The sequence below is a fragment of the Rhodococcus sp. 11-3 genome (assembly GCF_023704055.1).
Taxonomy (GTDB): Bacteria; Actinomycetota; Actinomycetes; order Mycobacteriales; family Mycobacteriaceae; genus Rhodococcus; species Rhodococcus aetherivorans.
In genome coordinates, this window is record NZ_CP080406.1 from 3583204 (window position 1) to 3813002 (window position 229799).

Genomic DNA, 229799 nt, shown 5'->3' on the forward strand with positions numbered 1-229799 from the left:
CCCCGACGTGCGGCGGCCCGACCGACGCCGTCGGCCCGTTCTCGTCGCGGGCCGACGCCGTCGCCGTCGCCACCACCGTCGCCGAGTTCTGCCTGCTGCGGACCTGCACCCGGCGCATCCCCCGCACGAAACGGCACGGCGAGCACTGCCCTCCGGAGGCCGTGGGGGCCTGCGCCGCCGCCGCGGCCGGGCTGCAGACCCCCGTCGAGTACGCGCGGCAGGTGGACCTCGCCCGGGCGCTGCTGCGCGGGGAGGACGACGCGCCGCTGCATCGGATGCGCGAGCGCATCGACCACCTCGGCGCCGCCGAACTGTTCGAGGGCGCGGCCCGGCTGCGGGACCGGGCGGCCGACGCCGTGTTCGCGCTGCGCCGGACGCAGCGCCTGGCCGCCCTAGCGGCGGTGGACGAGCTGATCGCCGCCCGCCGACGCGCCGAAGGGGGTTGGGAGTTCGCGGTGATCCGGGCCGGCCGGCTCGCGGCAGCGGGAGTCGCTCCACGCGGCGTCCCGCCGATGCCCGTCGTCGACGCGATCGCCGCCGCGGCCGAGACCGTGCGCCCGACGACCGCGCCGCTGCGGGGTGCGCTCGTCGAGGAACTGGGACTGCTGGCCCGCTGGCTCCACGACGACGGAGTCCGCATCGTCCGGACCACCCAGGGCTGGTCCGAGCCGCTCCGCGGCGCCGGGGCGTGGGCGCAGTGGGGTGAGCTCGCCCGAACGGCACGCGCCGGGGCCGAGCCGGTCACGATCGCGCACCCCCTACGCTGAGGGCTCGCCCGCAGGTCCGTCCCCGGAAGCCGAGGAGAGCAATGATCCACGCCATCGTCCTGATCCACGCCGACGCCCACCGCATCCCGGAGACCGCCCAGGCGGTCGCGGACCTGGCCGGCGTCGACAAGGTGTACTCGTGCGCCGGCGACATCGACCTGATCGCGCTGCTGCGGGTGCGCGACCACGAGGAGATCGCCGAGGTGGTCACCCGCGGGATCAACAAACTCGACGGCGTGACCAGGACGGCGACGCACATCGCCTTCCAGTCGTACTCGAGCGCCGACGTCGAGGCCGGGTTCTCGATCGGCGAATAGGACGGACGCCCGGCCCGTCGTCGCGCTCAGCCCGCGGCGGCGAGCCGGTTGGTCACCTCGACCCAGCGGGCGAGCACCGCCGCCGCCGCGCCCGAGTCCAGCGCCTCGGCTGCCGTCTGCATCCCCGCCGCCAGGGCACTGGCGAGCGATCCCTCGAACCCCCGGAAGGCGGCGATCGCCCCGGCGGCGTTCAGCAGGACCGCGTCGCGTACCGGCCCGTGCTCCCCGGCGAGCACCGCCCGCGCGATCACGGCGTTCTCGGCGGCGTCGCCGCCGCGCAGCGCGTCCAGCGGCACCCGGGCGACGCCGAGGTCGGTGGGATCCAGGCTCACGGTGCTCACGCTGCCGTCCCGGACGACGTACACCGTCGACGTCGTGGAGGTGGTCAGTTCGTCCAGTCCGTCGTCGCCCCGCACGACGAGCGCCGAGTTGCCCCGCTCGGCGAGGACACCGGCGACCGTGCCGATCAGCTCCGGGAAGGCACATCCGATCAGGCCGGCGCGGGGCCGGGCCGGGTTGGTCAGCGGCCCGAGCACGTTGAACACCGTCGGGATACCGATCTCCTTACGCGGTGCGGCCGCGAACCGGAGCGCCGGGTGGTAGACGGGGGCGAAGCAGAACCCGATGCCGGCCTCGGCGACCGACTCCGCGACGGCCTCGGGACCGAGGCTGATGTGCACGCCGAGCGCCTCGAGCACGTCCGCGCCGCCGCTCTTCGACGAGGCCGCCCGGTTGCCGTGCTTGACGACGCGGATGCCGCACGCGGCCACCACCAGCGACGCCATGGTCGAGATGTTGACCGTGTTCGCCCGGTCCCCGCCGGTGCCCACGATGTCGACGACGTCGTCGTCCACCGGCACCAGCCGGGCGTGGCCCAGCATCGAGTCGGCGAGGCCGAGCAGCTCCTCGGGCGTCTCCCCCTTCATCTTCAGCGCGACGCCGAACGCGGCGATCTGCGCGGCCGTGGCGTTGTCGGACATGATCTCGTCCATCGCCCACTGGGCCTCCGCACGCGCGAGGTCGCGTCCGGCGGTGAGCCCACCGAGGACCGCCGGCCAGCTCCGGGCCACCGCATCCGCCTGTCGTCCAGCGTTCATCGCACCTGCCCTCGCCGCATCTCGCTCCTCGGTGCGCCGCCGTCGTCGGCGGCGCATGCCGGAAGAGCTTAGCCAGGGCCGATCTCCGGCTGCAGGGCGTCCCACCCGAGCGCGGTACCGCCGAGCCGTTGCGCCAGACCGGCCATCCGCGACCGCTCCTGCGAACAGTGCAGCGCATCGAGCACCTGCACCCGCTGCAGCAGGACGGCCTGGAGGCCGGGCCCGGCCGGGTTCGCCGGCTGCGCCGGGGCGTACCCGTCCTGCGCGGCCAGGGCGATCGCCCGCTCCACGGAATCGGCCGGCAGCTCGAGATGGTGCCGCAGGACGGCCTCCGACTCCGGCGACCAGGCCGGTTCGGTCGCCGCGCCCCGCTCGAGGGCGGTCGAACAGGCCTCGACGTCGTCGAAGGACGAGACCACCACCACCAGGTCCGGCCGTGCCGGATCCAGGGGCTCCGGACCCCTGCGCGAGAACGCTCGCCGGACCCGGCCCCACACCCCTCCGCCACTGCTCATCGCACCACGATCCCACGCGCCACGGGCAGTGCACGACCGCCCCCGGAAAACGCGATCGCACGGCGCCCACCAGCGAAGACGCGCCGATTTCGGCCCCGATTGCCCACGAGTTACTACGAGCAGTCATACTTGCGAACGTGACGAGCGCAGTAGGGACTTCAGGAACTGCAATCACCCAGCGCGTGCACTCGCTGAACCGGCCCAATCTGGTCAGCGTCGGCACCATCGTGTGGTTGTCCAGTGAGCTCATGTTTTTCGCAGGGCTCTTCGCCATGTACTTCGTGGCGCGGGCGCAGGCCGACGGCAACTGGCCGCCGGAGCCTGTCCACCTCAATCTGGCGTTGGCGGTGCCGGTCACCCTCGTGCTGATCGCCTCCTCCTTCACCTGCCAGATGGGTGTGTTCGCAGCCGAACGTGGCGACGTGTTCGGCCTCCGGCGGTGGTACATCATCACCCTCGCCATGGGCACGTTCTTCGTGCTCGGCCAGGGCTTCGAGTACACCCAGCTGGTCGGCGAGGGCGTGACGATCTCGAGCATGGTGTGGGGTTCGGTCTTCTACATCACGACCGGCTTCCACGGCCTGCACGTCATCGGCGGCCTCGTCGCCTTCGTGTTCCTCCTCGTGCGCACGAGGGTCAGCAAGTTCACGCCGGCGCAGGCCACCGCGGCGATCGTCGTCTCCTACTACTGGCACTTCGTCGACATCGTGTGGATCGCGCTGTTTGCCACGATTTATTTCATCCGTTAGCCAGCTGAACGCCCAGGCAGCCCCCTGACGTCCAGTCCGTCCCGACATACCAAAGGGATACAGATGAGTTCATCCCCACCTCTCGCTTCCGAGGGTGACATGCCCGGTCAGTCCGCGGCCGCGTCCGCCAAGTCCCGCCGTCAGCGCAAGCTGCGCCGCCGCGTCACCGGTGCGCTGGTGCTCGCCCTCGGCCTGCTCAGCGCCGGCTTCCTCGCCTCCGCGCTGACTCCCGCGCCGCAGGTGGCGACGGCGAACGAGGACCAGTCGGCCCTGATCCGCGAAGGCAAGCAGCTCTACGAGACCTCCTGCGTCACGTGCCACGGCGCCAACCTGCAGGGTGTGCAGGACCGCGGCCCCAGCCTGATCGGTGTCGGCGAGGCGGCCGTGTACTTCCAGGTCTCCACCGGCCGCATGCCGATGATGCGCAACGAGGCCCAGGCCGTGCGCAAGACGCCGAAGTTCGACGCGGCCCAGACGGACGCCCTCGGCGCGTACATCCAGGCCAACGGCGGCGGCCCGACGCTCATCCGTGACGAGAACGGCGAGATCGCCCAGTCCTCGCTGCGCGGCAACGACGTTGCCCGCGGCAGCGAGCTGTTCCGCCAGAACTGCGCCTCATGCCACAACTTCACCGGCCGCGGCGGCGCGCTGTCGTCCGGCAAGTTCGCGCCGGCGCTGGATCCGGCGAACGAGCAGCAGATCTACACGGCGATGCTGACCGGCCCGCAGAACATGCCCAAGTTCTCCGATCGTCAGCTCACGCTGGAGGAGAAGGAGGACATCATCGCCTACGTCAAGGCCTCCGGCGAGACGAACAGCCCCGGCGGATACGGCCTGGGCGGTTTCGGCCCCGCCTCCGAGGGCCCGACGATGTGGGTGGTCGGGATCGTCGCCGTCGTCGGTGCGGCACTGTGGATCGGAGCAAGGTCATGAGTGGCGGCGAAACGCCGAACAAGCACACGATCGAGAACCTCGATCAGATGAGCCGCGACGATCTCGTCGCGCTCGGCACCAACCTCGACGGCGTGGACGTGGCGTTCCGCAAGGACCGCTGGCCCGTCGCGGGCACGCGCGCCGAGAAGCGCGCGGAACGGAACGTCGCCTTCTGGTTCGGGCTGGCGGGTGTGTCGGCTCTCGCGTTCATCGCGGTCTTCATCTTCTGGCCGTGGGAGTACCAGGGCCCCGGTGAGGACAACTACACGCTGTACAACCTGTACACGCCGCTGCTGGGCCTGACCCTGGGTCTGGCCATCCTCGGCGTCGGCGTCGGCGCGGTGCAGTTCACCAAGAAGTTCATCCCGGAAGAGGTGTCGATCCAGGATCGGCACGACGGAGTCTCTTCGGAGGTCGATCGGCGGACGATCGTCGCCGAGCTCTCCGACTCGCTGGACACCTCCACGCTGCCGCGTCGCAAGCTGATCAAGCGCACGGCACTGTTCGGTGGCGGCGCGCTCGGCCTCGGCCTGATCATGCCGCTCGGCGGCCTGATCAAGAACCCCTGGGCCGAGGGCGACGAGTCGCCGCTGTGGGTCTCGGGCTGGACGCCCCGGTACCCGGGCGAGACGATCTACCTGCGTCGCGACACCGGACGCCCGAACGACATCGTCCTGGTCCGCCCGGAGGACCTCGATGCCGGCGGCATGGAGACCGTGTTCCCCTTCCGCGAGTCGGACCGCGGTGACGAGCACGCCCTCCTCGAGGGCCTGCGCGGCATCCGCAACGCCGTCATGCTGATCCGCCTCCGGACCGAGGACACGGCGAGGGCGATCAAGCGCAAGGGTCAGGAGAGCTTCAACTACGGCGACTACTTCGCCTACTCGAAGATCTGCACCCACCTGGGCTGCCCGACGTCGTTGTACGAACAGCAGACCAACCGCATCCTGTGCCCCTGCCACCAGTCGCAGTTCAATGCCCTGGAGTACGGCAAGCCCCTGTTCGGTCCTGCTGCTCGCGCACTGCCGCAGTTGCCTATTACAGTGAACGAAGAGGGCTTCCTCGTCGCCAACGGTGACTTCATCGAGGCTCTCGGTCCGGCATTTTGGGAGCGTCGCCCGTGAGTACTGCAACACCATCCCGCGCCGCCCACGCGGCGGAGAACATCGACTCGCGCTATCACCCGGCCGCCGGGCTGCGGCGTCAGATCAACAAGGTGTTCCCCACCCACTGGTCCTTCCTCCTGGGTGAGATCGCCCTGTACAGCTTCGTGATCCTGCTGATCTCGGGTGTGTACCTGACGTTGTTCTTCGATCCGTCCCTCGCGCACGTCACCTACGACGGCGCCTACACCCCGCTGCGCGGCGTCACGATGTCGCGTGCGTACGAGACGACCCTGGACATCTCCTTCGAGGTGCGCGGCGGTCTGTTCGTCCGGCAGATCCACCACTGGGCTGCGCTGATGTTCGCCGCGTCGATCATCGTGCACCTGCTGCGCGTGTTCTTCACCGGTGCGTTCCGCCGTCCGCGTGAAGCGAACTGGGTGATCGGCTCGCTGCTGCTGATCCTGGCGATGTTCGAGGGCTTCTTCGGCTACTCGCTGCCCGACGACCTGCTTTCCGGCACCGGCCTGCGGGCCGCGCTGTCCGGCATCACCATCAGCATCCCGGTGATCGGCACCTGGATGCACTGGCTGATCTTCGGCGGCGACTTCCCCGGCATGCTCATCATCCCGCGCCTGTACGTCGCGCACGTGCTGCTGATTCCGGGCATCATCCTCGCCCTGATCGCAGCCCACCTGGCCCTGGTCTGGTACCAGAAGCACACCCAGTTCCCCGGCCCCGGCCGTACCGAGCAGAACGTCGTCGGTGTCCGGATCCTGCCGGTGTTCGCGGTCAAGTCCGGTGCGTTCTTCGCCATCACCTTCGCCGTGCTGGCGCTGATGAGCGGTCTGCTGCAGATCAACCCGGTCTGGAACATCGGCCCGTACAACCCGTCGCAGGTGTCCGCCGGCTCGCAGCCCGACATCTACATGATGTGGACGGACGGCCTGGCCCGTATCTGGCCGGCGTGGGAGATCTACCTGTTCGGCCGCTACACGATCCCCGCGGTGTTCTGGATCGCAGTGATCATGGGCCTGGTCTTCACGGTCCTCATCGCCTACCCGTGGATCGAGAAGAAGTTCACCAAGGACGATGCGCACCACAACCTGCTGCAGCGTCCGCGGGACGTGCCGGTCCGGACCGCGATCGGCGCGATGGCTCTGACGTTCTACGCCATCGCGACCATCATGTGCATCAACGACATCATCGCCTACAAGTTCGACATCTCGCTGAACGCGATGACGTGGATCGGCCGCATCGGCATCCTGCTCGGCCCGCCGCTCGCCTACTACCTGACCTACCGGTTCTGCCTGGGCCTGCAGCGCAGCGACCGCCAGGTGCTCGAGCACGGCATCGAGACGGGCATCGTCCGTCGACTGCCGCACGGCGAGTACATCGAGATCCACCAGCCGCTCGGCCCGGTGGACGACCACGGTCACCCGATTCCACTCGAGTACCAGGGTGCACCGGTGCCGAAGCGCATGAACAAGCTCGGCACCGCCGGCAAGCCCGGCGCGGGCAGCTGGTGGAGCGCGGACCCGGCCGAGGAGGCGACGGCACTCGAGGCCGCGCACCACGAGGCCGAGGTCGAGCAGCGCGCCATCCTGAGCGAGTACCAGACGCGCGTCCACGGCACCACGGACGGCGACGGCAAGGCGCACTGACGGTCGCTCGAGTCCGAAACCACGGGAGGGGCCCCGAACCGGAAACGGTTCGGGGCCCCTCCCGTTTCTCCGTGGTCCCTGCGGCTTCCATCCCCGGTGGCTTCCGGTCGGTGCGGACGACCGGATCCGGTCCCCGCACCCCACCCCTCCCCCACTGCGACGGACGGCCGGGAACCCGAGCGGACCGTCGGCTCACCGGCCCTCGGACGGGCCGGGCGTGTCGCGGTACGCGAGTCGGTTCGAGCGCGGTACCGCATCGGCGTCTGCCCGGGGGCGCGCGGTGTCCTGCCGCCGCGTTCCGCGCGGTGTCCTGCCGCCGCGTTCCGACGGGACCATCCGGGTTCGATTCCGACCCGCGGCGCGGTATCACCCCACCGCCGGCACGGCGGCGAGCGCCACCTCGACGAGGTCGCCGCCGTAGTACCTCAGCAGCGCCCGCCTGTGGATCCGCCGTGGCTACGCCGGGCGGGTGAGTAGGCGTGAGGGCTCTCGCGGCCGGGACAGCGGCGCGCCGCGACACTGCCCGCCCGGCACCCCCGGCGTCGGCCCCGTTCCCCACGACCGGGCCATGGACGATTCCCCGGTGACACCCCGCCGAGCCGTGACGCGAACCGCGCACGGCGAGCACGGCCCGAGGCTCCCCGTCCGGGCACGGAACGGAAACGGCCGCGGGGCGGCCTCACCGTGTGGTGAGGCCGCCCCGCGGCATCGGATCTACGCGCTGTGTGCGCTCAGTGCTTCTCGGGTCCGACGTGGTACTCGAACACCAGGCCGGCCGCAGCAGCGAGGATCAGGATCACGGCGAGGACGATCAGCCACGGCTGGAAGAAGGCCAGCGCGATGGCGGCGAACGCAGCCGCCCCGGCCAGCAGGATCGGCCAGTAGCTACCCGCGCTGAAGAAGCCCAGGTCGCCTGCGCCGTCGCTGATCTCGGCCTCCTCGTAGTCCTCCGGGCGGGTGTCGAGGCGACGGGCCACGAACCGGAAGTAGGTGCCGACGATGAGCGTCAGGCCGGCGGAGAGCACGATCGCCGTCAGGCCGGCCCACTCGATGCCCGTGCGGGACAGGCCGGTGAACACTCCGTACACGATGGCGACGAGCACGAAGAACACCGTCACGACTTCGAAGAGCTTGGCTTCGATCTTCATATCAGCTTGTCCTTGGTCGGAGGTTTACCGGTCAGTTGCCCGCGGTGACGACACCACTGGCCGCGCGGTCGGTGCGGTCGGTCTTGAAGGGGGTGGTGGACGTCGCGACCGGGGACTCGCCGATGCGCTCGAGCGCCTGCGCGTTGGTCAGGCCCTCGCCACCGTCCTCGACGGGCTTGCGGAGCTCGATGTACTCCGCGAACCGCTCCGGGCTCACCGCGCGGACCTCGAAGTTCATCATGGCGTGGTAGGTGCCGCACATCTCGGCACAGCGGCCGACGAACGCGCCTTCCTCCTGGATCTCGGAGATCTGGAAGACCGGATCGGAGCTGTTGTTCAGCGGGTTCGGGTTGACGTCACGCTTGAACAGGAACTCCGGCACCCAGAAGGAGTGGATCACGTCGGACGAGGCGAGCACGAACTCGATCCGGCGATCGGTCGGCAGGACGAGGACCGGGATCTCGTTGCTGGTGCCGACCGTCTCGATCTTGTTGTAGTGCAGGTACGACAGGTCCTCGGCCTCCTGGCCGTGGATCGGGGCCGGGATCTCGTGCTCGCCGCCGGCATGCTCCTCGGTGTCGCCCTCGACCGCGGCCTGCGCGATCTCGTCCGTCCCCTCGTAGCGCGCCGTGCCCTCACCGAGGTCGACGGTGCGGTAGCCGAACTTCCAGTTCCACTGGAACGCCGTGACGTCGACGACGACGTTCGGGTTGTCCTCCTTCTCGAGGACGTAGTTCTGCACCACCACGGTGAAGTAGAACAGCACCGCGATGATGACGAACGGGACCGCCGTGTACAGCAGCTCGAGCGGCACGTTGTAGGCCGTCTGCCGCGGGAATTCCGGCGAGTCCTTCTTCTTGCGGTGGAAGATGACCACCCAGAAGGTCAGGCCCCACACCAGTACACCCATGACGAGGGCGGCGACGACCGACCACGTCCACAGCTCACGCATACGCTCGGCCTGCGGGGTAATCCCCTCCGGCCAGCCGAAACGCAGGACTTCCTCGCTGCTACATCCCGTCAGCAGCACGGCTGCAATACCGAGAGATGCTGCCAGCCCGAACCGCCGAAGGATCCGACCTTGCGCCACGTTCACGCCTTCCTGATCGCCGCAATTCCACTAGGGCACACCCGGAGGGCAGACCCAATTACTACGCAGCGTAGACCAAACCCGGCCGCGATCCATCCCCGGGGCGCACACAACGTGTCGCGTCGTCGCGTGCCCGCTGCTCACGGCCCGGGTCGACGCCGGCCACCGGCTGCCGCGACCCCCGGCCTGCGGCATACTGCCATGCAGACCGTCGGTCCCTGCTGCGGCAACATCCCGGGGGCCGAATCCATCCCAACCGGAATGAGGTATCGGACGCCGTGTGCGGACTGCTCGGGTTACTGACCACTGACGGCACCAGCGACGACGCCGTCGCCAGGGTCGACTCCGCGATGCACTGCCTGCGTCATCGCGGACCGGACGAGCACGGCACCTGGCACGACGGCGACCTGGTCTACGGGTTCAACCGGCTGTCGATCATCGACATCGCGCACTCGCACCAGCCGCTGCGGTGGGGCCCGCCGGAGTCCCCGGAGCGCTACGCCCTGACCTTCAACGGTGAGATCTACAACTACGTGGAGCTGCGGGCCGAGCTGGCGGAGAAGTACGGGGCGCAGTTCGCCACCGAGGGGGACAGCGAGACCATCGTCGCCGCGTACCACTACTGGGGCACCGAGGCGGTGCGACGGCTGCGGGGCATGTTCGCGTTCGCGATCTGGGACACCGAGACGCGCGAGCTGTTCCTCGCCCGCGACCCGTTCGGCATCAAGCCGCTGTTCCTCGCCACGGGCACCGGCGGCACCGCGTTCGGCAGCGAGAAGAAGAGCCTGCTCGAGCTGGCCGATCTGATCGGGATCGGCACCGAACTCGACCCCCGCGCCGTCGAGCACTACACGGTGCTGCAGTACGTTCCCGAGCCGGAGACCCTGCACAAGGAGATCCGGCGGCTCGAGTCCGGCTGCTACGCCCGGGTGCGCCCGGGGGGCCGGCCGGAGATCACGCGCTACTTCGAGCCGACGTTCCCGGTCCGGCCCTTTGCCGCAGGCCGCGAGCGCGACCGGTACCGGGAAATCGCCGAGGCGCTCGAGGATTCCGTCGCCAAGCACATGCGTGCCGACGTGACGGTCGGGTCGTTCCTGTCCGGCGGCATCGACTCCACGGCCGTCGCGGCGCTCGCGATGCGGCACAATCCGAACCTGATCACGTTCACCACCGGGTTCGAGCGCGAGGGCTACTCGGAGGTCGACGTGGCGGCCGAGTCCGCCGCCGCGATCGGCGCCCGCCACGTCGTCAAGGTCGTCTCCCCCGCCGAGTTCGCCGCGGCGATCCCCGAGATCGTGTGGTATCTGGACGACCCCGTCGCCGATCCCGCGCTGGTGCCCCTGTGGTTCGTCGCCAAGGAGGCCCGCAAGCACGTGAAGGTGGTGCTCTCCGGGGAAGGTGCCGACGAGCTGTTCGGCGGCTACACCATCTACCGCGAGCCGCTATCGCTGAAGCCGTTCGAGTACCTGCCGAAGCCGTTGCGGCGCGCGGCCGGGAAGCTGTCCGAGCGCATCCCCGAGGGCACCCGCGGCAAGAGCCTGCTGCATCGCGGGTCGATGACCCTCGAGGAGCGGTACTACGGGAACGCCCGCAGCTTCAACGACGCGCAGCTGCGGGCGGTGCTGCGCGACTTCCGTCCGGAATGGACGCATCAGGACGTCACCGCACCGATCTACGCCCGCTCCGCCGGCTGGGATCCCGTCGCGCGGATGCAGCACCTCGACCTGTTCACGTGGCTGCGCGGCGACATCCTCGTCAAGGCCGACAAGATGACGATGGCGAACTCGCTGGAGCTGCGGGTGCCGTTCCTGGATCCCGAGGTCTTCCGCGTCGCCTCGCAGGTGCCGCTGGATCAGAAGATCACGAAGAACACCACCAAGTACGCGCTGCGCCAGGCCCTCGAGGATATCGTCCCGCCGCACGTGCTGCACCGCGCGAAGCTCGGCTTCCCCGTGCCGCTGCGGCACTGGCTGCGCGGCCCGGAGCTGTTCGAGTGGGCCCGCGCCGTGATCGCCGAGTCGGGCACCGAGCACCTGCTGGACAAGGCGGCCGTCGGCCGGATGCTCGACGAGCACCGCGAGGGCCGCGTCGATCACAGCCGCCGGCTGTGGACGGTGCTGGTGTTCATGATCTGGCACGGCATCTTCGTCGAGCAGCGCATCGTGCCGGACATCCAGGAGCCGGCCTACCCCGTCGAGGTGTAGGGCCGCTACGCGGCCGGTGTGTCCTTTGGGCGGTGGGAACCGCCCGAAGGACACACCGGCCGATCACGGCAGGATCGCGGCGATCTCGTCCGCGGCCGTCTGCCCGTACGCGACCGCCAGCCGCTTGACCGCGTCGGGACGGTCGAAGGTCCATTCCTGGGTGCCGGTCGTCTCGAGCACGAGCACCGCGACGAGCGAGCCGAGCTGGGCGGCACGCTCGAGACTGAGGCCCGCGCGGTGTCCCAGCAGGAAGCCCGCCCGGAATGCGTCGCCGACGCCGGTGGGATCCACCTTGGCCCGCTCGGGCACGACGCCGACGTGAATCCGGTGGCCGTCCCGTTCGACGATCTCGACGCCGTGGCCGCCGAGCGTGGTGACGCGCAGACCGACCATTGCGCGGATCTGCTCCTCGGTCAGGCCGGTCTTCTGCTGCAGGAGCCCCCACTCGTACTCGTTGGTGAACAGGTAGGCGGCACCGTCGATCAGCCGGGCCGCCTCGTCGCCGCTCAGACGGGCGAGCTGCTGGGACGGGTCGGCCGCGAACGGCATGCCGAGCTGTCGGCACTCGTCGGTGTGCCGGGCCATCGCCTCCGGGTCGTTCGCGCCGATCAGGACCAGATCGACCCCGTGCGCCCCGGTCACGTCGGCAAGGGAGATGTCCCGGGCCTCGGACATCGCGCCGGGATAGAACGAGGCGATCTGTGCCATCGCCTCGTCGGTCGTGCACACGAAGCGCGCGGTGTGCGCGGTCTGCGACACGTGCACGGGGTCGCAGTTGACGCCGTTGCCCTCGAGCCACGCACGGTACTCGGCGAAGTCGGCGCCGACCGCCCCGACGAGCACCGGCGACCCGCCGAGCACACCCATCGCGTAGGCGATGTTGCCGCCCACGCCGCCGCGACGGACCACCAGGTCGTCGACCAGGAAGCTGAGCGAGATGTGGCTGAGCTGGTCTGCGACGAGCTGCTCGGCGAAGCGTCCGGGGAAACGCATGAGGTGGTCGGTGGCGATGGAACCGGTCACGGCGATGGTCACGTGGCTGGGCCTTTCAGCGAAGGACTGGGACCGATCTCACGCTACCCGCACCCACCCGCACAGCACTGCGACCCCGACGCGAGTGCGCGTCGGGGCCGCAGTGCGGACCGCGTCCTTCGGACACGGGCGGACTTACGTCAGTTGAACGAATCGCCGCAGGCGCAGGAGCCGGTGGCGTTCGGGTTGTCGATCGTGAAGCCCTGCTTCTCGATCGTGTCGACGAAGTCGATCGACGCGCCTTCGACGTAGGGGGCGCTCATGCGGTCGACGGCGAGAATGACGCCGCCGAAGTCGCGGGTGAGGTCACCGTCGAGCGTCCGGTCGTCGAAGAACAGCTGGTAGCGAAGGCCCGCACACCCACCCGGCTGCACGGCGATGCGCAGCGAGAGGTCGTCGCGGCCCTCCTGGTCGAGCAGCGCCTTCGCCTTGGCGGAGGCGGCCTCGGTCATGGTGACGCCGTGAGTGGCGGTCTCTTCCTGCACAGTCATGGGCGCTCCCTAGTCTTTCGTGTTCCAACCCGGTTGCCTCAACGGTACCGCGCGCGCATCTATTCCTCATGCGCGCCTCGGACCGCACGCGGGCCTGACCGGGGGCGATTTTCCGGCCGGGACGGTTTTCCCATAGCCTGGAGGGGTGAAGTTGCTACGCCGCGGCGGTTCCGACGAATCCGACAACGGGGACCTCGGCGCGTCCGAGTCCGTCGCCGACCCGCAGTCCGAGGGCGGCAAGGGAACGACCGGCAAGGGTCGTCCGACCCCGAAGCGCCGAGAGGCCGAGGCCCGCCGGCGTGGTCCCGTCGCTCCGGCTCCGTTGACCGCCAAGGAAGCCCGGGCGCGCCGCAAGGCCGCCAAGCAGTCCCTCTCCAAGGAGGAGCGCAAGGCGCAGTCCGCGGAGCGCCGCGCCGCCGCCGGCGAGCGCCGCACCCGCATGCTCGCGGGCGAGGAGAAGTACCTGCTGCCGCGCGACAAGGGGCCCGTGCGGGCCTACGTGCGCGACCTGGTGGACAGCCGCCGCAACCTCGTGGGCCTGTTCATGCCCATGGCGCTGGTCCTGATCATGACGATGTTCCTCGGGCCGGTGGTCCAGCAGTACGTGACGCTCGCGATGTTCGCGATGATCGTGCTCATGGTGATCGAGGGGATCTACCTCGGCCGCCTCGTGAACAAGAAGGCCCGGGCCCGCTTCCCCGACACCACGGAGGGCGGCTTCGGCCTGGGGTGGTACGCGTTCGTGCGAGCCTCGCAGATCCGCAAGCTCCGGGCGCCGCTGCCGCGGGTTTCCCCCGGCGACGCCGTCTGACCGCGCGGGCCTGCGCACCGGTCAGTGGTGCGGTGCTCGGCGCGCATCGATCGTGCTGCGCACCCAGCCGGCCGACGGGTCGCCGCACAGGAGCGACGACGGATCCTGCGGCCGGAAGTGGTTGTGGCGCCACCAGGCCCGCGTCACCCACCGCGGGGCGGGGCGGGAACGGGCCCGCGCGAGTTCGAGGCCGGCGACGAGCGCGGCCAACACGAGGACGATCACGACGACCTGGCTCATGACGGACAGTCTGTCGCCGGTGCAACGCCCGAGACAGTGGCAGCAAAGCCATCTACCGTCGATTTTCTGCCACGGCGCGGGTTGATAGCGTCCAGCGGTGGCTTCGACCTCCGCCACTTCGTGAAAGGTGCCCCGTGAGCAGCGAATCCGTCCACTCCGCCGACGTCGTCTTCCCGCCCGTCGTCGCCCCCGACCGGGAGGTCCGCCGGCGCGCCGACGCCCGGCAGCGCGATCTCACCAAGCCTGCCGGTTCCCTCGGCCGGCTGGAGGAGCTGGGGTGCTGGGTCGCGTCCTGCCAGGGGCAGGTACCGCCCCGCCCGTTCACCCGTCCCCGGGTGGTGGTGTTCGCCGGCGATCACGGTGTGGCCCGCGGCGGTGTCTCGGCGTATCCCCCCGAGGTGACCGCTCAGATGGTCGCCAATTTCCTCGCCGGCGGCGCCGCGGTCAACGTTCTCGCCGCCACCGCCGGCGCCGGGGTCCGGGTGGTGGACATGGCCGTCGACGGGGACACGGATCCGGCGGTTTCCGCACACAAGGTGCGCCGGTCGAGCGGCTCCATCGACCGGGAGGACGCGCTCACCGAGGAAGAGACCCTCCAGGCGATCACCGCCGGGCGAGCCGTCGCCGACGAGGAGGTCGATGCGGGAGCCGACCTGCTCGTCGCGGGTGACATGGGGATCGGCAACACCACCCCCGCGACGGCGCTGATCGCCACGCTCACCGGCACCGAGCCCGTCGCGGCCGTGGGACGCGGCACCGGCATCGACGACGCCGCCTGGATGCGCAAGGTCGCCGCGATCCGCGACGCGATGCGCCGCGCACGGCCCCACGCCCGCAACCCGGTGGCGCTGCTGCGCACCGCGGGAGGCGCCGACCTCGCCGCGATGGCCGGGTACCTCGCGCAGGCGTCGGTACGCCGGACCCCGGTCGTGCTCGACGGGGTCGTCGTCACCGCCGCGGCGCTCGTCGCCGAGGAACTCGCCCCGGGAGCCCGGGACTGGTGGATCGCCGGGCACCGCTCCACCGAACCGGCCCACACGCTGGCCCTGCGGCACCTGAATCTGGATCCCCTCGTCGACCTGGGGATGCGTCTCGGCGAGGGCTCGGGGGCGGTCGCCGCGCTGCCGATCCTGCACGGCGCGGTGGCGGTCCTCACGAACATGGCGACGTTCGCCGAGGCCGGCGTGAGCACCCGCGACGAGGACGCCACGCCGGGCGCCGATCCGCGCGACGACTGATGCGTGGCATCGCCCTGCAGCGACTGATGCGTGGCATCGCCCTGCGGCGACCGATGCGTGGCATCGCCCTCGCCCTCTCCTGGCTCACCGTGCTGCCGGTTCAGGGACCGGGGCGCATCGATCGCGGCGCCGGGGGCGCGGCTATCGCCGCGGCGCCGGTCGCCGGCCTCGTGCTCGGTCTCGGGACCGCAGGCGTGCTGTGGGCGGCGGTCGCCGCCGGCTGCACTCCCCTGCTCGCGGGCCTGATCGGGGTGGGGTTCCTAGGCCTCGCGACGCGCGGCATGCACCTCGACGGCCTGTGCGACACGGCCGACGGGCTCGGCTGCTACGGACCGCCGGAGCGGGCTCGTGAGGTGATGAAGTCGGGCGGCGCCGGACCATTCGGGGTGGCCACCCTGGTGGTCGTGCTCGGTGCGCAGGCCGCCTCGTTCGGGGCGCTCGCCGACGCGCGATCCTGGCCCGCCGTGATCCTCGCCGTCACCGCCGGCCGGGTCGCGGTCGTCCTCGCCTGCCGCCGCGGCGTGGCCGCAGCCCCGGGCAGCGGGTTCGGTGCCCTGGTGGCGGGGACACAGCCGCTCGGGGTGGGCGCCCTGTGGGCCGGCGTCGCGCTCGTCGCGGCGGCCTGGTGCGTGCCCGGCTCCTGGTGGGCCGGCCCGGTGACGGTGGCCGTGGCGCTCGGTGCTGCACTGCTGCTGGTGCGGCACTGCGTCCGCCGGTTCGGCGGCCTCAACGGCGACGCGCTCGGGGCCGGCCTCGAGACGACGGTGACGATCGTGGCCGCGGCGCTGAGCGCGGCCGTCGCGTAGGCCCGGCCGAGCCGGGCGCAGTGCAGGGCCCGGCCGAGCCGGGCGCAGTGCAGGGCCCGGCCGAGCCTGGCTCAGCGCAGGGTGGTGAGCCAGCCGTGGGTGTCGGCGAACGTCCCCCGCTGGATGCCGGTGAGGGTGTCACGCAGGGCCATGGTGACCTTGCCGGGCTCGCCGTCGGCCACGGTGAACTCGCCGTCCCGGCTCTTGACGGTGCCGACCGGGGTGATGACCGCCGCGGTGCCGCACGCGAAGACCTCGGTGATCTCGCCGGTGGCGACCTTCGACTCCCATTCCTCCACCGAGATCTTGCGCTCCTCCACCTCGAGGCCGGCGTCCCTGGCCAGGGTGAGCAGGGAGTCGCGGGTGATGCCGGGCAGCAGTGAGCCGGACAGCTCCGGCGTCACCAGCCTCGCGTCGGCGCCCGATCCGAAGATGAAGCACAGGTTCATGCCGCCCATCTCCTCGATGTAGCGGCGCTCGACGGCGTCGAGCCACACGACCTGGTCGCAGCCCTGCTCGGTGGCCTGCGCCTGCGCCAGCAGCGACGCGGCATAGTTCCCGGAGAACTTGGCGTCGCCCGTGCCGCCCGGCGCGGCCCGCACGTACTCCTGCGAGATCCACACGCTCACCGGCTTGACGCCGCGGGGGAAGTACGCGCCGGCCGGGGAAGCGATCAGCATGTACCGGTACTGGTTCGCGGGCCGCACGCCGAGACCGGCTTCGGTGGAGAACATGAACGGCCGCAGATACAGCGACTCCTCGCCACCGGCGGCGGGCACCCATTCGTGGTCGGCCTCGACCAGCTCCGCGATCGAACGGACGAACAACTCGTCCGGCAGCTCGGCCATGGCCAGGCGCCGCGAGGACCGGCGCATCCGTTCGGCGTTGGAGTACACGCGGAAGGCCGCGATGCTGCCGTCGGGCTGCCGGTAGACCTTCAGACCCTCGAAGATCGCCTGCCCGTAGTGCAGCACCATCGCGGCCGGGTCGAGCTGCATCGGGCCGTACGGCTGGACGGTGGCGTCGTGCCAGCCGCGGCCCTCGGTGTAGTCGATCGTGACCATGTGATCGGTGAAGTACCGGCCGAACCCCGGATCCGCCAATATCTCTCCACGCCGCTCCGCGGAGGCGGGCGAGGGGTGCGGAACGTGGGCGAATTCGAGGACACCGGTCATGACCGTTGATCCTATCGAACCGCCCGCGCCGCCCTACTTGGTGTGGTCGGGGACGAACGGTGGGACGACCACCCGGGCGCGCAGGGCGCGTCCCCGGACGTCGACCGCGACCTCGTCACCGGCGGCCAGGCCCGCCGCCGTATCGAGGAGCGCCAGCGCGATACCGACCTTGAGTGTCGGGGAGAACGTGCCGGACGTGGTCTCCCCCACCGTGTTTCCGTCGCGCAGCACCTTCAGGTCCGGCCGCAGCACGCCACGGTCGAGCGCCTCCAACCCCCACAGCCGTCGCGCGGGACCGGACTCCTTCTCCGCGACGAGCGCCGCACGTCCCCGGAACGCCGGCTTGCTCCAGCCCACCGCCCAGCCGCAGCGGGCCTGCAGGGGCGAGATCGCCTCCGACAGCTCGTGCCCGTGCAGCGGGTAGCCCATCTCGGTGCGCAGAGTGTCGCGGGCCCCGAGCCCGGCAACCCGACCGCCGGCGGCACGCACGGCGTCGGCCAGCGCCCGGAACAGCGCCTCGGCGTCGGCCCAGCGCGGCACCAGTTCGAAGCCGCGCTCACCGGTGTAGCCGGTGCGGCACACGCGGACCGGCACGCCGTTCCACTGCGCGTCCACGAAGCTCATGTAGCCGAGGTCGGTGGGCAGCCCCAGCCCCTGCAGGACAGCTTCGGAGGTCGGTCCCTGCACGGCGAAGACGCCGTGGTCGCGGTGCTGGTTCGTCACCGTCACGCCCTCGGGCGCGTTCGCGGCGAGGACGGCGACGACCGTGGCGGTGTTCGCGGCGTTCGGCACGAGGAACAGCTCCTCGTCGGAGACGTAGTAGACGATCAGGTCGTCGGTGACACCCCCGGACTCGGTACAGCAGAGGGTGTACTGGGCCTTGCCCGGGCCGATCTTGCGCAGGTCGTTGGTGAGCGTCGAATTGACGTAGTCGGCCGCGCCCGGACCGGCGACGAGGGCCTTGCCCAAATGGCTGACGTCGAACAGGCCCACGTTCTCGCGCACGGCGGTGTGCTCGGCGACGGTGCCGGCGTACGAGACCGGCATCTGCCAGCCACCGAAGGCCGCGAAGGTCGCACCGAGTTCGGTGTGGACGGCGTGGATCGGGCCCTGCAGCAGTGACTGGTCGCTCATGCGCCCCACGCTATCCCACCCCCCGGGATCATTAGCATCGGTGCCACGACCCCCTTCCCCCTAGGAGACGCCCGTGAGTGCCCTTTCGCCCACCCTGCCCGAACTCGTTCTCGCCGGAAGCGTTTCCAAGCGCGCGGACGTCCTCGTCATCGGCCTGACCGCAGGCGACGACGGTCCCGAGGCCCTGCTCGGCGACGGACTGGTCGACGAGGACGTCCTCGGCGGGCTGCTCGACGCCCTGCAGTCCGTCGGCGCCAAGGGCAAGGCCGAGGAGGTCACGCGGATCCCCGCGCCCGCCGCCCTGCCGGTCACCAGCGTGCTCGCCGTCGGGCTCGGCGCCGCCGGCAAGATCGACGCCGAACAGGTGCGCCGCTCCGCCGGCGCTGCGGCGCGCGCCCTCGCCGGCGCCTCCGTGGTCGCGACGACCCTGTCCGCCGTGGATCTCGGCGCCGCCGCGGAGGGCTTCGCGCTCGGCGCGTACACGTTCACCGAGTTCCGCACCGCGAAGTCGAACTCCGGCGACGCGCAGCCCCCCGCCCGGATCGAGCTGCTCGTCGCGTCGCCGCGCGCCCGCGAGGTCAAGGCCGCGCTGGCCCGGGCGACGGCCGTCGCCGAGGCGGTCGCCACCGCCCGCGAGTTCGTCAACACCCCGCCGAGCCACCTGTTCCCGGCCGAGTTCGCCGACCGCGCGCAGGCGCTCGGCGCCGCCGCCGGGCTGCGGGTCGAGGTTCTGGACGAGAAGGCGCTCGAGCAGCAGGGCTACGGCGGCATCGTCGGGGTCGGCAAGGGGTCGTCGCGCCCGCCGCGGCTCGTGCGGCTGAGCTACTCCGCCAAGAAGCGCAAGGCCCCGAAGGTGGCGCTCGTGGGCAAGGGCATCACGTTCGACACCGGCGGCATCTCCATCAAGCCGGCCGCCGGGATGGAGAACATGACGTCCGACATGGGCGGGGCCGCGGCGGTGGTCGCGACGGTCGTGCTCGCCGCGAAGCTCGGGGTGGCGGCAGACGTGACCGCGACGGTGCCGATGGCCGAGAACATGCCGTCCGCGACGGCACAGCGTCCCGGCGACGTGCTCACCCAGTACGGCGGCACCACCGTCGAGGTGATCAACACCGACGCCGAGGGTCGTCTCATCCTTGCCGACGCCATCGTCCGTGCCTGCGAGGACGAGCCCGACTACCTGATCGACACCGCGACGCTCACGGGCGCGCAGATGGTCGCCCTGGGGACGCGGACGCCGGGCGTCATGGGCACCGACGAGTTCCGGGACCGTGTCGCAAGGCTCTCGCACGAGGTGGGCGAGAACGGGTGGGCGATGCCGCTGCCGGCCGAGCTGCGCGCAGACCTGAACTCCCGGGTGGCCGATCTGGCCAACGTCACGCCGCACCGGTGGGGCGGGATGCTCGCCGCCGGCCTGTATCTGAAGGAGTTCGTCGCCGAGGGCGTGCAGTGGGCCCACATCGACGTGGCCGGGCCGGCTTTCAACACCGGAAGCCCGTTCGGCTATGTCGGCAAGGGCGGCACCGGTGTGCCGGTGCGCACGCTGTTCGCCGTCATCGAGGACATCGCGGCCAACGGCTGATCCGTCCGGCGCGTCCCTGCCGGGCGGCAGGGACGCGCGGGCGCGCGTGACCCAACCCTCGTCGAACGCCGCGATTGGATCAGTGCAAGGATGGTCGAGGTCATACCCGGCATCGGGTGTGGTCTCAATCGAACACCGCAAGACACCGCACGAGACCGTGGCCTCGAGCACAATGGTCTGCGACCACACAATGGTCCGCGACCATCGGTCGGCACAACTCAACACACCCGAACACAACCGTCGAGGAGTCAACAGACATGGCCTTCTCCGTCCAGATGCCAGCGCTTGGTGAGAGCGTCACCGAGGGAACTGTCACGCGATGGCTCAAGCAGGAAGGAGACACGGTCGAAGTCGACGAGCCGCTGCTCGAAGTTTCCACGGACAAGGTCGACACCGAGATCCCCTCGCCCGCGGCCGGTGTGCTGGTGAAGATCGTCGCCCAAGAGGACGAGACGGTCGAGATCGGCGGCGAGCTGGCGGTGATCGGTGACTCCGCCGACGACGCGGGATCGTCCACCACCCCTTCTGCCGCCCCGACCGAGGAGGCGGCACCCGAGGAGCAGCCCACCCCCGAGCCCGAGCCGGAACCCGAGCCCGCTCCGGCTCCGTCCGGTTCCGACGCCGGCGCCGCCGAGGGCACCCCGGTCACCATGCCGGCGCTCGGCGAGTCCGTGACCGAGGGCACCGTCACCCGGTGGCTGAAGTCCGTCGGTGACGAGGTCGCGGTCGACGAACCCTTGCTCGAGGTGTCCACCGACAAGGTCGACACGGAGATCCCGTCCCCGGTTGCCGGAGTGCTCCTCGAGGTCAACGCCCAGGAGGACGACACCGTCGAGGTCGGTGGGCAGCTCGCGGTGATCGGATCGGGAACCCCGGCCGCGGCACCGTCGAAGCCCGAGCCGAAGCCGGAACCGAAGCCCGAGCCGAAGGCGGAACCGAAGCCCGAGCCGGCGAAGCAGGCGGCCCCCGAGCCGGTGAAGCAGCCCGCCCCGGAGCCGGTGAAGCAGGCCGCTCCGGCCCCCGCTCCGGCCCCCGCGGCCGAGGAGACCTCGGGTGGAGCCACGCCGTACGTGACACCCCTCGTCCGCAAGCTCGCCGCCGAGCACGGCGTCGACCTGTCGACGGTGTCCGGTACCGGTGTCGGCGGCCGCATCCGCAAGCAGGACGTGCTCGCCGCTGCCGAGGCCGCGAAGGCCCCCGCCGCCCAGGCGCCGGCGCCCGCCGCCAAGGCCCCGGCCGCCGCTCCGGCCGCGACCGCCGGTGTCCGTCCCGAGCTGGCCCACCTGCGTGGCACCACGCAGAAGGTCAACCGGATCCGCCAGATCACCGCGATCAAGACCCGCGAGTCCCTGCAGACCACCGCGCAGCTCACCCAGACCTTCGAGGTCGACGTCACCAAGATCGCGCACCTGCGGGCGCAGGCCAAGGCGACCTTCGCCGAGCGCGAGGGCGTCAACCTGACCTTCCTGCCCTTCTTCGCGAAGGCCGTCGTCGAGGCCCTCAAGGCGCACCCGAACATCAACGCCTCCTACGACGAGGACAAGAAGGAGATCACCTACCACGCGGCCGAGCACCTCGGCATCGCCGTGGACACGGAGCAGGGTCTGCTCTCCCCGGTGATCCACAACGCCGGTGACCTGTCGCTGGCCGGCCTGGCCCGCGCGATCGCGGACATCGCCAAGCGTGCCCGCAGCGGTGGCCTCAAGCCCGACGAGCTGGCCGGGGGCACCTTCACGATCACGAACATCGGCAGCCAGGGCGCCCTGTTCGACACGCCGATCCTGGTGCCGCCGCAGGCGGCGATGCTCGGCACCGGTGCGATCGTCAAGCGACCGGTGGTCGTCACCGACGAGGTGGGCAACGAGTCGATCGGTGTCCGTTCGATGTGCTACCTGCCGCTGACCTACGATCACCGGCTGGTCGACGGCGCGGACGCAGGCCGGTTCCTCACCACGATCAAGCACCGCCTCGAGGAGGCGGCGTTCGAAGCCGACCTGGGTCTGTGACCCACGGGGTGTAGCCCGGCACTCACCGGACCCGCAGCGGGGGCATCGTCACACCGACGAGGCCCCCGCTTCCGCGTTCCGATCCCCGCAGATGCGGGAGAATCTCCGGCATGCGCATCCTCGTGGCCGGCTCGTCGGGGCTGATCGGAACTGCCTCGGTCGCGTGGCTGCGGGCGCACGGCCACGAGGTGCGCCGCCTGGTGCGGCGTCCGCCGGGGGCGCCGGACGAGTGGTCCTGGGACCCGCGGACGGGGCGGGTCGATCCCGCGGCGCTCGACCGCGTCGACGCCGTGGTGAACCTGTGCGGGTCGAGCGTGGGTGCGCGGCGCTGGTCGGGCGCGGTGAAGCAGGAACTGCGCGACAGCCGGATCGTCCCCACCGACGTCCTCGCCGCCGCCGTCGCGGCCGCCGGGGTGCCGACGCTGGTCAACGCGGGCGCCGTCGGCTTCTACGGGGACACCGGCGAGACGGTGGTGGACGAACGCAGCCCTGCCGGGCAGGGGTTCGTGGCCGACCTGTGCCGCGACTGGGAGGCCGCGACGGCGCCGGCGCGTGAGGCCGGGGTCCGCACGATCGTTCTCCGCACCGGGATCGTGCTCGCGCCGCACGGGGGCATCCTGCGCCGGCTCGAGCCGCTGTTCCGGCTCGGGCTCGGTTCCCGGCTCGGCGACGGCCGGCAGTACATGTCGTGGGTGGCGCTCGAGGATGCGGTGGCGGCGGTGGGCTTCGTCCTCGGTCGCGGCGACATCGCCGGACCGGTCGATGTCACCGGGCCGGCCCCCGTGACGAATGCCCGGTTCACCGAGGCGCTGGCGCACTCGGTGCACCGGCCCGCGCCGTGGACGACCCCCGGTTTCGTGGTCGCCGCGGTCGCCGGGGAAATGGCGCGCGCACTGGTGCTCACCGGGCAGCGTGCCCTGCCGGCGGTGCTCGAGTCGACGGGCTTCGAGTTCCGGTACCCGACGATCGGTGCCGCCCTGGGAAACGCGCTCGCGTCCTGAAGTCACCTCTTCGCGAGGGCTCGCCGACGGCGTAGGGTCGTGGACTATGAGCAGCGCATCCTCCTCCGCCCGTTTCGATTCCGAACCCGTCGCGGTGGCGCACCTGGGGCTGATCGGTTACCTCGAGGCGTGGGAGCGGCAACGGGAGATCGCCGCCGACCGGGCCGAGGGCCGCGGCGTCGACACCCTGCTGTTGCTCGAGCATCCGCCCGTGTACACCGCCGGTAAGCGCACCGCCCCCGAGGATCGCCCCACCGACGGCACCCCGGTGATCGACGTCGACCGCGGGGGCAAGATCACCTGGCACGGTCCCGGCCAGCTGGTGGGCTACCCGATCATCCGGCTCGGCGAACCCATCGACGTCGTCGGCTACGTGCGGCGTCTCGAGCAGGCCCTGATCGAGGTCTGCACCGACCTCGGGCTCACGTGCGGCCGCGTGGACGGTCGCTCGGGCGTGTGGCTGCCGGCCGAGCTGCGCGACGGGCACTGGCTGCCCGAGCGCAAGATCGCCGCCATCGGGGTGCGGGTGCAGCGCGGGGTGACGATGCACGGGTTCTCCCTCAACTGCGACGCCACCCTCGACGCGTTCGACTCGATCGTCCCGTGCGGCATCCGCGACGCGGGTGTCACCTCGCTCACGGGTGAGCTCGGACGGGACGTCACCGTCGCCGAGGTGATGCCGGCGGTGACGGCGGCGGTGATCGACGCTCTCGACGGCCGCCTGCCGGTGACGGACCACGACATCGAGCGGGTGACGTTCGAACAGGCCGTCGGTGCCGAGCCGCCGCAGACCCCGCGGCCGGAGTTCACCACGGTGCGGTACGGCTGATCGCCGCCCGCCACGGCCGCGCCCCCAGGGTGGGTCCGGCCGGTACCGGCGGGCGTAGGATCGAGCCCGTGACTGTGGCCCCAGAAGGACGCAAACTGCTGCGGATCGAGACCCGAAACGCGCAGACGCCGATCGAACGCAAGCCGAACTGGATCAAGACCCGGGCGAAGATGGGCCCGGAGTACACCGAGCTGAAGGGACTGGTGCGGCGCGAGGGCCTGCACACGGTCTGCGAGGAAGCCGGTTGTCCCAACATCTACGAATGCTGGGAGGACCGGGAGGCGACGTTCCTCATCGGCGGCGAGCAGTGCACCCGTCGATGCGATTTCTGCCAGATCGACACCGGTAAGCCCGCCGAGCTCGACCGCGACGAGCCGCGCCGCGTCGCCGAGTCGGTGCAGGCGATGGGTCTGCGGTACTCGACGATCACCGGTGTCGCCCGCGACGATCTGCCCGACGGCGGCGCGTGGCTGTACGCCGAGACCGTGCGGCAGATCCACGAGCTCAACCCGGGCACCGGCGTCGAGAACCTCATCCCCGACTTCAACGGCAAGCCCGAACTGCTCACCGAGGTCTTCGAGTCGCGTCCCGAGGTCCTCGCGCACAACGTCGAGACCGTCCCCCGGATCTTCAAGCGCATCCGCCCGGCGTTCCGCTACCAGCGGTCGCTGGACGTGATCACCGCGGCCCGCGAGTTCGGCCTGGTGACCAAGTCCAACCTGATCCTCGGCATGGGTGAGACACCGGAGGAGGTCACCGAGGCGCTGCACGACCTGCACGCCGCCGGCTGCGACATCGTCACCATCACCCAGTACCTGCGTCCGTCGCCGCGGCACCATCCCGTCGAGCGGTGGGTCAAGCCCGAGGAGTTCGTCGCGCACTCGGAGACCGCCGAGGAGATCGGCTTCGCGGGCGTGATGGCCGGGCCGCTGGTCCGGTCCTCGTACCGCGCGGGCCGCCTGTACGCGCAGGCCATGGCACACCACGGTCGCGAATTGCCCGCCGCCCAGGCGCACCTGGCCGAGGGGGGCACAGCGGCCCAGGAAGCCAGCTCCGTGCTCGCTCGCCTCACGCCGTAGCCGTACCGGACCCGCGGTGGTGAAGGGGTCACCGCGGGGAAAGTATCCTGGGTGCATGGCGAAAGGCAGCAAACCCGACAAGGAAGCGAAGGCCGCGGCGAAGGCCGCGCGCAAGCAGGCGTCGAAGGAGCGGCGAACCCAGCTCTGGCAGGCGTTCCAGCTGCAGCGCAAGGAAGACAAGCTGCTGCTGCCGTGGATGATCGGCGCGATCGTCGTCTCCACCCTGGTGTTCTTCCTGATCGGGCTGATCTTCGGTATCGAGTGGTTCCTCCTGCCGGTCGGCCTGCTCGTGGGGGTGCTGCTCGCGTTCGTCATCTTCGGTCGCCGGGTGCAGAAAACGGTCTACGGCAAGGCCGAGGGCCAGGCCGGCGCGGCGGCGTGGGCGCTGGACAACCTGCAGGGCTCCTGGCGCGTCACGCACGCGGTGGCCGGCACCGCGCAGCTCGACGCCGTGCACCGCGTCATCGGCCGCCCGGGCGTGATCCTGGTGGCCGAGGGATCGCCGCAGCGCGTGAAAGCGCTTCTCGCACAGGAGAAGAAGCGGGTGGCGCGCCTCGTCGGCGACACCCCGATCTACGACGTCGTGGTCGGCAACGACGAGGGCCAGGTCCCGCTGTCGCAGCTGCAGAAGCACCTGTCCAAGCTGCCGCGCAACATCGACACCAAGCGGATGGACGCGATCGAGGGCCGGCTGGCCGCCCTGAGCACCAAGAAGACCGGCGCCGCGCTCCCGAAGGGTCCGATGCCGGCCGGCGCGAAGATGCGGAGCGTCCAGCGCACCATGCGCCGCCGCTGAGCCCCGCTCCGACGACGGGAGCCTGCACCCGGATCGACCCGGTGCAGGCTCCCGTTCCGCGTTTCGGGGGAGGGTGCGTCAGCGGGACCGTACGAGGGCCGTGCCGGTCGCCCGGTCCTGCAGGCCGCGGCCGTCGACGTCGGTGACGATCGCCGGCGCGATGAACACGAGCAGCAGCTGCCGCGCCAGGGCGCGAACCGGCCCCACTCGTGCGGGCGCGTCGACCCGGGCGACCTGGAGGCCGACCAGATACTGCCCCGGGGTGAACGAGAACAACGTCACCGTGAGCACCCCCACCACGAACCACACCAGCAGGGTGTAGGTGGACAGCTGAGGGTTCTCGAAGGGACGTTCGCCGACGATCGCGGTGGCGATACCGACGGAGGTGAACCAGTCGATCGCCAGAGCGCTCGCCCGCCGGCCGGTGCCCGCGAGCGCGCCCGGCCCCTCCTGGGGCAGGCCGAGCAACTGCCCGCGGTAGTCCTGGGCCTTTTCCTGCCCCTTGGGGATCGCCGCAGCGGGTCCGGAGAGCCAGCTGCCGGTCATACGTGCCATGCTGTCCAGGATAGGGTGCAACGAGCGGACCGGCCCGACCCCACGTGCACGCCGGTGACTTCTACCACAAAAGTAGTCCTCACGACACCGGAAGACGAGCTGTAACATCGGTGAAACATGGGATTGATGGTCGGGCAACACCAGCTCAATACGGTCTGTATCCGACGCAGACGCCCCATCCCCATGGCGCGCATTGACTGAAGGAGCACAAGCGTGGCGTTCACCTCGGCCGAAGAGGTCATCAAGTACATCGAGGACGAAAACGTCGAGTACGTCGATATCCGATTCAGCGACCTCCCCGGCGTTCAGCAGCACTTCTCGATTCCCGCGAGCGCGTTCACCAAGGACGTGTTCGAGGACGGCTTGGCGTTCGACGGCTCGTCCGTTCGCGGCTTCCAGTCCATCCACGAGTCGGACATGATGCTGCTGCCCGACGTCACCACCGCGCGCATCGATCCCTTCCGGGCCGCCAAGACGCTGAACATCAACTTCTTCGTCCACGACCCGTTCACTCGCGAGTCCTACAGCCGGGACCCGCGCAATGTCGCCCGCAAGGCCGAGGAGTACCTCGTCAGCACCGGCATCGCCGACACCGCGTTCTTCGGTGCCGAGGCCGAGTTCTACATCTTCGACTCGATCCGCTACGACTCGCAGATGAACGGCGCGTTCTACGAGATCGACTCGGTCTCCGGTTCGTGGAACACCGGCGTCGAGCTCAACGCCGACGGCAGCCCCAACCTCGGCTACAAGGTCCGCCCGAAGGGCGGCTACTTCCCCGTCGCACCGTACGACCACTACGTGGACCTGCGCGACGAGATCTCCACCAACCTGCAGAACGCCGGCTTCGAACTCGAGCGCGGCCACCACGAGGTCGGCACCGCCGGTCAGGCCGAGATCAACTACAAGTTCAACACGCTGCTCGGTGCGGCCGACGATCTGCAGCTGTTCAAGTACATCGTCAAGAACACCGCCTGGAAGCACGGCAAGTCCGTGACCTTCATGCCGAAGCCGCTGTTCGGTGACAACGGTTCGGGCATGCACGTGCACCAGTCGCTGTGGAAGGAAGGCAAGCCGCTCTTCCACGACGAGTCCGGCTACGCGGGCCTGTCCGACCTGGCGCGCTGGTACATCGGCGGCATCCTGCACCACGCGCCGTCGCTGCTCGCGTTCACCAACCCGACGATCAACTCGTACCACCGTCTGGTGCCGGGCTACGAGGCTCCGATCAACCTGGTCTACAGCCAGCGCAACCGCTCCGCCGCCGTGCGCATCCCGATCACCGGCAACAACCCGAAGGCCAAGCGCCTCGAGTTCCGCGCCCCGGACTCCTCGGGCAACCCGTACCTCTCGTTCGCCGCGCAGATGCTCGCGGGTCTCGACGGCATCAAGAACAAGATCGAGCCGATGGCCCCGGTCGACAAGGACCTCTACGAGCTCCCGCCGGAGGAGGCCAAGAACATCCCGCAGGCTCCCACCAGCCTCGAATCGGTCATCGACAACCTCGAGCGCGACCACGAGTACCTGACCGAGGGCGGCGTGTTCACCAGCGACCTGATCGAGACCTGGATCTCGATCAAGCGGGAGCAGGAGATCGCTCCGGTCAACCTGCGGCCGCACCCCTACGAGTTCCAGCTGTACTACGACTGCTGAGCCGGTTCCGCACGTAGTTCGTCACGAGTCCACCCGCCTTGCGATTCCGCAAGGCGGGTGGACTCGTGTCTACGGCCTCGTCGGCCGGAGAGCGCGACCTCCCCGCCGCCGGCCGCGCTCGGCGTGCGCCGAATCTGCTATCCGGCGTGCGCCGCGTCCCGCTCGTGCGCGGGCGATCTGTCGCCCGGTTCACCCCCTCGGCGGTGTGCGGTGAACGTGGCGGCGACGCACAGCAGTGCGACGACGAAACACGCCAGCGTGTACCACAGGTTTCCCACCGGATCTCCGGTGCTCGTCACGCCGTCGACGGCACGGAGGAAGTCGGGCAATGCGGTCGCCCAGAGGAACGCCATGACGCACAGGTACACCACGCTGTAGGCCTGGACGAAGCGGTTCGTGTAGGGAGGAACGTCCGGCTCGCCCCGCCGCAGCCGCACCCATCGGCGCACGAGCACCACGCTCGCGACGAGTGTGACGACGACCAGTTCCACCGCGTACAGCACTCCCCGGACCGTCGTGCTTCCCATGCCCAGGACCGTCGCCGGGAGCGGGAGGACGAACGTGCCCAGCGACGCCAGCAGGCCGATCACGACCGTGCGCCACACCAGCTCGAGACCGGAGAAGTGCCGGCCGCGGTCGACGTGGCGACCGACGAAGAACTGCACGCACAACGCGAGTGACATCGGCCAGAGCGCGGCGAACACCACCACACTCGGGAGCGGGACCGCATCGAACATGGGCTGGTTGACCGGATTCGTCACCGACCAGTGCCACCATCGCAACTGCGGTCCGAGGTGGTCGAAGATCTCGTAGAACGCGTGGTGAACGAAGCCCACGCAGACCGCACCGACGAGAACCCCGTAGCGCCGGAAAACGCCCAGCATTCTGACGATCTCGAAGGCCAGCGTGGCCATCAGCGGGTAGATCGCGACGATGTACAGCGGGAGCCGGCCCCACAGGAACTCCACCGTGAACACGTTGTGGGCGAACATCGTGTCCACGTGCTCCTCGATGCCGAATGCGGCGGGGAAGTACAGCGGTGGCTCGATGAGGAACAGGTAGGCGGTGGCGCCGAACCAGAGCACCAGGTTGGTGGGATCGCCGTGGCGACGCAGGCGCACGACGGCGAGCACGAGCGCGAGCACGGCACCGAACACGACGGTGACCTCGAGAACCGGAAGGGTCCAGTTCTCCAGGGCCGACGGGTTGCGGACCTCGACGAGGCCACCGGCCTCCTCGCACGAGAAGCCCAGGGACGTGGCGAGTTCGGCGAAGGTGGGTGAACACAGGTCGGTCATCGCTCCGGCCCCCCTACGATGCGACCGCGTCGGCGGTGTACCAGCGCGTGACGTCGTAGCCGTCCTCGTAGCGCCGGAACCACACGTCCGCGAGTGCCGGCAGCTTCTCGTGGGCCGGGTTGTGCTTCGGCAACTGGCTCCGGACGACTCCCGCCAGGGCGACGAGTTGCTCACCGAGCGGGAGATCGTCGAACGCGCGCGGCAGGGGGCCGTGGTCCTCCGCGTGCAGCAGCGGCAACCACGTGCGCAGGCGCTGCTTGCGCCGGTAGGACGCGAACATCGACAGAGCGTCGATCCTCCGGTCCGCCAAGGGAACATGCTCGTTGAAGCCCTCGCAGGCCAGCCGGATGACCTTCAGCACATGACGGAAGACCGACGGGGCCACGCGCATCCGGTAGATGTCGGAGCCGACGACGGAGTCGAAGACGACGAGCGCCGAACTCCGATGTTCGACCTCCTCGACGAAGTGCCAGATGAACAGCGACGCCACCCGGTCGTCTCCGGGCCGGAACAGGGCCGCCTCGTTGTCGAGCATCAGCTTGAACACCGGAGTGAAGGTCGCTTCGAGATCCGCGGTGTAGGCGAGCCGGTAGTTCAGCGAGGTCTCCGCGGTGAGCCGGTCGAACTCTCCGATGACGTCGTCGAGAGTCTCCCGGAGCCCCGGGTACTGCTTGATCAGGGCCCTGACGTGTTGGCGGTGCGCGGTCGAGTGCTGCCCCTCCTGACGCATGAACGCGTCCGCCTCCGCGGCGACCTCGGGGTCGGTGATCAGCGGCTTGGTCTGGAGAATCATCTTCACGATCATCTTCTCGAAGCCGATCGCCAGGAACGAGACCGCGTTGGCCATGCTCGAGAAGGCCGGATTCGCGTCGTTCCACAGGAAGGGCACGTCGTAGTCCTCGAACGCGAAGTTCATCTTTCGGATCTGCAGATCGGTCACGCGCTACCCCTCGTCGTCCGGAAATGGGCTGGGCCGGGGCCCCGCAGAGGCCCCGCGCCGCGGTGCCGTGATCATACATAGATCGACCAACACGTATGATGAGAACGTGTTATCGAAACCGTGGACGGCCCCGCGGGCGGCGGGCCACCCCGTGCTACCGTCGGTCGTTCGAGCGGACGGCCGACAGGCCCCACCATGCGGAGGGCCCGCCGTTCCGGATGCGGTGCGATCCGAGGAAGCGGAGCAGTGGCACGGAGACGCGGGTGGGGCGGCAGCCCACCGGAGAACGACGACGAAGCGTCCCGCCGGATCGTCTCCGCTGCAGTCGATCTGATCGGGCGTACGGGTTCCGTCATCAGCATCGCCGATGTCGCGGAGTCGCTGGGCGTCATCCGCCAGACGGTGTACCGCTACTTCCCCAGCGCGGATGCACTGATGCGGGCCGCGGCGATCGCATCGGTCGACGGATTCCTCGCTCGACTGACCCGGCACATCCGCGGCATCGAGGATCCCGTCGACGCGATGACCGAAGGCGTGGTCTACACCCTGGCCGAGGTACGCCGGACGCCGCATCTGGGCATCCTGCTCACGGGCATGTACTCGAACGTCCATCCCGACGGCCTCACCTCCGAAGAGGCACGCGAGTTCGGGATGACGATGATCAAGCGTTTCGACGTCGACTGGGAGCGCTACGGGTACGACGACGCGGCACTCCACGAACTCGTCGAATACGTGCTGCGCACGATGCAGTCGTTCTTCGTCTCCCCCGGCAACCCCCCGCGGAGCGACGACGAGCTGCGGCGCTATCTCCGACGCTGGATGGGCGCCGCGATCCTCGCCCAGTGCCCGACCGCGGCACGCGCCTCCTCCGGCGGCGTCCGAGACGACAGCGCGTGACGGGAACCGGCCCGGACCGGCGATCCCGGTGCGCCCGCCGGTGCCGATCGCCGCGCTAGACCGGCTCGGGCTCGCGGACGACCTGCGGCGTCTCCGCCCGCTCGGCCGCCTCGGCCCGCAGCCGCTGCCCGAGCACCGACTTGCGCCGACCGTAGACGAAGTAGATCACCACGCCCAGGGCCATCCAGGCCACGAACCGCATCCACGTCTCGACGGACAGGTTGAGCATCAGCCAGCCGCACGCGAGGACCGCGAGGATCGGCACCAGCGGCACGAGCGGCACCCGGAACCCGCGCGGCAGGTCGGGGCGGGTCCGGCGGAGCACCATCACGCCGATGCACACCAGCACGAAGGCGAACAGCGTGCCGATGTTGACCATCTCCTCGAGCACACCCATCGGGAACACCGCGGCGAGGACGGCGACGATGCCGCCGACCAGCAGGGTGATGCGTACCGGGGTGCCCTTACGGCCCGTCGTGGCCAGCTGCCGCGGCATCAGCCCGTCCCGGGACATCGCGAACAGCACGCGGGTCTGGCCGAGCATCATCACCATCACGACCGTGGTGAGGCCGGCGAGGCCGCCGACGTTGATCGCCATCTGCGCCCACGTGATGCCGTGCGCCTCGAACGCGGTGGCCAGCGTGGCGCTGCCGTCGCCGACGAGCGCGCTGCCCGTCCGCAGGTCGGTGTACTTCACCATGCCGGTCAGCACCAGCGTGACGCCCACGTAGAGGACCGTGACGATGGCGAGCGAGGCGAAGATGCCGCGCGGCAGCGCCTTCTGCGGGTTCTTCGTCTCCTCCGCGGTGGTGGCGACCACGTCGAATCCGATGAATGCGAAGAACACCAGGCTCGCGGCGGCGAGCAGGCCGTACCATCCGTAGCTGCTGCCGTCGGCTCCGGTGAGCGCCGAGAACAGCGACTGGTGCACGCCGCTCGCGGTGCTCTGCGCCCCCTCGGCCGGCGGGATGTAGGGCGAGTAGTTGCTCTTGTCGATGTAGAAGACGCCGACCACGATGACCAGCAGGACGACCGCAACCTTGATGGCGGTGACGACGGCCGACACCCGCGAGGACACCTTGGTGCCGACGACGAGCACGACCGTGATCGCGCCGACGATGAGCAGCGCCCCCCAGTCGACCGCAAGCGGCCCGAGATGCATCGTGGTGTGCCCGCTGCCGCCGAGCATGCCACCGAGGTACAGCGACCAGCCCTTGGCGACGACGGCGGAGGCGAGCGCGAACTCGAGGATCAGGTCCCAGCCGATGATCCAGGCGACGAACTCACCGAAGGTGGCGTACGAGAAGGTGTAGGCGCTGCCGGCGACGGGGACGGTCGACGCGAATTCGGCGTAACACAGGGCAGCGAGACCACACGTGATCGCGGCGAGCACGAATGCCAGCGAGATCGACGGGCCGGCGACGTTGCCCGCGGTGCGTGCGGTGAGGGTGAAGATGCCGGCGCCGATCACCACGGCGACGCCGAACACGGTCAGGTCTTTGGCGGTCAGCTCTCTTCGCAGCCGCGAACAGGGTTCGTCGGTGTCCGCGATCGACTGTTCGACGGATTTGGTGCGCCAGATGCCGACTCCGGGCATGGTGTGCTCCTCGGGATGGGATTGTGGGCCCGCCGGACCTCGTGGGCGACCGGGGGCGTGACACTCGCAGGCGACGCATTGTGGTGCCGCAGAGCGGGATTGCGTGAGCAATTCAGTGCAGCAATCATGGCACTGTCACAATTCGTGTCAATATCTTCCGCACCAGCTATTCACAATGCTCAAATGTGATGCGCATCACAACAGAAAGGGTGTCACCGTGCTCAGTTTCGATCGGCTCGACGCGGCTCTTCTCGCCGAGCTCACCCACAACCCGCGGGCCGGCATCGTCGATCTGGCAGCGAAGCTCGGCGTCGCGCGCAACACCGTCCAGTCGCGGATCCGGAAGCTCGAGGAGTCCGGCGCCGTGACGGGATACCGGCCGGTGGTGGATCTGCCGAAGCTCGGCCTGCCGCTGCAGGCGTTCATCGGCGCAGAACTGGTGCAGGCCCGGATGGGTCACGTCATCGCGGAGCTCGAGCGGTTCCCCGAGGTGCTCGAGGTGCACGCGACGACGGGTCGGGAGGACCTGCTGATCCGGATGGCGGCGCAGTCGCAGGAGGATCTGCTCCTGCAGCTCGAACGAATCCATGCGATCGAGGGCGTCGCGCACACCACGACCACGCTGGCGCTGACGACGCCGGTGCCGTACCGGACGCAGCCCCTGCTCGAACACCTCACCCGCGACTCCGGGCACGGGCGCTCCGCGCCGGTGAGCGACCGGCACTGAGGGACCGGCGTTGAGGGACCGGCGTCGAGGGACATCGGTCTCCGGGTACGCGAGAAGGGGGAGGCACCGCGGTGCCTCCCCCTCGCCGTACCGCCCGTCAGGCGGCGTCGATACGCCGCTCGGCGACCCGGTTCGCGGCCGCGCCGGGCCCGATGTCCAGGGTCCGCGACATCTCGAAGATCTCGGCCGTGCGGTCGAAGATCGCGTCCACCCGGGACCGGACGACGGTCGGGTCGGATCCGTCGACCTCCCCCGCGACCTGGATCAGGCCGCCGGCGTTGGCGACGTAGTCCGGCACCCACGTGATGCCGCGGTCGCGCAGGATGTCCTCGACCTCCGGGCGGGCCAGCTGGTTGTTCGCCGCACCGCACACCAGACGCGCACCGAGCACCCCGGCGGTCGACGGGGTCAGCGTTCCCCCCAGGGCACACGGTGCGTACACATCCAGCGGCGCCGCGACGACGCCGTCGGCGACCCGTGCCGCCGGGAACTCGGCGGCCACCCGGGCGAGAGCCACCGGGTTCACATCCGAGACCACCACGTCGGCGCCGTCCGCGGTGAGCAGCCCCACCAGTTCGTAGCCCACCTTCCCGAGCCCCTCGACACCCACGGTGCGGCCGGCGAGAGTCGTTGTTCCCCAGACATGCTCGGCTCCGGCGCGCATCGCCTGGAACACGCCGAGCGCGGTGAGCGGCGAGCTGTCCCCGGATCCGCCGGCCGCGGGAGTGCGTCCCACCGCGTGCGAGGTCTGGCGGCCGATCACGTCCAGGTCGCCGGCGTGGGTACCGACGTCGGCGGCGGTGATGTAGCGGCCACCGAGGGACTCGACGAACCGTCCGTACGCGGCGAGCAGCGCCTCGCTCTTGTCCGTGGCGGGGTCACCGAGGATGACGGCCTTGCCGCCGCCGAGGTTCACGCCCGCGACCGCGGCCTTGTAGGTCATGCCCCACGACAGCCGCAGCACGTCCTCGAGCGCCCGGGCCTCGTCGGCGTACGGGTAGAAGCGGGTGCCGCCGAGCGCGGGCCCGAGCGCGGTGGAGTGGATCGCGACGATCGCGCGCAAGCCGGTCGCGGCGTCCTGACAGAAGACGACCTGCTCGTGTGGGCGGTCGGACAGGCACCGGGATCGGCCGAAGACACCGGCGGGGGCGTCGGAGGTGGCCGAACGGGCGAGGGTCGAGGTGGTCACGTGATGGGTTCCTTTCCGGAAGAATGTACTCGGGATGTCGAGAATCGGTGGCGGCTCAGAAGTCGATCTCGACGCCGAGCTCGGCGAGCCGCGCGCGGTACTGCTCGACGGAGCGCAGCTTGACGTCCTCGTAGCCGCGGACCGTGTCCGGCAGAGCCGCGACCTGCACGGCGCGGTCGTAGGTGGCGGCATCGAGGTCGGCGGCGAGGCGATCGACCGTGGCCGTGTAGTGCGCGAGCAGGGCGCGCTCGACCTTCCGGACGTGCGCGTAACCGAACGGATCGAGGCGGGTGCCGCGCAGGCGCCTGCCCTTGGCCAGGATCCGCAGCGCCGCGTGCGACTTCGGTCCGAACCCGATCTTCTTGGTGCGGCCGAGCGCCCGCAGGACCGGCGGGTGCAGCCGGTAGGTCAGCTGCTCACCGCCGGGCACCTGAGCGCGTACCTCGTCGAGGAACGTGGGGTCGACGAGCAGTCGCGCGACCTCGTACTCGTCCTTGTAGGCGGTGAACTTGAACAGCCCGCGCGCGACGGCCTCGCTGAGGTCGGTGCGGTCGGTGACACGGCGTTCGGCCGCCCACACGGACTGCACCCGGTCGATGTAGCGGGCGGCGAGGCGTTCGCCCTGGAAGTCGATGAGCGCGGCGGCACGCACCCGCACGAGCCGCAGCACCTCGCCGTCGAGGGTGGTGTCCGCGAACAGGGCGTCCGGGGCGACGGTGACCTTCGGCTGCGGGCGGGCCGGTTCGGTTGCGGCCGCGAACGCGCCGGGGTCGGCGATCGCCACGCGGCCCCACCGGAACGCCGCGATGTTCGCCGCCACCGCGACACCGTTGATCTCGATCGCCTCCTCGACGGACTCGGCGGGGATCTGCAGGCCGCCGAGTTGATGGGCGGCGCCGACGATCAGGAAGTTCGCGGCGGCGGTGTCGCCGAACAGTGCCTGTGCGGCGGCGAGAGCGTCGAACGAGGCCGACCGGCGGGTCGCCGCGTCCAGCCGGGACAGCAGCTCCTGTTCGTCGGGGTGGCGGATCGACCTATCGTACACCATGTCCCCGGTGGGGGTGCGGCTCGTCGAGGCCACCGCGACGGTCGTGGCAGGATCGGCGTAGGCGAGGTTCTTCGCATCCGCCGCGGTGAGCAGGTCCAGCGCCAGCAGGCACGACGCCCCGCCGGTGGTCACCCGGTTGCCGGGTTCGAGACCGTCGGCGGCGAACCGTAGGTGCGAGACCACCGGGCCGGCCTTCTGGCTCATACCGATCTGGTCCAGGGATTCGACGTCGAAGCCGGCGCGCAGCGCGGCGGTCGCGAGCACCTGGTTGACGGTGACGATGCCGGTGCCACCGATGCCGGCGAGGAAGATGTTGCGGGTGCCCACCGCGGAGCCGGGATCGGGGTCGGGCACGGCCGGGGGCACCGGGACGGTGCGGCGCTGCGGCGTGCGTCCGGGCGCGACCTCGACCGTCACGAACGACGGGCACTCCCCGTCGAGGCAGGAGTAGTCGGTGTTGCACGACGTCTGGTCGATGCGAGTCTTGGACCCGAACTCGGTGTCGACCGGCTGCACCGACAGGCAGTTGCTCTTGACGCCGCAGTCGCCGCAGCCCTCGCACACCGCCTCGTTGATCACCACGCGCGTGGTGCGGGCGGGCAGGGTGCCGCGCTTGCGCTGCCGCCGCGCATCGGCCGCGCAGTGCTGGTCGTAGATGAGCACGGTGACGCCCGGGACCTCGCGCAGCAGCCGCTGCGCCTCGTCGAGCCGGTCGCGGTGCCAGACCGTCACGCCGCGGGCGAGGGAGCGCTTGCGGTGCCGCTTCGGTTCGTCGGAGCAGACGATGATCCGCCGCACCCCCTCGGTGGTGAGCTTGTGGGTGAGCGCGGGAATCGTCAACGCGCCCTCGGCGTCCTGCGCCCCGGTCATCGCGACGACGTCGTTGTAGAGCAGCTTGAAGGTGATGTTCACCCCGGCCGCGACGCACGCCTGCACGGCGAGCTGGCCGGAATGGAAATACGTTCCGTCGCCGAGGTTCTGGAACATGTGCGGGATGTCGGTGAACGGTGCCTGGCCGATCCACTGCGCGCCCTCGCCGCCCATCTGGGTCAGCCCGGTGACGGCGCTGTCGGCGCGGCCGGACATCGTGACGAGCGCGTGGCAGCCGATGCCGCCGCCGCCGATCGAGCCCTCCGGCAGGGCGGTGGAGCGGTTGTGCGGGCAGCCGCTGCAGAAGTACGGGGTGCGCTTGGCCGACAGCACCTCCAGGGGCAGCGACGGGAGCGGCGCGGGTCCGAGGTCCACGTGGCCGCGCAGTACCCGGCGCAGCGGCCCGCGGATCCGGCCGGCGGTCAGTTCGCCGTCGACGGGCATCAGCGGGCGGCCGTCGGCGTCCTTCTTGCCGACGATGCGCGGCGGGGCGTCGGTGCCGTAGAGGATCTCGCGGATCTGGGTTTCGACGAACGCGGTCTTGTCCTCGACGACGACGAGTTGGTCGAGGCCGGAAGCGAATTCGCGGACCAGGTCGGGGCCGATCGGGTACGGCATGCCGATGCGCAGCAGCCGGATCCCGGCGCGATGCAGGTCGGCGTCGGTCACCCCGAGGTCGAGCAGCGCCTGCCGCAGCGCGTCGAACGTGGTGCCGGTGGCGGCCAGCCCGATCCGGGCGTGCGGGGGGTCGACCTCCACGACGTCCAGCCCGTTGGCCTTCCCGTAGGCGTGGACCATCGCCCAGCGCGGCCCGTACAGGTCGGCTTCGGCGATCACGCTGTCGCTCGGCGCAGCCATCGGACGCTGACGGTAGACGAACGGCTTTCCCTCCCAATCGATCTCGGGAACCGTGATGCGCAGGTCCGCGACCGAGCCGTCGACGGACCACGCACCGTCGGCGACGTCCGCGACGATCTTGAGCGCGACGAGGCAGCCCGAGGCGCGCGACAGCGCGACCCCGTGCAGGCCCATCGAGACGATCTCGGCGGCGTTGCGGGGGAAGAGCACCGGGATGCCGAGGGCCGCGAGGGACCGTTCGCTCACCGCGGGCACGGTCGACGACTTCGATGCCGGGTCGTCGCCGACCATCAGCAGCACGCCGCCGTTCGGGTCGACGCCGTACATGTTGGCGTGCCGCAGCGCGTCGGTGGCCCGGTCCAGACCGGGGCCCTTGCCGTACCAGACACCGACGACAGCATCGTGGGTGGGCGTGCCCGCCCCGAGCCGGCCCTGACTCCCCCACACGGACGTCGCGGCGAGTTCCTCGTTGAAGCCGGGCACGAAGGTGATGTCGTGCTCGGCGAGAACCTTCGGCATGCCGTGCAGCAGCTTGTCGAGGCCGCCGAGGGGGCTGCCGGGGTACCCGGAGACGAACGTGGCCACGCGACGTCCGTCGCGGATGTCGCGCACGTGCTGCTCGACGAGCTGCCGGGCGATCGCCTGGACGCCGGTGAGCAGCACCGTGCCCGAGCCGGAGCGGTACCGGTCGTCCAGGTCGTAGGGAAGACGCTCGATTTCGCGGACCGCGGTCTCGGTCATCGCACACCACCGTTCCTTTGCTGCGACATGTGTTGTGCAGCGTCGCTCAAGTCACATCAACTGGTGCAGCAATGATCGACATAGCTGATTGATTTCGTCAACACACAAGTTTTCAGCGAATCATAATGTTCAAATGTGACCCGCGACACACTCGACAAATGGTCACCGTGATCAGCGGGCGGGTGTCGCACCACCGGCGACGCGGACCCGGCCGGCTCGATGCGCCGTAGCGGACCGGCCCGTCCGCCCTCGCTCCGGGGTCCGACACCGGCTTCGTGCGCGGTTCCGTTCGATGGGCAGATCGGGGCCGTGGACACCGATGCCGGGGGCACCGATGCCGGGGGCACCGATGCCGAGGGCACGGCCACCGAAGCCGTTCCGCCGAGGCTGCCAGTTCTGCCGGATTTGTCAGGAGCCGGGAGTACCCTGAAGTGGCGCCGGCCGGTTCCGGGCCGGAGCGCCTGGGGAACTGCCGATGAAAGCTTGCGTACCCCGCCATGCCGGGGCACTGTCGTCCACGGCCGGACCGTCGTCCGTGCCGCGGGGCCGCGCGCCGCCGCCCGGTCCCGTCCTCCCGACCGCGCCGATAGACCACATCTGACGGACCCCGCTCACCGGCATGCCCGGGCGGAACGGGTGTCCCCCACCGGATTCACTCCATCGCGACATCGTTCCCGAAAGGACGTTGTCATGCGCACCACCCTCCCGGCCGCCCTGTGCGCGGCCGCCGCCACCCTCCTTCTCGGATCCGGCATCGCCGCAGCGCAACCCGCGCCCGATGTCGTCGGCCTCAGCGAACAACAGGCGATCGCCCTCCTGGACGCGGAAGGCATCCCGTACCGGATCACCAACCGCGCCGGCAATCTGTCCGGCGAGTGCCGCGTCACCGAACAACGGGATCGCGGCTATCGCACCGAAGTCGACTACGTGTACGACCACGACGACGACGAGTTCGATCGTGTCGAACGGCAGGTGTGGTTGGGCGTCGGCCTCGTCGTAGTCTGCCGCTGACCTCTCGCTTCGCGAACCGCATCGCGCACCACCGTGCGCCCCTCGCGACCCGGGGGGATGCACGGCGGTGCCGCATGCGCCCAACCGATCCGGCGGAATCGCCTCGCCGAACGCGTTCTCCCGCACCCTCACCGGGCACGCATCGAGCGCCTTGCCCGAATTATCCAGTCCCGCAGGGGAATCACCCCCTGGTGGCACCCGACGTCCGGGGGCGATCGGCCCTCACGCCTGCGCCGGGATGTCCAACGGCTCGACGCGGGCACGGAGCCGGAGGACGTCCGCGTTCACCGAGTACAGGGCGTCGAGGAACGCGACGGCGAAGGAGCCCGGGCCCGTGGCGTTCCCGTCGGCGATCTCCGCGGCCACCGCGACGTGGGCGTGCGCGGCGGCGAGTCCGATCAGCGCCGTGGGGGCGACGGCGAGGTATGCCGCAGCGAGGGCACCGAGCGCGCAGCCGGTGGAGGTCACGCGCGGGAGCAGGGCACTGCCGCCACCGATGCGCAGGCCGGTCGTCGCACCGGCGGCGTCGCGGCCGACGAGGTGGTCCACGGGACCGGAGGCGGACACCGCGTCGGCGTGGGCCAGCAGCGCCAGCGCGGCCGGCACCGCGGCGGCGGGGTCGTCGGAGCTGTCGACGCCGCGGGTGTCGCCACCCAGACCGGCCAGCGCGATGACCTCGGAGGCGTTGCCGCGGATCGCCGTCGGACGGAACGGGAGCAGATCCGCGGCCAGGCCGGTGCGCCACGGGAGGCCCCCCACGCCGACGGGATCGAGCACCCACGGGGTGCCCGCGTCGCGGGCGGCCTCGGCGGCCAGGGTGAACGCCGCCGCCGTCCCGTCGTCGGGGGTGCCGAGGTTGATCAGCACGCCCCCGGCGATGCGGGCGAATCCGGCGGCCTCGTGGACGTTGGCGATGTGGGCGTTGCTCGCGCCGGCGGCGAGCAGGACGTTGGTCAGGAAGTTGGCGGAGACGACGTTGGTGAGCGACTGCACCAGCGGCACCCGGGCGCGGAGAGCGTCGAGGGCGGCGGCGAGATCGTCGACGGTCGGGGGAATCGGGGCAGTGGTCACGATGAAGTCCTGAGCTGGTTCCACGGGAGGTCGGGGCCTCACGTCCCGAACACCCGCTCCACGACCCCCCGGGCACGTCGAGTGACCCGCAGATAGTGGTCGAGGAACTCGGAGGCGTCACCACCCGACCAGCCGGCGACCTGGGCGACCGCCGACAGCAGCTTGCCCGGGCCCGGCAGCTGGTCGGTTCGCTTGCCGCGCACCAGCACGAGCGCGTTGCGGGCGCGGGTGGCGGTGAGCCACGCGTCGCGCAGCAGTGCGACGTCCGCGCTGCTGAGCAGTTCTGCGGCGCCGATCGCATCGAGCGTCTCGAGCGTCGAGGTGTTGTGCAGCGACTCGATGTGGTGCGCGTGCTGCAGCTGCAGCAGCTGCACGGTCCACTCGATGTCGGCCAGGCCACCGCGGCCCAGCTTGGTGTGGGTGGCGGGGTCGGCACCGCGCGGCAACCGCTCCGAGTCGACCCGGGCCTTGATCCGCCGGATCTCGCGCACCGCGTCGTCCGACACGCCGCCGGCCGGGTACCGGGTGGCGTCGATCATGTGCAGGAACTGCAGTCCGAGCTCCGCGTCGCCGGCGACGGCGTCGGCCCGCAGCAGCGCCTGCACCTCCCAGGTCTGCGCCCACTGGGCGTAGTACGCCTGATAGGACGCGAGGGTGCGCACCATGGGTCCGCTGCGCCCCTCGGGGCGCAGGCCGGTGTCGACCTCGAGCGGCGGATCCGTGCTCGGCGCGCCGAGCAGGGTGCGCACCCGCTCGGCGACCTGGTTCGCCCACTTCACCGCGGCGGTTTCGTCCGCCCCGGGGTTCGGCTCGCAGACGAACAGCACGTCGGCGTCGGACCCGTAGCCCAGTTCGCCACCGCCCAGACGCCCCATGCCGATCACCGCGAGCCGCGCCGGCGCCGGCCCGTCCTCCTGCTCGGACGCCTTGATCACCGCGGCCAGGGCAGCCTCGAGCACCGCCGCCCACACCGCGGACAGTGCGCGGCACACCTGCGGTACGTCCAGCATCCCGAGGATGTCGGCGCTCGCGACGCGGGCGAGTTCGGCCCGGCGCAGCGACCGGGCCGCGTTGATCGCCTTGTCGGGGGCGTCGTAGCGGGCCGAGGAGGTGACGATGGCCTTGGCGACCTCGTCGGGCCGCGGTTCGAGGAGCCGGGGCCCGCCGGCGCCGTCGGCGTAGAGCCGGATGACGTCCGGGGCCCGCAACAACAGGTTGGACACGTAGGCGGAGGACCCGAGCACGGTCATGAGCCGGTCCGCGACGGACGGCTCGTCGCGCAGCGTCCGCAGGAACCACACCCGGTCGACGAGCGCCTCGGACAGGCGGCGGTAGGCGAGCAGTCCGGCGTCGGGGTCGCTCGTCTCCCCCAGCGCCTCGAGCAGTTGCGGCAGCAGCAGCGCCTGGATGCGGGCCTTGCGGGAGGCACCGCCGGACAGTGCCGTCAGGTGGCCGAGCGCGTTCTCCGGTGCGCTGTAGCCGAGCGCGGCGAGCTGCCGGACCGCGGCGTCGGGCGACAGCCGCAGCGCCTCCTTGTCCACCCGGGCCACCGACTCGAGCAGAGGCCGGTAGAACAGCTTCGCGTGCAGCTTGCGCACCCGCGCCGAGTTGCGCTTGATCTCCGACTCGAGCACCCCGAGCGCGTCGTGCCGTCCGTCGGGGCGCATGTGCGCGGCGCGGGCGAGCCAGCGCATCGCCTCCCGGTCCTCCGGGGGCGGCAGCGTGTGGGTACGTTTGAGCCGCTGCAGCTGCAGGCGGTGCTCGAGCAGCCGCAGGAACTCGTAGGAGGCCCGCAGGTTCGCGGCGTCGTCGCGCCCGACATAGCCCCCGTCGGCGAGGGCGGACAGCGCCTGCACGGTGTTCGGTACGCGCAGCGCCTCGTCGGCGCGGCCGTGCACCAGCTGCAGCAACTGCACCGCGAACTCCACGTCGCGCAGGCTGCCCCGGCCCAGCTTGAGTTCCCGCTCGCGCAGCTCGGCGGGCACGAGTTCCTCGACGCGCCGGCGCATCGCCTGCACCTCGGGCACGAACGCCTCCCGCTCGGAGGCCGTCCACACCATGGGGCTGAGCGCCTCGACGTAGCGGCGACCGAGGTCGAGGTCGCCGGTCATGGGCCGGGCCTTGAGCAGTGCCTGGAACTCCCACGTCTTGGCCCAGCGCTGGTAGTACGCGACGTGCGAGTCCAGGGTGCGGACCAGTGCGCCGCGCTTGCCCTCGGGACGCAGCGCGGCATCGACCTCGAAGAACGCCGAGGTGCCGATCCGCATCATCTCCCCGGCGATGCGGCCGGCGCGGGCGTCGGCCGGCTCGGCGACGAACACGACGTCGACGTCGCTGACGTAGTTGAGCTCGCGGGCCCCGCACTTGCCCATCGCGATGACGGCCAGGTCGACGGGGCAGGGACCGTCCGGGACGACGCTGGCGACGGCCACCGCCAGGGCCGCCGTCAGGGCCGCGTCGGCGAGGTCCGCGAGCCGCTGCCCCACCTCGAGGTACGGCAGGACCGGTTCGTTCTCGACGACGGCCGCGAGATCGGCGGCCGCGAGCAGCGCCAGCTGGTCGCGATAGCCGGTGCGCAGCGCAGCCACGGCCGCCGGACCGGTGATCGTCGCCCGGTAGATCAGACGGTTGTCTCCCGTCCCGGCCTCGGGTTCGGCCTCGACGTAGCCGAGCATCCGATCGGTGAGGGTCCGCCGGTCGGGCAGCTGCAGCGTCCCGGCGAGGCCACGCCACCGATCCGGGTGGGCCACGATGTGGTCGCCCAGGGCGGACGACCCGCCGAACAGGCCGAACAACCGGCCGCGCAGCCCCTTGTCGGTGCGCAGCGCCGCGTCGAGTTCGGCCCAGCCGTCGCCGAGCGCGTCGTGCAGCCGGGCAAGGGTGCGCAGGGCGAGGTCCGCGTCGGGTGCGCGGGAGAGGGCCCACAGCAGTTCGGTGCTGTCGGTGTCGGTCCAGCCGAGCTGCCGGAGTTCGTCGGGTGCGGTCGGGGCGAGGAGGCCGAGCCGACCGGCGCTCGGTATCGCCGAACGCGCCGTCGGCGGTCTCACCATGCCGCCACCGTCGCTCCGGCGCGGGACACTACCGCCCGAGTGGGCACGGACCTCACCTCTTCGTCGTCGTCGACCGTCCGGTCCGCGGCGACGCCCTCGTGCGGCCGCGGCCGGCAGGGGTTACAAGCCCAGGTACTGATCCAGTTCGTACGGGGTGACCTGGCTGCGGTAGTTCTCCCACTCCGTCCACTTGTTGCGGAGGAAGAAGTTGAACACGTGCTCGCCGAGCGCCTCGGCCACCAGTTCCGACTTCTCCATCTCGCGCAGGGCGATGTCGAGGTCGGTCGGCAGCTCCCGGTACCCCATGGCGCGCCGCTCCGCGGAGGTCAGCGCCCACACGTCGTCCTCGGCCTCGGGGGCGAGCTCGTAGCCCTTCTCGATGCCGCGCAGGCCGGCGGCGAGGAGCACCGCGAACGTCAGGTACGGGTTGCAGGCCGAGTCGGGCGTGCGGATCTCCACCCGGCGCGAGGACGCCTTGCTCGGCGTGTACATCGGCACCCGCACCAGAGCGGAGCGGTTGGACGGGCCCCAGCAGGCCGCGGTGGGCGCCTCGCCGCCGTGCACGATGCGCTTGTAGGAGTTGACCCACTGGTTGGTCACGGCACTGATCTCGTTGGCGTGCTCGAGCACCCCGGCGATGAAGGCCTTGCCGGTGGCCGAGAGCTGCAGCGGATCGTCGGGATCGTGGAAGGCGTTGTTCTCCCCCTCGAACAGGCTCATGTGGGTGTGCATGGCCGACCCCGCGTGCTCGCGGAACGGCTTGGGCATGAACGTCGCGCGCACGCCCTCCGACATCGCGATCTCCTTGACCACGTAGCGGAAGGTCATCACGTTGTCGGCCATGGACAGCGCGTCGGCGTAGCGCAGGTCGATCTCCTGCTGACCAGGCGCGGTCTCGTGGTGGCTGAACTCGACGGAGATGCCCATCGACTCGAGCGCGTCGATGGCGTGGCGGCGGAAGTTCGGGGCCGAGCGGTGCACCGACTGGTCGAAGTAGCCGCCGTCGTCGGCCGGCACGGGCGGCGCGCCCGGTTCACCGTTCTCGACGAGGAAGAACTCGATCTCGGGGTGCACATAGCAGCTGAAGCCGAGGTCGGATGCCTTGTTGAGCTGGCGGCGCAGCACGTGCCGCGGATCGGCCCAGCTGGGGGTGCCGTCGGGCATCGTGATGTCGCAGAACATGCGGGCCGAGTACTGCTGACCCTTGCTGTCGGCCCACGGCAGCACCTGGAAGGTCGAGGCGTCCGGCCGGGCGACCATGTCGGCCTCGGAGATGCGGGAGAATCCCTCGATGGCCGAGCCGTCGAACCCGATGCCCTCCTCGAAGGCTCCTTCGAGTTCGGCCGGGGCGATCGCCACGGACTTGAGCGTTCCGACCACGTCGGTGAACCACAAGCGCACGAACCGAATGTCGCGCTCTTCGAGGGTGCGGAGCACGAACTCCTTCTGGCGATCCATACGGCCGAGACTAGGCACAGTGCGTTAAATCCGTGTTACATCCGCGGGTTGTGGCCCCGGCGTGTCGCTCACATCGTCGCGCCGTCAGCACCGCGGGTCCGCCGCCGGCGCCTGCCCGGTCACGAAATACCTGATCACCGGGTCGTCGACGCAGGCCTCGCCGTCGAGCACGACGGTGTGCTGGGTACCCGTGAAGGTGACGAGTGCGCCGCCGAGTTGCCGCGCGAGGTCCACCCCCGCCTGGTACGGCGTTGCGGGATCCTCGGTGGTGGAGACGACGAGCACGGTCGGCAGGCCCGGCACGTCCGGGGTGTGCGGCTCACCGGTGTGCGGCACCGGCCAGAAGGCGCACAGATCCCGCGGCGCGGCGCCGCTCGCGCGGCCGTCGTCGAGGAACGGCGCGGCCTGCCGGTACAGCCGGTCGGCCTCGGCCGCGACGGCCGCGTCCGTCACCGGCGGGTCGTCCACGCACCGGATCGCGTTGAAGGCATCGGTGGAGTTGGTATAGGTGCCGTCGTCGCCGCGTCCCTCGTACAGGTCGGCGAGCAGCAGCAACGTGTCGCCCCGGCCCTCGGTCAGCGCCGCGAGCCCCGCCCGCAGCGAGCCCCACAGCCGCGGCGAGTACAGACCCTGCTGCACCCCGGTGATCGCGTCCCGGTGGCTCAGGCCGCGCGGATCCGTGGTCTCCGCGGGCGCCGCGATCAGCGGGTCCACCAGGGCCCGGAACCGGCCCACCGCCGCGGCCGGGTCGGTGCCGAGCGCACAGTCGTCGTAGCGGGCGCAGTCCGCCGCAAACGCGTCGAACGCCGTCTGGAATCCGGCCGCCTGCAGCAGGACCTCGTCGAGGGGGTCCTGCTCGGGGTCGAGCGCACCGTCGAGCACCATCGTTCGCACCCGGTCGGGGAAGGTCTCCGCATAGAGCGTGCCGATCCGGGTGCCGTACGAGAACCCGAGGTAGTTCAGTTTCTCGTCGCCGAGGACGGAGCGGAGCACGTCGATGTCGCGCACGACCTCGCGGGTGCCCACGTGGGCGAGCAGGCCGGTCTCGGCGCGCTGCGCGCAGGCGTCGGCATAGTCGCGGTGCCGCTGTTCCGCGCGCGCGATGCCCTCGGGGCTCATGTCGCCGTCGTCGGACGCGCGGTCGGCGTCCGCCTCGGCGTCGGTGCGGCAGCGCACTGCGGGCTCGGAGGCCCCGACGCCGCGGGGATCGAATCCGATCATGTCGAACCGGTCGGTCAACTCGGTGCCGTCGGCAACGGTGGCGAGCCCGATCCCGGCCGCACCCGGCCCGCCGGGATTGACGAGCAGCGAGCCGATCCGCTGCCCGGACGCGGGCGAGCGGGAGATCGCCACCGTGATCGTCTCCCCGTTCGGGTCGTCGTAGTCCAGCGGCACCGTGATCCGCGCGCACTGCACGCCGCGGGGCAGTTGCTCGGCGTCGGGGCCGTAGTCCCGGCAGGACCCCCACTGCACCTGCTGCGCGTAGAACTGCTCGAGGCCGGCCGGGGCGCCGATCGGCGACGTCCGCGGCGGCGCGGTCTCGGTCGTGGTGCTGCAGCCGGCGGCGAGCAGCACCGCGGCGGTCAGCGCGACGGCGCGCGCCGGGACGCGGAGAGAAGGGGACGACACCCAGCGATGGTGCCACGGGGCAGCATCCGCGCCGACGCGGCCGGTTCGGGTCCGGTCCGCCGCCGCATCCGGCGGATGTGACCAATCGCACCGCCGGCGCCGCTACTGCCCGAATGGAGCCGGTGGCAGACTGAGACCGTCATCACCCAACCCGGGGACCCGCACGGGCCTCGAGGCAGAAAGGGACCTCTGATGTCCGAATCCACCGCTGCCCTCTACGGCGGCTCCGCCCCGTCCGCCGCCCCTCGGCGCAAGACGCGGGTCCATCACCTGCAGGCCATGAAGGCCGAGGGTCGTCGCTGGGCCGAACTGACGGCGTACGACTACTCGAGCGCCCGCATCTTCGAGGAAGCCGGCATCCCGGTGCTGCTCGTGGGCGACTCCGCCGCCAACGTCGTCTACGGCTACGACACCACCGTGCCGGTCACGGTCGACGAAATGCTCCCCCTGGTGCGCGGCGTGGTGCGCGGCGCGCCGCACGCCCTGGTGATCGCCGACCTGCCGTTCGGCACCTACGAGGCGTCGCCCGAGCAGGCTCTCGCCACCGCCATCCGCTTCATGAAGGAGGGCGGCGCCCACGCCGTCAAGCTCGAGGGCGGCGAGCGGGTCGCCGCGCAGATCGCCGCGATCGCCGCCGCCGGCATCCCCGTCCAGGCCCACGTCGGGTTCACCCCGCAGTCGGTCAACAGCCTCGGCGGATTCCGCGTGCAGGGCCGCGGCGACGGCGCCGAACAGCTCATCGCCGACGCCATCGCCGTGCAGGAGGCCGGCGCCTTCTCCGTGGTCATGGAGATGGTGCCCGCCGACATCGCCGGCCAGGTCACCCGCAAGCTGACCATCCCCACGGTCGGGATCGGTGCCGGCAACGAGTGTGACGCCCAGGTCCTCGTGTGGCAGGACATGGCCGGCTACACCAGCGGCAAGACCGCGAAGTTCGTCAAGAAGTTCGGCAGCGTGGGCGACGAGCTGCGCCGCGCCGCGGCCGAATATGCTGCAGAGGTGGCGGCCGGGACGTTCCCCGGTCCCGAGCATTCCTTCTGATCCGGCAGGACGAGGGGAACCTGCGGCCGGTCCGGCCGGAGGTTCCGCTCACCCGTAGGCCCGGGCCTTACCGACCCGCGAGGTGCACCCCACATGATTCGTCCCCGTCGCACACTGCTCGCCGTTGCCGTCGCCGGTGCGACGATCGCCGCCCTGGGCGGGTGCGCGTCCGGCGGTCAGCCCGCCCCCACCGGCTCGACCACCGCGTCGGCGCAGCCGACGACCGGCACCGGCGCGGCGGCCGAGCCGAGCGCGCTGCCCGGTGGGGTCACCGAGGCCCAGGCCGCCGAGCTGTGCTCGCAGATGGAGGCCCAGCTGCAGAGCTGGCGGACCTACACCCCGTCCATGAGCAAGCCCGGCTTGAACCTGCTGGTCGGCGAGTGGGCGGCCCGCAACGGGATCGACATGCTGGCGCTCGCCCAGGACCGTGACCGTGTCGACACGATCGCCTCGGCCCAGTGTCCGGAGGTGCGCAGCCAGGCGCTCGAGGCCCTGCAGATCCCGACCCTCGCCTCCGCGCTGGTCGGCTTCTGATGCCGTTGCGGCGGCCGTACCCGCCGGTCGAGCCGTACGAGCAGGGCCTGCTCGACGTCGGCGACGGCCAGCGCATCTACTGGGAGGTCAGCGGGAATCCCGCCGGCAAGCCGGTGGTGTTCCTGCACGGCGGTCCGGGCGGCGGCACCATGCCCGCCCACCGGCAGTTCTTCGATCCGGAGGCGTACCGGATCGTGCTGTTCGATCAGCGCGGCTGCGGTCGGTCGGTGCCGCACGTCGCCGAGGGCGCGGATCTGTCCGCCAACACCACCGAGTATCTGCTCACCGACATCGAGACCCTGCGGCGACGTCTGGGGATCGGCCGCTGGCAGGTGTTCGGCGGCTCGTGGGGGTCGACGCTGGCCCTGGCCTATGCGCAGCGCCACCCGCACCGGGTCACCGAGCTGGTGCTGCGCGGCATCTTCCTGCTGCGCAGCAGCGAGATCGACTGGTATTACAACGGTGGCGCCGGACAACTGTTCCCCGAGCTGTGGGAGCGTTTCCTGGAGCCGCTGGCCGGGGCGCCGGACGGTGAGCATCCCGTCGACACGTACCACCGGCTGCTGCATTCGCCCGACCCCGACGTCGCGCTGCGGGCCGCCGTGGCGTGGTCGACGTGGGAGGGGGCGACCAGCGCCCTGCTGCCCACCCCGGAACGGATCGTGGAGACGTCGGAACCGCGTTTCGCTCTGGCGTTCGCGCGCATCGAGAACCACTACTTCCGCAACCGTGGCTTCCTCGAGGAGGGGCAGCTGCTGCGCGACGCCGGACGGCTGCGCACCATCCCCGGCGTGATCGTGCAGGGTCGCTACGACGTGGTCTGCCCCGCGACGAGCGCGTGGGAACTGCACAAGGCGTGGTCCGGCTCGGAACTCGTCGTCGTCGACGACGCCGGGCACGCCGCGAACGAGCCCGGCATCACCCATCACCTGCTCGAGGCGACCGACCGCTTCCGCTGATCCTCACCCGAGGCGGCCGAACCCGACGACCGCCGAGTCGGACGTGACGTCGACGGTGTGGACGCGGATGCGGCCGAGTTCGTTGCCGCCGACCGTCGTCGCGGTGTCGCCGTCGACCGCGACGACGATGTTGGTGTGCTGGCCGACCCACAGCTCGTTCTCGTACAGCACCACGTCGCCCACCGCCGGCCGGTACCCGTCGCCGGCCGGTTCGAATCGTCCGACCGACTCGTAGTACTCCTGCAGGGTGTACACGCCGGGGATCCGCCAGTGCCCGGAATGCGGATTGGCCAGCGGCCGATCCGCTTCCCGCATGATCCAGCTGACGAAGTTCGCGCACCAGGGCTCCTCGGCGCCCTCGGAGTAGAACGTCCCGGGCCGCTGCGTCCGGTGTTCGTCCTCGAGCAACTCCACGATCCGCGCCTGCGGGAGCGTCAACGCCGACGTGTCCACGTCCGGGAAGTCGGCGGTGTCCCAGGGCAGATACCGGCTCGGTGCCACGCGGAACACCAGCACCGCCAGGACCACGAGCACCGTCGTGAGGACGGCGAGGCCGACGAGCAGGCCCCGCGGCCGGCGCGGCGGTCGGGACGCGTTCACGGCCGCCGCTCCCGCCCGGCAGCGACGTCACGCCGGGTACGCAAACCGCACCTTCCGGGCCTGCGGGTCGGCGTGCGTCAGCCGGATCCGGATCCGGCTGCCCTCCTTCGGCTCGCCGGCGCACGGGGCGATCACGGTGGCGTCGGGCACGAACACCTCGGCGTCCCGGCGGCCGTTCGCCGCACGCAGGACCGTCGCCTCGAACGACTCCCCCACGTGCGGGGCGAGGACCGTCGCCTCGGTGAGTTCGATGCACGCACGGGTCACCTTCCCGGCGAGCGCGTCGGAGCCGGACATCGTCTCGGGAAGCTCCGGGAGCACGGCGCGCACCGGGTCCGGCACGTCGGTGCCCGCGCAGAGCGCCAGGCACACCTCCGTCACGAACCGGTCGGCCAGCCGCCGCAGCGGCGCGGTGACGTGTGCGTACGGCGCACCGATCGCCCCGTGTCCCGGCTGCTCCGGAATCGCACCGTCGAACGCCACGTACGACGCGCCGCGCAGCAGCGCCGGGGCCTCGCTCATCAGCACCAGGGTGCCGGGCAGGTTCACGTCGAGGCCGGCCAGGAAGGTACCCACCGGCACCTGGTCCGGCCACGGCACTCCCAGGGCGGAGGCGGTGCGCCGCAGTTGCGCCACGGCCTCGGGAGCGGCCGGCGGCAGGGTCCGCAGCAGCCCGATCCGCGCGTCGAGCATCAGTCGCGCCGCACACATCCCGGTCAGCAGCGACACGTGCGAGTTCCAGTCGTCGACCTCGGTGCGCGGCTGGGTGGTCAGCCGCCAGCCGTTCCCGTCGGCGACCACGTCCTGCTCGGGCAGGCGCAGTTCGATCGCGCCGCGTGCGCGGGCCGCGGCCTCGCGGAACCGGCCGAACTCGGATAGTGCCGCGATCGACGGGTGCACGACCCCGGCGTCGACGCCGGCCTGCACTCCGGCGTAATCGAACCGGGCGACGGACCGGACCAGTGCGCGCCGCACGCTCACATCCACGGGCTCGGCGGCGTCGTCGAGAACGATGCGCCACAGCGCCGCCGGACGCACGCGGCCGGGGAGGAGGCTGGCCGAATCCTCGGACAACGGCCGGGGGTGCAGCGGGACCGACCCGTCGGGCAGATAGTAGGTCTGTCCGCGGCGCCGGCTCTCGCGGTCGAGCGCGCCGTCGGGTGCGACGACGGCCGCGACGTCGGCGATCGCGTAGTGCAGGACGAAGCCGTCGACGGTGCGCTCGAGGTGCAGCGCCTGGTCGAGATCCATCGAGCCCGGCGGATCGATGGTCACCAGGGGCAGATCCGTGCGGTCCACCCGCGCGGCGGACCAGCGGTCGACCGCGGCCTCGGCCTCGGCGACGGCGGCCAGGGGATAACTGTCGTCGAGCGCGAACTCGGCGCGGACGGCACCGAAGTCGATCGCGGGCGCGACGACGATGCGGGTGTTCGTCACCGTGCTGGGGAACCGCTCAGCGGTTCCACTCCTCGTCGGCCTCGTCCGCGGCCTTGTTGCGCTCGGCCGCGATCTCGAGTGCCCGTTCGGCGGTGGCGCGGTCCGGATACGGCCCCATGCGGTTCAGCGCACTGGGGTCCTTTCCCTGGCTGACCTTTCCGGTGTGGACGTCGTAGTACCAGCCCTCGTCGCTCATGACTCCCAGTCTGCCCCAACCGACGCCGAGTTTCGGGGTAACCCGCACGCGCGGCGCGGCTGGTACCGTCGGCCCCTGGTCCCCGCTCGACGACTCGAAAGGCACCGCATGTCGTACCTGCTCTACGACTTCCTGCTCCCCTACCTGGGGCACGAGGCCGCCTCCTACTGGGCGCACCTGCTGGTCGTCGCCCCGATCTGAGCCGGGTGGGCGGACGAGCCGGCCTGTAAGCCGGATCCTGTACCCCGCCGAGGCGGGGTGGCGACCATCCATCTGGGCACACCGTCGCCGGGTACCTCGAGCGGTTCACCCGCAGGCTCGGGCGAGCAGCCCTCGGACACCTGCGCAGCCGCACCGAACGAGTCGGTGCGGCCTTCAACCTTGCTCCGGGCGGGGTTTACCGAGCCGCCCCGGTCACCCGGGGCGCTGGTGCGCTCTTACCGCACCGTTTCACCCTTACCCACCCCGAGGGGTGGGCGGTCTGTTCTCTGTGGCACTGTCCCGCGAGTCACCTCGGGTTGCCGTTAGCAACCGCCCTGCTCTGTGGAGTCCGGACTTTCCTCGATCCAGGGCCTGGCACCGCCACGGTGCCGGTTCCCTGAGCCGCGGTCGCCCGGCCAACTCGTCCGCGTCGATCAGGGTACTGCCTCACCTGTCTCGAATGCGAACTACGGTACCGCCATGGCGAGATATGTGGCCCTGCTGCGGGGAATCAACGTCGGTGGCATCACCATCGCGATGGCGGATCTGAAGGACGTGTTCGCCGGGCTCGGTTTCGGCAACGTCCGCACCGTGCTCGCTTCGGGCAACGTGGTGTTCGATGCCGACACCGCCGACACCGCCGAAGCGAAGGCCCGGATCGAGGCGGCCCTGCGTGATCGATTCGGGTACGAGGCGTTCGTGTTCGTCCACGATCAGGCGGCCGTCGCGGCGATCGTCGACGCCTACCCGTTCGAGGAGCGTGACGGCCGGCACGCGTACGCGGTGTTCGTCGCCGATCCCGCGGTTCTGGACGAACTGGCGGCGACGGCGGAGGGTCTCGACCCGGCGGTCGAACGCGTCGCCCGGGGCAACGGCGTCCTCTACTGGGACGTCGAGCGCGGGCAGACGGTCAAGAGCGCCTTCGGCCGGAACACCGGCAAACCGCGCTACAAGGCGGTGACCACGACGCGGAACCTGCGCACGCTCCGAAAACTCCAGGTGTGAGCGGCCGGGACGCTGCCGGCGGTGTGTCCTTCGGGCGGTGGGCGCAGCCCGAAAGACACACCGGCGCCGACGGCGCCTACAGGTGCGACGTGTCGTTGACCAGCCGCACGGCCGCGCCGCCGTCGGGATAGAACTCGGCGATGCTCAGCGACGCGAGGTCCAGGTGCAGGCGGTACAGCAGCGACGGCCCCGCGTCGAGCGCCATCTGCAGCAGTGTCTTGATCGGCGTGACGTGGGAGACGACGAGCACGTTCGCCCCGCCGTACTCCGCGACCAGATCGTCGCGGACGGTGGCGAGACGGCCGCGGACCTCGTCGAAGCTCTCCCCACCCGGCGGGCGCACCGACGTGTCCCCGAGCCAGCGCCGGTGCAGATCGGGATCGCGCTGCGCCGCCTCGAGGAAGGTCAGCCCCTCCCACTTGCCGAAGTCGGTCTCGATGAGGCCCTCGTGCACCGTCACGGGCAGACCGAGCGCCGACGCCGCGGCATCGGCGGTCTCCCGGGCCCGCCCGAGCGGCGACGACACCACCGCGGCGACGTTGCCGCGCTCGCCGATGCGACGCGCGGCCGCGCGGGCCTGCGCACGGCCCAGTTCCGTCAGCGGCGGGTTGCCGCGGCCGGAGTAGCGGCGCTCCACCGACAGCGGGGTCTGCCCGTGCCGCAGCAGCAGCATCCGGGTGGGCGTGCCGACAGCGCCGGTCCAGCCGGGCGACTTCACCGGTGGGGCCGCCGATTCCGGTGTGGGAGAAGCGGATTCGGAACCCGAAGCAACCGACGCGGCGGCGTCCATCGCCTCGTTGGCGAGCCGGTCGGCGTAGGCGTTCTCCGCGCGTGGCACCCAGGTGAACTCGACCCGCGAGAATCCCCGGGCCAGCTCGCGGGCGCGGGCGGCGAGCGGAATCATGTCCGGGTGCTTGATCTTCCATCGGCCCGACATCTGCTCGACGACGAGCTTGGAATCCATCCGGACGTCGACCTCGTCGGCCCCGAGTTCGGCGGCGGCGGTCAATCCGGCAATCAGGCCCTGGTATTCGGCCACGTTGTTGGTGGCGCGGCCGATGCTCGCGCTGCGCTCGGCCAGCACCGCCTCATGGTCGGCGCCGAAGACCACCGCACCGTAGCCGGCGGGGCCCGGGTTGCCGCGCGAGCCGCCGTCGGCCTCGACAACTACCCGGCTCAAATCCCGGATTCCTTGGTACGCACCAGGATCGCGTTGCACTCGGGGCAACGTACGAGGACCTCGGGGGCGGCGGCGGCGATGCGAGCGATCTCGCCGCGGTCGAGCTCGAGGCGGCATGCGCCGCACCGGCGCGCCTGCAGCAGGGCCGCGCCGATGCCCGTCTTCGTCCGCTGCGCCTCGTACTGGTCGACCAGCTCGGCCGGGAAAGCCTCCACGAGTGCCGCGCGGTCGCTCAGGCACCGCTGCTCGGCGACCTCGATGTCGGCGAGCGCCTCGTCGCGCAGGCGGACCGCGTCGGCGAGTTCCTCGTCGACGCTCGACAACCGCGCGCCGGCGTGGTCGTGATCGGCCTTGGATGCCTCCCGGCGTTCCATGACCTCGAGCAGCTCGTCCTCGAGCAGGGCCTGCCGGCGTTCGAGGCTGGTCAGCTCGTGCTGGAGTTCGGACAGCTGCTTGGCGCCCACTCCGCCGGCGGCGAGGAGCTTGCGGTCGCGATCCTCCCGCTGGCGGACCGCCTCGACCTCCCCCTCGAGCTTGCGAATGTCGCGGTCGAGGTCGTCGAGGATGATCTCGACAGCGACGGCGGCGTCCCGGCGCGCGGTGCGTTCCGCCTCGAGCCGCTCGACCTCCTGCTGTTCGGGCAGGGTGCGGCGCCGGTGCGCCAGGCGGGTCACCTCGGTGTCCACAGCGGCGAGGGCCAGGAGCTTGGACTGCACGGCGGGTTCGACGTTCACTCGGCGGGTTCCTGCTTTCGGCGACGAGATCAAGGGGGGGTGGTAGCTGCCTACCGTACCGCGCGGCCGGTCACGGGGAACCCGGACCTACCGGGCTGCGGTGGTCCAGGGATCGGTGCGCAGCGCGCTGACGCGGGTCGACCAGCCGTCGCGGTCGGCGAACACGTCGTCGAGCACACCCTTCGCCTGGGCGCACCACGGGTACTCGCTGGCCCAGTGCGCGACGTCGACAAGCGCGGGGCCGCCGGCGCGCAGGTGCTCGTCGGCGGGATGGTGCCGCAGGTCCGCGGTGACGTAGGCATCGACGCCGAGCCGGCCGACGGTGCCGAGGAAGGAGTCGCCGGAGCCGCCGCACACCGCAACGGTGCCGATCATCCGGTCGGGGTCGCCGGCACCGCGCACCCCCCACTCGGTGGCCGGCAGTGCGGCCGCGACCCGCTCGGTGAACTCGCGCAGCGTCTGCGGCGCCGGGAGTTCTCCGACCCGGCCGAGACCTCGGGAGCCGGGCAGATCGGCGAGTTCGAGCACGTCGAACGCGGGTTCCTCGTACGGGTGCGCCGCGCGCAGGGCAGCAAGCACCCGGCCGCGCACCGATCGCGGGGCCACGACCTCGATGCGGTCCTCGGCCAGGCGTTCGAGTTCGCCGACGGTGCCGACCGCCGGATCCGCCCCGGCCTCGGGACGGAACTGTCCGGTCCCGGAGGTGGTCCAGGAGCACTCGCGGTAGTTCCCGAGCCGGCCCGCACCGGCGTCGAACAGGGCGGCGCGCACCGTCTCGGCCGAGTCGGCGGGCACGAGGACCACCCACTTGTCGACCGCCGGTTCGGGCTTGGGTTCGATCGGCCGCAGGCCGGTCAGGCCGAGCGCCTGTGCCAGCGCATCGGACACGCCCGGGTCGGCACGGTCGGCGTTGGTGTGGGCGGTGAACAGCGCGCAGCCGCCTCGGATGAGCCGGTGGATCAGGGCGCCCTTCGGGGTGTGCGCGCCGACGGTGTCGACGCCGCGCAGCAGCAGCGGGTGGTGCACGAGGAGCAACTGCGCACCCCAGGCCAGGGCTTCGTCGACGACGGCGGCGGTCGCGTCGACCGCGAGCAGGACCCTGCTCACGGGCTCGGAGGGATCACCGGCGACCAGCCCGACGGAGTCCCACGACTCGGCCAGCGACGGCGGATAGGCCGTCTCGAGCACGTCGATCACCTCGCGCAGCGCCACCGCCGTCACCGCTCCTCCTTCGTCGTCTCCCGGGTGCTGCCCGAGACCCTACGCGGCGGGCTTCGCCGGGAGCCGGGACAATGGGGACGTGACGACTCTCGCCGACCTGCATCCACTGCTGCTGCCCGCGCCCGTCGTGCTGTTCGACCTCGACGGCACCCTCACGGACTCGGCGGCGGGCGTGCTCGACGGGTTCCGGCATGCGCTCGCCACGGTGGGCGTTCCGGAACCGGCGCACGACGAGCCACAGCGGGTCCTCGGTCCGCCGATGATCGACACACTGCGCGGGCTCGGTCTCGACGAACAGCAGGTGGATCGGGCGCTGACCGCGTACGTCGAGCGCTACGACGCGCGCGGCTGGGCGGAGAACTCCGTGTTCGACGGGGTGGCGGCGATGCTCGAGCGGGTGCGCGACGCCGGGAGCCGGCTCGCCGTCGCGACGTCGAAGAACCAGGGCTTCGCCGTCCGCATCCTCGAGCACTTCGGGCTGGCCGCCCACTTCGAGTTCATCGGCGGCGCGAGCGACGACGGGAGCCGGCGGGCGAAGTCGGACGTGATCGCGCACAGTCTGGCCTCGCTCGGGGTGGACCCGGTCGCCGCGGAGGACGGCGGCACCGCGGGCGTGGTCATGGTCGGCGACCGCGAGCACGACGTGACGGGCGCGGCGCGGTGGGGTATTCCGACGGTGTTCGTCGAGTGGGGGTACGGCGCCGACGACGAGGCGGCCGTCGCCCACCGGTCCACGGCGAGCGTCGACGAACTGACGAGGATGCTGACCGGTGACCGCTGAGCGCCTGCACGTGACGTTCGTGTGCACCGGCAACATCTGCCGGTCGCCGATGGCCGAGAAGATCTTCGCCGAGCACCTCCGCCGGGCCGGTCTCGCCGAGCGCGTGCGGGTCACCAGCGCCGGCACCGGCGACTGGCACGCCGGCGAGGACGCGGATCCACGCACCACGGACCTGTTGCGGCGGCACGGCTACCCGACCGGGCACTGCGCCCGGCGCGTGACCGACGAGCAGCTCGCCGCCGATCTGGTGGTCGCACTGGACGCCGGCCACGACCGGGTGCTCGCGCAGCTCGGGGTGCCCGCCGAGCGCCGGGTGCTGCTGCGCAGCTTCGACCCGGACGCCGAGGGCGAGTCGGTACCGGATCCGTACTACGGCGACCGGCACGAGTTCGAACTGGTCCGGCAGCAGATCGAGGCGGCGATCCCGGGCCTGCTCGACTGGGTGCGACGGCAATGAGGCCCGCGTCACCGGTTACCGTGGTTACGTGCGACGACTGACGTTCCTGCTCCGCCCGAGCTGGCTGGTGCTGGCCCTGGTGGTGGGCGGCTTCGCCTACGCGTGCTTCACCGTGCTCGCGCCGTGGCAGCTCGGCAAGAACACCACCACCGAGGAGCGCAACGACCGGATCACCGCCTCGCTGGCCACGGACCCCGTGCCGGTGGAGGAGCTGCTGACCGGTGCCGCGCCGGCACCGGAGGACGAGTGGCGGCGCGTCGTCGCGACCGGGTCCTACCTCCCGGATTCGGACCTGCTGGTGCGGTTGCGCAGCGTCGAGTCCTCCCCCGCCTACGAGGTGCTCACGCCGTTCCGGCTCGCCGACGGCCGCACCGTCCTGGTGAACCGTGGATACGTGCGCCCGGAGCGGGGCACCGAGATCCCCGGGTTCGCCCCGGCACCGGCCGGTCCGGTGACCGTCGACGCCCGCCTGCGGATGTCCGAGGGGACCGCCGAGGGCAAGACCCCGTTCCGCGACGCCGGCCACACCCAGGTCTACTCGATCGACCCTGCGCAGATCGCGGCGTTCACCGGCCTGGAGCTGACGGGCGGATACCTGCAGCTGTCCGAGAACCAGGCCGGGGGGCTGGGCACGATCCCGTTGCCGCAGCTCGACGCCGGCCCCTACCTGTCGTACGGGCTGCAGTGGGTGGCGTTCGGGATCATGGCGCCGCTGGGCCTGGGGTACTTCGTATGGGCGGAGCTGCGCGAGCGCCGCAAGCGGAAGGACCCGGCGCCGGCCGCCGCCCCCGAGGCCGAACCGGTGCCCGCTCCGGTGGAGCGCAGCACCGAAGACAAGCTCGCCGACCGTTACGGCCGGTCCCGTTGAGCCACCCAGGCGAGGAGCCCGCGATGCACGCGACGATCGACGACTACCTGGCCGACAAGGATGCCGCCGCCGTCGACATGTTCTGCCGGCTCCGCACGCTCGTGCTGGGCCTCGGCGACGACGTCGAGGAGCAGGTCCGCACCGCCGAGGTGCGGTGGGGGCGCGGTCGCGTGTTCGCGGCGGCATTCGTCTATTCGTCGCGGCTCGAGATCGCGATCGACCTGCCGCGGCGGGTCCATCACCCGCAGCTGCGGGAGGCCTTTCCGACCACCGGAAAGGTGACGACCCACCGGTTGAGCATCGCCACCCCGGATCAGCTCGACGACGGCGTCGTCGCGTTGCTGGCGGAGGCGTACGCCACGGTCGGCGCAAGCACCCGATAGCAGGTTCCGCAGGGCGGTGAGCCGCGACGGGCGTCAGACGTAGAGCTGCTCGATCCGGTCGGCGAAATTGTCGACCACCAGCTTGCGGCGCAGCTTCATGCTGGGCGTCAGATCCCCCGCCTCGATGGACAGCTCCCGGTCGAGGACCGTGAACTTCTTGATCTGCTCCCAGCGGTTGAGCCGGTCGTTGAGCCGGTCGATGCAGCCGGCGATCAGCTCGCGGGTCCGCTCGTCCCGGGCGATCTCACCGAACTCCCTGCCGGCCATGCCGTTCTTGTCCGCCCACTCTGTGATCGCCTCGGCATCGAGACCGACGAGGGCGACGCAGTAGGGCCGGCTCTCGCCGTACACGACGATCTCGCTGGCATAGGGGCAGATGCCCTTGAAGGTGGCGGAGATCGCGGACGGCGCGACGTACTTGCCCTGGCTGGTCTTGAACAGATCCTTCTTGCGGTCCGTGATCCGCAGGAACCCGTCGGCGTCGAGTTCCCCGATGTCGCCGGTGTGGAACCAGCCGTCGGGTTCGAGGGCCTCTGCGGTGGCATCGGGCCGCTCGTGGTAGCCGTCCATGACGCCCGGCCCGCGCAGCAGTACCTCCCCGTCGCCGGCGATCCGCACCTCCGTGCCCGGGAAGGGCCAGCCGACGGTGCCGAGCCGGTACGCGTACGGGCGGTTGATGAACGACGCGGCGGACGTCTCGGTCAGGCCGTACCCCTCGAGGATGATGATGCCGGCGGCGTCGAACCACTGCGCCACGGCACGGTCGAGCGGGGCCGCCGCCGAGACGAAGAACCGCAGGCGACCGCCGAAACGCTCCTTGATGGTGGAGAACACGAGACGGTCGGCGAGCCGATACCGGAGCCGGTCGAGGCGAGAGGGTGCGCGGTCCTCCTGCCGGGCCTGCGAGACACGCAGTCCGACGCCGAGGGCCCAGTCGAAGATCTTCTTCTTCGCCCCGCCCTCCTCGGCGATCATCGCCTCGATGCGGGCGTGTGCCTTCTCGAAGATGCGCGGCGCCGCGCCCATGAAGGTGGGATGCACGACGGCGAGGTTCTCGACGATCTTCTCGACGCGGCCGTCGATCACGGTGGTGAAACCGATCTGCAGGGGCAGCGCCAGCATGACCTTGCCGAAGGCGTGCGACAGCGGCAGCCAGAGGAAGTTCAGATCGTCGGGTCCCAGGATGTTCACCGCGTCGACGGCCGCAGCCGTGTACGTCCACCCCGAATGCGGCAGCAGCACGCCCTTCGGCTTCCCGGTGGTGCCGGAGGTGTACATGATGCTGGCCAACTGTTCGGGCCGGATCGCGTCGACCCGGTCGGCGACGACGCGGGGCGACTCGGCAAGCAGTTTCCGGCCCCTGTCCTCCAGGTCGGCGAGGCTGATGACCCAGTCCCCGTCGCCCTCGCCGTCGATGACCACCACGGTCCGCACCTTCGGCAGGTCGGCGCGGTGGGCGACGAGCTTGTCGACCTGGGTCCGGTCCTCCGCGATCACGACGCCGCTGCCCGAATTGGCGACGATGAAGGCGACGTCGGGGGCGTTGGTCGTGGGGTAGATCGTGGTGGTCGCGGCACCGGCGCACATCACCGCGAAGTCGGCGAGCACCCATTCGTACCGGGTCGACGACGCGACCGCGACCGGATCCTGAGGCTGGACCCCCAGGGCGATCAGGCCCGCGGCGAGCGTGTCGACCCGCTCGCCCACCTGCCTCCAGGTCACGCTCTCCCAGCCGTCACCCTTCGGATACCGGAAGGCCTCGGCCTCGGGAGTCGCCGCAACCCGGTCGACGAACAGCCGGGCCACCGACGGCGCCCGGTTGTCGAGCTTCGAAGAGTCCACCGGTTCGTCCGCCACCCGCAGCGCAGCCATGCGCCGAGTGTAGGACTGTCCCGGTCTCCGACGTGGGCGGTTGCGCAAACGAGGGCGCCCCCGGTCACCGACGCCGGGCAGGTACCCGCGGGAGTCGTAGCGCGACAACGTAGCCGACGGTCGACATGACCGCCATGGCGCCGACGGCGAAGGTCAGGGCCCGGTTCCTGGCGTCGGCGTTGATCCGCACGAGCTCGTCGGCAGCGGGACCCCCGACGCCCCGTGCCGCGAGGTTGGCACCGACCTGGTCGTCGCTCAGCGCGGTGACCTGGACCTGCTGGTCTACCGTCTGCTGGACGAGCTGCTTCTCCGCGGCGTTCAGCACGGCGCTGTCGTCCACCCCGACTGGAACGAGGAGACCAGCGCCGTCGTCAGGAACGCACCGGCCAGTGCCACTCCGAGTGAGCTCCCGAGGTAGTTGATGCTCCGCGACAGGCCCGTCACGTCGCTCACCTCCTCCGCCGGCGGCGTCGACTGGATCAGGTCGGTCAGCGTCATCGTCATGCCCTGGCCGACACCGAGGAGGAAGAGCCCCGGCGCGAGCGCCAGGCCCGTCGCGGTCTGCCCCGTCTCGCGCGGGTCGAACATGGCGGCGACCGCGACGCAGCCCGCGATCATGAACAGGAACGACCACAGCTGGGCGGTCCGATGAGTCATTCGGCGGCCGGCGACGAGCCGGGCCGCCGCCGAGGCGGCGACGATCAGCCCCAGCGTCACGGGCAGCATGGCAAGGCCGCTCCACAGCGCGTCGAAACCCAGCGTCGTCTGCAGGAAGACCGGCACCAGGAACAGGACACCCGCGGTCACCAGCGCCTGCATCGCCAGGGTCTCCGAGCCGGCCCGCGTCGTCCGATTTCGCAGCACCGCGATCCGCACCAGCGGATCTCGACCGTTCGTGACGAGGTGGCGCTCCCACGCGGCGAACGCGACCAGGACCACCAGCCCGGCGCCGCCCAGTACGAGCACGGGCGACACCCCGCCCCGTTCGAGCACCGTGTACCCGAGCACCTCGAAGTCCTGCCGGGCCCGGACCAGGCCGTACCTGCCGGCCAGCAGCGTCCCGACGACGAGGAGCCCGAATCCGGTCGCGGACAGCACCGCTCCCAGGACGTCGAACCCTCGATCCTCCGCCGGAACGCTGCGTCGCCCCGGTTCGGCGACCCGGCGCATGAGGAGCAGCACGACAACCGTCACCACGGTTCCCATGAGGAACGACACCCGCCAGCTCAGGAAACTGGTGATCACGCCACCGACGATGGGGCCTGCCGCCGCGGCGACCCCGCCGACCGTCCCGATCGTCGACAACGCCCTCGTCCGCGTGGCGCCGGTCAGGGCGTCGGTGAGCAGGGCAAGCATGGCCGGGATCATGAGTGCCACGCCGATCCCCTGGAGCAGGGACCAGCCGACCAACATGAAGACGATACTCGGGCCGACGGCAGTGATGAGCGTGCCGAGCCCGAAGATCTGCGCGCCCAGGACGAAGGTTCGTCGGTAGCCGAGACGGCCTCCGAGCTTGCTGCTCGTGATCAGGAACGCGGCGATGACGAGGGAGTACAGCGAGATCGCCGACTGTACGGCGGTCAGAGTGGTCTGCAGATCCGCGACTATGGCCGACATGGCCACGTTCATGGCGGTCGAGTTGTAGACCATCAGGAAGTTCTGGACCGCAAGGGGGAGGAACAGGGCTCCGGCGACGCCCGGTCCCGGTGTGCCGGTCCTTCCGCCGCCGTTCACGTCGGCATGGGCGACGACCCTGATGCCGCCGCGCCCGCGCGGACACCGACTGCTGCCGCGGCCGCGGCGGACACAACGGAAAGGGCGATGCCCGGAAAAGCGGGTGCCACCCCGGCGGACGACGTTGCGGTACCACGAAGTCGCACGACGAGCCTCGATTCTGCCCGTGGCCGGTGGCATCACGACCGGCCCGTGAGCTCGACGGTACGACCTCCGGACGGCCCGACGGCGAGAATCGGCGACGTGCCTGGTTCCGCCGTTCGACCACGATCTCGCGACTCCGTTCAGTCTGGGCCACAACAGGTCCGAAGGGTCGAGCCGGGAGTGGTCGGTCAGGCGGTGTGCTGATCGGAGACACCCGGCCGGCGCTGCCGGCTCCCCGAGCGGCCATCGGCGGTACGTATCCGCGAAGGTGGAGGATAGAAGTCCCACAGACGCGTCACATCTCATCGATGCCCACTCCCGTCTGCGAAAGCGCAGACCTGTCTCAGGCAGATGGAACGTGATGGACGAGGTAAGCGGTGCGATCCGATTCCCGGCCGCGTTCACCGCGATCGAGAACCATTTCACATGGAAGCTCCAGACCGACGACGGCCGGACCGGCTTCGTCCGGATGGCCGAGGACTACGCGCGGCGACACCACACCCGGCTCGATCTGCCGGCGTTGCGCGCGTTCGCCGATCTGCGTAACGCCCGCAACGCCCACTCGCGTCTTTCGGATTCGACGATCCGCTCCGCTCGGTCCTCGAGGAGATCCGCCGGCACCACTACTCGCAGTTTCCCATCTGCGACGACCGCACCTACCGCGGTCTGCTGACCACCAACTGCATCGCACGCTGGCTCGCACACCGCCTGGCCACCGACGAGATCGTCGAAGGCGAGACCGTGGGCGCGGCACCGGAGTTCGTCGAGCCCCACGATCGAGCCATCCATCTGTCCCGCAAGACGACCGTGCCGCAGGCCCTCAAGAAACTCTCCCCACCCGCCGACGGCGGACTCCCGCCGACCGCCTTGATCATCACGCACAGCGGCAAGCCCCACGAGAGCCCACTGTCCCTCGTCGTCGCGGACGACCTGCCGGTCCTGGTCGCCGCGATGAGCGCGGGAACATAACTGGGCACATTGCCGATACTCCTGTCGACGGCGGCAACTCGATTCCGACCGGGAGGTCCCCGTGAGACCCGGCGAAGTGCGGCTCGGCCAAGGAGTCTGGTGGGCCGAGGAATATTGGCGGGTGATGGGCGTCTACGACGACGGCAGACTGCTGCGCCTGGCGAGACCGACCCACTTCGAGGACGGCAGCTTCTCGTTCACCGAAAACGTGGTCAACGACGTACCCGTCGAGTTCGTCTCGCCCGTTACGTTATTTACGGTCCTTCGCAGAAGGACTCCGGTCGCCAGACCCGGTATGACTCCTTGCCCCTGTCTCTCGCATGATCCGGGGGGTGGTGTCGCCGGGTGTGGTGGCGTCGACGGACCGCTGATAGGGACACGGCCAACCGAAGTAGGGTAGGTCTCTTTGTAACGTGGGTGTCGGGCGTCGATGCCGGATCGGCGACCGGCCGACCGAGACACAAGGGACGACCCGGGAATGGACTCGAACTATGCGGTGTACTGCGGCATCGACGTCGGCAAAGGTGAGCACCACGCCGTCGGACTGACTGCCGCCGGAAAGAAGGTCTACGACAAGGCGTTGCCGAACGACGAAGCGAAGCTGCGGGCGGTCTTCGACCGCCTGGCCAGCCACGGATCGGTGCTGGTGGTCGTCGACCAACCCAATACGATCGGCGCCCTGCCGGTCACCGTGGCCCGCGCCTGCGACCACGAGGTCGGCTACCTGCCCGGACTGGCGATGCGCCGCATCGCCGACCTGTACCCCGGACAGGCGAAAACAGACGCCCGCGACGCCTTCATCATCGCCGATACCGCCCGCACCATGCCGCACACCCTGCGCCGGGTCGACACCGGCGTCGAGGCCCTCGCCGAGCTCGAGGTCCTCGTCGGGTTCGACGACGATCTCGCCGGCGAGGCCACCCGGGTCAGCAACCGGATCCGCGGTCTGCTCACTTCCATCCACCCCGCCCTCGAGCGGGTCCTCGGCCCCCGGGTGGCACACCCGGCGGTCCTCGAGATCCTCTCCCGCTGCGGCGGGCCGGCCGGAATCCGCAAGGTCGGCAAGCGCAAACTCACCGCGATCGCGGTCAAGCACGCACCCCGCATGGGCACCCGACTTGTCGGTGAGATCCTTGCCGCCCTCGACGAGCAGACCGTGGTCGTGCCCGGCACCCAGGCCGCGGAGACCATCCTCCCCAAACTCGCCGACACCCTGAAAGAGACTCTCCAGCAACGGAAAATGGTTGCCGAGGACGTGGAGAGGGCGCTCGATGAACACCCTCTTTCCCGGGTCCTGACCTCGATGCCCGGCATCGGTTTCAGGACAGCAGCCCGGGTCTTGATCGAGGTCGGTGACGGCTCCGCCTTCGCCTCCGCCGCCCATCTGGCGGCCTACGCCGGCATCGCACCGGTCACCCGTAAATCGGGCTCCTCGATCCGTGGCGAGCACCCGGCCCGCTCCGGCAACAAAAAGCTCAAACGCGCGCTGTTCCTGTCCGCATTCTCCGCCCTCCACGACCCCACCAGTCGCGCCTACTACGACAAAAAGCGTGCCGAGAAGAAAAAGCACAACGCGGCCCTGATCTGCCTCGCCCGACGCCGCTGCGACGTTCTCTACGCCATGCTGAAAAACAGGGAACTCTACCGGGCACCACTCCCCTCAGCGGCTTGACAGGAACCATAGGGACACCCCCCGACTCGCGTGGACCCGGCTGGACATAGCAGGCGACGACAGCGCCACTCCGGGTCACGAAGAGGGAATCGTGAGATCACTCTGCCCAACGGCATCGTCATCGAGGACGACGACCCATCCGCTGCCGCGGCCGCTGCCCTCGCGGGCCTCGCACCCGTCGTTGACGATGCCGGCCCCGCCCCGAATGACGTCCCGGACGAGGAATCCGCCGGTTGCTCGGAGGACGCGGCACTCGAAGCCCTGCACATCGTGCGTGCTCGACCGAAGCCGGTGACCGTCACGTACCTCGCCAGGAGATCGGGCATCACCCCGGAGGACGCCCTGGAACGACTCGCGATGCTTGTCGTGATGGGCCGGGTCGAGCAACTGTCCGACGGCATCTACCGCCCGATCGACAACGTCAACGACGTCGACGAGAGCGAGCCTCGGGACACCGCGGCGATGAATGCCGGCACCCCGGCCGAGGAGTCCGAGACGGTGCCCTCCGCGGAACCCGACCCCTTCGATGCGATCATGACTTTCAGGCGTGAGGTGCAAGCCCTGCTACCGACCCGACGTGACCGCGAGACCTACGACCTGTTCGTCTCCCGACGCAAGCGTTTGTCGAGTGCACGTGCCGCTGCGCTGCTCGAGCCGTCCCATCGTCGGGCGATACAGGCTCGGCTCGACGACGACCGCGACCGGCAAACCTTCGAGTTGTTCGTCGAGAACGACGCCTTCCAGTCGGAGGGCACGGTCGCCGGTTCGCTCTTCATCACCCGCCGTGAGGCCGAGGACCGGCTGCAAAGACTGGTCGCGCGCGGAGTCATCGGACGCAAACCAACCGGCTACGGGACCTACCACCGCTACTACACCATCGACTGACTTTCTCCGAGTAGGCGAACAGTGCCGGACTGCACCCTTCAGGCGCTCATAGACGGTCGGAAACAACGCCACCAGCAGCTTCTGCGACATCCTCTGGTTGTCGAGGATCTGCGCCGACCGGTCCGCCGAGGAGTCCATAGCTCCCGATCACCGCGGCGAGGAATTCACTGTGCAGGTCCTGGCTCGCCGAGAACGGCTGCATGGTGCCGTCTGCGCCTGCTGCAGGGTCTCGGACTCCTCGAGCCGGTCCCGAATGTAGGTGACGACGTTGCGCACGCTCGAGTCGGGGTGGTCACCGGAGCAGGCACTGCGGGACCGGCGCATACCCGAGGGGGCGACGAACGAGCGGCACTCGTTACCCGCCGGAACGATTCGAGGATCGGGTCGGGCAGTCGGCGCAGCGCCGGACGGCTGCCGGGCCGTGTAGTCCGTACGCTGTGCCGTCCATCCGGCCTCACTGCGGAGCGGCTGAGAGGGCGGGGAAGACCACGCGGTAGACGGACGGAACGGCACCTCCGGGCGTCAGTCGCCGGTCCCTCCGAACTCGGGAGGGGTGTCGCGGTAGGTGAACGGTTCCAACGTCACCATTGCGCCGGTGCCTTCGTCACCGTCGACGAGTTGGGCCGCCGTGGCTCGGAATTCCACGCCGACGGTCCTCACGTACCCGTCCGCCTCCCACTGCCCGACCCTCCACCGCAAGTAGTCCCGCAGATCGTCCAAGCTCGCGAAGAACGTCACCGACTTGGGTGCGAGAACCACGCCGTCCTGCCGCCACGACTCTTCCAGGCCGTAGTAGCCGCGGGTGTGGCCGGCCCAGACCTCGTCGAGGGGCACAATCAATTCACTGGGATCGCGTATCGGAACAGGACGCCATCCGTCCTTCGCGGGCTTGCCCTCGAGCACACGATCGGGTGCGCCACTGAGCGTCACGAGGGCCTGCATCTCGGCATCCGGCAGTTCGCGGAACGCCGCGGGGCCGTTGACTGCATTCGAGCTCTCCAGGGGCGTCCCCGCTTTTCGCTCGTGCACCGGGAACGCCGGCGTCAGCCAGTGGATGGGCTGCAAGTAGATTCTGCGAACGCCGGGCTCCCCAGTCAGCTTGGTGACCGTGCAGAACCCGACCACGGACTTCGAATCGGTCTGATAGGCCGCCACCACGTCCCCGGCCGTCACTTCTTCGGCGAGATGCTTGGACACCTCACCCGACAGCGTCGAGTAGTCCCCGCCCCACTCGACAGGTGCACCTCGACTGAACACGCCCCGTAGCCAGTCACCGTAATATCCGGACGGCCCGCCTTCCGCGGCGTTGCACTTGTAGAGCCAGAACCCCATCTCTACCTCTCCCGGTGACCGCAACAGACCGAAGCTGGGCCTTCCCAGTCCGGGGTAACCTCGCGAACTCCGCCTACCCGTTTCTGTGCCTTTCAAAAGCGGCGGGTCCTCGATTGGGAGAATCGGCCGCCGGTGGCTGGTGCCGCCCGCACAATCGCAACCACGGAGCTGGACGGTAATGACCTCGGAAGGCTGCGCCGAGTCGCGGACCCACTCAGTGTCCCGACGTCAGAAGCAGGTGATTTCACGCCCTGGCTTGTCGAGAACATCGACCTCCCGGCTGAGTAGCTCGAGAGGCCGTTGACGGTCGTGTCCACACAGGTCGCTGTCGGCGAATTCTGCTTCGACATCCAGGCGGAGGACGACAACGGCCGCACCGTCGTCATCGAGAACCAACTCGAGCGAACCGATCACGGGCACCTGGGCAGAGCCTGATGTACGCAGCCGGCTTCGACGCCGCGGCCATCGTTTGGGTATCGACACGGTCGGTGAAGATCACCGAAGCGCGCTCGACTGGCTCAACGAACGCACTGACAGCTCGGTCGGCTGTTCGACGACGACCTCGAGGCGGTCGCGAGCGCCCTCTCGGAGGCGCGAGCTCGGGCGAATGTGGGCAAAAGCCCTTCCGGCGGTGAGGTACCGGACCCTGGACAGGCTGCTGGGCAGCGTGGGTTGCAGCAGCTGCTCGACGGCACCTATGACATCCCCGGCGTCGTGCGTACGCGCTACGGGGATACCCGTCACCATCCTCCAGGTCGGCCTCACCCAGGTGAGTGCGCTCCTTCCACCCAGGGCAGCGGTTCATGAATGCCACAACCGGCGACCGCGAGACCGTGACGGGTGTACCACGCCGTCCCGTGTTCCCTCGTCGATCCGGCACACAGTGAGGGCAGAGACGGCGCATCCTGAGTGGGTGGCGCGAGCCGTCGGGTCGGCGGCGGAGAATCTCGGCAAGGGCTATCGACACAGGAGGACGCGATGACCTCACCTGCGAACAGCACCCCGATTCCGCCCGGCATCGAGATGCCGGACGAGGTCCGCACCCGGTTGGGCACGCTGCGGTCCTTCGACGGAGTCCCGGACGACGAGACGACCCGGACACTGTTCGACAACCTGGACTTCCAGCGGGCGGTGCAGGCGTACCTGCTGGCGCAGCATCCGGTGTCGTGGGCGGCGTGGCGCCGGGGGCTGCTGCGCTGGGGCCCGGCGAACACCACGATGGCGCTCTGGGAGGACCTGTGCCACCCGTGCACCGTCGGACCGGCGATGCACACGACCGTTGTGTACTTCTACATGTGGATCGACCTCCACGATGGACCCCTCGTCCTGGACGCCCCGCCCGACGTGTACGGCCTGATCGACGACTCGTGGGGGCGCTGGGTCGTCGACATCGGCGCGACCGGACCCGACAAGGGCCAGGGTGGCAAGTACCTGTTCCTGCCGCCTGCATACGACGGCGAGGTCCCGGACGGCTACTTCGTGGTGCGGTCCCGTAGCTACGGGATGTGCCTCGTCTCGCGCGGTTTCCGCGACGAGCACGGCGACCCGCATCCGGCCGCCGACATGATCAAGGCGAAGACCCGGGCTTACCCGCTGGCTCAGGCCGACGACCCGCCGCCGATGCGATTCGTGAACGTCTCCTTCGAGCCGTGGGTCACCATCCCGGCCGCCGACTACCAGTACTGGGAGCTGCTCAACGAGGTGGTGCAGTCCGAGCTGCCGGAGTCATCCGACCCGGTCATGCTGGGGATGTTCGCCGCCGTCGGCATCCAGCACGGCAAACCGTTCGACCCCGACGAGCGGATGCGGGCAATCCTGACCGAGGCAGCCGCGGTCGGCGACGCGACCGCCCGCGCGCTCCTCTACCGGGTCCGCCAGCCCGAGGCACGCTACTACCCGGACGGCGCCTGGCGGGTCTTCCTCTTCGCCGGTTACCAGTTCCAGGACAATGGCGCCGCGATGCTCGACACCGCCGCCGCGCTCGGCTTCATCGGGAGCGGATCGAGTCCGGCGTACCTGACGGAGATGGTCGGCGCCGGATCGCAGTATGTCACGGCGTTCGTCGACGCCACCGACGCGCACTTCGACGGCGCCAGGACCTACCGGCTGCACGTCCCGCCGAACGTGCCGGTCAACACCTTCTGGTCGATCGTCGTCTACGACACCCAGACCCGGTCGATGCTGCAGACCGACCAGGAATGGCCCACCGTTGCCAGCGACCGCGACATGATCTCGAACGCGGACGGCTCCGTCGACGTCCACTTCGGTCCCGAACGGCCGGAGGGCAGCCGCAACTGGATCCAGACCCTGCCCGGCAAGAGCTGGTTCGCGATAGTCCGGCTCTACGGTCCGCTGGAACCGTGGTTCGACAAGACATGGAGACTGCCCGACATCGAACCGCTCGCGTAGCAACCGGGAATGGTCCGCCCTGACGGCCGGTGCCTCTCCACCGGCCGTCAGAGACGTCACGCCGACTTCTGGTCGGTGTCCGGCGGGTGGTCGAGCTTGCGACGGGCCGCGGTGACGGCCGCGTCGACGGTCGAGTGTGCGTCTGTAACGACACTGGCGATGCCGGTCGCGCTGAGCAGGTCGCGCACCTGGCCGATCTCGCCGGCGAAGAGCAGCCGAATGTGGTGGTGCGCGAGGTCGGCATACAGCCGGTCCAGCATCTCGACGGCGGTGATGTCGATTCCCGGCACAGCTGCGGTGTCGAGGACGACGGCCCGCGTGTCGTCATGGACATGGCCGCGTACGGCCGCTGCCACGTTGTCGGCGTTGGCGTAGATCAAGCCGGACTCGGGCCGCAGCACCACGATTCCGGGCTCAGTGAGCGCGTCGGGATGGCGCTGCAGGTCGACCCAGCGGCTCTTGTCCGGTGTGCGGCCCAGCTCGGCGACGTGGGGCCGCGAGGCCCGGAACAGCAGGAGCAGGACCGACACCGCGACACCGAGGAAGAGCCCGGGAAGGATGTCGAAGACCAGCACACCCACCATGGCGCTCGCCGCGGCGAGGAAGTCCGCGTACGCCGCGACGCCGTAGATCCGCCGCAGGCTCGGGGTCGCCAGGCGCGCGTACTTGCGCAGCGTCCGGAAGTCGACGAGCTTCGTCACGGCCGCGATCACCACGGCGGCGAGGGTGGCCTCCGGCAGGTTCGCGAACAGACCGGTCAGGAACAGCAGCGTCATCACCGTCAGCGCCGCCACGACGATGCCAGAGATCTGCGACACCGCCCCGGCCGAGACGTTGACCGCGGTCTTCGACAGGGACCCGTTGACGATCATCCCGGAGGACAGTCCCGCGCCGATGTTCGCTGTGCCCACCCCGAGCAGCTCCTGGTTCGGATCGATCTCGTAGTGTTCCTTGGCGGCGTAGTTCTTGGCTGCTCCGACGCCCTCGGCGAACGCCACCAGCAGGATCCCTGCCGCCGACGCGAGCAGCGTGACGTAGTCGGATCCAGGGAGGCCGGGGAGCCCGAGCGGAGGTAGCCCGCCTTCGATCCGCCCGACGATCTCCACTCCCTTGGCGTCGAGGCCGAGGACCGAGACGGCGACGATTCCCAGGACGACCGCGACCAGCGGTGCGGGCAGCCGGGGCGACACCCTGTGCAGGACCAGTACGACCGCAAGGGAGCCGGCGCCGACGGCCAACGTCCAGCCGTTCGTCCCACCCAGCGACGTGACCAGGTGCCAGGCTTTTTCGAAGAAGTCCCCCTCTCCCCTCGGGACTCCGAAGAGCTTCGGGAGCTGGCCGACGATGATCGTCAGCGCCAAGCCGACGATGAACCCCTTCAGCACCGGCTCGGAGATGAAGGAAGCCAGAAACCCCAGACGCAACAGCCCCGCGAGAATCCCGAGCGCACCGACCAGCAGCGCCAGACCGGCCGTCAGCGCTGCCGAATCGGCGTCACCGGAAATGCCGGCAACAGCAGCACCCGAAAGCGCCGCGGTGGCCGCCATCGGCCCCACCACCAGGTGCCGGGAGCTGCCGAACAGCGCGTAGAGGAGCAGCGCCGCGGGCGCGGCATACAGGCCGATCACCGGGGACACCCCGGCGATCGTGGCGTACGCGAGGGCCTCGGGCACCAGAACCGCCCACACCGTCAGGCCGGCCAGCAGGTCACGTCCCATCTGGTTGGCCCGATAGCCCTCGAACGACGTGAGCAGCGGCACCTTCACAACACGAGCACAGCAAACCCGGCCCGGCCACGACAGAGCCCAAAGACCCCGGGTGACGCCGCACGATCCCCGGCACACCGCGGCCCCGGCCTGGCCGTGTCCGCGGGTGTCAAGGTAAAGGCCCTGCAGTGGATGTCGGGTGGGCAGAATCCCCCTCGAGCGGTGAGGGACCGGCCGCTGACCAGGTCTTTCACCGCCACTCCCCTGGTGGGCGCGGAGGGTTTCGAACCCCCGACCGCTGGTGTGTAAAACCAGAGCTCTACCACTGAGCTACACGCCCGCAAATCCGACGGCTCGCGCCGCCGGACTGTGCCTCAGGACTTTAGCGCGGCCAGCGCTCGCACCCAAGCGCCCTGGTCACGGGGTTCGCCGGGCTGATTCTCCTCGGCGAACCGGATGATGCCGTCCTTGTCCACGACGAACGTGCCGCGGTTGGCGAAACCGAACTTGTCGTTGAACACGCCGTAGGCCTGGGCGACGGCGCCGTGGGGCCAGAAATCGGACAGCAGCGGGAACGTGTAGCCCTGCTCGGCGGCCCAGATCTTGTGCGTGGGCGAGGCCCCCACCGAGACGGCGATGATCGCGGTGTCGTCGTTCTCGTACGTCGGCAGGTCGTCCCGCACGGCGCACAGCTCGCCCTGGCAGACCCCGGTGAACGCCAGCGGGTAGAACACGAGCAGCACGTTCTTGTGCCCGCGGAAGCTCGACAGGGTCACTTCCTGGTTGTTCTGGTCCTTGAGTGTGAAATCGGGCGCCTCGGCACCCACCTCGATCGCCATCGCGTCGGTCGTCCTTACTTCGGTGGAGGTGAACTGAGCGGTGCGCTCAGCGCTTGGTGCGGGCGGCCTTCGGCTGCACCAGCCGGCTGCCCACCCAGTCGCCGAGGTTGGCGGTCGAGGTCTGGGTCAGGCCGGCGGTCGTGGCCGATTCGGCGATCTCGCTGGGCTCGACGTGATCCGCGCGGCCGGTCTTCGGGGTCAGCACCCAGACGACGCCCTCGTCTGCGAGCGGGCCGATCGCATCCATGAGCGCGTCGACGAGGTCCCCGTCGCTGTCGCGCCACCAGAGGAGCACCACGTCGACGACCTCGTCGGAGTCCTCGTCGAGCAGGTCCGATCCGATGGTGTCCTCGACGGCGGCCCGCAGGTCGTCGTCCGTGTCCTCATCCCAACCGAGTTCCTGAACCACCTGGTCGTGGGTGATACCGAGCTTCTGAACGTAGTTCTGGGCGTCCGCCGCGGCGACCACGGTGGTGTCCTCCTTCGGTTGGGCCGCGGGCCTGCCGCGTACCGGATGTCACGAGCGATTTTTCAAAGCGAACATCCTCGGGGGGCTCAACGCAAGCCGAATCGCAAGGAAAGTCACAACATTCTTCCGGGGACGTTACCGCGAGGAGCTCCGCACCGCCGATTCTGCCGCGCGGAGTCGAACGGTCCGGATACCCGCCTCGCGGCCGCTTCACACCCGGGGGGATGCCTCCCACCGCGCGATGGGGGAAGATGAGCAGTGCATCTCGTTCAGATGTCGATGAGTCGGCTCCCACAAGAGCCGGCCTACGGAGCGGGCGCCACACCTGCGCGCCCCACCACGATGAGGAGCAGACGTTGACAGACCTGATCCACGAGCCCGATTCCTCGACGAGCGCCGCCACACAAGGCGCCTCGGAAGCGGGATCCTCGCCGAACACCAGCGGGGCCTCCGACGGCCGCGTGCGGGTCATCCGCGAGGGCGTGGCCTCCTACCTGCCGGACATAGACCCGGCCGAGACCACGGAGTGGCTCGAGTCCTTCGACGGGCTGCTCGAGTCCGCCGGTCCTGCGCGTGCCCGGTACCTGATGCTGCGCCTGCTCGAGCGTGCCGGCGAGCGGCACGTCTCGATCCCGGCACTGACCTCGACCGACTACGTGAACACCATCCCGACCGAGAACGAGCCGTGGTTCCCCGGCGACGAGGAGGTCGAGCGTCGCTACCGTGCCTTCATCCGGTGGAACGCCGCGATCATGGTGCACCGCGCGCAGCGCCCCGGCATCGGCGTCGGCGGCCACATCTCCACCTACGCCTCCTCCGCGGCGCTGTACGAGGTGGGCTTCAACCACTTCTTCCGCGGCAAGGACCACCCCGGCGGCGGCGACCAGATCTTCATCCAGGGTCACGCCTCCCCCGGCGTCTATGCCCGCGCCTACCTCGAGGGGCGCATCCCGGCCGAGCAGCTCGACGGGTTCCGCCAGGAGGCCAGCCACGCCGACCAGGGCGGCGGCCTGCCGTCCTACCCGCATCCGCGGTTGCTGCCCGACTTCTGGGAGTTCCCGACGGTGTCGATGGGCCTGGGCCCGATGAACGCGATCTACCAGGCGCGGTTCAACCACTACCTGAACGACCGCGGCCTGAAGGACACCTCCGACCAGCATGTGTGGGCGTTCCTCGGCGACGGCGAGATGGACGAGCCGGAGTCGCGGGGTCTCGCGCACGTCGCGGCGACCGAGGGTCTGGACAACCTCACGTTCGTGGTGAACTGCAACCTGCAGCGCCTCGACGGTCCGGTCCGCGGCAACGGCAAGATCATCCAGGAACTGGAATCGTTCTTCCGCGGCGCCGGCTGGAACGTCATCAAGGTGGTGTGGGGTCGCGAGTGGGACGCCCTGCTGCACGCCGACAAGGACGGCGCGCTGGTCAACCTGATGAACGCGACGCCGGACGGCGACTACCAGACCTACAAGGCCAACGACGGCGCCTTCGTCCGCGAGCACTTCTTCGGCCGCGACCCGCGCACCAAGGAACTGGTCAAGAACCTCAGCGACCAGGAGATCTGGAACCTCAAGCGCGGCGGCCACGACTACCGCAAGATCTACGCGGCGTACGCGGCGGCGATGGCGCACAAGGGCCAGCCGACGGTGATCCTCGCGCACACGATCAAGGGGTACACCCTCGGCAAGCACTTCGAGGGCCGCAACGCCACGCACCAGATGAAGAAGCTCACGCTCGAGGACCTCAAGTACTTCCGCGACCTGCAGCGCATCCCGATCTCGGACGCCGAGCTCGAGGCGAACCCGAAGATGCCGCCGTACTACCACCCGGGCAACGACTCCCCGGAGATCCAGTACATGCTCGAGCGGCGGCGCGCGCTCGGCGGGTTCCTGCCCGAGCGCCGTACCGCCAAGGCCCCGCTGACGCTGCCCGACGACAAGGCCTACGAGGTGATCCGCAAGGGCTCCGGCAAGCAGCAGGTGGCCACCACCATGGCGCTGGTGCGCATCATGAAGGAGCTGCTGCGCGACAAGGAGATCGGTCCGCGCATCGTGCCGATCATCCCGGACGAGGCCCGCACCTTCGGTATGGACTCGTGGTTCCCGTCGCTGAAGATCTACAACCGCAACGGCCAGCTGTACACGTCGGTCGACGCGGAACTGATGCTCGCCTACAAGGAGAGCGTCGTCGGGCAGATCCTGCACGAGGGCATCAACGAGGCCGGTTCCACCGCATCGTTCACCGCCGTCGGCACCTCGTACGCCACGCACGGGTTGCCGATGATCCCGCTGTACATCTTCTACTCGATGTTCGGCTTCCAGCGCACCGGCGACGGGCTGTGGGCGGCGGCCGACCAGATGGCCCGCGGTTTCGTGCTCGGCGCGACGGCCGGCCGCACCACCCTCACCGGTGAGGGCCTGCAGCACGCCGACGGGCACTCGTTGCTGCTGGCGTCCACCAACCCGGCGGTGGTGTCGTACGATCCTGCGTTCTCCTACGAGCTCGCGCACATCGTCAAGGACGGTCTGCGCCGCATGTACGGCGGCACGGAGGGTGTCGACGGGTTCGGCGGCGAGAACATCTTCTACTACATCACCCTCTACAACGAGCCGTACGTGCAGCCGGCCGAGCCGGAGAACCTCGACGTCGAGGGCCTGCTCAAGGGCATCTACCTGTACCGGCGCGGCGAGGGCTCCGGGCCGAAGGCGCAGATCCTCGCCTCCGGTGTGCTCATGCCCGAGGCGCTGCGGGCGCAGGAAATGCTCGCCGAGGAATGGGGCGTGGCCGCGGACGTGTGGTCGGTGACCTCATGGGGCGAGCTGCGCCGTGACGGCGTCGAGTGCGAGCGGCAGGCGTTGCTCGACCCGGGTGCCGACGCTCCGACGCCGTACGTGGCCAAGGTCCTCGCCGACGCCGCCGGTCCGTTCGTGGCGGTCTCGGACTGGATGCGCGCGGTACCGGACCAGATCCGGCAGTGGGTGCCGGGCGACTACACGACGCTCGGCGCCGACGGGTTCGGGTTCTCCGACACCCGCCCGGCCGCGCGCCGGTTCTTCAACATCGACGCGGAGTCGACGGTGGTCGCGGTGCTCGCCGCCCTCGGCCGGGACGGCGCGATCGATCGCTCGCAGGCGGTCGAGGCGGCCCGGCGGTACCGCATCGACGACGTGGCGGCGGCTCCGGAGCAGACCTCGGATCCCGGCGTGGCCTGATCCGACCCGCTCCGCCGCGGGCGACGGGCGTAGTTTCGTCCCATGGTCGCAGAACCCGCAGAGCCGCGTCCGAGGCGGGCACCGGGCGTCCCTACCGGGCGTCCGGTGCCGCCGGCGCGGCCGGAGCGTGATCCCCTGCCCGACGCGCTCCTGCGCCGGGTCAAGCAGTTCTCCGGGCGGCTGTCCACCGAGGCCGTCCACGCCATGCAGGAGCAGTTGCCGTTCTTCGCGGATCTCGACGCGTCGCAGCGGTCCAACGTGCAGCTGATCATCCAGACGGCGGTCGTCGACTTCCTCGAATGGGTGCGCAACCCCGACAGTGATCTGCGGTTCAGCCTGGACGCGTTCCAGGTGATCCCGCAGGATCTGGCACGCCGGCTGACGCTGCGCCAGACCGTGGACATGGTCCGCGCCGCCATGGAGTTCTTCGAGCAGTGGCTGCCCGCGCTGGCGCGCAACGAGCAACAGCTCGTCGCACTGACCGAGGCGACGCTGCGCTACGGCCGGGAACTGGGCTTCGCCGCAGCCTCGGTCTACGCCAGCGCGGCCGAGTCCCGCGGCGCCTGGGACACCCGCCTCGAGGCGCTGGTCGTCGACGCGGTGGTCCGCGGCGACACCGGTTCGGACATGCTCTCGCGCGCCGCGACGCTGAACTGGGATGCGACGGCGCCGGCCACCGTGATCATCGGCACTCCCCCGCCGAACGAGGGTGTGTCGGTCGTGACGACCGTGCACTCGATCGCGCAGCAGCACGGCCGCGCCGCGCTGGCAGTGGTGCAGGGCGAGCGGCTCGTGATGGTGGTCAGCGGGGAGCTGCACGGCAGCATCGAGGCGATGACGTTCCGCTCCGAGCTGATGCGCAGCTTTTCCGACGACCCGGTGGTGATCGGTCCCACCACGCCCACCCTCGCGTCGGCGCACGCGTCCGCGGTCGAGGCGATGGCCGGCATGGAGGCGGTGGCCGGGTGGCGAGGAGCGCCGCGGCCGGTGCATGCGGCGGAACTGCTGCCGGAGCGGGCGCTGCTCGGCGACGCGGGGGCGATCGCCGCGCTCGAGGACGACGTGGTGGCTCCGCTCACCGAGGCGGGTCCGGCGCTGGCCGACACCCTCGACGCATACCTCGACTGTGGGGGTGCTGTCGAGACCTGTGCCCGACAGCTGTTTGTTCATCCAAATACCGTCCGGTACCGGCTCAAGCGGATCACAGAAGTCACCGGCCGCGACCCCACGAATCCCCGTGATGCTTACGTGTTGCGGATAGCCGCCACCGTGGGAAGGCTGGCTCGAAGTCATAACGAATTACGAACTCCAGTCCCACCAGTCTCCCGTTTCACACTGCGCGAACCGGGCACGTAACGGGAGGCGGCGTTCCGTCGATGGTGGACGCCGACGTGCTGTTTTGTGGGAACCCTACAAAACAGCAAGCGAGAGTTCATCCCTACCGACATCTCGCAAGGCCCTGTCCAGGGTGTTCTCTGATCATCGTGATTTCGCTGCTCGCCCCCGGTCAGGGCTCCCAGACACCCGGCATGCTCGCCTCCTGGTTGGAGCAGCCCGGCGCCCGCGATCGCATCCAGCTGTGGTCGAAGGCCTCGGGCCTCGACCTCGAACGCCTCGGCACCACCGCGACGGCCGAGGAGATCACCGACACGGCGGTGACCCAGCCGCTGGTCGTCGCGACGGCGCTGCTGGCCTACGAGGAACTCGAGGCCCGCAACCTCGTCCCGGACGACACGATCGTCGCCGGCCATTCGGTCGGCGAGCTCGCGGCCGCGGCAATCGCCGGGGTCATCAGCGCGGACGAGGCGGTCATGCTCGCCGCCGTCCGCGGTGCCGAGATGGCCCGGGCGTGCGCGATCGAGCCGACCGGGATGTCGGCCGTGCTCGGCGGCAACGAAGAGGACGTGCTCGCCCGGCTGGCCGAACTCGACCTGACGCCGGCCAACATCAACGCGGCCGGCCAGATCGTCGCCGCCGGTCGCCTCACGGCACTCGAGGAGCTCGCGGCGAACGCTCCGGAGAAGGCCCGGATCCGGCCCCTGCCGGTCGCCGGCGCCTTCCACACCGTATTCATGGCCCCGGCCCAGGAAGCCGTCGCCGAGGCCGCGGCGAAGATCGTGCCCAGCGATCCGACCCGCACGCTGCTGTCCAACTCCGACGGGGCACCTGTCACATCCGGAGCGGACGCACTGACCAAGCTTGCCGCGCAGGTCACCCGACCGGTGCGCTGGGACCTGTGCACCGCGACCCTGCGCGCGGCCGAGGTCTCGGCGGTCGTGGAGCTTCCCCCGGCCGGCACCCTGGTCGGCATCGCCAAGCGGGAGATGCGCGGCACGCCGACCACGGCACTCAAGACCCCTGAGGAGATCTCAGCGCTGGCCGAATCGCTCCGCGTCGGCTAGTTTGCTGCGCGCGCGTCGCGCAGTACGGGACCTGCCCTCGACGGGCACCCGGAATCCGGGCGGAATCCGCCACCCGGTCCGATCAGCAAGACGAAACGAAGAAGGGAGCCACAACGTGGCCGCCACCCAGGAAGAAATCATCGCCGGTCTCGCGGAGATCATCGAAGAGGTCACCGGCATCGAGCCCTCCGAGGTGACCGTCGAGAAGTCCTTCGTCGACGACCTCGACATCGACTCCCTGTCCATGGTCGAGATCGCCGTGCAGACCGAGGACAAGTACGGCGTGAAGATCCCCGACGAGGACCTCGCCGGCCTCCGCACCGTCGGTGACGCCGTCGCCTACATCCAGAAGCTCGAGGCCGAGGGCGTCCAGGCCACGAACGACAACGAGTGAGCTCAACCGTGACTTCCGCCTCTCCCCGCACCGGGACATTCCCCAACGTCGTCGTCACCAGCCTCGCGGCCACGACATCGATCGCTGGTGACGTGGATGCCACGTGGAAGGGCCTGCTCGCCGGTGAGAGCGGCATCGACACGCTGACCGGCTTCGTCGACGAGTTCGACCTGCCGGTTCGCATCGGCGGCAAGCTCAAGACCAGCCCCGACGAAACCCTCTCGCGCGTCGAGATCCGCCGGATGAGCTTCGTCGAGCGGCTCGCGCTGGGCCTCGGCCGCACCGTGTGGGAGAACGCGGGCAGCCCGGAGGTCGACCGCGAGCGCCTCGGTGTCGTCATCGGCACCGGTCTCGGTGGCGGCGAAGCGCTCATCGACGCCGTCGACAAGCTGCGCAACGACGGCTACCGCAAGGTGTCCCCGTTCGCCGTGCAGATGGTCATGCCGAACGGCCCGTCGGCGACGGTGGGCCTCGAGCTCGGCGCGAAGGCCGGCGTGCTGACGCCGGTGTCCGCCTGCTCGTCCGGCAACGAGGCCATCGCCCACGCCTACCGGATGATCGCGATGGGCGATGCCGACATCGTCGTCGCCGGTGGCGTCGAGGGCCAGCTCGACGCGGTCGCCACCGCCAGCTTCGCCATGATGCGGGCGCTGAGCACCCGCAACGACGACCCGAGCAGGGCGTCGCGTCCGTTCGACAAGGACCGCGACGGCTTCGTCTTCGGCGAGGCCGGCGCGCTGATGGTGCTCGAGACCGAGGAGCACGCCAAGGCGCGCGGCGCCACCATCCACGCCCGCCTGCTCGGTGCGGGCATCACCTCGGACGGATTCCACATCGTGGCACCCGATCCCGAGGGGACGGGCGCGGCGCGTGCCATGACGAAGGCCATCAGTGGCGCCGGCCTGTCGCCGTCCGACATCGGCTTCGTCAACGCGCATGCCACGGCCACACCCATCGGCGACATCGCCGAGGCGAAGGCGATCAATTCCGCGGTCGGCAACCATGCCGCGGTGTATGCACCGAAGGGAGCCCTGGGGCATTCGATCGGTGCGGTCGGCGCGCTCGAAGCGGTCCTGACGGTCCTGAGCCTGCGGGACGGGGTCATCCCGCCCACGCTCAACGTGGACAACCAGGATCCAGAGATCGATCTCGACGTCGTGAAGGGCGAAGCCCGTTACGGCCGGATCGATTTCGCGCTGAACAACTCGTTCGGTTTCGGTGGGCACAACGTTGCGCTCGCGTTCGGCCGGGCCTGACCCGACCGGACTTCGCTCGCCGTCGGGGTGGGGGTCTCGTCACGGGACCCCCACCCCCGGCGCCCATCCCCCGCTCTTGCCTTGCCCGAGGAGAACGCGATGACCGTCCTGGAACCTGCTCAGACGCGCGACGCCGCCGTCGACCCCCGCGATCCGCTCCGGCGGCTCGAGCGGCTGTTCGACGCGGGCACCCTGAGCCTGCTGCACCCCCGGGACAAGTCCGGCATGCTCGCCGCGATCGGTTCCATCGACGGCGTCCGGACCGTCGCGTACTGCTCGGACGCCACCGTGATGGGTGGCGCCATGGGCGTGGACGGCTGCAAGCACATCGTCGACGCCATCGACACGGCCCTCGAACAGGACGTCCCGATCGTCGGGCTGTGGCACTCGGGCGGCGCTCGGCTCGCGGAGGGCGTCGACTCCCTCCATGCCGTCGGCCTGATCTTCGAGGCCATGGTCCGCGCTTCCGGCCGGATCCCCCAGATCTCCGTGGTTCTCGGCTTCGCGGCGGGCGGCGCCGCCTACGGCCCCGCACTCACCGACATCGTCATCATGGCGCCCGAGGCCCGCATCTTCGTCACCGGCCCCGACGTGGTGCGCAGCGTCACCGGCGAGCAGGTCGACATGGAATCCCTCGGTGGGCCGGACACCCACACCAAGAAGTCCGGCGTCGCCCACATCGCCGCCCACGACGAGGACGACGCCCTGCACCGGGCCCGTCGCCTCGTGTCGATGCTCGCCGAGCAGGGCGAGTTCGACCTCGACGCCGCCCGTCGCGGCGACACCGACCTGCGGGCGCTGCTGCCCGAATCCCCCCGCCGCGCCTACGATGTCCGCCCGATCGTGCACGAGCTGCTCGACAACGTCGAGGGCGAGTCCACCTTCGAGGAACTGCAGGCCGGATGGGCCCGGAGCGTCGTCACCGGCTTCGGCCGGCTCGGCGGACGCACGGTCGGCGTCATCGCGAACAATCCGCTGCGTCTCGGCGGCTGCCTGGACTCCGTCAGCGCGGAGAAGTCCGCGCGTTTCGTGCGCCTGTGCAACGCCTTCGGCGTTCCCCTCGTCGTCATCGTCGACGTGCCCGGCTACCTGCCCGGCGTGAGCCAGGAGTGGGAGGGCGTGGTCCGTCGCGGAGCCAAGCTGCTGCACGCATTCGCCGAGTGCGAGGTGCCCCGCGTGACGCTGGTGACCCGGAAGATCTACGGCGGCGCCTACATCGCGATGAACTCGCGGGCACTGGGCGCGACCGCCGTGTTCGCCTGGCCGGACGCCGAGGTCGCCGTGATGGGCGCCAAGGCGGCGGTGGGCATCCTGCACAAGCGGGCCCTGGCCGCGGCGCCGGAGGAGGAGCGGGAGGCACTGCACGACCGTCTCGCCGCCGAGCACGAGGCCATCGCCGGCGGCGTGGGCCGGGCGATGTCGATCGGCGTCGTCGACGAACTGATCGACCCGGCGACGACCCGCAGCACCCTCGCCCAGGCGCTGGCCGCGGCTCCCGCGCGCCGCGGCCGCCACAAGAACATCCCGCTGTAGGCGGCTGCGCCGCCGGTGCGTCTTTCGGGTTGCCCCAGCAGCCCGAAGGACGCACCGGCCGCGCAGCGGCCTACCCCACGTTCCGGCGCAACCAGGTCACCTCGGCACCCTCGCCGCCGCTGCGGTAGGGCTCGAGCGCCTCGTCCCAGGCCGTTCCCAGCACCCGGGTCAGTTCCTCCTCGATGTTGCCGCCGGCGAGCAGCGCCCGCAGTCGCATCTCTCCGACCACGACGTCCCCGTTCGCGCTCGTGTTGCCGCGCCACAGCCCCAGTCCCGGCACGTGGCTGTAGCGCTCGCCGTCGACGCCGTCGCTGGGGTCCTCGGTGATCTCGAAGCGGATCATCGGCCACACCCGGAGGGCGTCGACGAGGCGTGCGGCGGTCCCCACGGGACCCGCCCAGTTCACAGTCGTGCGCAGTTGTCCGACGTCGACCGGTTGACCGATCCAGGTGAGATCCGGACGGCAATCGAGGGTGGCGGCCAGTGCCCATTCGATATGCGGGCAGACCGCAGCAGGCGACGAGTGGATGTAGACCACCCCGGTCGTCGCATCCGCGAACTGGTTCGACGCGCGCACTACACACCTCCACTTCGACGAGGGACGTCTTCCCCAACGGCCTGACATCGAAGCGGTCGCGCATGGCGACAGGGGACAGTCTGCCTGTGTTACTCCTGTTTCGCTAGGGAACGGATGAGGAATTTGAGAATTCGGTGAGTACGTCGTCCGCGAGGGCCGGCCACCGCGGCTTGGCCCAGTCGCCGAAAGCCCTGTCGGTCAGCGCGACACACGCGATCTCCGCGCGGGGATCGACCCACAGGAATGTACCGGATTGGCCGAAGTGCCCGTACGTTTCGGGCGAATTGGCCGAACCGGTCCAGTGCGGGTTCTTCAGGCCGCGGATCTCGAACCCGAGCCCCCAGTCGTTGGGCTTGTGCATGCCGTATCCGGGCACGATCCCGTCGAGCCCCGGGAACTGCACCCGGGTGGCCTCCGCGAGAGTCTGCGCGGACACCAGGCGGGGCGCGAGCAGCTCCGCGGCGAAGTGCGTCAGGTCGGCGAGCGACGACTGTCCCCCGTGCCCGGCGGGTCCCGGCAGCGACGATTCCCGCATGCCGAGCGGATCGAAGACGGCCTGGGTGAGGTATTCGGGGAACGGGATGCCGGTCTCACCCGCGACGAGCTCCGCGAGGATCTCGAAGCCCGCGCTCGAGTAGATCCGTTTGCGCCCGGGCTCGGCCTGCGCCCGGCGTTCGTCGAAGGCGAGTCCCGACGCGTGTGCCAGCAGATGGCGGACGGTGGATCCCTCCGGACCGGCGGGCTGATCGAGCTCGACCGCACCCTCCTCCACGGCGACGAGGACCGCGTAGGCGACGAGCGGCTTGGTGACCGACGCGAGACGGTAGAGCCGCAACTGGTCGCCGTGCCCGGCGACGACACCGCCGCCGCGGGTGAGAACCGCGGCGGCGGCGTGGTCGACGGGCCAGTCGGAGATCGCGTCGAGGCTGTTCACGTACCCAGCCTAGAAGACGGCGCAGGCTACCGCGCGATCACCGATCGGCGTCGGTGTACTTGATGACGCCGCGGATGTTCTTCCCGTCGAGCATGTCCTGGTAGCCGTCGTTGATCTGTTCGAGGGTGTAGGTGCGGGTGACCATGTCCGCGAGGTTGAGCTGTCCGGACTTGTACATCGCCAGCAGGTTGGGGATGTCGACCCGCGCGTTGCAGCCGCCGAAGATGTTGCCCTGCAGATCCTTCTGCAGCATCGCGAACAGGAACGCGTTCAGCTTCACGTCCATGTCCGTCATGTGCCCCATCGCGGTGACCACGCAGCGGCCGTTCTTCGCCGTCAGCTGCAGGGCCTCCTCGACGTATTCGCCGCGCATCTCGCCCACGGTGATGATCGTCTTGTCCGCCATGCGGCCCCAGGTGGTCTCCATGATCGGCATGAGCGCCTCGGCCATCGACGCGTAGGCGTGCGTCGCGCCGAACTTCAGGGCCTGCTCCCGCTTCCACGGCACGGGGTCGATCGCGAAGATCTGCCGCGCCCCGGATGCGACGGCGCCCTGCAGCGCGCTCATCCCCACACCCCCGATGCCGATGACGGCGACAGCCTCACCGGGCTTGACGTCTGCGACGTGGGTGGCCGACCCCCAGCCGGTGGGCACGCCGCAGCCGACGAGGGCGGCCAGCTCGAACGGGATGTCCTTGTCGATCTTGACGACCTGGGTCTGGTTGACCGTCATGTAGGGCGCGAAGGTACCCAGCAGGCACATCGGGATCACGTTCTGGCCGCGTGCCTGGATCCGGTAGGTGCCGTCGGAGATGGCCATGCCGCTGAGCAGGCCGGCGCCGAGGTCGCACAGGTTCGAGTGGCCGGTGGCGCACGACGGGCAGCGGCCACAGGCCGGAATGAAGGACAGGACGACGTGATCGCCCACTTCGAGGCCCACGACTCCCTCGCCGACCTTGGTGATGACACCGGACCCCTCGTGGCCACCCATCGCCGGGAAGGACGGCATGGGCGTCGCTCCCGTGACGATGTGGTGGTCCGAGTGGCACATGCCCGCCGCCTCCATGCGGATCTGCACCTCACCCGCGACCGGGTCGCCGATCTCGATTTCCTCCACCGACCACGGCTCGTTGAGACCCCACAGGATCGCGCCCTTGGTCTTCATCTGCATCGCCCTCCGTCACAGTGCGTGTGTACGCATGTGACCATAGCCACAAGACGGCGAAATTGGAACAGGTTCTATGTGTGGCGCGCTGCCGGGTCCCCGCCCGGTCCCGGGTGGGGACTCCGCATGGACACGGCAGCCGAAAGCCGGACCGCCCCCCAGGGCTCCGCCCACCGTCACCGAACCCTCCCCGCCGACCGGGGCAAACCGGACCGACCGCGCGAACAGGACTCGGACCAGGGTGAATCGCAGGGTGAAGCTCGGGAACCGCGTAACCCTCGGCCGTCCGGCAGCGGTGTAGACGGCATGAACGTGATCGCGTCGCTGCTCGTCGCGTGGGTGGCCGTTGCTGCGGTGGTTGCCACGATTGTCGGGGCAGCGATCGCCCTCAGAGCCGAGCACCGGTCGCCGCGGTCCGCCCCGCGGCGGACGAACGGGCCACGGCGGTCACCGCCCCGTGCGGCACGCGGCGAGCGACTCCGCACCGGCGTGTGCGCGAACTCGCGGGACTGACGCGACGAACACCCCCGCCCCGTCTGCTCGAGGCGGGGGCGTCCGGTATGCGGTGACGCCGAGCGTCGGGGTGCCCGGCGCCACCACGAAGTCCATCGACCGGCCGCCGGCGGACGTAACGGCCGACGAGGGTGATAGACGGGGTGATATTCACGGCCCGGGGTGACGCCGTGGGTGAAGACCTCCGGGCCCGACCGGCGCCGCCGAGTCCGCGAGATTTCCAAGCAGGGCTGCCCGACCCGGATGTTCGGATAGCTTGGCTGTCGTACCTGCAATTTCGGCGGGCGATTCCGTAGGAGCTGCGCGTGAGGCAACATCCGACTCTCGTCTTCCACGGTGCCGCGAAGACGGTGACCGGCTCGTGCATGGAGGTCGCCCTCGGCGACACGCGGATCCTGGTGGACTGTGGCCTGTTCCAGGGCTCACGCAGCCTCGAGGAGCTGAACCACGGCGACTTCGCGTTCGCGCCGCACGAGATCGACGCCGTGGTCCTCACCCATGCCCACATCGATCATTGCGGCCTGTTGCCCAAGCTGGTGGCGCAGGGTTTCGACGGACCGATCTTCTGCACCGGCCAGAGCGCCGACCTGCTGGAATTCATGCTCGCCGATGCCGGGCGCATCCAGGAATTCGAGGCCGAGCGGCGAAACCGGCGGCGCGATCGCACGCGCGAGAAGCGGTTCGTCCCGCTCTACACCGAGGAGGATGCGCTCGCCGCGTGGGGGCAGACCCGTGCGGTCGCACTCGAGGAGTGGTTCGAGCCCGCCGCGGGCTTTCGTGCGCGACTGTGGAACGCGGGGCACATCCTGGGTGCCGCATCGGCGGAGATCGAGGCGGGGGGCGTGCGCCTGCTCTTTTCCGGCGACCTCGGCCCCGCGCAGAAGGCGTTCCACCCCGATCCCGAGGGCCCATCCGGATCGGACCATGTCGTCTGCGAATCCACCTACGGCAATCGGACTCGGGTGCGGATGACGATCGACCAGCGACGCGACCTGCTCGAAGAGGAGATCCACCGGGCCGTCGGGCACGGCGGCAATCTCGTCATCCCCGCCTTTGCGCTGGAACGGACGCAGGAGCTCCTGCTCGACATCGCACACCTCGCCGACGAGAACCGCATCCCCGCGGTGCCGGTGTTCGTCGACTCACCGCTCGCCAACCGCGCCACCTCGGTGTTCGCCGAGCATGCGGGCGAGCTCGAGGACCTCGAGGGGAAGGACATCTTCCGCCATCCCGCGATCCACTACGTCGACGACGCTGCCGTCTCCAAGCGGATCAACAACATGTCGGGCGCGATCATCATCGCCGCCTCGGGCATGTGCGAGGCGGGACGCATCCGTCATCACCTGAAGCACAATCTCCACCGCCGGGATTCGACGATCCTGTTCGTCGGTTTCCAGGCGCAGGGCTCGCTGGGCCGCGTGATCCTCGACGGCGCGAAGCGCGTCCGCATCTCGGGTCAGGACATCGACGTGCGAGCGCAGATCCGCCGGATCGACAGCTACTCCGCCCATGCCGATCAGACCGAACTGCTGGACTGGATCAAGGCGCGCAGCCCCGTGTCGGGCAGCCTGTTCCTCGCGCACGGCGAACCGGAGGCAGTCGCTGCGCTGGCCGAACTGGTGCGGGAGGTCGACCCTTCGCTGTCGATCATCACCCCGGCGATGGGGGAAGGCTACCTGTTGGCGCCCGGCACCCCGGCCACGCGAATACACCCCGCCCGCGCGGATATGCCACGCCTGACCGGCCGCGATTGGCAGAACGACTACGCCGAACTTGCGGTGAGCCTCAAACAGCAGCTCGCGCGCATCGCGGATGCCGGCTCGCGCCGGAAGGCCATCGCCGAGATCCACGAGATCCTGGACAGCTACACGGACGTCCGCGACGCGGGGCGGCGGACGAAACGGGGTTGAACCGAGCCCGAAGCGAGAGCCACATCGCCGACGGTCGCCCGAATTGCACCGATCGGGACCTTATGCCCTACCCGAATGGGCCGTTCTACTTCACATCGCCCCGCAGGCCGAATACGCTCGGATCCGGCCGCTATCCCCCCTGCACAGTGGCCCTGCCCCGCCGGCGACGACGCGCGAAGCCGGCGGGGCTTCGCTTTCTCCCTTCGGCACCCCTGCTGCTTCTCCCTTCGGCACTACTGCCGCGGCCGCACGAGGTCGGCGTGGCGCTGCGGTGAACGCCCGCACCGACCGGGCCGGCTACCTCTTGCGAGCGGTGAGCAGCAGGTACTCGGCGTCGTACGCGGTCCGGCCGGGCTGCCCGGCCCGGTTCCAGTCGGTGAGGAACTGCAGGAACTTCCGGTCGAGATCTGCGGTCCGGTCGGGGTCCACGGCGTTGAACCGGTACACCGCGATCGTCGGACCGTAGTTGTGCTTCCAGTACTCGCGGAACTCGGTCGGATCCGCGCTGTGGTCCATCACCACGATTCGGCGATCCATGCTCAGGTCGGTGATCCGATCGCCGAACAACTCCCGGACGTGCTGCTCGTCGCCCCACAGCGGGGGCGGCGAAGCGCCGGGCGGCGGGGGCGGCGCATACGGGGCCATGAGCCGGAACAGCTGACCGATGAAGCCCTCCGGCGTCCAGTTGATCATCGCGATCGTCCCGCCCGGCCGGCACACGCGGAGCAGCTCGTCGGCGACGGCCTGGTGGTGGGGTGCGAACATCGCCCCCACGCTCGAGAGCACGACGTCGAAGCTGCCGTCGGGGAACGGCAGGGCCTCGGCGTCCGCTTCCACCCACTCGAGGTCCACGCCCCGCTCCGCCGCGGCTGTGCGGCCCGCGACGAACAACTCCGGCGTCAGGTCGGCGGCGGTGACGATCGCGCCCCGTTCGGCGGCCGGGATGGCAGCGTTGCCGGATCCGGCGCCCACATCGAGCACCCGCCGGCCCGCCGTCACCCCGGCCGCGGCGACGAGCGTCGGGCCGAACGTCGGGATCAGGTCGGCCGCGACCGCCGGATAGTTCCCGGCCGCCCACAGCGCCCGGTGCTTGGCCTTCAGCGCCCGGTCGGCGTCACGTTCCACGGTGCCGGTCATGGTTACTCCTTCGTCCGGTGTTGCGGGACCGTGCCCCGCACTGGCATCCACACAGACGTCACCGCCACCGCGGGGACGCACACCCGACCCGGACGGGGCGTGCCGGCACCGACGACTTCGGCAGGGGACCTGCGTCCTTTCGCCGGTACCGTCGTCTGTGAGGGACACCGCCCGTACAGCGCCCCTTCCCCGGAGGACCAGACCATGACCAGGGCATCGACCAGTTCCGCGGCCGGCGCGGACGCCGTGACCACCGAAGCCATGACCACCGAAGCCGTGACCACCGATGCCGTCTGGCGCGAGTTCGGTGCGCAGCTCCGCGCCTTCGTGCACCGGCGGATCGCGGATCCGGACCGCGCCGACGACGTGCTCGGCGAGATCCTGCTGCGCGTCCACAAGAACCTCGGCCGTGTCGAGGACCGCGAGCACCTGATCCGGTGGGTGTATCGGATCGCCCGCAGCGCGATCATCGACGACTACCGCCGGGCCGCCCGGGATCGGGACCGGCTCGCGCCGCTCACCGGCGATGCACCCGACCAGGCCGGGCAGGAATGGGACGACGACGCGGCGACCACGCTGCGGGAGCTGGCCACCTGCCTGCGCCCGCTGCTCGAGGGGCTCTCCCCCGAGCAGCGCCGAGCCGTCGAGCTGACCGACCTCGAAAGACTGACCCAGGCCGACGCCGCCGCCCTCGAAGGCGTATCCCTGTCCGGAATGAAGTCCCGCGTCCAACGCGGCCGGCGGAAGCTGGCCGAGCTGCTCGGACGGTGCTGCGCGCTGACCCTCGATGCCCACGGGATGCCGATGGACTACACCGCCCCCACCGACTGCCACTGCGCCGGCAGCCCTCGCTGATTCGGCGCGCCCCGGTGTGCCGTCGCAGGACGGCCCACCGGGGCGAGTGCTGTCAGCCGCAGCAGGCACCCGCGACCGGGCTGTCCTCACTCGCGCACGCAACCGCACACGCCGAGCCCGTCAGCCCGTCCGGGTTGGCGGGGTTGTCGTCGGTGACGGCGTAGTACTCCCACCACCCGTTGGGCACGTCCGGCGCATCGACGAACACCTTGTCCTGCACGGCATGGCAGCACAGATCCTGCTCGGCCACCGTGGCGGTCAGACCGGCGGCGCGGAACCGGGCCAGCGCTCCGGACACCTCCTCGGAGCCGGCCGCCTCGATCCCCAGGTGGTTCAGGCGTTCGCGCGCACCGGGATTCTCGATCAGCACCAGCTTCAGCGGGGGATCCTCGATCGCGAAGTTGGCGTACCCGGGGCGCTGTTTGTGCGGGGACACCCCGAACAGCGCGGTGTAGAACTCGGTCGCCGCGGTGATGTCCTCGACGTTGAGAGCGAGCTGGACTCGGGTAGCAGGCATGGTGGTCACTCCTCGAAATCGGGACACCGGCCCGGGAATCCACCGCGGATTCTCGTCACCGTGTGTCCTCCCTACTGACGACTGCCGCCCCCGACGGACGCACCCACCGGCACCCGCGCCCCGAGGATGCGTCCCTCGCGCCGCTGCAACGTCGGAAAGAAGACCCAGCCACTGTCACGAAAGGTGCCGTCATGAACACCACTTTGGCCCCGCTGCCCGAGAACTGGAACCGCGCAATGGCCGTCGTCGCCCATCCCGACGACCTCGAGTACGGCGCCGCCGGCGCCATCGCCCGCTGGACCCGGTCGGGCAAGTCGGTGGCCTACGTCATCGCCACCGACGGCGAGGCCGGCATCGACGGCCGTACTCCCGCCGAGGCGGCACCGCTGCGACGCCGCGAGCAACTCGACGCCGCCGCCGTGGTCGGCGTCGAGGACGTGACGTTCCTCGGATACCGCGACGGTGTCGTCGAATACGGACTCGACCTGCGCCGCGCCATAGCCCGCGAGATCCGGCGGTTCCGTCCGGAGGTGTTGATCACCGCCACGTACGAGCCGACCTACGGCCTGAACGGTGGTCGGATCATCAACCAGGCCGACCACCGCGCCGTGGGCGTCGCGGTGCTCGATGCCGCGCGCGACGCCGGCAACCGCTGGATCTTCCCCGAGCTGCTCGACGAGAACCTGCCACCGTGGGACGAGGTCGGCCTCGTGTACCTCATGGGCGCGAACCAGCCTTCGCACGCCGTCGACGTCACCGAGAGCCTCGACGCCGGTATCGAGTCACTGCGCGCCCACCGGTCCTATCTGGACGGACTGGGCCGGGACTTCGATCCCGCGGCATTCCTGCACGAGTTCACCGCGGCGGCCGGAGCGCGCATCGGCGTGCAGCATGCCGTCGCCTTCCAGCAGATCCGGCTCCAGGGAGTGTGACGGTCGAAATCCCGGAGGGTCCGCCGGCACCTGCGCCGCCACCGTCCACGTTTCGTCCGGCCCGAGCGCCCGGTATCGGCTGCCCGAACTGGGGATATGGTGGGGCGGGCGGGGCTCGAACCCGCGACCAATGGATTATGAGTCCACGGCTCTAACCGACTGAGCTACCGCCCCGTCCGCGCGCATCCGGAGGTACGCGACGTGTGGCGAATGCTACCGGCTGCGGCGGCCGGCCCGCGTCGCGGGTCACCCCCGTGTCGCCCGGCGCGGGCTGTCGCCGACCCGTCGCGGCGGCACCACACGGCTTCTGTAATTTCCGTCACACCCAGCGTCTTTCGTGGCGGCGCAGACGAGAAAACCCCTCCCACCCGAGATCGGGTGGGAGGGGTTTTCTTGGAGCTCCCCCGGCTGGACTCGAACCAGCAACCGTTCGATTAACAGTCGAATGCTCTGCCAATTGAGCTACAGGGGATTGTCCTGCGGTGCTCCGCCGTTTCCCGCGGTGCGTGAAGAACTGTAGCGCCCCACCCGACGCGGCACCAAATCGCCTGCCTGTGAGCCCGAGGGCGAGGATCGGGCAGGATGGGTGGGACGTTGACACGGCTGAATGGAGACGACGTTGATCGGACTGTTGGTGGGGGTTGCCGCGGGCTACGTCCTGGGGACACGGGCGGGCCGCGCCCGGTACGAACAGCTCAGCAGGACGGCGAAGGCGGTCGCGGGTAGTCCGGTGACGAAGAAGGCGATCGAGGTGAGCCGGCAGAAGCTGGCCGACTCGCTCAGCCCGGAGCCGAAGCTCGAGCCGATGAAGCCGCTCGACGAGCAGACCACGATCCTCGTCCCCCGCGACCAGTTGCGGCGGTGACGCGGGTGGCGTGAGTTCAGCCGGCCAGGCCGTCGCCGCTGGTGTCGCCGATGGCCTGGTCGAGCAGGCTGCGCCGGTACTGCTCGAGCGCGACGAGGTCCCCGAGCAACGAGTGGAACTCGTCGGATTCGGTGGCCGGGGAGATGCGCTGCAGTTTGGACTTGAGTTCGGCGACCTGCTCCCCCACCCAGACCTCCTGCAGCCGGGCGAGGACCCCGCCGATGTAGCGGGGCATCCGGTCCTCCTCCGCGGGCAGCGGGTCCACCGCGAGTTCCATGACCAGCGAGTGCACCATCGGGTCGGTGGCGGCGCGCCCGACGGCGTCCACCCATTCCGCGCCGCCGAGTCCCGCGCTCGTCCCGCCGACCGCGGCCACAGCCTCGCGCACCGCCGCGTAGGCCGGGTCGGTGAACGTCTCGGCGGGCAGCGAATCGAACACGGTGCCGGCGATGCCGGGGTACTGCAGCGCCGCCTTGAGGGCGTCGCGCTGCGGCCACAGCGCCGGATCGTTGGGGCGGGGCCGGCGCAGGACCGTGCCCGCCGCGGCCGTCTCCGCCCGCTGTTGCGGCGCGGCGGTGCGCGGCTTCTCGTCGCCGCCGCGGGCGACGCGCCGGGACTCGTCCTGCACGCGCCGGCGCACGGCCGGAATGTCGTCCCAGCCCACCCAGTGCGACAGCTGCACCGCGTAGCTGTCGCGCAGCGTGCGTTCCTTGATCCGGGCCACCACGGGAACCGTGCGGCGCAGCGCCTCCACCCGCCCCTCGGCGGTGTCGAGGTTGTGTTCGGTGAGGATCGACTTGACGACGAACTCGAACATCGGGGTGCGCCGGGCGACGAGGTCGCGCACCGCCCCATCGCCGGACTTCTGCCGCAGCTCGCACGGATCCATGCCCTGGGGCGCGATCGCGACGAACGTCTTGGCCGTGGTCTTCTGGTCGCCCTCGAACGCCTTCATCGCCGCGGCCCGGCCCGCTGCGTCGCCGTCGAAGGTGTAGATGATCTCACCGCGGAAGTAGCTGTCGTCCATGAGCAGGCGCCGCAGCATCGCCAGGTGCTCGTCGCCGAATGCGGTACCGCACGCGGCCACAGCGGTTTTCACGCCCGACAGGTGCATCGCCATGACGTCGGTGTAGCCCTCGACGATCACGGCCTGGTGCGCCTTGGCGATCTCCCGCTTGGCCAGGTCCAGGCCGAACAGCACCTGAGACTTCTTGTAGAGCAACGTTTCCGGGGTGTTGACGTACTTCGCCGTGAGCGTGTCGTCGTCGAACAGCCGACGGGCACCGAAACCGATGACGTCGCCGGCGAGATTGCGGATCGGCCACAGCAGCCGCCGGTGGAACCGGTCGATGGGTCCGCGGCGCCCCTGTTTGGACAGCCCGGCGGCCTCGAGCTCGGCGAACTCGAAGCCACGGGTGAGCAGGTGCTTGGTGAGGGCATCCCAGCCGTCGGGGGCGTAACCGCACCCGAACACCTCGGCCGCGGACTCGTCGAAGCTGCGCTCGGTCAGGTAGTCCCGCGCCGCCTGCGCGCCGGGCGTACGCAGCTGCTCGGCGTAGAACTCCTGCGCGGCCGCGTTGGCGGCGACGAGCCGGGCGCGGGTGCCCCGGTCGCGCTGCACCGACGGACCGCCGCCCTCGTAGTTGAGGGTGTAGCCGACCCGGTCGGCGAGCTGCTCGACGGCCTCGACGAAGCTGATGTGCTCGATCTTCTGCAGGAACGAGTACACGTCGCCGCCCTCGCCGCAGCCGAAGCAGTGGAAGTGACCGTGGTTGGGGCGGACGTGGAAGGACGGGGACTTCTCGTCGTGGAAGGGACACAGCCCCTTCATCGAGTCGGCGCCGCCGCGCCTGAGGGCGACGTACTCGCCGACGATGTCCTCGATCCGGACGCGGTCGCGGACGGCCGCGATGTCTCTGTCTGAAATACGCCCGGCCACGACGACGAGTCTAGGCGCTACCCCCAACTCGCCTGAGCGGCGAGGCTGTCGCGGTCGATCCGTTCGAGCCGGGCCTCGGTGCACGAGGCGATCTGGTCGACGATCACCCGCATGCGGGCGGCGTCGTCGACGGCGGCGTCCCACAGCGGCACGAAGAACGGGTCGAGGCCGACCGGCGCCGTGCGCATCAGCCATTCGGCGACGCGGTGGATCCGTTCACGTTGCCGTTCCTGACGCTGCCGGTGGGCGGCGTCGGACATCACGAACTGCAGGGCCATGGTCTTGAGCAGCGCCACCTCGGACGCGACGACGGGCGGAACGACGAGGTCGGCGTCGTAGCGGGTGACGGGCCGGTCGCCGGTGACGGCACGGGTGCCGATGATCGCTGCCGTCGCGAATCGGCCGACGAGCTCGCTCGTGAGGCGCTTGAGTGCCACCGAGCACGCGAGGCTGCCGTCGTAGGTGTCCACGGCCTGGACCACCGGCATCTGCGACAGTCGCTTCGCCGCCTCCACCAGCTCGTTCGGGTCCAGGCCGGAGAACTCGCGCATGCCGAGATCGACGAGCGTGTTCACCGACGCCGGGTCGGTGAGCACACGCAGGTCGATCCGTCCGTCGATGACGCCGTCCTCGACGTCGTGGACGGAGTAGGCGACGTCGTCGGACCAGTCCATGATCTGGGCCTCGAGGCACTTGCGCCGGTCGGGCGCGCCGTCGCGCACCCAGGCGAGGACCTCGGCGTCGTCGTCGTAGGCACCGAACTTCGCGCCGGGCGCCGGGCGGGTCCACGGGTACTTCAGCGTCGCGTCGAGTGTCGCGCGCGTGAGGTTCAGACCGGCGCTCGTGCCGTCGGGGTGGAGGATCTTCGGCTCGAGGCACGTGAGGATCCGCAGATTCTGCGCGTTGCCCTCGAACCCGCCGCAGCTCGCGGCCACCTCGTCGAGGGCGCGTTCCCCGTTGTGGCCGTACGGCGGGTGTCCGATGTCGTGCGCGAGGCCGGCGAGGTCCACCAGGTCGGGGTCGCAGCCGAGGCCCTCGGCGATGCTGCGGCCGATCTGGGCGACCTCGATCGAGTGGGTGAGCCGGGTGCGCGGAGTGTCACCGTCGCGGGGGCCGACCACCTGGGTCTTGTCGGCGAGCCGTCGCAGCGCAGCGCTGTGCTGGACGCGGGCACGGTCCCGCGCGAACGGCGTACGGCTCGCGGTCGCCGGCTCGGCACCGGCGAGCGCCGACACCTTCGGGACCTCGGCGACGCGCCGCTCGAGTTCGTGTTCGCTGTAGCCCGGCATCACGTCCTCCTTCACTGCGCGGCCGTGTAGGGGAAGTCCGCCGAGTCGTGGGTGAGCTGGTACCAGATCAGCGCGCCCGTCTCGCGGGCGATCCCGTGCAGCTGCGACTCCCGGGTGTACACGGCGGGGCCGGTGCGGGTCGGCGCGGTCCACGCGTCGAGACCGGCGTCGCGGGCCATGGTGCGAGTGCGCAGCGAATGCCACGGATCGCTCACCAGCACCGCGGAGTGCAGTCCCTGCCCGGCCATCTCCCGGCTGACCGCCTCGACGCTGAGCAACGTGTCCGACCCCTCTTCGACGGCGGTGATCGCCGACTCCGGCACTCCCTGCGCGATCAGGTAGTTCTTGCCGGACGCCGCCTCGGTGAACAGGTCGCCCTCCTGCTTGCCGCCGACGGTGACGATCCGCTCGGCCACCCCGTTCTCGTACAGGGTGAGGGCCTGGTCGAGCCGGGCCTGGAACACCGACGACGGGGTGCCGGAGTACTGGGCGGCGCCGAGGACCACGATGGCGTCGGCCCGGCTCCAGTCGTCGATGCGCGCCACCTGCCACACGCGGACCGCGGTTCCGGCGAGGACGGCGATCGCCGCGAGCAGCACCCCGAGCACCAGCCGGCGCGTCCAGCGCGCGACGCCCGCACCGAACCCGCGCGGGGGTTCGGGCAGGGACGGGGCCGGGCGTGGGCGGGCTGCGGTACTCACTCCCCGATTCTGCCAGTGTTCCGAGCGCGCCCACCCGGCGACGCGCCACGGGCGACAGCGCATGCGAGCCGATAGATTCGACGCATGTCACCGTATTCGGTCGCCGTCCGGCCGCTTCCGGCCCGCCCGCTCCGCCGCTCGCTGTCGATGTCGGTGCCGATCCTGCTCGCGGCCCTGGCCTGGCTGGTGCTGCCCGGTTCGGCGACGGCCGAGCCGCCCTTCCGGCTTCCCCAGCCGATCACCGACACCGCCGGAGTACTGGATCCGGCGGCGACGGCGCAGATCCAGCAGGCAGCAGACGCGCTCTACGCCGAGCACGGGGTGCAGTTGTGGGTGGCGTACGTGCCGACGTTCTCCGGACTGTCGTCCGACGACTGGACCGAGCGGACTGCGCAGGCCAGCAACTTCGGGACGGACACGGCCCTGCTCGCCGTGGCCACGCAGGACCGCGAGTACGCGCTGTGGACGCCGAACGCCCTGTCCGGGGTCACCGCGTCCGAACGGGACGCCATCAGCGCGGACCGGATCGTGCCGCAGTTGCGCAGCCAGGACTGGGCCGGGGCCGCGGTGGCGGCGGCCGAGGGTCTCGACGCGGCGTTGTCGGCGTCGGGTTCCGGCTCCGGCACCACGCTGCTCGTCGGCGGCGGAGTGATCGCGGCCGGGGCCGGGGGGGTGTACCTGTACTCCCGGCGCGCGAAGCGCAAGCGGGCCGAGGCGGGCGCCCAGGCGGCGGCGGCCACCGACCCGACCGACACCGACGCGCTGCGCGAGCTGCCGCTCGAGGGCCTCGAGCTGTACGCCCAGAAGATCCTGGTCGAGACGGATAACGCCGTTCGCTCGAGCGCCGAGGCGCTCGAGCTGGCGCGCGGAGAGTTCGGCGATGCCGCGGTCCAGCCGTTCGACCGCGCCTATCGACAGGCGCAGTCGGCTCTGGCGTCCGCGTTCGAGATCCGGCAGCGGCTCGACGACGCCATCCCCGAGACGCCCCAGCAGCAGCGCGACATGCTCGTGCAGTTGATCTCGTCGTGCGGCCAGGCCGACCGGGAACTCGACGCGCAGGTCGAGGCGTTCGACCGGATGCGCGACCTCCTGCTCGACGCACCCGCCCGCCTCGACGCGCTCACACAGCGCGCGATCGCGTTGCGCGCGCGGTTGCCCCAGGCCGAGGCGACGCTGACCGAACTGCGAACGGAGTTCCCGGCCGGCGCGCTCGCCCCGATCACGGACAACGTGACGCTGGCGCAGGACGAGATCGAGTTCGCCGAGAAGTCCGTCGATCAGGGCCGCACCGCGGTGGCACGTCCCGTCGGCGAGCAGGGCGACGCCGTGCGAGCCATCCGCGAAGCGGAGGGTGCTCTCGGGCACGCTGCCACGATGCTCGACGCAGTCGACCACGCCGCCGACGACATCCGGCGGGCGATCGCGACGTTGCCGGCCGCGATGGCCGACGCCGCACAGGGCATCGCCGACGCCGAACAGCTCGCCGCCGCGGGTGGTGCGGAACTCGCCGAGGCCCGCAAGGCCGCGCAGGCGGCCCTCGACCACGCCCGGGCGGACATGAACACCGACCCGCTGGGCAGTTTCACCCGGGTCGTGGAAGCGGACGCACGACTCGACGCGCTGCGCGATCGGACCCGTCAGGCGCAGGAGGAGGCGCAGCGCACCCGCCGGCGCCTCGAACAGGATCTGGGGGCGGCTCGATCGCAGGTCACCGCCGCGGCGGACTTCATCGGGACGCGGCGCGGTGTGATCGGCGCCGAGGCCCGCACCCGGCTGTCCGAGGCGCAGCGCCACCTGGACGCCGCGCAGCGGCTCGCCGCGCAGGAACCGGGGCAGGCGCTGCAGCACGCTCAGGCGGCCGCGACCCTCGCGGCGAACGCGCTGCGCGCAGCGCAGAACGACGTGCAGCGCTGGGAGCGTCAGCAGCGTCCGCCCCGCGGCGGCGCCTCCGGCGGCAATATCGCGGGTGCGGTGCTCGGCGGAATCCTCATCAACAGCATCCTGACCGGTGGCCGTGGGGGCGGCTTCGGGGGCGGCGGCTTCGGGGGCGGGGGCTTCGGCGGAGGCGGCGGCTTCGGGGGGTCGAGCGGGGGCCGGTTCTAGTCCCGGCCGCGCAGCGTGAGAGGGCCGGTCGCGCGAGGCGGCCGACCCTCTCACGGAGGCTCTGTGGTCAGGCGCCGATCAGCCGCTGGGCGAGGTAGCCCTCGACCTGGTCGAGGCCGACGCGCTCCTGCGCCATGGTGTCGCGCTCGCGGACGGTGACGGCCTGGTCCTCGAGGGTGTCGAAGTCGACCGTGATGCAGAACGGGGTGCCGATCTCGTCCTGGCGACGGTAGCGGCGGCCGATGGCGCCGGCGTCGTCGAACTCGATGTTCCAGTGCTGGCGCAGCTGCGCGGCGAGGTCCTTCGCCTTGGGGCTCAGGTCCGCGTTGCGCGAGAGCGGCAGCACCGCCGCCTTGACCGGGGCGAGCCGGCGGTCGAGGCGCAGCACGGTGCGCTTGTCGACACCACCCTTGGCGTTGGGCGCCTCGTCCTCGCTGTAGGCGTCGACGAGGAACGCCATGAGCGACCGCGTCAGGCCCGCTGCCGGCTCGATGACGTACGGGGTGTACCGCTCGTTGGTGGTCTGGTCGAAGAAGCTCAGGTCGGCGCCCGAGTGCTGCGCGTGCGTCGACAGGTCGAAGTCGGTGCGGTTGGCGACACCCTCGAGCTCACCCCACTCGCTGCCCTGGAAGTGGAAGCGGTACTCGATGTCGACGGTGCGCTTCGAGTAGTGCGACAGCTTGTCCTGCGGGTGCTCGTACAGGCGCAGGTTGTCCTTGTTGATGCCGAGCCCGGTGTACCAGTCCATCCGGTAGTCGATCCAGTACTGGTGCCACTGCTCGTCCTCGCCCGGCTTGACGAAGAACTCCATCTCCATCTGCTCGAACTCGCGGGTCCGGAAGATGAAGTTGCCCGGGGTGATCTCGTTGCGGAAGCTCTTGCCGATCTGGCCGATTCCGAACGGCGGCTTCTTGCGCGACGTGGTGAGCACGTTCGCGAAGTTCACGAAGATGCCCTGTGCGGTCTCGGGGCGCAGGTAGTGCAGCCCCTCCTCGCTCTCGATCGGGCCGAGGTAGGTCTTGAGCATCATGTTGAAGTCACGGGGCTCGGTCCACTGGCCCTTGGTGCCGCAGTCCGGGCAGGAGATCTCCGACATGGGAACCGAGTCGGGATCGTCGAGCTTGTTCTTCTCGGCGTACGCCTCCTGCAGGTGATCCTGGCGGTGGCGCTTGTGACAGCTCAGGCACTCGACGAGCGGATCGTTGAACACCCCGACATGGCCCGACGCCACCCACACCTGACGCGGCAGGATGACCGACGAGTCCAGACCGACGACGTCCTCGCGGCTGGTGACCATGTTGCGCCACCACTGCTTCTTGATGTTCTCCTTGAGCTCCACGCCGAGCGGCCCGTAGTCCCAGGCCGACCTCGTACCGCCGTAGATCTCACCGCAGGGGTAGACCAGGCCCCGGCGCTTGGCCAGGTTGGCGACGGTATCGATCTTGGATTTCGGTGCCACTCGGATTCACTCCATCTTCGATGCGGGGTTTCGCAGCGTGCGTCGACCCGTAAGCCTATCGCTCCGCGCGGGGCGGTCGAACTGCACGCCGGTTGACATGCACATTCATGCATATCAAAATGGAATCGGTTTGCAATAACGCGGCCGCCAGTCCACGAAGGAGATCCGTTGAGCGTTGCCGACACCGGCCACGGCGGCGACGCCGCGGCCCCGGACCGTCCGCACGACGACTGCCGCCCGGGATCGGTGACGCCGTCCCCCGTACCCGCCCCGTCGCGGGAAACCCTCGCCGCCGCCGGCGAGCTCCTGCGCGCGCTGGCCGCACCGGTGCGCATCGCCATCGTGCTGCAACTGCGCGAATCCGAACGCTGTGTACACGAACTGGTCGGCGCGCTCGGCGTCACCCAGCCGCTGATCAGCCAGCACCTGCGCATCCTCAAGGCCGCGGGCGTGGTCCGCGGCGAACGCGCCGGCCGCGAGGTGCTCTACCGTCTGGTCGACGACCATCTCGCCCACATCGTCGTCGACGCCGTCGCCCACGTCGAGGAAGGTTGACCGTAGTCGTGTCGCCCGCCCACAAACCCGTAGTCGGAGTCCGCTCCACCAAGCAGCGCAGCGCCATCTCCGCGCTGCTCGACGAGATCGAGGAGTTCCGCTCCGCCCAGGACCTGCACGACGAACTGCGCAAGCGCGGCGAGGGCATCGGCCTGACCACCGTCTACCGCACGCTGCAGTCCCTCGCCGAAGCCGGCACCGTCGACGTGCTGCGCACCGACAGCGGCGAGTCCGTCTACCGGCGCTGCTCGTCCGGTCACCATCACCACCTCGTGTGCCGGGCGTGCGGTTACACGGTGGAGGTGGACGGGCCGGCGGTCGAGCGCTGGTCGCACGAGGTGGCCGAGGACAACGGTTTCGTCGACGTGAGCCACACCGTCGAGATCTTCGGCACCTGCCGCGACTGCGCGGACGCCGCGCCGGCGACGTCGCGCTGACCGACGACGGTCAGCGGCACCCGCAGCCGTCGCAGCCGCACCCGCCCAGCAGGTCGACCACCTCGCCGGCAGTCTCGTCGCCCGGCTCGTCGAACACGCACGCCCGCCCGCCGAGCCGCGCCGCCAGTTCGGGCACATGCGGCACCAGCGCCGCGACCACCGCGACCGCGCGCGCCAGGTGCACCGGCACCAGCGGGCGCGCCGGGACGCGCTGCACCGCCGTCACCCGGTCCTGGTGCAACTCGAGCCGCGCGTCCGGCCATCGCGCCTGCAGGTCGACGAGGACCTCGGCCGCGCGGGTACGACCGGCGATCCGCTCCACCAGGTACGTCGTCAGCTCCACCACCCCGGCCCGCGAATCGACGACGGCGTAGGTGAGCACATCGTCGACCCAGATCGGCACGTCGCCGTCCGTGTCGGGTTCGATCTCCTCGGCGAGGACCGCCGAGAAGACACGCAGCACGGCGGCACGCAGTGCGTCGTCGTTCCCGGTGGCGATCGGGGAGTCCCAGTCGAGTTCGCTCACTCGGATCCGCCCGTGCCCGTGACGGCCGAGCGCGCGTCGCCGGCGCCGCCGAGCACGAGCAGCAGCATCGTGGTCAGGGGCGAGTCCCGAAGGCCGGTGCCGGGGAATGAGTACCGCAGCACCACGTCCGCCTCGGCGTCCCGCTCGACGAGGTGTATCGACCCGAACTGCAGCGCGTCGGCCGCCCCGGCGACCCGCGTGCGCAACGCGTCGTCGAGCGGCAGGTCCCACGCGAGGACGCCGGTCAGCGACACCACGTCGAGACCCTCGGTGAGGGTCACCACCCGCACGGCGCACGGCACGCCCGCATAGTCGAATCCCAGCGCATCGTCGCCGTTCGTCCTGGGCTCGTGCATGGCGACGAACTCCGCCAGCGCGGCCGCGACCCGGTCGCGCAGGCCGAGGCCGCTCGGGTCCACCCCGCCGGGGGCCGGCCTCCGCTCCTCCGGTCCCGTTCCGGGGCCCGTCACTTCACGCCCCCGAAGCGGCGGTCGCGCGAGGCGTACTCCACGCAGGCGGCCCACAGGTCCCGACGGTCGAAGTCGGGAAACATCTTGTCCTGGAACACCATCTCGGCGTAGGCCGACTGCCAGAGCAGGAAGTTCGAGGTGCGTTGTTCCCCGGACGGCCGCAGGAACAGGTCCACGTCCGGCATGTCGGGCTCGTCGAGGTACCGCGCAACCGTGGCCTCGGTGACGCGTTCCGGGTCGAGCTCACCCGTGGCCACGCGACGCGCGATCTCCCTTGCGGCATCGGCGATCTCGGCGCGGCCTCCGTAGTTCACGCACATGGTGAGGGTCATCACGTCGTTGTCGCGGGTCAGTTCCTCGGCGATCTCGAGTTCCTTGATGACGCTGCGCCACAGCTTCGGCCGGCGTCCGGCCCAGCGCACGCGTACCCCCATCTCGTGCATCTCGTCGCGGCGGCGGCGGATCACGTCCCGGTTGAAGCCCATGAGAAAGCGCACCTCGTCCGGGCTGCGCTTCCAGTTCTCGGTGGAGAACGCGTACGCCGAGAGCCACTTGACGCCCATCTCGATGCACCCGCACACGGTGTCCATCAGCACCGCCTCGCCGCGTTCGTGGCCGGCGGTGCGAGGCAGACCGCGTTCCTGGGCCCAGCGGCCGTTGCCGTCCATGACCAGGGCGACGTGCCGCGGGATCAGTTCGGGCTGCAGACCCGGCGGGCGGGCGCCGGACGGGTGCGGGTCGGGTGGCCGGATCTCGCGGTCACGCGATGCTTGCGGGGTGCGGCGTCGAATCACGCTCCCCATCCTGCCCGACCGTCTCCCCGCCCACAGCCACCGCATGGGGACGGCCGCGTTCGATCAGCGGCAGGGTCCGCAACTGCCGCTCCAGATGCCACTGCAGGTGGGCGGCGATCAGGCCGCTGGCCTGCCCGCGGGTCGCCTCGGACACCGTGTCGGTGCCCTGCCAGCGACCGTGGAAGAGCGCGTCCATCAGATCCAGCACACCCGCGCCGGGGGTCGCGGCGCCCGGCGGCCGGCACCGCACGCATACCGCTCCCCCGGCCGCGACGTGGAACGCGCGATGCGGGCCGGGCTCGTCGCAGCGAGCGCAGCGGCTGATCGCCGGCGCCCAGCCGGCGTAGGCCATGGCCCGCAGCAGGTAGGCGTCGAGGATCAGTTCCGGCGGCCGGACCTGGTCGGACAGGGCACGGAGCGCACCGACGGTGAGGCGGTGCAGCTGCGGGGCGGGGGCGCGCTCCTCACCGGCGAGCCGTTCGGCGGTCTCGAGCACGGCGCACGCGGTGGTGTAGCGGCCGTAGTCGTCGACGAGGTCGGCGCCGAACGCATCGACGGTCTGGACCTGGGTGATGATGTCGAGGCTGCGGCCCGGATGCAACTGCACGTCGATGTGCGCGAACGGCTCGAGCCGCGCCCCGAACTTCGAGCGGGTGCGCCGCACCCCTTTCGCGACGGCCCGCACGAGGCCGTGGCGACGGGTGAGCAGCGTGACGATGCGGTCGGCCTCGCCCAGCTTGTGCTGGCGCAGCACCACCGCGTGATCCCGGTACAACCTCACCCTGCGAGTCTGTCACGCCGGGCCGACACCGAGGCGGCGGCGCGGATTTTTCGCGTTGTTCACAGACCCGGCCGACCCGAAACGCGGTCGTCACCCTCCCTGCAACCTGCACAGCAGAACCCCCTGCGGTTCGGTCATTTTCGCCCTTGCCGAACCGGGCCGGACCCAGCACCATCGGACGACATCCGGTGCGGCGACGCCCGTAGCGCGGGGCCCAGGCGGGCCTGCACCCCGCGGCGGCGCCGATCCCCCGGCCCGATGCCTCAGCCCGCTGGAGGAGCCACCCGTGACCACCGCCCATATCGTCTTCCTGCTCGGCCTCGTGTCCCTCCTCGTGGCCATGGCCCTGCGCAAGAACGTGATGATCCCGGCAGTGGTGGCGACGTTCGCCACCGCCCTCGCCTACGACGGCGACGTCGCGAACGCCGTGATGGCGGTGTTCCGGGCGACGCTCACCTCGGGCTCGGCGCTGTTCGAGATCTTCGTCGTCATCGCGGCGGTCACCTCGATGCTGGCCGCGATGCGGAGCATCGGCGCCGACGAGATGATGGTGCGGCCGATGAGCCGGTGGATGATCAACGGCCGCGTCGCCTACGTGGTGCTGTTCGTGTTCACCTATCTCCTGTCGCTGTTCTTCTGGCCGACGCCCGCCCTCGCGTTGATCGGGGCCGTGCTGCTGCCCGCCGCGATCAAGGCCGGGCTGCCACCCCTGGGTGCGGCGCTCGCCCTGGCGATCTCGGGTCAGGGGATGTCCATTGCCTCGGACTACGTGATCGGGCTGGCCCCGTCGATCTCCGCGAGCGGCGCCGGGGTGCCCGCCGACGACATCGCCGGTCGCGCGCTGGTGATCTCGCTGATCGTCGGCGTCGTCGCCGCGGCGCTGGCCTGGTTCCTCACCGTGCGCCGCCGGATGACGGGCGGCGCCGGCACGCCGGGGACGGGCGGCGGGGGCGGGCACCCCGGATCCGCGGCCGGCGGCGGCGCACGCAACCCCGTGCCGGCGAGCGCCGCGCCAGCGGAGCCCACGCCCGAGCGTGCGGTCGACGTTCTCGAGGACGAACTTCCCGGATACGACGAGGGCACCCGCATCACCGGCCGCCCGCGCCTGGCCCGCCGGTGGGCAGTCGGTGTACCGGCCGCGTTCGCCGCGGTGCTCGTCTACATGCTGCTCGGCCGGTTCACCGACCTCGTGCCGTGGTCGGACGGCGCCGGCGCGTCCCTGGTGGGCGGGACGGCGATGATCCTGATGGCACTGGTGACGGTCACCGCCCGCAGGCAGGAGGCGCTCGAGTTCTGCGCGACGCACTTCGTCGACGGCCTGTCCTACGCCTTCAAGGCGATGGGCATCATCCTTCCCGTCGCGGGATTCGTGTACATGGGCATCCCCGACTACTCCGGTGCGATCCTGGGTCTCGAGGACGGTACCGGCCCGGCCTTCCTGTTCGACGCCGTCGAGGGCGTGCAGGGCTTCATCCCGGACAACGGACTCTTCGTCGCCCTGAGCATGCTCGTGATCGGAATGGCGATGGGCCTGGACGGGTCCGGCTGGGCGGGCCTGCCGCTCACCGGCGGCCTGGCCGCCGCCCTCGCCCCGCAGTCGGGCATCGACACCGCGACGCTCGCCGCCATCGCCCAGAACGGCGCCACCTGGACCGGCGGGGGCACCCTGGTCATCTGGTCGTCCCTCGTCGTGGTGGCCGGCTTCTGCAAGGTCTCCGTCACCGACATGGTCCGCCACCTCGCCGTTCCCGTCGTGACCGGCCTCGTCGTCGCGACCCTGGCCGCCGTGGTCATCTGGTGACCTCGGCCGACGTGAGCACACCCGTCCCCGACTTTCCTTCTATCCCCTACCCCGAGGACCCGACGATGGATTCGATTCCCTTCCGTTACGACCCACAGCGCTGCGCGCTTGTCGTGATCGACATGCAGAACGACTTCTGCTCCCCGGACGGCGCCTTGGCGCGCTGCGGTTTCGACGTGACGGCCGCGGTCGCCATGGCACCGCGCCTCGCCGGCCTCATCGCATCGGCGCGGGCCGCCGGCGTGCAGATCGTGTTCGTCCGCACCCTTCACGACGAGACCACGGACACGCCACAGTGGCTCGGACGGGTCGGCGACGGACCCGACGCGGCCCGCACCGGGCTCACCTGCCGGCCGGACACCGCGGGCGCCGAATTCTACGGCGTCGCACCGCAAGACGCGGATGCGGTGGTCGTCAAGCACCGGTTCAGCGCGTTCGTCGGCACCGACCTCGACGACGTCCTGCGCTCACGGAACATCGAATCGCTGCTGTTCACCGGGGTGGCCACCGAGGTGTGCGTCGAGTCGAGCCTGCGCAGCGCCCTGTTCCACGAGTACTGGGTGTCCCTGGTGGAGGACTGCGCCGCGACCTACAGCCCGGCCGCTCACGATGCGTCGGTGGCCGTAGTGGCCCAGAACTTCGGCACCGTGGTGACCGCCGAGAAACTCCGGGCACTGTGGAGCGCGGCCCCCGTCTAGCGGCGGCGGGCGCCGGGATCGCTCAGGTGGCGCTGCGCTCGTCGGCGCCCATCGCGCCGAGCACGGCCCGGCGGGTGGCCGGACCGCCGGTGATCCGGCTCTCGCTCACGCCGTTGATCAGCAGCCGGCCCCAGCGCTGCTCGTCGAACTCGGCGGGCGCGGTCGAGTCGAGGAACTCCTCGACCACCCGCACGAACCGGATGGGATCGTCCCGGAACGGGAAATGGCCGGCGCCGCGGAAGACGTCGAGCCGGGAATGGGGCATCGCCGAATGCGCCAGGTGCGCGTGATCCACCGGGATCACGCTGTCGTGCTCACCCCAGATCAGCTGCACGGGCAGGTCCTCGGTCAGGTAGCAGCGGTCGAGCATCGTCACCACCTGACCACGCCAGTCCACGACGGCCCGCAGCGTGCGCAGGAACGCCTCGCACGCGGTGGGATCGGGCAATCCGCTCAGGACCCGGATCAGATCCGAGGTGTCGTGCAGCAGGACCCCGGGACGCAAGGGGGTGTCGTGCCACCGGCCCAGCAGGCCACCGGCAATGCGCATCGCGGGCATGGCGCCCGGTAGGCGCAGCAGCTTGAGCGCCTCGCTCAGCCCCGGCAGGGACAGCAGGCGCAACGCCGGGTGAACGTCCTTGGTGACGCCACCCGCGGCCACCAGGACGAGCCGGTCGACCATCTGCGGGAACTGGTACGCGAACTGCATCGCGACGCCGCCGCCGAGGGAGTGCCCGACCACGGTGACGCGCTCGATGCCCAGGACCGACAGCAGGTCACGCACACCGTTGGCGTACCCGGCGACCGAGTAGTCGCTGCGGGGCTTGTCGGAGCGGCCGTGGCCGAGCAGGTCCGGTGCGATGACCGTGTACCTGCGGGCCAGGTGCGGGATGACCTCCCGCCAGGTCGAGGAGTTGTCGCCGATCCCGTGGATCAGCAGCAGCGCAGGCCCCTCGCCGGCAATCCGGAACGCGCGACGGTACCCGTGGATGGTGCGGAAGACCATCCGCGTCTCCGTGTCCGGTACGCGCCGGAGGTTGCGTGTGCGCGATGAACCCATGTGTATCTCCTGACAGCCGGTCCCTACGACACCCCGGGGAGGCTCCCGCGATATCCCCGGGGGCATACCCAACCGCTCGTCGCGCCCCCCGCCAATGTGACGAGCGCCACATTTCTGCGCATCCCGCCCTCGACGAGACGAACTGGAACGCGTTATTGTTCGTTCGAACGAACACCACGAAGGGGGACGCAGCCGTATGACCGCACCACGGGCAGACACCCGAGCGCCCGGCCTCGCCGCCGAGGCCGCCGCCCTCGCCGCCGGCGCCACCACGTCCGTCGCCGCGACGCGCGCGGCCCTGGAACGCATCGAGGCCGGCAATCGCGCACTCAATGCCTTCCGTGGCGTCCGCCGGGAGCAGGCGCTCGCCGAGGCCGAGGAGGCCGACCGGCGTCTCGCCGCCGGCGTCCGTCTCCCCCTGCTCGGTGTGCCGGTCGCGGTGAAGGACGACACCGACATCGCGCACGAGATCACCGCGTTCGGATGCGCCGGCGAGTTCGCCGTCCGCGAGGAGGACGCGGAGGTGGTGCGGCGGCTGCGGGCCGCCGGCGCCGTGATCGTCGGCAAGACGAACACCCCCGAACTGGGGCAGTGGCCGTTCACCGGCGGCAGCGCCTTCGGCCACACCCGCAACCCCTGGCACCGGGACCACACCCCCGGCGGTTCGTCGGGGGGCAGCGCCGCCGCGGTCTCGGCGGGCCTGGTGTCCGCGGCGCTCGGCTCCGACGGCGCCGGATCGGTCCGCATCCCGGCCGCCTGGACCAACCTCGTGGGAATCAAGCCGCAACGCGGCCGCATCTCGATGTGGCCCGACCCCGAGGCCTTCCACGGCCTCACCACCCACGGCACCCTGGCACGCACGGTCGCCGACGCCGCACTGCTGCTCGACGCCGTCGCGGGCAACCACGTCGGCGACCTGCACGAAGCCGAAGCCGTCACGGTGTCCGACGCCGTGGGTCGCGATCCGGGCCGGCTGCGGATCGCGCTCTCGCTCGCGCGCCCCTACACCGCCACCCGCACCCGACTGCACGCCGAGATCCGCGCGCGCGTCGAAGCCCTCGCCGGCACGCTGCGTGCCCTCGGCCACGACGTGACCGTCGCCGACCCGGCCTACGGAAAGCTGCTGGGCCTGAACTTCCTGCCCCGGTCGATGGCCGGCATCGACGACTGGGTGCGGCGGCTGCCCGACCCGGCCCTCGCCGACCCGCGCACCCGCGCGAACGCCCGCACCGGCCGGCTGCTGCGCGGCCGTCCGCTGCGCGCCGCTCGCGCCGCCGAACCACGCATCCGCCGGCGCATCGGCACGATCTTCGACCGCTTCGACGTCATCCTCGCCCCCACCACCGCCACCCCACCCCCGGTGGTGGAGGCGATGGACGGCCTCGGGGGCTGGGCCACCGACAAGGTGATCACGGCCGCCTGCCCCTACACCTGGCCGTGGAACGTCCTGGGCTGGCCGAGCGTGAACATCCCGGCGGGCTTCACCGGATCGGGCCTGCCGGTCGGCGCCCAGCTCATGGGACACGAGAACGCGGAGCCCCTGCTGATCTCCCTCGCCGCCCAGCTCGAGTCGGAACTGCGCTGGGATCGTCACACGCCGCAGCGGTGGTGGTGACCTCGATGGGCACGGACGTCCGCGGCGCGATCGTGGCCGCGACCCTGCATCTGATCGGCACGGACGGCATCGCCGCGATCACCAACCGCCGCATCGCCGCCCGGGCGGGAGTCTCCCTCGGCTCGATCACCTACCACTTCCCCACCCAGTCCGACCTGCTGCGGTCGGCGCTGACGACGTTCGTCGCAGACGAGACCACGCGGTTGCGGGATCTGGCGGAGGACTACCGTGGTCGCGGACTGAGCCTGGCCGACGCCGCGGCACTCACCGGACAGGTCGCCGAGGACCTGTCGTTCTCGGCGGAGCGGATCGCGCCGTTCGAGCTCTACGTCCAGGCCGGCCGGGATCCGCAGTTGCGGGAGGCGGCGGCCCGATGCTGGGCCGCCTACGACGCGCTGACCGTGACCATCCTCACCGAACTCGGTGTCCCCCGACCGGAGTCGGTCGCCCCGACCCTGGTCGCGACCATCACCGGACTCCAGCTGCGCCGCCTGGCCACCGGCGCCGCGCCCGACCTCTCGGCGGCGGTGCTGCAGCTGGTGCGCAGCACGGTGCCCGCCGCGGCGGACTGACCGCGGGCCGCACACGGGCCGCCGACACGGGTCAGGCCAGGGTCGCCACCACGAAGACCGCATACGCGACGAGCGCACTCCACGCGACGGCGTCGACGGCCCGGCGCGGGGCGCGCGTCGCGAACAGGGCCGACGCCGCGGCCAGCAGCATCCAGCACGCCGGATGGGCGTAGCGGATCGCGGCCGACTGCACGCCGGTCGTCTCGTCGGCTCGCGCGGGCACGACGAAGAGCCACAGCACGGCGAACGCCGACGAGGCGAGAGCAAGGAGGAGACCGAACGCGACGCGGTGGCGCACGATCATGCCGCGCAGACCGCCTCCGGGGTCACCGGTCACCGCCGCCTCCCGGGCGGACCCGACCGGTCGGCGCGAGCGATGCGGGAGAGGGCACTGCGCATCCCTTCCTGTCGGGGCCCGTCCGACGACACCGCACGCGACGGTCAGAAGCCGAGGCGGCCGAGTTGCTTCGGATCGCGCTGCCAGTCCTTGGCGACCTTCACGTGCAGATCGAGGTAGATCTTCACCCCGAGCAGCTTCTCGATCTGGGAGCGGGCAGCGGTGCCCACCTCACGCAGGCGGGCGCCACCCTTGCCGATCACGATGCCCTTCTGGCTCGGCCGCTCCACGTACAGCAGCGCATGCACGTCGAGCAGCTCGCCCTGCTTCTCGGTGCGACCCTCCCGCTCGGTGATCTCCTCGATCACCACCGCGAGCGAGTGGGGCAGCTCGTCGCCGAGTCCCTCGAGCGCGGCCTCCCGGATCAGCTCGGCCATGAGCGTCTCCTCGGGCTCGTCGGTCAGTTCGCCGTCGGGGTAGAACGCCGGCCCGGGTTCCATGTGCGAGGCGAGGACGTCGATGAGGACCTCGAGCTGCTCGCCCGAGGTGGCGGACACGGGCACGACGTCCACGTCCGGTCCGAGCAGCTCGGAGACGGCGAGCAGCTGCGGCGCGATCCGCTCCTTGCTCACCTTGTCGATCTTCGTGACGATGCCGATCAGCTTCGTGCGCGGGGCGACCTGCCGCACCTGTTCGACGATCCAGCGGTCGCCGGGGCCGATCTTCTCGTCGGCCGGGATGCACACGCAGACCGCGTCGACCTCCGAATAGGTGTCGCGCACCAGGTCGTTGAGCCGCTGCCCGAGCAGCGTCCGCGGCCGATGCAGGCCGGGGGTGTCCACGAGGATGATCTGTGCGTGTTCACGGTGCACGATGCCCCGGATGGTGTGCCGGGTGGTCTGCGGACGCGACGAGGTGATCGCAATCTTGCTGCCCACGAGCGCATTCGTCAGCGTCGACTTCCCGGTGTTGGGCCGTCCGACGAAACACACGAAGCCGGAACGGAAGTCGGGGTCGGTCATACGAGCTCCTCGTCTGCGGTGCCGGCGGTGCGGATCGGCACGGTGGGTGTCGTGGCGTCGACGGCCGCGGTCACCCGTCGACCGATTCCTCGGCGGCGGTCTCGGCCGTCTCCGTCGCGGGGACCCGTTGCACGTACACGGTGTTGATGCGGACCCGGCCCCGGGCGTCGCGGCCGCCCTCGCCGCGCAGCCGCAGACCGTGGGTCTCCACTTCGGAACCCGGCAACGGTACCCGGCCGAGCACGAACCCGAGCAAACCGCCGACTGTGTCGACCTCGATGTCGTCGAGCGCAACGTCGAACAGGTCACCGAGGTCCTCGACGGGCAACCGCGCGGAGACCCGGAAGGTGTCGTCGCCGAGATCCTCGACGGGCGCGATCTCTCCGGTGTCGTACTCGTCGGCGATCTCGCCGACGATCTCCTCGATGATGTCCTCGATGGTGACCAGCCCGGCGATGCCGCCGTACTCGTCGACGAGCAGCGCCATGTGGTTGCGGTCGCGCTGCATGTCGGCCAGCAGATCGTCGAGGCGCTTGGAATCCGGCACGAACACCGCCGGGCGCATCACCTCGGCGACGGTCACGCTCCGGCCGCCGTCGCGCGAATAGTAGGTCTGCTGCACCAGGTCCTTGAGATACACGACGCCGCGGATGTCGTCGACGTTCTCGCCGATCACCGGGATGCGGGAGTGCCCGCTGCGCACCGCGAGCGACGTCGCCTGGCCGGCGGTCTTGTCCACCTCGATCCACACCATCTCGGGGCGCGGCACCATCACCTCGCGTGCGGTGGTGTCACCGAAGTCGAACACCGACTGGATCATTCGCCGTTCCTCGGCGGCGACGACGCCGCGCTCCTGCGCCATGTCCACCAGCTCGCGCAGTTCGATCTCGTTGGCGAACGGCCCGTTCCGGAATCCCCGGCCGGGGGTGATCGCGTTGCCGATCAGGATCAGCAGCCGGCTCAGCGGGCCGAGCAGGACACCGATCACGCGCAACGGCACGGTCCCGGCCAGGGCGATGGGGTACGCGTGCTGGCGACCGAGGGTTCGGGGGCCCACGCCGATCACCATGTAGTCCACGAGCACCATGATCACGGCGCTGGCCACCAGCGCCCCGGTGTGGCCCATCCAGTCGAGCAGCGCCGCCACCAGCACCACCGTCGCGGTGATCTCGCACAGGATGCGCAGCAGCACCATGAGATTGACGTACCGCGGCCGGTCCTCGAGGATCACCAGCAGCTTCTGCGCGCTGGGCCGCTCGCCCTTGGCGAGTTCCTCCACGCGGGCCGGGGAGACGGTGTTCAGCGCCGAGTCGACCGCCGCGAACAGCCCGCCGAGCGCCACCAGCACGACGGCGACGACGACGAGCGCGGGGGCGCTCACGCCAGTGCTCCGATCACGAGGCCGCTACCGCTCGGTCGGGTCGAAGAAGCCGGCCTTGCCGAGGAGCTGCTGATCGCGGGCCGCGAGCCTGGCCTCGTGCTCGGCGCGCCGCAGTTCCTCGTACCACTCCTCGAGGAGCTGGTTCTGCAGACCGAACATCTCCTTCTCCTCGTCGGGCTCGGCGTGGTCGTACCCGAGCAGGTGCAGCATCCCGTGGACCGTGAGCACGGCGAGTTCGTGCGCGAGCGAATGGCCGGCCTTCTCGGCCTGTTCCGCGGCGAAGGACGGGCACAGCACGATGTCGCCGAGCATCGAGGGGCCGGGCTCGGGGGCGTCGGGGCGGCCGCCGGGCTCGAGTTCGTCCATGGGGAAGGACATCACGTCGGTGGGGCCGGGCAGGTCCATCCAGCGCATGTGCAGATCGGCCATGGTGTCGGAGTCGACGAGCACCATCGACAGTTCCGCGGCCGGATGCACGTCCATCCGGGCGATGACGAACCGCGCGATGTCGATCAGGTCCTCCTCGGCGACGTCCATCCCCGATTCGTTCGAGATCTCGATGCTCATCTGTGGCGTTCCTTCTGGGCGGATGCGGACACGGCGGGTACGAGACGGGCGGGGCCCTCGGTCACGGTCACCGGCGCGGCACCCGGCTCTGGGCTGCTGCCCGCCGCTGGGCCCGGTTGCCCATGGCGACGCCGGCCGGCCGATCGGCCTCGAAACGCTCGTAGGCGTCGACGATGTCGGAGACGAGCCGGTGCCGCACCACGTCGCTGCTGTCGAGGACGGCGAAATGGATGCCGTCGATGCCCTCGAGGATCTCGGCGGCGGCCGCCAGCCCGGAGCGGGCACCGCCGGGCAGGTCCACCTGCGTGGTGTCGCCGGTGACGACGATCTTGGAACCGAAGCCGAGACGCGTCAGGAACATCTTCATCTGCTCGGCGGTGGTGTTCTGCGCCTCGTCGAGGATGATGAACGCGTCGTTGAGGGTGCGTCCGCGCATGTACGCCAGCGGCGCGACCTCGATGACCCCGGCCTGCATCAGCTTCGGGATGGCTTCCGGGTCCATCATGTCGTGCAGCGCGTCGTGCAGCGGGCGCAGGTACGGGTCGATCTTCTCGTGCAGCGTGCCCGGCAGGAAGCCGAGTCGCTCCCCGGCCTCGACGGCGGGCCGGGTGAGGATGATGCGGGTGACCTGCTTCGACTGCAGCGCCTGCACGGCCTTGGCCATGGCGAGGTACGTCTTGCCGGTGCCCGCGGGCCCGATGCCGAACACGATCGTGTTGGTGTCGATGGCGTCGACGTAGCGCTTCTGGTTGAGGGTCTTGGGCCGGATGGTCTTGCCGCGCCGGGACAGGATGTCGAGGCTGAGGACGTCGGCCGGCGAGTCGGACAGACCCTGCGTGAGCATGCCCACGGTGCGGCGCACCGCGTCCGGGGTCACCGCCTGCCCGCGTCCGACGAGGGTGACGAGCTGCCCGAGCACCCGTTCCGCGAGCGCGACGTCCGCCGGCGCGCCGGTGAGGGTGACGGAGTTGCCGCGTACGTGGATGTCCGCACCGAGGGCCCGTTCGAGGGCGATGAGATTCTCGTCGGCCGAGCCGAGCAGCGGCGCCGCAGCTTCGGGCGGCAGGTCCAGGTGGGAACGGACGGTGGTCCGTTCGGCGTTCCCGGTGTCTCGGGTGTCGTCTGGTTCACTCACGTGGACGGTACGGCCTGCTTTCGGTTCGTCTCGCGCACGACGGGCGTCGTGACGATGCCAGTCTAGCGCCGGGCGTCCCCGCGCCCCACCGCATTGCCGCCCGGGCCGTGCGCCGCGCGCCGATCCCGCTGCGCTCGCTGGGCCCGCTGGACGACGTCGACGGCCCGCTCCGGCGGGACCCCCATGAGGACGAGGGCGGCCAGGGCGACGGTCTCCCCGGCGTCGTGCACCACCCCGAGATTGGCCTGCTCGAGGGTCGCCATGGTGAGACCCTCGAGCATCCCGACGAGGACGACGGCCGGAAGGTAGGCGGAGAACACCCCCGACCGGCAGCCCCGCTCCACGATCGCGAGGGTGCGGGCGCGCAGCGGGGCGATGAGTTCGCCGATGCGCTCGTCGCCGACCTCCTTGCGCGCGAAGGACAGCAGCACGCGGAAGCGGTCACCGACGGGCCAGGTCATCAGGGCCGCGGCGGCGAGCGCCAGGTCGGGCTCCTCGGGGTCCGGCCGGTCGACCGCGGCGGCGAGCGCGGCAGCCGCCTCCTCGGCGATGCCGTCGACGAGCGCCTCGCGGTTCGGGAAGTGGGCATAGACGGTGCGGCGCACCACGCCGGCGGCCTGCGCGACGTCGTCCATGCTGGCGTCCGGGTCGGCGGCGAAACACCCCATCGCCGCCTCGAGGATCCGGGCTCGGTTCCCGCTCGTCCGCCGCCGCGGTCCCCGGACCGGTTCCGCCACGCTGACACCTTCTTCCGCCGCCGGGTGTGACGTCCGTCAACTTTACTTGCACACGAGTGTGCAAATTTCTAACTTGCACAGTGTTGTGCAAATTGCTGCCGATGCCCGCATCCCGTGAGGAGCGCCGATGACCTCGATCCTGACCCGCTCGACCGCAGATCCCACCCGCCCGTATCCGCGACGGTGGGCCGGCCTCGCCGTGCTCTGCCTGAGCCTGCTGATCGTCGTGATGGCGAACACCGCGCTGATCGTCGCGGCGCCGAGCATGCTGCGCGAACTGCGGCTCACCAGCACCGACATGCAGTGGGTGATCGACGGCTACACCGTCCCCTACGCCGCGCTGATGCTGCTCGCCGGCGTCCTCGGCGACCGCTACGGCCGGCGGCGCGCCCTCCTCGCCGGCCTGGCCGTCTTCGCCGCGGGGGCCGTGTTCGGCAGCCTCGCCGGCACCGCGACCGAGGTGATCGTCGCCCGCATCACCATGGGGGTCGGCGCCGCGGTGATCATGCCCGCAACCCTGTCCCTGCTCGTCGCCATGTTCCCGGCCTCGGAACGGCCCCGCGCCATCGCCGCCTGGGCCGCGACCTCCGGACTGGCGATCGCGCTCGGCCCGTTGCTCGCGGGCTGGCTGCTCGAACAGCACGCGTGGGGTTCGACCTTCCTCATCAACGTGCCGATCGCGGCGTTCGCCGCGGTCGCGGCGCTCGCGCTGGTGCCGCCGTCCCGGGCCGAGCACCTCACCCGCATCGACTGGGCCGGCGGCGCCCTGTCCGTGGCGGCCGTCGGCGCCCTGGTCTTCGGCATCATCGAGGGCTTCCACTTCGGTTGGAACGCAACGTCGCTCGGATCCGTGGCGGTCGCGGCCCTCGCCGGTGCCGCGTTCGTCGCCTGGGAACTGCGCCACCCGCAGCCGCTGCTGGACCTCGGGCGGGTCACCGACCGTTCCGTCGGCGGCGCGTGCCTGTCCGTGCTGCTGCTCTTCCTCGCGTCGTTCGGGGCGATCTACTTCGTGGCGCAGCACTTCCAGTTCGTGTTCGGCTACAGCCCCCTCGACACCGGTCTGCGCCTGCTCCCCCTGGCCGGGGCCGTGTCGATCGGATCGGCCGTGAGCGGGCGGCTGGCCCCACGCCTCGGTGCCCGCGTCGCGATCGGTGCCGGAACGGCCGTCGCCGCGGCCGGCGTCCTCGCTCTCGCCCTCGTCGACGACGGTTCCGGATACGGGCTGTTCCTCGTCTCGCTCGTGCTCCTCGGCCTCGGCATCGGGCTGGCCGCACCCCCGGCCACGGACCTCGTGATGAGCGGATTCCCCGAGTCCGACCTCGGCGCCGCAGGGGGCCTGAACGACACCGCGGTCGAGCTCGGCGGATCCCTCGGCATCGCCGTGCTGGGCTCGGTGCTGGCCACCACCTACCAGCGCGAGATCTCCGGATTCCTCACGGGACTGCCGCTCGCGACTCTCGACGGGCCGATGGCCGCCCAGGCCGAGGCGGCCGTCGCTGCGGCGGGCGATTCGGTCGGCGGTGCGGCGATCGTCGCCGAGGAGCTGGCGAAGAACCCGTTCGTCTCCTCCTACGCCCAGCCGCTTCTCGACGCATCGGCCTCCGCCTTCTCGCAGGCGATCACGTCGGCGAGTCTCGTCGGCGGCCTTGCCCTGGCCGTCGGCGCCGTCGTCGTCGTCGCGGTCCTGCCCCGCCGCGGCTGAGCGCTCAGCCCGCCGAGCGCGCCCCCGAGCCCAGCGGTTCGGGGGCGAGCAGCAGGTCGCGCGACAGTGCCCAGCTGCGGGTCCGCTTGTCGAGGAACGCGAAGTGGTCCTCCCCGTCGACGACGTGCAGTTCCACCGGATCGCCCGCGGCGACCGCCGCCGCGGCATAGCGCTCGGCGACCTTCACCGGTACCTGGGCGTCCTCGGTGCCGTGCACGAGAGCGACCGGCACACCGATCGGCACCCGGTGCCGGGGCGACGCCGACCGGTACAACTCCGGATCCGCGTCGTAGGGCTGACCGAACAGGTCCTCGATGTACCCGATCCGCCGGCCGCGTTCACCCGCGGACGCGAGGTCGAGCGCACCCGCCTGGGAGACGACGAGTTCGGGGCGCACCTGCGTGCGCTGACCCGCGAGCCACACGGCGAGCTGACCGCCGGCCGAGTGCCCGACGACCCGCACCCGGGCCGGATCGAGTTCGACACCCGCGGCCAGGGCCCGCTCGGCCACCGCGGTGGCGACGGCGTCGAGGGCCGCGACGACGTCGGCGGACATCTCCGGCCACCGCCCGCCCGCGCCGAGCCGCCGGTACTCGACGTTCCACGCCGCCACACCGTGCGCGGCGAGTTCGAGCGACAGCGGCGTGCCGAGGTTGAGGTGGTACTTCCCGCTCCAGAAGCCGCCGTGGACCACCATCACGACGGGCACGGGCCCGGCCGGATCCGCGGCGTCCGGCAGGTACAGGTGGCCGAACTGCTGCGGCTGCGGACCGTAGGCGATACGGGTTCGGGACATGCGTGACACGCTAGTGCAGCGGCAGCCGCGCACCGTGCGGGAGCCGCAGGGGCTCATGTGGACGACCAGCTTCCCGCGCTGGAGGCGATCGTCGGCTCCGGCAGCTACCCGACGTTCGCCCGGTCACTCGTCGCACTCTCCGCGGAGGGCTACGACTTCGACCTCGACCACCTGTTCGAGCTAGGCCTGGGTGCGCCGCTCGACGGCCTGGCCGTACGGCTCGACCGCCGGGCCCCGTGAAGCGCGGTCCGCGCGGCGAGATCCCCAGGAAAACCCGGAACCGGAAGCCTCCGAACGCGTTCCGGAGCCGGTTCCCGGGTCATTCGACGGGCCGGGCGCTCCACCGTGCGGTGAGCACTCCCACCGCTCCGAGCGCGACGGCCGCGGCGGTGGACGTTCGCAGCACCGTCGGCCCGAGCAGCACCGGCCGGGCCCCCGCGGCCGTCAGCGCCGCGATCTCGGCGTCGTCGACGCCGCCCTCCGGCCCGACCACGAGCATCAGCTCGGGGACGTCGGCCAGCGGCAGCGCGGCGAACGGTTCGGTTGCCGACTCGTGCAGGACCGCCGCGACACCCCCGCGGGCGACGGTCGCGCGCACGGCCTCGGCGACGCCCGCGGTCCGCTGGACCGGCGCCACCTCGGGAACGTGGGCGCGCCGGGACTGTTTCGCGGCCGCCACCGCGACGGCCTGCCATCGCGCGACGCCCTTGGCCGCCTTCGGCCCGTCCCAGCGGGCGACGCACCGCGCGGCCTGCCACGGCACGAACGCGTCGGCACCCGCCTCCGTCGCCAGCTCCACGGCCAGTTCGGAACGATCGGACTTCGGCAACGCCTGCACCACGGTGACCCACGGGCGCGGTGCGGGGACCTCGCGCCGAGCCAGGACGCGGGCCTCGAGCCGGTCCTTTGCGGTGGCCGTCACCTCCACGTCGGCGACGTGGCCGTGGCCGTCCGACAGGACGAGGCGCTCACCCACCGCGATGCGCCGCACCGTCGCCGCATGGCGGCCCTCCTTGCCGTCGAGGACCGCGACAGCCCCGGCCTCGGGCAGCGGATCGAGATAGAACAGGGTTGCGGCCACCGCCCGGGCCTCAGCGCGCGCTGAACGCGTCGCGCAGCCGGGAGAAGAAGCCCCCGGCGTGCTGCGAGCCGGTGGTGACGACCTCGGGCACCTCGTGCTCGCGCTTGCGACGGAACTCCTCGAGGAGCTTGGACTGCTTGCCGTCGAGCTTCGACGGGACCACCACCTCGAGGTGGGCGTGCACGTCCCCGCGCACCCCGGAGCGCAGTTTGGGCATGCCGTGGCCCCGCAGCACCGCCACCGACCCGGGCTGCGTGCCGGGTTCGACGGTGATCTCGGCGGGTCCGTCGATGAGGGTGTCGAGCACGACGGTGGTGCCCAGCGCTGCGTCGACCATCGGGATCCGGATCGTGCAGTGCAGGTCGTCGCCGTCGCGCACGAACACGTCGTGCGCCTGCTCGATGATCTCGACGTACAGGTCGCCGGCGGGGCCGCCGCCGGGGCCGACCTCGCCCTGCGCGGCCAGCCGGATGCGCATGCCGTTGCTGACACCGGCCGGCACCTTGACCGTGATCTCGCGGCGGGCCCGCACCCGGCCGTCGCCGCCGCACTTGCGGCACGGGTCCGGGATCGTCTCGCCGGCGCCGCGACAGGTCGGGCACGGCCGCGAGGTCATCACCTGGCCGAGGAACGAGCGCTGCACCGACTGCACCTCACCGGCGCCGCCGCACGTCTCGCAGCGCACGGGCTTGGAGTCGCCGTTGGTACCGGACCCGGCGCAGCCGTCGCACAGGATCGCGGTCTCCACGGCGATCTGCTTGCTGACACCGGTGGCGCACTCCTCGAGCGTCAGCCGGGTGCGCAGCAGCGAGTCCGCGCCGGGCTGGACGCGGCCCCTGGGCCCGCGGGACGTGGTGGCCCCGCCACCGAAGAACGCCTCGAACACGTCGCCGAGGCCGCCGAAGCCGGCACCGGAGAAGCCACCGCCCGCCCCCGGCCCGGACCCGAGCGGATCCCCGCCGAGGTCGACGATGCGCCGCTTCTCCGGGTCGGAGAGCACCTCGTACGCTGTGGAGATCTCCTGGAACCTCTTCTGCGCCGCCTCGTCCGGGTTCACATCCGGGTGGTGCTCGCGCGCGAGCTTGCGATACGCCCGCTTGATCTCCTGATCGGTCGCGTTCTTCGACACGCCGAGCGTCCCGTAGTAGTCCCGTGCCACGTGAGTTCTTCGTCCTTCTCTATTCGCACAGATGTTGTGTCGTCGGATGGTCCGTCCGCGCCGCCCGGCGCTCAGCGTTCGCCGAGTACCTCACCGATATAGCGGGCGACCGCAGCCACCGACGCAATGGTCCCCGGGTAGTCCATCCGGGTGGGGCCGAGCACACCGAGGCCGCCGAAGACGGTGCCCGCGGCACCGTACCCGGTGGACACCACGGACGTGCCGCGCATCTGCTCGACCTGGGTTTCCTCGCCGATCCGCACCGTCACGCGGCCGGCGTCCTGCGTCGCCGCCAGCAGCTTGAGGACCACCACCTGCTCCTCGAGCGCCTCGAGCACGGTACGCAGCGAGCCGGGGAAGCCGGCGTGCGGGTCGAAGTCGGCGGCGTTACGCGTCAGGTTCGCCGTGCCGCCGAGCACGAGCCGCTCCTCGGGATGCTCGACGAGGGTTTCCACCAGCACGGTTGCGCAGCGGATGACCGCATCGCGCAGCTCGTCGGGCGCATCCTCGGCCAGCTCGCTCACCGCGATCGACGCCGCGGCGAGCCGCTTACCGGTCAGCGCGGCACCGAGCAGGTCCCGCAGCCGCGACAGGTCCTCCTCGCCGAGGACGTCACCGAGCTCGACGATGCGCTGGTCCACCCGGCCGGAGTCGGTGATGAGCACCAGCAGCAACCGGGCGGGGGTCAACGCGACCACCTCGAGGTGGCGGACCGACGAAGCCGACAGCGTGGGGTACTGCACCACCGCCACCTGCCGGGTCAGCTGCGCCAGCAGCCGGACGCCGCGCCGCAGCACGTCGTCGAGGTCCACACCCGACTCGAGGAACTGCAGGATCGCCCGGCGCTCGGCCCCCGAGAGGGGCTTGACGTCGGCGATCCGGTCGACGAACTGGCGGTAGCCCTTGTCCGTGGGAACCCGGCCGGAGCTGGTGTGCGGCTGGGTGATGTACCCCTCGGCCTCGAGCACGGCCATGTCGTTGCGGACCGTCGCGCTGGATACGCCCAGGTTGTGGCGCTCGACGAGCGTCTTCGAACCGATGGGTTCCTTGGTGGACACGTAATCGGCCACGATCGCTCGCAACACCTGGAAGCGCCGTTCCTCGGTGCTCGACATCCCGCCCACCTCCGTCTCTGCTGTCGCACCCGGAACGGCACGCACCACCGCAGGACGGTGCACTGCGTGCCGTTTCGCTCCAGTTTAGTCGCCGGTCCCGGACGGCGAGCGGGACGGCGCCCGCCGGCGAGGCGTCGTAAGTTGGTGCCATGATTTTCAAGGGCGTCCGGGACGGCAAGCCGTATCCCGACCACGGGCTCTCGCTGCGCGACTGGGCGCAGATCCCGCCCCGGCAGGTGCGGCTCGACCAGATCGTCACCACCACGAAGGTGCTCGAGCTCGACCGGCTGCTGTCGGAGGACTCCACCTTCTACGGCGACCTCTTCCCGCACGCGGTCCAGTGGAAGGGTGTGCTGTACCTCGAGGACGGCCTGCACCGGGCCGTGCGCTCGGCGCTGCGCAACCGCACCGTCCTGCATGCGCGAGTGTTCGACTACGACGCCCTGTTCCCTCACGCCCCGGACGCCGACACCACCGAGGCGTAGATATCGCACCGCTGCGCGGCCGGGACATCGCACCGCTGCGCGGTCGGGACATCGCACCGCTGCGCGGTCAGGACATCGCACCGCTGCGCGGTCAGGACATCGCACCGCTGCGCGGTGAGGGCGCCGGGCGGCTGCGCGGTCAGGTCAGGATCGCGCGCACCACCGCGTCGGCGAGGAGCCGGCCGCGATCGGTGAGCACCAGCCGGCCGGCGCGCAGGTCGGCGAGGCCGTCCGCGACGACGGTCTCGGCGGCGCGTCGTTCCTCGGGGGCGAGCACGTCCAGCGGCAGGCCGGTGCGCAGCCGCACCTCGAGCATCACCCGTTCGGTGTGGACGTCGCCGGCGGTGAGCAGTTCGCTGCCCCCGACCGGGAGCCCGCCGGCGGCGAGCGCGTCCGCGTAGCGCGCCGGGTGCTTGACGTTCCACCAGCGGACGCCGCCGACGTGGCTGTGCGCGCCCGGCCCGGCCCCCCACCAGTCGCCGCCGTCCCAGTAGCCGAGGTTGTGGGCGCACCGCGCCGACGGATCGCCGGCGCGCGCCCAGTTCGACACCTCGTACCAGGTCAGGCCGGCGGCCTCGAGCCGCGCGTCGATGCGCTCGTAGCGGGCCGCGAGCACGTCGTCGTCGGGGGCCGGCAGTTCGCCCCTGCGCACCCGGCGGGCGAGCGCGGTGCCGTCCTCGACGATCAGCGCGTACGCCGAGACATGATCGACGTCCGCAGCGAGCACGGCGTCGAGGGACGCGTCGAGGTCCTCGTCCCGCTCGCCGGGGGTGCCGTAGATCAGGTCCAGGTTGACGTGGTCGAATCCGGCGGCCCGCGCCTCGCCCGCGGCCGCGACGGCCCGGCCCGGGGTGTGCGTGCGGTCGAGCACCGCGAGCACGTGCGGAGCGGCGGACTGCATGCCCAGCGACACGCGGGTGTAACCGGCCCCGCGGATGCCGTCGAAGAACTCCGGCGACGTCGATTCCGGGTTGGACTCCGTCGTCACCTCCGCGCCCGGGGCGAGGCCGAAGCTCGACCGGACCGCCGCGAGCACCTGCGACAGGCCGTCGGCACCGAGCAGCGACGGGGTGCCACCGCCGACGAAGACGGTCTGCGCCGCCGGGGCGCCGAGCAGTCGCGCCGCGATGTCGAGCTCGCTGCGCAACCCCTCGAGCCACGACTGCGGAGACGCGGACGTGCCGAGCTCTCCGGCGGTGTAGGTGTTGAAGTCGCAATAGCCGCAGCGGCTCGCGCAGAACGGGACGTGCACGTACACGCCGAACGGGCGGGAACCGACACCGGCGAGGGCCGAGGCCGGCAATTCGAACCCTGCTCCGACTCCGACATTGGTTCCACTCACTCCCCCAGTGTTCCAGAAGGCCGACCGGAGCCCGCCGCCCGGACACGGCCCGGACACGCCACCCCGGCCCGGCGCTGTCACCTCGGCATTTCCCCGAAATTCGGCGTAAATACCGCCACGTTTCGAGAACAGGCCCGTGACATGGCACAATGGTCCGCATGACCGGACCCGGAGTGCGACTCGTGGCGCGACGCCACGTCGACCTCAAGCGTGTCTGTGCATCGCGGTGTCTGTCCTGCACCGCCGGTTTCTGCGCCGACTGTCGATAGTCGGCCCCACCCCCGGCAGCCCCCGCTTCCCGCCGGGTCGAGGCATGTCCGCGCCGGGCTCAGCCCGCCCTGCCGATCCCGATCCGGTCCCTCGCGAACTCCAGGAGTACCCGTATGTCGTCGACCACCGACGTCTCCCCCGCCGGCGATACGACCGAAACCGCCGCGGCCCGCCGCCGCCCGGCCCGGCCCGCCAAGCAGCGCGCGGAGGGCCAGTGGGCCCTCGGCTACCGTGAGCCGCTCAACCCCAACGAGCAGGTCAAGAAGGACGACAACCCGCTCAACGTGCGCCGGCGCATCGAAGACATCTACGCGCACACGGGATTCGACGGAATCGACCGGAGCGACCTGCGCAACCGCTTCCGCTGGTGGGGCCTGTACACGCAGCGCGAACAGGGCTACGACGGCACCTACACCGGCGACGAGAACATCGATCTGCTCGAGGCGAAGTACTTCATGATGCGGGTGCGCTGCGACGGCGGCGCCCTGAACCTCGCGCAGTTGCGCACGATCGCGGGGATCTCGACCGAGTTCGCTCGCGACACCGCCGACCTGTCGGACCGCGAGAACGTCCAGTACCACTGGATCGAGGTCGAGAACGTCCCGGAGATCTGGCGCCGTCTCGAATCCGTCGGCCTGAAGACCACCGAGGCGTGCGGCGACTGCCCCCGCGTGGTGCTCGGTTCCCCCCTCGCCGGCGAGTCCCTCGACGAGATCATCGACGGCACACCGGCGGTCGAGGAGATCGTCCGCCGCTACATCGGCGACCCGAAGTACTCGAACCTGCCGCGCAAGTTCAAGACCGCGATCTCCGGTCAGCAGGACGTGGTGCACGAGATCAACGACGTCGCGTTCGTCGGCGTGAACCACCCCGAGCACGGCCCCGGCTTCGACCTGTGGGTCGGCGGCGGCCTGTCGACGAATCCGATGCTGGCGCAACGGGTCGGCGCGTGGATCCCGCTCGCCGAGGTGCCCGACGTGTGGGAGGCCGTCGTGTCGGTCTTCCGCGACTACGGCTACCGCCGCCTGCGCTCGAAGGCGCGGCTGAAGTTCCTGATCAAGGACTGGGGCGTCGAGAAGTTCCGGGACGTTCTCGAAACGGAATACCTGAAGCGGCCGCTGCTGGACGGACCCGCGCCGGAGAAGCCGGCGCGCCCGATCGACCACGTGGGCGTGCAGAAGCTGCGCAACGGGCTCAACGCGGTCGGCGTCGCCCCCATCGCGGGCCGGGTCTCCGGCACGATCCTCGCCGCCGTCGCCGACGCGGCCGAGAAGGCCGGATCCGATCGCATCCGCTTCACGCCGTACCAGAAGCTCATCGTGCTCGACGTCGCCGACGAGAAGGTAGATCAGCTGATCGCCGACCTCGGCGAACTGGGCCTGCCCGCGAACCCGACGCCGTGGCGCAAGAACCTGATGGCCTGCACGGGCATCGAGTTCTGCAAGCTCTCGTTCGTCGAGACCCGCAAGCGTTCGCAGGCGCTGGTGCCCGAGCTCGAGCAGCGCCTCGCCGACATCAACGCCCAGCTGGACGTTCCGGTGACGATCAACATCAACGGCTGCCCCAACTCGTGCGCGCGTTCCCAGGTCGCCGACATCGGCTTCAAGGGCCAGCTCGTCGACGACGGGGACGGCAACCAGGTGGAGGGTTTCCAGGTGCACCTCGGCGGGACGCTCGGCATGGATGCCGCGTTCGGCCGCAAGCTGCGCCAGCACAAGGTGACCAGCGCCGAGATGGGCGACTACATCGAGCGCGTGGTGCGCAACTTCGTCAAGCACCGCACTGCGGGAGAACGCTTCTCGCAGTGGGTGCTGCGCGCGGACGAGGCCGATTTGCGATGACCGGGGAGCAGACGATCGAAGGACGGAACGTGACCACGACACGGACAACGGAGGAACTGAGGGAGCTGGCCGCGCAGGGGGCGGCCACTCTCGACGGCGCCTCGGCGCGGGAACTGCTGCAGTGGACCGAGGAGAACTTCGGCGACTCGTACATCGTGGCGTCGAACATGCAGGACGGGGTGCTCGTGCACCTCGCGGCGCAGGTGCATCCCGGCGTGGACGTGCTGTTCCTCGACACCGGTTACCACTTCGCGGAGACCCTCGGCACCGGTGACGCCGTGGCGCAGGTGTACGGCGTCAACCTGGTCGAGGCCAAGGCGCAGCAGACGGTGGCCGAGCAGGACGCACTGCTCGGCAAGGATCTGTTCGCGCGGGACCCCAACGAGTGCTGCCGCCTGCGGAAGGTGGTGCCGCTGAAGGAGACCCTGAAGGGCTATCAGGCGTGGGTCACCGGCATCCGCCGGGTGGAGGCCCCCACCCGGGCCAACGCCCCGCTGATCTCCTTCGACGATGCCTTCGGGCTGGTGAAGATCAACCCGATCGCCGCGTGGTCCGACGAGGACATGCAGAACTACATCGACGAGCACGGGATCCTCGTCAATCCCCTGGTCGACGAGGGCTATCCGTCCATCGGGTGCGCCCCCTGCACCGCCAAACCACTACCCGGAGCCGATCCGCGCAGCGGACGGTGGGCCGGCCGAGCCAAGATCGAATGCGGGTTGCACGCCTCATGACACTCATCGACACGAATTTCTCCGAATCCCGGCGCAAGTCGGACGGCGACAGGTTCGACACCCTCGACGCGCTCGAGTCCGAAGCGATCCACGTCTTCCGCGAGGTCGCCGGCGAATTCGAGCGCCCGGTGATCCTGTTCTCGGGCGGCAAGGACTCGACGGTCCTGCTGCATCTGGCGCTCAAGGCCTTCTGGCCCGCGCCGCTGCCGTTCGCGCTGCTGCACGTCGACACCGGGCACAACCTTCCCGAGGTCCTCGAGTTCCGCGACCACGTCGTCGAGAAGTACGGGCTGCGGCTGCACGTGGCGAAGGTCGAGGACTACCTCGCCGACGGCCGCCTCACCGAGCGGCCCGACGGGATCCGCAATCCGCTGCAGACGGTGCCGCTGCTCGACGCCATCGCCGAGAACCGCTTCGACGCGGTGTTCGGCGGCGGCCGCCGCGACGAGGAGCGCTCCCGCGCCAAGGAGCGGATCTTCTCGCTGCGCAACGCCTTCGGCCAGTGGGATCCCAAGCGGCAGCGGCCCGAGCTGTGGAACCTGTACAACGGCCGGCACGCCCCCGGCGAGCACGTGCGGGTCTTCCCGCTGAGCAACTTCACCGAGCTCGACATCTGGCGGTACATCGCCCGGGACAACGTCGAACTCGCCGGCATCTACTACGCCCACCAGCGCCCGGTGTACCGGCGCGACGGCATGTGGATGACGCCCGGCGTCTGGGGCGGCCCGGCCGAGGGTGAGGAACTCGAGGTCCGGTCGGTGCGCTACCGCACGGTCGGCGACGGCTCCACCACCGGCGCGATCCTGTCCGAGGCCGCCGACAACGAGGCGATCCTCGCCGAGGTCGCCGCGTCGCGGCTCACCGAGCGCGGGGCGACCCGCGGCGACGACCGCGTTTCCGAAGCGGCCATGGAGGACCGCAAGCGAGAGGGATATTTCTGATCATGAGCGACCTCCTTCGACTCGCCACCGCCGGTAGCGTCGACGACGGCAAGTCCACCCTCGTGGGCCGGCTGCTGTACGACACCAAGTCCGTGCTGGCCGACCAGATCGACGCGGTCACCCGCGCCTCGGTCGACAAGGGTCTCGACACCCCCGACCTGTCCCTGCTCGTCGACGGCCTGCGCGCCGAGCGCGAACAGGGCATCACCATCGACGTCGCGTACCGCTACTTCGCCACACCCCGGCGCAGCTTCGTGCTCGCGGACACCCCGGGACACGTGCAGTACACCCGCAACACCGTCTCGGGTGCGTCCACCGCCCAGCTCGTGGTGCTGCTCGTCGACGCCCGCAAGGGCGTGATCGCGCAGACCCGCAAGCACGCCGCCGTCCTCGCGCTGCTCGGCGTGCCCAAGCTCGTCCTGGCGGTCAACAAGATCGACCTGGTCGACGACCCGGCGCGCGTGTTCGCCGACATCTGCGACCAGTTCAACGCCCTGACCCGGTCGCTCGGCTGGTCCCCGGAGGACGTGCAGGAGATCCCGGTCTCCGCCCTGCACGGGGACAACGTCGCGGTCCGTTCGGAGAACACGCCATACTACGACGGTCCGACGCTCATCGAGCACCTCGAGTCCGTCCCGGTCGACGCCGACGTCCACGGCCGTCACGAGATCGGGCTGCGGTTCCCGGTCCAGTACGTGATCCGGCCCCGCACCGCCGAGTTCCCGGACTACCGCGGCTACGCCGGACAGGTCGCGGCGGGCAGTGTCCGTCCCGGCGACGAGGTCGTGATCCTGCCCGCGGGCACCCGGACCACGATCGAGCGGATCGACACCGCCGACGGCGAGCTCGACGTCGCGCACGCCGGCCGCAGCGTCACGCTGATCCTCGCGGATGACGTGGACGTCTCCCGCGGCGACGTCATCGCCGCCCCGGCCGCCGCCCCGGAACCGATCGGCCAGTTCGAGGCGACGGTGTGCTGGCTGGCGGAGAAGCCGCTGCGGCCCGGTGCCCGGCTGCTGCTCAAGCACGGCACCCGCACGACGCAGGCGATCGTCGGGACGCTCGAGGAGCGCTTCGACGAGCAGACCCTGACCTCGGTTCCCACCCCCGAGTCGCTCGAGCTCAACGAGATCGCCCGCATCACCGTCCGGGTCGCCGAGCCCATCGCGGCCGACGACTACAAGGTCAACCGGCGCACGGGCAGCTTCCTGCTCATCGATCCCGCGGGCGGCAACACCCTCGCGGCGGGCCTGGTGGGCAACAGCCTCGCCGAGATCGAACTCGGGGACCGCGTCCCCGCATGATCCCGCTCGTCGCCGTCGCGCACGGCAGCCGTGACCCGCGCTCGGCGCGCGCCATGGCTGCCGTGCTCGCGGCGCTGCGGGAACGCCACCCGGGCCGGGACGTGCGGCTTGCGTTCCTGGACCTGAACACCCCGTCGGTGGGGCAGGTCGTCGACGCCGTCGCCGCCGAGGGACACCGCCGCGTGGTGGTGGTCCCGTTGCTGCTGGGCAGCGCCTTCCACGCCCGCGTGGATCTGCCCGCGCTGCTCGCCGAGGCCCGCGCCCGGCACCCGCTTCTCGACGTGATCCAGGCGGACGTCCTCGGCGCCGACGACCGTCTCGTCGCGGCGGCCCGCGAGGCGATCGCCGCCACCGGTGTCTCCCGGACCGACCCGACGGTGGGCGTCGCGCTGTGCGCGGTCGGATCCCGCCGCCACGACGCCAACGCCGCCACCGACGCGATCACCCCGCGCCTGCTGCGGGGCACGTCGTGGGCGTGGGGCCGGACGTGCTTCGCCACCGCCGCGGCACCGACCGTCGTCGACGCCCTGGCGGCCCTGCGCGCCGCCGGCGCCACCACCCTCGTGCTCGCGCCGTGGATGCTCGCCCCCGGCCTGCTGTGGGACCGCGCCGTCGCCGCCGCCCGGGCGGCGTTCCCCGAGGTCAGCTGCGCCACCACCCTCGCGGCCTCCGATTCCGTCGGGCTCGTGATCGACGAGCGCTACCGGCAGTCGCTCGTGCACGCCGGGACCGCCGCGCGCCACATCGCCTGACAACCACCGATTGCCTCTGGCGCACGCCGGTCCTATCGGGACAGACTGGAGTCGAGGCAAGGAGGCATCGTCATGGCCACAGCACCGATTCGGCACGGGATCGTAGTCGGCATCGACGGTTCGGACGGCTCGTTCTCCGCGGCCCACTGGGCCGCATCTGCCGCCCGGATCTTCCGCGAGCCGCTGCACCTCGTCAACGTGCTGCCCGATGCGCCGAGCGCGACCGGCGGCAGATCCAAGGAGGAGTTCGCCAAGCTCCTGCAGGCCGACAGCGAACGGCTGCTCGAACGCGCCCGCCGGGCGGCGCTCGACGGCCGCACGGACGTGACGGTCGAATGCAGCAGCCGGCCGGGACCGCCGGCGAAGACCCTCGTCGAACTGTCGAAGACCGCCCGCCTGCTGGTGGTGGGCCGGACCACGACCGGCGAACTGCGCTCGATGTTCGCCGGCTCCGACGTCGTCCGCGTCGCCAACCACGCCCGTTGCCCGGTCGTGGCGTGGCGGGGCGAGGGCGATCACGAGGAGGTGGACACCCGGCCGGTCGTCGTCGGCGTCGACGGCAGCGCGTTGAGCAACGCTGCCATCGAGCATGCGTTCGAGTTCGCGTCGTTCCTCGGCGTACCGCTGATCGCCGTGCACGCATGGACCGAGCAGTCGACCCTGCGGGGCTACGACGAGTCCGCCCGCTTCGTCGACTGGACGACGTACGCGGAGCAGAAGGTCGCCGACCTCGCGGAGAGCCTGGCCGGCTGGCGCGAGCGGTATCCCGACGTCGAGCTGCGGACGGAGCTCGAGCGCCGCGGCGCGATGGTGGCCCTCATCGAGCGTTCCATCGACGCGCAACTCGTCGCGGTGGGCAGCCACGGTCGCAGCACGATCGCGTCGGCTCTGCTCGGCTCCACCGGCCAGGGCCTGCTCCATCACTCCCGCTGCCCGGTACTCATCTGCCGCGAGTGACGCATGCGGCCGTGACCTCCGGTCGCGCAAGGAATTTCGAGCGCAGCAGTCCGCAGGGCGCGCGGATCCCCGGCTCCGTCGCCCTAGTTCGCCGCGCCGGCGTAGATCACGGCGATGCTGCCGGTACCGGGCCGGAACAGCTCGGCGTCGACCGTGCTCCAGCCACCGAGATCCTCGACGGTCCACAGTCTTTCGGGAGCCGGGAAGTCGTCGGCGAACTCGCGTGCGGCACCCGGGTCGGCGGGCCGGAATCCGGCCGCCGCCCACAGCCGTTGCGCCTCCCCGGTGTAGAGGAAGTCGTTGAACTCCTGGGCCGCCCGCACGTCGGGTGCGTTGTCGATCACCGCGGCGGGGCTGTCGATCCGGAGAGTGGTGGTCAGGGGGACACGCCGGACGGCGGCGCCGTCGCGCTCGAGCCGCAACGCCTCCTGTTCCGAGAGGAGCAGCACGTCGCCGGCACCCTGCACGAACGCCTCCACGGCCTCTTCGCCGCTCGCGGGCGAGGTTTCGACGTGGTCACCGACGAGCGCGGCGAGGTAGTCCAGCCCCGCCTGCGGATCGGCACCGCCGTCGCTCGTCGCGGCGTACGCGGCGAGCAGGTTCAGCTTCGCCGCACCGGAGGCCGACGGGTCGGGGGTGATCACCTCGAGACCGGGCGCGAGCAGATCGTCCCAGCCCGCCACACCCCGCGGATTGCCCTCCCGCACGACCATCGTGACGACGGACCCGTACGGGACTCCCCGGTACGCTCCCGCGTTCCAGTCCGGGTCGACGAGTCCCGCGTCGACGAGGCCGGTCAGGTCCGGCACCGATGCGAAGGTGACGAAATCGGCCGAGGCGCCGTCCACGACGGCGACGGCCTGCTGCGCGGACGGACCGGACGCGACGTCGAACCGGACGTCCTCGCCGGCCTCGGTGGCGCCGAACGCGGCGATCACCGTGTCCAGCGCCGCCCGGGCACCCTCGTGGGCGTACAGGTCGACGGTGGGCCCGGAGGCGGCCTCGGCCGCGTCGCCGCGATCGCCGGAGCCGGCCGAACACGCGGTGAGCACGACGGCCGCGATCGAGGCGAGCGCCGCGACGCGCCGGCCCGGACGAGATTTCACGACGTACCTCCGGCGCAGGGTCAGCGGGTCAGCAGCCAGGCCACGACGACGAGAACGAGCAGGGCCAGCAGGGCCAGGGTCACGCGCGAGCGTGGCATGTCAGCGATCCTCCGTCTTCCGTTCGGACGCGGCCGGCTCTCTGCGTCCGACGGCCGCGAGCACGCCCGCGAGGGCGCGGTCGAGCAGCCAGGCCACGCCGGCGCACAACGGCACCATGACGACCAGCACCAGCGCGACCTGCGGGACGAAGGGAAGGCCGGCCAGCCACAACTCGAAGCCGTCCCACCACGATGCCACCCGATCCACGCCCCCACCCTAGTCGTCGCCGTTTCGGTGGACGCCGACGGCCGGGTGCCGGGATCATGAGGTGATGGCACAGACGTTTCCGGGGTCCGGGATCTCCTCCGCGCATTCCCACCCGCCACACCGCAGCCCGTACCCGCCGATCGACGACTACGCGTTCCTGTCGGACTGCGAAACGACATGCCTCATCGCGCGCAACGGGGCGGTGGAATGGATGTGCCTGCCCCGGCCCGACTCGCCCAGCGTGTTCGGGGCGATTCTCGACCGCAGCGCCGGGTACTTCCGTGTCGGACCGCACGACCGCACCGTGCCCGCTGCACGCCGGTATCTGCCCGGCGGACTGATCCTCGAGACCACGTGGCAGACCGAGACGGGATGGATGGTGGTGCGGGACGCGCTGGTGATGGGGCCCTGGCACGCCGTCCAGGAACGATCGCGCACTCACACCCGGACGCCGACGGACTGGGACGCCGAGCACATTCTGCTGCGCACCGTCCGCTGCGTGAGCGGGACGGTGGAACTCGACGTCAGTTGCGCGCCGGCGTTCGACTACCACCGCGCCCCGGTGCGCTGGGAGTACACGGGCAAGGTGTACGAGGAGGCCACCGCGTTCTGCACCGGCGGCGAACCCGGCGAGCATCCCGAACTACGGCTCACCACCGACCTCCGGCTCGGGCTCGAGGGCGGCGAGGCTCGGGCACGCACCCGGATGGTCAAGGGCGACAAGGCGTTCGTCGCGCTGTCGTGGTCGGATGTGCAGTGTCCCGCCACGTTCGAGGAAGCCGCCGCGAAAATGGCGGAGACGGCCGACTTCTGGCGCGAGTGGATCACCACGGGCCGTTTCCCCGATCACCCCTGGCGGAGTTACCTGCAGGCCAGCGCCCTGACCCTCAAGGGCCTGACCTACGCACCGACCGGCGCCCTGCTCGCGGCGGCCACCACGTCTCTTCCGGAAACGCCTGGCGGAGAACGGAACTGGGACTACCGCTACGCGTGGGTGCGGGATTCCACGTTCGCACTGTGGGGCCTGTACACCCTCGGCCTCGACCGGGAGGCCGACGCGTTCTTCGCGTTCATCTCCGACGCCTCCCGCAGCGAGGACGGCCGGTTGCAGCCGCTGCAGGTGATGTACGGCGTGGGTGGGGAGCGCGTGCTCACCGAATCGCAGCTCGACCACCTGTGCGGCTACGACGGGGCCCGTCCGGTGCGGATCGGCAACGATGCTTATCACCAAACGCAGCACGACATCTGGGGCGCCATGCTCGACTCGGTGTACCTGCACGCGAGGACCCGCCGGCACATGCCCCAGACCTTCTGGCCGGCCGTGCAGCGGCTCGTCGGCCAGGCCGAGGACCACTGGCGCCTGCCCGATCGCGGCATCTGGGAGGTCCGGGGAGAGCCGCAGCATTTCACCTCGTCCAAGGTGATGTGCTGGGTCGCCCTCGATCGCGGCGCGCGACTGGCGCGCATGCAGGGCCGCCCGGACCACGCCGCGCGGTGGGACGCCGTCGCCGACGAGATCAAGGCGGACATTCTCGCCCACGGCGTCGACGAGCGCGGGGTGTTCACCCAGCGCTACGGTCATCCCTCCCTGGACGCGTCCGCGCTGCTGGTCGTGCTGCTGCGGTTCCTGCCGGCCGACGACCCGCGGGTGCGGGCGACGGTCCTGGCGATCGAGGACGAACTGACCGAGGACGGCCTGGTCCTGCGGTACCGGGTGGACTCCACCGACGACGGATTGACCGGCGAGGAGGGCAGCTTCACGATCTGCTCGTTCTGGCTGGTCTCCGCCCTGGTGGAGATCGGCGAGGTGGAACGGGCCCGCACCCTGTGCGAACGACTCCTCGGCTACGCCAGCCCGCTCAAGCTCTACGCCGAGGAGATCGACCCGCGCTCGGGCCGGCACCTGGGCAACTTCCCCCAGGCCTTCACCCACCTGGCGCAGATCAACGCGGTCGTGCACGTGATCCGGGCGGAGGAACAGATCGCGGCCGGGGAGTTCCTGCCCGCGCGTCCGGCGCCCTGACCCGCTACCCGAAGCGGCGCAGCAGTTCCTCCGCGCGGGTCGCGATGTCGCGGACGATCTCGCCGGCGGGCCGCTGTTCCCGCACGAGTCCGGCCGCCTCGCCCGCGTAGACCACGCCGAGCCGGGGGTCGTTGCCGTCGTACGCGGCGGCGAGGGTCTCCTCGTCGGCGCCGCGCCCGTGCCACTCGGCGGTGTAGTCGTTCGTCAGGGCCCGGCCGCCCCACCGCGCCGGCCACGGCTGGTGCCGGGCCCGGTCGAAGACGTCGGTGTAGACGGTGTCGGTGCTGCTCGCCGCGACGAGCCTGTCCCGGGCATACTCCGGGCCGACCGTCTCGGGGCTCGCCAGCAACGCGGTGCCGACGAGCGCGCCCTCGGCGCCGGCCGCGAGCACCGCGGCCAGTCCCCGTCCGGACGCGATGCCGCCGGCGGCGAGCACCGGCAGCGACGTCGATTCGAGCACCTCCTGCAGGAGCGGCAGCGTCCCGATGCGGCCGGTGTGCCCGCCGGCCTCGTGTCCCTGCGCGACGACCGCGTCGACCCCGGCGGCCTCGACGATCCGCAGGTCCTCGATCGTGTTGATCTGGGAGATCGCCAGGGCGCCCGCCGCGTGCACGCGCGGCACATAGGGCGCCGGATCGCCGAAGGACAGCGACACCACCCGGGGCCGTTCGGCCAGCACCGCGTCGAGAAGACTGTCGTCGGCGGCCAGCGACCACGTCATCAGGCCGAAACCGAGCAGCCCGCCGCCGAGTTCGCGGGCCACCGCCGACTCGGCCGCCAGCCATTGCGGGGTGTTGTAACGCGCGGCTCCGATCAGACCGAGGCCCCCCGCGCGGGTCACCTCGCCGGCCAGCCGGCCGCCGGCGCGGCCTCCCATCGGGGCGCCGAGCAGCGGGACGGTGATGCCCAGGGTGCGCGTGAGCCAGGTCTCGAGCACGGTGGGCTACTTCCCCTTCGGCTTGTCGGCAGACGCCTCGGACGAGAGCGCGGCCACGAACGCCTCCTGCGGAACGTCCACCCGGCCGATCGTCTTCATCCGCTTCTTGCCCTCCTTCTGCTTCTCGAGCAGCTTGCGTTTGCGGCTGATGTCGCCGCCGTAGCACTTGGCGAGCACGTCCTTGCGGATCGCGCGGATGTTCTCCCGGGCGATGATCTTCGACCCGATCGCCGCCTGCACCGGGACCTCGAACTGTTGCCGCGGGATGAGCTCCTTGAGTTTGGTGGTCATCTTGTTGCCGTACGCGGCCGCCGCGTCCTTGTGGACGATCGCACTGAACGCGTCGACGGCCTCACCCTGCAACAGGATGTCCACCTTCACCAGCGCGGCTTCCTGCTCGCCGGCCTCCTCGTAGTCGAGGCTGGCGTAGCCGCGGGTGCGGGACTTCAGCGAGTCGAAGAAGTCGAAGATGATCTCGGCCATCGGCAGGGTGTAGCGCAGCTCGACGCGGGTCTCGGACAGATAGTCCATGCCGCCGAGCTCGCCGCGCCGCGACTGGCACAGTTCCATGATCGAACCGATGAACTCGCTCGGGGAGATGATCGTGCACTTGACGATCGGCTCGTAGATTTCGCGGGCCTTGCCCTCGGGCCAGTCCGACGGGTTGGTGACGATGTGCTCCTGCCCGCCCTCGAGCACCACGCGGTAGACCACGTTGGGGGCGGTGGAGATCAGGTCGAGGCCGAACTCGCGCTCGAGCCGCTCCCGGGTGATCTCCATGTGCAGCAGGCCGAGGAAGCCGCACCGGAATCCGAAGCCCAGAGCCACCGACGTCTCGGGTTCGTAGGTGAGCGCGGCGTCGTTGAGCTGCAACTTGTCGAGAGCGTCGCGCAGGACGGGGTAGTCCGACCCGTCCACCGGGTACAGGCCGGAGTAGACCATCGGGCGGGGCTCGCGGTAGCCGGTGAGCGGCTCGGCGGCGCCGCCGCGGGCAGAGGTGACGGTGTCGCCGACCTTCGACTGGCGCACGTCCTTCACGCCGGTGATGAGATAGCCGACCTCGCCGACGCCGAGACCGGCGGTGGCCTTCGGCTCGGGCGAGACGATGCCCACCTCGAGCAGCTCGTGGGTGGCGCCGGTGGACATCATCTTGATCTTCTCGCGGGGCACGATCTTGCCGTCGACCACACGCACGTACGTGACGACGCCGCGGTAGGTGTCGTACACCGAGTCGAAGATCATCGCGCGGGCCGGCGCGTCGGGGTCGCCGACCGGCGGCGGCACCTGCCGGATCACCTCGTCGAGCAGTTCCGGCACGCCCACGCCGGTCTTGCCCGACACGCGCAGCACGTCCTCGGGCTCGCAGCCGACGATGTGGGCGAGCTCGGCGGCGTAGCGGTCCGGGTCGGCCGCGGGCAGATCGATCTTGTTCAGGACCGGGATGACCGTCAGATCCTTGTCGAGAGCGAGGTAGAGGTTCGCGAGGGTCTGCGCCTCGATGCCCTGGGCGGCGTCGACGAGGAGCACCGCGCCCTCGCATGCCTCGAGCGCACGGGAGACCTCGTACGTGAAGTCCACGTGCCCGGGCGTGTCGATGAGGTGCATCACGTAGTCCTCGCCGTCGACCTGCCACGGCAGCCGCACGTTCTGGGCCTTGATGGTGATCCCGCGCTCGCGCTCGATGTCCATCCGGTCGAGGTACTGGGCCCGCATCTGGCGCTCCTCGACCACACCGGTGAGCTGCAGCATGCGGTCCGCGAGCGTCGACTTGCCGTGGTCGATGTGCGCGATGATGCAGAAGTTCCGGATCTTCGCGGGGTCCGTGAACGTGGTGTCGGCGAAGGTGCTGATGTCGGGCTCCTGACTCGGACGGGCAGCGGCCCTGGCGGGACGCGGTCACCCCTGCAGAATATCCAAGTCGCGGCGGGTCCGGTCCCGCGGCCGCACCTGCGCGGCCCCGCACGCCGCTAAGCTCGCCGACGTGGCTGGCACATGGAAGAAACTGGGCAGGCAACTGGGACGGCTCGCGGTCGAGCAGGGACCGCGATTGCTCGAGCAGGTGCAGCGCTCCGGCGCCCTCGACCGGGCCCGGACCGCGCTCGGCTCCGGTGCCGCCGACACCGCCCGGCCGGTCCCGAAGCCCGGCCGCCCGGTGACCTCCCACACCGCTCCCACCGCGCAGCGCGCCCGGCGGATCGCCTACGCCCCCGACCTCGACGGCCGCGCGGACCCCGGCGAGATCGTGTGGACGTGGGTGGCCTACGAGGAGGACGCGACCCAGGGCAAGGACCGGCCCGTGCTCGTCGTCGGACGCAACGGTGGCACCCTGCTCGGCCTGATGCTGTCGTCGAACAACGACCGGGACGGTCACCGCGACTGGCTGGCCCTGGGCAACGGCAGCTGGGACGCGGGCAGCCGGCCCAGCTGGGTCCGCCTGGACCGCGTGCTGGACGTGCCCGAGGAAGGCATCCGGCGCGAAGGCGCGGTGCTCGACCGGGCCCGGTTCGAGCAGGTCGCCACGCGCCTTCGCGCCGAGTACGGCTGGCAGTAGCCGGCCCTCGCCTTACCGCCGGCGGGCGCCCGCCACCCGCGCCGTGGACGGCCGCAATCCGGCGAACCGCCCGAACAGCGACCGGTAGACCAGCGCCCCGAGGGCGCCGCCGATCAGCGGGAACAGGATGAACAGCCAGAGCTGTCCGAGCGCGCCGTCCTGGTACGGCGCGACCGCGATGCTCCGCGCCGGATTGACCGAGGTGTTGTCGATCGGGATCGAGACCAGGTGGATCACCGCCAGGGTGAATCCGATCGACACCCCGGCCAGCAGGACGTCCGAGGCCTGGTCCGTCGCGGCGAGCACCACGAACACCAGCAGCGCGGTCAGCAGCACCTCGACGACCATGGTCGCCCCGATCCCGTAACCCTCGACGAGCACACCGCCGAGCGGGCCCTCCACCGCCGACGGGCTGTGCGGGCCCCAGCCGTTGGCGCCGAGCCCCTGCGCGGCCCGGTCGTAGGTGGGCAGCGACTGCGCCACCGAGTAGATCGTCACGCCCGCGACGAGGCCGCCGAGGACCTGGGCCACGACGTAGAACACCGCCCGCTTGAGGGTGACCTGGCCGATCGCGAGCTGGCCGACCGTCACCGCCGGGTTCACATGGCATCCGGAGATCGGCCCGATGGCGTAGACGAGGAACAGCAGGGTCAGCCCGAACGCCAGCGCGACGCCGAGATTGCCGACCTTGTCCCCGGCGAACACCGCCGTGCCGACCGCGGAGAAGACCAGCACGAACGTGCCGATCGCCTCCGCGGCGTACTTCTTGGCGTCCGAGAATTCGTCCTTCTCCACGGCCTCGAGCGCGGTCTCGTGCTCGGTCTCGTGCTCGGCGGCCCCGGGTGCCCGGTCCGCCGCCCGGCCCTCGTGGCCCGTCTCGCGTTCGTTCGTCATGCGCCCACCTCGCGTCGTGCGGTCCCGCGGGACCGGATCCGATGTGTCGAACTTCGGCACTGGCGAGCACCGCGGGTCGAAGACGGGCTCACAGGCCGCACAGCACTACCGCAACAAGACACAGCGGACACTACGCAAGCCGGGTGACCTCCACAACAACGTCGAGTGCCGTCGAACCGCCGCCGGAGTAGATGCCCTTCAGCGGCGGCACGTCCGCGTAGTCCCGGCCGGTACCGACGGACACGTGCTGTTCACCGACGACCGTGGCGTTGGTCGGGTCGTAACCCCACCACGAACCGGTCCAGGCCTCGACCCACGCGTGCGACTCCCCCGCGACGGTCGCCCCGACGGGGGCAGCGGCCGTCGGATGCAGGTAACCCGACACGTACCGGCTGGGAATTCCCATGCCGCGCAGCAGGAGCAGCGTCAGGTGCGCATAGTCCTGGCAGACCCCCTCGCGTTCCTCGAAGGCCTGCACGGCCGAGGTGTGCACCCCCGTCGTGCCGGGGACGTAGGACATCTCGTCGTGCACCCACTGCGCCGCGGCCAGCACCGCGGCCACCGGATCGGCACCCTTGGCGATCTGCCGGGCGACCCTGGCGAGACCGCGATCGGCCGGCACGTACCGCGACGGCAGCAGCACCTCGTCGTAGCGGTCCCGGTTCTCCTCGCTGCGCAGTTCGTCCCATCCGATCGCCTCGTCGGGCACCGCGGTCTCCTCGGTCTCCACCACCGACAGTCCGGTCACCTCCAGCGAGGTGTGCGGCGCGTGCAGGTCGAACGCGGTCACCGCCGTGCCCCAGTAGTCGACGTACCGGTACGACCGTGTCGCCGGGGTGGTCTCGACCCGGTTGAGCACGACGGTCTGCCGGCTGTCCGCGCGGGGCGTGAGCCGTACCTCGTTGTACGACGAGGTGACCGGCGCGTCGTACGCGTACCCCGTCTTGTGGACCACTCGCATCCGCCAGGTCACAACTCACCCTCCACGATCGTCTCCCCCTGTGCCGCGCCGGCATCGGTCCAGGCCACCCACGGCGCTGCGTGGAAGTACTGCAGCGCGATCGCCTCGCCGACCTGCCGGCACATCTCCTGCAGCGACTGCAGGCGCGTCTGCAGATCCTCGAGCAGCCGTCCGGGGGCGAGGAACTCGAGTTCGCTGCGGGCACGGCCGAGCAGACGTTGCGCCTCGTCCCGGGCACCGATCCGGCTGTGCGGATGCCGGTCGAGCGCACCGAGGCACCGCTCGGCCTCGCTGATGGCGAAGAACACCGACCGCGGGAACAGCCGGTCCAGCAGCATGAATTCGAGCACCAGGCTCGCGTCGAGGGCACCGCGGTAGGTGCGCAGGTAGGTGTCGTGACCACCGACCGACCGCAGGACCGTCGCCCACGTCGGCGAGCCCGGGCGGTCGCCCGCCCGGGAGAGCAGCAGCCGTACCACCATGTCGACGCGTTCGATGGACCGGCCCAGCAGCAGGAAGCGATAGCCGTCGTCGCGGCTGAGCGTCGAGTCCGCCAGGCCCGCGAACATCGCCGCACGCTCCTCGACGTACCGGAAGAACTCGTGCGGTCCGAGCCGCTGGGCGGCCCGCTTGCGCTCGGCGAGACCGTTGTAGGTGGCGTTCAGGCACTCCCACATCTCGCTGGAGGTGACCTCGCGGGCGCCGCGGGCGTTCTCGCGCGCGTGCGCGACGGAATCGACGATCGACCCCTGCCCCTGCCGGTCGAACGCGATCAGGTCGACCACGGTGGACACGTCCAGCACGCCCGGCGGCTCGGCGAATCCGAGTACCCGCAGCAGCTGCCGGCAGGTGCGGTCGGGGTCGACCGTGGAGTCCTCGAGCAGCTGGTGCACCGCGACGTCCATGATGCGGGCGGTGTCGTCGGCGCGTTCGACGTAGCGGCCGATCCAGAACAGGGACTCGGCATTGCGGGCCAGCATCAGCGCCCACCCCCGAGCCCGCTCTGCTGCTGCTGTTGTTGCTGTTGCTGTTGTGGGCCGCCGATGTCGGGTCCGTGCTCGACCTGCGCGCCGTGCGCCGGCCGGTCGACCACCTGGGCGCCGCCGAGTTCTCGTTCCTCCCCGGAACTGCGCGCGGCGAGCACCCACGTGTCCTTGCTGCCGCCGCCCTGGCTCGAGTTCACCACGAGCGACCCTTCGGGCAGCGCGACGCGCGTGAGACCGCCGGGCAGCACCCACACCTCCTCCCCGTCGTTGACGGCGAAGGGCCGCAGGTCCACGTGACGCGGCGCGAGCCGGTCCCCCACCCGGGTGGGAACGGTGGACAACTGCACGACGGGCTGGGCGATCCAGCTGCGCGGGTCGTTGCGGATCTTGCGGGTCATGGTCTTCAGCTCGGCGGGCGAGGCGTCGGGACCGAACACGATGCCGTACCCGCCGGAGCCTTCCACCGGCTTGATCACGAGTTCGTCGAGACGGTCGAGCACCTCCTCGCATTCCTCGTCCAGCCAGCAGCGCAGCGTGTCGACGTTGGGCAACAGCGGCTTCTCGCCGAGGTAGTAGTCGATGATCTCGGGGACGTAGGTGTAGACGAGCTTGTCGTCGCCGACACCGTTGCCGACGGCGCTCGAGATCACGACGTTGCCGGCGCGGGCGGCGTTGAGGATGCCGGCGACGCCGAGCACGGAGTCGGGACGGAACTGCATCGGATCGAGGAAGGCGTCGTCGATCCGGCGGTAGATCACGTCGACCTGCCGTTCGCCTTCGGTGGTGCGCATGTAGACCGCGTTGTCACGACAGAACAGGTCCCGGCCCTCGACGAGTTCGACACCCATCTGCCGGGCCAGCAGGGAGTGCTCGAAATACGCGGAGTTGGCCACGCCGGGGGTCAGCACCACCACGGTCGGGTCGGCGGCGTTGAGCGCGGCGGCCGCCCGCAGCGCCCGCAGCAGGTGCGAGGCGTAGTCGCCGACGGGACGCACCCGGTGCTCGCGGAACAGGTCCGGGGCGATCCGGGCCATCACCCGCCGGTTCTCCATGACGTACGACACCCCGGACGGCGAGCGCAGATTGTCCTCGAGGACCCGGAACGTGCCGTTCTCGTCGCGGATCAGGTCGATGCCCGCGACGTGGATCCGGACGCCGTTGGGCGGGACGATGCCGACGGCCTCGCGGTGGAAGTGCTCGCACGAGGTCACCAGCCGCTTGGGGATGACGCGGTCGCGGAGGATGTGCTGCTCGCGGTAGACATCGTCGAGGAACATCTCGAGCGCCTTCACCCGCTGGGTGATGCCCCGTTCGAGGCGGGCCCACTCCGCCGCCGCGATGACCCGGGGCATCAGGTCGAGCGGGAAGGGCCGCTCCTGTCCGGACAGGGAGAAGGTGACGCCCTGGTCGGTGAAGGCGCGGCCGAGGGCCTCGGTGCGCGCCGCGAGCTCGTCGGCGCCGGTGGAGACGAACCGTTGGTGCAGCCGCCGGTAGGGGGCTCGCACCCCACCGGTCTCGTCGAACATCTCGTCGAACGCGAGCGTGTAGCCGGGCACGTCGCGATAGCCGTCGAACACCCCGTCGGAACGCCTGCGCGAGCGGGAGCGGTCGGGGGGTCGGGCGACGGTTGTTCGGCTGCTCATGCCCGAAATCCTGCTACAGGATGCCGGGCTGTGCAGTGCCGGAAACCCGCTTGTCACCTGCCCGTCACCACCGGCGGTTCCGGCGCCCGGTTTGGGGTTTGCGACAGGCCGCTGGTATCGTGGTCCGTCGGTGCCGTAGTGCGCCCAGAGCTTTCCGACCAACTACCAGCAAGACGACAGGATTTTACGCGTGGCCAACATCAAGTCCCAGGTGAAGCGGATCCGCACCAACGAGCGCAACCGACTCCGCAACCAGTCGGTCAAGTCCTCGCTGCGCACGGCGATCCGTTCCTTCCGCGAGGCCGCGGCCGCCGGTGACAAGGACAAGGCCACCGAGCTCCTCGTCTCCACCAGCCGCAAGCTCGACAAGGCTGCCAGCAAGGGCGTGATCCACGCCAACCAGGCCGCCAACAAGAAGTCCGCCCTGGCCAAGGTCGCCAACGGACTCTGAGGTAGAACGCAAGCTCTGCTCCGGAAGCCGCCCCGTCCCTCGGACCGGGCGGCTTCCGTCGTCTAGCCAATATGTCCCTGTCGGGACGCCCGTTCCGGGGTGAAAATGGTGTGGTGGTCGCCCGTCGACGCCGTGCCACTATGGTCCTTCGAGGCCGTCGTCTAGCCGGGCGTTGGGGGTCACGCCGCGGGCCCTTCACTGTTGCCGATGGTTGTAGAGCACGAGGATTAGATTCTGTTTCACCCCGGTGACCCCCACGGGCGACCACCCCGATCACACGGTGTGCGTCGATGAGGAGAACACGATGCTGATCGAGTCTCACGACGAGGAACAGATCATCTCCCGGGTCGCCGCCCTCGATATCGGCAAGGCCGAGGTGGTGTGCTGTGTCCGGATTCCCGCTATGGGCAATCGGAGGAAACGGATGCAGGAGGTGTCCACCCATACGACGATGACGCGGGCGTTGACCGAACTGGCCAACCACCTCGTCGAGTCGGGTGTCGAACGCGTGGTGATGGAAGCGACGTCGGACTACTGGAAACCGGTGTTCTACTTGCTCGAAGCACACGGACTCGACCCGTGGCTGGTCAATGCCCGCGACGTGAAGCATCTGCCGGGACGCCCCAAGACCGACGTCCTCGATGCGGTCTGGTTGTGCAAGGTCGCCGAACGACAGATGCTGCGCCCGAGCTTCGTACCACCACGTCCTATCCGTCAGCTGCGGGATCTGACCCGCTACCGCGTCGACCTGGTCGGTGCCCGCGGAGCGGAAAAGAACCGGGTCGAGAAACTGCTCGAGGATGCCTGCATCAAACTCTCCGTCGTGGCCTCGGACATCTTCGGTGTCTCCGGGCGGGAGATGATGGCCGCATTGATCGCCGGCGAGCGGGATCCGAAAGTCCTCGCACAGCTGGCCCGGTCGAGGATGCGGGCGAAGATCGGCCTGCTCGAGGAGGCGCTGAGTGGGCACTTCGACGACCACCACGCGTTCCTGCTCACGCGGATGCTGGGCCGGATCGATGCGATCGACGCCGACATCGCCGCGGTCGACGAACAGATCGAGGCGCAGCTGGTCCCTTTCGCGCAGGCGGCGGCGCAACTGGATGAGATCCCGGGGATCGGGCCGGTGGCCGCCGCGATCATTCTCGCCGAAATCGGGGTGGACATGTCGCGGTTCCCGACCGCCGGGCACTTGTGCTCCTGGGCGAAGTTCTCTCCCGGTGTCCACTCCTCCGCGGGTAAGTCCAAGGGCAACGGTTCGACCGGGCACGGCAACCGCTACCTTGCCCGGGTTCTAGGAGAGGCCGCCGTGATTGCGGGCCGCACCGACACGTTTCTCGGTGCCAGGTATCGGCGGATCGCCAGACGACGAGGCAAGAAGCGAGCCATCGTCGCTGTCGGGCGTTCGATCCTGATCATCGTCTGGCATCTGCTCTCCGACGAGAACGCAGCTTTTGCCGATCTCGGTGCCGATCACTTCACCCGCCACCTCGATCCGGACAGACGGAAACACAGTCACATTCGTCAACTCGAAGCCCTCGGGTACTCCGTCACCTTGACACCGGCCGCCTGACCCGCACCACGACACGCCCGCTCCGCCGGGAGCTGGCACGTGTTCGCACCCGTGCGCAGGTCACCTCATTTTCGGATTAGTGGGTCCGGCCGGCCAGCCCCGCGACGCGGCGCACGGCGCGCTCCACCGCGTAGTCGGCGTCCGCGGCCGCGCCCTTGACGTCGGCGTTGAGGTCGGCCACGACCTGCAGCGCCGCCCCGATCGATCCCGGGTCCCACGCGCGTGCCTGGGCCTGAGCCTTCTTCACCTTCCACGGGGGCATCCCGAGCTCGGATGCCATCTTGAACGGGTCCCCGCGCCCGGCCGAGCCGACCCGCGCGATCGTGTGGACAGCATCCGCGAGGGCGTCGGCGAGCAGGACGTGCGCGACGCCCCGATGCGTCGCCCACCGCAACGATTCCAGCGCCCCCGGCTCGTCGCCCGCCACGGCCTTCTCGGCCACCTCGAACCCGGTGACCTCGGCCTTGCCGGAGTAGTAGCGCTGCACGGCTGCGGCGTCGATCTTGCCGCCCGTGTCGGCGACCAGCTGGCTGCACGCCGCTGCCAGCTCCCGCAGGTCGGAGCCCACGGCGTCGATGACCGCCTGCACGACCTCCGGCGCGACCCGCACACCCGCCGCGCGAAACTCCGCACGCACGAAGTCCACCCGCTCGGCCGCCTTGGTGATCCTGGCGCACTCGTGGGTCTCGGCGCCGCACTTCTGCAGGGCGCCCACCATGGCCTTCGCGCGGCCGCCGCCACTGTGCAGGACGACCAGGGAGACCCCCTCGGGCGGTTCGGTCGCCGCATCGAGGATCAGCGCGACGGCGTCCTTGCCGGCCTCCGCGGCGGATTCGAGGACGACCACCCGGTCCTCGGCGAACAGCGACGGGCTCAGCAGCTCGGCGAGTTCGGCCGCGCCGGCGTCCCCGGCGCGCAGCCGCGAGACGGGCAGCTCGGACCCCGCACCCGTCCGCGCCCGGACGTCACCGACGATCCGCGCGACGGCGCGTTCGACGAGGAGGTCTTCGTCACCGAGCACGAGATGCAGCTGCGGGTTGCTCACGGATCGATCGTGCCACGACGGCCGGACATCACCGCCGGGGCCCCGGGCCGGCGTCCACGCCACAGTCGCGGCAGGCACCGGGCGGCGACGAGCCCGCCCCCGACGGCGACTGCTCCGCCCACGCCTCCGGGCACGGGCACCTCGGCCAGGGGCAGGTCGGCCGCGCGGTCCGCCACCTCGAGGATCCACCACAGCATGGGTGCGGTGCCGCGGGCGAGCAGCTCCGCCGCCGTCGGCGACGCCGTGGAGACCACCGCGACGGTGGTACCGAGCACGGTCAACGGCGGAAGTACCGGCGCGACCAGGATGTTGGCCGCGACCGCCACGACGCTGACGGTGCCGGACAGTGCGGCGACGATCGGGGCGGTCACGACGAACGCGGCCGCCGAGACGGCGCACACCTCCGCCGCCGAGCGGGGCCAGCCGCGGGCCCGCAGCCGGGTCACCCAGGCCGGCGCCACCAGCACCAGCCCGGCGGTGGCCGCGACCGACAGGGCGAACCCGACGTCCGTCGCGAGTTCCGGTGCGGCGACGAGCAGGGCGCCGACCGCGCCCGCGAGGGCCGGCAGGCCGTGCCGGCGCCGGCCCGTCACCAGAGCGAGCAACCCGATCGCTCCCATCGCGGCGGCGCGCAGCACGCTCGGCGACGGGCGCACGACGACGACGAACGCCACCAGCGCGACCGCCGCGAGCGCCGTGCCGGTGCGGGGGCCGAGGCCGAGGCCCCGCACGGCGAGGAGCACCGCGCCGAGGACGATGCTGACGTTGGCCCCGGACACCGCGGTCAGGTGGGTCAGTCCCGCCACCCGGAAGCTCTCCCGGACGTCGTCGGACAGCCGTGAGGTGTCGCCGACGACGAGGCCCGGCAAGAGCCCGGCCGCAGCGGGCGGGAGCACCGCTCCGGACGCCGAGGCGAGCCGCTCGCGGATCCGTCCCGCCCACTGCTGCACCTGCGAGGGGGCCTGCACCGATCGGGGCGGGCCGTCGACACGGACCACGGCCACCGTCAGATCCGCGCCGTCCGGTTCGGCGAGCCGTCCGCGCAGGGTGATCCGCTGGCCCGGCAGCAGCTCCGCCCACTCGTCGACAGGGGCGAACACCACGACGGCGCCGCCGCCCGAGTACCGGTCGGGTCCCAGCTCGGCGCGGTGCAACGTTGCCGGCACCAGCACCTGGTCCCCACCGAACGCACTGTCTCCCAATCTTTTCGGGTCCTCCGTCGGTTCGACCACCAGGGTGGCCCAGCCGGCGCGCGCGGCCGCGGCGGCGAGCGGATGCGTCTCGGCCGCCCACACCCGCAGTGCGACCGCCGCCGAGAATCCGGCAGCGACGACGAGAGCGGCGAGCAGCGGCCGGGCCGCGGCACGAAGCCGTCGTCGCCGTGCCACGACGACCGTGGCCACCGCGCACACGGCGGCCGTCGCCGCGATCCCGAACGAGACCCGCCAGCCGGCGTGCAACCCGAGCGCGGTTGCGGCCCACGCCGCGACCGCGCCCGGCACCAGTCGCGCGTCGTCGCGGTCGGGCGCGGTCACACCACGACCAGCGTCCGCAGGCGTGCCAGCCGAGCGGGACCGATCCCGTCGACCTCGGCGAGCTGTTCGACGTCGGTGAACGGCCCGTTGTCCCGGCGCCACGCGACGATCGCGGCCGCGGTGACGGGACCGACGCCGGGCAGCGCATCGAGCGTCGCCTCGTCGGCGGTATTGAGGTTCACCGGCCCCGCCCCGGGGGGTGCGCCGGGCTCCCCGACCCCACCCTCGCCGCCGGAGCCGGACACCCCGCTCGCCGGCGGAACCGGCGGCGACGCACCCACCACGACCTGGTCTCCGTCCGCGAGCCGCTGCGCCAGATTCAGGGTGGTCAGGTCCGCACCGTCGAGGGTGCCGCCCGCGGCGGCGAGGGCGTCGGCGACCCGCGCGCCGGGCGCGACCCGCACCAGGCCGGGCTTGCCCACCAGGCCCACCACGCTGACCACCACCTCGTCCGGCGCCGTGTCCTGCCGGGACGCAACGGGGTCGGCCGCCGGTGCCGCAACCTCCACCGCCGGCAGCGGCGGTACCGGCTCCGCGACGGGACGATCGCCCCAGACCACGACGAGTGTGGCCAGCACCGCCACGACACCGACCGCGGCGAGGGCCCCGGCCCCACCCCGGCCGGTCTGCCAGCGCGCCGCGCGCAACCGCTCGAGCGGACCCGGCGGCTCGACGGTGCCGGCCGGGTCGTACCACGGGTGCGGGTCGTCGTCCGCCTGGTGCGGGATCGTCGGCGCCGCCGATGCCCGATCGCCGGCGGACCGGGCGATCGCGTCGAGCCGGCTGCGCACGAGATCGTGCTCGTCGCTGCTGCCCATGGCGCGACGCTAACCGGATCCGGCCGCCGTCCACGCGGCCGCCGAAGCGATCCGGCGAATCTGTGGATGAATCGTGTGCCTGTGGACAACCCCTACGCGCGGGAGACGACCACCCCGACGGCGCCGGGACCGACGTGTGCGCCGAGAACCGCGTCGAGTTCGGACACCGACAGCGCGGTGCCGGCGGGCAGCCGCTCGGCGAGCTGTGCGACGAGCTGTTCGGCGCGTTCGGGGGCCTCGCGGTGGTGGACGGCCACCGCGGTCACCGGGTCCGCGGTGTCGACGACGCCGTCGACCAGCTTCGCCATCGCCTTGGTCATGGTGCGGGTCTTCTCCCGCAGCACCAGCCGGCCGTCGACGAGGTGGAGCACCGGCTTCATCGCCAGAGCGGTGCCCAGCAGGGCCGTGGCGGTGCCGATGCGGCCGCCACGGCGCAGATGGTCGAGCCGGTCGACCACCAGCAGGGTCCGGCTGCGGGCGGCGACCTCCACAGCCCGTTCGTAGACGGCCCGCACGCTCGCACCGGACCGGGCCAGCTCCGCCCCCGCCAGGGCAGCGAATCCCAAACCCATTGCGGTGGTTCGACTGTCGACCAGCTGTACCCGGTCACCGAGGGCGTCGGCGGCGTAGCGGGCGGCCGACCAGGTACCCGACAGCTCACGGGACAGGTGCACGGCGACCACGCCGTCGCCACCGCTGTCCGACAGCGCCTCGGCGTACGCCTCCGTCAGTTCGGCCGGGGAGGGACCGGAGGTGGTGACGCCGGACAGGTCGGCGGGCAGATCGTCCACGCCCTCGCGCAATTCGACACCGTCGACGATCACGTGCAGCGGCACGACACGGATGTCGTACCGCTCCACCATTTCCGGGTCGAGACAGCACGACGAGTCGGTCACCACTACTACAGACACGCCGCCTACCGTATGTCCTCCGCGGCGGCGCGCGCATCCCGGCGCACCATCCGTACCGCCTCGAGAACCGCGGCGGCCACCTCGCTGTGCCCGTCCCAGCCCCAGTGGATGCCGTCCGGGTTCGCCGCGCCGGAGTGGATGTCCGCGTGCACGGCCTCGCCGAGATCGACCAGGGGAACCGACTTTTCGGACGCCCAGCGGTTGATCGCCCGGGCCGCGGCGGGACGGCCGCGGTGCACGGCGCGGTACTGCTCGCTGCGATGCACCGACGGCAGCGTGCCGATCACGGGCAGGTCCGGCCGCATGTACGCCAGCGACGCGCGGATGGTTTCGAGGTAGTCCACGCTGACCCGGGGCGGCAGGGCCACCGGCCAGCCGAGGGGCGAGAGCCGGGGCTGCAGCCATCCGTAGGTCTCCCGCACGACGCGGCGCAGGCGCGGCGGCCGCACGTAGCGCAGGGTCTCCCGCAGCGCCGTCGGCAGAGGGGACGGCAGGGTGTCCATGCCGCCCACGGCCAGCACGACGGCACCGGCCCGCGGGATCGTCGCCCACACGCGTGGATCCTGCGTCATCGCCCACCACGCGTCGCGTGTCGTCCACCCGATCCGCGCGACGAGTTCGACGTCCCAGTCGAGTTCCCGCGCCACGATGTTCGGCCAGATCCGCGGATGGTCCGCCGGCAGTCCGCCCTTCGGACCGTAGTAGCTGAGCGAGTCACCGATCACGAGCAGCGTCGGCCGCTGCGGCCCGGCCACCGGCCGTGGGTCAGAGGACGTCATCGGCCGCCACCGTAGCCGTCGCGTTCCACACGTCGAGCCGCCACGCGGGCTGGTCCCCGTATCCGCTGAGCTGGACCCAGCCGGTGTTGCCGAGTCCGCCGAGGACCGGCCACCGGTCGACCGGGAGATCGAGCAGTGCGGCGGTCAGTGCCGCGATCAGTCCGCCGTGCGCGACGACGATGATCGGCCGCTGCACCCACTGCTCGTGTTTGTCGAGCAGTTCCTGGATCACCGGGGCGCTGCGCCGGGCCACGTCGACCCGGCTCTCCCCCTCGGGAGGCGCCCAGGTGGCGTCGGCCCGCCACGCTGCCCGCGCCCCCGGGGACACCGAGTCCACGTCGTGGTGGGTCAGGCCCTGCCACCGGCCGAGGTGGGTCTCGCGCAGCCGCGGATCGATCGCCACCGGCAGGCCGGCCTGGTCACCGAGTTCGACGGCGGTGTCGTAGGCGCGCCGCAGATCGGAGGAGACGATCGCCACGGGCCGGTGCTCGACGAGGATCCGGGCGGCGGCCACGGCCTGACGCCGCCCCAGCTCGGACAGCTCGGTATCGAGCTGCCCCTGCATCCGGCTGGTGGCGTTGTACTCGGTCTGCCCGTGACGCACCAGGATCAGGCGCCGGACCGGTACCCGATGGGTCACCGGTCGCCCGGCGTGTCGTCCGCGGTGGGCGTGGCGTCGTCGGCCGCGGGCGACCCCGCGCCGGTGTCGTCGGCCGCGGGCGACCCCGCGCCGGTGTCGTCGGCCGCGGGCGACCCCGCGCCGGTGTCGTCGGCCGCGGGCGACCCCGCGCCGGTGTCGTCGGCCGGCGCGGGAGCGCCGATGCCGTCGACGGTGATCACCGGGCAGTCCTTCCACAGCCGGTCGAGTGCGTAGAAGTTGCGTTCGTCGTCGTGCTGGATGTGTACCACCACGTCGACGTAGTCCAGCAGCGTCCAGCGACCCTCGCGGGTGCCCTCGCGCCGCACGGGCTTGTGGCCTGCCAGCCGCAGCTTCTCCTCGACGTTGTCGACGATGGCGTTGACCTGACGCTCGTTGGCCGCGGAGGCGATCACGAAGCAGTCGGTGATGACCAGTTGCTCGGACACGTCCAGCACCACGACATCGGTGGCCAGTTTCTCGTCGGCCGCGCGGGCCGCGATGCGTGCCATCTCGATGGCTTCTGCAGTTGCCGTCACTGCGTGGTCTTCCTCTCGGGGTGGGGGTGGGACTCGGGGTGGGGGTGGGACTCGGCGTGGGGATATGACACGGTCGCCGCCCCGTCGAGGCGCCGCGAGTTCGCGGGCCGGTACAGGTTGCGCTTGGTGATGTACTGCACCACCCCGTCCGGCACCAGGTACCAGATGGGCCTGTGGTCACGCACCCGCGTCCGGCAGTCGGTCGAGGAGATCGCCAGCGCGGGGATCTCGACGAGACCGACGGTGTCGGCGGGCAGCTTCTCGAGGTGTTCGGCGAGATGCTCGACGTGCAGGTCGTAGCCCGGACGCGACACTCCCACGAACCGGGCCAGCTCGAACAATTCGGTCCAGTTCTGCCACGACAGGATCGAGGCGATCGCGTCGGCGCCGGTGATGAAGTACAGCTGGGCGTCGGGCATCAGCGAACGCAGGTCGCGCAGCGTGTCGACAGTGTAGGTGGCCTTGTCCCGCTCGATGTCGACCCGGCTGACGGAGAACCGCGGATTCGAGGCGGTCGCGATGACCGTCATCAGATAGCGGTCCTCGGCCGTGCTGACCTCGCTCCCCGACTTCTGCCACGGCTGTCCGGTGGGCACGAACACGACCTCGTCGAGGTCGTACCGGTCGGCCACCTCGCTGGCTGCGACGAGGTGCCCGTGGTGGATGGGGTCGAAGGTGCCGCCCATGACACCGACGCGACGTCGTGTGTCACCGACGCCGTGTCGTGTGTCACCGTCGCGACGTCGCGGCGCCGGATTCGGGGCGGATGGCTCATGCACGATTGTCCAGCTTACGGGTTCACACCGGCAGCAGGCCCGCCACCACCTGCGCGAGCTGCTGCGCGGACCGGCACTCGTGCATCGTGATCACCTCGCCGTACGCCTTCGCCGCCGAATCTCCGGTTCCCCATTGGCCGCGGGGTTCCGGGTTGAGCCAGTGGGCGTGCCGGGCGACGGCCACCAGGTGCTCGAGGGCGCCGAGGTTGGGATCGCGGTAGTTGGTCCGCGCGTCGCCGAGCACGAGCAGGGAGCTGCGGCTGGTGAGGCTGTGCGCGTACCGCTCGGTGAACACGCCCAGCGCGTGACCGTAGTCGGAGTGGCCGTCGTAGGCGATCAGCTCGGCCTCGCGCAGCATCCGCGACATGGCGGCCCCGAGGTCGGCGCCGGCGGAGAAGTGGTGGGTGACCTCGTCGGTGCTGTCGATGAACGCGAACACCCGGACGCGGGAGAACTGCTCGCGCAGGGCATGCACGAGCAGCAGGGTGAAGTGGGAGAAGCCGGCGACCGACCCGGAGACGTCGCAGAGCACCACCAGCTCCGGACGGGCCGGGCGCGGCTTGCGGTTGACCAGGTCGATGGGCACCCCGCCGGTGGACATCGACTTGCGCAGCGTCCGGCGCAGGTCGATCGCTCCCGCACGGGCCCGCCGCCGGCGCGCGGCGAGCCGGCTCGCCAGCAGCCGCGCCAGCGGGGTGACGCTGCGGCGCAGCGCGGTGAGCTCGGCGTCGGTGGCACGCAGGAAGTCGACCTCCTCGGCGAGCTTGGGCACCCCGTAGGTGGCGACGCGGTCGCGTCCGACCTGTTCGGCGGTGCGGCGACGCGTCTCGCGCTCGACCATGGCCCGGAAATCCGCCACTCGGCGCGCCGCCGTGCGGCGCGCCACCTCGGTGGCGTACTCGGTGTCCTGAGCCCGCTCCTCCGGGCCGGCGTTGCCGAGCAGGCCCTCGAGGATCTTCGAGACCAGCGTTTCGGGCGACACCTGGCGCAGCGCCTGGTACGCCGAGAACGACGGTCCGTTGCCCGAGGTGTACTGCCCCAGCTCCTCGACGATCTGCGCGGTCAGCAGCTCGACGAGCTCGACCGCGTCGGCGGAGTCGTCGGCGAGTATCTCGGCGATCAGATCCCGCAGCGCCTCGAAGTCGATCTCGCCGTCCGGGGTGCGCGGCAGCGCCGGATCGATCCCGCCGGCCTCGCGGCGGCCGACCGCTGCCGGGAACCACAGGTCGAACAGGGCATCGAAGGTCGGGCGGTGGGTGGGCCGGCGCAGCAGCGCGCACGCCAGCCCCTCGCGGAGGGCGTCCCGGTCGAGCAGGTCGAGCACCGACATGACCCGGCCGGCATCGACGGTCTCGGACGGTCCTACGGGAATGCCGCGGCGGCGCAGTGCCTCGACGAACCCGACCAGGTGGCCGGGCAGGCCGTGCGGCGCCGCCGGCCCCTGGTCCCGCACCGGCGGGCGTGCCCCGGCCATGTCAGTTCAACCGCAGCTCGGCCGCGGCCCGCAGCTGATCGGACTGGTGTTTGAGGATCACCCCGAGCGTGGCCCGCACGGCGGCGTCGTCGAGGGTGTCGAGGCCCAGGGCGAGCAGCGTGCGGCCCCAGTCGATCGTCTCCGCCACCGACGGCAGCTTCTTGAGCTGCATGCCGCGCAGCACCCGGACCGTGCGCACGAGCTGCTCGGCGACCGTCTCGGGCAGCTCCGGTACCCGGCTCGCCAGGATGCGGCGCTCGAGGTCGGCGTCGGGGAAGTCGAGGTGCAGGAACAGGCAGCGTCGCTTGAGTGCCTCGGACAGCTCCCGCGTCGCGTTCGAGGTGAGCACCGTGAAGGGCTTGCGGGTGGCGCTGATGGTGCCGAGCTCGGGCACGGTCACCGCGAAATCGCTGAGCACCTCGAGCAGCAGACCCTCGATCTCCACGTCCGCCTTGTCGACCTCGTCGACCAGGAGCACCGTCGGATCCTCCCGGCGGATGGCGGTCAGCAGCGGGCGCGGCAGGAGGAACTCCTCGGAGAACACGTCCTGCTTCGTCGCGTCCCAGGAATGGTCGGTGCCGGCCTGGATCCGCAGGATCTGCTTGGCGTGGTTCCACTCGTACAGCGCCCGCGACTCGTCGACACCCTCGTAGCACTGCAGCCGCACCAGCTCGGCGCCGGAGGTCTGCGCCACCGCCCGGGCGAGCTCGGTCTTGCCCACCCCGGCGGGGCCCTCGATGAGCAGCGGCTTGCCGAGGCGGTCGGCAAGGAACACCGCGGTGGCCGTGGCCTTGTCGGCGAGGTATCCGGTCTCGGCGAGGCGGTCGATCACCTCGTCGACGTCGGCGAAGATCGGCGGGGTGGTCGGCAGCGCACGGTCCACGCTGTGTCCTTTCGTCGGGGCCGGCCCTGTCGGGTCCGGGTCTCGTCCGGTCCGGTCTCGTCGAGCGCTGTCGCGAACCCTCAGGCCGGCCGGGTGTGGCCGTCGCCCCACACCACCCACTTGGTGGAGGTGAGTTCCGGCAGTCCCATCGGGCCGCGGGCATGCAGCTTCTGGGTGGAGATGCCGATCTCGGCACCGAACCCGAACTGCTCGCCGTCGGTGAACGCCGTCGAGGCGTTGACCATAACGGCTGCGGCGTCGACCCGCGCGGAGAACTCCCGGGCGGCCGCGAGGTCGGAGGTGACGATGGCCTCGGTGTGGCCGGTGCCGTACCGGTCGATGTGCGCGACGGCCGCGTCGAGGTCGTCGACGACGGCGAGCGCGATGTCGAGGCTCAGGTACTCCTCCGCCCAGTCGGCCTCGGTGGCCGGCTCGAGGCCGGGCAGGTCACCGTGCACGGTGACGCTGTGGTTCTGCAGCACCTGCAGCAGCCGGGGTACGGCGGTGTCGGCGACGGCCTTGTCCACCAGAATCGTCTCGGCGGTGTTGCACACGCTGGGCCGGCGGGTCTTGGCGTTGACGACGATCTTCTCGGCCATGTCCAGATCGGCCGACGCGTGCACGTACACGTGGCAGTTGCCCACGCCCGTCTCGATGGTGGGCACGGTGGCGTCGCGGACGACGGCGGAGATCAGGCCGGCACCGCCGCGCGGGATGACGACGTCGACGAGTCCGCGTGCCTGGATGAGGTGCGTGACCGAGGACCGGTCCGCGCTGGGCAGCAGTTGTACGGCGTCCTCCGGCAGCTCCTGCATCGCGAGGGCGCCGCGCAGGGCCTCGACGAGGGCGGCGTTGGAGTGGGCTGCCGACGACGACCCGCGCAGCAGGGCCGCGTTGCCGGACTTGAGGGCCAGGCCGAAGGCGTCGACGGTGACGTTGGGCCGGGCCTCGTACACCATCCCGACGACGCCGAGCGGCACCCGCATCTGCCGGATCTCGAGGCCGTTGGGCAGGGTCGAGCCACGGACCACCTCGCCGATCGGGTCGGGCAGCCCCGCGACCTGCCGCAGCCCCGCCGCGATGCCCTCGACGCGGGCCTGCGTCAGCCGGAGCCGGTCGAGCAGGGACTCCTCGGTGCCCGCCGCGCGGGCGGTCTCGATGTCCTCGGCGTTCGCGGCGAGCACCGCGTCGGACGCGGCGAGCACCGCGTCCGCGGCGGCGTGCAGGGCGGCGTCCTTCTGCGCGGTGGTGAGCAGGGCGAGCCGGCGGGAGGCGACGCGGGCGCGACGGGCCGCGGCGTGCACGGCCTCGCGGGTGTCCCCGGCGCCGGTCGCCCGGACGTCCCCGGAAACGGTTGCAGATGAGTCAGGGGTCACGGCAGTCATGGCCCCCAGACTAGTCCGCGCCCGGGCGGATCAGCGCAGCCCGGTCCCCCCGCGCCAGGGCGGATCAGCGCAGCCCGGTCCCCCGCGCCAGTGCGGTGTCCACCAGCGTGGACAGCAGCGTGCGGTACTCGAGACCGCTGGCCTCCCACATACGCGGGTACATCGAGATCGACGTGAACCCGGGCATGGTGTTGATCTCGTTGATCACGGGCCCGTCCTCCGTGACGAAGAAGTCGACGCGGGACAGGCCCTGGCAGTCGAGGGCGCGGAAGGCGCGGACCGCGAGCTCCCGGATCCGGTCGGAGACGTCGTCGTCGAGCTTGGCGGGCACGTCGAACTCGCACACGTCGTCGAGGTACTTGGTGTCGAAGTCGTAGAACGCCTCGTGATCGCCGGACGGGTCGGGCATCCGGATCTCGGCGACGACACTGGCGCGCACGTCGCCGTCGGGGAACTCGAGCACGCCGCACTCGACCTCGCGACCGACGATCGCGGATTCGACGATCACCTTCGGGTCGTGCCGGCGGGCCTTCTCGATCGCCGCGTCGAGCGCCGCCCAGTCGGCGACACGGCTGATCCCGATGGAGGAGCCGCCGCGGGCGGGCTTGACGAAGACCGGGAGGCCGAGACGCTGTTTCTGCTCCTCGGTGAGGGTCGCGGCGCCGGGGCGCAGCACGATCTGGAATCCGACGGGCAGGCCCTCGGCCGCGAGCAGCTTCTTGGTGAACTCCTTGTCCATCCCGGCGGCGCTGGCGAGCACGCCGGGTCCCACGTACGGAACGCCGGCGAGCTCGAGCAGCCCCTGGATCGTGCCGTCCTCGCCGTAGGCGCCGTGCAGCACCGGGAACACGACGTCGACGGAGGCGAGCACCTTGCCGAACTCGCCCTCGTCGAGGGCGACGATGTCACCGGCCCGAGTGGGGTCGGCGGTGAGCACCAGCGCCGTTCCCTCCGCGTCGACGGTCGGCAGCTCGCGGCCCGCCTTGGCGAGCCGTTCGGGATCCGTGTCGGCGAGCACCCAGGCGCCGTCGGTGGTGATGCCGATCGGGACGGCCTCGTAACGCTGCGGGTCGAGGTGGCGCAGGATGCTGCCCGCCGAAACGCAGGAGACGGAATGTTCGTTGCTGCGGCCGCCGAAGACGACGGCCACCCGGATACGGGGTGTGCTCACGGCACAAACCGTACCGGTGCCGCCGCCCCGGTAGATACCCGAGTCCTGCTCAGCACCGGGAGAGCGCGCGGTCGAGATCGTCGAGCAGGTCGGCGGTGTCCTCGATCCCGCAGGACAATCGCACGAAGCCGGCCGGTACGGGATCGCCCCAGCGGGCGCGCCGGTCGGCGGTGGTGTGGATGCCCCCGAAACTGGTCGCGGCGGTGACGAGCTCGCTCGCCGCGACGAACCGGTGGAACTGCTGTTCGCCGTCGAGCCGGAACGTCACCAGCGGCCCGAACCGGCGCATCTGTGCCGCGGCGACGAGGTGGGCGGGATCGTCGCCCAGACCGGGGTAGCGGACGCCGCGCACGGCGGGATGCTCGCGCAGCATCGACGCCGCGGCGAGCGCGTTGGCGCACTGCCGGTCGAAGCGCAGCCCGGCGGTGCCCAGGCTGCGGTGCGCCAGCCACGTCTCGAACGGGCCGAGGACGGTCCCGGAGAGCAGGCGCTCCCGGTCGAGGGCCGGCACGAGTGCATCGTCGGCGACAGCGAGGTACCCCATCAGCAGATCGCTGTGCCCGCTGAGCGATTTCGTGCCGCTGGCGACGACGATGTCCGCGCCCAGCGCGAGCGGCTGCTGCCCCAGCGGGGTGGCGGTGGTGTTGTCCACCAGCAGCAGGGCGCCGGCCGTCCGGCACAGCGCCGCGGTGGCGCGCAGATCGACGACGTCCAGTCCCGGGTTCGACGGGGTCTCGGCCAGCACGAGCGCGCCCTCGCCGGCGCCGGCGAGGACAGCGCGGAGACTGCCGTCGCCGAACTGGGCGGCGGTGAGTTCGTGGACCGTGATCCCGAGGGGCTCGAGGCGTTCCCGCGCGTATTCGCGCACCTGGTAGTACCCGTCGGCGGGGACGACGACGGTGCCGCCGCCACGGGTCAGCGCCCGCAGCGCGACGGTGACCGCGGACATCCCGGACCCGACGACCCGGGCCGCGGCCGCGCCCTCGAGCGCGGCCAGCGCGGATTCGAGGGCACGCCAACCGGGATTCGAGGCGCGAGCGTAGGTGTCGGTCTCCGTGCCCTCCGCGCCGAGCTGGTAAGGGGCGGCGAGGACCGGACCGGGCTGCAGCGGATACCCTGGAATATGTTCGGCAGCAACCGCTTTCACGCAGCGTGTGGAGTCACCCGGCACGGTCTCACTCCGGCTTGATCCGGCGGCCGAGCAGCAGCCCGATCGCCTCGGGCACCGACATGCCCTCGTAGCAGACGCGGTGCACGGCGTCGGTGAGCGGCATCTCCACGTCGTAACTGGCCGCCAGCGCCCGGACGGAGGTGCACGACTTGACCCCCTCGGCCACCTGGCCGTGCGTGGCCTCCTGGGCGCTTTCGAGTGTCCCTCCCCTGCCCAGTCGCTCCCCGAACGAACGGTTACGCGACAGCGGCGAGGTGCACGTGGCCACGAGGTCGCCGACACCCGCCAGCCCGGCCAGGGTGGTCGGCTTGGCACCGAGGGCAGTTCCCAGCCGGGTGATCTCGGCCAGCCCACGGGTGATGATGGAGGCGATCGTGTTGTCGCCGAGGCCGACACCGGCGGCCATGCCGCACGCGAGCGCGATGACGTTCTTGCACGCGCCGCCGATCTCGCAGCCGATCACGTCGGTGTTCGTGTAGGGCCTGAAATACCCTGTTGCACATGCTCTTTGAATCTCGAGCGCCCGAGTGGAGTCGGAACACGCGATCACCGTGGCGGCGGGCTGCCGATCGGCGATCTCGCGGGCGAGATTCGGCCCGGACAACACCGCGATGCGGTCGTGTTCGGCACCGGTCACCTGGGCGATCACCTGACTCATCCGCATGAGGGTGCCGCCCTCGATGCCTTTCGCCAGGCTCAGCAGGGTCGCGTCGGAACCGATGTCGTCGCGCCACGCCCCGAGATTCGCGCGCAGCGTCTGCGACGGCACCGCGAGGACGAGGAAGTCCACTCCGTCGAGTGCGACGCGGTGATCCGCGGTGGCGCGCAACGTCGAGGGCAACTCGACGCCCGGCAGATAGTCCGGGTTCTCGTGCCGGGCGGCGATCGCCTCGGCCACCTCCGCGCGCCGCGCCCAGATCGTCACGTCCGTTCCGGCCTCCGCCAGTACCTTCGCGAAGGCCGTCCCCCACGACCCCGCACCCAACACCGCAGCCTTGCTCACGCAGTCCCCTTACTCGTGTCCGATCCCGTCCGCAGACCACCGCCGCGACCGCTCCAGTATCGCCCACCGCCGCGCCCGCGACCGTCCTCGTCGCCGACTGGCAGAATCGACGACCATGACCGCCGCGCACGCGCTGATTCCCGTCAAGGCCCTCGGCCTGGCGAAGTCGCGGCTGGCGCACGTCCTCGACCCCGGCACCCGAGCGGCCCTGGTGCTCGCGATGCTCGACGACACCCTCCACGCGGCGCTGGCGGTCGAGGGGCTCGCCGTCACCGTGATCACCACCGACGCCGATGTCGCCGCGCTGGCTCTCCGCGCGGGGGCGCACACGCTCGCCGATCCCCCCGCCGTCGACACGGCCGGCACCGCCGTCGATCCGCTGAATGCGGCGCTCGCCGCCGCGGCCCGGCGGGTGCGGTCCCGCGAGCCCGGCGTGGATCTGGTCGCGCTGCACGCGGACCTGCCGGCCCTGCGGCCCGCCGAACTGTCCGCGGCCCTGACCGCGGCGCGCGAGGTCGGCCGGGCGGTCGTCGTGGACCACACCGGCACCGGCACCTCGGCGCTGCTGCACTGCACGACCGAACCGCTGCACCCGCTGTTCGGTCCGGACTCGGCGCACCGTCACGTGCGGGCGGGAGCCCACCCCCTGGCCGGGGACTGGCCGGGACTGCGGCTCGACGTGGACACCGTCGCCGATCTCGAGGCCGCCACGGCGCAGGGCGTGGGGCCCGCGACGGCCTCGGCTCTGGGGCGGATCGGATGGCCGATGCCCGTTCGTCATCCCGACTTCGGGTGACGTACGTCGACGGATTGTCCGCCGTTCCGAAACTGAGGGATGATCGACGTGTGAAACACGGCGATTCCACGGACCAGCGCATCGACACCGAACCTCCCGGGTTCGCCGGGGCATCCGGCGACGGCGGAGCCGGACTCGACGGCACCACCGCCACCCGTTCGGCCTCGGCGCCGAGCGCCCCGCCCGCAGCCACGATGCTGCAGGCGGTCGCCGACGGCTTGCCGCTGGACCGCTACCTCAACCGGGAACTGAGCTGGCTCGACTTCAACGCGCGGGTGCTCGCGCTGGCCGAGGACACGTCTCTGCCGCTCCTCGAACGCGCCAAGTTCCTTGCGATCTTCGCCTCGAACCTCGACGAGTTCTATATGGTGCGCGTCGCCGGCCTCAAGCGCCGTGCCGAAACCGGCCTGTCGGTCCGCTCCGCCGACGGGCTGTCGCCACGAGCGCAACTCGCGCTCATCGCGCGCAGCACCCAGGAGATCGCGCGCCGGCACGCTCTCGTCTTCCTCGATTCGGTCCTGCCCGCCCTGACCGCCGAAGGCATTTCCATCATCGACTGGGAGGATCTGACCGACGACGAAAAACAGCGCCTGACCGCGTACTTCGTCGAGCAGGTGTTCCCGGTGCTGACGCCCCTCGCGGTCGATCCGGCACACCCGTTCCCGTACATCAGCGGGCTGAGCCTCAACCTCGCTGTCACCGTGAAGGATCTGGAGTCCGCCGGGGAGCACTTCGCGCGGGTGAAGGTGCCGGACAACGTGGATCGCTTCGTCCGGGTCCGCCGGGAAGGCTCCCCGGACGAGATCGACGCGTTCCTGCCTCTCGAGGAACTCATCGCGGCACATCTCGACGTGCTGTTCCCCGGCATGGAAATCGTCGAGCACCACGCCTTCCGGGTCACGCGCAACGCCGACTTCGAGGTCGAGGAGGACCGCGACGAGGATCTCCTCCAGGCGCTCGAGCGGGAACTCGCCCGTCGCCGCTTCGGTTCTCCCGTGCGTCTCGAGGTCGCCGACGACATGACCGAGCACATGCTCGAACTGCTGCTGCGCGAGCTCGACGTCGATCCCGCCGACGTGGTGCAGCTGCCGGGACTGCTGGACCTGTCGAGCCTGTGGCAGGTGCACGGCGTGGACCGCCCCGACCTGAAGGACCGGCCGTTCGTGCCGGCCACGCACCCCGCGTTCGGCGAACGCGAGACCCCCAAGAGCGTGTTCTCGACGCTGCGCGAGGGCGACGTGCTGGTGCACCACCCCTACGACTCCTTCTCCACCAGCGTGCAACGGTTCATCGAGCAGGCCGCAGCCGACAGCCAGGTGCTCGCGATCAAGCAGACCCTCTACCGCACCTCCGGCGACTCCCCCATCGTCAACGCACTGATCGCCGCGGCGGAGGCCGGCAAGCAGGTGGTGGCGCTGGTGGAGATCAAGGCCCGCTTCGACGAGCAGGCGAACATCAAGTGGGCCCGCAAGCTCGAACAGGCCGGCGTGCACGTGGTGTACGGCCTGGTGGGACTGAAGACCCACTGCAAGACGTGCCTCGTGGTCCGCCGGGAGGGCTCGCTCATCCGCCGCTACTGCCACATCGGTACCGGCAACTACAACCCGAAGACCGCCCGGCTCTACGAGGACGTCGGCCTGCTCACCGCCGCCCCGGAGATCGGCGCGGACCTGACCGATCTGTTCAACACGCTCACCGGTTACTCGCGGATGGCGAAGTACCGCAACCTGCTCGTGGCCCCGCACGGCGTGCGGGCGGGCATCATCGAACGGATCGACGCCGAGATCGAGCACCACGCGGCCGGTCGCGACGCCCGGATCCGCCTGAAGGCCAATGCGCTGGTCGACGAGCAGGTCATCGACGCGCTGTACCGCGCCTCCTGCGCGGGGGTGCCGGTGGAGATCGTCGTGCGCGGCATCTGCGCGCTCAAGCCCGGAGTACCCGGACTGAGCGAGAACATCACGGTGCGGTCCATCCTCGGGCGGTTCCTGGAGCACTCGCGCGTCCTGCATTTCCGGGCAGCCGACGAGATCTGGATCGGCAGCGCCGACATGATGCATCGCAACCTCGATCGCCGGGTGGAGGTGATGGCACAGGTGAAGGATCCCCGGCTGGCGGCGCAACTCGACTCGATCTTCGAGTCGGCGCTCGACCCGGCCACCCGGTGCTGGACGTTGCGGGCCGACGGAACCTGGCTCGCGTCGCCGGCTCCCGGAACCGCGGCCCGTGACCATCAAGAAGAGCTCATGCGTAGCCGTAGCTCCTGATCGGAAGGATGTCGGTGTCCCCCGTTTCCGACAACGCAATGCGAGCCAACATCTTCGCCGCCGGGGCTGTCCTCTGGCGACGGAATCCGACCGACCGGAACCGTTTCGATGTGGCGGTCGTGCACCGGCCGCGTTACGACGACTGGTCCTTCCCCAAGGGCAAGCTCGATCCCGGCGAGACCCCGATCGTCGCCGCCCTGCGCGAGATCGAGGAGGAGACCGGGATTTCGGCGCGTCTCGGCCGGTATCTCGGCAAGGTCACCTACCCGGTGCCGGGTCACCGCAAGCTCAAGCGGGTGGACTACTGGGCCGCCGAGAAGCGCAGCGGGGAGTTCACCCCCAACGACGAGGTCGACGAGCTGCGCTGGCTCGCACCCGACGACGCCTTCGCGGCCCTGTCGTACCCGATGGACCACACGGTGCTGCGCCGCTTCCAGGCCCTGCCGCCGGACACGGCGACGGTGCTGATCGTGCGGCATGCCAAGGCCGGCAGCCGCAGGAATCACCGGGGCGACGATCGGGACCGGCCGCTCGACGCGGCGGGCCGTGCCCAGGCCCAGGCCCTCGTTCCGCAACTGCTCGCGTTCGGCGCCGACAGCGTGGTCGCCGCGGACCGGGCACGCTGCGTGCAGACGGTGCAACCGCTCGCGGACCGGCTCGGGATCGACGTTGCCGTCGAACCCTCCCTCACGGAGGAGGAGTACAGCGCCGACCCGCAACTCGGGCGCAAGCGGGTGCTCGACCTCGCCCAGCGCGGCGGGGTGCCGGTGATCTGCAGCCAGGGCAAGGTGATCCCGGACCTTGTGCAATGGTGGGCCGAGCACGACGGGATCACCGCGCCGAACACGCGTAACCGCAAGGGCAGCACGTGGGTGCTGTCGCTCGCCGGCGACCGGCTCGTCGCGGTGGACCACATCGACAGCCCGCTGCCCGCCGGGCCCGCCTGAACGCGCTTCGGCGGCCATCGAGGTTCCCCCCGATGGCCGCCGAACGGACGGTATCCGGTTGGCAGCCCTAGTTCTCGGCAGCCCTACTCCCAGCAGCCCTACTTCTTGGCTGCAGCCTTCCGGGCCGGCGCCTTCTTGGCCGCGGTGGTCTTCTTGGCCGGAGCCTTGGCCGCGGTGGTCTTCTTCGCCGCGGTGGTCTTCTTGGCCGCGGTGGTCTTGGCCGGAGCCTTGGCCGCGGTGGTCTTCTTCGCCGCGGTGGTCTTCTTGGCCGCGGTGGTCTTGGCCGGAGCCTTGGCCGCCGTGGTCTTCTTCGCCGCCGTGGTCTTCTTGGCCGCGGTGGTCTTGGCCGGAGCCTTGGCCGCCGTGGTCTTCTTCGCCGCGGTGGTCTTGGCCGGAGCCTTGGCCGCCGTGGTCGCCTTCTTCGCCGGAGCTGCCTTGGCGGCAGTCTTCTTCGCCGCCGCGGTCTTCTTGGCCGCGGTCTTCTTCGCGGCCGCGGTCTTCTTCGCCGCGGCAGCCGCGCCCCGCTTGACGGCCGGACCGGTCGCGGGGAGCTTCTGGCTGCCGGCGATGACCGCCTTGAACTGCGCGCCGGGGCGGAACGCCGGCACCGACGTCGGCTTGACCTTCACGGTCTCACCCGTGCGCGGGTTGCGCGCGACCCGCGCCGCGCGGCGGCGCTGCTCGAAGACGCCGAAGCCGGTGATCGTGACGCTCTTACCCGAGTGCACTGCGCGCACGATCGCGTCGACCATGTGCTCCACGGCCGCCGTTGCAGTGCGCCTGTCCGAACCGAGTTTTTCGGTCAGAACATCGATCAGCTCTGCCTTGTTCATTGCATTCCTCCGCACATAACGGTCCACCGTCAGACCGACTCGAGTCCACGGTAGACCCGCAAACGGGCAAGAGTCTATGTGCCACGCCAATTCTCATGCAAATTACAGGCGGGCCGGATCCGAACGTGTCGTCGGATCCGGCCCGCCCAGGCCCGATTCGGGGCCGGATCAGGGCGCCGGGAGGGTCCGCGGTTTCCAAGACGGCCTTGCGTTTTCGAACTCGGAAATCGCCTCTACCTGCCGTAACGTGAGCCCGATGTCGTCGAGACCCTCCAGCAGACGCCACCGGGTGTAGTCGTCAATGCTGAACGGCACCACGGTGGTTCCGGCGGTCACGGTGCGATGCTCGAGGTCGACCTCCAGCTCCAGTCCCGGCTGTTGTTCGATGAGTTTCCAGAGCAATTCGACGTCCGGCTGCTCGACCTGAGCGGCCAGCAGTCCGGCCTTTCCGGAGTTGCCCCGGAAGATGTCGGCGAAGCGGGACGAGATCACGACGCGGAAGCCGTAATCGGACAGCGCCCACACGGCGTGCTCGCGGGAGGACCCGGTGCCGAAATCCGGCCCGGCCACGAGGACACTGCCCCGGTCGAACGGCGGAGTGTTCAGTACGAAGGCCGGATCCGTGCGCCAGGCGGCAAACAGCCCGTCCTCGAATCCGCTTCGAGTGACCCGCTTCAGATACACCGCGGGGATGATCTGGTCAGTGTCGACGTTCGACCGGCGCAGCGGAACGCCGATGCCCTTGTGAGTGGTGAAGGCTTCCATCGAAATTCTCCTTCGGTTCCGTGACCTAGTCCAGATCCGCCGGAGCGGAGAGAGTGCCGCGCACCGCGGTCGCCGCGGCGACCTCAGGCGAGACGAGGTGGGTGCGCCCGCCCTTGCCCTGGCGGCCTTCGAAGTTCCGGTTCGAGGTCGATGCACAGCGCTCGCCCGGCGCCAGCTGATCCGGATTCATGCCCAGGCACATCGAGCAGCCGGCCTGGCGCCATTCCGCGCCCGCGGCCGTGAAGACCTCACCGAGACCTTCGGCTTCGGCTTGGGCACGAACGCGCATCGATCCGGGTACGACGAGCATACGAACGCCGTCGGCGACCTTGCGGCCCTGGAGAACTTCCGCAACGGCGCGCAGATCCTCGATCCGGCCGTTGGTGCACGAGCCGACGAAGACGGTGTCGACCGGCACCTCACGCAGCGGGGTTCCGGGCTCGAGTCCCATGTACCGCAGCGCCTTCTCGGCCGCGAGGCGCTCACCCTCGTCCGCCATCGCCTCCGGGTCGGGCACCGACGCGCCGAGGGGCGCGCCCTGGCCGGGGTTGGTGCCCCACGTGACGAAGGGCGTCAGGGACGAGCCGTCGATGTGGACCTCGGCGTCGAAAACCGCGTCCTCGTCGGTCTTCAACTGCTCCCACGCGGCCACCGCGGCGTCCCAGTCCGCGCCCTGGGGGGCGTGCGGGCGGCCCTTCAGGAACTCGTAGGTGATCTCGTCGGGCGCGATCATCCCGGCCCGGGCGCCCGCCTCGATGGACATGTTGCAGATGGTCATCCGTGCTTCCATCGACAGCTTCCGGATCGCCTCGCCGCGGTACTCGAGCACGTAGCCCTGGCCGCCGCCGGTGCCGATCCGGGCGATGACGGCGAGGATCAGATCCTTGCTCGTGACGCCGGGCGGCAGTGCGCCGGCGACGGTGATCGCCATGGTCTTGAACGGGCGCAGCGACAGTGTCTGGGTTGCCAGCACGTGCTCGACCTCGCTCGTGCCGATGCCCATCGCCAGGGCACCGAAGGCGCCGTGGGTGGAGGTGTGGCTGTCGCCGCACACCACCGTCATGCCCGGCTGCGTCAGGCCGAGCTGCGGTCCGACGACGTGGACGATGCCCTGTTCGACGTCACCCATCGGATGCAGCCGGATGCCGAACTCCTCGCAGTTGCGGCGCAGCGTCTCGACCTGGGTGCGCGAGACGGGGTCGGCGATGGGCTTGTCGATGTCGACCGTGGGCACGTTGTGGTCCTCGGTCGCGATGGTGAGGTCCGGCCGCCGCACGGGCCGATCCGCCAACCGCAGACCGTCGAACGCCTGCGGGCTCGTGACCTCGTGCACGAGATGCAGATCGATGTAGATCAGGTCCGGCTGTCGCGCCGCGCCCTCTCCCGTACCGCGCACGACCACGTGCTGGTCCCACACCTTCTCCGCCAGAGTCTTTCCAGCCATCTTCTCCACCTGTCGTACGTGACGAACGCGGATCCCGTTCTCGGGGCTGTCCCGGGCCGCGAATGCTGTCGTCCCCGCCCGGTTCCGCGTGGGTTATGCTTCCCATTATGCGAGACGGAGGTATCGACCTATGAGACAGCATAGCGGGATCGGAGTGCTGGACAAAGCGATGGCCGTCCTCCATGCAGTGGCGGAGCAGCCCTGCACTCTCACCGAACTGTGCGCCCGCACCGGACTTCCCCGCGCCACCGCCCACCGGCTCGCGGTCGGGCTCGAGGTGCACCGGCTGCTCGCCCGCGACGGTGACGGCCAGTGGCGGCCGGGTCCCGGTCTGGCCGAACTGTCGGCAGGCGCGGGCGACGCACTCGTCGACGCCGCCTCGCTCGTGCTGCCGCGCCTGCGCGAGATCACCGGCGAGAGCGTGCAGTTGTATCGACGGGAGGGCACCCACCGGGTGTGCGTCGCGGCCCTCGAACCCCCGACGGGCCTGCGCGACACCGTCCTCGTGGGGGCCCGGCTGCCGATGACCGCCGGGTCCGGAGCCAGGGTCCTGCTCGCCTGGGCCGACGCCGCGACGCAGCGGGCGATCCTGCCGGAGGCCGCATTCGGCGAGCGGGTCCTCGCCGAAGTCCGGCGCCGGGGCTGGGCGCAGAGCGTCGCCGAACGCGAACCCGGGGTCGCCTCGGTGGCCGCCCCCGTGCGCGATGCATCCGGGGCCGTCGTGGCCGCGATCTCCGTCTCGGGACCCGTCGACCGCATGGGCCGCCGGCCCGGGGCGCGCTGGGCCGCGGACCTGCTGGCGGCCGCCGACGCGCTGCAGAAGCGACTGCAGTAGCCCGTCCACCCGCCGGCTCCTGTGCGACAGTGCACGGATGGGAACCAACCAGCGCACACAGATCACGATGACCGACGCCGAGATCGGCGACTTTCTCGAACGCAGCCGCGTCGCGACGATGGCGACGATCGGCCCCGGCGGCCTCCCGCACCTCGTCGCGATGTGGTACGCGGTGCTGGACGGCGAGATCTGGTTCGAGACGAAGCTGAAATCGCAGAAGGCGGTCAATCTGCGGCGCGACAACCGGATCAGCGCCTTGGTCGAGGACGGCCACACCTACGACACCCTGCGCGGCGTCTCGCTCGAGGGGCATGCCGAGGTGGTCGAGGATCGAGAGGTGCTGTTCGAGGTGTGCCGCAGCGTGTGGGAACGCTACACCGGCCCCTACACCGCGGAGTTGCGGCCCGCGGTCGAGCAGATGATGCACAAGCGCGTCGCGGTGCGGGTCGTCGCGGACCGGACCCGGTCCTGGGACCACCGCAAGCTCGGGATGCCGGCGATGCCGATCGGCGGCAGCACGGCACCGTACCTGTTCGAGGCCCTGGAAAACCGGGCGACAGACGCCGGGTTGCCGAGTTAGATTCCGGGATGTCCCGGACCGAGCTCCGGGTGAGGGAAGGGAGACAGCGATGAACGACCCGAGCGGGGACCGGATCGCGGAGCAGTTCCGCGCAGCCCTCGAGCGCAAGAATCAGCACGCCCGTCGCGGCTCGGACCATCTCGACGGGAGGGCCAAGGCGCAGGCGCCGCACGGCAGCGCCGACCACCGCCGCAATTTCCGGCGCAAGAGCGGATGACGAGCACAAACAGCGAAGGTCCCTCCGATCCGTGGATCGGAGGGACCTTCGCGTGGTAGCCCCGACGGGATTTGAACCCGCGCTACCGCCTTGAGAGGGCGGCGTCCTAGGCCGCTAGACGACGGGGCCAGGAACTTTCACTGCTCAGAGAAGAACGCCCTTCGAACTCGCGATCGAAGGGCCGTCCGTGGTAGCCCCGACGGGATTTGAACCCGCGCTACCGCCTTGAGAGGGCGGCGTCCTAGGCCGCTAGACGACGGGGCCAGGAACTTTCTTCTCTGTTGCTCCTCCCACCCTGCGGCGGGAAGCTCAGCCAGCTTAACCGGCCGAGGCTCGGTGACAAAATCACCGGGCAGACGCTGGGGTACCAGGACTCGAACCTAGAATGGCTGAACCAGAATCAGCTGTGTTGCCAATTACACCATACCCCAATGGCTTGTTCCGAAGACCTGCCTCGCGGCGCTGCGGCCTCCGTTCCGAACCGAGAAGAAGGTTAGCACCATGGGTGCCCCCAATAACAAATCGCCAGGTCAGAGCGGGTAAATCCACAACCTGCGCGACGCCGGGCCGACCGCGGGGGCGCCGCGGCCGGCCCGGCACCGCTCAGGCGATGCGGGCCCGGGCGGCACGCAGGCGCGTGAGCGAGACGTCCCGGCCGAGCAGTTCCATCGACTCGTACAGGGGCGGGCTGATGTGCGAGCCCGTGAGCGCCACGCGCACCGGCGCGAAGGCCTTGCGGGGCTTGAGGCCGAGCTCGTCGATCAGCGCGGCCTTGAGGGCCTCTTCGAGGGCCGCCGCGCTCCACTCGGCCACACCGTCGGCCGCGGCGATCGTCGCGTCCAGCACGGGCGCGGCGTCGGGGCCGAGGTTCTTGGCCGCGGCCGCCTCGTCGAGCGTGAAGTCGGCCTCGGCCACGTAGAGGAACTTCAGCAGGTCCCACGCGTCCGAGAGCACCACGATGCGGGTCTGGACCAGCTCGGCCGCCACCGCGAACCGGGCGTCGTCGACGTCACCGGTGATGTGCCCGTGCTCCACGAGGAACGCCCTCAGCCGGGCCGCGAAGTCGGCCGGTTCGAGCATGCGGATGTGCTCGGCGTTGATGGCGTCGGCCTTCTTCTGGTCGAACCGGGCCGGATTCGAGTTGACCTTGGCGATGTCGAAGGCGGCGACCATCTCGTCGAGCGAGAAGACGTCACGGTCGTCGGCCAGGCCCCAGCCGAGGAGCGCGAGGTAGTTGAGCAGTCCCTCGGCGATGAAGCCACGGTCGCGGTGGATGAACAGGTTGGACTCGGGGTCGCGCTTGGAGAGCTTCTTGTTGCCCTGCCCCATCACGAACGGCAGGTGGCCGAACTCGGGCGTGAAATCGGTCACGCCGATGCGCTGCAGCGCCTCGTAGAGCGCGAGCTGGCGCGGGGTCGACGAGAGCAGATCCTCGCCGCGCAGCACGTGGGTGATCCGCATCAGGGCATCGTCGACGGGATTGACGAGCGTGTACAGCGGGATGCCGTTGCCGCGGGTGAGGGCGAAGTCGGGCACGGTGCCGGCCTTGAACGTGGTCTCGCCGCGCACCAGGTCGTTCCACGTCAGGTCGTGATCGGGCATGCGCAGCCGCACCACGGGCTTGCGCCCCTCGTCGCGGTACGCCTGCCGCTGCTCCGCGGTCAGATCGCGGTCGTGGTTGTCGTAGCCGAGCTTCGGGTCGCGGCCGGCCGCGCGGTGGCGCGCCTCGACCTCCTCGGGCGTGGAGAACGACTCGTACGCCTCGCCCGCCTCGAGCAGCCTGGCGACGACGTCGAGATGCAGGTCGCGGCGCTGCGACTGCCGGTACGGCTCGTACGGGCCGCCCACCTCGGGACCCTCGTCCCAGTCGAGGCCGAGCCACCGGAGCGCGTCGAGGATCGCCTGGTACGACTCCTCGGTGTCGCGGGCGGCGTCGGTGTCCTCGATGCGGAACACGAAGGTGCCGCCGTGGTGACGGGCGAAAGCCCAGTTGAACAGGGCGGTGCGCACGAGGCCCACGTGCGGGGTTCCGGTCGGGGACGGACAGAAACGAACGCGTACTTCGCTGTTGGTCATGGCTCACTCGGGTCGAGGGATCGAAAAGTCCCCTCCAGGCTAGTCCCGGGCGTGCCGGCCGCGAAGCCGCGGTCCGCCTGCTACCTGCGCTTGGCGGTCACCGGATTCGTCAGCGTGCCGATGCCCTCGACGGTGATCGAGACGGTGTTGCCGTCGACGATCGGCCCGACCCCCTCCGGGGTCCCGGTGAGGATCACGTCGCCCGGCAGCAGCGTCATCACCGCCGAGATCCACTCGATCAGCTTCGGAATGTCGTGCACCATCAACGACGTTCGGCTGCGCTGGCGCGTCTGCCCGTCGACCTCCGCGGTGATCTCGAGATCCGAGGGATCGATGTTCGTCTCGATCCACGGGCCGAGGGGACAGAACGTGTCGTGCCCCTTGGCCCGCGTCCACTGCCCGTCCTGCTGCTGATGGTCGCGCGCGGAGACGTCGTTGGCGACGGTGTAGCCGAGGACGACGTCGAGGGCCTTCGCGGCCGGAACGTCCTTGCAGGGACGGCCGATGACGACGGCGAGCTCCGCCTCGTGGTGGACGAGGCCGCTGCTCGGCGGGAGCACGATCGGCGCCCCCGGGCCGACGATGGAGGTGTTCGGCTTGAGGAAGATCACCGGCTCGTCGGGAACCTCGTTCCCGGATTCGGCCGCATGGGCGGCGTAGTTGCGGCCGACGCAGACCACCTTGCTCGCCAGGATCGGCGCGAGCAGCCGGACGTCGGCGAGCGGCCAGCTGCGGCCGGTGAAGGTCGGGGTGCCGAAGGGGTGTTCGGCGATCTCCTTCGCCGTCGCGGCGTCCCCCTCTCCCTCGATGCTGACGAAGGCGACACCGTCCGGGCTGGCAATTCGACCAAGGCGCATGCCGGGGAGTCTATCCGTGTCGCCGCTGGCGGCCCTGCGGACCACGGGACGCAGGTATAGGCTGCCACCGGGAAGTTCACAATACGGGAATTTTGTTTCAGATAGTGAGATGACATGACGGTTCGGGACATCGGCGCGCGGCGCTGGGTCATCCTGGCGCTCGGCGTGTTCGCGCAGGCGGCCCAGGCGGTCCTCGTCAACGGCGCCGCCTTCCTCATCCCCGCGCTCCACGCGGATCGCGGGCTCACGCTCGCCCAGGCCGGAACACTTTCGGCCGCGCCGATATTCGGGGTCGTGTTCAGCCTCGTCGCGTGGGGTGCCCTGGCCGACCGGTACGGCGAGCGGCGGGTCCTGGCCGCAGGGCTCGCACTGGCTGCGGCGGCCACGGCCGCAGCCGCCGCCAGCGGGACCCTGCCGATGCTCGCGCTCATGCTCGCTCTCGGTGGTGCCGCCGCGGCGAGCGCCAACGCCGCGAGCGGTCGCGTCGTCGTCGGCTGGTTCCCGCCGCACCAGCGTGGTCTCGCCATGGGGATCCGGCAGATGTCGCTGCCGCTCGGCGTCGCCGTCGCCGCGTTGACCATTCCGCCGCTCGCGCGCGACCACGGAATCGGCTCGGCCCTGGCCTTCTCCGCCTCGGTGTGTGCCGTCGCCGCGGTGGCGTGCGCGGTCGGCATCGTCGACCCACCGCGGCCGGAACGCGGCCGGGCCGCAGAGCTCGGCCTGCTCGACAACCCCTACCGTGCCGGGCGGTCGCTGCAACGGATCCACGCCGCGTCGGTGCTGCTGGTGGTGCCCCAGTACGTGGTGTGGACCTACGCGCTGGTGTGGCTGATCTCCGAGCGCGGCTGGACCGAGTCCGCCGCGGGCCTGGTCATCACCGCCGCGCAGTTCCTCGGTGCGCTCGGTCGCGTCGCCGCCGGCGGGTGGTCCGACCGGGTCGGCAGCCGCCTGCGGCCGCTGCGGCTCGTTGCGCTCTCCGTCGTGCTGTCCATGGCAGCGCTCGCGGCCGCCGCGCTCACCGACTCGGCCGTCGCCGTCGCGCTGCTGATCGTGGCATCGGTGACGACGGTGGCCCCGAACGGGCTGGCCTTCACCGCCGTCGCCGAGATCGCGGGACCGTTCTGGGGTGGCCGCGCGCTCGGCATCCAGAACACCGGCCAGTTCGTCGCGGCGGCGTGCGTGGGTCCCGCGTTCGGCGGGCTCATCGCACTGACCGGCTTTCCCGCGGCGTTCGCGCTCGCCGCGCTGATCCCGGCCGCCGCGGTGCCCCTGGTCCCCCGCAAATGAGCCGGTGCGGCCTCCCGGACACCGGGAGGCCGCACCGAGACCGGATCAGAGGGCGGCCGCGATGCGGTCGCCGACCTCCGTGGTCACGATCGGGCCCGTGCCGCGGGCGGCGAGGTCCGCCTCGACCGCACACTCGACCCGGGCCGCCTCGTCCGCCCGGCCGAGGTGGCGCAGCAGCAGGGCGACCGACAGGATCGCCGCGGTCGGGTCGGCGATGCCCTTGCCCGCGATGTCCGGGGCGCTGCCGTGGACCGGCTCGAACATCGACGGGTTGGTGCCGGAGGCATCGATGTTGCCGCTGGCCGCCAGGCCGATGCCCCCGGTGACCGCACCGGCGAGATCGGTGATGATGTCGCCGAACAGGTTGTCGGTCACGATCACGTCGAACCGGCCCGGGTCGTCGACCATGTAGATGGTGGCGGCGTCGATGTGGCAGTAGGCCGTCTCGACCTCCGGGTACTCCGCGCCCACCGTCTCGACCGCACGCGTCCAGATGGCACCGGCGTTGGAGAGCACGTTGGTCTTGTGGATCAGGGTGAGGTGCTTGCGCCGGCTCTGCGCGAGCTCGAAGGCGTAACGCACGACGCGCTCGGCACCGAACCAGGTGTTGACCGAGACCTCGGTGGCGATCTCGTGGGGGGTGCCGACGCGGATGGCGCCGCCGTTGCCGGTGTAGGGGCCCTCGGTGCCCTCCCGCACCACGACGAAGTCGATCTCCGGCTGCGCCGCGAGCGGGGACTTCGCCCCCGGGTACAGCCGCGACGGCCGCAGGTTGACGTGGTGATCGAGCGCGAACCGCATGTTCAGCAGCAGGCCCCGCTCGAGCACGCCCGGGGTGACGGACGGGTCGCCGATGGCGCCGAGCAGGATCGCGTCGTGCGCGCGGATCGCCGCCAGGTCGGCGTCCGGGAGCAGTTCCCCGGTGGCGTTGTACCGCCGGGCACCGAGGTCGTACTCGGTGGTCTCGAGATCGGGGACCAGCGTCCTGAGCACCTTGAGGGCCTCGGCCGTGACCTCGACACCGATGCCGTCACCGGGGATGACCGCAAGCTTCATGGGCACACTCTCTTCCTCTTCGCGACGACGGCCGCGACCGTGCTCGACGATCGCGGCCATCGGATACAGCGGGGGGTGGTTCAGGACAGGTCGACCTGCGCGACGCGGGCGTCGAGCCGCTCCACGATCTGCGCGACCTCGGTGTCGCCGACGACCCGGTCGACCCGCAGGATCACCGTGGCGCCGGGGCCCTCGACGTCCTGGCTCAGTGCCGCCGCCTGGATGTCGATCCCGGCGTTGCCGAGGACCGTGCCGAGGACACCGAGCACGCCCGGGCGATCCTCGTAGTGGACGACGAGGTTGTGGCCCTCGGCGCGCAGGTCGAAGCTGCGGCCGTTGATGTTGACGATCTTCTCGATCTGCTGCAGGCCGGTCAGCGCACCGGTGACGGTGGTGACGAGACCGTCGGCGGCCACGGCGCGGACCTCCACCGCGCTGCGGTGGGTGGAGGCCTCGCTGTGCTTGTCGACCTCGACACTCACGCCGCGCTGCTCGGCGAGGGCCGGGGCGTTGACGAAGGTGACCGGCTCGTCGCTGCTGGCGGAGAACAGGCCGCGCAGCGCGGCGAGGCCGAGGATCTCGACGTTCTCCGCGGAGAGTTCGCCGCTGGCGACGACCTGCACGTTCTGCACCGCCTCCGGCGAGAGGGTGCCGGCGATCAGGCCGAGCTTGCGCACGAGCTCGAGCCACGGTGCGACCTCCTCGCCGACCGGGCCGCCGGAGACGTTCACGGCGTCCGGGACGAACTCACCGGCCAGGGCCAGCAGCACGCTCTTGGCGACGTCGGTTCCGGCGCGGTCCTGGGCCTCGGTCGTGGAGGCGCCGAGGTGCGGGGTGACGACGGTGTTGTCGAGGTCGAACAGCTTCGAGTCCGTGCAGGGTTCGGAGTGGAAGACGTCGAGGCCGGCGGCGCGAACCTTGCCGGAGACGAGGGCGTCGTGGAGGGCGTCCTCGTCGATGAGACCACCGCGGGCGGCGTTGACGATGATGACGCCGTCCTTGGCCCGCGCGAGCCGCTCGGCGTTGATCAGGCCGGCCGTCTCCTTGGTCTTGGGCAGGTGCACGGAGATGAAGTCGGCACGCTCGATCAGCTCGTCGATGTCGACCAGTTCGATCCCGAGCTGGGCGGCACGGGCCGGCGGCAGGTAGGGGTCGTAGGCGATGACGTGGGTCTCGAAGGCGGCGAGGCGCTGCGCGAACAGCTGCCCGATCCGGCCCAGACCGACGACGCCGACGGTCTTGCCCAGGATCTCGGTGCCGTTGAAGCTCGAACGCTTCCAGGTGCGCTCACGCAGGGTGCGATCGGCGGCGGGGATCTGCCGGGCCGTGGCCATCAGCAGCGCCACGGCGTGCTCGGCGGCCGAATGGATGTTGGACGTCGGAGCGTTGACGACCATCACACCGCGCTCGGTGGCGGCCGGGATGTCGACGTTGTCGAGGCCGACGCCGGCGCGACCGACGATCTTCAGCCTCGTGGCGGCGGCGAGGACCTCGGCGTCGACCGTGGTCGCCGAACGGACCAGCAGGGCGTCCGCCTCGGGCACCGCCGCGAGCAGCGCGGGACGGTCCGGACCGTCGACCCAGCGCACCTCGACACCGTCACCGAGCGCATCGACGGTCGACTGCGCCAGCTTGTCGGCGATCAGGACAACGGGACGGCCATTCTGGCTCACGTGCGAACTCCCCTGTGGTTGGTTTGTCTGACGGGTCGTCGACGGCGCCGCACCCCGAGGTGCGCGAATGCAGCCGTGACCGGGCTCAGTTTAGTGCCCGGGCCGTGGCCCCGGGGCCACGGCCCCGGAATGGGTTGCCTACTGGTACGAAACGACCCACGCCCGCGGCGCCACGGCCGCGGTCCGTTCGGACCCGAACGCCGGCGAATCCGAGCCGGGAAGGCCCTCCGGCCGATCCGGTACCTGGTGCCGCCGTCCCGGCGCGAGCCGCATTCCGGGTCCGGAGCGGGACCGTCCGGGTGGCACCTGTGGTCCGGCGAACCTGCGCCCGGGGGAACGTCGCTCGCAGACCACCGACGAGTTCCGTTCGCACGGGCACCGTTTCGCCGGGACCCTGCACCAGGCCGCGGCCCGGCGCGAGTGGACCGCGAGGGCGGAACGCCGTGCCCCGGTTATGCGGGGCCGGGACCCGCGGTGGATCGCCGGTGCCGGAACGCGACGACGGCGGTGCGGACCGTCGGATAGAAGCGGTCCCGGGTGAACCGATCTCCCAGCCCGAACCGCACCAGCCGGTCCTTGATCGGACCCTTCATCGCGGCGAAGGCCAGGTGGATGCCCTTGCCCGCCAGGTACCGGTCCAGGTCGACGAGTTCGTCGACGGCGGTGGTGTCGAGGCCGGTGATCGGTTCCGCGGCGATCACGACCCACTCGACCGGCTCGGGCGATTTCGCGACCAGCGAGCGGACGTAGTCGTCGAAGATCGAGCCGTTGGCGAAGAACAGCGGGGCGTCGAACCGCACGAGCAGCAGGCCCGGGATCCGATGCCCCTCGGGGTGGCGGTTGATGTCGTGGAAACCCGCGACGCGGGTAAGCTCGACGAGTTCGGTGCGGTACGGCGACCATGCGTGTCCCACGACGGCGACGAAGGAGAGCCCGATGGCGACGAGAATCCCCTCGAGCACCCCGACGAGCGCCACTCCGAGGAAGGCCGCCGCCGCGAGACCGGCCTCGATCCGGCTCATCCGCCACATGCGGATCACGCCGCGCACGTCGATGAGTGCCGAGGCGGCGACGAGGACGACCGCGGCGAGGGTCGCCTCGGGCAGATAGGCGGTCGCGCCGGGCGCGAGCAGCACGAACAGCAGCACGGCGGCGGCGCCGACCACCCCGACGAGCTGGGTGCGGGCACCGTTCTGCTCGGCGACGGGCGTGCGCGACGAGCTCGCCGAGATGGGGAAACCGCTGAACAGCCCGGTCGCGACGTTGGCGGCGCCGATGGCCTTCATCTCGGTGCTGCCGTCCACGTCGTCGCCGCGGCGGGCGGCGAACGTGCGCGAGAGCACGCCGGTGTCGGCGAACGCGATGAGCGCGACGCCGGCCGCCGGGCCGAGCAGTGCGAGCACGTCGCCCCAGCTCACCGCTGCCACATCGGGCGTCGGCAGTCCCGACGGCAGCGCCCCGACCATGACGATCTCGTCGGTGAGGCCGAGCAGCGCGGACACCACGGACGCCCCGACCACGGCGACCAGGACACCCGGGATGCGCGCCCGCAGGAGGCGGAACGCCAGGATGACCGCCAGGGACGCCACACCGACGGTCGCCGCGACGAGGTCGACGTCGCCGGCGGCCACCGCCCGGACGATCGCGGCGGTGTCCTGGAGCAGGCCCGGCTCGTCGATCGAGAAGCCGAGCAGTTTCGGGAGCTGACCGACCACGACGACCAGCGCGATGCCGTTGAGATAGCCGAGCCTGATGGGCTTGGACAGCAGTTCGGTGACGAAACCGAGGCGCAGGAAGCCGGCGACGACGAGGATCACGCCCACGAGCAGGGCCAGAACCCCCGCGAGCGCGAGCGCCTCCTGCGGGTCGCCCGTCGCGGCGAGCGGGAGCACCGCCGCGGCGATGAGCGGGGCGAGGGACGAATCAGGCCCGAGCACAAGCACTTTCGACGGACCCACCAGCGCGTACACCAGCAGCGGGACGATCGTGGCGTACAGGCCGGCGTAGGCGGGCAACCCGGCGGCCGTCGCGTAGCCCATGCCCGCGGGGATGAGCAGCGCGGTGAGTGCCAGGCCGGCGGTGATGTCGGGGCGCAGCCACTCCCGGCGGTAGGTGCGGGCCGTGACGACCCCCGGCAGCTTTCCCAGGCCCCAGGACATCAGCGCATTATCCACCCTGGAACGCCGACGGCCCGACACCACAGCGGTGCCGGGCCGTCGAAGCGGCGGGATCCGATCAGGCGGTCTCGGTGATCGGGCGGTCCACCCAGCTCATCAGGTCGCGCAGCTGCTTGCCGACGACCTCGATGCCGTGCTCGGCGTTCTTCTTGCGCAGCGACTCGAGCTCCTTGTTGCCGCCCTCGACGTTGGCGACGAGACGCTTGACGAAGGTGCCGTCCTGGATGTCCTTCAGGATCTCCTTCATGCGCTCCTTCGTGCCGGCGTCGATGACGCGCGGCCCGGAGAGGTAGCCACCGAACTCGGCGGTGTCGGACACCGAGTAGTTCATGCGGGCGATGCCGCCCTCGTACATGAGGTCGACGATGAGCTTGAGCTCGTGCAGCACCTCGAAGTACGCCATCTCCGGGGCGTAGCCGGCCTCGACCATCACGTCGAAACCGGTCTTGACCAGTTCCTCGGTGCCACCGCAGAGGACGGCCTGCTCACCGAACAGGTCGGTCTCGGTCTCTTCCTTGAAGGTGGTCTTGATGACGCCGGCCCGGGTGCCGCCGATGCCCTTGGCGTAGGACAGCGCCAGCGCCTGGCCCTCGCCCTTGGGATCCTGGTGGACGGCGATGAGCGCGGGGACGCCCTTGCCGTCGACGAACTGGCGGCGCACGAGATGGCCGGGGCCCTTCGGGGCGACCATCGCGACGGTGACGAACTCCGGCGCCTCGATGAGACCGAAGTGGATGTTCAGGCCGTGGCCGAAGAACAGCGCGTCGCCGTCCTTCAGGTTCGGCGCGATGTCCTCCTTGAAGATCGACGCCTGCGCGGTGTCGGGCGCCAGCAGCATGATGACGTCCGCCCACTCGGAGACCTCGGCCGGGGTGCCGACCGCCAGGCCCGCCTCCTCCGCCTTGGCCCGCGACTTCGAGCCTTCCTTCAGACCGATGCGCACCTCGACACCGGAGTCGCGCAGGCTCAGCGAGTGCGCGTGTCCCTGGCTGCCGTAGCCGATCACCGCGACCTTGCGGCCCTGGATGATCGACAGATCGGCGTCGTCGTCGTAGAACATCTCGACTGCCACAGTTGTTACCTCTCTCAGCAAATAAGGGTGTGTTCAGGCTAACGGGTGGCCGTGATCGACTTCGGACCGCGTCCAACCGCGACGACCCCGGACTGCACGATCTCGCGGATGCCGTAGGGCTCGAGCATCCGCAGCAGGGCGTCGAGCTTGGACCGGGTACCGGTGGCCTCGATCGTGAGCGACTCGGGCGAGACGTCGATCACCTTGGCGCGGAACAGATTCACCGTCTCGATGACCTGCGTCCGCACGCTCGCGTCCGCCCGCACCTTGATCAGCAGCAGCTCGCGGGCGACCGAGGCCTCCTCTTCCTGCTCGACGATCTTGATGACGTTGACGAGCTTGTTGAGCTGCTTGGTCACCTGCTCGAGGGGGAACTCGTCGACGGTGACGACGATCGTCATCCGGGAGATCTCGGGGATCTCGGTGCCGCCCACCGCGAGGGATTCGATGTTGAACCCGCGGCGGGAGAACAGGCTCGCCACGCGGGCCAGCACGCCCGGCTTGTCCTCGACGAGAACGCTGAGGGTGTGACTGGTGCTCACTGACGATCCTCTCCTGCTGCTGCGGCGCCGCGCTGGTCCGGGTGCTTCTCGTGCTCGAGTGCCTCGTGGATGACGGCCGGCTCGGCGGCCGCCTCGTCCTCGTCGAACAGCGGGCGGATGCCCCGCGCCGCCATGATCTCGTCGTTGCCGGTGCCCGCGGCGACCATCGGCCACACCTGGGCGTCCTTGCCGACGATGAAGTCGATGACCACCGGACGGTCGTTGATCGACTGCGCCTGGCGGATCGCGTCCTCGACCTCCTCCTCGCGCTCGACGCGGATGCCGACGCAGCCCAGAGCCTCGGCCAGCTTGACGAAGTCGGGGATGCGCAGGGTGTGGGTGGCCAGGTCCGTGTTCGAGTACCGCTCCTCGTAGAACAGCGTCTGCCACTGCCGCACCATGCCGAGGTTGCCGTTGTTGATGAGCGCGACCTTGATCGGCACACCCTCCACCGCGCAGGTCGCCAGTTCCTGGTTGGTCATCTGGAAGCAGCCGTCGCCGTCGATGGCCCACACCTCGGCGTCGGGCACGCCCATCTTGGCGCCCATGGCCGCCGGAACGGCGTAGCCCATGGTGCCCAGGCCGCCGGAGTTGAGCCAGGTCCGTGGCTTCTCGTAGTCGATGAACTGCGCGGCCCACATCTGGTGCTGGCCGACGCCGGCGCAGTAGATCGCGTCCGGTCCGGCGAGCTTGCCGACCTTCTGGATCACGAACTCCGGCGAGAGCATGCCGTCGGCGGGCCGGTCGTAGCTGAGCGGGTAGGTGCGGCGGATCCCGTCCAGGTACTCCCACCACTGGGCGTACTCGAGCGTGGTGCCCGTCGCGAGATCCGCACGGATCGCCTCGATCAGCTCGACGATCACCTCCTTGCAGTCACCCACGATCGGCACGTCGGCGTGCCGGTTCTTGCCGATCTCGGCCGGGTCGATGTCCGCGTGGATGACCTTCGCGCCGGGCGCGAACGAGTCGAGCTGACCGGTGACGCGGTCGTCGAACCGCGCGCCGAGCGTGATCAGCAGATCGGACTTCTGCAGGGCGGCGACCGCCGCGACGGTGCCGTGCATGCCGGGCATGCCGCAGTTGAGCCGGTGAGTGTCGGGGAACGCACCGCGCGCCATGAGCGTCGTGACGACCGGGATGCCGGTGAGCTCGGCCAGCTCGAGCAGCTCCGGAGAGGCCTCGGCCTTGATGACACCGCCGCCGATGTACAGCACGGGCGACTTCGCCTCGGCGATCAGGCGGGCGGCTTCACGGACCTGCTTGCCGTGCGGCTTGGTCACGGGACGGTAGCCGGGCAGGTGCATCTCCGGGGGCCAGCTGAAGGTGGTCTGGGCCTGCAGGATGTCCTTCGGGATGTCCACGAGCACCGCGCCGGGACGGCCGGACGCGGCCAGGTAGAACGCCTCGGCGAGGACGCGGGGGATCTCGGCGCCGTCGGTCACGAGGAAGTTGTGCTTGGTGATCGGCATGGTGATGCCCGAGATGTCCGCCTCCTGGAAGGCGTCGGTGCCGATCAGACCGCGGCCGACCTGGCCCGTGATCGCCACGACGGGGACAGAGTCCATCTGCGCGTCGGCGAGCGGGGTGACGAGGTTGGTGGCGCCGGGGCCGGAGGTGGCCATGCACACGCCGACCTTGCCGGAGGCCTGGGCGTATCCGGTCGCGGCGTGGCCGGCGCCCTGCTCGTGGCGGACCAGCACGTGCCGGACCTTCTGCGAGTCGAACAGCGGGTCGTAGACGGGGAGGATCGCACCGCCCGGAATGCCGAATACCGTGTCGACTTCGAGCTCCTCGAGGGCCCGGACCACCGACTGTGCGCCGGTGACCCGCTCGGGGGCGACCTGGCGACGGTTACCGGACTGGGTGGCCGCGGCCGCGGGCGACGGGGCTGCGGCCCCGGGCTTGCGCGGCGAAGGTTGAGGCCTTGCGGTTGGTGCGCTCACTGCGATTCCTCTGGTTCTGGCTCCGGGCAACAAAAAACCCCCGTCAGCAGCATCTGCTGTACGAGGGTGGCGCGTCGTGGGCGAGTTGCGAGAAGCGGCTCAGGCGACGACGCGCCGGCCGATTACGAGCAACCCATTCTGATTCACGCGCTCGACGGTAGGCGCGCGAAGGTCCGACAGTCAACTTGGTTCGGTCACCTGTCCCAGAATGTGAGATGCCTCGGCTGCAATGGGAAGATGGTGAGGTGTCATCTCCACAGCAGCCCGTGCCACCACGCCCATCATCCCATACGGCCGAACAGCAGCCGCAGGTCATCCAGATTTCCCGGCTCGCGCTGCTCGCATGTGGGTTCGTGCTGCTCGGAGTGGCCTCCCCGGCCCTGGCCTGGCCCGCCGCGTTCGGCTGGATGGTGGTGATTCCGTTCCTCGTCGGCGCGTGGGTGCTGCGGGTGCGCACCGTCGTCGGGCCCGAGGGCATCACCGCCCGGTCCGCGTTCTCGACCCGGACCCTGGCCTGGGACGAACTCGACGGCCTGCGATTCCCCAAGCGGGGCTGGGCGCGCGCCCGCCGCACCGACGGCACCGAGGTACCCCTGCCGGTCGTCACGTTCGGCCGTCTCCCCCAGCTCGCCGCCGGTAGCGGCGGTCGCATCACCGACCCGTATGCGGCCGCGCGCGAGGCGGAGGCACGGGAGCAGGCCGCGGACACCGAGCCGGACGCGGACGTCGAGTCGAAATAGCACACGAGTAAATTCGAAGCCGCCCAGGCCCGCTCCGGCCCCGTCCGGCGGAGCCCGGTCCCCGGCGTCGCCGCGCCCGCGCAGCACACAGCCCCGAAGCAGCCCCAGCCCCGAAGCAGCCCTAGCCCCGAAGCAGCCCTAGCCCCCGAGGAACCCGATGCCCCCGTTGAGGTCACGCACCACCACCGCCGGACGCAACGCCGCCGGGGCCCGCGCCCTGTGGCGCGCCACCGGCATGACCGACTCCGACTTCGGCAAGCCGATCGTCGCGATCGCGAACTCCTACACGCAGTTCGTGCCCGGCCACGTCCACCTCAAGGACGTCGGCGAGATCGTCGCCGAGGCGGTGCGGGCCGCCGGCGGTGTGCCGCGCGAGTTCCACACCATCGCCGTCGACGACGGGATCGCCATGGGCCACGGCGGCATGCTGTACTCGCTGCCCAGCCGCGAGATCATCGCCGACTCGGTGGAGTACATGGTCAATGCGCACACCGCCGACGCGCTGGTGTGCATCTCCAACTGCGACAAGATCACCCCCGGCATGCTCAATGCCGCGATGCGCCTGAACATCCCGACGGTGTTCGTCTCGGGCGGCCCGATGGAGGCCGGCAAGGCGGTGGTCGTCGGCGGTGTCGCGCAGGCCCCCACCGACCTGATCACCGCGATCTCGGCGTCGGCCAACGACGCCGTCAGCGACGACGGCCTCGACGAGGTCGAGCGCAGCGCCTGCCCCACGTGCGGGTCGTGCTCGGGCATGTTCACCGCGAACTCCATGAACTGCCTGACCGAGGCGCTCGGACTGGCACTGCCCGGCAACGGGTCGACGCTGGCCACCCACGCGGCACGCCGGGCGCTGTTCGAGCGGGCCGGCACCACGGTCGTCGAGGCGGCGCTGCGCTGGTACCGGGACGAGGACGAGTCGGTCCTGCCGCGCAACATCGCCTCCCCCGCCGCGTTCCGCAACGCCATGGCGCTCGACGTCGCGATGGGCGGCTCGACCAACACCGTGCTGCACACGCTCGCCGCGGCGCAGGAGGGCGAGGTCGACTTCGACCTCGGCACGATCGACGCCATCAGCCGCAAGGTGCCGTGCCTGGCGAAGGTCTCCCCCAACTCGGACTACCACATGGAAGACGTCCACCGGGCCGGCGGCATCCCCGCGATCCTCGGCGAGCTGCGCCGCGCCGGGCTGCTCGAGACGGACGTGACCACGGTCCACACGACGAGCTTCGACGAGTGGCTCGATACGTGGGACGTGCGCTCCGGCAAGGCCTCCGACGAGGCGATCGAGCTGTTCCATGCGGCCCCCGGCGGTGTCCGCACCACCGAGCCGTTCTCCACCGCCAACCGCTGGTCGTCGCTGGACACGGACGCCGCGGCCGGCTGCATCCGGGACGTCGAGCACGCCTACACCGTCGAGGGCGGACTGGTCGTCCTGCGCGGCAACCTCGCTCCGGACGGCGCGATCCTCAAGACCGCCGGCATCGACGAGGACCTGTTCACCTTCGAGGGCCCGGCGTTGGTCGTCGAGTCGCAGGAGGAGGCCGTGTCGGTGATCCTCGGCAAGAAGGTGCAGGCCGGGGACGTCGTCGTGGTCCGCTACGAGGGGCCGTCGGGCGGGCCGGGCATGCAGGAGATGCTGCATCCCACCGCGTTCCTGAAGGGCGCGGGACTGGGCAAGCAGTGCGCCCTGATCACCGACGGCCGGTTCTCCGGCGGCACGTCGGGACTGTCGATCGGCCACATCTCGCCCGAGGCGGCGTCCGGCGGCGTCATCGGTCTGCTCGAGAACGGTGACCGGATCCGCATCGACGTCCCCACGCGCACCCTCGAGGTCCTCGTCGACGACGCCGTCCTCGCCGAGCGGCGCGCCAAGATGGAGGCTTCGGAGCGCCCGTGGCTGCCGGTCGACCGGCAGCGCACGGTCACCACCGCCCTGCGCGCCTACGCCGCGTTGGCCACCTCGGCCGACAAGGGTGCAGTCCGCCGGGTGCCGTAGGCACCGGTGCGTCCTTCGGGCTGTTCCTGCCGCCCGAAGGACGCACCGTCCGCGTCAGCGGCCGAATATCCAGAGGCAGACCCCACCCGCGACGCCGAGCAGCAGCGCGACGAACGAGCCGGCGAACGGCCGGGTCGCCCAGCCGCGGGTGCCGTCGACCGCGACCCGACCGGGACCGGTCAGCACGATCACTGCGGCGGCGGCCGCGAGCAGGGTCTCGTACTCCACCCCGTCCGGCGCGAAGTACTGCAGTCCCGGCTCGGCGGACTGCCGGAACAACCACGCGTTGATCATGATCGCCAGCACGGCGGCGGCGGCGAGCGGGGTGAGCAACCCGAGGATCAGCAGCGCTCCGGCCGCCACCTCCCCCACCGCACCGAGCACCGCGAGCAGGGCCGGACGCTGGTAGCCCGCGTCGGCGAGCATCGCCTCGAACCCGTCCATGCCGGGGCCGCCCCACAGCCCTGTCAGCTTCTGCACCCCGTGCACCACCATCGTGCCGCCGACGACGAGCCGCAGCACGAGCAACCCCAGGTCCAGTGTGCCGCGGCGCGCCTTCGCCGGCCCGGGCGCGGCACCGGTCTCCGCTCCGATCGGCGCCGCGACGGCGCCCGCGGGCTCGTACCGGTGCATCCGCTCGGTGGGGGCGACGTCGGAGTCCGCGTACCCGTACTGCGCCGGGCCGCGCCGCTCGAAGGCGGAGTTGTCGAGATCGAGGTCGTCATCGGACTCGAGCATCGACGAGCGGGGGCGCTGCAGCTCCAGGGTGGGATTGTCGTAGGGACTCGACACCGGCTCCGCGGCATCCTGCGGCGTCGGCTCCGGGACGTGGTCTTTCGCCTTGTCGGTCACCGAACCAGGGTAGGTCGCCCGGGTCGGCCGACCCGGGAACCGAGTCGGGGCGCGCCGCCCCGGTAACGTCATGGTCATGACGAGGCGCGCGAGAGTCGGTGGGTCGCGACGGATGCGAGCGACGGTCGCGTCGATCGTGGGTCTGCTCGCCCTCACCACGTCGTGTGCCCGTTTCGACGACGCGACCACCACCCCGTTCACGCCGGAGCCGAGCTTCGACGCGGGCGCCGAACTCGAACCGCTCGAGCCCCCGACGACGACCACGACGCCGGGCGCACCGCCGACACCGCCGGGCCCGTGTCAGGACCCCGACCCCGCGGTGGTCGCCACGTGCCTCGACACCACGGGAGGGCTGGTCACCATGCCGGACGGCGGCTCCGCTCTCGTCGCGGAGCGGCGCACGGGCCGGATCCTGCGGGTGGCACCGCGGACGGAACCGGTGGAGGTGGCCACCGTGCCGGTCGACGGTTCCGGCGACGGCGGGCTGCTCGATCTCGCGCTGTCGCCGACCTTCGACGAGGATCGGCTGCTCTACGCCTACATCACCACCCCGACCGACAACCGCGTCGTGCGGCTCGCCGCGGGCGACGTCCCGAAGCCCGTGTTCACCGGCATCCCGCGGGGGGCGAGCGGGAACGCGGGCGCGCTCGAGTTCACCTCACCCACCGACCTGGTGGTGCTCACCGGCGACGCCGGGAATCCGGCCGCGGCCGCCGATCCGGCGTCGCTCGCCGGGAAGCTGCTGCGGATGCCTCTGCCGGCGCCGGGCGCGGCCGCGGCGCCGTCGGTCGTGCTCTCGGGGATCGGAACGGCCGGCGACGTGTGCCGGGATCCCGCCGGAAACCTGTGGGTCACCGACCGCACCGCGCTCGAGGACCGGCTGCAGCGTGTCGGAGTGGACGGCGCGGTGGGCGCGTCCCCCGCCTGGACGTGGCCCGAGCGTCCGGGCGTGGCCGGATGCGCGGCCGGTGCGGACGCGGTCGCGGTGTCGCTGACGGACGGCAAGGCGGTTGCGGTGGTCGCCATCGATCCGGGAACAGGGGCGGTGACGGCGGCGCCCGTGCCGGCGGTGCAGGACCGCTACGGCCGTCTCGGCGGCGCGTCGGCGGGCGGCGACGGGCAGCTGTGGGTGTCCACCGTCAACAAGGCCGGCGGCGAACCGGGCCCGAACGACGATCGGGTCGTGCTGATCCAGTTCCCCGCCGGCGGGGGCGGCTTCGACTAGCCGGAACCGTTCGTCTCGGGGTACGTCACGACAGCGTGAAGGGCGGCTCGGCCGCGTCGGTGAACGCGCCGCTCACGTTGCCCAGCAGGCCCGGTTTCGCAAGGTCGAGCTTGCGGCAGGTCGAGAAGTCCAGGTCGGCCGACCGGGTCCACACGATGTTCGGGCTGAACGACGATTCGAACATGTACAGCCCCTCGGTCAGGTCCGTCAGCGTGCGCCAGATCGTCATCGAGATGTTCGGCCGTTGCGGATCGGGTTCGCCGAACGGTTGCGCGACATTGCGCATGACGCTGAGCAGCGCCGCATACGCACGGGCCGGGGTCTCCACGGCGGGCAGTCGGTCGAGATAGTAACTTGCCCGGACGAAGCGGTCGGACGCCTCCGTGGTGCCGGGCAGCGGCTCGGATCCCCCGAAACCGGTAAAGCTCTTCCGGAGTTCGATCTGCTCGTCGTACGGCGGTGAATTCGTCATGACGGTGTTCGCGCGGCCGTGATGTATCCGCAGCGTTCCACCGATGTGCTCGAGGATCAGGGAGTCACCGCTCGCGTCCTCGAGGGCCAGATGCACGGTCGCGGGACGCTGGGAGCGCGGCTCGATCAACGGTCGGACCTGGAAGGGCCGCTCGGCCATCAGGGCGAGGCACTCGTCGACGGTGCCGCACAGGTCCAGAAAGATCTGCGGCCACAGGGACACCGCGAGCGCGGGCAGTTCCGGGTCCCGTTCCCCGAAGTCCGCCTCCGCGAGCCACAGCACGTGGGCGGCCAGGCCGCGCTCGTTGATCCCGTCGCTCGTGGCGTTGTCCCAGACGGCGGCCACGAGACTGCCGTACCGGGCCGTCCAGGTCACCGGGTCGGGATCGCGGTCGTGCCCGATCCTGTCGACCCCCCGCGGAAGTGACCACAGGTTCGTGTCCATCTCCTCGCGCCAGTCCATGTTCCGGCCGACGAGAACGCCGTGCCCGCTTCCGGTCCACATTGCCCGAGTGCACATTGATCCTCCGCGATGTCCGACGAGAAATCCGGCCGCCCGTGCGCCGTGAGCGTCGACCCGCCCCACGACGACAGTGACAATACGGACGTTTCGGTCGAATCTCAGCGTTTTCGCGGCGGATCCGCCCGCACCCGCTCCCGCGACGGTTCGGATTACTCGAATTCGACTGTGTCGCAATTGCTTCCGGCACACTTCCCCGTTCGACCCGGGACGGTGCAACAATGTCGCCGATCGGTCCGAAGCAGTGGCACGCCCGAGGGAGGGGCCCGCATGACCACACGCCTGAATCCGTACATCAGCTTTCGCGACAATGCCCGCCAGGCCATGGAGTTCTACCGATCCGTGTTCGGCGGAGAATTGGATGTGAGCACGTTCGCGGAGATGCACGCGAGCGACGACCCGTCCGAGCAGGACAAGATCATGCATTCGATGCTGGCGAGCCCGAACGGTCTCGTCCTGATGGCGGCGGACACCCCCAACCAGATGAGCTACAACCCGGGGGACAACATCTCGATCTCGCTCAGCGGCGACGACGAGGCCGAGCTGCGGGGCTACTGGGACCAGCTGAGCGACGGCGGAACCATCGCCATGCCGCTCGAGCGAGCACCGTGGGGCGACCACTTCGGCATGTGCACCGACAAGTTCGGCATCCAGTGGATGGTGAACATCGCCGGCGACACGCAGTAGACACACGGGCGGCCTGCCATCCCGGCAGGCCGCCCGCTCGCGGAAGAACCTCTCGTGGAAGAACTCAGCTGCAGGCGGCGAGCACGAGCTCCTTGACCAGGGCCGGGTCGGCCTGGCCGCGGGTGGCCTTCATCACGTCGCCGACGATCTTGCCGGCCGCCTGGACCTTGCCGCTGCGGATCTTGTCGGCGATGTCGGGGTTGGCGGCCAGCGCCTTCTCCACCTCCGACTTGATGAGCGAGTCGTCGCGCACGACCACGAGTTCGGGGTGCGCAGCGAGGATCTGCTTCGGGTCGCCCTCACCGGCGAGCACGTAGTCGACGACCTTGCGGGCGAGCTTGTTGGTGAGCGTGCCGTCGGCGACGAGGGCGATCACCTGCGCGACCTGCTCCGGGGTGATCGGCAGCTCGACGAGCTCGACGCCGCGGGTGTTGGCCTGCTGGGCCAGGTAGGCGACCCACCAGGACCGGGACTCGGAGGCGGGGGCGCCGGCCTCGGTGGTGGCGATGATCAGGTCCAGGGCGCCGGCGTTGACGAGGTCGCGCATCTCCTCGTCGGAGATGCCCCACTCGGCCTGGATCCGGGCGCGCCGCAGCCACGGCAGCTCGGGGAGGGTGGCGCGCAGGTCCTCGATCCACTCCGCGCTCGGGGCGATCGGTTCGAGGTCCGGTTCCGGGAAGTAGCGGTAGTCCTCCGCGGTCTCCTTGCGCCGGCCCGGCGAGGTGGTGCCGTCGGCCTCCTGGAAGTGCCGGGTCTCCTGGATCACCGTGCCGCCCGCGGTCAGGACCGCGGCCTGGCGGCGCATCTCGTACCGCACGGCGACCTCGACCGACTTGAGCGAGTTGACGTTCTTCGTCTCGGTGCGGGTGCCGAACTCCGCCGCTCCGATCGGGTTGAGGGAGAGGTTGGCGTCGCAGCGCATCGAGCCCTGGTCCATGCGCACGTCGGACACGTCGAGGGCCTTCAGCAGGTCCCGCAGCGCGGTGACGTAGGCGCGGGCGACCTCGGGGGCGCGCTCGCCGGCGCCGACGATGGGCTTGGTGACGATCTCGATGAGCGGCACCCCGGCGCGGTTGTAGTCGAGCAGCGAGTGGCTCGCCCCGTGGATGCGGCCCGTGGCGCCACCGACGTGCAGCGACTTGCCGGTGTCCTCCTCCATGTGCGCGCGCTCGATCTCCACGCGCCACGTGCTGCCGTCGTCGAGGACCACGTCGAGGTAGCCGTCGGTGGCGATCGGCTCGTCGTACTGCGAGATCTGGTAGTTCTTCGGCTGGTCCGGGTAGAAGTAGTTCTTCCGCGCGAACCGGCCCCACGGCGTGATCGAGCAGTTCAGCGCAAGGCCGATGCGGATCGCCGACTCCACCGCCGCCTGGTTGACGACGGGCAGCGAGCCGGGCAGGCCGAGGCACACCGGGCACACCTGCGTGTTGGGTTCGGCGCCGAACGTGGTCGGGCACGGGCAGAACATCTTGGTCGCGGTGTGCAGCTCGACGTGCACCTCCATGCCCATCACGGGCTCGAACTTCGCGAGCACCTCGTCGTAGGCGAGCAGATCATCGGACATGGCGGCAGTCATGCGCTCGATTTTAGACGGTGCCGCCATGCGGCGAACCGGCCCTCACGCGCGGCGCGACCTCACCCGAAGATGATCCGCATCTCCTCGTAGCGGTCCTTCGGCACCCGCTTGTGGTTGGCGAGCGCCTCGTCGAAACCGACCCGGGCGATGTCGGTTCCGTGCAGCGCCACCATGTGCCCCCACTCCTCGTCGGCGACGAGATCGGTGACCGCCATGCCCAGGCGGGTGGCGAGCACCCGGTCGAAGGCCGTGGGCACGCCGCCGCGCTGGATGTAGCCCAGGATCGTGGCGCGGGTCTGGATGCCGGTGCGCTCCTCGATCATCGGGGCGAGGACGTCGGCGATGCCGCCGAGCCGCGGCCGGTCGAACTCGTCGCGCCCCTTGTCGGAGTACGCCTCGGTCATCTCCGGCAGGGTGAATCCCTCCGCGACCACCACCATGGGGGCCCGGCCGCGGTCGCGGACGCTGGTGACCCATTCGCAGATCTGCTCGATGCTCTCGGGCTGTTCGGGGATGAGGATGGCGTGGGCACCCCCGGCGGTGCCGGAGTGCAGCGCGATCCACCCCGCCTCCCGGCCCATCACCTCGAGGACCATGCAGCGCTTGTGCGAGTTGCCGGTGGTGCGCAGCCGGTCGATCGCCTCGGTCGCGATCTCGACGGCGGTGTCGAAGCCGAAGGTGTAGTCCGTCTGGCCGAGGTCGTTGTCGATGGTCTTCGGCACTCCGACGATCCGGATGCCCTCCTCGAACAGCCGCTTGGACGCGGCGGCCGTGCCCTCGCCGCCGATGGCGATCACGGCGTCGACGCCCATGCGCTCGAGCGTGCGGGCGATGTTCTCCGCGCCGCCGTTCGGTCCTTGATAGGGGCCGAACCGGCTGGTGCCGAGAATAGTGCCGCCCTGATGCGACAATCCCCGAACCTTGCTGCGATCCAAGGGGATTGCGTCGCCTTCCACCAAACCACGCCAGCCGTCGAGGAATCCGACGAACTCCTGACCGTAGACGGTCCTGCCCTTGAGGACCGCTCCGCGGATCACCGCGTTCAGGCCGGGGCAGTCCCCGCCGCTGGTGAGAATGCCGATGCGCGTCATCCGTACCTCCGTGCCGGTCGTGCAGGTTGTCGGTGGTCCTCCCGGCAATACTGCCCCGGCGCGGCGCCCGCGGCATCCCGATCGCGGGTGCCGCTCACCCCGGCACGACCAGTCCGGACTCGTACGCCAGTACCACCGCCTGCGCCCGGTCCCGCAGGTTCAGCTTCCCGAGCACCTTCCCCACGTGCGTCTTGACCGTCTGCTCCGCGACGAACAGGTGCGCGGCGATCTCCTGGTTCGACAGCCCGCGGGCGATCAGCTCGAGCACCTCGCGTTCGCGCGGGGTGAGGACGTCGAGCGCCCGATCGCGGCCGCGGCGCGGCGACCGCCGGCGGGTGACGTCCGCGATGAGGCGGCGCGTGACGGTCGGCGCGAGCAGCGCCTGGCCGTCGGCGACGACGCGGACCGCCCGGATCAGTTCGTCGGCGGGCGCGTCCTTGAGCAGGAATCCGCTGGCGCCCAGGCCCAGTGCCTCGTAGACGTAGTCGTCGATGTCGAAGGTGGTGAGCATCAGCACACGTGTCGGCGGATCGGTGCGCCCGGCGAGGATGTGCCGGGCCGCGTCGAGTCCGTTCATCTCGGGCATCCGCACGTCCATCAGGACCACGTCGGGACGCAGGCGGGCCGCCTCCGCGACGGCCCGCCGACCGTCCGGGGCGTCGCCGATCACGCTGATGTCGGGTTGGGCGGCGAGCAGGGCGCCGAAGCCCTGCCGCACCATGGCCTGGTCGTCGGCGATCAACACGGTGATGGGGGTCGCGGCTGCGCTCGGGTCCGTCACGGCCTCAGCCTAGGCCGCCGGGACGCGCGGCAGCTGCGCTCGCACCTCGAATCCACCGCCCGGGACGGGATGGGCCACGAGCCGCCCTCCGACCGCCAGCGCCCGGTCGACCATGCCGCGGATGCCGTTCCCGCCGCCGCGGTCCCCGGGTCCGGGCTCCGCGCGCCCGGGGCCGTTGCGCACGGTCACGCTCACCTCGTCCGGTCCGTACGCCACGCCGACCTGGACCGGTGCCCCGGAGGCGTGCCGGGCGGCGTTGGCGAGCGACTCCTGCAGGATGCGGTACACCGTGAGCGCGGTGGCGTCGGAGACACCCGCCGGGTCACCGTCCGTCGCGGTGGACAGGACCATCCCGGCGCGCCGCGCGCCCTCGAACAGGTCGCCGAGCCGGTCGAGGCCGGGCTGGGGAGCCTGCGCCCGTTCGCCGTCGCCGTCGCTGACGTCGGCGAGGTTGTCGCTCCGGAGCACGCCGAGCATGCCGCGCACCTCGTTGAGCGCCTCGCGGGCGGTCGCCCCGATGGATTCGAACTCCGCGCGCACCGGTTCGGGGACCTCGGGCAGGCGGTACGGGGCGCTCTGCGCCTGCACCACGACGAGGGACATGTGGTGCGCGACGATGTCGTGCAGGTCGCGGGCGATGCGGGCCTTCTCCTCGAGGATCGCGCGGCGGGCCCGCTCGAGTTCGCTGACCTCCTCCTGCCGAGCCAGCTGCCGCCGGGAGAGCACGAGCCACCGCACGAGCAGGCCGAACACCGCCATCGCGGTCAGGCCGAGCGCCCAGCCCCAGCCGTTCTGCCCCGGCACGTGGGTGAAGAACAGCACCACGGTGGCCGCCCACACGAGCCCGGCGATCTGCAGGGACGCGCGCATGCTCACCGCGACGAGCAGCGCGCACAGCACGAGGATGTGCACCACCTGCCAGGGGTAGTCGTAGCCGGGGACGAGGTCGAAGGCGCGCGGGATCGCCAGCGCGGCCCCGGCCGAGACCGCCCACCCGAGGGCGGGATCGGTCCGGATCGCCACGAACGGCCCGGCCGCGAGCGCCGCGACGACGGGCATCAGCGGTGCGGGCACCTCGTGGGTGAGGTGCAACGTGGGCCACGCGACCGCGTACAGGATCAGCGTCGCCGCCACGATCGCGATCGTCCACCAGCGGCCTCGGCCGCGTTCTCTCGTCCAGCGCACGGCACCACGGTAGGCACGGGACGCCCGCACTGTCGTCATACCAGGGGGTGAGATGCGCCTGGCTCCGTGGGGGCAGACGGCCGCGGCCGGACCGCTCCGGCGTGGGATCCGCGGCGGTCCCCGTCGTTCCTAACGTCCGTGCCATGCGCAGACGAGCGACGACAGTGATGGTGGGTACGGCCGCGGCGCTGTTCCTGGGAACCGTTGGGGCGCAGGCTGGTCCGGAGGGGGAGCCGAGGCCGCACGGGGGCGCCACGGCGGCGGCGGTGGCGGCGCTGTCCGACGGCGACACCGCGGCGGCGCTCGAGGTCTTCCCGGCCGGCTTCGAGCCGGCGATGCACTACCGCCCGGTCACCGAGGACGGGATCCTGGTGGATCCCCTCGGGGGCTGCTCGTCCCCCGTCCCCCTGCCGAAGTTCTTCGAAACACCCTGCCGTGAACACGATCTCGGCTACGACCTGCTGCGATACGCCCGGTCGGTGGGACACGAACCGGGTCCGCAGGCGCGGCGCGGCCTGGACGCCCGGCTGAGCCGGCACCTGCACGAGGCGTGCCGCACGGCGGCTCCCGGCGACGGCTGGTGCGTCCTCACCGCGGATGTGGCGTCGATTGCCGTGCGGTTCAATTCGTGGCGGCAACGCGACGCGGCACCGGTTCCCGAGTCACCGCTGCCGTACGCGGCCGTGGTGTGGACGTTGGCCGCGGCGGCGCGGTGGGCGGTGCGATGAGGGCGCTCGCGGCGTCCGCGGCCGCGGACGCGGGGGTCGATTCGCTCGCGCGGCGCTGCCCGCGGGTGGCGACGACCGTGGCGGTGACGATCGCGGTGTGGGTCTCGCTCGCGCCGTCGCTGCTGCCCCGTGCGGCCCTGGCACAGGCCGCTGCCTCCGGATGCGCCGCCGCAGCCGCGGCCGTGGCCGGCGGGGTGCGCCGCCGGCGGCACGGGGGATCCGCGCGGCCCGGGGCCGCGCGGCCGGCGGCGCTGGTCGTCGCGGCCGGCGCGCTCGGGTGGGCGGTGCTCGCCGCGGCGCAGTGGCAGGACGCGTTGCGGGCGTCGATGGGGCGACCACCCGCCGGTCCGGCGCACTGGATCGTTGTATGTAGTTGTGCCCCCTTGATATTCGCGGCAGTACGGGCGATCGGCCGGGTTCCGGGGGCGTGGCGCCGGCGGGCCGGCACCCGCGCGGTCGCGGCCACGGCTGTCACGGTGGCCATGGGCGTCGGCGTCGCGATTGTGCCCGTGGGGCTCGGGCAGGCAGACCCGGTCGCGAGGCCCGTCGCCGCCGCGGTGGCCGGCAGTCCGTCGTCCCTGGTGTCCTGGGAGTCCCTGGGCGACGAGGGCCGCCGTTTCGTGACCCTCGACGCGCATCCCGGCGCGATCCGCACGTACGTGGGGCTCGGATCCGCTGCGGACGCCCGCTCGCGCGCCGCGCTGGCCGTGCGCGAACTCGACCGCGCCGGTGGGTTCGCCCGCGCCCACGTCGTGGTGGCGGTGCCCACCGGCTCGGGCTGGATCGACCCCGGCGCGGTGCGGGGGTTCGACACGGTGTTCGGCGGCGACGTCGCGCTCGTGGCGCAGCAGTACTCGGCCGCGCCGAGCTGGGTGACGTTCCTGTTCGACCGGAACGCGGCCGCGGCGTCGGCCCGCGCCCTCCTGACGGCCGTGCGCGCCCACCTCGACACCCTGGACCCGGTCCGGCGCCCGCAGCTGCACGTGTATGGGCAGAGCCTCGGGTCGATCGGGGGCAGCGCCGCGCTCGCCGACCACGCATCGGCCGCGGCGGGTCCCTGCGCGGCGATCTGGGCGGGTCCGCCGGCCGGCGCGGTGCGCACGGCCGGAGCGATCGTCACCGCGAACACGTCGGATCCGGTGGTGTGGTGGCAGCCGTCGCTGCTGTGGTCCCCGCCCGACCTGTCCCGAGCGCGACGCGACGCGCCCGTGCCGCGGTGGCTGCCGGTGGTCAGTTTCGTGCAGGCGACGCTGGACCTGCCGGTGGCGCTGGACGCGGCCCCCGGTCACGGGCACCGCTACGGCCCGGACCAGGCCCGGTGCGACCACCCCTGACCGGGACGGAGCACCGGGCCTCGGCCGGACTCAGGCGACGATCGGGCCGCGTGCGGCCTCGAACGCGGCGCCGACGCGGTAGAGGCGCTCGTCGGCGAGCGCCGGGGCCATGATCTGCAGGCCGACGGGCAGCCCGTCGTCGGCGGACAGCCCGGACGGCACGGACATCGCGCAGTGCCCGGCGAGGTTGGTCGGCAGCGTGCACAGGTCCGACAGGTACATCGCCAGCGGATCGTCGACCTTCTCGCCGATCTTCCACGGGGTGAAGGGGCTGGTCGGCGAGACGAGGACGTCGACCTGCTCGTACGCCTTCTCGAAGTCCCGCGCGATGAGGGTGCGGACCTTGAGCGCCTGCCCGTAGTAGGCCTCGTAGTAGCCGGAGGACAGCGCGTAGGTGCCGATCATGATGCGGCGCTTGACCTCCTTACCGAACCCGGCGGCCCGGGTGGCGGCCATGACCTGCTCGGCGCTCATCGTGCCGTCGTCGACGCGCAGGCCGTAGCGCATGGCGTCGAAGCGGGCGAGGTTGGAGGAGACCTCGGACGGCAGGATCAGGTAGTACGAGGCGAGCGCGTACTCGAAGTGCGGGCAGGAGACCTCGACGACCTCGGCGCCGAGTTCGGTGAGCGTGGCCACGGCCGCGTCGAAGGACGCCAGCACGCCCGGCTGGTAGCTGTCCGAGTGCAACTCCTTGACGACGCCGACGCGCAGGCCCTTCAGGTCGCCCTGCGCGCCCTCCCGGGCCGCCTGGACGACCGGCCGGACGGGCGCGTCCACCGACGTGGAGTCGCGCGGGTCGTGGCCGGCGATCACCTCGTGCAGCAGCGCCGTGTCGAGCACGGTGCGGCCGCACGGGCCGCCCTGGTCGAGCGACGACGCGCACGCGACGAGGCCGAACCGGGAGACCGTGCCGTAGGTGGGCTTGGTGCCGACCGTGGCGGTGACGGCGGCGGGCTGGCGGATCGAGCCGCCGGTATCGGTGCCGATGGCCAGGGGCGCCTGGTAGGACGCCAGCGCGGCCGCGGAGCCGCCGCCGGAACCACCGGGGATCCGGGTGGTGTCCCACGGGTTGCGGGTGGGACCGAAGGCGGAGTTCTCGGTGGACGATCCCATCGCGAACTCGTCCATGTTGGTCTTGCCCAGGATGGGGATGCCGGCCCGCCGCAGCTTCGACGTCAGGGTCGCGTCGTACGGCGACATCCAGCCCTCGAGGATCTTCGAGGCGCACGTGGTGGGCATGTCGGTCGTGGTGAACACGTCCTTGAGGGCGATCGGCACGCCGGCCAGCGGCGACGCCGGGCTCTCGCCCGCGGCGACCGCGCGGTCGACCTCCGCGGCGGCGGCCAGCGCCTGCTCCCCCGCGACGTGCAGGAAGGCGTGGTAGTCGCCGTCGACCTCGGCGATGCGGTCGAGGTGAGCCTGGGTGACCTCGACCGACGAGACGTCGCCGGAGTGGATGCGGTCGGCGAGGTCGGCCGCGCCCAGCCGGGTCAGGTCGGCGCTCATTCGCCCTCCCCCAGGATCTGCGGGACGGAGAAGCGGCCGTCCTCGACGAGCGGCGCGGCGGCGAGCGCCTGCTCCGGCGTCAGGCCCGGGCGCACCTCGTCGGGGCGGGTCACGTTGGTCACCGCGTTCGGGTTGGCCATCGGCGCCACATCGTCCGCAGCCACCTCCGACACGGCCTTGACGTGGCTGAGGATCGTATCCAGCTGGCCGGCGAACTCGTCGAGTTCGGCGTCGGTCAGCGCGAGCCGGGACAACCGGGCGAGGTGCGCGACCTCGTCACGGGAGATGGCAGGCACCTTCGGTGACCCCTTTCCGATGAAGAAACGAACGTCCCGTCCAGGGTAGTGCGTGCCGACCGGGACGGTTTCGCCGGTTCCCCGGACCCGCGCCGACCGCCCGCCGTGTTGCAGTTCGGAGAAACACCTGTGTCGTTCGTGTGACAACGACCGCGTGACCGGCGGTTTCCTGTCCCGTCTCGGCGCAGCACCGCCGGACCGGCATCCGGCGGTGCTGCGGGGGTGAAAAGATGGTGTCCGTCGCCGGCCGAGCGCCTCGGCCGTGACTTCGGAATCGGGGAAAGGACGCACGTGTCGTACCTGTTACGCGTCCAGCTTCCCGACCGGCCGGGCAGCCTCGGTTCACTCGCCGTCGCGCTCGGTTCGGTCGGTGCGGACATCCTCTCGCTGGACGTCGTCGAACGCGGCGCCGGCTTCGCGATCGACGATCTCGTCGTCGACGTCGACGCCGGGTCGCTGCCGGACACGCTCATCACGGCCGCCGAACGCCTCGAGGGCGTGACGGTGGACTCGATCCGTCCCTATGCGGGAATCCTCGACACCCACCGCGAACTCGAGCTGATCGATCAGGTCGCCACCGCGCGCCACGATCGGCTGCAGGTGCTCGTCGACGGGGCGCCCCGGGTGCTGCGCGTCGGCTGGGCGACCGTCGTCGACACCGGCCCGTACGGGGTGTACCGGGTGGTCGGCAGTTCCGGCGCCCCCGAGACCCGGCCGGCGGAGGTGCCGTGGATGCCGCTCGAGAAGCCGATGCTGCTCGACCACGAGGGCGAGTGGGTGCCCGACCTGTGGCGAGCGATGAACACGACCCTGGCGGCGGCGCCCCTGGGGACCCAGGGCCGGGTGCTGATGCTCGGCCGGCCCGGCGGCCCGGAGTTCCGCCCGTCCGAGGTGGCCCGGCTCGGCTACCTGGCCGGCATCATCGGAACCGTCCTCGGCTGAGCGGAACGGCTCAGACCAGCTCCCGGACCAGGGTGCTCAGCTCGACGCCGGGCACCGGCGCCCAGTCCCGCTCGGGGACGGGGACGAATCCGTTGCGGTCGTAGATGCGGCGCGCGTCGACCATGTCCGGCTGCGTGGAGAGCACCACGGCGCGATCGCCGCGGTCGTAGGCGGTGTCGAGGACGTGCCGCACCAGCGCCGACCCGACACCCCGGCCCCGCGCCGACGGCGCGACGGCCAGCATCCGGAACTCGAGCTCGCCCTTCTCGGCGATGTGGGCGAAGCGCGACGCCGGCTCCGCCAGCGTCACGGACCCGACGATCTCGCCGTCGGCGAGCGCGACCACCACCTCGGCGTGCTTGTCGCGGGCGGCGGTGTCGCGCAGACGCTCGGCGTACGGGTCGTCGGGCTCGACGAATCCGCCGCCGACGTACACGTCGACGGTGAGGGCGCCGACGGCGTCGTACTCGTCCGGGCTCACGCGTCTGATCTCGATCACTGGAGGACTATCCCAGTGACCGCCCCTTCCGCCCAAACGGTTTCCGGGCGATCTCCGTCACACCGGCTCCGGCCGCCGGTCAGCTCTCGAGCTCGCCGAACTCCTCCTCGATCGCGTCCTGGCCACCCGAGACGCCGTCCGGGCCGAGTTCGAGCAGCCGGCGGAACCCGTCCTCGTCGAGGACGGGGATGCCCAGCTCGGCCGCCTTGTCGGCCTTCGTTCCCGGGGCATCGCCGACGACGACGAACGCGGTCTTCTTCGACACCGAACCGGCCGCCTTGCCGCCGCGGAGCAGGATCGCCTCCTTGGCCTGATCCCGCGAGAAACCCTCGAGCGATCCGGTGACCACGATCGACAGGCCCTCGAGGGTGCGTTCGATGGATTCGTCGCGCTCGTCGAGCATGCGCACCCCCGCCGCGCGCCACTTCTCGACGATCGCGACGTGCCAGTCGACGGCGAACCATTCACCCAGGGCCGCAGCGATGGTCGGTCCCACCCCCTCGACGGCGGCGAGCTCGTCCACGGACGCCTCGCGGATCCGGTCGAGGCTGCCGAATTCGGTGGCCAGCGCCCGTGCGGCGGTGGGGCCGACGTGCCGGATCGACAGTGCCACCAGCACCCGCCACAGCGGCTTGTCCTTGGCTGCTTGGAGATTCGCCAGCAGGCGCTTGCCGTTGGCGGACAGCGCCCCCGCCTTGGTGCGGAAGAGCGACGTCCGCAGCAGGTCCTCGGCGGTCAGGTCGAACAGGTCACCCTCGTCGGCGATCACCCCGGCCTCGAGCAGCGCGGTGGCGGCCTCGTAGCCGAGCGCCTCGATGTCGAATGCGCCGCGGCCCGCGACGTGGAAGACCCGCTCACGCAACTGTGCGGGGCAGTGCCGCTGGTTGGGACAGCGCAGGTCCACGTCACCCTCCTTGGCGGGGGCGAGCGGTGTCCCGCACTCGGGGCATTCGGTGGGCATGACGAACTCGCGTTCGGTGCCGTCGCGCAGGTCCACCACCGGGCCGAGCACCTCGGGGATGACGTCACCGGCCTTGCGCAGCACCACCGTGTCGCCGATGAGCACGCCCTTGCGGGCCACCTCCGCCGCGTTGTGCAGGGTGGCGAGGGAGACCGTCGACCCGGCCACCGTGACCGGTTCCATGTAGGCGAACGGGGTGACCCGGCCCGTGCGGCCGACGCTGACGCGGATGTCGAGCAACGTGGTGGTCACCTCCTCCGGCGGGTACTTGTAGGCGATCGCCCACCGGGGTGCGCGCGAGGTGGTGCCGAGCCGGCGCTGCAGGGACACCTCGTCGACCTTGACGACGAGCCCGTCGATCTCGTGTTCGACGTCGTGGCGGTGCTCGCCCCAGTACCGCATCCGGGCGACGACCTCCTCGACGCCGACGACGCGGGCGGTGTGCCCGGAGACGGGCAACCCCCAGGCGGCGAGGGCGGCGTAGGACTGCGACAGCGACACCGGCTCGAATCCTTCGACGCGGCCGAGCCCGTGGCAGATCATCCCGAGGCGGCGCCGCGCGGTCACCGCGGGGTTCTTCTGCCGCAGCGATCCGGCCGCGGTGTTGCGCGGATTGGCGAACGGGGCCTTGCCCTCGGCGACGAGGGCGGCGTTGAGCGCGTGGAAGTCCTCGAGCCGGAAGTACACCTCGCCCCGCACCTCGAGAACCCGGGGGACGGGAAATTCCTCGGTGGCGGTGAGCCTTTCGGGGATGTCGTCGATCGTGAGGGCATTGAGCGTGACCTCCTCGCCGGTGCGGCCGTCGCCGCGGGTGGCGGCACGGCGCAAGCGGCCGTCCTCGTACACCAGACTCAGCGCGACGCCGTCGATCTTCACCTCGCACAGGTAGTGCAGGTCCGGACCCGTCTCGGCCTCGACGCGGGAAACCCAGGCGCGCAGTTCGTCCTCGGTGAAGACGTTGTCGAGGCTGAGCATCCGCTCGAGGTGGTCGACGGCGGTGAAGTCGGTGGCGAAGCCCCCACCGACGAGCTGCGTCGGGGAGTCCGGGACGCGCAGGTCCGGGTAGTCGTCCTCGAGCTGCTTCAGCGCGCCGAGCAACTGGTCGAAGGCGCCGTCGGAGATGATCGGCGCGTCGCGCACGTAGTAGCGGAACTGGTGCTCGCGCACCTCCTCCGCGAGCTGCTGCCAGCGCTCGCGCACGTCGGGCGGAGCTTGGGTGGGCGCGTCCGTCGATTCACTCACGCCGGAAAGACTAGTCGAGCGATACGACGTTCCCGGCCGCTGCGGAGCCGAGCGATTCCGGGTCGTCCGCGAACGCGGCGGCGACGTCGCGGGCGAGGCGCAGCGCCCGGCGCGCCCACGTGGGATCGGCGCCGGCCAGGCCGCAGCGCGGGGTGACCCCCACCGAGCGCAGCGTGGCGCGGGGGAAGCCCAGCCGGTCGATCAGCGTGATCGCGGGGGCCGCGACGTCACGCCAGGTGGGGACGGCCGTGTCGGGTGCGGTGGACGGCACCAGCCCGAGCAGGAGGGTGGTTCCGGCGTCGATCAGCTCACCGATACCGTCGAGGTCGGCGGCGGTGAGCTGCGCGACGTCGAGGGCGACGGCGTCGACGCCGCTGCGGCGCAGCAACCCGGTGGGCACGTCGGCGGCGCAGCAGTGCACCGCGACGGGGCGGCCGATCGCCGCGATCGCGGCCTCGAGCAGGTGCTGCGCCTCCGGCTCGGGGAGCGCCGGCACCGATTCGAGCTTCGTGCGTCCGGTCAGGGTCCCGGCGAGGACGGCGGGCAGCGCAGGCTCGTCGAGCTGGACCACCACGTGGGCGCCGAGGCGGCGGGTCAGTTCCGCGGCGTGCCGCGCCAGGCCCTCGCCGAGGGACTCGGCGACGTCGCGCACGGCGCCGCGATCGGTGAGCACCCGCCGGCCCCCGGCCAGCTCGGCGTGCGCGGCGAGGGTGAACGGGCCGGCGGACTGCACCTTCAGGAATCGACCGGGACCGAGACCCGCTGTCTCCCATGCCTCTTCGAGTGCATCGAGATCTCGGCGCAGCAGATCCCCGGCGCGGGCGGCGACCGCGCCGCGGCGACCGCCGAGCCGGTACCCGGTGGTGGACGTGTCGAGGTGCAGGTCGACCAGCAACGCGCCGGTGCGGCCGATGAGATCGGCCCCGAGCCCGCGGGCCGGCAGCTCGACCAGGTGCGGCAACGCCTCGAGCTCGCCGAGCACGGTCGCGGCCGATTCCCGGGCGTCGGTGCCGGGCCACGACCCGATGCCGGTCGCGACGCCGGACCAGGGGTTCGGGATGTTCGCGGTCACCGGGACGTGGCCGCCGTGCCGGTACCGACGATGGTGCCGCTGCCGAGGACGACGTCGCCGCCCGCGTCCGGCCGGTACAGCACCACGGCCTGTCCGGTGGCGACGCCGGTGAGCGGTTCGCGCAGGGTCACCACGAGACCGGTGCCGGCGGGCTCGGCGACGGCCGCCGCGACACCGCCGTGCGCGCGGACCTGCACGACGCATTCGACCGGTCCGGCCGGCGCGGCCCCGCTCGTCCACACCGCGCGCTCGGCACTGATCGCCCACACCTTCAGGTCTTCCGCGGAGCCCACCTTCACCGTGCCGGTGTCCGGCTCGATCGCGGTGACGTAGCGGGGGCGGCCGTCCGCGCCGGGGCCGGCGATGCCCAGGCCCTTGCGCTGTCCGACCGTGAAGCCGTGCACCCCTTCGTGTTCGGCGAGCACGGCGCCGGACCGGGCGTCGACGACGCGGCCGGGACGCACCCCGATGCGGGCACCGAGGAAGGCGCGGGTGTCACCGGAGGGGATGAAGCAGATGTCGTGACTGTCGGGCTTGTTCGCGACCGCGAGACCCCGCTCGGCCGCTTCGGCGCGGATCCGCTCCTTCGGGGTGTCCCCGACCGGGAACATCGCACGCGCGAGCTGGTCGGCCGTCAGCACACCGAGCACGTACGACTGGTCCTTGCCGGCGTCGACCGCGCGACGCAGGACACCGTCGTCGAGCCGGGCGTAGTGGCCGGTGGCGACCGCGTCGAAGCCGAGGGCGACGGCCCGGTCGGCGAGGGCCGCGAACTTGATCTTCTCGTTGCAGCGCAGGCACGGATTGGGGGTCTGGCCGGCGGCATAGGACTCGACGAAGTCGTCGATGACGTCCTCCTTGAACCGGTCGGCGAAATCCCAGACATAGAACGGGATTCCGAGCACGTCGGCGGCGCGGCGCGCATCCCCGGCGTCCTCCTTGGAGCAGCAGCCCCGCGACCCGGTCCGCAGCGTGCCCGGCGCCGTGGACAGCGCCAGGTGCACGCCGACCACGTCGTGGCCGGCGTCGACCGCGCGGGCCGCGGCCACCGCCGAGTCCACGCCACCGCTCATTGCCGCGAGCACCCTCATCGACGTCACCTCTCTCGACTACCGGCGCCGGCCAGTCCGGCGGCCCGCGCCCGTCCCACCACCTGCGGCAGCGCCGCCACAACGGCCTCCACGTCGGCGCGAGTCGACGTGTGGCCCAACGAGAATCGCAACGACCCGCGGGCCGTGCGGGGGTCCGCCCCCATCGCGACGAGCACATGGCTCGGCCGCGCCACCCCGGCGGTGCAGGCCGAACCGGTCGAGCACTCGATCCCGGCCGCGTCCAGCAGCATGAGCAGCGAATCGCCCTCGCAGCCGGGGAAGGTGAAGTGTGCATTGCCGGGCAGGCGGTCCGCGCCGCGCGGGCCGTTGAGGACCGCGTCCGGGACCACGGCCGTCACACCGGCGATCAGTTCGTCGCGCAGCGTCGTGAGCGCGACGGTGCGTTCGCCGAGTTCGGCCGTCGCCTCGCGCAGCGCCGCGGCCATGCCGGCGATCCCGGCGGTGTCGTGGGTTCCCGACCGTACGTCGCGCTCGTGTCCGCCGCCGTGGGTGAGGGGCACGCACGGCACCTGCCGGCCCAGCAGCAGGGCACCGACACCCTGGGGTCCGCCGAACTTGTGCGCGGCGATCGTCATGGCGGCCAGCCCGCTCGCGGCGAAGTCGACGGGCAGATGGCCGACCGCCTGCACGGCGTCGCTGTGCACGGGCACCCCGTACTCGGCGGCGACCGCGGTGAGCTCGGCGACGGGCATCACGGTGCCCACCTCGTTGTTGGCCCACATCACCGACACCAGGGCCGTCTCGTCGGCGTGCTCGGCGAGGGCCATCCGCAGCGCATCCGGCTCGACGCGTCCGTCGGCGTCGACGGCCAGCCAGGTCACCTCGGCGCCCTCGTGCGCGACGAGCCACTCGACGGCATCGAGCACGGCGTGGTGCTCGACGGCGCTCGCGATCACCCGGCGACGGCGCGGATCGGCGTCGCGGCGCGCCCAGTAGATGCCCTTGACCGCGAGGTTGTCGCCCTCGGTGCCGCCCGAGGTGAAGACGACCTCGGAGGGACGCGCACCGAGGTCCGCGGCGATGGACTCCCGGGCCTCCTCGATGCGGCGCCGCGCCGCGCGGCCCGACCCGTGGAGGGACGACGCGTTGCCGACCGTCGCGAAGATCTCCGTCATCGCCGACACGGCCGCGGGCAGCATCGGGGTGGTCGCGGCGTGATCGAGGTAGACGGTCGTCGAGGTGCCGGAGGCTCCGGCGGCGTTCGAGGTCATGACCGAACCAGGATAGCGGGTCGGGGCTCGCGCCCGTCGCGCTCACCGTCCGGCCCGGAGCTCCTCGCGACCACGGGTGTCGTGCGCGGCGGCGGCCCGGCCGAGCCTGGCGAACTCGGCGCCGTCGTCGTGCCGCCGGCGCGCGGACCGTTCACACCGCGCGGCGAGGTCGCGGCGATCGGAGCCGGGCCGCTCGAGCGGGGCGAGCACCACCTCCGCCACCACGCCCCGGTGCCGCAGGAGCCGTCGCAGCGACGCTCCCATCGTCTCGTCGCCGACGAACGCCGGGCCGGTGGCGATCGTCCCGGCGGCGTCGGCGTACCGGAGCCCGACCGGCTGCACCGGGCGCTGCGCGTCGATCGCCGCCTGGAACAGTGCCGGACGGAACCCGCCGTACGCCCTGCCGCACCACGTCGTGCCCTCCGGGAACGCCGCGATCCGCTCCCCCGCCAGGAGGCGGTCGCGGATCCGCGACACCACGACGGGCAGGTCGCGCAGACGCTCGCGCTCGATGGGTATGACCCGCATGCGGCGGGCCAGCGCGCCGAGCAGTCCCCACTCGAGCAGGTCGCTGCGCGCGACGAACCCTGCCGGGGCAACCGCGGTGAGCACCAGCACGTCGGTCCAGGACACGTGCGGGGCGACGACGAGCACGCCCCCGCCTCCCCCGCCTCCCCCGTCGCCGCGGTCCCGCAGGTCGGTCACCGTCAGCCGCAGCCCGGCACAACGCAGCAGGACGCGGGCGAACGCACGCTGGGCGGCGAGGCGCCCCGGGCGGGGCAGGAGCCGGCCGGCGGTCAGCAACGGGGCGGTTGCCAGGACCGCCACCACGAGCACCCAGCGCGCCGCCGCCGTGACGAAACTCACTCGCCCCGGATCGGCCGGAAGGCAGCCGGTGCCGCAGGGACTGGCCGGCATCCAGGCGTGGGCGCGGGTGTTCACGCCCGCGCTCCTGCGGCCGCCTCGGCGCTCTCGGCGGCGGTCCGCAGCCGCTCGAGGTAGCGCGCGTTGGCTCCGGCGAGGCTCTGCAGCGCGACGAAGTCGGCCACCCCGAAGTCGGGGTCGTGGGCGGGCTCGCCGCAGATGCGAGCACCGAGCCGCAGATACCCGCGCAGCAGCGGCGGCAGCACCGGCCGCCCGGGTGACGGGATATCGTCGAGGGGGCGGCCGTCGACGACGACCGGGGTCCGGGGAAGCACCCGCCGGGCCGGCTCGACGGAGTGCCGGGCCAGCAGCACGTCGCGCACTCCCCGGACGTTGGCGCCGGGCACGTCGGACGGGTGGGTGCGCATCGGCACCGACACGCACCCCATGACCCAGTTGTGCCCGGTGAGTTGCAGGTAGTGCAGGATCCCGGCCCACATCAGCGACAGGACCGAGCCGGAGCGGTGGGCGGGGTCGACGCAGGCGCGGCCCATCTCCACCGCCCGCAGACCGTCGGGATCGAGGGCGGTGAGATCGAATTCGGTGGCGGTGTAGTAGCCCCCGGCGGCGCGTGCGGCCTCCGGCGGCAGCATCCGGTAGCAGCCCACCACCGCGCCGGTGTGGTTCTCGCGCACCAACAGGTGGTCGCAGTACTCGTCGAAGCGGTCGGCGTCGAGGCCCGCGGGCATGCCTGCCGGGAGGTGGAATCCGGGTTCGGCGGCGAAGACGCGGTAACGCAGCCGCTGTGCGGCCTCGCGATGTTCGCGGTCGGCGGACACGAGCAGGGAGTACCGCGGCCCCGACAGCACCGCCTCCGACAGCCCCGGGTTTTGGGCCGGCACCAGCAAAGTGGTCATGGCGCAATGTGTATCGAGCCGGTACGTCGCGGCAGGGGCGGCACGGTGTCGCCTCCGTGCACGTCCGGTGAACATGCCCGGGTACGCGTGCGGCCCCGCACCCTGGACGGGTGCGGGGCCGCGGCGGGACCTCGGGATCAGCCCTTGTGCTTCTTGATCTCCTCGGTCAGCTGCGGAGCGACGTTGAACAGGTCGCCCACGACGCCGTAGTCCGCGATCTCGAAGATCGGGGCCTCTTCGTCCTTGTTGACCGCGACGATCGTCTTGGACGTCTGCATGCCGGCCCGGTGCTGGATGGCGCCGGAGATGCCCAGCGCCACATACAGCTGCGGCGAGACGGTCTTGCCGGTCTGACCGACCTGGAACTGGCCCGGGTAGTAGCCGGAGTCGACGGCGGCGCGGGAGGCACCGACGGCGGCACCGAGCGAGTCGGCGAGGTCCTCGACGACGCTGAACTTGTCGGCGCTGCCGACGCCGCGGCCGCCGGAGACGACGATCGACGCCTCGGTCAGCTCGGGACGGTCGCCGCCCACGATCGGGTTGCGCGCGGTGATCTTGACCGCGTTCTCCTCCTGCGCCGGCACCTCGACGTCCACGCGCTCGGCGGCGCCGGCCTGCGGCTGCGCCTCGACGGCACCCGGACGCACGGAGACGACCGGCACCTCGCCGTTGGCCTTGGCGTCGACGGTGTACGCGCCACCGAAGATCGAGTGCACGGCCGAACCGTCGGACTTGACGTCGATGACGTCGCAGAGCAGACCGGAGCCGATGCGCGCGGCGAGGCGGCCCGACACCTCCTTGCCCTCGACGCTGGCGGCGGTGATCACCGCGGCGGGGCTGGCGGACTCCACGAGCGAGGCCAGCACGTCGACCTTCGGGGTCACCAGGTAGCCCTCGATGTCGTCGGACTCGGCGGCGTAGACCTTGGCGGCGCCGGCGGCGGCGAGCGCGTCCTGCAGCTTGTCGGCGGTGCCGGCCGGACCGGTCACGACCGCGGCGGGCTCACCCAGCGCACGGGCGGCGGTGATCAGCTCGGTGCTGACCTTCTTCAGCGCGCCCTCGGCGTGCTCGACGAGCACGAGTACTTCTGCCATTGCTCTTTCTCTCCCTTGGGTATGTCTGCTGTGTCGCGTGGGCGCGATCAGATGATCTTCTGGCCGACGAGGTACGCGGCGATCTTGCTGCCGCCGTCACCCTCGTCCGCGACGCGCTCACCAGCGGTACGCGGGGGCTTCGGGCTGACACCGGTGACGGTGCTGCCGGCGTTGGCCACGCCGAAGATCTCGGGGTCGAGCCCGATGTCGGCGAGAGTGAGGGCCTGAACTTCCTTCTTCTTGGCGGCCATGATGCCCTTGAAGGACGGGAAGCGGGGCTCGTTGATCTTCTCGGTGACCGAGACGATGGCCGGCAGCGTGGCCTCGAGGGTGAAGACACCCTCGTCGGTCTCGCGCTCGCCGCTGACCTTGCCGTCGGCGACGGTGAGCTTGCGCATGTGGGTCAGCTGCGGCAGGCCGAGGTACTCGGCGATGATCGCCGGCACGGCGCCCATCCGGCCGTCGGTGGCCTCGTTGCCGGCGATGACCAGGTCGACGCCCTCGATCTGGCCGAGAGCCGCCGCGAGCGCGTACGCGGTCTGGATCGCGTCGGAGCCGTGGATGGCCGGGTCGTTGAGGTGGATGGCCTTGTCGGCACCCATGGACAGCGCCTTGCGGATCGCGTCGGTGGCGCGGTCCGGACCGGCGGTGAGCACGGTGACCTCCCCGCCGTCGCGCTCCTTGATGAGCAGGGCTTCCTCGACGGCGCGCTCGTTGATCTCGTCGAGCACCGCGTCGGCGGCCTCGCGATCGAGCGTGAAGTCGCCGTCGCTGAGCTTGCGCTCGGACCACGTGTCGGGGACCTGCTTGATCAAAACGACGATGTTCGTCATGGGTCTACGTCGACCTCCTGTGTATGACTGCCTGGGATCGGCGAGGCGCAACGCCTTGACCGAGCTCTCGTGCTTCGCACGGGGGTGTGCGATAGATTACCTCACGCTAAGTTACCCGCTGGTAACTTGGATGGGAACCTCGTTCACCATAACCACACGAAGGGAGCCGCACGGCTGTGATCTGGACCACCGATGACGAGGTCGACAAAGGTGGGGCTAATGTCTGGGCGGTGAGCGAATCCCCCGTCCCCGCCGGCGACGCCCCTCAACTGCCACTCACCGGCGAGCGCACCGTTCCCGGCATCGCGGAGGAGAACTACTGGTTCCGCCGCCACGAGGTGGTCTACCGCGACCTGCTGCCCCGGTGCGCCGGCCGCACCGTGCTCGAGGCGGGCGCCGGCGAGGGCTACGGCGCCGACATGATCGCGGGCGTCGCCACCGCCGTCGTCGGCCTCGACTACGACGAGAGCGCCGTCGCGCACGTGCGCGCCCGCTACCCGCGCGTGGACATGCGGCACGCCAACCTCGCCGACCTGCCCCTCGCCGACGCCTCCGTGGACGTTGTCGTCAACTTCCAGGTCATCGAGCACCTGTGGGACCAGTCCGGGTTCCTGCGCGAATGCCACCGCGTGCTCCGGGACGGCGGCGAACTGCTGATCAGCACCCCCAACCGCATCACGTTCTCCCCCGGCCGCGACACCCCGCTCAACCCGTTCCACACCCGCGAGCTGAACGCCGCCGAACTCACCGAACTGCTCGAGGGAGCCGGCTTCCGCGTCGCCCTGACGACCGGGGTGCACCACGGCCCCGCCCTGCGCGCCCTCGATGCCAAGCACGGCGGCTCCTTCATCGACGCCCAGATCGAGCGCGCTCTCGCCGGCGAGCCCTGGCCCGCCGGCCTGACCGCAGACGTCGCGGCCGTGACGGTCGACGACTTCCTCCTCGCGCCCGAGAACATCGACGCCAGTCTGGATCTCGTCGCGATCGCGGTGAAGGATCCGGCGCGGTGACCACTCCCGCCACCCGGCGGGAACCGGGACTGTTCGCGCTGGTGCTGCACTCGCACCTGCCGTGGCTCGCCCACCACGGTCGCTGGCCGGTCGGCGAGGAATGGCTCTACCAGTCCTGGGCCGCGACGTATCTCCCGGTGACCGACGTCCTGCGCCGGCTTGCCGCCGAGGGCCGCACGCGCCTGGTCACCCTCGGGGTGACGCCCGTGCTCGCCGCTCAGCTCGACGACCCCCACTGCCTGACCGGGATGCACCACTGGCTCGGCAACTGGCAGCTGCGCGCCCACGAGGCCGCGGGCATGCGGGAGCCGGCCTACCGTGCGCTCGGAGCCCGCGAGCACCGGCATGCCGCCGCAGCCCTCGAACAGTTCGAAACCCGTTGGCGTCACGGCGGATCCCCGGTGTTCCGCGAACTCGTCGACGCCGAGGCGGTCGAACTGCTGGGCGGGCCGCTGGCCCATCCCTTCCAGCCTCTGCTCGATCCCCGCCTGCGGGCGTTCTCCCTCGCCGAGGGACTGGCCGACGCGCATGCCCGCTGGGCGCACACACCGCAGGGCATCTGGGCGCCCGAGTGCGCGTTCACCCCCGGCATGGAGGCCGGATACGCCGCCGCCGGCGTCGGGCACTTCATGGTGGACGGTCCCGCCCTGCGCGGCGACACCACGCTCGGCCGGACCGTGTGGGACTCCGACGTCGTCGCCTTCGGCCGGGATCTGCAGGTGTCCTACCGGGTCTGGTCGCCGAAGTCCGGCTACCCGGGCCACCCCGCCTACCGGGACTTCCACACCTACTGCCACGACACCGGGCTCAAGCCCGCCCGCGTGACCGGCCGCACCGTCGCCCCACAGGACAAGGCGCCCTACGACCCCGATCTGGCGTCCGCGGCCGTCGACCGCCACGTGGCCGACTTCGTCGACACGATCCGCCGCCGACTGCGCCGCGAGTCCGACCGCATCGGGCGCGACGCCCTGGTGGTCGCCGCCTTCGACACCGAGCTGTTCGGCCACTGGTGGCACGAGGGCCCGCTGTTTCTCGAACGGCTGCTCCGGGCGCTGCCGGAGGCGGGCATCGAGGTGGGCACTCTCGCCGACGCACGCGACCGCGGGTACGTGGGAGCACCCGTCGACCTGCACGACACCTCGTGGGGGTCCGGGAAGGACTGGCGGGTGTGGGCCGGCGAGCAGGTTCGCGACCTCGTACAGCTCGACGAGGAGGTCGTGCGCACCACGCTCGACACCCTGGACAAGGCCCGCGGCGCCGCCGGGGCCGGCCGCCCCGCGCTGCGCAACCGGGTGCACGACCAGATGCTGCGCGAGGCGCTGCTGACGGTGTCGAGCGACTGGGCATTCATGGTCAGCAAGGACACCGCGGCCGGATACGCGCGGGACCGGGCCCACAAGCACGCCCACGCGTTGCGCGAGATCGCCGCGGCGGTCGCCGCAGGCCGCGACGAGACGGCGGCGCGCCTGGCCGCCGGCTGGAACCGGGCCGACAATCTGTTCCCCGGGCTCGACGCCCGCCGCCTGCCCGACCGGATGGGAGCCCCCTCGTGAAGGTGCTGATCGTCTCCTGGGAGTACCCGCCCGTCGTCGTCGGCGGCCTCGGCCGGCACGTGCACCACCTCGCCACCGAGCTCGCCGCCGCCGGCCACGAGGTGGTCGTGCTCTCCCGGCGGCCCACCGGCACGGACGCCACCACCCACCCCACGATCAGCCACATCGCCGAGGGCGTGCTCGTGGTGGCCGTCGCCGAGGACCCACCGCACTTCGACTTCGGCGAGGACATGCTCGCCTGGACGCTCGCGATGGGTCATGCCATGGTGCGGGCGGGGCTGAGCCTGACCAAGGGCGGCATCGGCGACGGCTGGTACCCGGACGTGGTGCACGCGCACGACTGGCTCGTCGCACACCCCGCCGTCGCGCTCGCCGAGTTCTTCGACGTACCGCTGGTGTCCACCCTGCACGCAAGCGAGGCCGGCCGGCACAGCGGCTGGCTGTCGGGCCGCGTGAACCGGCAGGTGCACTCGGTGGAGTGGTGGCTCGCCAACGAATCCGATCGGCTCATCACGTGTTCGGCATCGATGAACGAGGAGGTCGCCGCGCTCTACGGGCCGGACCTGCCGCCGGCGACGGTGATCCGCAACGGAATCGACGTCACCGCGTGGTCCTACCGGGAGCGGGCGCCGCGTTCCGGGCCGCCGCAGCTGCTGTTCGTCGGCCGCCTCGAGTACGAGAAGGGCGTGCAGGACGCGATCGCCGCCCTCCCCCGGATCCGGCGCACGCACCCCGGCACGACCCTCGTCGTCGCCGGGGAGGGCACCCAGTTCGACTGGCTGCGCGAGCAGGCGCGCGTGCACCGCGTCGCGCGGTCGGTGACGTTCGTCGGCAACCTCGACCGCATCGAGCTGCTCGGGTGGCTGCACCGCGCCGATGCGATCGTCCTGCCGAGCCGCTACGAACCGTTCGGGATCATCGCACTCGAGGCCGCGGCCGCCGGGACGCCACTCGTCGCGTCGACGGCCGGCGGCCTGGGGGAGGCCGTCGTCGACGGCTCGACCGGCCTCTCGTTCGCACCCGGCGACGTCGCGGGGCTGGCGTCGGCGGTCCGGCGGACCCTCGACGACCCCGCGGCCGCCCAGCGACGGGCGCGGGCGGCGCGCGAGCGGCTCACGGAGGACTTCGACTGGCGGCTGGTGGCCACCGAGACCGCCCGTGTGTACTCGGAGGCGAAACGTCGTGTGCGCCATCCGCTTCCGCGACCGACGATTCCCCAGCGGCCGTTGCCCGGCCGGTGACCGGCGCTGCCGGCCCGCGTCACCGGGACGGCAGCAGCGGAGGCTCGCGGTGCGCCCAGGGCCGGGCCCGCTCGAGCTGTGCCGCGAGCGACAGCAGCAGTCCCTCCGAGCCCAGCGGCCCGAGAAACTGCACGCCCAACGGCAATCCCGCCGCGGTCCAGTGCAGTGGCACCGAGATCGCCGGGCGCCCGGTGATGTTCGCGAGCTGGGTGTACGGCGTCCGGGCGAGGTTCTCGTCGACGATGCGGTCCATCAGCCCGGCCCACCGCGCCGCGCGGCCCAGCCGCGCCGTCACGATCAGGCGCGCGGCCCCCTGGAGCGCGGGCGGCGTGGCCAGTTCCCCCACGCGCGCCGGCGGATACGCCAGGGTCGGCGTGAGCAGCAGGTCGTACCGCTCGTGGAACGCGCCGAGCTGCTGCGTATACCCGTTCCACCGGCGCAGCGAGGCGAGATAGTCCGAGGGCCGCACGGAGTCGCCGAGCGCGGCGAGGAACCGCGTGTCGGGCTCGAACGCGTCGGGGGCGCACCCGGTGCGCAGGCGCGCCTGCCGGACGTCGGCGGCGAGCCAGGCGAACCACATCGTCAGCCAGTCGGTGGACAGCCGCCGCTCGTCGATCCCCGTCGCCGCGGGTTCGACGGCGTGGCCCAGCTCGGCGAGCAGCGCCGCGGCGTTCTCGACGGCCGTGACGGCCTCCGGGTCGACGCCGGTGCCGATCGGGGAGTCCGTCGCGAACCCGATGCGCAGCGTCCGCGGTGGGGTACTCGCCGCGGACGCATACGACTCCTGCGGTGCCGCCGTGAGATAGGGCCCGTTCGGGTCCGGACCGGCCAGCACGTCGAGCATGGCTGCCGCGTCGCGCACCGTGCGCGTGACGACCCCGTTGCTGACCGCCCCGTGCCGGTCCTCGTCCACCTCGGGTCCGCTCGGCACCAGGCCCCGGCCCGGTTTGAGCCCGACCAGCCCGCAGCAGGCGGCCGGAATGCGGATCGAGCCGCCGCCGTCGTTCGCGCCGGCCGCCGGGACCACGCCGGCGGCGACCGCCGCCGCGGATCCGCCGGAGGACCCGCCCGGCGTGTGCGCGGGATTCCACGGGTTGCGGGTGGGACCGTTCGCCACCGGCTCGGTCACCCCCTTGACCCCGAACTCCGGAGTGTTCGTCTTGCCGAAGAGGACGAGGCCCGCGTCCAGCCAGCGATCGACGACCACCGCGTTGCGCACGGCGGGCAGCTCCGCCAGGGACCTGCTCCCGCTGCCGGTCGGAATCCCCGCGACGTCCTGGAGAAGATCCTTGACCAGGAACGGCACCCCCGCGAACGGACCCTCGAGGCGCTCCGCGGCCCGGCTGCGCGCCTGCTCGTCGAGCCGGCGCACGACGGTGTTCAGTGTGGGCTCCACCGCGTCGAGCCGGGCGAGGGCCGCGTCGAGCAGTTCGCGCGGCGTGACCTCGCGGCGGGTGACGAGTTCGGCGAGCCCCACGGCGTCGTAGCGGCGGTAGTCGGCGTAGTCCATCGCAGGCGCCCCGGATCAGGAACCGGGTTCCGCCGCCGGTTCGCGGCCCGCCTTCTTGCGCGCGATGTCCTCGAGCGCGGCGACGTACGCGGCCCGGTCGGCGGCACCGGACTCCCAGTCCGTGCGGCGGTTCCTGACCACCTTGGCCGGCGATCCGACCGCGATGCTGTAGTCCGGGATGTCGCCCTTGACCACCGCGTGCGCGCCGAGGACGCAGCCGCGGCCGGTGCGGGTGCCGCGCAGCACCGTGACCTTCGTCGCGATCCAGGTGTCGGGTCCGATCCGCACGGGGCTCTTGACGATCCCCTGATCCTTGATCGGGTACGTGATGTCCTCGGTGCGGTGGTCGAAGTCGCAGATGTAGCACCAGTCGGCGACGAGTGTGGAGGCGCCGATCTCGATGTCGAGGTAGGTGTTGACGACGTTGTCCTTGCCGAAGACCACCTTGTCGCCGATGCGCAGCGACCCCTCGTGACAGCGGATGGCATTGCCGTCGCCGATGTGCACCCACCGGCCGATCTCGAGCCGGGACAGCTCGGGGACGGAATGGATCTCGACGTTCTTGCCGAGGAACACCATGCCGCGCAGGATCACGTGCGGGTTGGCGAGCTTGAACTTGGCGAGCCGGTAGTACCGGACCAGGTACCACGGCGTGTACGCCTTGTGCGCCAGCACCCATCGCAGCGAATCGACGGTCAGGAATCGGGCCTGATCGGGATCCCGCCGACGAGAACCCCGCCACCTCGTGCGCAACGGTGCGCCCCACATGCTCGTCATGGTTGCCAGCGTACGGTCCGCCTCGCGCATCGAGTGCGCCACCCGGCCCGATAGTGTGGCCCATCGGGTCATTCGAGCCATGGCGAGGAGATGAGTGATGCGGGCTGCCCTGCGGACGGTGATGCTGACGGCCTCGGCGGCACTGGTGTTGACCGGATGCGGCAGCGACGGCGGCCCGGTCGACGTCCTCGCCGCCGGGGCGTGGCCGGGTCGGTACGCCGACGCCCGCAACAGCAACACCGCGCCCGCCGACGGGCTGCGCGACCTCGCGCCCGCCTGGTCACGTCCGCTCGGCGGCGCCGTCACCGCGCCCGCGAGCGTCGCGGCGAACGGACAGATCTTCGTCACCGCCGCGACCGCCGCCGGCTGCAACCTCGTCTCGTTCCAGATCGACACCGGCCGCAAGCGCTGGTGCACCCGCCTCGCGCCGGGTGTCACCGGGGTGACTCCCACCGCCGACGGCGTGGCCAACATCTACGTCGGCGAGGAGGGGGCGATGGTGTCGTTCAACGAGCACGGCCAGCGGCGCTGGCGGATCCCGGTGAGCGGGACGCCGGGCACCGCACAGTTCACCGGCGACGGAAACCTCGTGTTCGTCACGCATTTCGGTCAGGTCAACGTGCTCGACCCGCAAACGGGCAGGCACGCCGCCCCGATCTTCGACCTCGTGCCCACCCCCGGGGTGGCGGACGGGACGAACGTGCCACGGCTGCCCAACGACCACGGTCTGGCCGCATGTTTCGGCGGATCGGAGGACTGCCCGGTGGCCACCACCCCGGCGGTCGATCTCGGGACCGGCCGGATTCTGGTGACGCTGTGGCGGCCGGGCGCCGATCGCGCCGCCGTCGTGTCGATGCGCTACACCGGCGGCGACGATGCGCGGGTGGTCGAGGAGTGGTCGCAGCCGGAGCTTCCGGGCGGCGCGACGACCAGTCCCGTGCTGTCCGCGGACGGCGCCACGGTGTACGTGCACGACGGCGAGGGAGCCCTGTGGGCCCTCGATGCCGGGACCGGGACGCCGCGGTGGAGCCACGACCTCGGGTACACGGCCTCCACCGGACCGGCGGTGTCCGCCGACGGACTGCTGGTCCTCGCGCCGGGGGGCCGGACCGGCGACCTGGTGGCGCTGCGCGACACCGGTGAGGCGGCCGAACTCGTGTGGCGCCGCGGCGACGTGCGCCAGCTGGGGGTGCCGGCGCTGACCGCCGACGGCATCGGATACACGGTGGCCCGAGCCGACGACGGGTTGGCCGCGCTGGTGTTCGACGCCGCCAGCGGGGAGACGCTCGACGAGGAGACCCTGCCCGACGCGGCCGGATTCTCGGTCGGCACCGCGGTCGGGCCGGCTGGCGAGTTCGTCACGGCGACGCTGCCGGGCGACGTCTACGTGCTCCGCTGACCTTTCGCCGCGGGCGGCGACGGCTCAGCCGGCGATCTGGATGAGATTGCCGCAGGTGTCGTCGAAGACGGCGGTGGTGATGCCGCCCATTTCGAGGGGCTCCTGGGTGAATCGCACCCCGAGGCTGCGCAACCGCTCGTACTCGGCGCGCACGTCGTCGACCGCGAACGAGGTGAACGGGATACCGTCGGCGACGAGGGCCTCCTTGAACGGCCGGACGGCGGGATGGCCGTCGGGCTCGAGGACCAGTTCCGGCCCGTCCGGTTGCTGCGGCGAGACGACGGTGAGCCACCGCGCCTCGCCCAGGGGGACCTCGGTCTTCTTCACGAAACCCAGGACGTCGGTGTAGAAGGCGAGCGCCTTGTCCTGGTCGTCGACCAACACGCTGGTGAGGGTGACCTTCACTGCGACTCCTTTCGATGCGCGACCGTCCATCGGTCGGCGAGGCCCTGCAGTGGCGCAACGTCCACATGATGGAACTTCGATCGCCCCTCGCGGCGGGTCCGGACCAGCCCGGCCTCCTCGAGGATCGCCAGGTGCTGCGAGATCGCCTGCCGGGACGAGCCCAGGCCGTGCCGCGAGATCAGTCGTGTGCACAGCTCGAACAGCGTCTGGCCGTCCCGGTCGACGAGCTCGTCCAGGATGGCCCGCCGGGTCGGATCCGCCAGCGCTTTGAAGACGTCGACCACACCGTCGAGAATACGCAAGTATTTGCTTGCATATCAAGACCCGCACCGGAACGACCCACCCGGCCGGGACAGGGCTCAGCGACTGGGTTCGCAGACGAACGCCGTCGGGGTGCGGCCGATCCGCGTGAGCACGACGCTCAGCGACCGCGATCCGCGCAGCTTCAGCCGCGGCCGGAGCACCGCCGGATCTGCGTCGACCCCTCGCACGAGAATCTCCGCCACCCCACAGTCCATCGACGAGAGCGATTGCCGGAGAGTCTTTTCCGTGTACTTCAGTCGATCGAGAACGCGGAATCCCCGCACCCCCGCGGGGAGGGTGTCGCCGGTGAGATACGCGATCCGCGGATCGAGCTGCCACAGGCCGTGGGCGGCCGCGTAGTGCCGCACCAGCCCCGCACGCACGATCGCCCCGTCGGGATCGACGATCCACTCCCCCGGTTCCCGCTCGGGGATCTCGTCCGGCTCCGCGTCGGTGATCTCGAATACGGCGCCGTCCGAACGCAACACACTCGCCCGTCGCCGCACGCCCGGCGTGGCCAGACCCGGGGAGTACAGGCATGCCTCGCGGACGCCGCCGTCGAGCGAGACCACCTCGACCTCCCCCGCCCAGTCCAGCGCATCGAAATCCAGTCCGGGGGCACACTTGACGGCCAGGTCCCGTCCGGCGTAGGCGTCGAGCAGGTCGGGCAACGGCGGCATCAGGGCCGCCGGGTCGTGCGTGCGCCGACCCTCGGATCGGCGGGCCGGATCGGCGATCACGGTGGTACCGCGGGTGATCGGGCGCAGCGCGTCGGCGCGGGCCAGCGCCGCCCCGGGGACGTTGTGGGCGGCCATCGCGAGGCGAACGGGGTCGAGATCGCTGCCGACCACCGCCTCCGCGACCCCCACCAGGGCCGCCAGCTCGGCGCCGATCGAGCACGTCACGTCGTGGACGCGCCGGCCGGCGAGCCGGCGGGCCCGATGCGCGGCGACGGACGCCGGCGTCGCCTGCTGCAGCGCGTCGTCGGTGAACAGCCAGCCGCCGGCAGCGGGCAGCTTCGCGACCGCCCTGCGGCGCAACAGCACCGTCTCGGTCAGCGGCGCGGTCAGGTCGGCGAAACGCGTACGCGCCCAGCCGATGTCGGCTAGGCGCGTCCGCGCGGACAGCTCCCGGGCGGCCACCTCCGCGAGATCGGCCGCGCCCTGCGACGAACGCAGGTACGCGACGTCGGCGAGGGTGAACGCGTAGCCCACACTACTTGCCGGGCTTCACGCCGGTGATCATGACGTTGTAGAAGAAGCTGCGCGGGACCACGTGCCTGAGGACCTTCTCGTCCACCCAGCTGAGCGTGCGCCACCCGCCGAACGCGAAGCGCGCCCAGCCCCAGCCCAGCTTCTCCGCGGGCACCGCGGCCTCGAATGTGCGGACCGGCCAGCCCAGCAGCGCGGCCGCGAACTCCTCGCTGCTCGCCTTCACCTCGACCGCGCCGGCCGAAGCCGCCATCCGCTCCAGGTCCGACGGGTCGAAGGTGTGCAGGTCGACGACCGCCTCGAGCGCCGCGGCACGGGAGGACTCGTCGAGTTCGGCCTGCGGCCGCCGCCAGTCCCGCAGGAACGGCAGCTTCGTGACGTTGGTGGTGGCCTCCCACGTGAGGCGGCCGAGCCAGCGCGCGTAGAAGTTCCCGACCGTGCTGGGCTCGCCGGCGAAGACGAACCGGCCGCCCGGCTTCAGCACGCGCAGCACCTCCCGCAGCGACTGCTCGACGTCGGGGATGTGGTGCAGCACCGCGTGACCGACGACGAGGTCGAAGGTGTCGTCGTCGTACGGGATCGTCTCGGCGTCGGCCACCCGGCCGTCCACGTCGAGGCCGAGGTGCCCGGCGTTGCGCAGCGCCACCTTGACCATCCCGGGCGACAGGTCGGTGACCGAGCCGGTCCTCGCCACTCCGGCCTGCATGAGGTTCAGCAGGAAGAAGCCGGTGCCGCAACCGAGTTCGAGGGCCCGCTCGTACGGCAGGGGCTGGTCACCGGCGGCGGCGTCGAAACGACCCTTCGCGTAGTCGATGCAGCGCTCGTCGTAGGAGATCGACCACTTCTCGTCGTAGGTCTCGGCCTCCCAGTCGTGGTAGAGCACCTGCGCGAGCTTGGTGTCCCGAAGGGCGGCCGCCACCTCCTCGGCAGTGGCGTGCGGGTTCGGCGCGGGGTCGACCCCGTCGGTCCTGCTTGCAGTCATGAAGGGCATCCTACCCATCGGTAAGGAATGAACAAGTTCCAGTTCCGGGGTGCCTACTCCCCGACGAACTCGGCCTTACCCGGGCCGTTGGCGACGAAGGACTCCATGCCGATCGTGCGGTCCTTCGTCGCGAACAGGCCGGCGAAGACGTGCTGCTCGATCCTCAGCCCCGTGTCCAGGTCGGTGTCGAGGCCCTGGTCGATCGCGGCTTTGGCCGCCGCCAGTGCGCGGGTGGCGCCCCGGCTGAACTGCGACGCCCACGCGCGCGCCGCGTTGTACACCTCGTCCGGGGCGACGACCTCGTCGACCAGCCCCATCTGCAGGGCCTCGGCCGCACCGACGAAGCGGCCGGTGAACACCAGATCCTTCGCCTTCGACGGGCCGACGAGGCGGGCGAGGCGCTGGGTTCCGCCGCCGCCCGGGATGATGCCGAGCAGGATCTCCGGCACACCGACCTTCGCGTTGTCACCGGCGATCCGCCGGTCCGCACCCAGTGCGAGCTCCAGACCGCCCCCCAGCGCGTAGCCGGTGATCGCGGCCACCGTCGGCTTCGGGATCTCCGCCACCGACCCCAGCGCCGACTGCAGGTCCGCGATGATCTCGCTCATCTGCACGTAGCTCAGCTCGGCCATCTCCTTGATGTCCGCGCCGGCCGCGAACACCTTCTCACCGCCGTAGACGATCACCGCCTTGACGTCGGAGTTCACGGTCGCCTCGCGCGCAGCGGCCCGGATCTCCTCCTGCACCTGCCGGTTGAGTGCGTTCATCGGCGGCCGGTCGAGCCGGATGGTGCCGATACCGTCGGAGACCTCGAGTGTCACGAATTCAGCCATGAGGCACAGGCTAGTTGGCGCCCCGGGCGGCCCACGGATGCGGCCCCGCCTCGTAGTAGCCGTCCTGCTCGGGGAACTCCACCCGGAGCTGTCCCTCCCAGGTGATCCGGGTCGGCAGGATCGGCGTGATCTGCGGCTCCGCAGCGAGGATCTCCGCGACCGAGCCGAACCGTGACAGGGCCGTCAACTGGCTCCAGGTCGGGGGCAGCAGCACACTGCCGCCCTCCTGCCAGTGCGCGATCGCCTCCTGCGGAGTCTGCCACCGCACCTCGTCGGCCTCGCTCGTCTCGCCGTCGGCGATCTGTCCCTCGGGGGCCGCCGCGACGAAGAACCTCGTGTCGTAGCGACGACCCTCTCCGACCGGCGTGATCCAGTTCGACCACGGCCGCAACAGGTCCGCACGCAGCACCAGCCCCTCACGTTCGAGGAACTCGCCGAAGGTGAGCTCCCGAGCCTCGAGCTGCCTGCGGGACTCCCCGAACGGTGTCGTGTCCGCCACCACGGTGTCCGGTGTCGCACCGGCGAGCAGCACCCCGCACTCCTCGAACGTCTCGCGCACGGCCGCGAGGACGAGCGCCTGCGCGAGCGTCTCGGAGGTGCCGAACCGCTCCGACCACCACGGCACGGGCGGTCCCGCCCACGCCACCGTCGCAGCGCTGTCCGACGGGTCGACGCCGCCGCCGGGAAACACCGTCATGCCGCCGGCGAACGCCATGCCGCGCACGCGCTGCAGCAGGAACACCTCGACGCCACGGTCGCCGTCCCGGACGAGGATCACCGTCGAGGCATCCTTGAGCGGCATCGCCGCTGCACCCGCGGGTTCTCCCGAACGTTCGATAGCCATACTCACAAGTTACGGCATGACGTGACGCACAACTCACCCACCCGGCCGCTCCGCGCGGCGGTGACCTCGGCCGCGGCTCCGCTCCGCTACGCGCGGCGGTGAACTCGGCCGCGGCTCCGCTCCGCTACGCGCGGCGGTGCCTCCCGGGCTGGTACGTGCGGCGCGCGAAGAACCGGCCGTCCGCCTTGTCGAGCGTGATCGCCTGGCTGAACGCGTCGCTGAGGTTCTCACCCGTGATCACGTCGTCGAGCAGACCCTGCGCCACCACCTGCCCCTCCTTGAGCAGCATCGCGTGGGTGAAGCCCGGCGGGATCTCCTCCACGTGATGGGTGATCAGCACGATCGCCGGAGCGTCCGGGTCGGCCGCCAGCACGCCGAGCCGCGCCACGAGCTCCTCACGACCACCGAGGTCCAGGCCGGCGGCGGGCTCGTCGAGCAGCAGCAACTCCGGATCCGTCATCAGCGCCCGGGCGATGAGCACGCGCTTGCGCTCACCCTCGGAGAGCGTGCCGTAGGTGCGGTCGGCGAGATGCTCGGCGCCGAGGCTTTCGAGCATCTCCACGGCGCGTGCGCTGTCCACCTCGTCGTACCGCTCGCGCCAGCGCCCCAGCACGCCGTACCCCGCGGAGATCACCAGGTCCACGACCTTCTCGTCGCCCGGCACACGGTTCGCCAGCGCCGACGACGACATCCCGATCCGGGGCCGCAGCTCGGACAGGTCGGTCTTCCCGAACGTCTCCGCCAGCACGTGCGCCGTCCCCGATGTGGGGAATGTCTCCGCTGCGGCCACCCGCAGCAGCGACGTCTTACCCGCCCCGTTCGGACCGAGGATCACCCAACGTTCGTCGAGTTCCACCTTCCAGGACACGGGACCGACGAGGACGTTGCCGCCCCGCCGCACGAGCACGTCGTCGAATTCGATGAGCAGATCGGGATCAGGTTTTGCCACGCCGACCATCTTTGCGTACGCGCACGAGCGGTTCACGGCAGGATCGCTTCCGTGTCGTACCCCTCGCCTCCACCGCACCCCTCCCCCGCACCCGGCGAGCCGCCGGTGGGACCTGCCGTCGCCCGGTCCGACGCCGGTCCCTTCCCGCTGGGCGCCTTCCCCGGCGACGACGGGACGCGGTTCGCCGTGCACGCGCCCCACGGCAGCCGTGTTCAGCTCTGCCTGATCGACGACGCCGGCCGCGAGGAACGCATCGACCTGCCGGACAAGACGTACGGCGTCTGGCACGGCGCGGTGCCGGGGGTCCGCCCGGGCCAGCGCTACGGCTACCGCGTGCACGGCGCGTGGCAGCCCCGGACCGGGCTACGTGCCAATCCGCACAAGCTGCTGCTCGACCCGTGGGGCCGGCAGCTGACCGGTGACATCGGCGACACGGCCCGCTTGCTCGGCTACGAGCGCACCCCGTTCGGCGATGCGTCGACCGTGGACTCCCTCGGCCACACACCGCTGTCGGTGGTGGCCGACAACCCCGGCCGGGCCCGGCACAACCGTCCCGGCACGCCGTGGGAGCAGACGGTGATCTACGAACTGCACGTCGGCTCCTACACCGCCCGCCATCCCGCCGTCCCCGAGCAGTGGCGCGGCACCTATCTGGGCCTGACGGCGCCGGCCGTGCTCGAACACCTGGTCGGCCTGGGGGTCACCGCCGTCGAACTGCTGCCCGTGCACGCCTTCCTCACCGAACCACCCGTACGGGATCGCGGCATGCGCAACCACTGGGGTTACTCCACCGCGTCGTACTTCGCGCCCCACCCGGGCTACGCGGCCACCCCCGGCAACGAGATCGCGGAGTTCCGGACGATGGTCGACACGCTCCACGAGGCGGGCCTCGAGGTGATCCTCGACGTGGTCTACAACCACACCTGCGAATGGTCGGTGGACGGCCCGCACGTGTCCTGGCGCGGTCTCGACGCGCCCGGCTACTACCTCCTCGACGCCACCGGCCACGACATCGACCTGACGGGCTGTGGCAACACCGTCGACGGCAGTTCCCCGGTGGCGGTGCGGATGATCTGCGACAGCCTGCGGTACTGGGCGACGGAGATGGGTGTGGACGGCTTCCGGTTCGACCTGGCCAGCGCGCTCGCCCGGCCGCGAGGCGGCGACTTCGATCCCCGGGCGGCGGTGTTCACCGCCATTACCACCGACCCCGTCCTGACCCGGCTCAAGCTGATCGCCGAGCCCTGGGATGCGACCCTGCCCGGCTACCAGCTCGGCAACATCGGTCCCCAGTGGTCGGAGTGGAACGATCGTTACCGCGACTCGGTGCGGCGCTTCTGGGCGCGCGGTGCGGGAATCCGGGAGGTCGCCTCCCGGCTCGCGGGCTCGGAGGACCTCTACGGCCGGCACACCCACCGGCCGTGGATGTCGATCAACTTCGTCACCGCGCACGACGGTTTCACGATGGCCGACCTTGTCAGCTACCGGCGCAAGCACAACGAGGCCAACGGCGAACAGGGCCGTGACGGTAGCGACAACAACGAATCCGTCGACCACGGCGTCGAAGGACCCACGGACGATCCGCGGATCGTGGCCGCCCGGGCCCGGCACGTGCGTGCGCTGCTCGCCACCCTGCTGCTGTCGACCGGCACCCCGATGCTGCTCGCCGGCGACGAGTTCGGGCACTCCCAGGGCGGCAACAACAATGCCTATTGCGTGCCCGCCGACGTCCCGGTCCGCGACGCCTGGCCACTCGACTGGGAGCACGCGGACCAGGAACTCGTCGAGTTCGTGCGGCAGACGTTGCGTCTGCGCAAAGTGGTGCCGGTGCTGCGTCAGGGCCGCTTCTTCGACGGCAGGGCCCGCCAGGTCGGCTACCCCGACCTGGTGTGGTTCGGCGCGGACGGAAGGGAACTGCAGGAGGCGGACTGGCTCGACGAGAACCGGCGGACGCTGCAGGCGTGGGTGGACGGCTCGCAGCTGGGCACGGTCACCCGCGCGGGCGTTCCGCTGACGGACAGCAGCGGCCTGCTCGTGCTGCACGCAGGCGGCCCCACCACCCTGACCCTCGGCCGGGCCGAGTGGTACCACGGTGCGATGGTGTGCGCCTTCGACTCGAGCTCCGTCGACGGAGAGCCCGCGGATCTCACGCCGCTGCCCGCCGGCTCGACGTTCCCGCTGACCGGGCCGACGCTGCTGGTGTTCCGGATCGCGACGTGATCAGCCCGGGACGGCGACGACCGTCACCGACCCCGGCGCCACCTCGGTGAATCCCGCGTCCCGTACCGCCACGGCGGTGCCGGCGTCGACTCGCTCCGTCAGGTACCGCCACCGGGCGGGGTCGGCGTCGCGCACGGCACACACGAACCCGGAGTCGGCCCATGCGCCGGCGCGCTCGACGTCCAGGGCCCCGGCCAACAGCATCGCGGCGTGGCCGACCTGTGCCGCGGCCTTCCCGACGGTCATGCCGAGCGCGGCGTCGATCCACAGCACCGGAACTCCGGCGGGCGGATCGTCAGGGGTGTCGTGGGGCAGATCGGTGCCGCCGATCTGCAGCCGCGAGATGCGCGGATCGAGAGCGCCGACGGGCCCCGGGACCAGTGCCCGGGCGTGTGCCCCCCGGTGTTCGACGGTGATTCCGTCGACCTCCTGCGCGGCGCGCCACTGGGCACCGCGGGCGCGACGGCTGACCTTGCGGATGCGCGCGTCGGTCCACGCGAGGTAGGGCTCGCGCCACGGGCCGGGTTCACCGGCCGGCCCGGTCCCGACGCGTGGGTCCAGGCACAGCGCGATCGTCGCCATCGCAGCAGCCTCGAGCAGCGCGCTACGGGAGGGCGGATCCTGCTTGGGGATGTGCAGCACGATCGGCATCGCGAGCACCGCCCCGGGGTCCTCCGGGTCCGGTCGATGCCCGTAGCCGCGGGCGAGGACACCGTGGCGCGCCACGAAATCCGCACCGTGGCGCGCCACGAAATCCGCACCGTGGCGAGCCACGACATCCGCACCGTGGCGCGTCACGACATCCGCACCGTGGCGAGCCACGACGTCGGGACCGAGCGGGGCCGTGGCCTCAGGCACCGGTGTCGAGGGGCACGCGGCGCAGGGTGCCGTCGACCCGGTCGGCGGCCTCCACCTCGTCGCGGGTGACGCCGAGGACGAACAGCACCGCGTCCAGGTACGGGTGGGACAGCGCGGTGTCCGCGACCTCGCGTAGCGCCGGCTTGGCGTTGAAGGCGATGCCGAGCCCTGCCGCGCCGAGCATGTCGATGTCGTTGGCGCCGTCGCCGACCGCGACGGTCTGCTCGATCGGCACGCCGGCCTCGGCGGCGAACTCCCGCAGGGCACGGGCCTTGGCGGCGCGGTCCACCACCTCGCCGACGACGCGGCCGGTGAGCTTGCCGTCGACGATCTCGAGCGTGTTCGCCCGGACGAAGTCCAGTTCGAGTTCGTGGGCGAGGCCGTCGATGACCTGCCGGAAGCCACCGGAGACGACGCCGCATCGGAAGCCGAGCCGGCGCAGCGTGCGGATGGTGGTCCGGGCGCCGGGGGTGAGCTCGAGGTTCTCGGCGACCTCGTCGATCACCGACGCGGGCAACCCGGCCAGGGTCGCCACCCGCTGGTTCAGCGACTCGGTGAAGTCGATCTCCCCGCGCATCGCGGCCTCGGTGACGGCGCGGACCTTGTCCTCCACGCCGGCGTGCGCGGCGAGCATCTCGATGACCTCGCCCTGGACGAGGGTGGAGTCGACGTCGAACACGATCAGCCGCTTCGAGCGGCGGGCGAGACCGGCGCGCTCCACGGCGATGTCGACACTGAGGCCCGCGGCGACCTCGGCGAGCCCGGCGCGCAATCGGACGTCGGCCTCGGCGCCGGGGTCGGCCGCGGTCACCATGAGTTCGAGACCTGTCACCGGATAGTCGGCGATGCCCCGGATCGAGTCGATGTTGGCGCCCTGCCGCGCGAGCTCACGACCCACCGAACGCAGCGCCCGGGCGCTGACGGGACTGCCGAGGACCACAACGGCGTGGGTGGACACGGTCGAGCCGATACCCGGCTCGACACCGGTCTGCACCTGGGCGTGCATGCCGATGGTGGCCATGGCGGCCTCGATCTCGTCCTGCAGGGCATCGGGATCGGCGGGGCAGGAGACCAGCACACCGAGGGTGAGCCGGCCCCGGATCACGACCTGCTCGACGTCGAGCAGATCGACCTCGTGCCGGGTGAGCGCCGCGAAGAGCACAGAGGTCACGCCGGGATGGTCCGGCCCCGTCACAGTCACCAGCATCGCGGTGTCAGACGCCACCTACGTCTCCGATCCTTCGTCCGTCGCGGCACATGCTCACTCATTGTGCCAGGTGAACGGGGTGCCGAACGAGCAGGGGTCCACCCCGGAAGAATGCGCGAGGCCCCGCCCGTCGGGACGGGCGGGGCCTCGGGAAGCGTCGATCCGGTGTGCGGATCAGCGGTCGGCGGGGGTCCTCTCGGCACCCTCGCTCAGCGCCACATGGTTGTGCTTGTTGCTGCCCGGACCGACGTGCGCCTCGGCGCGGATGCGGTCCACCATGTGGGGGTAGTGCAGCTCGAACGCCGGGCGCTCGGAGCGGATGCGCGGCAGCTCGTAGAAGTTGTGCCGCGGCGGCGGGCAGCTCGTCGCCCACTCGAGGGAGTTGCCGTAACCCCACGGGTCGTCGACGGTCACGACCTGGCCGTACCGGTAGCTCTTGAACACGTTCCACAGGAACGGCAGGGTCGAGGCGCCGAGCACGAAGGCACCGACGGTCGAGATGATGTTCAGGGTGGTGAACCCGTCCGAGGGCAGGTAGTCGGCGTAGCGGCGCGGCATGCCCTCGTTGCCCAGCCAGTGCTGCACCAGGAACGTGGTGTGGAAGCCGAGGAAGGTCAGCCAGAAGTGCCACTTGGCGAGACGCTCGTCGAGCATGCGTCCGGTCATCTTCGGGAACCAGAAGTAGATGCCGGCGTAGGTGGCGAACACGATGGTGCCGAAGAGCACGTAGTGGAAGTGCGCGATGACGAAGTAGGAGTCCGTCACGTGGAAGTCGAGCGGCGGGCTGGCGAGGATGACGCCGGACAGGCCGCCGAACAGGAAGGTGACGATGAAACCGACCGAGAACAGCATCGGCGACTCGAACGTCAGGTGGCCCTTCCACATGGTGCCGATCCAGTTGAAGAACTTCACGCCGGTGGGCACCGCGATCAGGAACGTCATGAAGGAGAAGTACGGCAGCAGCACGGCGCCGGTGGCGTACATGTGGTGCGCCCACACCGCGATCGAGAGCGCCGCGATGGCCAGGGTCGCGTAGACCAGGCCGGTGTAGCCGAAGATCGGCTTGCGCGAGAACACCGGGAAGATCTCCGAGACGATGCCGAAGAACGGCAGCGCGATGATGTACACCTCGGGGTGGCCGAAGAACCAGAACAGGTGCTGCCACAGCATGACGCCGCCGTTGGCGGGGTCGAAGATGTGCCCGCCCAGGTGGCGATCGACGAAGAGGCCGAAGAACGCGGCGGTCAGCAGCGGGAACGCCAGGAGGATGAGCACGCTGGTGATGAGGATGTTCCAGGTGAAGATGGGCATCCGGAACATCGTCATGCCGGGGGCGCGCAGGCACACGACGGTGGTGATGAAGTTGACCGCACCGAGGATGGTGCCCAGACCCATCACGCCGAGGCCGAGGACCCAGAAGTCACCACCGACGCCGGGCGAGTGCAGCTCACTGGTGAGCGGGCTGTAGGCAGTCCAGCCGAAGTCGGCCGCACCACCGGGGGTGATGAAGCCGGCGGTCACGATCGTCGCGCCGAACAGGTACAGCCAGTAGCTGAACGAGTTCAGGCGCGGGAACGCGACGTCGGGCGCGCCGATCTGCAGCGGCAGGATGTAGTTCGCGAAGGCGAACACGACCGGGGTCGCGTACATCAGCAGCATGATCGTGCCGTGCATGGTGAACAGCTGGTTGTACTGCTCGTTCGACAGGAACTGCAGACCCGGGACCGCGAGCTCGGTGCGGATGAGCAGAGCCATCACGCCACCGATGAGGAAGAACGCGAACGAGGTGACCATGTACATGATCCCGAGCATCTTGGGATCCGTGGTCGTGATCATCTTGTAGAAGAACGAGCCCTTGGGTCCCTGCCGCGGCGGGTACGGCCTCGCTGCAGCTATCTCCGGGACTGGCTGGGGCGCTACGGCAGTCACTAATCCTCCTGATTGCGCGCTCGACTCGCAGTGCGAGACGAACGTTCTCTGGCTTGCGCTGATCGAATCGTAGACGGTGCGACCACCGCACGCTCACCGGGTCCTACTCAGTGTCGTACTCGGCGGTCGAGCATACCGGCGGGGGTCTGTGACCCACGCAACCCGGGGCCGTGGCACACCTCACCGAGCACACGGTTTCGCCCGCACACTAAGGTAAGCGTTCCCTAACTGTTTGCGATCCCGAGAGACGAGGTCCACCGTGTATCCCCTCCCCCTGCGCCGCGGCATCGCCGCCCTGGCGGCGTCCCTGACCGCGGCCGTGCTGCTCGCGGGCTGTTCCTCCGGCGAGACGGCCGAGCAGACCCCCGCCACCGCGGGCTTCCCACGCACCGTCGAGCACTTCCGCGGAACGACCACCGTCGAGTCCCAGCCGCTGCGGGTCGTCGCGCTCGACACCAGCTACGCGGACGCGACGCTGCTGCTCGAGTCCGACCTCGTCGGCTACGTCGACTACCGCACCGAAGGACTGCCCGACTACCTCGGTGACAGCCGCCGGCAGTTCGCCGCCGAGGCCACCTCCGTCGGTGCGGTCTCCGACGCGAGCCTGGAGAAGATCGCCGCGCTGCACCCCGACCTGATCCTGTCCGCCGACGTGCGCGACGGCGAGAACTACGACAAGCTCTCCGCCATCGCGCCCACGGTCTTCTCCGAGAGCACCGGGCCGACGTGGAAGGACAACATCCGTCTCGCCGCGCGGGCCCTCGGCAAGGAGGACCTCGCCGAACAGAAGATCGCCGACTACGAGGCCCGGGCGAAGGCCATCGGCGACGAGATCAACGCCACAGCCGGCAACCCCACCGTCTCGGTGGTCCGCTTCGCCGGTGAGCCCACCGCCCGCCTCTACCGCACCACGTCGTTCAGCGGCATCGTCCTCGAGGACGCCGGCCTGGCCCGCCCCGCGAGCCAGGGACCCGACCCGGCCGATCCGAGCAGCATCATGAACGCGATCAGCCCCGAACTCATCGGCGAGGCGGACGCGAATGTGATCTTCGTCAGCATGTACCGCGACGGGGAGGGCAAGTCCGAGGCGGCGGCGCAGCCGTTCCTCTCCAACCCGCTGTGGCAGAACCTGCGCGGCCGGAAGGTGGACGTGGACGACAGCCTGTGGATGACGCCGGTGTCCATCCAGGGCGCGCACGAGATCCTCGACGACCTCGCCGAGGCGTTCGGGGTCGATCCGCACACCAGTTAACCTGGACCGTCCCCTAGACAGGAGTGGTCGTATGCCCGCAGCGTCCCGGTCTCGCGCCGTCACGTGCACCGTCGCCCTCGCCGCCGTCGCGGCACTCGGGTTGGCGGGATGCGCGGAGGCGACGGACGATCCGGCGAGCAGCATCGTGCGCACCACCACCCGCATCGCCGGGGCGGCCGTCGTCGGGATCGAACGCGACACGACCACCGCGTGCGCGCTCCCCAGCCCCCCGGACCCGGGGCAGCCCGCCGGCGGCACCCGGTCGGTGATCCACACCGGCGGCGTCTCCGAGGTGCCCGCCGACCCGCAGCGGATCGTCGTGCTCGACGCCGCCGCGATGGACGCGGTGTGCGCCCTGGGCCTGTGGGAGCGGGTGGTCGGCACGACCACCGACGTCGCCCGGGCCGAGTACCTGGGCACGGGGATCGCGACGCTGCCGTCGGTGGGCACCACATCGGCGCCCGACGTCGCGCTCATCGACGGCGTGGAGCCGGACCTCATCCTCGGCTCGTCCGCCGACCCGGAGCTCTACCGCCGGCTCGGCACCGTCGCGCCGACGGTGCTCGTCGGCTCCGACCCGGTGTTCTGGCGGCAGCAGTTCCTCCGCGCCGGCGAAACACTCGGACGCTCGCAAGCGGCCGGCCGCGTGCTCGACAACTACCGCGCGACCGCGACGGACGTCGGCAAGGCGGTGACCGCGTCGCAGACCCAGGCGTCGATCGTGCGGTTCAACGGCGACGGCGCCGTCGTCGAGGGCACCGCCTCGTTCGCCGGACAGGTCCTCGCCGACGCCGGCGCCGCGCGCCCGCCCGCACAGCGGTTCGGTGTGCAGGACGGGCGCGCGGACGCCCCGCTCGACGAGGCCGACCCGGCCGCCGCGGAGGGCGACCTGATCTACGTCCGCTTCGCCGGCGAGGACGGCGTCGCGCACGGCAGCGAGGTGATGGACTCCGAGGCGTGGCTCGAGCTCGGGGCGGTCACCGACAGCCGGCTGTTCGCGGTGGACGACCTGGTGTGGTCCACGCCCGGCCCGGTGGCCGCGAAGGCCGTCCTGACGGATGTGCGCAACACCCTCAACGGCTATTCCAACTGAGTCGACCTCGTCGAAAGGCGCCCGGGGACATGCCTATTCCGGAGTTCGTCGCGCAACTGCGCGCACAGGTCGGTCCCGCGCCGCTGTGGCTGCCCGGCGTCAGCGCCGTCGTCGTCGACCCCGACGGACGGGTGCTGCTGACCCGTCGCGCGGACAACGGCCTGTGGGCCGTGGTCTCGGGCATCCTGGAACCCGGCGAGGAACCCGCCGTCGCGGCCGTACGCGAGGTGCGGGAGGAGACCGGCGTCGACGCCGAGATCGTCCGGCTCACGAGCGTGGACGTGACCGCTCCGATCACCTATCCCAACGGGGACGTCGCGCGGTACCTGGACGTGTGCTTCCTGATGCGCCCGACGGGTGGCGTGGCCCACGTCGCCGACGACGAGAACCTCGAGGTGGCCTGGTTCGCGCCGGATTCGTTGCCGCAGAACATGACCGCCACGTCGGTGCTGCGCCTGGAGAAGGCGCTGCGGGACGTGCCGGAGGCGTGGTTCCGCCGCCCCTGACGGTGCGCCTGACGCCCACCTGACGGCCGAATGTCACACGTGCTCGATCAGATCGAACGCGTGTGACATTCGGCCACAACAGGTGGACCGTGGGGTCAGAAGTCCCAGTCCTCGTCCTCGGTGACGACGGCCTTGCCGATCACGTACGAGCTGCCCGAGCCGGAGAAGAAGTCGTGGTTCTCGTCGGCATTCGGGGACAGCGCGGACAGGATCGCCGGGTTCACGTCGGTCTCGTCCTTGGGGAACAGCGCCTCGTAGCCGAGGTTCATCAGGGCCTTGTTGGCGTTGTACCGCAGGAACTTCTTGACGTCCTCGGTGAGCCCGGCCTCGTCGTAGAGGTCCGCGGTGTACTGGGTTTCGTTGTCGTACAGCTCGAACAGCAGATCGAAGACCCAGTCCTTGAGCTCGTCGCGCTCGGCCTGGGTGATCTGCTCGAGGCCGCGCTGGTACTTGTAGCCGATGTAGTAGCCGTGCACGGCCTCGTCGCGGATGATCAGCCGGATCATGTCCGCGGTGTTGGTCAACTTCGCCCGCGACGACCAGTACATCGGCAGGTAGAAGCCCGAGTAGAACAGGAACGACTCGAGCAGCGTCGAGGCAGCCTTGCGCTTGAGCGGGCTGTCGCCCTGGTAGTAGTCGAGGACGATCTGCGCCTTGCGCTGCAGGTTGTCGTTCTCCTCCGACCAGCGGAACGCGTCGTCGATCTGGCGGGTGGAGCACAGCGTCGAGAAGATGCTCGAGTACGACTTGGCGTGCACCGACTCCATGAACGCGATGTTGGTGAGCACCGCCTCCTCGTGCGGGGTCACCGCGTCCGGGATCAGCGACACCGCGCCGACGGTGCCCTGGATCGTGTCGAGCAGGGTCAGACCGGTGAACACGCGCATGGTCAGTTCCTGCTCGTACTCGGTGAGCGTGCCCCACGACGGGATGTCGTTGGACACCGGGACCTTCTCCGGCAACCAGAAGTTGCCGGTGAGGCGGTCCCACACCTCCGAGTCCTTCTCGTCCGGAACGCGGTTCCAGTTGATCGCCGAGACGCGGTCGATCAGTTTGACGTGGGCGCCGTCGGCCGGCGAGTGCGCGCGGGGTGCGGAGGTCATCTGTCTTTCCCTACCTGAGTTTCGATGTGTACCGGCAAGATTCGTCACAGCATGCAGGAGACGCAGCCCTCGACCTCGGTGCCCTCGAGCGCCATCTGCCGCAGCCGGATGTAGTACAGCGTCTTGATTCCCTTGCGCCAGGCGTAGATCTGCGCCTTGTTCACGTCGCGGGTGGTGACGGTGTCCTTGAAGAACAACGTCAGCGACAGGCCCTGGTCGACGTGCTGGGTGGCCGCCGCGTACGTGTCGATGATCTTCTCGTACCCGATCTCGTACGCGTCCTGGAAGTACTCCAGGTTGTCGTTGGTCAGGTAGGGAGCGGGGTAGTAGACGCGGCCGATCTTGCCCTCCTTGCGGATCTCGATCTTCGACGCCACCGGGTGGATGGAACTGGTGGAGTTGTTGATGTACGAGATCGACCCGGTCGGCGGCACGGCCTGCAGGTTCTGGTTGTAGATGCCGTGCTCCTGGACCGACGCCTTCAGCGCACGCCAGTCGTCCTGCGTGGGAATCGCCACGTCGGCGTCGGCGAAGAGCTGCCGCACGCGGGCGGTGGCCGGCTCCCACACCTGGTCGGTGTACTTGTCGAAGAACTCGCCCGAGGCATACTTCGACTCGGGGAAGCCCTTGAAGTACGTGCCCCGCTCGATGGCGAGCCGGTTCGACGCGCGCAGCGCGTGGAACAGCACGGTGTAGAAGTAGATGTTCGTGAAGTCGACGCCCTCTTCGGAGCCGTAGAAGATGCGCTCACGGGCGAGGTAGCCGTGCAGGTTCATCTGCCCGAGGCCGATCGCGTGGGAGTCGTTGTTGCCCTGCTCGATCGACGGCACCGAGTAGATGTGGGTCTGGTCCGACACGGCGGTCAGCGCCCGGATCGCCACCTCGATGGTGTGCGCGAAGTCCGGCGAGTCCATCGCCTTGGCGATGTTCAGCGAGCCGAGATTGCACGAGATGTCCTTGCCCACATGGCTGTAGGACAGGTCCTCGTTGAACGTCGACGGCGTGGAGACCTGCAGGATCTCCGAGCACAGGTTCGAGTGGGTGATCTTGCCCTGAATGGGATTGGCCCGGTTGACGGTGTCCTCGAACATGATGTACGGGTAGCCGGACTCGAACTGCAGTTCCGCAACCGTCTGGAAGAACTCGCGCGCCTTGATCTTCGACTTGCGGATGCGCTTGTCGTCGACCATCTCGTAGTACTTCTCGGTGACGTCGATGTCGGCGAACGGCACACCGTAGATGCGCTCGACGTCGTACGGCGAGAACAGGTACATGTCCTCGTTGCGCTTCGCCAGCTCGAACGTGATGTCGGGGATGACGATGCCCAGCGAGAGGGTCTTGATGCGGATCTTCTCGTCCGCGTTCTCGCGCTTGGTGTCGAGGAAGCGGTAGATGTCGGGGTGGTGGGCGTGCAGATACACCGCGCCGGCGCCCTGGCGGGCCCCGAGCTGGTTGGCGTAGGAGAAGGAGTCCTCGAGCAGCTTCATGATCGGGATGACGCCGGAGGACTGGTTCTCGATCTGCTTGATCGGCGCCCCGTGCTCTCGGATGTTGCTCAGCAGCAACGCAACCCCGCCTCCGCGCTTGGACAGCTGCAGTGCCGAGTTGATCGAGCGGCCGATGGACTCCATGTTGTCCTCGATGCGCAGCAGGAAGCAGGAGACGGGCTCGCCGCGCTGCTTCTTGCCGGAGTTGAGGAACGTCGGGGTCGCGGGCTGGAACCGGCCGGAGATGATCTCGTCGACGAGGTGGGTCGCGAGCTGCTCGTCGCCGGCGGCCAGGGTCAGGGCGACCATGCAGACGCGGTCCTCGAACCGCTCCAGGTAGCGCTTGCCGTCGAACGTCTTGAGCGTGTACGAGGTGTAGTACTTGAACGCACCCAGGAACGTCGGGAAGCGGAACTTCTTCGAGTAGGCGTGCTCGAAGAGCTGCTTGACGAACGGGCGGGAGTACTGCTCGAGCACCTCGGGCTCGTAGTAGTTCTCCTCCACGAGGTAGTCGAGCTTCTCCTCGAGGTTGTGGAAGAACACCGTGTTCTGGTTGACGTGCTGCAGGAAGTACTGGCGCGCGGCGGCGACGTCCTTGTCGAACTGGATCTCGCCGTTGGGCCCGTAGAGGTTCAACATCGCGTTGAGCGCGTGGTAGTCGAGTCCCTTGAGGGATTCGTCGATCTTGGCGCTCGCTGCCGGCGCGGCATCGGTGACGGTCACGGTGCTTGCTCCCACTGTGAGTAGACGGGTTCGCCGCGCACCCGTATCCCCGACGGTGACGCAGCGTTGATGGAGTGGACGAGTGTGGGTGAGGTCGCGGTTACGCCGACTGCAACGCCTGCGCCCAGAACTGTGCCAGGCCCTCGCGGACGCGCTCGACGTCCTCGGCGGTACCCATCAGTTCGAACCGGTAGAGGTACGGGACCTTGCACTTCTGGGAGACCACATCCCCGGCGTAACAATAGGATTCGCCGAAGTTGGTGTTGCCGGCGGCGATGACCCCGCGAATCAGCGCACGGTTGCGCGGATTGTTGAGGAACCGGATGACCTGCTTGGGCACGAAGTTCGTGTCCCGGCCGGTCGCGGTGGTGCCGCCGCCGTAGGTCGGCAGGATCAGCACGTACGGCTCGTGCACCTCGAAGGTGCCGTCACGGTCGTGCAGCGGAATCCGGGTGGCCGGCAACCCCAGTCGCCGGACGAATCGGTGCGTGTTCTCCGATGTGCTCGAGAAATACACCAACGAGGTCATGGATGTCTCACATCACTTCGCTCGGGTCCGGCGACCGGCCGCAGGGGCGGTGGGTCGGCGCGCGACGGGTCAGGCGGCGACGGCGAGGGCCTTGATCCGGTCCGGGCGGAAGCCGGACCAGTGCTCGTCACCGGCGACCACCACGGGGGCCTGCAGGTAACCGAGGGCCATCACGAAGTCCCGCGCTTCCGGGTTCTCCGAGATGTCGACGACGGCGTACTCGATACCGGCCTTGTCGAGGGCACGGTAGGTGGCATTGCACTGAACGCAGGCAGGCTTGGTGTAGACGGTGATGTTCATGGTTTCCCCTTTTCGACAACCTGACGACTGACTGCACAGCAGTGCCTCGAGGCCCGTCGTACCAGCACGATCCCGCTTCCCCGAGGGACCGGAAACGATCAAGCCTTCCAGCGCTCTAGACACTACACCTAGTGGCCGACAGATTCATAGAACGCGAGATGTTGTGAGTTACAGCCGTGATATTCCCAGGTCGTTACTCACCGCGCGGGGCTGTCGGGCAGGTACGGGAGCACGTCCTCGAGGTGCACCGGAAGCCGGCGCACCCGCGCCCCGGTGGCGTGCCGGAGGGCATTGACGACCGCCGCGGCGCTGCCGACGATGCCGATCTCCCCGACCCCGCGCGACCCCATCGGTGTGGCGTGCAGGTCGTCCTCGTCGAGCCAGGTCGCGTCCACGTCGCCGACGTCGGCATTGGTGGGGATGTGGTACTCCGCAAGGTCGTGGTTGACCACGTGGCCGGTGCGAGGATCGCGGATGCTCTCCTCGTGCAGGGCCATGGAGATGCCGAAGCACATCCCGCCGATCAGCTGCGAACGGGCGGTACGGGGGTTGACCACCCGGCCCACGGAGAACACGCCGAGCATCCTCGGCACCCGGATCTCGCCCGTGTCGACATCCACCCGCACCTCGGCGAAATGCGCGCCGAACGACTGGATGCGGTAGTGCTCGAGCGCGGGATTCTCCTCGGCCGTCGCCGATGCCTCGGCACCCGGCTCCGGTCGATCCCCGTGCCGCTTGCGGAACGCGTGGGCCGCGGCGACGATCGCCGTGCCCCACGACGAGGTACCGGAGGATCCGCCGGCGACGGTGGCGTTCGGCAGGGCCGAGTCACCGATCTCGAGATGGATGTCCTCGGGCCGGCAGCCGAGCGCGTCGGCCGCGACGAGGGTGAGCGTGGTCCATGCTCCGGTCCCGATGTCCGCGGCGCCGGTGCGGACGGTGAAGCGCCCGTCGCCGTCGTGCCGGACCGCGACCTCGGTGCCGGGGTTGACCAGGTGCGGGTAGCTCGCCGCGGCCACTCCGGTCCCCACGAGCCACCGGCCGTCGCGGCGGGTGCCGGGCGTGCGGTCGGCGGCGTCCCAGCCGAAACTGCGACTCCCCTCCCGCAGGCACTCCACCAGCCGGCGCGAGGACCAGGGCCGGCCGGACTCGGGATCGGCGGGCGGGTCGTTGCGGACCCGCAGTTCGATCGGGTCCATGCCGCACGCCACCGCCAACTCGTCCATCGCGACCTCGCCGGCGAACATCCCGGGGGCCTCCCCCGGCGCACGCATCCAGTAGGGCGCGGGCACGTCGAGCGCGACGATGCGGTGCGAGGTGCGCCGATACGGCGAGGCGTACATCCCCCGCGACGACACCGCCGTCTGCTCCGCGTACTCGCGCACGTGCGAGGACTGCGAGAAGGCCTCGTGCACCATGGCTTCGAGACGCCCTTCCCGGCTCGCGACGAGGCGGACGTGCGAGACGGTGGGCGGCCGGTAGCCGACGTACCCGAACATGTCCTGCCGGGACACGGCGAACTTGACCGCCCGACCGGGCAGCAGGCGCGCCGCCATCGCCGCCACGACGTCGTGCGCGTGCGGCGCCCCCTTGGACCCGAAACCACCCCCGACGTAGGGACTGATCACCCGCATCTGCTGGGGGCGCAGACCGAGCACGGGAGCCAGCGTGGAGACGACGCCGTGGGCGCTCTGCGTGGAGTCGTACAACGTCAACGACTCGCCGGACCACTCGGCCACGACCGTGTGCGGTTCGAGGGGGTTGTTGTGCTCCTCCGGGGTGGAATACCAGCCGTCGACCACGACGCCGTCGCGCTCCGCGGCCTCGGCCGCTGCGGCATCGCCCTGTTCCGTGTCGGTCGGATATCCGCCGTTGGCCTGTTCCGGGGCATAGCTGCGCGGGTGGTCGTGCCGGAACGCGACGTCGTGCGGCGCGGACTCGTACTCCACCCGGACCAGTTCGCTTACGTGTCGCGCGATCTCGGGCGTCTCGGCGACTACGGCGGCGACGATCTGCCCCCGGAAGGCGACGTCCGGGCTCTGCAGGACCGCGTACTCGGCCTCCGAGGTGTCCGCCAGGCGGGGGGCATTCCACGGGGTGAGAACGACGAGCACGCCGGGCAGGGCCTCCGCCTCCGCGGTCTCGATGCGGGTCACCGTTCCCCGCGCCACGGTTGCCGTGACCGGGACGAGGTAGGCCGGGTCGTCGACCGGATGCTCGTACGCGTAGGG

Annotated in this window: 209 protein-coding genes, 6 tRNA genes, 1 other RNA gene and 1 pseudogene (2 of these 217 only partly in view); 86 read left to right on the plus strand and 131 right to left on the minus strand. The window is 70.9% G+C overall.

Annotation, left to right across the window (positions count from 1 at the left end):
* Positions 1–767, plus strand: partial view of a DEDD exonuclease domain-containing protein gene (locus KZJ41_RS16725; protein WP_082120249.1) — the end only. Its footprint begins 1015 nt before the window's first position; 767 of the gene's 1782 nt are visible here — the last part of the coding sequence; the start codon falls outside the window, past its left edge; the stop codon is at positions 765–767.
* Positions 768–808: 41 nt separating this feature from the next.
* Positions 809–1084, plus strand: coding sequence for an Lrp/AsnC family transcriptional regulator (locus KZJ41_RS16730; RefSeq protein ID WP_006932084.1), 276 nt, complete (start codon positions 809–811; stop codon positions 1082–1084).
* A gap of 26 nt (positions 1085–1110) precedes the next feature.
* On the opposite strand, the gene trpD is transcribed toward KZJ41_RS16730, so the two are convergent.
* Both trpD and KZJ41_RS16740 read right to left on the minus strand, forming a co-directional pair.
* Positions 1111–2181, minus strand: a complete 1071-nt coding sequence (trpD, locus tag KZJ41_RS16735) for an anthranilate phosphoribosyltransferase (RefSeq protein WP_180986951.1) — start codon at positions 2179–2181, stop codon at positions 1111–1113.
* Positions 2182–2249: 68 nt separating this feature from the next.
* Positions 2250–2696 carry a hypothetical protein gene (locus tag KZJ41_RS16740; protein ID WP_029544227.1) on the minus strand — a complete coding sequence of 149 codons (447 nt, stop codon included), beginning with the start codon at positions 2694–2696 and terminating at the stop codon, positions 2250–2252.
* A gap of 137 nt (positions 2697–2833) precedes the next feature.
* Between KZJ41_RS16740 and KZJ41_RS16745 the strand changes: the two genes are divergently transcribed.
* The 4 genes from KZJ41_RS16745 (at position 2834) to KZJ41_RS16760 (ending at position 7145) form a co-directional block, all read left to right on the plus strand.
* Entirely contained in the window at positions 2834–3445 is a 612-nt protein-coding gene (locus tag KZJ41_RS16745) for a heme-copper oxidase subunit III (protein WP_006932077.1), read from the plus strand.
* A gap of 63 nt (positions 3446–3508) precedes the next feature.
* The gene (locus KZJ41_RS16750) at positions 3509–4378 is read left to right on the plus strand and encodes a c-type cytochrome (RefSeq protein ID WP_006932071.1); all 870 of its coding nucleotides are present in this window, start codon (positions 3509–3511) and stop codon (positions 4376–4378) included.
* Positions 4375–5502, plus strand: coding sequence for a ubiquinol-cytochrome c reductase iron-sulfur subunit (locus KZJ41_RS16755; protein ID WP_029544230.1), 1128 nt, complete (start codon positions 4375–4377; stop codon positions 5500–5502). The genes KZJ41_RS16750 and KZJ41_RS16755 overlap by 4 nt, the downstream gene beginning before the upstream one ends.
* The gene (locus KZJ41_RS16760; RefSeq protein WP_029544233.1) at positions 5499–7145 is read left to right on the plus strand and encodes a cytochrome bc complex cytochrome b subunit; all 1647 of its coding nucleotides are present in this window, start codon (positions 5499–5501) and stop codon (positions 7143–7145) included. Before KZJ41_RS16755 ends, KZJ41_RS16760 begins: the two co-directional genes overlap by 4 nt.
* Positions 7146–7876: 731 nt before the next feature.
* Here KZJ41_RS16760 and KZJ41_RS16765 read toward each other — a convergent pair.
* Positions 7877–8293, minus strand: coding sequence for a cytochrome c oxidase subunit 4 (locus KZJ41_RS16765; protein WP_006940002.1), 417 nt, complete (start codon positions 8291–8293; stop codon positions 7877–7879).
* A 31-nt stretch (positions 8294–8324) separates the two neighbouring features.
* On the minus strand, positions 8325–9389 hold the full coding sequence (locus tag KZJ41_RS16770; protein WP_144415028.1) for a cytochrome c oxidase subunit II: 1065 nt from the start codon (positions 9387–9389) through the stop codon (positions 8325–8327).
* A 272-nt stretch (positions 9390–9661) separates the two neighbouring features.
* Here KZJ41_RS16770 and asnB point away from each other — a divergent pair, with 272 nt between their 5' ends.
* Complete coding sequence (asnB, locus tag KZJ41_RS16775) at positions 9662–11587, plus strand: asparagine synthase (glutamine-hydrolyzing) (RefSeq protein WP_050035371.1); 1926 nt, start codon at positions 9662–9664, stop codon at positions 11585–11587.
* A gap of 63 nt (positions 11588–11650) precedes the next feature.
* On the opposite strand, the gene KZJ41_RS16780 is transcribed toward asnB, so the two are convergent.
* Together KZJ41_RS16780 and KZJ41_RS16785 are read right to left on the minus strand one after the other, a co-directional pair.
* Positions 11651–12622 carry a carbohydrate kinase family protein gene (locus KZJ41_RS16780; protein WP_006947778.1) on the minus strand — a complete coding sequence of 324 codons (972 nt, stop codon included), beginning with the start codon at positions 12620–12622 and terminating at the stop codon, positions 11651–11653.
* Positions 12623–12759: 137 nt separating this feature from the next.
* Positions 12760–13110, minus strand: a complete 351-nt coding sequence (locus tag KZJ41_RS16785) for an iron-sulfur cluster assembly accessory protein (protein WP_029544238.1) — start codon at positions 13108–13110, stop codon at positions 12760–12762.
* A gap of 145 nt (positions 13111–13255) precedes the next feature.
* On the opposite strand from KZJ41_RS16785, the gene KZJ41_RS16790 reads away from it, so the two are divergent.
* Positions 13256–13921, plus strand: a complete 666-nt coding sequence (locus KZJ41_RS16790; RefSeq protein ID WP_006947776.1) for a DUF3043 domain-containing protein — start codon at positions 13256–13258, stop codon at positions 13919–13921.
* A 21-nt stretch (positions 13922–13942) separates the two neighbouring features.
* Here KZJ41_RS16790 and KZJ41_RS16795 read toward each other — a convergent pair whose 3' ends face one another.
* A complete protein-coding gene (locus tag KZJ41_RS16795; RefSeq protein ID WP_072635456.1) occupies positions 13943–14161 on the minus strand; it encodes a hypothetical protein in 219 nt (72 codons plus the stop codon).
* Positions 14162–14295: 134 nt separating this feature from the next.
* Between KZJ41_RS16795 and cobT the strand changes: the two genes are divergently transcribed.
* Entirely contained in the window at positions 14296–15399 is a 1104-nt protein-coding gene (gene cobT / locus KZJ41_RS16800) for a nicotinate-nucleotide--dimethylbenzimidazole phosphoribosyltransferase (protein WP_006947774.1), read from the plus strand.
* 53 nt (positions 15400–15452) lie between these two features.
* Positions 15453–16205, plus strand: a complete 753-nt coding sequence (locus KZJ41_RS16805) for an adenosylcobinamide-GDP ribazoletransferase (protein ID WP_006947773.1) — start codon at positions 15453–15455, stop codon at positions 16203–16205.
* Between the two features lie 71 nt (positions 16206–16276).
* Here the strand turns inward: KZJ41_RS16805 and KZJ41_RS16810 are convergent, their stop codons facing one another.
* Positions 16277–17380, minus strand: a complete 1104-nt coding sequence (locus tag KZJ41_RS16810) for a branched-chain amino acid aminotransferase (protein WP_029544241.1) — start codon at positions 17378–17380, stop codon at positions 16277–16279.
* A 33-nt stretch (positions 17381–17413) separates the two neighbouring features.
* Positions 17414–18514, minus strand: a complete 1101-nt coding sequence (gene gcvT / locus KZJ41_RS16815) for a glycine cleavage system aminomethyltransferase GcvT (protein ID WP_251549317.1) — start codon at positions 18512–18514, stop codon at positions 17414–17416.
* Between the two features lie 73 nt (positions 18515–18587).
* Between gcvT and KZJ41_RS16820 the strand changes: the two genes are divergently transcribed.
* The 6 genes from KZJ41_RS16820 to KZJ41_RS16845 all read left to right on the plus strand — a co-directional run bounded on the left by KZJ41_RS16820 (position 18588) and on the right by KZJ41_RS16845 (position 25807).
* Entirely contained in the window at positions 18588–20096 is a 1509-nt protein-coding gene (locus KZJ41_RS16820) for a leucyl aminopeptidase (RefSeq protein ID WP_251549319.1), read from the plus strand.
* Positions 20097–20353: 257 nt separating this feature from the next.
* Positions 20354–22102: a 2-oxoglutarate dehydrogenase, E2 component, dihydrolipoamide succinyltransferase gene (gene sucB, locus KZJ41_RS16825; RefSeq protein ID WP_251549321.1), complete on the plus strand. Its 1749-nt coding sequence runs from the start codon at positions 20354–20356 to the stop codon at positions 22100–22102.
* Between the two features lie 110 nt (positions 22103–22212).
* On the plus strand, positions 22213–23103 hold the full coding sequence (locus tag KZJ41_RS16830) for a TIGR01777 family oxidoreductase (RefSeq protein WP_161995714.1): 891 nt from the start codon (positions 22213–22215) through the stop codon (positions 23101–23103).
* Positions 23104–23149: 46 nt separating this feature from the next.
* Positions 23150–23932 (plus strand): lipoyl(octanoyl) transferase LipB, encoded by a 783-nt coding sequence (lipB, locus tag KZJ41_RS16835; RefSeq protein ID WP_006947767.1) that lies wholly within the window; start codon positions 23150–23152, stop codon positions 23930–23932.
* Between the two features lie 68 nt (positions 23933–24000).
* Positions 24001–25011, plus strand: coding sequence for a lipoyl synthase (gene lipA, locus KZJ41_RS16840; RefSeq protein WP_006947766.1), 1011 nt, complete (start codon positions 24001–24003; stop codon positions 25009–25011).
* Positions 25012–25066: 55 nt separating this feature from the next.
* Positions 25067–25807, plus strand: coding sequence for a DUF4191 domain-containing protein (locus KZJ41_RS16845; RefSeq protein WP_029544250.1), 741 nt, complete (start codon positions 25067–25069; stop codon positions 25805–25807).
* Between the two features lie 78 nt (positions 25808–25885).
* On the opposite strand, the gene KZJ41_RS16850 is transcribed toward KZJ41_RS16845, so the two are convergent.
* Positions 25886–26362, minus strand: coding sequence for an RDD family protein (locus tag KZJ41_RS16850; RefSeq protein WP_029544252.1), 477 nt, complete (start codon positions 26360–26362; stop codon positions 25886–25888).
* Between the two features lie 213 nt (positions 26363–26575).
* Between KZJ41_RS16850 and glnA the strand changes: the two genes are divergently transcribed.
* Positions 26576–28012 carry a type I glutamate--ammonia ligase gene (gene glnA / locus KZJ41_RS16855; protein WP_006947761.1) on the plus strand — a complete coding sequence of 479 codons (1437 nt, stop codon included), beginning with the start codon at positions 26576–26578 and terminating at the stop codon, positions 28010–28012.
* A 137-nt stretch (positions 28013–28149) separates the two neighbouring features.
* Here glnA and KZJ41_RS16860 read toward each other — a convergent pair whose 3' ends face one another.
* Together KZJ41_RS16860 and KZJ41_RS16865 are read right to left on the minus strand one after the other, a co-directional pair.
* Positions 28150–29310, minus strand: coding sequence for a hypothetical protein (locus KZJ41_RS16860; protein WP_029544255.1), 1161 nt, complete (start codon positions 29308–29310; stop codon positions 28150–28152).
* A gap of 13 nt (positions 29311–29323) precedes the next feature.
* Positions 29324–30250 carry a metal-dependent hydrolase gene (locus KZJ41_RS16865; RefSeq protein ID WP_006947759.1) on the minus strand — a complete coding sequence of 309 codons (927 nt, stop codon included), beginning with the start codon at positions 30248–30250 and terminating at the stop codon, positions 29324–29326.
* Positions 30251–30496: 246 nt separating this feature from the next.
* On the opposite strand from KZJ41_RS16865, the gene KZJ41_RS16870 reads away from it, so the two are divergent.
* Positions 30497–31147: a TetR/AcrR family transcriptional regulator gene (locus KZJ41_RS16870; RefSeq protein ID WP_251549323.1), complete on the plus strand. Its 651-nt coding sequence runs from the start codon at positions 30497–30499 to the stop codon at positions 31145–31147.
* Between the two features lie 55 nt (positions 31148–31202).
* On the opposite strand, the gene KZJ41_RS16875 is transcribed toward KZJ41_RS16870, so the two are convergent.
* Positions 31203–32744, minus strand: coding sequence for an amino acid permease (locus KZJ41_RS16875; RefSeq protein ID WP_006947747.1), 1542 nt, complete (start codon positions 32742–32744; stop codon positions 31203–31205).
* A 217-nt stretch (positions 32745–32961) separates the two neighbouring features.
* Here KZJ41_RS16875 and KZJ41_RS16880 point away from each other — a divergent pair, with 217 nt between their 5' ends.
* Positions 32962–33471: an Lrp/AsnC family transcriptional regulator gene (locus KZJ41_RS16880; protein WP_006947744.1), complete on the plus strand. Its 510-nt coding sequence runs from the start codon at positions 32962–32964 to the stop codon at positions 33469–33471.
* A gap of 97 nt (positions 33472–33568) precedes the next feature.
* Here the strand turns inward: KZJ41_RS16880 and KZJ41_RS16885 are convergent, their stop codons facing one another.
* Positions 33569–34660: a Glu/Leu/Phe/Val dehydrogenase gene (locus KZJ41_RS16885; RefSeq protein ID WP_029544260.1), complete on the minus strand. Its 1092-nt coding sequence runs from the start codon at positions 34658–34660 to the stop codon at positions 33569–33571.
* 55 nt (positions 34661–34715) lie between these two features.
* Positions 34716–38177 carry an indolepyruvate ferredoxin oxidoreductase family protein gene (locus KZJ41_RS16890; protein ID WP_065922478.1) on the minus strand — a complete coding sequence of 1154 codons (3462 nt, stop codon included), beginning with the start codon at positions 38175–38177 and terminating at the stop codon, positions 34716–34718.
* 690 nt (positions 38178–38867) lie between these two features.
* On the opposite strand from KZJ41_RS16890, the gene KZJ41_RS16895 reads away from it, so the two are divergent.
* Complete coding sequence (locus KZJ41_RS16895) at positions 38868–39188, plus strand: PASTA domain-containing protein (RefSeq protein WP_006947731.1); 321 nt, start codon at positions 38868–38870, stop codon at positions 39186–39188.
* Positions 39189–39410: 222 nt separating this feature from the next.
* Here the strand turns inward: KZJ41_RS16895 and thiM are convergent, their stop codons facing one another.
* From thiM to KZJ41_RS16915, 4 genes are all read right to left on the minus strand, one after another.
* On the minus strand, positions 39411–40259 hold the full coding sequence (thiM, locus tag KZJ41_RS16900; protein ID WP_251549325.1) for a hydroxyethylthiazole kinase: 849 nt from the start codon (positions 40257–40259) through the stop codon (positions 39411–39413).
* Between the two features lie 38 nt (positions 40260–40297).
* The gene (locus KZJ41_RS16905; RefSeq protein WP_043800846.1) at positions 40298–43309 is read right to left on the minus strand and encodes a bifunctional [glutamine synthetase] adenylyltransferase/[glutamine synthetase]-adenylyl-L-tyrosine phosphorylase; all 3012 of its coding nucleotides are present in this window, start codon (positions 43307–43309) and stop codon (positions 40298–40300) included.
* Positions 43310–43429: 120 nt separating this feature from the next.
* A complete protein-coding gene (locus KZJ41_RS16910; RefSeq protein ID WP_029544266.1) occupies positions 43430–44767 on the minus strand; it encodes a glutamine synthetase family protein in 1338 nt (445 codons plus the stop codon).
* An 84-nt stretch (positions 44768–44851) separates the two neighbouring features.
* Entirely contained in the window at positions 44852–46396 is a 1545-nt protein-coding gene (locus KZJ41_RS16915; protein ID WP_251549327.1) for an alpha/beta hydrolase, read from the minus strand.
* 192 nt (positions 46397–46588) lie between these two features.
* Here KZJ41_RS16915 and panB point away from each other — a divergent pair, with 192 nt between their 5' ends.
* The 3 genes from panB to pip all read left to right on the plus strand — a co-directional run bounded on the left by panB (position 46589) and on the right by pip (position 48930).
* Positions 46589–47437, plus strand: a complete 849-nt coding sequence (panB, locus tag KZJ41_RS16920) for a 3-methyl-2-oxobutanoate hydroxymethyltransferase (protein ID WP_006947723.1) — start codon at positions 46589–46591, stop codon at positions 47435–47437.
* A gap of 93 nt (positions 47438–47530) precedes the next feature.
* Positions 47531–47971 carry a hypothetical protein gene (locus tag KZJ41_RS16925; RefSeq protein WP_251549329.1) on the plus strand — a complete coding sequence of 147 codons (441 nt, stop codon included), beginning with the start codon at positions 47531–47533 and terminating at the stop codon, positions 47969–47971.
* Positions 47971–48930, plus strand: a complete 960-nt coding sequence (gene pip / locus KZJ41_RS16930) for a prolyl aminopeptidase (RefSeq protein ID WP_251549331.1) — start codon at positions 47971–47973, stop codon at positions 48928–48930. The genes KZJ41_RS16925 and pip overlap by 1 nt, the downstream gene beginning before the upstream one ends.
* Before the next feature lie 3 nt (positions 48931–48933).
* Here pip and KZJ41_RS16935 read toward each other — a convergent pair whose 3' ends face one another.
* The 4 genes from KZJ41_RS16935 to rnpB all read right to left on the minus strand — a co-directional run bounded on the left by KZJ41_RS16935 (position 48934) and on the right by rnpB (position 51788).
* Positions 48934–49530 (minus strand): CHAP domain-containing protein, encoded by a 597-nt coding sequence (locus KZJ41_RS16935; RefSeq protein ID WP_006947713.1) that lies wholly within the window; start codon positions 49528–49530, stop codon positions 48934–48936.
* A gap of 27 nt (positions 49531–49557) precedes the next feature.
* Entirely contained in the window at positions 49558–50967 is a 1410-nt protein-coding gene (locus tag KZJ41_RS16940) for an RNB domain-containing ribonuclease (RefSeq protein WP_251549333.1), read from the minus strand.
* A gap of 16 nt (positions 50968–50983) precedes the next feature.
* Positions 50984–51163 carry a hypothetical protein gene (locus KZJ41_RS16945; protein ID WP_006947711.1) on the minus strand — a complete coding sequence of 60 codons (180 nt, stop codon included), beginning with the start codon at positions 51161–51163 and terminating at the stop codon, positions 50984–50986.
* Positions 51164–51374: 211 nt separating this feature from the next.
* An RNA gene (rnpB, locus tag KZJ41_RS16950) (RNase P RNA component class A) lies at positions 51375–51788 on the minus strand.
* A gap of 56 nt (positions 51789–51844) precedes the next feature.
* Between rnpB and KZJ41_RS16955 the strand changes: the two genes are divergently transcribed.
* Positions 51845–52369, plus strand: coding sequence for a DUF1697 domain-containing protein (locus KZJ41_RS16955; protein ID WP_044476616.1), 525 nt, complete (start codon positions 51845–51847; stop codon positions 52367–52369).
* A 76-nt stretch (positions 52370–52445) separates the two neighbouring features.
* Here KZJ41_RS16955 and KZJ41_RS16960 read toward each other — a convergent pair whose 3' ends face one another.
* The 3 genes from KZJ41_RS16960 to KZJ41_RS16970 all read right to left on the minus strand — a co-directional run bounded on the left by KZJ41_RS16960 (position 52446) and on the right by KZJ41_RS16970 (position 55504).
* Positions 52446–53549, minus strand: a complete 1104-nt coding sequence (locus KZJ41_RS16960; RefSeq protein ID WP_006947709.1) for a bifunctional RNase H/acid phosphatase — start codon at positions 53547–53549, stop codon at positions 52446–52448.
* Positions 53546–54283, minus strand: a complete 738-nt coding sequence (locus tag KZJ41_RS16965) for a zinc ribbon domain-containing protein (protein ID WP_043800857.1) — start codon at positions 54281–54283, stop codon at positions 53546–53548. Before KZJ41_RS16965 ends, KZJ41_RS16960 begins: the two co-directional genes overlap by 4 nt.
* Positions 54284–54370: 87 nt before the next feature.
* Positions 54371–55504: a Nif3-like dinuclear metal center hexameric protein gene (locus tag KZJ41_RS16970; protein ID WP_231772738.1), complete on the minus strand. Its 1134-nt coding sequence runs from the start codon at positions 55502–55504 to the stop codon at positions 54371–54373.
* Positions 55505–55583: 79 nt separating this feature from the next.
* Between KZJ41_RS16970 and KZJ41_RS16975 the strand changes: the two genes are divergently transcribed.
* Genes KZJ41_RS16975 through KZJ41_RS16990 form a run of 4 tightly spaced genes read left to right on the plus strand, consistent with a single transcriptional unit; the run spans position 55584 to position 57993 of the window.
* Positions 55584–56285, plus strand: coding sequence for an HAD hydrolase-like protein (locus KZJ41_RS16975; protein WP_251549336.1), 702 nt, complete (start codon positions 55584–55586; stop codon positions 56283–56285).
* A complete protein-coding gene (locus KZJ41_RS16980; protein ID WP_256997111.1) occupies positions 56275–56742 on the plus strand; it encodes a low molecular weight protein-tyrosine-phosphatase in 468 nt (155 codons plus the stop codon). The genes KZJ41_RS16975 and KZJ41_RS16980 overlap by 11 nt, the downstream gene beginning before the upstream one ends.
* Before the next feature lie 28 nt (positions 56743–56770).
* The gene (locus tag KZJ41_RS16985; protein WP_006947694.1) at positions 56771–57610 is read left to right on the plus strand and encodes an SURF1 family protein; all 840 of its coding nucleotides are present in this window, start codon (positions 56771–56773) and stop codon (positions 57608–57610) included.
* 23 nt (positions 57611–57633) lie between these two features.
* Complete coding sequence (locus KZJ41_RS16990) at positions 57634–57993, plus strand: DUF5655 domain-containing protein (protein ID WP_006947692.1); 360 nt, start codon at positions 57634–57636, stop codon at positions 57991–57993.
* Positions 57994–58026: 33 nt separating this feature from the next.
* On the opposite strand, the gene KZJ41_RS16995 is transcribed toward KZJ41_RS16990, so the two are convergent.
* The 3 genes from KZJ41_RS16995 to KZJ41_RS17005 all read right to left on the minus strand — a co-directional run bounded on the left by KZJ41_RS16995 (position 58027) and on the right by KZJ41_RS17005 (position 61599).
* A complete protein-coding gene (locus KZJ41_RS16995; protein ID WP_006947691.1) occupies positions 58027–59865 on the minus strand; it encodes a long-chain fatty acid--CoA ligase in 1839 nt (612 codons plus the stop codon).
* A gap of 64 nt (positions 59866–59929) precedes the next feature.
* Positions 59930–60205, minus strand: coding sequence for a hypothetical protein (locus KZJ41_RS17000; protein WP_251549338.1), 276 nt, complete (start codon positions 60203–60205; stop codon positions 59930–59932).
* Positions 60184–61599 carry an MFS transporter gene (locus tag KZJ41_RS17005; protein ID WP_251549340.1) on the minus strand — a complete coding sequence of 472 codons (1416 nt, stop codon included), beginning with the start codon at positions 61597–61599 and terminating at the stop codon, positions 60184–60186. Before KZJ41_RS17005 ends, KZJ41_RS17000 begins: the two co-directional genes overlap by 22 nt.
* Before the next feature lie 505 nt (positions 61600–62104).
* On the opposite strand from KZJ41_RS17005, the gene KZJ41_RS17010 reads away from it, so the two are divergent.
* From KZJ41_RS17010 to KZJ41_RS17025, 4 genes are all read left to right on the plus strand, one after another.
* Complete coding sequence (locus KZJ41_RS17010; RefSeq protein WP_006947688.1) at positions 62105–62416, plus strand: hypothetical protein; 312 nt, start codon at positions 62105–62107, stop codon at positions 62414–62416.
* Positions 62353–62712 carry a hypothetical protein gene (locus KZJ41_RS28605; RefSeq protein ID WP_231386026.1) on the plus strand — a complete coding sequence of 120 codons (360 nt, stop codon included), beginning with the start codon at positions 62353–62355 and terminating at the stop codon, positions 62710–62712. Before KZJ41_RS17010 ends, KZJ41_RS28605 begins: the two co-directional genes overlap by 64 nt.
* A gap of 478 nt (positions 62713–63190) precedes the next feature.
* Positions 63191–64384, plus strand: coding sequence for an IS110 family transposase (locus KZJ41_RS17020; RefSeq protein ID WP_006942124.1), 1194 nt, complete (start codon positions 63191–63193; stop codon positions 64382–64384).
* Between the two features lie 270 nt (positions 64385–64654).
* Entirely contained in the window at positions 64655–65269 is a 615-nt protein-coding gene (locus tag KZJ41_RS17025) for a hypothetical protein (protein WP_251549342.1), read from the plus strand.
* Between the two features lie 522 nt (positions 65270–65791).
* Here the strand turns inward: KZJ41_RS17025 and KZJ41_RS17030 are convergent.
* Positions 65792–66601 (minus strand): hypothetical protein, encoded by an 810-nt coding sequence (locus KZJ41_RS17030; RefSeq protein WP_029544289.1) that lies wholly within the window; start codon positions 66599–66601, stop codon positions 65792–65794.
* 309 nt (positions 66602–66910) lie between these two features.
* Between KZJ41_RS17030 and KZJ41_RS28465 the strand changes: the two genes are divergently transcribed.
* Together KZJ41_RS28465 and KZJ41_RS17035 are read left to right on the plus strand one after the other, a co-directional pair.
* A complete protein-coding gene (locus KZJ41_RS28465) occupies positions 66911–67036 on the plus strand; it encodes a hypothetical protein (RefSeq protein ID WP_256997112.1) in 126 nt (41 codons plus the stop codon).
* A 543-nt stretch (positions 67037–67579) separates the two neighbouring features.
* Positions 67580–69010: a DUF1254 domain-containing protein gene (locus KZJ41_RS17035; RefSeq protein WP_251549344.1), complete on the plus strand. Its 1431-nt coding sequence runs from the start codon at positions 67580–67582 to the stop codon at positions 69008–69010.
* 56 nt (positions 69011–69066) lie between these two features.
* On the opposite strand, the gene KZJ41_RS17040 is transcribed toward KZJ41_RS17035, so the two are convergent.
* From KZJ41_RS17040 to KZJ41_RS17055, 4 genes are all read right to left on the minus strand, one after another.
* Positions 69067–70776 carry a SulP family inorganic anion transporter gene (locus tag KZJ41_RS17040; protein ID WP_256997113.1) on the minus strand — a complete coding sequence of 570 codons (1710 nt, stop codon included), beginning with the start codon at positions 70774–70776 and terminating at the stop codon, positions 69067–69069.
* A gap of 205 nt (positions 70777–70981) precedes the next feature.
* Positions 70982–71056 (minus strand) — tRNA-Val (locus KZJ41_RS17045).
* Positions 71057–71090: 34 nt separating this feature from the next.
* A complete protein-coding gene (locus KZJ41_RS17050) occupies positions 71091–71555 on the minus strand; it encodes a peroxiredoxin (RefSeq protein ID WP_006947670.1) in 465 nt (154 codons plus the stop codon).
* Between the two features lie 46 nt (positions 71556–71601).
* A complete protein-coding gene (locus KZJ41_RS17055) occupies positions 71602–72024 on the minus strand; it encodes a DUF3052 domain-containing protein (RefSeq protein WP_006947669.1) in 423 nt (140 codons plus the stop codon).
* A gap of 356 nt (positions 72025–72380) precedes the next feature.
* Here KZJ41_RS17055 and aceE point away from each other — a divergent pair, with 356 nt between their 5' ends.
* From aceE to KZJ41_RS17085, 6 genes are all read left to right on the plus strand, one after another.
* Positions 72381–75233 (plus strand): pyruvate dehydrogenase (acetyl-transferring), homodimeric type, encoded by a 2853-nt coding sequence (gene aceE, locus KZJ41_RS17060; RefSeq protein WP_065922469.1) that lies wholly within the window; start codon positions 72381–72383, stop codon positions 75231–75233.
* A gap of 42 nt (positions 75234–75275) precedes the next feature.
* Positions 75276–76589: a CdaR family transcriptional regulator gene (locus KZJ41_RS17065; protein WP_006947663.1), complete on the plus strand. Its 1314-nt coding sequence runs from the start codon at positions 75276–75278 to the stop codon at positions 76587–76589.
* 128 nt (positions 76590–76717) lie between these two features.
* Positions 76718–77635 carry an ACP S-malonyltransferase gene (locus KZJ41_RS17070; protein WP_029544298.1) on the plus strand — a complete coding sequence of 306 codons (918 nt, stop codon included), beginning with the start codon at positions 76718–76720 and terminating at the stop codon, positions 77633–77635.
* Between the two features lie 115 nt (positions 77636–77750).
* On the plus strand, positions 77751–78029 hold the full coding sequence (gene acpM, locus KZJ41_RS17075) for a meromycolate extension acyl carrier protein AcpM (RefSeq protein ID WP_006947659.1): 279 nt from the start codon (positions 77751–77753) through the stop codon (positions 78027–78029).
* Positions 78030–78037: 8 nt separating this feature from the next.
* Positions 78038–79285 carry a KasA/KasB family beta-ketoacyl-ACP synthase gene (locus KZJ41_RS17080; RefSeq protein ID WP_050035391.1) on the plus strand — a complete coding sequence of 416 codons (1248 nt, stop codon included), beginning with the start codon at positions 78038–78040 and terminating at the stop codon, positions 79283–79285.
* Between the two features lie 99 nt (positions 79286–79384).
* Complete coding sequence (locus KZJ41_RS17085; protein WP_006947656.1) at positions 79385–80818, plus strand: acyl-CoA carboxylase subunit beta; 1434 nt, start codon at positions 79385–79387, stop codon at positions 80816–80818.
* A 70-nt stretch (positions 80819–80888) separates the two neighbouring features.
* On the opposite strand, the gene KZJ41_RS17090 is transcribed toward KZJ41_RS17085, so the two are convergent.
* From KZJ41_RS17090 to KZJ41_RS17100, 3 genes are all read right to left on the minus strand, one after another.
* Positions 80889–81395 (minus strand): DUF3145 domain-containing protein, encoded by a 507-nt coding sequence (locus KZJ41_RS17090; RefSeq protein ID WP_006947655.1) that lies wholly within the window; start codon positions 81393–81395, stop codon positions 80889–80891.
* A gap of 103 nt (positions 81396–81498) precedes the next feature.
* The gene (locus tag KZJ41_RS17095) at positions 81499–82329 is read right to left on the minus strand and encodes a serine hydrolase (RefSeq protein WP_168579762.1); all 831 of its coding nucleotides are present in this window, start codon (positions 82327–82329) and stop codon (positions 81499–81501) included.
* Between the two features lie 37 nt (positions 82330–82366).
* Complete coding sequence (locus KZJ41_RS17100; RefSeq protein WP_029544303.1) at positions 82367–83494, minus strand: NDMA-dependent alcohol dehydrogenase; 1128 nt, start codon at positions 83492–83494, stop codon at positions 82367–82369.
* Positions 83495–84312: 818 nt separating this feature from the next.
* On the opposite strand from KZJ41_RS17100, the gene KZJ41_RS17105 reads away from it, so the two are divergent.
* Complete coding sequence (locus tag KZJ41_RS17105) at positions 84313–85917, plus strand: MBL fold metallo-hydrolase RNA specificity domain-containing protein (protein WP_029544305.1); 1605 nt, start codon at positions 84313–84315, stop codon at positions 85915–85917.
* A 297-nt stretch (positions 85918–86214) separates the two neighbouring features.
* On the opposite strand, the gene KZJ41_RS17110 is transcribed toward KZJ41_RS17105, so the two are convergent.
* Positions 86215–87054, minus strand: a complete 840-nt coding sequence (locus KZJ41_RS17110; RefSeq protein WP_006947644.1) for a class I SAM-dependent methyltransferase — start codon at positions 87052–87054, stop codon at positions 86215–86217.
* A 204-nt stretch (positions 87055–87258) separates the two neighbouring features.
* On the opposite strand from KZJ41_RS17110, the gene KZJ41_RS17115 reads away from it, so the two are divergent.
* Complete coding sequence (locus tag KZJ41_RS17115) at positions 87259–87909, plus strand: sigma-70 family RNA polymerase sigma factor (RefSeq protein ID WP_251549347.1); 651 nt, start codon at positions 87259–87261, stop codon at positions 87907–87909.
* A gap of 52 nt (positions 87910–87961) precedes the next feature.
* Here KZJ41_RS17115 and KZJ41_RS17120 read toward each other — a convergent pair whose 3' ends face one another.
* The gene (locus tag KZJ41_RS17120) at positions 87962–88426 is read right to left on the minus strand and encodes an ArsI/CadI family heavy metal resistance metalloenzyme (protein ID WP_065923443.1); all 465 of its coding nucleotides are present in this window, start codon (positions 88424–88426) and stop codon (positions 87962–87964) included.
* 191 nt (positions 88427–88617) lie between these two features.
* Between KZJ41_RS17120 and KZJ41_RS17125 the strand changes: the two genes are divergently transcribed.
* Positions 88618–89358, plus strand: a complete 741-nt coding sequence (locus KZJ41_RS17125) for a PIG-L deacetylase family protein (RefSeq protein ID WP_006947641.1) — start codon at positions 88618–88620, stop codon at positions 89356–89358.
* A 97-nt stretch (positions 89359–89455) separates the two neighbouring features.
* On the opposite strand, the gene KZJ41_RS17130 is transcribed toward KZJ41_RS17125, so the two are convergent.
* Both KZJ41_RS17130 and KZJ41_RS17135 read right to left on the minus strand, forming a co-directional pair.
* Positions 89456–89532: transfer RNA gene (locus KZJ41_RS17130), tRNA-Ile, on the minus strand.
* 225 nt (positions 89533–89757) lie between these two features.
* A tRNA-Asn gene (locus tag KZJ41_RS17135) sits at positions 89758–89830 on the minus strand.
* 147 nt (positions 89831–89977) lie between these two features.
* On the opposite strand from KZJ41_RS17135, the gene KZJ41_RS17140 reads away from it, so the two are divergent.
* The gene (locus KZJ41_RS17140; protein ID WP_010594277.1) at positions 89978–90223 is read left to right on the plus strand and encodes a hypothetical protein; all 246 of its coding nucleotides are present in this window, start codon (positions 89978–89980) and stop codon (positions 90221–90223) included.
* Between the two features lie 16 nt (positions 90224–90239).
* On the opposite strand, the gene dnaG is transcribed toward KZJ41_RS17140, so the two are convergent.
* The 3 genes from dnaG to KZJ41_RS17155 are packed head-to-tail and all read right to left on the minus strand — an operon-like array spanning position 90240 to position 94152.
* On the minus strand, positions 90240–92162 hold the full coding sequence (gene dnaG, locus KZJ41_RS17145) for a DNA primase (RefSeq protein ID WP_006947623.1): 1923 nt from the start codon (positions 92160–92162) through the stop codon (positions 90240–90242).
* Between the two features lie 17 nt (positions 92163–92179).
* The gene (locus KZJ41_RS17150) at positions 92180–93451 is read right to left on the minus strand and encodes a deoxyguanosinetriphosphate triphosphohydrolase (RefSeq protein WP_006947621.1); all 1272 of its coding nucleotides are present in this window, start codon (positions 93449–93451) and stop codon (positions 92180–92182) included.
* A gap of 11 nt (positions 93452–93462) precedes the next feature.
* Positions 93463–94152 carry a YdcF family protein gene (locus KZJ41_RS17155; RefSeq protein WP_373566438.1) on the minus strand — a complete coding sequence of 230 codons (690 nt, stop codon included), beginning with the start codon at positions 94150–94152 and terminating at the stop codon, positions 93463–93465.
* Between the two features lie 84 nt (positions 94153–94236).
* Here KZJ41_RS17155 and KZJ41_RS17160 point away from each other — a divergent pair, with 84 nt between their 5' ends.
* Entirely contained in the window at positions 94237–96255 is a 2019-nt protein-coding gene (locus tag KZJ41_RS17160; RefSeq protein WP_168579764.1) for a TPM domain-containing protein, read from the plus strand.
* 67 nt (positions 96256–96322) lie between these two features.
* On the opposite strand, the gene KZJ41_RS17165 is transcribed toward KZJ41_RS17160, so the two are convergent.
* Entirely contained in the window at positions 96323–97714 is a 1392-nt protein-coding gene (locus tag KZJ41_RS17165; protein ID WP_006943913.1) for a glycine--tRNA ligase, read from the minus strand.
* A 246-nt stretch (positions 97715–97960) separates the two neighbouring features.
* On the opposite strand from KZJ41_RS17165, the gene KZJ41_RS17170 reads away from it, so the two are divergent.
* Together KZJ41_RS17170 and KZJ41_RS17175 are read left to right on the plus strand one after the other, a co-directional pair.
* Positions 97961–98269, plus strand: a complete 309-nt coding sequence (locus KZJ41_RS17170) for a metalloregulator ArsR/SmtB family transcription factor (protein ID WP_239010599.1) — start codon at positions 97961–97963, stop codon at positions 98267–98269.
* Between the two features lie 8 nt (positions 98270–98277).
* Entirely contained in the window at positions 98278–98706 is a 429-nt protein-coding gene (locus tag KZJ41_RS17175) for a Fur family transcriptional regulator (RefSeq protein WP_006943911.1), read from the plus strand.
* A gap of 10 nt (positions 98707–98716) precedes the next feature.
* Here KZJ41_RS17175 and KZJ41_RS17180 read toward each other — a convergent pair whose 3' ends face one another.
* The 4 genes from KZJ41_RS17180 to recO are packed head-to-tail and all read right to left on the minus strand — an operon-like array spanning position 98717 to position 101277.
* Positions 98717–99232, minus strand: coding sequence for a hypothetical protein (locus KZJ41_RS17180; protein ID WP_185712808.1), 516 nt, complete (start codon positions 99230–99232; stop codon positions 98717–98719).
* Positions 99229–99702 carry a hypothetical protein gene (locus tag KZJ41_RS17185; protein ID WP_185712809.1) on the minus strand — a complete coding sequence of 158 codons (474 nt, stop codon included), beginning with the start codon at positions 99700–99702 and terminating at the stop codon, positions 99229–99231. Before KZJ41_RS17185 ends, KZJ41_RS17180 begins: the two co-directional genes overlap by 4 nt.
* Positions 99699–100505: an isoprenyl transferase gene (locus KZJ41_RS17190; RefSeq protein ID WP_037200968.1), complete on the minus strand. Its 807-nt coding sequence runs from the start codon at positions 100503–100505 to the stop codon at positions 99699–99701. The genes KZJ41_RS17185 and KZJ41_RS17190 overlap by 4 nt, the downstream gene beginning before the upstream one ends.
* The gene (gene recO / locus KZJ41_RS17195) at positions 100462–101277 is read right to left on the minus strand and encodes a DNA repair protein RecO (protein ID WP_080688608.1); all 816 of its coding nucleotides are present in this window, start codon (positions 101275–101277) and stop codon (positions 100462–100464) included. Before recO ends, KZJ41_RS17190 begins: the two co-directional genes overlap by 44 nt.
* A 286-nt stretch (positions 101278–101563) precedes the next feature.
* Here recO and KZJ41_RS17200 point away from each other — a divergent pair, with 286 nt between their 5' ends.
* Together KZJ41_RS17200 and KZJ41_RS17205 are read left to right on the plus strand one after the other, a co-directional pair.
* A complete protein-coding gene (locus tag KZJ41_RS17200) occupies positions 101564–103078 on the plus strand; it encodes a permease (RefSeq protein ID WP_251549349.1) in 1515 nt (504 codons plus the stop codon).
* Positions 103079–103143: 65 nt separating this feature from the next.
* Positions 103144–103776 (plus strand): cysteine hydrolase family protein, encoded by a 633-nt coding sequence (locus KZJ41_RS17205; RefSeq protein WP_072635490.1) that lies wholly within the window; start codon positions 103144–103146, stop codon positions 103774–103776.
* Between the two features lie 22 nt (positions 103777–103798).
* Here the strand turns inward: KZJ41_RS17205 and KZJ41_RS17210 are convergent, their stop codons facing one another.
* Complete coding sequence (locus KZJ41_RS17210) at positions 103799–104836, minus strand: alpha/beta fold hydrolase (RefSeq protein ID WP_029544333.1); 1038 nt, start codon at positions 104834–104836, stop codon at positions 103799–103801.
* A 196-nt stretch (positions 104837–105032) separates the two neighbouring features.
* On the opposite strand from KZJ41_RS17210, the gene KZJ41_RS17215 reads away from it, so the two are divergent.
* The gene (locus KZJ41_RS17215; RefSeq protein ID WP_029544335.1) at positions 105033–106451 is read left to right on the plus strand and encodes an amidase; all 1419 of its coding nucleotides are present in this window, start codon (positions 105033–105035) and stop codon (positions 106449–106451) included.
* A gap of 5 nt (positions 106452–106456) precedes the next feature.
* Positions 106457–107023 (plus strand): TetR/AcrR family transcriptional regulator, encoded by a 567-nt coding sequence (locus KZJ41_RS17220; RefSeq protein ID WP_037201765.1) that lies wholly within the window; start codon positions 106457–106459, stop codon positions 107021–107023.
* Positions 107024–107054: 31 nt separating this feature from the next.
* Here the strand turns inward: KZJ41_RS17220 and KZJ41_RS17225 are convergent, their stop codons facing one another.
* The 6 genes from KZJ41_RS17225 to KZJ41_RS17250 all read right to left on the minus strand — a co-directional run bounded on the left by KZJ41_RS17225 (position 107055) and on the right by KZJ41_RS17250 (position 112202).
* Positions 107055–107360, minus strand: coding sequence for a hypothetical protein (locus KZJ41_RS17225; RefSeq protein WP_251549351.1), 306 nt, complete (start codon positions 107358–107360; stop codon positions 107055–107057).
* 104 nt (positions 107361–107464) lie between these two features.
* Positions 107465–108382, minus strand: a complete 918-nt coding sequence (gene era / locus KZJ41_RS17230; protein WP_006943889.1) for a GTPase Era — start codon at positions 108380–108382, stop codon at positions 107465–107467.
* 70 nt (positions 108383–108452) lie between these two features.
* Positions 108453–109763 (minus strand): hemolysin family protein, encoded by a 1311-nt coding sequence (locus tag KZJ41_RS17235; RefSeq protein WP_029544339.1) that lies wholly within the window; start codon positions 109761–109763, stop codon positions 108453–108455.
* A 24-nt stretch (positions 109764–109787) separates the two neighbouring features.
* Positions 109788–110330, minus strand: a complete 543-nt coding sequence (gene ybeY / locus KZJ41_RS17240; protein WP_006943887.1) for an rRNA maturation RNase YbeY — start codon at positions 110328–110330, stop codon at positions 109788–109790.
* Between the two features lie 67 nt (positions 110331–110397).
* On the minus strand, positions 110398–111465 hold the full coding sequence (locus tag KZJ41_RS17245; protein WP_006943882.1) for a PhoH family protein: 1068 nt from the start codon (positions 111463–111465) through the stop codon (positions 110398–110400).
* A gap of 62 nt (positions 111466–111527) precedes the next feature.
* Positions 111528–112202, minus strand: a complete 675-nt coding sequence (locus KZJ41_RS17250) for a TetR/AcrR family transcriptional regulator (RefSeq protein ID WP_006943880.1) — start codon at positions 112200–112202, stop codon at positions 111528–111530.
* Positions 112203–112329: 127 nt separating this feature from the next.
* Between KZJ41_RS17250 and KZJ41_RS17255 the strand changes: the two genes are divergently transcribed.
* Entirely contained in the window at positions 112330–113904 is a 1575-nt protein-coding gene (locus KZJ41_RS17255; protein ID WP_251549353.1) for an MFS transporter, read from the plus strand.
* A gap of 4 nt (positions 113905–113908) precedes the next feature.
* On the opposite strand, the gene KZJ41_RS17260 is transcribed toward KZJ41_RS17255, so the two are convergent.
* Positions 113909–114700 (minus strand): S9 family peptidase, encoded by a 792-nt coding sequence (locus KZJ41_RS17260; protein ID WP_029544344.1) that lies wholly within the window; start codon positions 114698–114700, stop codon positions 113909–113911.
* Positions 114701–114757: 57 nt separating this feature from the next.
* Here KZJ41_RS17260 and KZJ41_RS17265 point away from each other — a divergent pair, with 57 nt between their 5' ends.
* Positions 114758–114940, plus strand: a complete 183-nt coding sequence (locus KZJ41_RS17265; RefSeq protein WP_029544346.1) for a hypothetical protein — start codon at positions 114758–114760, stop codon at positions 114938–114940.
* A gap of 79 nt (positions 114941–115019) precedes the next feature.
* On the opposite strand, the gene KZJ41_RS17270 is transcribed toward KZJ41_RS17265, so the two are convergent.
* The 3 genes from KZJ41_RS17270 to hrcA form a co-directional block, all read right to left on the minus strand.
* Complete coding sequence (locus KZJ41_RS17270; protein ID WP_006933834.1) at positions 115020–115781, minus strand: 16S rRNA (uracil(1498)-N(3))-methyltransferase; 762 nt, start codon at positions 115779–115781, stop codon at positions 115020–115022.
* Positions 115782–115791: 10 nt separating this feature from the next.
* Complete coding sequence (dnaJ, locus tag KZJ41_RS17275; protein ID WP_006933832.1) at positions 115792–116940, minus strand: molecular chaperone DnaJ; 1149 nt, start codon at positions 116938–116940, stop codon at positions 115792–115794.
* A 71-nt stretch (positions 116941–117011) separates the two neighbouring features.
* On the minus strand, positions 117012–118055 hold the full coding sequence (gene hrcA / locus KZJ41_RS17280) for a heat-inducible transcriptional repressor HrcA (RefSeq protein WP_050035407.1): 1044 nt from the start codon (positions 118053–118055) through the stop codon (positions 117012–117014).
* Positions 118056–118204: 149 nt separating this feature from the next.
* On the opposite strand from hrcA, the gene KZJ41_RS17285 reads away from it, so the two are divergent.
* Positions 118205–118540 (plus strand): type II toxin-antitoxin system VapB family antitoxin, encoded by a 336-nt coding sequence (locus KZJ41_RS17285; RefSeq protein WP_006933828.1) that lies wholly within the window; start codon positions 118205–118207, stop codon positions 118538–118540.
* A gap of 139 nt (positions 118541–118679) precedes the next feature.
* Here the strand turns inward: KZJ41_RS17285 and hemW are convergent, their stop codons facing one another.
* On the minus strand, positions 118680–119882 hold the full coding sequence (gene hemW, locus KZJ41_RS17290; protein WP_029544353.1) for a radical SAM family heme chaperone HemW: 1203 nt from the start codon (positions 119880–119882) through the stop codon (positions 118680–118682).
* Between the two features lie 383 nt (positions 119883–120265).
* Here hemW and KZJ41_RS17295 point away from each other — a divergent pair, with 383 nt between their 5' ends.
* The 6 genes from KZJ41_RS17295 (at position 120266) to KZJ41_RS17320 (ending at position 126681) form a co-directional block, all read left to right on the plus strand.
* Entirely contained in the window at positions 120266–121993 is a 1728-nt protein-coding gene (locus KZJ41_RS17295; RefSeq protein WP_006933822.1) for a nitrite/sulfite reductase, read from the plus strand.
* Positions 121990–122727: a phosphoadenylyl-sulfate reductase gene (locus tag KZJ41_RS17300; RefSeq protein WP_029544355.1), complete on the plus strand. Its 738-nt coding sequence runs from the start codon at positions 121990–121992 to the stop codon at positions 122725–122727. Before KZJ41_RS17295 ends, KZJ41_RS17300 begins: the two co-directional genes overlap by 4 nt.
* On the plus strand, positions 122724–123668 hold the full coding sequence (gene cysD, locus KZJ41_RS17305; RefSeq protein ID WP_006933809.1) for a sulfate adenylyltransferase subunit CysD: 945 nt from the start codon (positions 122724–122726) through the stop codon (positions 123666–123668). The genes KZJ41_RS17300 and cysD overlap by 4 nt, the downstream gene beginning before the upstream one ends.
* A gap of 2 nt (positions 123669–123670) precedes the next feature.
* Positions 123671–124972 (plus strand): sulfate adenylyltransferase subunit 1, encoded by a 1302-nt coding sequence (locus KZJ41_RS17310; protein ID WP_006933807.1) that lies wholly within the window; start codon positions 123671–123673, stop codon positions 124970–124972.
* The gene (locus tag KZJ41_RS17315; protein ID WP_029544357.1) at positions 124969–125724 is read left to right on the plus strand and encodes a sirohydrochlorin chelatase; all 756 of its coding nucleotides are present in this window, start codon (positions 124969–124971) and stop codon (positions 125722–125724) included. The genes KZJ41_RS17310 and KZJ41_RS17315 overlap by 4 nt, the downstream gene beginning before the upstream one ends.
* Positions 125725–125796: 72 nt before the next feature.
* Positions 125797–126681 carry a universal stress protein gene (locus KZJ41_RS17320; RefSeq protein WP_029544359.1) on the plus strand — a complete coding sequence of 295 codons (885 nt, stop codon included), beginning with the start codon at positions 125797–125799 and terminating at the stop codon, positions 126679–126681.
* A gap of 83 nt (positions 126682–126764) precedes the next feature.
* Here KZJ41_RS17320 and KZJ41_RS17325 read toward each other — a convergent pair whose 3' ends face one another.
* Together KZJ41_RS17325 and KZJ41_RS17330 are read right to left on the minus strand one after the other, a co-directional pair.
* On the minus strand, positions 126765–127787 hold the full coding sequence (locus tag KZJ41_RS17325; RefSeq protein ID WP_043801740.1) for an extracellular solute-binding protein: 1023 nt from the start codon (positions 127785–127787) through the stop codon (positions 126765–126767).
* Positions 127788–127886: 99 nt separating this feature from the next.
* On the minus strand, positions 127887–128093 hold the full coding sequence (locus tag KZJ41_RS17330; RefSeq protein WP_006933801.1) for a hypothetical protein: 207 nt from the start codon (positions 128091–128093) through the stop codon (positions 127887–127889).
* A gap of 64 nt (positions 128094–128157) precedes the next feature.
* Here KZJ41_RS17330 and KZJ41_RS17335 point away from each other — a divergent pair, with 64 nt between their 5' ends.
* Complete coding sequence (locus KZJ41_RS17335) at positions 128158–130116, plus strand: glycoside hydrolase family 15 protein (RefSeq protein WP_029544363.1); 1959 nt, start codon at positions 128158–128160, stop codon at positions 130114–130116.
* A 4-nt stretch (positions 130117–130120) separates the two neighbouring features.
* On the opposite strand, the gene KZJ41_RS17340 is transcribed toward KZJ41_RS17335, so the two are convergent.
* Together KZJ41_RS17340 and lepA are read right to left on the minus strand one after the other, a co-directional pair.
* A complete protein-coding gene (locus tag KZJ41_RS17340; protein ID WP_043801736.1) occupies positions 130121–131053 on the minus strand; it encodes a nitronate monooxygenase family protein in 933 nt (310 codons plus the stop codon).
* 6 nt (positions 131054–131059) lie between these two features.
* Entirely contained in the window at positions 131060–132847 is a 1788-nt protein-coding gene (lepA, locus tag KZJ41_RS17345) for a translation elongation factor 4 (RefSeq protein WP_230304568.1), read from the minus strand.
* Between the two features lie 187 nt (positions 132848–133034).
* Here lepA and KZJ41_RS17350 point away from each other — a divergent pair, with 187 nt between their 5' ends.
* Positions 133035–133604, plus strand: coding sequence for a type II toxin-antitoxin system PemK/MazF family toxin (locus tag KZJ41_RS17350; RefSeq protein WP_043801733.1), 570 nt, complete (start codon positions 133035–133037; stop codon positions 133602–133604).
* Between the two features lie 12 nt (positions 133605–133616).
* Here the strand turns inward: KZJ41_RS17350 and KZJ41_RS17355 are convergent, their stop codons facing one another.
* From KZJ41_RS17355 to KZJ41_RS17370, 4 genes are all read right to left on the minus strand, one after another.
* On the minus strand, positions 133617–134498 hold the full coding sequence (locus KZJ41_RS17355) for an aquaporin (RefSeq protein WP_029544368.1): 882 nt from the start codon (positions 134496–134498) through the stop codon (positions 133617–133619).
* Positions 134499–134628: 130 nt separating this feature from the next.
* Positions 134629–135459 carry a transglutaminase family protein gene (locus KZJ41_RS17360; protein WP_029544370.1) on the minus strand — a complete coding sequence of 277 codons (831 nt, stop codon included), beginning with the start codon at positions 135457–135459 and terminating at the stop codon, positions 134629–134631.
* A gap of 8 nt (positions 135460–135467) precedes the next feature.
* The gene (locus KZJ41_RS17365; protein ID WP_006933787.1) at positions 135468–136439 is read right to left on the minus strand and encodes an alpha-E domain-containing protein; all 972 of its coding nucleotides are present in this window, start codon (positions 136437–136439) and stop codon (positions 135468–135470) included.
* Positions 136439–138088, minus strand: coding sequence for a circularly permuted type 2 ATP-grasp protein (locus KZJ41_RS17370; protein ID WP_206531182.1), 1650 nt, complete (start codon positions 138086–138088; stop codon positions 136439–136441). Before KZJ41_RS17370 ends, KZJ41_RS17365 begins: the two co-directional genes overlap by 1 nt.
* Positions 138089–138278: 190 nt before the next feature.
* On the opposite strand from KZJ41_RS17370, the gene rpsT reads away from it, so the two are divergent.
* Positions 138279–138539 (plus strand): 30S ribosomal protein S20, encoded by a 261-nt coding sequence (rpsT, locus tag KZJ41_RS17375; RefSeq protein ID WP_003937021.1) that lies wholly within the window; start codon positions 138279–138281, stop codon positions 138537–138539.
* Between the two features lie 304 nt (positions 138540–138843).
* Positions 138844–140112: an IS110 family transposase gene (locus KZJ41_RS17380; RefSeq protein ID WP_029544375.1), complete on the plus strand. Its 1269-nt coding sequence runs from the start codon at positions 138844–138846 to the stop codon at positions 140110–140112.
* A 76-nt stretch (positions 140113–140188) separates the two neighbouring features.
* Here KZJ41_RS17380 and holA read toward each other — a convergent pair whose 3' ends face one another.
* The 14 genes and pseudogenes from holA to KZJ41_RS17450 form a co-directional block, all read right to left on the minus strand.
* The gene (gene holA / locus KZJ41_RS17385) at positions 140189–141157 is read right to left on the minus strand and encodes a DNA polymerase III subunit delta (protein WP_006933777.1); all 969 of its coding nucleotides are present in this window, start codon (positions 141155–141157) and stop codon (positions 140189–140191) included.
* Positions 141154–142692, minus strand: coding sequence for a ComEC/Rec2 family competence protein (locus tag KZJ41_RS17390; protein ID WP_043797377.1), 1539 nt, complete (start codon positions 142690–142692; stop codon positions 141154–141156). Before KZJ41_RS17390 ends, holA begins: the two co-directional genes overlap by 4 nt.
* Positions 142689–143510, minus strand: coding sequence for a ComEA family DNA-binding protein (locus KZJ41_RS17395; RefSeq protein ID WP_006933775.1), 822 nt, complete (start codon positions 143508–143510; stop codon positions 142689–142691). Before KZJ41_RS17395 ends, KZJ41_RS17390 begins: the two co-directional genes overlap by 4 nt.
* A gap of 92 nt (positions 143511–143602) precedes the next feature.
* Entirely contained in the window at positions 143603–144421 is an 819-nt protein-coding gene (locus KZJ41_RS17400) for a DegV family protein (RefSeq protein WP_029544382.1), read from the minus strand.
* Positions 144422–144426: 5 nt separating this feature from the next.
* A complete protein-coding gene (octT, locus tag KZJ41_RS17405; RefSeq protein WP_043797381.1) occupies positions 144427–145200 on the minus strand; it encodes a diglucosylglycerate octanoyltransferase in 774 nt (257 codons plus the stop codon).
* Positions 145187–145840, minus strand: coding sequence for a histidine phosphatase family protein (locus KZJ41_RS17410; RefSeq protein ID WP_006933762.1), 654 nt, complete (start codon positions 145838–145840; stop codon positions 145187–145189). Before KZJ41_RS17410 ends, octT begins: the two co-directional genes overlap by 14 nt.
* 134 nt (positions 145841–145974) lie before the next feature.
* Positions 145975–146376, minus strand: a pseudogene (rsfS, locus tag KZJ41_RS17415) (ribosome silencing factor); the annotation flags it as partial.
* The gene (gene nadD, locus KZJ41_RS17420; protein WP_080688406.1) at positions 146373–147155 is read right to left on the minus strand and encodes a nicotinate-nucleotide adenylyltransferase; all 783 of its coding nucleotides are present in this window, start codon (positions 147153–147155) and stop codon (positions 146373–146375) included. The pseudogene rsfS and the gene nadD, both read right to left, overlap by 4 nt.
* 19 nt (positions 147156–147174) lie before the next feature.
* On the minus strand, positions 147175–148626 hold the full coding sequence (locus KZJ41_RS17425; RefSeq protein ID WP_043796479.1) for a VWA domain-containing protein: 1452 nt from the start codon (positions 148624–148626) through the stop codon (positions 147175–147177).
* A gap of 1 nt (position 148627) precedes the next feature.
* Positions 148628–149509: a MoxR family ATPase gene (locus KZJ41_RS17430; RefSeq protein ID WP_006933754.1), complete on the minus strand. Its 882-nt coding sequence runs from the start codon at positions 149507–149509 to the stop codon at positions 148628–148630.
* 80 nt (positions 149510–149589) lie between these two features.
* Entirely contained in the window at positions 149590–150894 is a 1305-nt protein-coding gene (locus KZJ41_RS17435; protein ID WP_029544392.1) for a glutamate-5-semialdehyde dehydrogenase, read from the minus strand.
* Between the two features lie 64 nt (positions 150895–150958).
* Positions 150959–152065, minus strand: coding sequence for a D-alanine--D-alanine ligase family protein (locus KZJ41_RS17440; RefSeq protein ID WP_006933750.1), 1107 nt, complete (start codon positions 152063–152065; stop codon positions 150959–150961).
* 49 nt (positions 152066–152114) lie between these two features.
* Positions 152115–153236 carry a cystathionine gamma-lyase gene (locus tag KZJ41_RS17445; RefSeq protein ID WP_043796488.1) on the minus strand — a complete coding sequence of 374 codons (1122 nt, stop codon included), beginning with the start codon at positions 153234–153236 and terminating at the stop codon, positions 152115–152117.
* Positions 153237–153240: 4 nt separating this feature from the next.
* Positions 153241–154239, minus strand: coding sequence for an NAD(P)H-dependent glycerol-3-phosphate dehydrogenase (locus KZJ41_RS17450; RefSeq protein WP_006933747.1), 999 nt, complete (start codon positions 154237–154239; stop codon positions 153241–153243).
* Positions 154240–154354: 115 nt separating this feature from the next.
* Between KZJ41_RS17450 and cofC the strand changes: the two genes are divergently transcribed.
* The 3 genes from cofC to KZJ41_RS17465 are packed head-to-tail and all read left to right on the plus strand — an operon-like array spanning position 154355 to position 158249.
* A complete protein-coding gene (cofC, locus tag KZJ41_RS17455) occupies positions 154355–155035 on the plus strand; it encodes a 2-phospho-L-lactate guanylyltransferase (protein ID WP_006933746.1) in 681 nt (226 codons plus the stop codon).
* Positions 155036–155085: 50 nt separating this feature from the next.
* Positions 155086–157302: an RNA degradosome polyphosphate kinase gene (locus tag KZJ41_RS17460; protein ID WP_029544397.1), complete on the plus strand. Its 2217-nt coding sequence runs from the start codon at positions 155086–155088 to the stop codon at positions 157300–157302.
* A gap of 8 nt (positions 157303–157310) precedes the next feature.
* On the plus strand, positions 157311–158249 hold the full coding sequence (locus KZJ41_RS17465) for an NUDIX hydrolase (protein WP_065922444.1): 939 nt from the start codon (positions 157311–157313) through the stop codon (positions 158247–158249).
* A 98-nt stretch (positions 158250–158347) separates the two neighbouring features.
* On the opposite strand, the gene KZJ41_RS17470 is transcribed toward KZJ41_RS17465, so the two are convergent.
* From KZJ41_RS17470 to leuC, 3 genes are all read right to left on the minus strand, one after another.
* Positions 158348–159082, minus strand: coding sequence for an HU family DNA-binding protein (locus KZJ41_RS17470; RefSeq protein WP_043796505.1), 735 nt, complete (start codon positions 159080–159082; stop codon positions 158348–158350).
* Between the two features lie 168 nt (positions 159083–159250).
* On the minus strand, positions 159251–159847 hold the full coding sequence (gene leuD / locus KZJ41_RS17475) for a 3-isopropylmalate dehydratase small subunit (RefSeq protein WP_006934268.1): 597 nt from the start codon (positions 159845–159847) through the stop codon (positions 159251–159253).
* A gap of 25 nt (positions 159848–159872) precedes the next feature.
* Positions 159873–161291: a 3-isopropylmalate dehydratase large subunit gene (gene leuC, locus KZJ41_RS17480; protein WP_251549356.1), complete on the minus strand. Its 1419-nt coding sequence runs from the start codon at positions 161289–161291 to the stop codon at positions 159873–159875.
* A 130-nt stretch (positions 161292–161421) separates the two neighbouring features.
* Here leuC and KZJ41_RS17485 point away from each other — a divergent pair, with 130 nt between their 5' ends.
* From KZJ41_RS17485 to KZJ41_RS17495, 3 genes are read left to right on the plus strand one after another with little or no spacing between them, the layout of a single operon-like run.
* Positions 161422–162126 (plus strand): IclR family transcriptional regulator, encoded by a 705-nt coding sequence (locus KZJ41_RS17485; protein WP_029544405.1) that lies wholly within the window; start codon positions 161422–161424, stop codon positions 162124–162126.
* 37 nt (positions 162127–162163) lie between these two features.
* A complete protein-coding gene (locus tag KZJ41_RS17490) occupies positions 162164–162706 on the plus strand; it encodes a pyridoxamine 5'-phosphate oxidase family protein (protein ID WP_006934263.1) in 543 nt (180 codons plus the stop codon).
* 49 nt (positions 162707–162755) lie between these two features.
* Positions 162756–162923 carry a DUF5302 domain-containing protein gene (locus KZJ41_RS17495; protein WP_006934262.1) on the plus strand — a complete coding sequence of 56 codons (168 nt, stop codon included), beginning with the start codon at positions 162756–162758 and terminating at the stop codon, positions 162921–162923.
* A 53-nt stretch (positions 162924–162976) separates the two neighbouring features.
* Here KZJ41_RS17495 and KZJ41_RS17500 read toward each other — a convergent pair.
* From KZJ41_RS17500 to KZJ41_RS17520, 5 genes are all read right to left on the minus strand, one after another.
* Positions 162977–163052, minus strand: a tRNA-Glu gene (locus tag KZJ41_RS17500).
* Between the two features lie 59 nt (positions 163053–163111).
* Positions 163112–163187, minus strand: a tRNA-Glu gene (locus KZJ41_RS17505).
* Positions 163188–163282: 95 nt separating this feature from the next.
* A tRNA-Gln gene (locus tag KZJ41_RS17510) sits at positions 163283–163354 on the minus strand.
* Positions 163355–163526: 172 nt separating this feature from the next.
* Positions 163527–164999: a glutamate--tRNA ligase gene (gene gltX / locus KZJ41_RS17515; protein ID WP_251549358.1), complete on the minus strand. Its 1473-nt coding sequence runs from the start codon at positions 164997–164999 to the stop codon at positions 163527–163529.
* An 80-nt stretch (positions 165000–165079) separates the two neighbouring features.
* Entirely contained in the window at positions 165080–165856 is a 777-nt protein-coding gene (locus KZJ41_RS17520) for a fumarylacetoacetate hydrolase family protein (protein ID WP_251549360.1), read from the minus strand.
* A 114-nt stretch (positions 165857–165970) separates the two neighbouring features.
* Here KZJ41_RS17520 and KZJ41_RS17525 point away from each other — a divergent pair, with 114 nt between their 5' ends.
* Positions 165971–167143 carry an MFS transporter gene (locus tag KZJ41_RS17525; RefSeq protein ID WP_231772712.1) on the plus strand — a complete coding sequence of 391 codons (1173 nt, stop codon included), beginning with the start codon at positions 165971–165973 and terminating at the stop codon, positions 167141–167143.
* A gap of 45 nt (positions 167144–167188) precedes the next feature.
* Here the strand turns inward: KZJ41_RS17525 and KZJ41_RS17530 are convergent, their stop codons facing one another.
* From KZJ41_RS17530 to KZJ41_RS17555, 6 genes are all read right to left on the minus strand, one after another.
* Positions 167189–168199, minus strand: coding sequence for a 3-isopropylmalate dehydrogenase (locus tag KZJ41_RS17530; protein ID WP_231772711.1), 1011 nt, complete (start codon positions 168197–168199; stop codon positions 167189–167191).
* An 80-nt stretch (positions 168200–168279) separates the two neighbouring features.
* Positions 168280–169872 (minus strand): phosphoglycerate dehydrogenase, encoded by a 1593-nt coding sequence (gene serA / locus KZJ41_RS17535; RefSeq protein WP_006934257.1) that lies wholly within the window; start codon positions 169870–169872, stop codon positions 168280–168282.
* 452 nt (positions 169873–170324) lie between these two features.
* Positions 170325–172031, minus strand: a complete 1707-nt coding sequence (locus tag KZJ41_RS17540; protein WP_029544415.1) for a SulP family inorganic anion transporter — start codon at positions 172029–172031, stop codon at positions 170325–170327.
* Positions 172032–172107: 76 nt separating this feature from the next.
* A complete protein-coding gene (ilvC, locus tag KZJ41_RS17545; RefSeq protein WP_029544417.1) occupies positions 172108–173109 on the minus strand; it encodes a ketol-acid reductoisomerase in 1002 nt (333 codons plus the stop codon).
* A 50-nt stretch (positions 173110–173159) separates the two neighbouring features.
* Positions 173160–173663 carry an acetolactate synthase small subunit gene (gene ilvN / locus KZJ41_RS17550; RefSeq protein WP_006934252.1) on the minus strand — a complete coding sequence of 168 codons (504 nt, stop codon included), beginning with the start codon at positions 173661–173663 and terminating at the stop codon, positions 173160–173162.
* A complete protein-coding gene (locus KZJ41_RS17555; protein ID WP_006934250.1) occupies positions 173660–175606 on the minus strand; it encodes an acetolactate synthase large subunit in 1947 nt (648 codons plus the stop codon). Before KZJ41_RS17555 ends, ilvN begins: the two co-directional genes overlap by 4 nt.
* Before the next feature lie 266 nt (positions 175607–175872).
* On the opposite strand from KZJ41_RS17555, the gene KZJ41_RS17560 reads away from it, so the two are divergent.
* Positions 175873–176346 carry a PH domain-containing protein gene (locus KZJ41_RS17560; protein WP_029544420.1) on the plus strand — a complete coding sequence of 158 codons (474 nt, stop codon included), beginning with the start codon at positions 175873–175875 and terminating at the stop codon, positions 176344–176346.
* A gap of 157 nt (positions 176347–176503) precedes the next feature.
* Positions 176504–178345 (plus strand): dihydroxy-acid dehydratase, encoded by a 1842-nt coding sequence (gene ilvD / locus KZJ41_RS17565; RefSeq protein ID WP_203329191.1) that lies wholly within the window; start codon positions 176504–176506, stop codon positions 178343–178345.
* A gap of 54 nt (positions 178346–178399) precedes the next feature.
* On the opposite strand, the gene KZJ41_RS17570 is transcribed toward ilvD, so the two are convergent.
* Complete coding sequence (locus KZJ41_RS17570; RefSeq protein ID WP_050035413.1) at positions 178400–179197, minus strand: DoxX family protein; 798 nt, start codon at positions 179195–179197, stop codon at positions 178400–178402.
* 112 nt (positions 179198–179309) lie between these two features.
* Here KZJ41_RS17570 and KZJ41_RS17575 point away from each other — a divergent pair, with 112 nt between their 5' ends.
* Entirely contained in the window at positions 179310–180422 is a 1113-nt protein-coding gene (locus KZJ41_RS17575; RefSeq protein WP_006947419.1) for a PQQ-dependent sugar dehydrogenase, read from the plus strand.
* Positions 180423–180447: 25 nt separating this feature from the next.
* On the opposite strand, the gene KZJ41_RS17580 is transcribed toward KZJ41_RS17575, so the two are convergent.
* Positions 180448–181398 carry a linear amide C-N hydrolase gene (locus KZJ41_RS17580; RefSeq protein WP_029544427.1) on the minus strand — a complete coding sequence of 317 codons (951 nt, stop codon included), beginning with the start codon at positions 181396–181398 and terminating at the stop codon, positions 180448–180450.
* A gap of 285 nt (positions 181399–181683) precedes the next feature.
* Between KZJ41_RS17580 and KZJ41_RS17585 the strand changes: the two genes are divergently transcribed.
* Positions 181684–182100, plus strand: a complete 417-nt coding sequence (locus KZJ41_RS17585; RefSeq protein WP_006947411.1) for a VOC family protein — start codon at positions 181684–181686, stop codon at positions 182098–182100.
* Positions 182101–182164: 64 nt separating this feature from the next.
* On the opposite strand, the gene gatB is transcribed toward KZJ41_RS17585, so the two are convergent.
* From gatB to KZJ41_RS17605, 4 genes are all read right to left on the minus strand, one after another.
* Positions 182165–183676, minus strand: coding sequence for an Asp-tRNA(Asn)/Glu-tRNA(Gln) amidotransferase subunit GatB (gene gatB / locus KZJ41_RS17590; protein WP_006942345.1), 1512 nt, complete (start codon positions 183674–183676; stop codon positions 182165–182167).
* A 59-nt stretch (positions 183677–183735) separates the two neighbouring features.
* Entirely contained in the window at positions 183736–184767 is a 1032-nt protein-coding gene (locus KZJ41_RS17595) for a 6-phosphofructokinase (RefSeq protein WP_006942344.1), read from the minus strand.
* A 94-nt stretch (positions 184768–184861) separates the two neighbouring features.
* On the minus strand, positions 184862–185548 hold the full coding sequence (locus KZJ41_RS17600) for a response regulator transcription factor (protein ID WP_006942343.1): 687 nt from the start codon (positions 185546–185548) through the stop codon (positions 184862–184864).
* A 9-nt stretch (positions 185549–185557) separates the two neighbouring features.
* Positions 185558–186772 carry a histidine kinase gene (locus KZJ41_RS17605; protein ID WP_202917350.1) on the minus strand — a complete coding sequence of 405 codons (1215 nt, stop codon included), beginning with the start codon at positions 186770–186772 and terminating at the stop codon, positions 185558–185560.
* Positions 186773–186876: 104 nt separating this feature from the next.
* Between KZJ41_RS17605 and KZJ41_RS17610 the strand changes: the two genes are divergently transcribed.
* Both KZJ41_RS17610 and KZJ41_RS17615 read left to right on the plus strand, forming a co-directional pair.
* On the plus strand, positions 186877–187461 hold the full coding sequence (locus KZJ41_RS17610) for a hypothetical protein (protein WP_238406504.1): 585 nt from the start codon (positions 186877–186879) through the stop codon (positions 187459–187461).
* Positions 187458–188795 (plus strand): alpha/beta-hydrolase family protein, encoded by a 1338-nt coding sequence (locus KZJ41_RS17615; protein ID WP_006942340.1) that lies wholly within the window; start codon positions 187458–187460, stop codon positions 188793–188795. Before KZJ41_RS17610 ends, KZJ41_RS17615 begins: the two co-directional genes overlap by 4 nt.
* Positions 188796–188825: 30 nt before the next feature.
* On the opposite strand, the gene gatA is transcribed toward KZJ41_RS17615, so the two are convergent.
* Together gatA and gatC are read right to left on the minus strand one after the other, a co-directional pair.
* Positions 188826–190301, minus strand: a complete 1476-nt coding sequence (gene gatA, locus KZJ41_RS17620; RefSeq protein ID WP_161996481.1) for an Asp-tRNA(Asn)/Glu-tRNA(Gln) amidotransferase subunit GatA — start codon at positions 190299–190301, stop codon at positions 188826–188828.
* A complete protein-coding gene (gene gatC, locus KZJ41_RS17625) occupies positions 190298–190597 on the minus strand; it encodes an Asp-tRNA(Asn)/Glu-tRNA(Gln) amidotransferase subunit GatC (RefSeq protein ID WP_029544440.1) in 300 nt (99 codons plus the stop codon). Before gatC ends, gatA begins: the two co-directional genes overlap by 4 nt.
* A gap of 291 nt (positions 190598–190888) precedes the next feature.
* Here gatC and KZJ41_RS17630 point away from each other — a divergent pair, with 291 nt between their 5' ends.
* Complete coding sequence (locus KZJ41_RS17630; RefSeq protein ID WP_006942337.1) at positions 190889–191539, plus strand: hypothetical protein; 651 nt, start codon at positions 190889–190891, stop codon at positions 191537–191539.
* A gap of 10 nt (positions 191540–191549) precedes the next feature.
* Here KZJ41_RS17630 and KZJ41_RS17635 read toward each other — a convergent pair whose 3' ends face one another.
* The 9 genes from KZJ41_RS17635 to KZJ41_RS17675 all read right to left on the minus strand — a co-directional run bounded on the left by KZJ41_RS17635 (position 191550) and on the right by KZJ41_RS17675 (position 201344).
* Positions 191550–192038, minus strand: coding sequence for a GNAT family N-acetyltransferase (locus KZJ41_RS17635; protein ID WP_029544443.1), 489 nt, complete (start codon positions 192036–192038; stop codon positions 191550–191552).
* A gap of 79 nt (positions 192039–192117) precedes the next feature.
* Positions 192118–194241: an NAD-dependent DNA ligase LigA gene (gene ligA, locus KZJ41_RS17640; RefSeq protein WP_029544445.1), complete on the minus strand. Its 2124-nt coding sequence runs from the start codon at positions 194239–194241 to the stop codon at positions 192118–192120.
* 10 nt (positions 194242–194251) lie between these two features.
* Positions 194252–195313: a methionine synthase gene (locus KZJ41_RS17645; RefSeq protein WP_050035417.1), complete on the minus strand. Its 1062-nt coding sequence runs from the start codon at positions 195311–195313 to the stop codon at positions 194252–194254.
* Positions 195310–196404, minus strand: coding sequence for a tRNA 2-thiouridine(34) synthase MnmA (mnmA, locus tag KZJ41_RS17650; protein WP_251549363.1), 1095 nt, complete (start codon positions 196402–196404; stop codon positions 195310–195312). Before mnmA ends, KZJ41_RS17645 begins: the two co-directional genes overlap by 4 nt.
* Before the next feature lie 5 nt (positions 196405–196409).
* A complete protein-coding gene (locus KZJ41_RS17655) occupies positions 196410–197636 on the minus strand; it encodes a cysteine desulfurase family protein (protein ID WP_050035419.1) in 1227 nt (408 codons plus the stop codon).
* 42 nt (positions 197637–197678) lie between these two features.
* Positions 197679–198578, minus strand: coding sequence for a 1-acyl-sn-glycerol-3-phosphate acyltransferase (locus tag KZJ41_RS17660; protein WP_006933200.1), 900 nt, complete (start codon positions 198576–198578; stop codon positions 197679–197681).
* Positions 198575–199417, minus strand: coding sequence for a GNAT family N-acetyltransferase (locus KZJ41_RS17665; protein ID WP_029544454.1), 843 nt, complete (start codon positions 199415–199417; stop codon positions 198575–198577). Before KZJ41_RS17665 ends, KZJ41_RS17660 begins: the two co-directional genes overlap by 4 nt.
* A gap of 137 nt (positions 199418–199554) precedes the next feature.
* On the minus strand, positions 199555–200511 hold the full coding sequence (locus tag KZJ41_RS17670) for an electron transfer flavoprotein subunit alpha/FixB family protein (protein ID WP_006933196.1): 957 nt from the start codon (positions 200509–200511) through the stop codon (positions 199555–199557).
* Between the two features lie 47 nt (positions 200512–200558).
* A complete protein-coding gene (locus KZJ41_RS17675) occupies positions 200559–201344 on the minus strand; it encodes an electron transfer flavoprotein subunit beta/FixA family protein (RefSeq protein ID WP_006933194.1) in 786 nt (261 codons plus the stop codon).
* Between the two features lie 230 nt (positions 201345–201574).
* Between KZJ41_RS17675 and KZJ41_RS17680 the strand changes: the two genes are divergently transcribed.
* Genes KZJ41_RS17680 through KZJ41_RS17690 form a run of 3 tightly spaced genes read left to right on the plus strand, consistent with a single transcriptional unit; the run spans position 201575 to position 205148 of the window.
* Positions 201575–202354 carry a bifunctional 2-polyprenyl-6-hydroxyphenol methylase/3-demethylubiquinol 3-O-methyltransferase UbiG gene (locus KZJ41_RS17680; RefSeq protein WP_230304485.1) on the plus strand — a complete coding sequence of 260 codons (780 nt, stop codon included), beginning with the start codon at positions 201575–201577 and terminating at the stop codon, positions 202352–202354.
* On the plus strand, positions 202351–203907 hold the full coding sequence (locus tag KZJ41_RS17685; protein ID WP_043799677.1) for a glycoside hydrolase family 57 protein: 1557 nt from the start codon (positions 202351–202353) through the stop codon (positions 203905–203907). Before KZJ41_RS17680 ends, KZJ41_RS17685 begins: the two co-directional genes overlap by 4 nt.
* Positions 203904–205148 (plus strand): glycosyltransferase family 4 protein, encoded by a 1245-nt coding sequence (locus KZJ41_RS17690; protein ID WP_006933189.1) that lies wholly within the window; start codon positions 203904–203906, stop codon positions 205146–205148. Before KZJ41_RS17685 ends, KZJ41_RS17690 begins: the two co-directional genes overlap by 4 nt.
* Positions 205149–205167: 19 nt before the next feature.
* On the opposite strand, the gene KZJ41_RS17695 is transcribed toward KZJ41_RS17690, so the two are convergent.
* Together KZJ41_RS17695 and KZJ41_RS17700 are read right to left on the minus strand one after the other, a co-directional pair.
* Entirely contained in the window at positions 205168–206658 is a 1491-nt protein-coding gene (locus KZJ41_RS17695) for an amidase (protein ID WP_050035420.1), read from the minus strand.
* Positions 206659–206673: 15 nt separating this feature from the next.
* Positions 206674–207435, minus strand: coding sequence for an acyltransferase (locus KZJ41_RS17700; protein WP_029544462.1), 762 nt, complete (start codon positions 207433–207435; stop codon positions 206674–206676).
* Between the two features lie 97 nt (positions 207436–207532).
* Between KZJ41_RS17700 and KZJ41_RS17705 the strand changes: the two genes are divergently transcribed.
* Positions 207533–208834, plus strand: a complete 1302-nt coding sequence (locus KZJ41_RS17705; protein ID WP_050035421.1) for a PQQ-binding-like beta-propeller repeat protein — start codon at positions 207533–207535, stop codon at positions 208832–208834.
* A 24-nt stretch (positions 208835–208858) separates the two neighbouring features.
* Here KZJ41_RS17705 and KZJ41_RS17710 read toward each other — a convergent pair whose 3' ends face one another.
* From KZJ41_RS17710 to KZJ41_RS17740, 7 genes are all read right to left on the minus strand, one after another.
* Positions 208859–209239, minus strand: coding sequence for a VOC family protein (locus KZJ41_RS17710; RefSeq protein ID WP_006933183.1), 381 nt, complete (start codon positions 209237–209239; stop codon positions 208859–208861).
* Entirely contained in the window at positions 209236–209523 is a 288-nt protein-coding gene (locus KZJ41_RS17715; RefSeq protein ID WP_006933181.1) for a helix-turn-helix transcriptional regulator, read from the minus strand. The genes KZJ41_RS17710 and KZJ41_RS17715 overlap by 4 nt, the downstream gene beginning before the upstream one ends.
* A gap of 75 nt (positions 209524–209598) precedes the next feature.
* The gene (locus KZJ41_RS17720; protein WP_050035422.1) at positions 209599–210756 is read right to left on the minus strand and encodes a hypothetical protein; all 1158 of its coding nucleotides are present in this window, start codon (positions 210754–210756) and stop codon (positions 209599–209601) included.
* 1 nt (position 210757) lies between these two features.
* On the minus strand, positions 210758–211735 hold the full coding sequence (locus tag KZJ41_RS17725) for a class I SAM-dependent methyltransferase (protein WP_029544469.1): 978 nt from the start codon (positions 211733–211735) through the stop codon (positions 210758–210760).
* A gap of 53 nt (positions 211736–211788) precedes the next feature.
* Positions 211789–212568 carry an enoyl-CoA hydratase/isomerase family protein gene (locus KZJ41_RS17730; protein WP_050035423.1) on the minus strand — a complete coding sequence of 260 codons (780 nt, stop codon included), beginning with the start codon at positions 212566–212568 and terminating at the stop codon, positions 211789–211791.
* Positions 212569–212578: 10 nt separating this feature from the next.
* Positions 212579–213412 carry an NUDIX domain-containing protein gene (locus KZJ41_RS17735; protein ID WP_251549365.1) on the minus strand — a complete coding sequence of 278 codons (834 nt, stop codon included), beginning with the start codon at positions 213410–213412 and terminating at the stop codon, positions 212579–212581.
* A 124-nt stretch (positions 213413–213536) separates the two neighbouring features.
* Complete coding sequence (locus KZJ41_RS17740) at positions 213537–214370, minus strand: ABC transporter ATP-binding protein (protein ID WP_037201771.1); 834 nt, start codon at positions 214368–214370, stop codon at positions 213537–213539.
* Between the two features lie 96 nt (positions 214371–214466).
* Between KZJ41_RS17740 and glgX the strand changes: the two genes are divergently transcribed.
* Positions 214467–216581, plus strand: a complete 2115-nt coding sequence (glgX, locus tag KZJ41_RS17745) for a glycogen debranching protein GlgX (protein WP_006933169.1) — start codon at positions 214467–214469, stop codon at positions 216579–216581.
* Here glgX and KZJ41_RS17750 read toward each other — a convergent pair whose 3' ends face one another.
* The 3 genes from KZJ41_RS17750 to ctaD all read right to left on the minus strand — a co-directional run bounded on the left by KZJ41_RS17750 (position 216582) and on the right by ctaD (position 220575).
* Positions 216582–217355, minus strand: a complete 774-nt coding sequence (locus KZJ41_RS17750; RefSeq protein WP_006933167.1) for a peptidyl-tRNA hydrolase — start codon at positions 217353–217355, stop codon at positions 216582–216584. It lies immediately after the preceding gene.
* Positions 217356–217431: 76 nt separating this feature from the next.
* On the minus strand, positions 217432–218646 hold the full coding sequence (gene serB, locus KZJ41_RS17755; RefSeq protein ID WP_170914110.1) for a phosphoserine phosphatase SerB: 1215 nt from the start codon (positions 218644–218646) through the stop codon (positions 217432–217434).
* Positions 218647–218820: 174 nt separating this feature from the next.
* Entirely contained in the window at positions 218821–220575 is a 1755-nt protein-coding gene (gene ctaD / locus KZJ41_RS17760; RefSeq protein WP_082120257.1) for a cytochrome c oxidase subunit I, read from the minus strand.
* Between the two features lie 259 nt (positions 220576–220834).
* On the opposite strand from ctaD, the gene KZJ41_RS17765 reads away from it, so the two are divergent.
* From KZJ41_RS17765 to KZJ41_RS17775, 3 genes are read left to right on the plus strand one after another with little or no spacing between them, the layout of a single operon-like run.
* Entirely contained in the window at positions 220835–221827 is a 993-nt protein-coding gene (locus KZJ41_RS17765) for an ABC transporter substrate-binding protein (protein ID WP_102799157.1), read from the plus strand.
* Positions 221828–221858: 31 nt separating this feature from the next.
* Positions 221859–222920 carry an ABC transporter substrate-binding protein gene (locus KZJ41_RS17770; protein ID WP_251549368.1) on the plus strand — a complete coding sequence of 354 codons (1062 nt, stop codon included), beginning with the start codon at positions 221859–221861 and terminating at the stop codon, positions 222918–222920.
* Positions 222921–222949: 29 nt separating this feature from the next.
* Positions 222950–223426 carry an NUDIX domain-containing protein gene (locus KZJ41_RS17775; RefSeq protein ID WP_006940537.1) on the plus strand — a complete coding sequence of 159 codons (477 nt, stop codon included), beginning with the start codon at positions 222950–222952 and terminating at the stop codon, positions 223424–223426.
* A gap of 95 nt (positions 223427–223521) precedes the next feature.
* Here the strand turns inward: KZJ41_RS17775 and nrdF are convergent, their stop codons facing one another.
* The 5 genes from nrdF to KZJ41_RS17800 all read right to left on the minus strand — a co-directional run.
* Positions 223522–224529: a class 1b ribonucleoside-diphosphate reductase subunit beta gene (nrdF, locus tag KZJ41_RS17780; protein ID WP_006940539.1), complete on the minus strand. Its 1008-nt coding sequence runs from the start codon at positions 224527–224529 to the stop codon at positions 223522–223524.
* Positions 224530–224573: 44 nt separating this feature from the next.
* Entirely contained in the window at positions 224574–226655 is a 2082-nt protein-coding gene (nrdE, locus tag KZJ41_RS17785; protein ID WP_206530652.1) for a class 1b ribonucleoside-diphosphate reductase subunit alpha, read from the minus strand.
* 184 nt (positions 226656–226839) lie between these two features.
* A complete protein-coding gene (gene nrdI, locus KZJ41_RS17790; RefSeq protein ID WP_006940545.1) occupies positions 226840–227268 on the minus strand; it encodes a class Ib ribonucleoside-diphosphate reductase assembly flavoprotein NrdI in 429 nt (142 codons plus the stop codon).
* Positions 227269–227337: 69 nt separating this feature from the next.
* Positions 227338–227568: a redoxin NrdH gene (locus KZJ41_RS17795; protein ID WP_006940556.1), complete on the minus strand. Its 231-nt coding sequence runs from the start codon at positions 227566–227568 to the stop codon at positions 227338–227340.
* 197 nt (positions 227569–227765) lie between these two features.
* Positions 227766–229799: the 3' portion of a xanthine dehydrogenase family protein molybdopterin-binding subunit gene (locus tag KZJ41_RS17800; protein ID WP_251549370.1), read on the minus strand. 78 nt of this gene lie beyond the right edge of the window; the window shows 2034 of its 2112 coding nt (coding positions 79–2112); its start codon lies off the right edge, out of view; it ends in the stop codon at positions 227766–227768.

What these genes read in the sequence shown, in the direction of transcription:
- KZJ41_RS17315 (WP_029544357.1), top strand. Translation starts at nt 124,969, where the DNA reads ATGATCCCGCTCGTCGCCGTCGCGCACGGCAGCCGTGACCCGCGCTCG.
- KZJ41_RS16830 (WP_161995714.1), top strand. Translation starts at nt 22,213, where the DNA reads ATGCGCATCCTCGTGGCCGGCTCGTCGGGGCTGATCGGAACTGCCTCG.
- nrdI (WP_006940545.1), bottom strand. Translation starts at nt 227,268, where the DNA reads ATGACCTCGTTGGTGTATTTCTCGAGCACATCGGAGAACACGCACCGA.
- KZJ41_RS17425 (WP_043796479.1), bottom strand. Translation starts at nt 148,626, where the DNA reads ATGGCCGGGGCACGCCCGCCGGTGCGGGACCAGGGGCCGGCGGCGCCG.
- KZJ41_RS16925 (WP_251549329.1), top strand. Translation starts at nt 47,531, where the DNA reads ATGATTCGTCCCCGTCGCACACTGCTCGCCGTTGCCGTCGCCGGTGCG.
- KZJ41_RS16895 (WP_006947731.1), top strand. Translation starts at nt 38,868, where the DNA reads ATGCGCACCACCCTCCCGGCCGCCCTGTGCGCGGCCGCCGCCACCCTC.
- KZJ41_RS17115 (WP_251549347.1), top strand. Translation starts at nt 87,259, where the DNA reads ATGACCAGGGCATCGACCAGTTCCGCGGCCGGCGCGGACGCCGTGACC.
- KZJ41_RS17020 (WP_006942124.1), top strand. Translation starts at nt 63,191, where the DNA reads ATGGACTCGAACTATGCGGTGTACTGCGGCATCGACGTCGGCAAAGGT.
- KZJ41_RS16910 (WP_029544266.1), bottom strand. Translation starts at nt 44,767, where the DNA reads ATGGATCGCCAGAAGGAGTTCGTGCTCCGCACCCTCGAAGAGCGCGAC.
- KZJ41_RS16795 (WP_072635456.1), bottom strand. Translation starts at nt 14,161, where the DNA reads ATGAGCCAGGTCGTCGTGATCGTCCTCGTGTTGGCCGCGCTCGTCGCC.
- KZJ41_RS17470 (WP_043796505.1), bottom strand. Translation starts at nt 159,082, where the DNA reads ATGAACAAGGCAGAGCTGATCGATGTTCTGACCGAAAAACTCGGTTCG.
- KZJ41_RS17700 (WP_029544462.1), bottom strand. Translation starts at nt 207,435, where the DNA reads ATGACGAGCATGTGGGGCGCACCGTTGCGCACGAGGTGGCGGGGTTCT.
- KZJ41_RS17355 (WP_029544368.1), bottom strand. Translation starts at nt 134,498, where the DNA reads ATGACGAACGAACGCGAGACGGGCCACGAGGGCCGGGCGGCGGACCGG.
- KZJ41_RS17125 (WP_006947641.1), top strand. Translation starts at nt 88,618, where the DNA reads ATGAACACCACTTTGGCCCCGCTGCCCGAGAACTGGAACCGCGCAATG.
- leuC (WP_251549356.1), bottom strand. Translation starts at nt 161,291, where the DNA reads ATGGCTGGAAAGACTCTGGCGGAGAAGGTGTGGGACCAGCACGTGGTC.
- KZJ41_RS17110 (WP_006947644.1), bottom strand. Translation starts at nt 87,054, where the DNA reads ATGACCGGCACCGTGGAACGTGACGCCGACCGGGCGCTGAAGGCCAAG.
- octT (WP_043797381.1), bottom strand. Translation starts at nt 145,200, where the DNA reads ATGACGTCCTCTGACCCACGGCCGGTGGCCGGGCCGCAGCGGCCGACG.
- nrdF (WP_006940539.1), bottom strand. Translation starts at nt 224,529, where the DNA reads ATGACCTCCGCACCCCGCGCGCACTCGCCGGCCGACGGCGCCCACGTC.
- KZJ41_RS17205 (WP_072635490.1), top strand. Translation starts at nt 103,144, where the DNA reads ATGGATTCGATTCCCTTCCGTTACGACCCACAGCGCTGCGCGCTTGTC.
- ybeY (WP_006943887.1), bottom strand. Translation starts at nt 110,330, where the DNA reads ATGAGCATCGAGATCTCGAACGAATCGGGGATGGACGTCGCCGAGGAG.
- gcvT (WP_251549317.1), bottom strand. Translation starts at nt 18,514, where the DNA reads ATGAGCGACCAGTCACTGCTGCAGGGCCCGATCCACGCCGTCCACACC.
- KZJ41_RS17160 (WP_168579764.1), top strand. Translation starts at nt 94,237, where the DNA reads ATGTCACCGTATTCGGTCGCCGTCCGGCCGCTTCCGGCCCGCCCGCTC.
- KZJ41_RS17435 (WP_029544392.1), bottom strand. Translation starts at nt 150,894, where the DNA reads ATGACTGCCGTGACCCCTGACTCATCTGCAACCGTTTCCGGGGACGTC.
- leuD (WP_006934268.1), bottom strand. Translation starts at nt 159,847, where the DNA reads ATGGAAGCCTTCACCACTCACAAGGGCATCGGCGTTCCGCTGCGCCGG.
- mnmA (WP_251549363.1), bottom strand. Translation starts at nt 196,404, where the DNA reads ATGAGGGTGCTCGCGGCAATGAGCGGTGGCGTGGACTCGGCGGTGGCC.
- KZJ41_RS17150 (WP_006947621.1), bottom strand. Translation starts at nt 93,451, where the DNA reads ATGCCGGGCTACAGCGAACACGAACTCGAGCGGCGCGTCGCCGAGGTC.
- KZJ41_RS17595 (WP_006942344.1), bottom strand. Translation starts at nt 184,767, where the DNA reads ATGACGCGCATCGGCATTCTCACCAGCGGCGGGGACTGCCCCGGCCTG.
- KZJ41_RS17120 (WP_065923443.1), bottom strand. Translation starts at nt 88,426, where the DNA reads ATGCCTGCTACCCGAGTCCAGCTCGCTCTCAACGTCGAGGACATCACC.
- KZJ41_RS17260 (WP_029544344.1), bottom strand. Translation starts at nt 114,700, where the DNA reads ATGTCCCGAACCCGTATCGCCTACGGTCCGCAGCCGCAGCAGTTCGGC.
- KZJ41_RS16785 (WP_029544238.1), bottom strand. Translation starts at nt 13,110, where the DNA reads ATGACTGTGCAGGAAGAGACCGCCACTCACGGCGTCACCATGACCGAG.
- KZJ41_RS17310 (WP_006933807.1), top strand. Translation starts at nt 123,671, where the DNA reads ATGAGCGACCTCCTTCGACTCGCCACCGCCGGTAGCGTCGACGACGGC.
- KZJ41_RS17585 (WP_006947411.1), top strand. Translation starts at nt 181,684, where the DNA reads ATGACCACACGCCTGAATCCGTACATCAGCTTTCGCGACAATGCCCGC.
- cofC (WP_006933746.1), top strand. Translation starts at nt 154,355, where the DNA reads ATGACCGCCGCGCACGCGCTGATTCCCGTCAAGGCCCTCGGCCTGGCG.
- nrdE (WP_206530652.1), bottom strand. Translation starts at nt 226,655, where the DNA reads ATGTTGAACCTCTACGGGCCCAACGGCGAGATCCAGTTCGACAAGGAC.
- KZJ41_RS16905 (WP_043800846.1), bottom strand. Translation starts at nt 43,309, where the DNA reads ATGGTGAGACCGCCGACGGCGCGTTCGGCGATACCGAGCGCCGGTCGG.
- KZJ41_RS16845 (WP_029544250.1), top strand. Translation starts at nt 25,067, where the DNA reads ATGGCGAAAGGCAGCAAACCCGACAAGGAAGCGAAGGCCGCGGCGAAG.
- KZJ41_RS17485 (WP_029544405.1), top strand. Translation starts at nt 161,422, where the DNA reads ATGAGACAGCATAGCGGGATCGGAGTGCTGGACAAAGCGATGGCCGTC.
- KZJ41_RS17215 (WP_029544335.1), top strand. Translation starts at nt 105,033, where the DNA reads ATGACCGCACCACGGGCAGACACCCGAGCGCCCGGCCTCGCCGCCGAG.
- KZJ41_RS17705 (WP_050035421.1), top strand. Translation starts at nt 207,533, where the DNA reads ATGCGGGCTGCCCTGCGGACGGTGATGCTGACGGCCTCGGCGGCACTG.
- KZJ41_RS17670 (WP_006933196.1), bottom strand. Translation starts at nt 200,511, where the DNA reads ATGGCAGAAGTACTCGTGCTCGTCGAGCACGCCGAGGGCGCGCTGAAG.
- ilvD (WP_203329191.1), top strand. Translation starts at nt 176,504, where the DNA reads ATGCCCCCGTTGAGGTCACGCACCACCACCGCCGGACGCAACGCCGCC.
- KZJ41_RS17380 (WP_029544375.1), top strand. Translation starts at nt 138,844, where the DNA reads ATGCTGATCGAGTCTCACGACGAGGAACAGATCATCTCCCGGGTCGCC.
- KZJ41_RS16955 (WP_044476616.1), top strand. Translation starts at nt 51,845, where the DNA reads ATGGCGAGATATGTGGCCCTGCTGCGGGGAATCAACGTCGGTGGCATC.
- KZJ41_RS17335 (WP_029544363.1), top strand. Translation starts at nt 128,158, where the DNA reads ATGGCACAGACGTTTCCGGGGTCCGGGATCTCCTCCGCGCATTCCCAC.
- KZJ41_RS16750 (WP_006932071.1), top strand. Translation starts at nt 3,509, where the DNA reads ATGAGTTCATCCCCACCTCTCGCTTCCGAGGGTGACATGCCCGGTCAG.
- era (WP_006943889.1), bottom strand. Translation starts at nt 108,382, where the DNA reads ATGACCGACCCCGACTTCCGTTCCGGCTTCGTGTGTTTCGTCGGACGG.
- KZJ41_RS16765 (WP_006940002.1), bottom strand. Translation starts at nt 8,293, where the DNA reads ATGAAGATCGAAGCCAAGCTCTTCGAAGTCGTGACGGTGTTCTTCGTG.
- KZJ41_RS17530 (WP_231772711.1), bottom strand. Translation starts at nt 168,199, where the DNA reads ATGAAGCTTGCGGTCATCCCCGGTGACGGCATCGGTGTCGAGGTCACG.
- KZJ41_RS17285 (WP_006933828.1), top strand. Translation starts at nt 118,205, where the DNA reads ATGATTTTCAAGGGCGTCCGGGACGGCAAGCCGTATCCCGACCACGGG.
- KZJ41_RS17065 (WP_006947663.1), top strand. Translation starts at nt 75,276, where the DNA reads ATGGTCGCAGAACCCGCAGAGCCGCGTCCGAGGCGGGCACCGGGCGTC.
- KZJ41_RS17210 (WP_029544333.1), bottom strand. Translation starts at nt 104,836, where the DNA reads ATGGGTTCATCGCGCACACGCAACCTCCGGCGCGTACCGGACACGGAG.
- ilvC (WP_029544417.1), bottom strand. Translation starts at nt 173,109, where the DNA reads ATGTTCTACGACGACGACGCCGATCTGTCGATCATCCAGGGCCGCAAG.
- KZJ41_RS17575 (WP_006947419.1), top strand. Translation starts at nt 179,310, where the DNA reads ATGCGAGCGACGGTCGCGTCGATCGTGGGTCTGCTCGCCCTCACCACG.
- KZJ41_RS17605 (WP_202917350.1), bottom strand. Translation starts at nt 186,772, where the DNA reads ATGACGACAGTGCGGGCGTCCCGTGCCTACCGTGGTGCCGTGCGCTGG.
- KZJ41_RS17540 (WP_029544415.1), bottom strand. Translation starts at nt 172,031, where the DNA reads ATGTCCTGGGGCCTGGGAAAGCTGCCGGGGGTCGTCACGGCCCGCACC.
- KZJ41_RS17770 (WP_251549368.1), top strand. Translation starts at nt 221,859, where the DNA reads ATGCCCGCAGCGTCCCGGTCTCGCGCCGTCACGTGCACCGTCGCCCTC.
- KZJ41_RS17365 (WP_006933787.1), bottom strand. Translation starts at nt 136,439, where the DNA reads ATGCTGGCCCGCAATGCCGAGTCCCTGTTCTGGATCGGCCGCTACGTC.
- gltX (WP_251549358.1), bottom strand. Translation starts at nt 164,999, where the DNA reads ATGACCAACAGCGAAGTACGCGTTCGTTTCTGTCCGTCCCCGACCGGA.
- KZJ41_RS16740 (WP_029544227.1), bottom strand. Translation starts at nt 2,696, where the DNA reads ATGAGCAGTGGCGGAGGGGTGTGGGGCCGGGTCCGGCGAGCGTTCTCG.
- KZJ41_RS17525 (WP_231772712.1), top strand. Translation starts at nt 165,971, where the DNA reads ATGACGGTTCGGGACATCGGCGCGCGGCGCTGGGTCATCCTGGCGCTC.
- KZJ41_RS17740 (WP_037201771.1), bottom strand. Translation starts at nt 214,370, where the DNA reads ATGGTCGGCGTGGCAAAACCTGATCCCGATCTGCTCATCGAATTCGAC.
- KZJ41_RS17220 (WP_037201765.1), top strand. Translation starts at nt 106,457, where the DNA reads ATGGGCACGGACGTCCGCGGCGCGATCGTGGCCGCGACCCTGCATCTG.
- KZJ41_RS17775 (WP_006940537.1), top strand. Translation starts at nt 222,950, where the DNA reads ATGCCTATTCCGGAGTTCGTCGCGCAACTGCGCGCACAGGTCGGTCCC.
- KZJ41_RS17295 (WP_006933822.1), top strand. Translation starts at nt 120,266, where the DNA reads ATGTCGTCGACCACCGACGTCTCCCCCGCCGGCGATACGACCGAAACC.
- panB (WP_006947723.1), top strand. Translation starts at nt 46,589, where the DNA reads ATGTCCGAATCCACCGCTGCCCTCTACGGCGGCTCCGCCCCGTCCGCC.
- KZJ41_RS16850 (WP_029544252.1), bottom strand. Translation starts at nt 26,362, where the DNA reads ATGGCACGTATGACCGGCAGCTGGCTCTCCGGACCCGCTGCGGCGATC.
- hrcA (WP_050035407.1), bottom strand. Translation starts at nt 118,055, where the DNA reads ATGTCGAGCACCGAGGAACGGCGCTTCCAGGTGTTGCGAGCGATCGTG.
- KZJ41_RS16945 (WP_006947711.1), bottom strand. Translation starts at nt 51,163, where the DNA reads ATGAGCGACGAGGGCTGGTACTACGACGTCCACACCGGAAAGGTCAGC.
- KZJ41_RS16805 (WP_006947773.1), top strand. Translation starts at nt 15,453, where the DNA reads ATGCGTGGCATCGCCCTCGCCCTCTCCTGGCTCACCGTGCTGCCGGTT.
- trpD (WP_180986951.1), bottom strand. Translation starts at nt 2,181, where the DNA reads ATGAACGCTGGACGACAGGCGGATGCGGTGGCCCGGAGCTGGCCGGCG.
- KZJ41_RS16860 (WP_029544255.1), bottom strand. Translation starts at nt 29,310, where the DNA reads ATGACCGACCTGTGTTCACCCACCTTCGCCGAACTCGCCACGTCCCTG.
- KZJ41_RS17320 (WP_029544359.1), top strand. Translation starts at nt 125,797, where the DNA reads ATGGCCACAGCACCGATTCGGCACGGGATCGTAGTCGGCATCGACGGT.
- pip (WP_251549331.1), top strand. Translation starts at nt 47,971, where the DNA reads ATGCCGTTGCGGCGGCCGTACCCGCCGGTCGAGCCGTACGAGCAGGGC.
- KZJ41_RS17695 (WP_050035420.1), bottom strand. Translation starts at nt 206,658, where the DNA reads ATGGACTACGCCGACTACCGCCGCTACGACGCCGTGGGGCTCGCCGAA.
- KZJ41_RS17255 (WP_251549353.1), top strand. Translation starts at nt 112,330, where the DNA reads ATGACCTCGATCCTGACCCGCTCGACCGCAGATCCCACCCGCCCGTAT.
- KZJ41_RS17100 (WP_029544303.1), bottom strand. Translation starts at nt 83,494, where the DNA reads ATGAAGACCAAGGGCGCGATCCTGTGGGGTCTCAACGAGCCGTGGTCG.
- KZJ41_RS17725 (WP_029544469.1), bottom strand. Translation starts at nt 211,735, where the DNA reads ATGACTGCAAGCAGGACCGACGGGGTCGACCCCGCGCCGAACCCGCAC.
- KZJ41_RS16755 (WP_029544230.1), top strand. Translation starts at nt 4,375, where the DNA reads ATGAGTGGCGGCGAAACGCCGAACAAGCACACGATCGAGAACCTCGAT.
- KZJ41_RS16875 (WP_006947747.1), bottom strand. Translation starts at nt 32,744, where the DNA reads ATGCCCGGAGTCGGCATCTGGCGCACCAAATCCGTCGAACAGTCGATC.
- serB (WP_170914110.1), bottom strand. Translation starts at nt 218,646, where the DNA reads ATGCTGGTGACTGTGACGGGGCCGGACCATCCCGGCGTGACCTCTGTG.
- KZJ41_RS17730 (WP_050035423.1), bottom strand. Translation starts at nt 212,568, where the DNA reads ATGGCTGAATTCGTGACACTCGAGGTCTCCGACGGTATCGGCACCATC.
- KZJ41_RS17495 (WP_006934262.1), top strand. Translation starts at nt 162,756, where the DNA reads ATGAACGACCCGAGCGGGGACCGGATCGCGGAGCAGTTCCGCGCAGCC.
- sucB (WP_251549321.1), top strand. Translation starts at nt 20,354, where the DNA reads ATGGCCTTCTCCGTCCAGATGCCAGCGCTTGGTGAGAGCGTCACCGAG.
- KZJ41_RS17035 (WP_251549344.1), top strand. Translation starts at nt 67,580, where the DNA reads ATGACCTCACCTGCGAACAGCACCCCGATTCCGCCCGGCATCGAGATG.
- KZJ41_RS17010 (WP_006947688.1), top strand. Translation starts at nt 62,105, where the DNA reads ATGGACGAGGTAAGCGGTGCGATCCGATTCCCGGCCGCGTTCACCGCG.
- KZJ41_RS17190 (WP_037200968.1), bottom strand. Translation starts at nt 100,505, where the DNA reads ATGGGGAGCGTGATTCGACGCCGCACCCCGCAAGCATCGCGTGACCGC.
- KZJ41_RS16810 (WP_029544241.1), bottom strand. Translation starts at nt 17,380, where the DNA reads ATGACCGGTGTCCTCGAATTCGCCCACGTTCCGCACCCCTCGCCCGCC.
- KZJ41_RS17085 (WP_006947656.1), top strand. Translation starts at nt 79,385, where the DNA reads ATGACCGTCCTGGAACCTGCTCAGACGCGCGACGCCGCCGTCGACCCC.
- KZJ41_RS17050 (WP_006947670.1), bottom strand. Translation starts at nt 71,555, where the DNA reads ATGGCGATCGAGGTGGGTGCCGAGGCGCCCGATTTCACACTCAAGGAC.
- KZJ41_RS17520 (WP_251549360.1), bottom strand. Translation starts at nt 165,856, where the DNA reads ATGCGCCTTGGTCGAATTGCCAGCCCGGACGGTGTCGCCTTCGTCAGC.
- KZJ41_RS17360 (WP_029544370.1), bottom strand. Translation starts at nt 135,459, where the DNA reads ATGCGAGTGGTCCACAAGACGGGGTACGCGTACGACGCGCCGGTCACC.
- gatB (WP_006942345.1), bottom strand. Translation starts at nt 183,676, where the DNA reads ATGACTGCCGCCATGTCCGATGATCTGCTCGCCTACGACGAGGTGCTC.
- KZJ41_RS17580 (WP_029544427.1), bottom strand. Translation starts at nt 181,398, where the DNA reads ATGTGGACCGGAAGCGGGCACGGCGTTCTCGTCGGCCGGAACATGGAC.
- KZJ41_RS17465 (WP_065922444.1), top strand. Translation starts at nt 157,311, where the DNA reads ATGTCGGTGTCCCCCGTTTCCGACAACGCAATGCGAGCCAACATCTTC.
- lipB (WP_006947767.1), top strand. Translation starts at nt 23,150, where the DNA reads ATGAGCAGCGCATCCTCCTCCGCCCGTTTCGATTCCGAACCCGTCGCG.
- KZJ41_RS17675 (WP_006933194.1), bottom strand. Translation starts at nt 201,344, where the DNA reads ATGACGAACATCGTCGTTTTGATCAAGCAGGTCCCCGACACGTGGTCC.
- KZJ41_RS17795 (WP_006940556.1), bottom strand. Translation starts at nt 227,568, where the DNA reads ATGAACATCACCGTCTACACCAAGCCTGCCTGCGTTCAGTGCAATGCC.
- KZJ41_RS17300 (WP_029544355.1), top strand. Translation starts at nt 121,990, where the DNA reads ATGACCGGGGAGCAGACGATCGAAGGACGGAACGTGACCACGACACGG.
- KZJ41_RS17030 (WP_029544289.1), bottom strand. Translation starts at nt 66,601, where the DNA reads ATGGGGTTCTGGCTCTACAAGTGCAACGCCGCGGAAGGCGGGCCGTCC.
- KZJ41_RS16730 (WP_006932084.1), top strand. Translation starts at nt 809, where the DNA reads ATGATCCACGCCATCGTCCTGATCCACGCCGACGCCCACCGCATCCCG.
- KZJ41_RS16995 (WP_006947691.1), bottom strand. Translation starts at nt 59,865, where the DNA reads ATGGCTGCGCTGCGGGTGGCGGACGAACCGGTGGACTCTTCGAAGCTC.
- KZJ41_RS16890 (WP_065922478.1), bottom strand. Translation starts at nt 38,177, where the DNA reads ATGACCGAGACCGCGGTCCGCGAAATCGAGCGTCTTCCCTACGACCTG.
- KZJ41_RS17395 (WP_006933775.1), bottom strand. Translation starts at nt 143,510, where the DNA reads ATGGGCAGCAGCGACGAGCACGATCTCGTGCGCAGCCGGCTCGACGCG.
- gatA (WP_161996481.1), bottom strand. Translation starts at nt 190,301, where the DNA reads ATGAGCGCCGACCTGACCCGGCTGGGCGCGGCCGACCTCGCCGACCGC.
- KZJ41_RS17615 (WP_006942340.1), top strand. Translation starts at nt 187,458, where the DNA reads ATGAGGGCGCTCGCGGCGTCCGCGGCCGCGGACGCGGGGGTCGATTCG.
- KZJ41_RS17490 (WP_006934263.1), top strand. Translation starts at nt 162,164, where the DNA reads ATGGGAACCAACCAGCGCACACAGATCACGATGACCGACGCCGAGATC.
- KZJ41_RS17735 (WP_251549365.1), bottom strand. Translation starts at nt 213,412, where the DNA reads ATGGCTATCGAACGTTCGGGAGAACCCGCGGGTGCAGCGGCGATGCCG.
- KZJ41_RS17655 (WP_050035419.1), bottom strand. Translation starts at nt 197,636, where the DNA reads ATGACCTCGAACGCCGCCGGAGCCTCCGGCACCTCGACGACCGTCTAC.
- KZJ41_RS17665 (WP_029544454.1), bottom strand. Translation starts at nt 199,417, where the DNA reads ATGACCACTTTGCTGGTGCCGGCCCAAAACCCGGGGCTGTCGGAGGCG.
- cysD (WP_006933809.1), top strand. Translation starts at nt 122,724, where the DNA reads ATGACACTCATCGACACGAATTTCTCCGAATCCCGGCGCAAGTCGGAC.
- KZJ41_RS16990 (WP_006947692.1), top strand. Translation starts at nt 57,634, where the DNA reads ATGCACGCGACGATCGACGACTACCTGGCCGACAAGGATGCCGCCGCC.
- KZJ41_RS17370 (WP_206531182.1), bottom strand. Translation starts at nt 138,088, where the DNA reads ATGAGCAGCCGAACAACCGTCGCCCGACCCCCCGACCGCTCCCGCTCG.
- KZJ41_RS17610 (WP_238406504.1), top strand. Translation starts at nt 186,877, where the DNA reads ATGCGCAGACGAGCGACGACAGTGATGGTGGGTACGGCCGCGGCGCTG.